General features: G+C 58.7%; 223 protein-coding genes and 1 riboswitch (2 of these 224 cut by a window edge). Of the genes, 107 read left to right on the top strand and 116 right to left on the bottom strand.

Going from position 1 to position 223667, the window contains the following annotated elements:
- The 4 genes in view from tssK to tssA are tightly spaced (at most 18 nt apart) and all read left to right on the top strand, a layout consistent with a single transcriptional unit that may run on beyond the window.
- Positions 1-596 carry the final stretch of a type VI secretion system baseplate subunit TssK gene (gene tssK / locus M5G26_RS09260; protein ID WP_273915104.1) on the top strand. It extends 736 nt beyond the left edge of the window, so 596 of the gene's 1332 nt are visible here — the last part of the coding sequence; its start codon lies beyond the left edge, outside the window; it ends in the stop codon at positions 594-596.
- An 18-nt stretch (positions 597-614) separates the two neighbouring features.
- Positions 615-1379, top strand: a complete 765-nt coding sequence (locus tag M5G26_RS09255; RefSeq protein WP_273915103.1) for a DotU/TssL family secretion system protein — start codon at positions 615-617, stop codon at positions 1377-1379.
- On the top strand, positions 1376-5197 hold the full coding sequence (locus M5G26_RS09250) for a type VI secretion protein IcmF/TssM N-terminal domain-containing protein (RefSeq protein ID WP_273915102.1): 3822 nt from the start codon (positions 1376-1378) through the stop codon (positions 5195-5197). The genes M5G26_RS09255 and M5G26_RS09250 overlap by 4 nt, the downstream gene beginning before the upstream one ends.
- Complete coding sequence (tssA, locus tag M5G26_RS09245) at positions 5194-6276, top strand: type VI secretion system protein TssA (RefSeq protein WP_273915101.1); 1083 nt, start codon at positions 5194-5196, stop codon at positions 6274-6276. Before M5G26_RS09250 ends, tssA begins: the two co-directional genes overlap by 4 nt.
- Here the strand turns inward: tssA and M5G26_RS09240 are convergent.
- From M5G26_RS09240 to M5G26_RS09220, 5 genes are all read right to left on the bottom strand, one after another.
- Positions 6273-7241 (bottom strand): 2-hydroxyacid dehydrogenase, encoded by a 969-nt coding sequence (locus M5G26_RS09240; protein WP_134173942.1) that lies wholly within the window; start codon positions 7239-7241, stop codon positions 6273-6275. The genes tssA and M5G26_RS09240 overlap by 4 nt on opposite strands.
- A 170-nt stretch (positions 7242-7411) precedes the next feature.
- Positions 7412-7840, bottom strand: a complete 429-nt coding sequence (locus tag M5G26_RS09235; RefSeq protein WP_038366244.1) for a hypothetical protein — start codon at positions 7838-7840, stop codon at positions 7412-7414.
- Between the two features lie 15 nt (positions 7841-7855).
- Positions 7856-8338, bottom strand: a complete 483-nt coding sequence (locus M5G26_RS09230) for a DUF4822 domain-containing protein (protein WP_273915100.1) — start codon at positions 8336-8338, stop codon at positions 7856-7858.
- 346 nt (positions 8339-8684) lie between these two features.
- The gene (locus M5G26_RS09225; RefSeq protein WP_273915099.1) at positions 8685-9209 is read right to left on the bottom strand and encodes a cysteine hydrolase family protein; all 525 of its coding nucleotides are present in this window, start codon (positions 9207-9209) and stop codon (positions 8685-8687) included.
- A 218-nt stretch (positions 9210-9427) separates the two neighbouring features.
- Complete coding sequence (locus M5G26_RS09220; protein ID WP_273915098.1) at positions 9428-9811, bottom strand: tautomerase family protein; 384 nt, start codon at positions 9809-9811, stop codon at positions 9428-9430.
- Between the two features lie 240 nt (positions 9812-10051).
- Between M5G26_RS09220 and M5G26_RS09215 the strand changes: the two genes are divergently transcribed.
- The 3 genes from M5G26_RS09215 to M5G26_RS09205 all read left to right on the top strand — a co-directional run bounded on the left by M5G26_RS09215 (position 10052) and on the right by M5G26_RS09205 (position 13786).
- Positions 10052-10246, top strand: coding sequence for a hypothetical protein (locus tag M5G26_RS09215; RefSeq protein ID WP_007911016.1), 195 nt, complete (start codon positions 10052-10054; stop codon positions 10244-10246).
- Positions 10247-10778: 532 nt separating this feature from the next.
- A complete protein-coding gene (locus M5G26_RS09210) occupies positions 10779-12059 on the top strand; it encodes an HAAAP family serine/threonine permease (protein ID WP_273915097.1) in 1281 nt (426 codons plus the stop codon).
- A gap of 80 nt (positions 12060-12139) precedes the next feature.
- Positions 12140-13786, top strand: a complete 1647-nt coding sequence (locus M5G26_RS09205; protein WP_273915096.1) for a SulP family inorganic anion transporter — start codon at positions 12140-12142, stop codon at positions 13784-13786.
- A gap of 205 nt (positions 13787-13991) precedes the next feature.
- On the opposite strand, the gene acnB is transcribed toward M5G26_RS09205, so the two are convergent.
- Positions 13992-16601 (bottom strand): bifunctional aconitate hydratase 2/2-methylisocitrate dehydratase, encoded by a 2610-nt coding sequence (gene acnB, locus M5G26_RS09200; RefSeq protein WP_095120281.1) that lies wholly within the window; start codon positions 16599-16601, stop codon positions 13992-13994.
- A 468-nt stretch (positions 16602-17069) separates the two neighbouring features.
- Here acnB and M5G26_RS09195 point away from each other — a divergent pair, with 468 nt between their 5' ends.
- Complete coding sequence (locus M5G26_RS09195; RefSeq protein ID WP_038366489.1) at positions 17070-17540, top strand: DUF1289 domain-containing protein; 471 nt, start codon at positions 17070-17072, stop codon at positions 17538-17540.
- 87 nt (positions 17541-17627) lie between these two features.
- Here M5G26_RS09195 and M5G26_RS09190 read toward each other — a convergent pair whose 3' ends face one another.
- Positions 17628-18491 carry a universal stress protein gene (locus M5G26_RS09190; RefSeq protein ID WP_095047458.1) on the bottom strand — a complete coding sequence of 288 codons (864 nt, stop codon included), beginning with the start codon at positions 18489-18491 and terminating at the stop codon, positions 17628-17630.
- A gap of 159 nt (positions 18492-18650) precedes the next feature.
- On the opposite strand from M5G26_RS09190, the gene M5G26_RS09185 reads away from it, so the two are divergent.
- From M5G26_RS09185 to M5G26_RS09175, 3 genes are all read left to right on the top strand, one after another.
- Positions 18651-19259, top strand: a complete 609-nt coding sequence (locus M5G26_RS09185) for a tRNA-(ms[2]io[6]A)-hydroxylase (RefSeq protein WP_122600041.1) — start codon at positions 18651-18653, stop codon at positions 19257-19259.
- A gap of 245 nt (positions 19260-19504) precedes the next feature.
- On the top strand, positions 19505-20212 hold the full coding sequence (locus M5G26_RS09180) for a response regulator (RefSeq protein WP_273915095.1): 708 nt from the start codon (positions 19505-19507) through the stop codon (positions 20210-20212).
- The gene (locus tag M5G26_RS09175; protein ID WP_273915094.1) at positions 20213-21499 is read left to right on the top strand and encodes an ATP-binding protein; all 1287 of its coding nucleotides are present in this window, start codon (positions 20213-20215) and stop codon (positions 21497-21499) included.
- 172 nt (positions 21500-21671) lie between these two features.
- On the opposite strand, the gene M5G26_RS09170 is transcribed toward M5G26_RS09175, so the two are convergent.
- Positions 21672-23864: a TonB-dependent siderophore receptor gene (locus M5G26_RS09170; RefSeq protein ID WP_273915093.1), complete on the bottom strand. Its 2193-nt coding sequence runs from the start codon at positions 23862-23864 to the stop codon at positions 21672-21674.
- A gap of 224 nt (positions 23865-24088) precedes the next feature.
- Positions 24089-24577 carry a GFA family protein gene (locus tag M5G26_RS09165; protein WP_134173927.1) on the bottom strand — a complete coding sequence of 163 codons (489 nt, stop codon included), beginning with the start codon at positions 24575-24577 and terminating at the stop codon, positions 24089-24091.
- Positions 24578-24715: 138 nt separating this feature from the next.
- On the opposite strand from M5G26_RS09165, the gene glsB reads away from it, so the two are divergent.
- Together glsB and M5G26_RS09155 are read left to right on the top strand one after the other, a co-directional pair.
- Complete coding sequence (glsB, locus tag M5G26_RS09160) at positions 24716-25624, top strand: glutaminase B (protein ID WP_273915092.1); 909 nt, start codon at positions 24716-24718, stop codon at positions 25622-25624.
- 199 nt (positions 25625-25823) lie between these two features.
- Entirely contained in the window at positions 25824-27326 is a 1503-nt protein-coding gene (locus M5G26_RS09155) for an aldehyde dehydrogenase family protein (protein WP_273915091.1), read from the top strand.
- Positions 27327-27448: 122 nt separating this feature from the next.
- On the opposite strand, the gene M5G26_RS09150 is transcribed toward M5G26_RS09155, so the two are convergent.
- The 3 genes from M5G26_RS09150 to cynS form a co-directional block, all read right to left on the bottom strand.
- Positions 27449-28108, bottom strand: coding sequence for a carbonic anhydrase (locus M5G26_RS09150; RefSeq protein WP_273915090.1), 660 nt, complete (start codon positions 28106-28108; stop codon positions 27449-27451).
- A 12-nt stretch (positions 28109-28120) separates the two neighbouring features.
- Positions 28121-28357: a DUF2790 domain-containing protein gene (locus tag M5G26_RS09145; protein WP_150693508.1), complete on the bottom strand. Its 237-nt coding sequence runs from the start codon at positions 28355-28357 to the stop codon at positions 28121-28123.
- An 81-nt stretch (positions 28358-28438) separates the two neighbouring features.
- Positions 28439-28906 (bottom strand): cyanase, encoded by a 468-nt coding sequence (gene cynS / locus M5G26_RS09140; protein WP_273915089.1) that lies wholly within the window; start codon positions 28904-28906, stop codon positions 28439-28441.
- 121 nt (positions 28907-29027) lie between these two features.
- On the opposite strand from cynS, the gene cynR reads away from it, so the two are divergent.
- Positions 29028-29915, top strand: coding sequence for a transcriptional regulator CynR (gene cynR / locus M5G26_RS09135; protein ID WP_273915088.1), 888 nt, complete (start codon positions 29028-29030; stop codon positions 29913-29915).
- A gap of 424 nt (positions 29916-30339) precedes the next feature.
- Here the strand turns inward: cynR and M5G26_RS09130 are convergent, their stop codons facing one another.
- From M5G26_RS09130 to M5G26_RS09120, 3 genes are all read right to left on the bottom strand, one after another.
- Complete coding sequence (locus M5G26_RS09130) at positions 30340-30669, bottom strand: hypothetical protein (RefSeq protein ID WP_093437124.1); 330 nt, start codon at positions 30667-30669, stop codon at positions 30340-30342.
- Positions 30670-31180: 511 nt separating this feature from the next.
- Positions 31181-31684 (bottom strand): GNAT family N-acetyltransferase, encoded by a 504-nt coding sequence (locus M5G26_RS09125; RefSeq protein ID WP_273915087.1) that lies wholly within the window; start codon positions 31682-31684, stop codon positions 31181-31183.
- 48 nt (positions 31685-31732) lie between these two features.
- A complete protein-coding gene (locus M5G26_RS09120) occupies positions 31733-33676 on the bottom strand; it encodes a DNA topoisomerase III (RefSeq protein WP_273915086.1) in 1944 nt (647 codons plus the stop codon).
- A 277-nt stretch (positions 33677-33953) separates the two neighbouring features.
- Here M5G26_RS09120 and M5G26_RS09115 point away from each other — a divergent pair, with 277 nt between their 5' ends.
- Together M5G26_RS09115 and M5G26_RS09110 are read left to right on the top strand one after the other, a co-directional pair.
- Positions 33954-35360, top strand: coding sequence for a serralysin family metalloprotease (locus tag M5G26_RS09115; protein ID WP_273915085.1), 1407 nt, complete (start codon positions 33954-33956; stop codon positions 35358-35360).
- Between the two features lie 305 nt (positions 35361-35665).
- The gene (locus M5G26_RS09110) at positions 35666-36034 is read left to right on the top strand and encodes a DUF427 domain-containing protein (RefSeq protein ID WP_273915084.1); all 369 of its coding nucleotides are present in this window, start codon (positions 35666-35668) and stop codon (positions 36032-36034) included.
- Here M5G26_RS09110 and M5G26_RS09105 read toward each other — a convergent pair.
- The 4 genes from M5G26_RS09105 to M5G26_RS09090 all read right to left on the bottom strand — a co-directional run bounded on the left by M5G26_RS09105 (position 36018) and on the right by M5G26_RS09090 (position 41158).
- Positions 36018-36686: a hypothetical protein gene (locus M5G26_RS09105; RefSeq protein ID WP_273915083.1), complete on the bottom strand. Its 669-nt coding sequence runs from the start codon at positions 36684-36686 to the stop codon at positions 36018-36020. The two genes, M5G26_RS09110 and M5G26_RS09105, sit on opposite strands and share 17 nt — an antisense overlap.
- Positions 36687-36723: 37 nt before the next feature.
- Entirely contained in the window at positions 36724-37569 is an 846-nt protein-coding gene (locus tag M5G26_RS09100; protein WP_273915082.1) for a hypothetical protein, read from the bottom strand.
- Between the two features lie 149 nt (positions 37570-37718).
- Positions 37719-39341 carry an MFS transporter gene (locus tag M5G26_RS09095; RefSeq protein ID WP_007910646.1) on the bottom strand — a complete coding sequence of 541 codons (1623 nt, stop codon included), beginning with the start codon at positions 39339-39341 and terminating at the stop codon, positions 37719-37721.
- 170 nt (positions 39342-39511) lie between these two features.
- Positions 39512-41158, bottom strand: a complete 1647-nt coding sequence (locus M5G26_RS09090) for a GMC family oxidoreductase (protein WP_273915081.1) — start codon at positions 41156-41158, stop codon at positions 39512-39514.
- Between the two features lie 133 nt (positions 41159-41291).
- On the opposite strand from M5G26_RS09090, the gene M5G26_RS09085 reads away from it, so the two are divergent.
- The 6 genes from M5G26_RS09085 to M5G26_RS09060 all read left to right on the top strand — a co-directional run bounded on the left by M5G26_RS09085 (position 41292) and on the right by M5G26_RS09060 (position 45562).
- Positions 41292-42197: a LysR family transcriptional regulator gene (locus M5G26_RS09085; RefSeq protein ID WP_273915080.1), complete on the top strand. Its 906-nt coding sequence runs from the start codon at positions 41292-41294 to the stop codon at positions 42195-42197.
- 75 nt (positions 42198-42272) lie between these two features.
- Positions 42273-42743 carry a GNAT family N-acetyltransferase gene (locus M5G26_RS09080; protein WP_150693515.1) on the top strand — a complete coding sequence of 157 codons (471 nt, stop codon included), beginning with the start codon at positions 42273-42275 and terminating at the stop codon, positions 42741-42743.
- Between the two features lie 53 nt (positions 42744-42796).
- Positions 42797-43144 carry a metalloregulator ArsR/SmtB family transcription factor gene (locus M5G26_RS09075; protein ID WP_122600300.1) on the top strand — a complete coding sequence of 116 codons (348 nt, stop codon included), beginning with the start codon at positions 42797-42799 and terminating at the stop codon, positions 43142-43144.
- 13 nt (positions 43145-43157) lie between these two features.
- On the top strand, positions 43158-43628 hold the full coding sequence (locus M5G26_RS09070; protein ID WP_273915079.1) for an arsenate reductase ArsC: 471 nt from the start codon (positions 43158-43160) through the stop codon (positions 43626-43628).
- Positions 43629-43640: 12 nt separating this feature from the next.
- Positions 43641-44333: an arsenical resistance protein ArsH gene (gene arsH, locus M5G26_RS09065; RefSeq protein WP_273915078.1), complete on the top strand. Its 693-nt coding sequence runs from the start codon at positions 43641-43643 to the stop codon at positions 44331-44333.
- Positions 44334-44488: 155 nt separating this feature from the next.
- A complete protein-coding gene (locus tag M5G26_RS09060; protein ID WP_273915077.1) occupies positions 44489-45562 on the top strand; it encodes an NAD(P)-dependent alcohol dehydrogenase in 1074 nt (357 codons plus the stop codon).
- A 49-nt stretch (positions 45563-45611) separates the two neighbouring features.
- Here the strand turns inward: M5G26_RS09060 and M5G26_RS09055 are convergent, their stop codons facing one another.
- From M5G26_RS09055 to M5G26_RS09020, 8 genes are all read right to left on the bottom strand, one after another.
- A complete protein-coding gene (locus M5G26_RS09055) occupies positions 45612-46175 on the bottom strand; it encodes a GNAT family N-acetyltransferase (protein ID WP_273915076.1) in 564 nt (187 codons plus the stop codon).
- A gap of 157 nt (positions 46176-46332) precedes the next feature.
- Positions 46333-47748, bottom strand: a complete 1416-nt coding sequence (locus M5G26_RS09050; RefSeq protein ID WP_150693519.1) for an ATP-binding protein — start codon at positions 47746-47748, stop codon at positions 46333-46335.
- On the bottom strand, positions 47745-48407 hold the full coding sequence (locus M5G26_RS09045) for a response regulator (protein WP_007910671.1): 663 nt from the start codon (positions 48405-48407) through the stop codon (positions 47745-47747). Before M5G26_RS09045 ends, M5G26_RS09050 begins: the two co-directional genes overlap by 4 nt.
- Positions 48408-48418: 11 nt before the next feature.
- The gene (locus M5G26_RS09040; RefSeq protein WP_273915075.1) at positions 48419-49063 is read right to left on the bottom strand and encodes a tetratricopeptide repeat protein; all 645 of its coding nucleotides are present in this window, start codon (positions 49061-49063) and stop codon (positions 48419-48421) included.
- Positions 49060-49869 (bottom strand): SDR family oxidoreductase, encoded by an 810-nt coding sequence (locus tag M5G26_RS09035; protein ID WP_007910689.1) that lies wholly within the window; start codon positions 49867-49869, stop codon positions 49060-49062. The genes M5G26_RS09040 and M5G26_RS09035 overlap by 4 nt, the downstream gene beginning before the upstream one ends.
- Positions 49856-50530 (bottom strand): TenA family transcriptional regulator, encoded by a 675-nt coding sequence (locus M5G26_RS09030; protein ID WP_273915074.1) that lies wholly within the window; start codon positions 50528-50530, stop codon positions 49856-49858. Before M5G26_RS09030 ends, M5G26_RS09035 begins: the two co-directional genes overlap by 14 nt.
- Positions 50527-52008: an AMP-binding protein gene (locus M5G26_RS09025; protein WP_273915073.1), complete on the bottom strand. Its 1482-nt coding sequence runs from the start codon at positions 52006-52008 to the stop codon at positions 50527-50529. The genes M5G26_RS09030 and M5G26_RS09025 overlap by 4 nt, the downstream gene beginning before the upstream one ends.
- The gene (locus tag M5G26_RS09020) at positions 51998-52675 is read right to left on the bottom strand and encodes a thermostable hemolysin (RefSeq protein ID WP_273915072.1); all 678 of its coding nucleotides are present in this window, start codon (positions 52673-52675) and stop codon (positions 51998-52000) included. Before M5G26_RS09020 ends, M5G26_RS09025 begins: the two co-directional genes overlap by 11 nt.
- Positions 52676-52884: 209 nt before the next feature.
- Here M5G26_RS09020 and M5G26_RS09015 point away from each other — a divergent pair, with 209 nt between their 5' ends.
- The 8 genes from M5G26_RS09015 (at position 52885) to M5G26_RS08980 (ending at position 58900) form a co-directional block, all read left to right on the top strand.
- A complete protein-coding gene (locus M5G26_RS09015) occupies positions 52885-53433 on the top strand; it encodes a cytochrome b (protein ID WP_273915071.1) in 549 nt (182 codons plus the stop codon).
- Positions 53434-53663: 230 nt separating this feature from the next.
- Positions 53664-53876, top strand: a complete 213-nt coding sequence (locus M5G26_RS09010; protein WP_034152439.1) for a DUF4287 domain-containing protein — start codon at positions 53664-53666, stop codon at positions 53874-53876.
- A gap of 13 nt (positions 53877-53889) precedes the next feature.
- On the top strand, positions 53890-54369 hold the full coding sequence (locus M5G26_RS09005) for a GNAT family N-acetyltransferase (RefSeq protein WP_273915070.1): 480 nt from the start codon (positions 53890-53892) through the stop codon (positions 54367-54369).
- Positions 54370-54869: 500 nt separating this feature from the next.
- Entirely contained in the window at positions 54870-55232 is a 363-nt protein-coding gene (locus tag M5G26_RS09000) for a DUF6124 family protein (protein WP_273915069.1), read from the top strand.
- A gap of 136 nt (positions 55233-55368) precedes the next feature.
- Positions 55369-56910 carry a phospholipase effector Tle1 domain-containing protein gene (locus tag M5G26_RS08995; RefSeq protein WP_273915068.1) on the top strand — a complete coding sequence of 514 codons (1542 nt, stop codon included), beginning with the start codon at positions 55369-55371 and terminating at the stop codon, positions 56908-56910.
- Positions 56910-57566, top strand: a complete 657-nt coding sequence (locus M5G26_RS08990) for a DUF2931 family protein (RefSeq protein ID WP_123593879.1) — start codon at positions 56910-56912, stop codon at positions 57564-57566. Before M5G26_RS08995 ends, M5G26_RS08990 begins: the two co-directional genes overlap by 1 nt.
- A gap of 10 nt (positions 57567-57576) precedes the next feature.
- The gene (locus M5G26_RS08985; protein ID WP_273915067.1) at positions 57577-58233 is read left to right on the top strand and encodes a DUF2931 family protein; all 657 of its coding nucleotides are present in this window, start codon (positions 57577-57579) and stop codon (positions 58231-58233) included.
- Between the two features lie 10 nt (positions 58234-58243).
- Positions 58244-58900 carry a DUF2931 family protein gene (locus M5G26_RS08980; protein WP_273915066.1) on the top strand — a complete coding sequence of 219 codons (657 nt, stop codon included), beginning with the start codon at positions 58244-58246 and terminating at the stop codon, positions 58898-58900.
- A 640-nt stretch (positions 58901-59540) separates the two neighbouring features.
- Here the strand turns inward: M5G26_RS08980 and M5G26_RS08975 are convergent.
- From M5G26_RS08975 to M5G26_RS08965, 3 genes are all read right to left on the bottom strand, one after another.
- Positions 59541-60335 (bottom strand): DUF2971 domain-containing protein, encoded by a 795-nt coding sequence (locus M5G26_RS08975; RefSeq protein ID WP_273915065.1) that lies wholly within the window; start codon positions 60333-60335, stop codon positions 59541-59543.
- Between the two features lie 264 nt (positions 60336-60599).
- Positions 60600-61706 carry a DNA alkylation repair protein gene (locus M5G26_RS08970; RefSeq protein WP_273915064.1) on the bottom strand — a complete coding sequence of 369 codons (1107 nt, stop codon included), beginning with the start codon at positions 61704-61706 and terminating at the stop codon, positions 60600-60602.
- A 2-nt stretch (positions 61707-61708) separates the two neighbouring features.
- Complete coding sequence (locus M5G26_RS08965; RefSeq protein ID WP_273915063.1) at positions 61709-62314, bottom strand: glutathione S-transferase; 606 nt, start codon at positions 62312-62314, stop codon at positions 61709-61711.
- Positions 62315-62677: 363 nt separating this feature from the next.
- Between M5G26_RS08965 and M5G26_RS08960 the strand changes: the two genes are divergently transcribed.
- On the top strand, positions 62678-63343 hold the full coding sequence (locus tag M5G26_RS08960) for a hypothetical protein (protein WP_273915062.1): 666 nt from the start codon (positions 62678-62680) through the stop codon (positions 63341-63343).
- 153 nt (positions 63344-63496) lie between these two features.
- Here M5G26_RS08960 and M5G26_RS08955 read toward each other — a convergent pair whose 3' ends face one another.
- Positions 63497-64405, bottom strand: a complete 909-nt coding sequence (locus M5G26_RS08955) for a MurR/RpiR family transcriptional regulator (RefSeq protein ID WP_273915061.1) — start codon at positions 64403-64405, stop codon at positions 63497-63499.
- A 401-nt stretch (positions 64406-64806) separates the two neighbouring features.
- Between M5G26_RS08955 and M5G26_RS08950 the strand changes: the two genes are divergently transcribed.
- From M5G26_RS08950 to M5G26_RS08940, 3 genes are all read left to right on the top strand, one after another.
- Positions 64807-65211 (top strand): TraR/DksA family transcriptional regulator, encoded by a 405-nt coding sequence (locus M5G26_RS08950; protein ID WP_008084239.1) that lies wholly within the window; start codon positions 64807-64809, stop codon positions 65209-65211.
- Positions 65212-65439: 228 nt separating this feature from the next.
- The gene (locus tag M5G26_RS08945) at positions 65440-67044 is read left to right on the top strand and encodes a methyl-accepting chemotaxis protein (RefSeq protein ID WP_273915060.1); all 1605 of its coding nucleotides are present in this window, start codon (positions 65440-65442) and stop codon (positions 67042-67044) included.
- Between the two features lie 113 nt (positions 67045-67157).
- Entirely contained in the window at positions 67158-67361 is a 204-nt protein-coding gene (locus M5G26_RS08940; protein ID WP_273915059.1) for a hypothetical protein, read from the top strand.
- Positions 67362-67368: 7 nt separating this feature from the next.
- Here the strand turns inward: M5G26_RS08940 and M5G26_RS08935 are convergent, their stop codons facing one another.
- On the bottom strand, positions 67369-67605 hold the full coding sequence (locus M5G26_RS08935) for a DUF2789 family protein (protein ID WP_141127663.1): 237 nt from the start codon (positions 67603-67605) through the stop codon (positions 67369-67371).
- A 48-nt stretch (positions 67606-67653) separates the two neighbouring features.
- On the bottom strand, positions 67654-67905 hold the full coding sequence (locus M5G26_RS08930; protein ID WP_273915058.1) for a hypothetical protein: 252 nt from the start codon (positions 67903-67905) through the stop codon (positions 67654-67656).
- A gap of 399 nt (positions 67906-68304) precedes the next feature.
- Between M5G26_RS08930 and M5G26_RS08925 the strand changes: the two genes are divergently transcribed.
- From M5G26_RS08925 to M5G26_RS08915, 3 genes are all read left to right on the top strand, one after another.
- Positions 68305-68775 (top strand): hypothetical protein, encoded by a 471-nt coding sequence (locus tag M5G26_RS08925; protein WP_122607149.1) that lies wholly within the window; start codon positions 68305-68307, stop codon positions 68773-68775.
- Positions 68772-68969: a hypothetical protein gene (locus M5G26_RS08920; protein ID WP_034152423.1), complete on the top strand. Its 198-nt coding sequence runs from the start codon at positions 68772-68774 to the stop codon at positions 68967-68969. Before M5G26_RS08925 ends, M5G26_RS08920 begins: the two co-directional genes overlap by 4 nt.
- 127 nt (positions 68970-69096) lie before the next feature.
- The gene (locus tag M5G26_RS08915) at positions 69097-70113 is read left to right on the top strand and encodes an ABC transporter substrate-binding protein (RefSeq protein ID WP_134173841.1); all 1017 of its coding nucleotides are present in this window, start codon (positions 69097-69099) and stop codon (positions 70111-70113) included.
- Between the two features lie 115 nt (positions 70114-70228).
- Here M5G26_RS08915 and M5G26_RS08910 read toward each other — a convergent pair whose 3' ends face one another.
- Both M5G26_RS08910 and M5G26_RS08905 read right to left on the bottom strand, forming a co-directional pair.
- Positions 70229-72361: a TonB-dependent receptor gene (locus tag M5G26_RS08910; protein WP_273915057.1), complete on the bottom strand. Its 2133-nt coding sequence runs from the start codon at positions 72359-72361 to the stop codon at positions 70229-70231.
- 92 nt (positions 72362-72453) lie between these two features.
- Positions 72454-72843 (bottom strand): DUF2946 domain-containing protein, encoded by a 390-nt coding sequence (locus M5G26_RS08905; RefSeq protein ID WP_038366437.1) that lies wholly within the window; start codon positions 72841-72843, stop codon positions 72454-72456.
- 94 nt (positions 72844-72937) lie between these two features.
- Here M5G26_RS08905 and M5G26_RS08900 point away from each other — a divergent pair, with 94 nt between their 5' ends.
- Positions 72938-73378, top strand: coding sequence for a DUF3995 domain-containing protein (locus tag M5G26_RS08900; protein ID WP_095120320.1), 441 nt, complete (start codon positions 72938-72940; stop codon positions 73376-73378).
- A gap of 97 nt (positions 73379-73475) precedes the next feature.
- On the opposite strand, the gene M5G26_RS08895 is transcribed toward M5G26_RS08900, so the two are convergent.
- From M5G26_RS08895 to M5G26_RS08865, 7 genes are all read right to left on the bottom strand, one after another.
- Positions 73476-73838, bottom strand: a complete 363-nt coding sequence (locus tag M5G26_RS08895) for a Na+/H+ antiporter subunit G (protein WP_038366442.1) — start codon at positions 73836-73838, stop codon at positions 73476-73478.
- Positions 73835-74113 carry a K+/H+ antiporter subunit F gene (locus M5G26_RS08890; RefSeq protein ID WP_007910754.1) on the bottom strand — a complete coding sequence of 93 codons (279 nt, stop codon included), beginning with the start codon at positions 74111-74113 and terminating at the stop codon, positions 73835-73837. The genes M5G26_RS08895 and M5G26_RS08890 overlap by 4 nt, the downstream gene beginning before the upstream one ends.
- A complete protein-coding gene (locus M5G26_RS08885; protein ID WP_038366445.1) occupies positions 74110-74598 on the bottom strand; it encodes a Na+/H+ antiporter subunit E in 489 nt (162 codons plus the stop codon). Before M5G26_RS08885 ends, M5G26_RS08890 begins: the two co-directional genes overlap by 4 nt.
- On the bottom strand, positions 74595-76274 hold the full coding sequence (locus M5G26_RS08880) for a monovalent cation/H+ antiporter subunit D (protein WP_273915056.1): 1680 nt from the start codon (positions 76272-76274) through the stop codon (positions 74595-74597). Before M5G26_RS08880 ends, M5G26_RS08885 begins: the two co-directional genes overlap by 4 nt.
- Positions 76271-76615: a Na+/H+ antiporter subunit C gene (locus M5G26_RS08875; protein WP_007910763.1), complete on the bottom strand. Its 345-nt coding sequence runs from the start codon at positions 76613-76615 to the stop codon at positions 76271-76273. The genes M5G26_RS08880 and M5G26_RS08875 overlap by 4 nt, the downstream gene beginning before the upstream one ends.
- Positions 76615-79533, bottom strand: coding sequence for a monovalent cation/H+ antiporter subunit A (locus M5G26_RS08870; RefSeq protein ID WP_134173835.1), 2919 nt, complete (start codon positions 79531-79533; stop codon positions 76615-76617). The genes M5G26_RS08875 and M5G26_RS08870 overlap by 1 nt, the downstream gene beginning before the upstream one ends.
- A 247-nt stretch (positions 79534-79780) precedes the next feature.
- On the bottom strand, positions 79781-80716 hold the full coding sequence (locus M5G26_RS08865; protein ID WP_273915055.1) for a DMT family transporter: 936 nt from the start codon (positions 80714-80716) through the stop codon (positions 79781-79783).
- Between the two features lie 85 nt (positions 80717-80801).
- Here M5G26_RS08865 and M5G26_RS08860 point away from each other — a divergent pair, with 85 nt between their 5' ends.
- A complete protein-coding gene (locus M5G26_RS08860; RefSeq protein WP_150693545.1) occupies positions 80802-81365 on the top strand; it encodes a helix-turn-helix domain-containing protein in 564 nt (187 codons plus the stop codon).
- Positions 81366-82760 (top strand): FAD/NAD(P)-binding protein, encoded by a 1395-nt coding sequence (locus M5G26_RS08855; protein ID WP_273915054.1) that lies wholly within the window; start codon positions 81366-81368, stop codon positions 82758-82760.
- Between the two features lie 209 nt (positions 82761-82969).
- On the opposite strand, the gene ppnN is transcribed toward M5G26_RS08855, so the two are convergent.
- Complete coding sequence (gene ppnN, locus M5G26_RS08850; RefSeq protein WP_273915053.1) at positions 82970-84343, bottom strand: nucleotide 5'-monophosphate nucleosidase PpnN; 1374 nt, start codon at positions 84341-84343, stop codon at positions 82970-82972.
- 224 nt (positions 84344-84567) lie between these two features.
- On the opposite strand from ppnN, the gene M5G26_RS08845 reads away from it, so the two are divergent.
- Positions 84568-85095: a DUF3087 domain-containing protein gene (locus M5G26_RS08845; RefSeq protein WP_273915052.1), complete on the top strand. Its 528-nt coding sequence runs from the start codon at positions 84568-84570 to the stop codon at positions 85093-85095.
- On the opposite strand, the gene M5G26_RS08840 is transcribed toward M5G26_RS08845, so the two are convergent.
- On the bottom strand, positions 85096-85470 hold the full coding sequence (locus M5G26_RS08840; protein ID WP_273915051.1) for a DUF2784 domain-containing protein: 375 nt from the start codon (positions 85468-85470) through the stop codon (positions 85096-85098). It lies immediately after the preceding gene.
- 185 nt (positions 85471-85655) lie between these two features.
- On the opposite strand from M5G26_RS08840, the gene M5G26_RS08835 reads away from it, so the two are divergent.
- From M5G26_RS08835 to M5G26_RS08825, 3 genes are read left to right on the top strand one after another with little or no spacing between them, the layout of a single operon-like run.
- Complete coding sequence (locus M5G26_RS08835) at positions 85656-86354, top strand: AzlC family ABC transporter permease (protein WP_273915050.1); 699 nt, start codon at positions 85656-85658, stop codon at positions 86352-86354.
- The gene (locus M5G26_RS08830) at positions 86354-86665 is read left to right on the top strand and encodes an AzlD domain-containing protein (protein ID WP_162835977.1); all 312 of its coding nucleotides are present in this window, start codon (positions 86354-86356) and stop codon (positions 86663-86665) included. The genes M5G26_RS08835 and M5G26_RS08830 overlap by 1 nt, the downstream gene beginning before the upstream one ends.
- A gap of 53 nt (positions 86666-86718) precedes the next feature.
- Positions 86719-86865, top strand: coding sequence for a hypothetical protein (locus tag M5G26_RS08825; protein ID WP_273915049.1), 147 nt, complete (start codon positions 86719-86721; stop codon positions 86863-86865).
- Positions 86866-86912: 47 nt separating this feature from the next.
- Here the strand turns inward: M5G26_RS08825 and M5G26_RS08820 are convergent, their stop codons facing one another.
- The 4 genes from M5G26_RS08820 to M5G26_RS08805 all read right to left on the bottom strand — a co-directional run bounded on the left by M5G26_RS08820 (position 86913) and on the right by M5G26_RS08805 (position 90112).
- Complete coding sequence (locus M5G26_RS08820; protein ID WP_038367892.1) at positions 86913-87185, bottom strand: hypothetical protein; 273 nt, start codon at positions 87183-87185, stop codon at positions 86913-86915.
- 333 nt (positions 87186-87518) lie between these two features.
- Positions 87519-88199: an SOS response-associated peptidase gene (locus M5G26_RS08815; RefSeq protein ID WP_150693551.1), complete on the bottom strand. Its 681-nt coding sequence runs from the start codon at positions 88197-88199 to the stop codon at positions 87519-87521.
- Between the two features lie 28 nt (positions 88200-88227).
- The gene (locus tag M5G26_RS08810) at positions 88228-89070 is read right to left on the bottom strand and encodes an ABC transporter permease (RefSeq protein ID WP_273915048.1); all 843 of its coding nucleotides are present in this window, start codon (positions 89068-89070) and stop codon (positions 88228-88230) included.
- Positions 89071-89131: 61 nt separating this feature from the next.
- On the bottom strand, positions 89132-90112 hold the full coding sequence (locus M5G26_RS08805) for an aliphatic sulfonate ABC transporter substrate-binding protein (RefSeq protein ID WP_273915047.1): 981 nt from the start codon (positions 90110-90112) through the stop codon (positions 89132-89134).
- Positions 90113-90405: 293 nt separating this feature from the next.
- Between M5G26_RS08805 and M5G26_RS08800 the strand changes: the two genes are divergently transcribed.
- The 3 genes from M5G26_RS08800 (at position 90406) to M5G26_RS08790 (ending at position 92737) form a co-directional block, all read left to right on the top strand.
- Complete coding sequence (locus M5G26_RS08800; RefSeq protein ID WP_273915046.1) at positions 90406-91353, top strand: ABC transporter substrate-binding protein; 948 nt, start codon at positions 90406-90408, stop codon at positions 91351-91353.
- Positions 91354-91484: 131 nt separating this feature from the next.
- A complete protein-coding gene (locus tag M5G26_RS08795; protein ID WP_273915045.1) occupies positions 91485-92384 on the top strand; it encodes a polysaccharide deacetylase family protein in 900 nt (299 codons plus the stop codon).
- Positions 92385-92494: 110 nt separating this feature from the next.
- Entirely contained in the window at positions 92495-92737 is a 243-nt protein-coding gene (locus M5G26_RS08790; protein WP_134173806.1) for a DUF1652 domain-containing protein, read from the top strand.
- Between the two features lie 4 nt (positions 92738-92741).
- On the opposite strand, the gene M5G26_RS08785 is transcribed toward M5G26_RS08790, so the two are convergent.
- On the bottom strand, positions 92742-93104 hold the full coding sequence (locus M5G26_RS08785; protein WP_134173804.1) for an NUDIX hydrolase: 363 nt from the start codon (positions 93102-93104) through the stop codon (positions 92742-92744).
- A gap of 224 nt (positions 93105-93328) precedes the next feature.
- Here M5G26_RS08785 and M5G26_RS08780 point away from each other — a divergent pair, with 224 nt between their 5' ends.
- Positions 93329-93526, top strand: coding sequence for a DUF2188 domain-containing protein (locus M5G26_RS08780; protein ID WP_095120340.1), 198 nt, complete (start codon positions 93329-93331; stop codon positions 93524-93526).
- Between the two features lie 64 nt (positions 93527-93590).
- Here the strand turns inward: M5G26_RS08780 and M5G26_RS08775 are convergent, their stop codons facing one another.
- Entirely contained in the window at positions 93591-93830 is a 240-nt protein-coding gene (locus tag M5G26_RS08775; protein WP_134173802.1) for a hypothetical protein, read from the bottom strand.
- Positions 93831-94014: 184 nt separating this feature from the next.
- Here M5G26_RS08775 and M5G26_RS08770 point away from each other — a divergent pair, with 184 nt between their 5' ends.
- Entirely contained in the window at positions 94015-94350 is a 336-nt protein-coding gene (locus M5G26_RS08770; RefSeq protein WP_273915044.1) for a hypothetical protein, read from the top strand.
- Positions 94351-94550: 200 nt separating this feature from the next.
- Positions 94551-95156 (top strand): DUF6338 family protein, encoded by a 606-nt coding sequence (locus tag M5G26_RS08765; RefSeq protein ID WP_273915043.1) that lies wholly within the window; start codon positions 94551-94553, stop codon positions 95154-95156.
- Between the two features lie 139 nt (positions 95157-95295).
- Here the strand turns inward: M5G26_RS08765 and M5G26_RS08760 are convergent, their stop codons facing one another.
- On the bottom strand, positions 95296-96195 hold the full coding sequence (locus M5G26_RS08760; protein WP_273915042.1) for a LysR substrate-binding domain-containing protein: 900 nt from the start codon (positions 96193-96195) through the stop codon (positions 95296-95298).
- A 118-nt stretch (positions 96196-96313) separates the two neighbouring features.
- Between M5G26_RS08760 and M5G26_RS08755 the strand changes: the two genes are divergently transcribed.
- Both M5G26_RS08755 and M5G26_RS08750 read left to right on the top strand, forming a co-directional pair.
- Complete coding sequence (locus M5G26_RS08755; protein ID WP_273915041.1) at positions 96314-97681, top strand: MFS transporter; 1368 nt, start codon at positions 96314-96316, stop codon at positions 97679-97681.
- A gap of 30 nt (positions 97682-97711) precedes the next feature.
- Entirely contained in the window at positions 97712-98986 is a 1275-nt protein-coding gene (locus M5G26_RS08750; RefSeq protein WP_273915040.1) for a glucarate dehydratase family protein, read from the top strand.
- 97 nt (positions 98987-99083) lie between these two features.
- On the opposite strand, the gene M5G26_RS08745 is transcribed toward M5G26_RS08750, so the two are convergent.
- Positions 99084-99968, bottom strand: coding sequence for a LysR substrate-binding domain-containing protein (locus tag M5G26_RS08745; RefSeq protein WP_273915039.1), 885 nt, complete (start codon positions 99966-99968; stop codon positions 99084-99086).
- 157 nt (positions 99969-100125) lie between these two features.
- On the opposite strand from M5G26_RS08745, the gene ydiJ reads away from it, so the two are divergent.
- The gene (gene ydiJ, locus M5G26_RS08740) at positions 100126-103152 is read left to right on the top strand and encodes a D-2-hydroxyglutarate dehydrogenase YdiJ (protein ID WP_273915038.1); all 3027 of its coding nucleotides are present in this window, start codon (positions 100126-100128) and stop codon (positions 103150-103152) included.
- Here the strand turns inward: ydiJ and M5G26_RS08735 are convergent.
- Entirely contained in the window at positions 103085-103771 is a 687-nt protein-coding gene (locus M5G26_RS08735; protein WP_273915037.1) for a paraquat-inducible protein A, read from the bottom strand. The two genes, ydiJ and M5G26_RS08735, sit on opposite strands and share 68 nt — an antisense overlap.
- Positions 103768-104364 carry a paraquat-inducible protein A gene (locus M5G26_RS08730; RefSeq protein WP_273915036.1) on the bottom strand — a complete coding sequence of 199 codons (597 nt, stop codon included), beginning with the start codon at positions 104362-104364 and terminating at the stop codon, positions 103768-103770. Before M5G26_RS08730 ends, M5G26_RS08735 begins: the two co-directional genes overlap by 4 nt.
- A gap of 208 nt (positions 104365-104572) precedes the next feature.
- On the opposite strand from M5G26_RS08730, the gene M5G26_RS08725 reads away from it, so the two are divergent.
- Positions 104573-105742 carry a DUF1624 domain-containing protein gene (locus M5G26_RS08725; protein WP_273915035.1) on the top strand — a complete coding sequence of 390 codons (1170 nt, stop codon included), beginning with the start codon at positions 104573-104575 and terminating at the stop codon, positions 105740-105742.
- Positions 105743-105746: 4 nt separating this feature from the next.
- Here the strand turns inward: M5G26_RS08725 and M5G26_RS08720 are convergent, their stop codons facing one another.
- Complete coding sequence (locus tag M5G26_RS08720) at positions 105747-106637, bottom strand: LysR family transcriptional regulator (protein WP_273915034.1); 891 nt, start codon at positions 106635-106637, stop codon at positions 105747-105749.
- A gap of 131 nt (positions 106638-106768) precedes the next feature.
- On the opposite strand from M5G26_RS08720, the gene M5G26_RS08715 reads away from it, so the two are divergent.
- Both M5G26_RS08715 and M5G26_RS08710 read left to right on the top strand, forming a co-directional pair.
- On the top strand, positions 106769-107599 hold the full coding sequence (locus M5G26_RS08715) for an oxidoreductase (RefSeq protein WP_273915033.1): 831 nt from the start codon (positions 106769-106771) through the stop codon (positions 107597-107599).
- Positions 107600-107731: 132 nt separating this feature from the next.
- A complete protein-coding gene (locus M5G26_RS08710) occupies positions 107732-109276 on the top strand; it encodes an MFS transporter (RefSeq protein ID WP_273915032.1) in 1545 nt (514 codons plus the stop codon).
- Between the two features lie 249 nt (positions 109277-109525).
- Here M5G26_RS08710 and M5G26_RS08705 read toward each other — a convergent pair whose 3' ends face one another.
- Positions 109526-110917: an aldehyde dehydrogenase family protein gene (locus M5G26_RS08705; RefSeq protein WP_273915031.1), complete on the bottom strand. Its 1392-nt coding sequence runs from the start codon at positions 110915-110917 to the stop codon at positions 109526-109528.
- Positions 110918-111020: 103 nt separating this feature from the next.
- Here M5G26_RS08705 and ptrR point away from each other — a divergent pair, with 103 nt between their 5' ends.
- Positions 111021-111899 (top strand): putrescine utilization regulator PtrR, encoded by an 879-nt coding sequence (gene ptrR, locus M5G26_RS08700; RefSeq protein WP_134174387.1) that lies wholly within the window; start codon positions 111021-111023, stop codon positions 111897-111899.
- Between the two features lie 137 nt (positions 111900-112036).
- Here ptrR and M5G26_RS08695 read toward each other — a convergent pair whose 3' ends face one another.
- On the bottom strand, positions 112037-112516 hold the full coding sequence (locus M5G26_RS08695; protein ID WP_134173772.1) for a hypothetical protein: 480 nt from the start codon (positions 112514-112516) through the stop codon (positions 112037-112039).
- Positions 112517-112671: 155 nt separating this feature from the next.
- On the opposite strand from M5G26_RS08695, the gene M5G26_RS29495 reads away from it, so the two are divergent.
- Entirely contained in the window at positions 112672-112794 is a 123-nt protein-coding gene (locus M5G26_RS29495; RefSeq protein ID WP_443218378.1) for a hypothetical protein, read from the top strand.
- Between the two features lie 146 nt (positions 112795-112940).
- On the opposite strand, the gene M5G26_RS08685 is transcribed toward M5G26_RS29495, so the two are convergent.
- On the bottom strand, positions 112941-114533 hold the full coding sequence (locus M5G26_RS08685; RefSeq protein ID WP_273915030.1) for an aldehyde dehydrogenase (NADP(+)): 1593 nt from the start codon (positions 114531-114533) through the stop codon (positions 112941-112943).
- The gene (locus M5G26_RS08680) at positions 114530-115168 is read right to left on the bottom strand and encodes an isochorismatase family cysteine hydrolase (protein WP_273915029.1); all 639 of its coding nucleotides are present in this window, start codon (positions 115166-115168) and stop codon (positions 114530-114532) included. The genes M5G26_RS08685 and M5G26_RS08680 overlap by 4 nt, the downstream gene beginning before the upstream one ends.
- 98 nt (positions 115169-115266) lie before the next feature.
- Here M5G26_RS08680 and M5G26_RS08675 point away from each other — a divergent pair, with 98 nt between their 5' ends.
- Positions 115267-115764, top strand: a complete 498-nt coding sequence (locus M5G26_RS08675) for a winged helix-turn-helix transcriptional regulator (RefSeq protein WP_273915028.1) — start codon at positions 115267-115269, stop codon at positions 115762-115764.
- Between the two features lie 6 nt (positions 115765-115770).
- Here M5G26_RS08675 and M5G26_RS08670 read toward each other — a convergent pair whose 3' ends face one another.
- Positions 115771-116394 carry a glutathione S-transferase family protein gene (locus M5G26_RS08670; RefSeq protein WP_273915027.1) on the bottom strand — a complete coding sequence of 208 codons (624 nt, stop codon included), beginning with the start codon at positions 116392-116394 and terminating at the stop codon, positions 115771-115773.
- Between the two features lie 99 nt (positions 116395-116493).
- Positions 116494-117909, bottom strand: a complete 1416-nt coding sequence (locus tag M5G26_RS08665) for a purine-cytosine permease family protein (protein WP_273915026.1) — start codon at positions 117907-117909, stop codon at positions 116494-116496.
- Between the two features lie 235 nt (positions 117910-118144).
- On the opposite strand from M5G26_RS08665, the gene M5G26_RS08660 reads away from it, so the two are divergent.
- The gene (locus M5G26_RS08660) at positions 118145-119056 is read left to right on the top strand and encodes a LysR family transcriptional regulator (RefSeq protein WP_273915025.1); all 912 of its coding nucleotides are present in this window, start codon (positions 118145-118147) and stop codon (positions 119054-119056) included.
- 18 nt (positions 119057-119074) lie between these two features.
- Here the strand turns inward: M5G26_RS08660 and argE are convergent, their stop codons facing one another.
- The 5 genes from argE to M5G26_RS08635 all read right to left on the bottom strand — a co-directional run bounded on the left by argE (position 119075) and on the right by M5G26_RS08635 (position 123921).
- On the bottom strand, positions 119075-120223 hold the full coding sequence (gene argE, locus M5G26_RS08655; protein WP_273915024.1) for an acetylornithine deacetylase: 1149 nt from the start codon (positions 120221-120223) through the stop codon (positions 119075-119077).
- On the bottom strand, positions 120220-120897 hold the full coding sequence (locus M5G26_RS08650) for a DUF1028 domain-containing protein (RefSeq protein ID WP_273915023.1): 678 nt from the start codon (positions 120895-120897) through the stop codon (positions 120220-120222). The genes argE and M5G26_RS08650 overlap by 4 nt, the downstream gene beginning before the upstream one ends.
- A gap of 154 nt (positions 120898-121051) precedes the next feature.
- On the bottom strand, positions 121052-121468 hold the full coding sequence (locus M5G26_RS08645) for a RidA family protein (protein WP_150693574.1): 417 nt from the start codon (positions 121466-121468) through the stop codon (positions 121052-121054).
- A gap of 58 nt (positions 121469-121526) precedes the next feature.
- Entirely contained in the window at positions 121527-122846 is a 1320-nt protein-coding gene (locus M5G26_RS08640) for a flavin-containing monooxygenase (RefSeq protein ID WP_273915022.1), read from the bottom strand.
- Positions 122847-123102: 256 nt separating this feature from the next.
- Positions 123103-123921, bottom strand: a complete 819-nt coding sequence (locus M5G26_RS08635) for an alpha/beta fold hydrolase (RefSeq protein WP_116255459.1) — start codon at positions 123919-123921, stop codon at positions 123103-123105.
- Between the two features lie 185 nt (positions 123922-124106).
- On the opposite strand from M5G26_RS08635, the gene M5G26_RS08630 reads away from it, so the two are divergent.
- The 3 genes from M5G26_RS08630 to M5G26_RS08620 all read left to right on the top strand — a co-directional run bounded on the left by M5G26_RS08630 (position 124107) and on the right by M5G26_RS08620 (position 125473).
- Positions 124107-124556, top strand: a complete 450-nt coding sequence (locus M5G26_RS08630) for a winged helix-turn-helix transcriptional regulator (protein ID WP_095120364.1) — start codon at positions 124107-124109, stop codon at positions 124554-124556.
- A gap of 144 nt (positions 124557-124700) precedes the next feature.
- Entirely contained in the window at positions 124701-125078 is a 378-nt protein-coding gene (locus M5G26_RS08625; RefSeq protein WP_443218377.1) for a hypothetical protein, read from the top strand.
- Between the two features lie 2 nt (positions 125079-125080).
- Complete coding sequence (locus M5G26_RS08620) at positions 125081-125473, top strand: hypothetical protein (RefSeq protein WP_273915020.1); 393 nt, start codon at positions 125081-125083, stop codon at positions 125471-125473.
- A gap of 344 nt (positions 125474-125817) precedes the next feature.
- On the opposite strand, the gene M5G26_RS08615 is transcribed toward M5G26_RS08620, so the two are convergent.
- Both M5G26_RS08615 and M5G26_RS08610 read right to left on the bottom strand, forming a co-directional pair.
- Positions 125818-126861 (bottom strand): LLM class flavin-dependent oxidoreductase, encoded by a 1044-nt coding sequence (locus tag M5G26_RS08615; RefSeq protein WP_273915019.1) that lies wholly within the window; start codon positions 126859-126861, stop codon positions 125818-125820.
- A 152-nt stretch (positions 126862-127013) separates the two neighbouring features.
- Positions 127014-127499 carry a flavin reductase family protein gene (locus tag M5G26_RS08610; RefSeq protein WP_016987069.1) on the bottom strand — a complete coding sequence of 162 codons (486 nt, stop codon included), beginning with the start codon at positions 127497-127499 and terminating at the stop codon, positions 127014-127016.
- A gap of 324 nt (positions 127500-127823) precedes the next feature.
- Between M5G26_RS08610 and M5G26_RS08605 the strand changes: the two genes are divergently transcribed.
- Both M5G26_RS08605 and M5G26_RS08600 read left to right on the top strand, forming a co-directional pair.
- A complete protein-coding gene (locus tag M5G26_RS08605; protein WP_273915018.1) occupies positions 127824-129230 on the top strand; it encodes a purine-cytosine permease family protein in 1407 nt (468 codons plus the stop codon).
- Between the two features lie 249 nt (positions 129231-129479).
- Positions 129480-130580, top strand: coding sequence for a polyamine ABC transporter substrate-binding protein (locus M5G26_RS08600; protein ID WP_273915017.1), 1101 nt, complete (start codon positions 129480-129482; stop codon positions 130578-130580).
- 115 nt (positions 130581-130695) lie between these two features.
- Here the strand turns inward: M5G26_RS08600 and M5G26_RS08595 are convergent, their stop codons facing one another.
- Positions 130696-131670: a TerC family protein gene (locus M5G26_RS08595; RefSeq protein WP_273915016.1), complete on the bottom strand. Its 975-nt coding sequence runs from the start codon at positions 131668-131670 to the stop codon at positions 130696-130698.
- Between the two features lie 164 nt (positions 131671-131834).
- Here M5G26_RS08595 and M5G26_RS08590 point away from each other — a divergent pair, with 164 nt between their 5' ends.
- On the top strand, positions 131835-132779 hold the full coding sequence (locus M5G26_RS08590; RefSeq protein WP_273915015.1) for a Dyp-type peroxidase: 945 nt from the start codon (positions 131835-131837) through the stop codon (positions 132777-132779).
- On the opposite strand, the gene M5G26_RS08585 is transcribed toward M5G26_RS08590, so the two are convergent.
- Positions 132780-133568: an AraC family transcriptional regulator gene (locus M5G26_RS08585; protein ID WP_095111479.1), complete on the bottom strand. Its 789-nt coding sequence runs from the start codon at positions 133566-133568 to the stop codon at positions 132780-132782.
- Positions 133569-133652: 84 nt separating this feature from the next.
- Between M5G26_RS08585 and M5G26_RS08580 the strand changes: the two genes are divergently transcribed.
- Positions 133653-134651, top strand: coding sequence for a bile acid:sodium symporter family protein (locus tag M5G26_RS08580; protein WP_220558646.1), 999 nt, complete (start codon positions 133653-133655; stop codon positions 134649-134651).
- 198 nt (positions 134652-134849) lie between these two features.
- On the opposite strand, the gene M5G26_RS08575 is transcribed toward M5G26_RS08580, so the two are convergent.
- The gene (locus M5G26_RS08575) at positions 134850-136172 is read right to left on the bottom strand and encodes a tetratricopeptide repeat protein (RefSeq protein WP_273915014.1); all 1323 of its coding nucleotides are present in this window, start codon (positions 136170-136172) and stop codon (positions 134850-134852) included.
- A 323-nt stretch (positions 136173-136495) separates the two neighbouring features.
- Positions 136496-137101, bottom strand: coding sequence for a LuxR C-terminal-related transcriptional regulator (locus M5G26_RS08570; RefSeq protein ID WP_273915013.1), 606 nt, complete (start codon positions 137099-137101; stop codon positions 136496-136498).
- Between the two features lie 115 nt (positions 137102-137216).
- Here M5G26_RS08570 and M5G26_RS08565 point away from each other — a divergent pair, with 115 nt between their 5' ends.
- Entirely contained in the window at positions 137217-138839 is a 1623-nt protein-coding gene (locus M5G26_RS08565; protein WP_273915012.1) for an ATP-binding response regulator, read from the top strand.
- A 108-nt stretch (positions 138840-138947) separates the two neighbouring features.
- Here the strand turns inward: M5G26_RS08565 and yecR are convergent, their stop codons facing one another.
- The 4 genes from yecR to M5G26_RS08545 form a co-directional block, all read right to left on the bottom strand.
- The gene (gene yecR, locus M5G26_RS08560) at positions 138948-139256 is read right to left on the bottom strand and encodes a YecR family lipoprotein (protein ID WP_008082757.1); all 309 of its coding nucleotides are present in this window, start codon (positions 139254-139256) and stop codon (positions 138948-138950) included.
- Positions 139257-139446: 190 nt separating this feature from the next.
- Entirely contained in the window at positions 139447-140067 is a 621-nt protein-coding gene (locus M5G26_RS08555; RefSeq protein WP_273915009.1) for a phage infection protein, read from the bottom strand.
- Positions 140068-140608: 541 nt separating this feature from the next.
- Complete coding sequence (locus M5G26_RS08550) at positions 140609-141781, bottom strand: cystathionine gamma-synthase (RefSeq protein ID WP_102902144.1); 1173 nt, start codon at positions 141779-141781, stop codon at positions 140609-140611.
- Positions 141778-143154 carry a pyridoxal-phosphate dependent enzyme gene (locus M5G26_RS08545; protein WP_273915008.1) on the bottom strand — a complete coding sequence of 459 codons (1377 nt, stop codon included), beginning with the start codon at positions 143152-143154 and terminating at the stop codon, positions 141778-141780. The genes M5G26_RS08550 and M5G26_RS08545 overlap by 4 nt, the downstream gene beginning before the upstream one ends.
- Positions 143155-143578: 424 nt before the next feature.
- Here M5G26_RS08545 and metE point away from each other — a divergent pair, with 424 nt between their 5' ends.
- Both metE and M5G26_RS08535 read left to right on the top strand, forming a co-directional pair.
- Positions 143579-145867 (top strand): 5-methyltetrahydropteroyltriglutamate--homocysteine S-methyltransferase, encoded by a 2289-nt coding sequence (gene metE, locus M5G26_RS08540; protein WP_273915172.1) that lies wholly within the window; start codon positions 143579-143581, stop codon positions 145865-145867.
- A gap of 217 nt (positions 145868-146084) precedes the next feature.
- Positions 146085-146636, top strand: a complete 552-nt coding sequence (locus tag M5G26_RS08535) for a GNAT family N-acetyltransferase (RefSeq protein ID WP_273915171.1) — start codon at positions 146085-146087, stop codon at positions 146634-146636.
- Here M5G26_RS08535 and M5G26_RS08530 read toward each other — a convergent pair.
- The 4 genes from M5G26_RS08530 to M5G26_RS08515 form a co-directional block, all read right to left on the bottom strand.
- On the bottom strand, positions 146575-147339 hold the full coding sequence (locus tag M5G26_RS08530) for an ABC transporter ATP-binding protein (RefSeq protein ID WP_273915007.1): 765 nt from the start codon (positions 147337-147339) through the stop codon (positions 146575-146577). The genes M5G26_RS08535 and M5G26_RS08530 overlap by 62 nt on opposite strands.
- The gene (locus M5G26_RS08525) at positions 147336-148340 is read right to left on the bottom strand and encodes a FecCD family ABC transporter permease (RefSeq protein WP_273915170.1); all 1005 of its coding nucleotides are present in this window, start codon (positions 148338-148340) and stop codon (positions 147336-147338) included. The genes M5G26_RS08530 and M5G26_RS08525 overlap by 4 nt, the downstream gene beginning before the upstream one ends.
- A gap of 8 nt (positions 148341-148348) precedes the next feature.
- Positions 148349-149362, bottom strand: a complete 1014-nt coding sequence (locus M5G26_RS08520) for an ABC transporter substrate-binding protein (protein WP_273915006.1) — start codon at positions 149360-149362, stop codon at positions 148349-148351.
- A gap of 144 nt (positions 149363-149506) precedes the next feature.
- Positions 149507-149700: riboswitch (cobalamin riboswitch) on the bottom strand.
- Between the two features lie 42 nt (positions 149701-149742).
- Positions 149743-150678: a Ppx/GppA family phosphatase gene (locus tag M5G26_RS08515; protein ID WP_273915005.1), complete on the bottom strand. Its 936-nt coding sequence runs from the start codon at positions 150676-150678 to the stop codon at positions 149743-149745.
- A gap of 8 nt (positions 150679-150686) precedes the next feature.
- Here M5G26_RS08515 and M5G26_RS08510 point away from each other — a divergent pair, with 8 nt between their 5' ends.
- Complete coding sequence (locus M5G26_RS08510) at positions 150687-150896, top strand: hypothetical protein (RefSeq protein WP_273915004.1); 210 nt, start codon at positions 150687-150689, stop codon at positions 150894-150896.
- 119 nt (positions 150897-151015) lie between these two features.
- On the opposite strand, the gene phnX is transcribed toward M5G26_RS08510, so the two are convergent.
- The 7 genes from phnX to phnD all read right to left on the bottom strand — a co-directional run bounded on the left by phnX (position 151016) and on the right by phnD (position 157900).
- Entirely contained in the window at positions 151016-151843 is an 828-nt protein-coding gene (phnX, locus tag M5G26_RS08505) for a phosphonoacetaldehyde hydrolase (RefSeq protein WP_273915003.1), read from the bottom strand.
- Between the two features lie 75 nt (positions 151844-151918).
- The gene (locus M5G26_RS08500) at positions 151919-152788 is read right to left on the bottom strand and encodes a LysR substrate-binding domain-containing protein (RefSeq protein ID WP_273915002.1); all 870 of its coding nucleotides are present in this window, start codon (positions 152786-152788) and stop codon (positions 151919-151921) included.
- Between the two features lie 10 nt (positions 152789-152798).
- Positions 152799-154094: an MFS transporter gene (locus M5G26_RS08495; RefSeq protein WP_273915001.1), complete on the bottom strand. Its 1296-nt coding sequence runs from the start codon at positions 154092-154094 to the stop codon at positions 152799-152801.
- Between the two features lie 129 nt (positions 154095-154223).
- Entirely contained in the window at positions 154224-155315 is a 1092-nt protein-coding gene (psrA, locus tag M5G26_RS08490; RefSeq protein WP_273915000.1) for an iron-containing alcohol dehydrogenase PsrA, read from the bottom strand.
- Positions 155316-155424: 109 nt separating this feature from the next.
- Positions 155425-156243, bottom strand: a complete 819-nt coding sequence (gene phnE, locus M5G26_RS08485) for a phosphonate ABC transporter, permease protein PhnE (protein ID WP_273914999.1) — start codon at positions 156241-156243, stop codon at positions 155425-155427.
- 2 nt (positions 156244-156245) lie between these two features.
- A complete protein-coding gene (gene phnC / locus M5G26_RS08480) occupies positions 156246-157037 on the bottom strand; it encodes a phosphonate ABC transporter ATP-binding protein (protein ID WP_273914998.1) in 792 nt (263 codons plus the stop codon).
- The gene (phnD, locus tag M5G26_RS08475; protein ID WP_273914997.1) at positions 157034-157900 is read right to left on the bottom strand and encodes a phosphonate ABC transporter substrate-binding protein; all 867 of its coding nucleotides are present in this window, start codon (positions 157898-157900) and stop codon (positions 157034-157036) included. Before phnD ends, phnC begins: the two co-directional genes overlap by 4 nt.
- A 109-nt stretch (positions 157901-158009) precedes the next feature.
- Between phnD and M5G26_RS08470 the strand changes: the two genes are divergently transcribed.
- The 3 genes from M5G26_RS08470 to map all read left to right on the top strand — a co-directional run bounded on the left by M5G26_RS08470 (position 158010) and on the right by map (position 159950).
- Complete coding sequence (locus tag M5G26_RS08470) at positions 158010-158867, top strand: LysR substrate-binding domain-containing protein (protein ID WP_273914996.1); 858 nt, start codon at positions 158010-158012, stop codon at positions 158865-158867.
- Between the two features lie 67 nt (positions 158868-158934).
- Positions 158935-159162 (top strand): ParD-like family protein, encoded by a 228-nt coding sequence (locus M5G26_RS08465; RefSeq protein WP_007918027.1) that lies wholly within the window; start codon positions 158935-158937, stop codon positions 159160-159162.
- On the top strand, positions 159159-159950 hold the full coding sequence (gene map, locus M5G26_RS08460; RefSeq protein WP_273914995.1) for a type I methionyl aminopeptidase: 792 nt from the start codon (positions 159159-159161) through the stop codon (positions 159948-159950). The genes M5G26_RS08465 and map overlap by 4 nt, the downstream gene beginning before the upstream one ends.
- Before the next feature lie 210 nt (positions 159951-160160).
- On the opposite strand, the gene M5G26_RS08455 is transcribed toward map, so the two are convergent.
- Positions 160161-161054 carry an alpha/beta hydrolase family protein gene (locus M5G26_RS08455; protein ID WP_273914994.1) on the bottom strand — a complete coding sequence of 298 codons (894 nt, stop codon included), beginning with the start codon at positions 161052-161054 and terminating at the stop codon, positions 160161-160163.
- A gap of 31 nt (positions 161055-161085) precedes the next feature.
- Complete coding sequence (locus M5G26_RS08450) at positions 161086-161883, bottom strand: crotonase/enoyl-CoA hydratase family protein (RefSeq protein WP_141128697.1); 798 nt, start codon at positions 161881-161883, stop codon at positions 161086-161088.
- A gap of 148 nt (positions 161884-162031) precedes the next feature.
- Between M5G26_RS08450 and M5G26_RS08445 the strand changes: the two genes are divergently transcribed.
- A complete protein-coding gene (locus M5G26_RS08445; RefSeq protein WP_150693612.1) occupies positions 162032-162607 on the top strand; it encodes a TetR/AcrR family transcriptional regulator in 576 nt (191 codons plus the stop codon).
- Between the two features lie 81 nt (positions 162608-162688).
- On the top strand, positions 162689-163414 hold the full coding sequence (locus M5G26_RS08440; protein WP_273914993.1) for a transporter substrate-binding domain-containing protein: 726 nt from the start codon (positions 162689-162691) through the stop codon (positions 163412-163414).
- Between the two features lie 186 nt (positions 163415-163600).
- On the opposite strand, the gene M5G26_RS08435 is transcribed toward M5G26_RS08440, so the two are convergent.
- The 5 genes from M5G26_RS08435 to ribBA all read right to left on the bottom strand — a co-directional run bounded on the left by M5G26_RS08435 (position 163601) and on the right by ribBA (position 169047).
- On the bottom strand, positions 163601-164755 hold the full coding sequence (locus M5G26_RS08435) for an ABC transporter ATP-binding protein (RefSeq protein ID WP_273914992.1): 1155 nt from the start codon (positions 164753-164755) through the stop codon (positions 163601-163603).
- A gap of 16 nt (positions 164756-164771) precedes the next feature.
- Positions 164772-165581 carry an ABC transporter permease gene (locus M5G26_RS08430; protein WP_007918021.1) on the bottom strand — a complete coding sequence of 270 codons (810 nt, stop codon included), beginning with the start codon at positions 165579-165581 and terminating at the stop codon, positions 164772-164774.
- 6 nt (positions 165582-165587) lie between these two features.
- On the bottom strand, positions 165588-166535 hold the full coding sequence (locus tag M5G26_RS08425) for an ABC transporter permease (protein WP_174244503.1): 948 nt from the start codon (positions 166533-166535) through the stop codon (positions 165588-165590).
- Positions 166532-167557 (bottom strand): ABC transporter substrate-binding protein, encoded by a 1026-nt coding sequence (locus M5G26_RS08420; protein ID WP_007918009.1) that lies wholly within the window; start codon positions 167555-167557, stop codon positions 166532-166534. Before M5G26_RS08420 ends, M5G26_RS08425 begins: the two co-directional genes overlap by 4 nt.
- 380 nt (positions 167558-167937) lie before the next feature.
- Positions 167938-169047 carry a bifunctional 3,4-dihydroxy-2-butanone-4-phosphate synthase/GTP cyclohydrolase II gene (ribBA, locus tag M5G26_RS08415; protein ID WP_095050094.1) on the bottom strand — a complete coding sequence of 370 codons (1110 nt, stop codon included), beginning with the start codon at positions 169045-169047 and terminating at the stop codon, positions 167938-167940.
- 68 nt (positions 169048-169115) lie between these two features.
- On the opposite strand from ribBA, the gene M5G26_RS08410 reads away from it, so the two are divergent.
- Positions 169116-169412: a DUF1330 domain-containing protein gene (locus M5G26_RS08410; protein WP_008088081.1), complete on the top strand. Its 297-nt coding sequence runs from the start codon at positions 169116-169118 to the stop codon at positions 169410-169412.
- Positions 169413-169567: 155 nt separating this feature from the next.
- Here the strand turns inward: M5G26_RS08410 and M5G26_RS08405 are convergent, their stop codons facing one another.
- The 7 genes from M5G26_RS08405 to M5G26_RS08375 all read right to left on the bottom strand — a co-directional run bounded on the left by M5G26_RS08405 (position 169568) and on the right by M5G26_RS08375 (position 174895).
- Positions 169568-170131 (bottom strand): NUDIX hydrolase, encoded by a 564-nt coding sequence (locus tag M5G26_RS08405; RefSeq protein ID WP_273914991.1) that lies wholly within the window; start codon positions 170129-170131, stop codon positions 169568-169570.
- 1 nt (position 170132) lies between these two features.
- On the bottom strand, positions 170133-170885 hold the full coding sequence (locus tag M5G26_RS08400; RefSeq protein WP_007918001.1) for a GntR family transcriptional regulator: 753 nt from the start codon (positions 170883-170885) through the stop codon (positions 170133-170135).
- A gap of 42 nt (positions 170886-170927) precedes the next feature.
- Positions 170928-171332, bottom strand: a complete 405-nt coding sequence (locus M5G26_RS08395) for a carboxymuconolactone decarboxylase family protein (RefSeq protein WP_034155594.1) — start codon at positions 171330-171332, stop codon at positions 170928-170930.
- A 131-nt stretch (positions 171333-171463) separates the two neighbouring features.
- On the bottom strand, positions 171464-171949 hold the full coding sequence (locus tag M5G26_RS08390) for a flavin reductase family protein (protein ID WP_077573256.1): 486 nt from the start codon (positions 171947-171949) through the stop codon (positions 171464-171466).
- Between the two features lie 12 nt (positions 171950-171961).
- Positions 171962-173443, bottom strand: a complete 1482-nt coding sequence (locus tag M5G26_RS08385) for an aldehyde dehydrogenase (protein ID WP_038368098.1) — start codon at positions 173441-173443, stop codon at positions 171962-171964.
- Positions 173440-174273, bottom strand: coding sequence for an alpha/beta fold hydrolase (locus M5G26_RS08380; RefSeq protein WP_134173693.1), 834 nt, complete (start codon positions 174271-174273; stop codon positions 173440-173442). The genes M5G26_RS08385 and M5G26_RS08380 overlap by 4 nt, the downstream gene beginning before the upstream one ends.
- Before the next feature lie 31 nt (positions 174274-174304).
- Positions 174305-174895: an amino acid synthesis family protein gene (locus M5G26_RS08375; RefSeq protein ID WP_007917992.1), complete on the bottom strand. Its 591-nt coding sequence runs from the start codon at positions 174893-174895 to the stop codon at positions 174305-174307.
- Between the two features lie 427 nt (positions 174896-175322).
- Between M5G26_RS08375 and M5G26_RS08370 the strand changes: the two genes are divergently transcribed.
- Both M5G26_RS08370 and M5G26_RS08365 read left to right on the top strand, forming a co-directional pair.
- Positions 175323-176366, top strand: coding sequence for a WD40/YVTN/BNR-like repeat-containing protein (locus M5G26_RS08370; RefSeq protein WP_273914990.1), 1044 nt, complete (start codon positions 175323-175325; stop codon positions 176364-176366).
- Positions 176363-178747, top strand: coding sequence for an efflux RND transporter permease subunit (locus M5G26_RS08365; RefSeq protein WP_102902171.1), 2385 nt, complete (start codon positions 176363-176365; stop codon positions 178745-178747). Before M5G26_RS08370 ends, M5G26_RS08365 begins: the two co-directional genes overlap by 4 nt.
- Before the next feature lie 350 nt (positions 178748-179097).
- Here M5G26_RS08365 and M5G26_RS08360 read toward each other — a convergent pair whose 3' ends face one another.
- A complete protein-coding gene (locus tag M5G26_RS08360; protein ID WP_273914989.1) occupies positions 179098-179817 on the bottom strand; it encodes a FadR/GntR family transcriptional regulator in 720 nt (239 codons plus the stop codon).
- 199 nt (positions 179818-180016) lie between these two features.
- Complete coding sequence (locus tag M5G26_RS08355) at positions 180017-181753, bottom strand: IlvD/Edd family dehydratase (protein WP_038368108.1); 1737 nt, start codon at positions 181751-181753, stop codon at positions 180017-180019.
- 193 nt (positions 181754-181946) lie between these two features.
- On the opposite strand from M5G26_RS08355, the gene M5G26_RS08350 reads away from it, so the two are divergent.
- From M5G26_RS08350 to M5G26_RS08330, 5 genes are all read left to right on the top strand, one after another.
- Positions 181947-183269 carry an MFS transporter gene (locus tag M5G26_RS08350; RefSeq protein WP_095111455.1) on the top strand — a complete coding sequence of 441 codons (1323 nt, stop codon included), beginning with the start codon at positions 181947-181949 and terminating at the stop codon, positions 183267-183269.
- A gap of 174 nt (positions 183270-183443) precedes the next feature.
- The gene (gene araD1, locus M5G26_RS08345; RefSeq protein WP_273914988.1) at positions 183444-184436 is read left to right on the top strand and encodes an AraD1 family protein; all 993 of its coding nucleotides are present in this window, start codon (positions 183444-183446) and stop codon (positions 184434-184436) included.
- A gap of 9 nt (positions 184437-184445) precedes the next feature.
- Positions 184446-186026 carry an aldehyde dehydrogenase (NADP(+)) gene (locus tag M5G26_RS08340; protein ID WP_273914987.1) on the top strand — a complete coding sequence of 527 codons (1581 nt, stop codon included), beginning with the start codon at positions 184446-184448 and terminating at the stop codon, positions 186024-186026.
- Between the two features lie 156 nt (positions 186027-186182).
- Positions 186183-186485 carry a DUF5629 family protein gene (locus M5G26_RS08335; RefSeq protein ID WP_095050106.1) on the top strand — a complete coding sequence of 101 codons (303 nt, stop codon included), beginning with the start codon at positions 186183-186185 and terminating at the stop codon, positions 186483-186485.
- Entirely contained in the window at positions 186482-187657 is a 1176-nt protein-coding gene (locus M5G26_RS08330) for a lactonase family protein (RefSeq protein WP_273914986.1), read from the top strand. Before M5G26_RS08335 ends, M5G26_RS08330 begins: the two co-directional genes overlap by 4 nt.
- Before the next feature lie 96 nt (positions 187658-187753).
- On the opposite strand, the gene M5G26_RS08325 is transcribed toward M5G26_RS08330, so the two are convergent.
- A complete protein-coding gene (locus M5G26_RS08325; protein WP_273914985.1) occupies positions 187754-188422 on the bottom strand; it encodes a glutathione S-transferase family protein in 669 nt (222 codons plus the stop codon).
- 478 nt (positions 188423-188900) lie between these two features.
- On the opposite strand from M5G26_RS08325, the gene M5G26_RS08320 reads away from it, so the two are divergent.
- The 6 genes from M5G26_RS08320 to M5G26_RS08295 all read left to right on the top strand — a co-directional run bounded on the left by M5G26_RS08320 (position 188901) and on the right by M5G26_RS08295 (position 192279).
- The gene (locus M5G26_RS08320; RefSeq protein ID WP_273914984.1) at positions 188901-189941 is read left to right on the top strand and encodes an iron-containing redox enzyme family protein; all 1041 of its coding nucleotides are present in this window, start codon (positions 188901-188903) and stop codon (positions 189939-189941) included.
- A gap of 11 nt (positions 189942-189952) precedes the next feature.
- A complete protein-coding gene (locus M5G26_RS08315) occupies positions 189953-190642 on the top strand; it encodes a 2OG-Fe dioxygenase family protein (protein ID WP_134173681.1) in 690 nt (229 codons plus the stop codon).
- Between the two features lie 16 nt (positions 190643-190658).
- Positions 190659-191273: a ThiF family adenylyltransferase gene (locus M5G26_RS08310; RefSeq protein ID WP_273914983.1), complete on the top strand. Its 615-nt coding sequence runs from the start codon at positions 190659-190661 to the stop codon at positions 191271-191273.
- Positions 191274-191329: 56 nt separating this feature from the next.
- Positions 191330-191509, top strand: a complete 180-nt coding sequence (locus M5G26_RS08305) for a hypothetical protein (RefSeq protein WP_122594286.1) — start codon at positions 191330-191332, stop codon at positions 191507-191509.
- Positions 191510-191812: 303 nt separating this feature from the next.
- A complete protein-coding gene (locus M5G26_RS08300) occupies positions 191813-192025 on the top strand; it encodes a hypothetical protein (protein ID WP_122607273.1) in 213 nt (70 codons plus the stop codon).
- Positions 192022-192279, top strand: coding sequence for a hypothetical protein (locus M5G26_RS08295; protein ID WP_134173672.1), 258 nt, complete (start codon positions 192022-192024; stop codon positions 192277-192279). Before M5G26_RS08300 ends, M5G26_RS08295 begins: the two co-directional genes overlap by 4 nt.
- An 87-nt stretch (positions 192280-192366) precedes the next feature.
- On the opposite strand, the gene M5G26_RS08290 is transcribed toward M5G26_RS08295, so the two are convergent.
- From M5G26_RS08290 to M5G26_RS08280, 3 genes are read right to left on the bottom strand one after another with little or no spacing between them, the layout of a single operon-like run.
- The gene (locus tag M5G26_RS08290) at positions 192367-192951 is read right to left on the bottom strand and encodes a glutathione S-transferase (protein ID WP_273914982.1); all 585 of its coding nucleotides are present in this window, start codon (positions 192949-192951) and stop codon (positions 192367-192369) included.
- Complete coding sequence (locus M5G26_RS08285) at positions 192948-196589, bottom strand: SbcC/MukB-like Walker B domain-containing protein (RefSeq protein ID WP_273914981.1); 3642 nt, start codon at positions 196587-196589, stop codon at positions 192948-192950. Before M5G26_RS08285 ends, M5G26_RS08290 begins: the two co-directional genes overlap by 4 nt.
- Positions 196586-197830: an exonuclease SbcCD subunit D C-terminal domain-containing protein gene (locus tag M5G26_RS08280; protein WP_134173666.1), complete on the bottom strand. Its 1245-nt coding sequence runs from the start codon at positions 197828-197830 to the stop codon at positions 196586-196588. The genes M5G26_RS08285 and M5G26_RS08280 overlap by 4 nt, the downstream gene beginning before the upstream one ends.
- A 270-nt stretch (positions 197831-198100) precedes the next feature.
- Here M5G26_RS08280 and M5G26_RS08275 point away from each other — a divergent pair, with 270 nt between their 5' ends.
- The 15 genes from M5G26_RS08275 (at position 198101) to M5G26_RS08205 (ending at position 205862) form a co-directional block, all read left to right on the top strand.
- Positions 198101-198598, top strand: coding sequence for a hypothetical protein (locus M5G26_RS08275; RefSeq protein ID WP_273914980.1), 498 nt, complete (start codon positions 198101-198103; stop codon positions 198596-198598).
- A gap of 152 nt (positions 198599-198750) precedes the next feature.
- Complete coding sequence (locus M5G26_RS08270) at positions 198751-199215, top strand: hypothetical protein (RefSeq protein ID WP_273914979.1); 465 nt, start codon at positions 198751-198753, stop codon at positions 199213-199215.
- 487 nt (positions 199216-199702) lie between these two features.
- Positions 199703-200125: a hypothetical protein gene (locus M5G26_RS08265; protein WP_273914978.1), complete on the top strand. Its 423-nt coding sequence runs from the start codon at positions 199703-199705 to the stop codon at positions 200123-200125.
- A gap of 134 nt (positions 200126-200259) precedes the next feature.
- Positions 200260-200499 (top strand): hypothetical protein, encoded by a 240-nt coding sequence (locus M5G26_RS08260; protein ID WP_273914977.1) that lies wholly within the window; start codon positions 200260-200262, stop codon positions 200497-200499.
- Positions 200500-200624: 125 nt separating this feature from the next.
- Entirely contained in the window at positions 200625-200966 is a 342-nt protein-coding gene (locus M5G26_RS08255; protein WP_273914976.1) for a hypothetical protein, read from the top strand.
- Between the two features lie 78 nt (positions 200967-201044).
- A complete protein-coding gene (locus M5G26_RS08250; RefSeq protein WP_273914975.1) occupies positions 201045-201458 on the top strand; it encodes a hypothetical protein in 414 nt (137 codons plus the stop codon).
- 178 nt (positions 201459-201636) lie between these two features.
- Positions 201637-202140 (top strand): hypothetical protein, encoded by a 504-nt coding sequence (locus M5G26_RS08245; protein WP_273914974.1) that lies wholly within the window; start codon positions 201637-201639, stop codon positions 202138-202140.
- 27 nt (positions 202141-202167) lie between these two features.
- A complete protein-coding gene (locus tag M5G26_RS08240) occupies positions 202168-202521 on the top strand; it encodes a hypothetical protein (protein WP_443218376.1) in 354 nt (117 codons plus the stop codon).
- Positions 202522-202582: 61 nt separating this feature from the next.
- Positions 202583-202951: a hypothetical protein gene (locus M5G26_RS08235; protein ID WP_273914973.1), complete on the top strand. Its 369-nt coding sequence runs from the start codon at positions 202583-202585 to the stop codon at positions 202949-202951.
- Between the two features lie 23 nt (positions 202952-202974).
- A complete protein-coding gene (locus M5G26_RS08230; protein ID WP_273914972.1) occupies positions 202975-203373 on the top strand; it encodes a hypothetical protein in 399 nt (132 codons plus the stop codon).
- A 100-nt stretch (positions 203374-203473) separates the two neighbouring features.
- Positions 203474-203884 carry a hypothetical protein gene (locus M5G26_RS08225; RefSeq protein WP_273914971.1) on the top strand — a complete coding sequence of 137 codons (411 nt, stop codon included), beginning with the start codon at positions 203474-203476 and terminating at the stop codon, positions 203882-203884.
- 257 nt (positions 203885-204141) lie between these two features.
- Positions 204142-204444, top strand: coding sequence for a hypothetical protein (locus M5G26_RS08220; protein WP_273914970.1), 303 nt, complete (start codon positions 204142-204144; stop codon positions 204442-204444).
- A gap of 166 nt (positions 204445-204610) precedes the next feature.
- Positions 204611-205051 (top strand): hypothetical protein, encoded by a 441-nt coding sequence (locus M5G26_RS08215; RefSeq protein WP_134173639.1) that lies wholly within the window; start codon positions 204611-204613, stop codon positions 205049-205051.
- Positions 205052-205252: 201 nt separating this feature from the next.
- On the top strand, positions 205253-205444 hold the full coding sequence (locus M5G26_RS08210; protein ID WP_095122876.1) for a hypothetical protein: 192 nt from the start codon (positions 205253-205255) through the stop codon (positions 205442-205444).
- Positions 205445-205559: 115 nt separating this feature from the next.
- Positions 205560-205862 carry a hypothetical protein gene (locus M5G26_RS08205; RefSeq protein ID WP_134174381.1) on the top strand — a complete coding sequence of 101 codons (303 nt, stop codon included), beginning with the start codon at positions 205560-205562 and terminating at the stop codon, positions 205860-205862.
- 112 nt (positions 205863-205974) lie between these two features.
- Here M5G26_RS08205 and M5G26_RS08200 read toward each other — a convergent pair whose 3' ends face one another.
- From M5G26_RS08200 to M5G26_RS08160, 9 genes are all read right to left on the bottom strand, one after another.
- Positions 205975-207612 carry a BatD family protein gene (locus M5G26_RS08200; protein WP_273914969.1) on the bottom strand — a complete coding sequence of 546 codons (1638 nt, stop codon included), beginning with the start codon at positions 207610-207612 and terminating at the stop codon, positions 205975-205977.
- Positions 207609-209348: a tetratricopeptide repeat protein gene (locus tag M5G26_RS08195; protein WP_150693628.1), complete on the bottom strand. Its 1740-nt coding sequence runs from the start codon at positions 209346-209348 to the stop codon at positions 207609-207611. The genes M5G26_RS08200 and M5G26_RS08195 overlap by 4 nt, the downstream gene beginning before the upstream one ends.
- Positions 209345-210424, bottom strand: a complete 1080-nt coding sequence (locus M5G26_RS08190) for a vWA domain-containing protein (protein ID WP_123449026.1) — start codon at positions 210422-210424, stop codon at positions 209345-209347. Before M5G26_RS08190 ends, M5G26_RS08195 begins: the two co-directional genes overlap by 4 nt.
- Positions 210417-210914 carry a DUF4381 domain-containing protein gene (locus M5G26_RS08185; protein ID WP_095050116.1) on the bottom strand — a complete coding sequence of 166 codons (498 nt, stop codon included), beginning with the start codon at positions 210912-210914 and terminating at the stop codon, positions 210417-210419. The genes M5G26_RS08190 and M5G26_RS08185 overlap by 8 nt, the downstream gene beginning before the upstream one ends.
- Positions 210911-211855, bottom strand: a complete 945-nt coding sequence (locus M5G26_RS08180; RefSeq protein ID WP_038369285.1) for a DUF58 domain-containing protein — start codon at positions 211853-211855, stop codon at positions 210911-210913. Before M5G26_RS08180 ends, M5G26_RS08185 begins: the two co-directional genes overlap by 4 nt.
- Before the next feature lie 5 nt (positions 211856-211860).
- Positions 211861-212820: an AAA family ATPase gene (locus M5G26_RS08175; protein WP_007913915.1), complete on the bottom strand. Its 960-nt coding sequence runs from the start codon at positions 212818-212820 to the stop codon at positions 211861-211863.
- 128 nt (positions 212821-212948) lie between these two features.
- Positions 212949-214658, bottom strand: coding sequence for an ATP-binding cassette domain-containing protein (locus M5G26_RS08170; protein WP_186624267.1), 1710 nt, complete (start codon positions 214656-214658; stop codon positions 212949-212951).
- A 27-nt stretch (positions 214659-214685) separates the two neighbouring features.
- Positions 214686-215873, bottom strand: coding sequence for a YcaO-like family protein (locus M5G26_RS08165; protein ID WP_273914967.1), 1188 nt, complete (start codon positions 215871-215873; stop codon positions 214686-214688).
- Between the two features lie 539 nt (positions 215874-216412).
- Positions 216413-216769 carry a hypothetical protein gene (locus M5G26_RS08160; protein ID WP_186624269.1) on the bottom strand — a complete coding sequence of 119 codons (357 nt, stop codon included), beginning with the start codon at positions 216767-216769 and terminating at the stop codon, positions 216413-216415.
- Between the two features lie 285 nt (positions 216770-217054).
- Between M5G26_RS08160 and M5G26_RS08155 the strand changes: the two genes are divergently transcribed.
- Together M5G26_RS08155 and M5G26_RS08150 are read left to right on the top strand one after the other, a co-directional pair.
- Entirely contained in the window at positions 217055-218449 is a 1395-nt protein-coding gene (locus M5G26_RS08155; protein ID WP_273914966.1) for a hypothetical protein, read from the top strand.
- A 480-nt stretch (positions 218450-218929) separates the two neighbouring features.
- On the top strand, positions 218930-223667 hold the 5' portion of the coding sequence (locus tag M5G26_RS08150) for an NAD-glutamate dehydrogenase (protein ID WP_134173633.1). The gene runs 158 nt beyond the window's last position; only the first 4738 of its 4896 coding nucleotides appear in the window; the start codon lies at positions 218930-218932; its stop codon lies off the right edge, out of view.

Here is a 223667-nt window from a genome sequence, read left to right as displayed (position 1 = left end):
TCGAAGGCGCGCTGAACAGCCGCATCGCCCACCCGCAAACGCTTTATGTGCACCTGCTCGGACTGGCGGGTGCGTGGTCGGCGCTCGATCCGCTGGCCGGTGTGCCGGCGTTTGCCCCGCTGGATTTTGTCGAATTGCAGCGCGGTTATGACGCGGTGCTGCAATGGCTGGAAACCACCCTCGAACTGATCCGCGCCGGCTACCGCAGTCTGCCGTTCGAACGCGGTGAGCAGAGTTTTTCGATTCAACTGCCGGACGAGCAGCCGAGTCAGCGTCTGGTCATCGGTCTGCGCATGCCCAACGGCGCCAGCGAGCAAGCCGCGGTCGACTGGTTGCGCGGTGCGATCATCGCTTCGGCGCCGCACATCGCGCTGCTCAGTCGTCAGCGCATGAGCGGTTTGTCCCATCAGGCCATGAGTCGCAGCGAACAGGTGGCCTACAGCGTCGGCGAGGACACGCGGCTGTTTGTGCTGACGGCCGAAGGCGCGTGGTTCGACGCGCAACTGCCGCTGATGATCGCCGCACCAGCGGCGAAGCTGACCAGCAGTCCGTGGCAAGTGGTGCTGTTTGTCGCCCAGAACAGTGAAAGTGCCTGATCACACAAGGAACGCCGTATGTCGCAAGGAAGTGCCGCAAGCCTTGGGTTGCAGGACGCACCGTTGAGCAGCGCGTTCCGCCAGACGTGGCAGCAATGGCAACAGGACTGGGTGCAATTGCCCAAGGACAGCGAGGACGAAGCTGCGCTGGTGGAGACCGTGGTCGAACTGTCCACGCAAGCGTCGCAGCGATTGTGGCGCACCGCTTATGCGCGGGTCGGCGATTCGGCGACCGAGCAGGTCAAGGCTCTGGTGTATGCATTCGTCGCGCTGGTCGATGAAACCCTGCTGTTCACGCCATGGCCCGGGCAAGCGGCGTGGCAGGACAAACCCTTGGAGTCGCGGCTGTACGCCAGCCGTCAGGCCGGCGAGCAAGTGCCGGCGGCGATTCAGACACTGCTCGACGAGCAGCAACCGACCACCCGCGATCTGGCCAATGTCTATCTGCAGTGCCTGATCCTCGGCTTCCATGGGCGCCTGCGTGGCGAACACAGCCAGACGCAACTGGAGAAGTGGCGGTTGGCGCTGTACACCTTTGCCTGGCAAGACGAAGCGAGTTATGGCGGAGTCAGTCAGCGCTTGGTGCAGCCGTCGCTGACCCCGCCATTGCAACTGCCGGTGCGCACGGCGCTGCCGGATGGCTTTCGCCTGGCGCTGGGGATTCTGGCGATGCTGCTGTTGCTGACCGGGCTTGGTCAGTTCCTCTGGCGTGACATTCAGTCGGAGCTGGAACCGGTGCTGCAGATCATCGACTCGGTGGTGCCGGCGGAGCAAGACTCATGAGTACCCTGACGATGCTCGCGTGGGTTGTCGCGCTGCTGCTGGTCGTGGTGATCATTGCCGTGGCGGTGTGGTGGTTGCGCACCCAGAGTGGCGCCGCAATCCGTAGTTTTTATGCCGCCGTGCGGCAAATGGAGCAGGAGCAGGGCAGTCACGACCGCTATCAGATGCCATGGCTGTTGATGCTCGGCGACGAAAACCAGGGCACCCAACTGGTCAACGAATGGCGCCTGCAACCGACCGACAAACCAGCGTGGTTCGGCCGCTGGTGGTCGGATCCCGAAGGCGCCGTGCTGGTAGTGCCGCAGGCGTTGTTTCTGCCCGACGACGGTATGCATTTGCAGCGTGGCGGCTGGTGGCGTTTGCTGGGTTTGATCTTGCGGATGCGCAGCAAGCGGCCGCTGGACGGGGTGGTCTGGCTGGTGCCGGTCAGTCGTCTGAGCAATCTTGAACAGGCCGCCGGCCTCGGTCTGGCGGCGCGCCGGCGCTTCATCGATCTGCTGCAACGTTTTGGCTTGAGTGTGCCGGTGTACGTGATCATCACCGGACTTGAAGAGTTGCCGGGTTTCCAGGAACTGATCAGCGCGCTGCCCGACGAGGCCCGCGAACGTACCCTGGGCTGGTCGTCACCTTATTCACGCGATGCGGTTTGGCAAGGGCAGTGGAGCGATCAGGCGCTCGATCGCCTCCATCGCGCCATAGCGGAAGCCATTATCGAAATCGGCACGTTGTCCGGCCAGTTGAGTGCCGATCTCTACGCCTTGCCGGAGCGTCTGGAAACGTTGCGGCGCGGTTTGCAGAGTGTTCTGGAACCGGTGTTTCAAGGCAACGCTCAGGGTGAAGCGCCGTGTTTTCGCGGTGTCTATTTCAGCGCCAGTCAGGCCTCGGAGGATGCCAAAGATGGATTTTCTGCTGACGACAGCGGCTTGCAGCAAAGCGTGTTCGTGCGCCAGTTGTGGCGCCAGCGCCTGGTCGGCGAACGAGGCTTGGCGCAGGGCGTGCCGCGTCTGTTGCGCTTGCGTCAGCGTTGGCAGCGATTGACGGCCGGTGTGGCGCTGGTGGTCGGGGTGATATGGGCCGTAGCGATGCTGTGGGTCTGGCAGGTATCGGTCAAGGACGCCCACGAACTGGCGCGGCAGATGCAAGGCGCGCAAAAAGGCTACGTGGCAATCAGCGACGAGGCGCAGCGGGTCGACTCGACCCGACGCAATGTGCAGACCTTCTGGCGCGTGCTGGAGCGTGCGCCGCACTGGAACTACGTTTCTCTGGTGTTTCCGACATCGTGGTTTTCCTCGCTCGACAATCAACTCGAACAGCAAGTGTTGCAGTCTACCCAGCGCCATATGATGGTGCCGCTGCATGATCTGTTAAGCGCGCAACTGGCACAGATCAAGGCGATCCGCAGCACCGACCGGCGCAGCAGTGTCGAAAGCGACGACCCGGCGCAGTGGCAGAACTATCTGAAGGCGAACGATCTGGTGGATCGGGCCTTGCGTCTGGAACAGCAGAACCAATTGTTCAATCAAGTGCAGAACAACCCGCGCGCGCCGCTGGACGACCTGGTGCAACTGAGCAACAACGCGCTGTCACTGAACCTCAACACGGGCACCTTGCCCTATGCGGCGTTCTACAATCGGTTGCTCGTGGCCGGGGAAGACGGCAGCTTGCAGGCGCTTGATCTGAGCGTCGACCGGCCGCAGATCGTCAGCAACTTTTCCGGGTTGATGCAGCGCTGGCTGGATCAATATTTCCTCGCCGACAACTTTGTCAGCAAGGCCGGTTACCTCAAGTTGCACCTCGATCAACTGGAGGCCGGCAGTGGCAACAGCCTGCGGGAGCTGGAAGACCTGACCGCGCTGGTCGACGATTTGCAAGCGGCGATCGCCCTGACCAATTCGACGTGGAGTCGCGGCAAGGGCCAGGAGCTGGTGCCGGGTTATGGTGACTTCCTCGCCAAAGTGGGCAAGAGCACATTGTTGGGCGCGCAAGTCCAACAAGACCTCGACACGCAAGCGTCACGCTTGCAGCAGAGTTTCCGCGATCAATGGATCGCCCAGATCGGTTCGCGGGACAACCTGCTGGTGCAGCAAGTCAGCGGGCAGTTGGCCTTGCAGGAACAAGTGATCAAGCTGGACAACGCGATACAGGCGCTGTTCAAGCGTGACTTCGTTTCCGTTGCCCTGCGTGCCAGCGAAGACAACGTCAATATGCAAGGCCAGACCGTGGACGGCGATGACCTCAATGAATCGCTGAAGTATTTCGCCGATTACAACAGCTACATCGCCGAAGAACTGCCACGCATTCCACCGGACTATCGCGTTGCGGTGCTCAAAGCCGCCGAGCGTGCCGCTGCCCAGGCGATGTGGTTGAGCCTCAAGGATCACAACGATCAGGCGCATCCTTACGCTGTGTTCAATGTGCAGGCCGAGCAAGCCATGGCCCTGCAAAAGGCTTTCGTCGAGGTGCATCGTCCGGATCTCTCCACCCGCCTGCAAGCGGCGCTCAACCGCCGCGCCATGGCGCAGATTATTGGCGGTCTGGATGAAATCACCGCGCAACCGCTGTTCGGCGGAAGGGCCGAAATCAGCCAGTGGGACGGTTCGAAAAACCTCGGTCTGGAATTGTTCGGCGCCAGTGACGTGCAGGATCTGAAACTGAGCCTCAAGCAGCAGTTCAACACCATGCTCGGCATCACTGAGCGGCGCACGTCTTCGTTGCAGTGGCTGACAACACAGCAAGCCAATCTGTCGGCACTGGATTACGAACGCGTGACGCAGTTCAGTGCGCTCAACGACGAACTGCGCAAATACAAAGAGGCCAACCCGGCCAGTTCGCCGGCACAGATCGAGCAACTGGTCAGTCGCGACTTCGTCGAGATGGACGTCAATTCCTGCCTGCAAATGTTGCAGACCGCCAACGTCGCCGGCGGACGCGGCACGTTGGCGATGCGCGCGGTGGAGTTGCAGCAGGAGGCCATGCAGCGTTGCCAGATGCTGCAAGTGCAACAGGCCGCTGCGGCGTGGAATGAGCTGGCCAACTACTTCAATCAATATCTGGCGGATCGCTTTCCGTTCGCCAACGGCGTGCAGATGCAGGACGCCGATCCGGCGCGGGTTGAATATTTTCTGCAACTGATCGACAAGAAACTGCCGGTCGCGCAGGCCGGCCTTGTCACCAACCAGACCCCGGAGCGCCTGGCCGCAGCGGACTTTCTCAACCGCTTGAAGCAGGCGAGCACTTGGCTGACGCCGCTGTTCGTGCGTGACAAGAGCGGCATCCTTGGCGTCGAACTGGACGTGCGCTGGCGCACCGATCGCGATGATGAGCTGGGCGCCGATCAGGTGATTGCCTGGGGCTTGCTCGCCGGCAATCAGCAAATCAACTATCCGGCAGCCGAGCAACCAAACCTGCGCTGGATGGTCGGCCAGCCTGTCCGCCTGACCCTGCGCTGGGCGCGTAACGGCAAGGAGCGGCCAGTCAATGATCCACAGCAACCGAATCTGGTGGTGCGTGATCTGGAGGCCGGTTGGGAGTACGGCGGGCCATGGTCATTGCTGCGCCTGATGCGCGCGCATTTCTCGGTGCAGCGTCAGCCAAACGTGGATTACACCGATTTCCCGCTGACGTTGCGTTTACCCGTGACCGGGGCGCCGGACAGCGTCACCAGCGACTTTACGCGCATGTTCGTGCGCCTGTCGCTGATGAGCCAAGGCTCGAAACTGCCGCTGTCGATCGCGCCGTTGCCAACCCGCGCGCCGCGTTCTCCGTTTCAGGTGACCGGCAGCACCGCCGCCCTTGAATCACAGAAGGAAGACATGTGAGCCTGCCATCGACGACGTTGCCGGACTTGATTGACCAACTGCTCACACCGCTCAGCGCGGATATGCCGTGCGGCGTCGATCTGCGCTATGAACGTGAGTTCGACCAGTTGCGCGACCTGCGTCGCGAAGACGACGCCAGCCTGCCGACCGGGGTCTGGCAATCGACACTCAAGCGCGCGAACTGGCCGGACGTCGAAAAACTTACGACAACGTTATTGCTGGAGCGCAGCAAGGACCTGATGCTCAGTGCCTGGCTCGGCGAGGCGTGGTTGCACTTGCAAGCGCTGGACGGCTTGCCCGGCAGTCTGGCGCTGATCGCCGGGTTGTGTGAGCGCTTTCCCGAGCAGTTGCACCCGCAGGCCGAGGACGGCGACCAGTCGTGGCGGGTGATTCCGCTGGAATGGCTGGTGCGCCGCTACAGTGAAATATTGCTCACGCGGGTTCCGTTGTTCGGTAGCCGCAACAGCGATTTCGAGGCTTACACCCTGGAAGTCTGGCGGCGCTTGCAGGTGCAGCAAGTGCAGACCAACGACAGCAAGAACGCCAAGACCTCAGCGGAAATCGCGCGCAATGAACAGAAGAAACTCAACGAACAAGTGCGCGCCACGCCGCTGGCGTTCTGGCTGCGCACTCAGGGCAATCTGCTCCTGAGCCTGCAACACTTGCAACGGCTCAACACCTGGAGTGATGCCTATCTGGGAGATCAGGCGCCGGGATTGCGCCCCTTGCAGGACACCATCCAGGCGCTGCTGAAACTGGTTCAGGAGTTTATCGCCATGCACCCACAACAACCGGCACCGCCACCGCCGCTGGTCGAAGCCCCCGTCGCCGTTGCGCAGCCAGAAGAACACGTACCGGTCGCCTTGGCCTTTCGTGAGCCGGCCAATCGCGAAGAGGCGTATCGCCAACTGCTGCTGATCGCCGAATACCTCGCCCGCACCGAACCCCACAGCCCGGTGCCGTATCTGATCCGGCGCGGGGTCGAGTGGGGCAACAAACCGCTGAGCGAGTTACTCGGTGAGTTGATCAGTGCCGACGCCGAATCGCGGCGTTTGTGGACGTTGCTCGGCGTGCTTTAGTGCACGCGCTGGTTGTTGAGTTTCGGTGGTAGCGCGATGGGCGTCAGCACTGGCTCGCCCGAGAAGAACGCCACGAGGTTTTTGCCTACCAGCTCCACCGTGCCTTGCGTCGCTTCCGGGGACAGGCCGGCGACGTGTGGTGTCAGCAACACATTGCTCAGGGTTTTCAACGCATCCGGCACTTGTGGCTCGTGGTCGAACACATCCAGTGCGGCGCCGGCAATTCTGCGTTGTTCAAGGGCGGTGATCAGATCCGCCGTGGCGATCACACTGGCGCGGGCAATATTGACGATAAACCCTTTCGGACCAAGCGCATCGAGCACTGCGCGGGTAACCAGATGCTGTGTGCCGATGCCGCCGGGCGTGGCGACGATCAGGAAGTCCGACGCTCGCGCCAGTTCGGTCGGCGTCGAGCAGAACGCGTACGGCACATCGTTGCGCACCTGACGGCTGTGATAGCTGATCTGCATGTCGAAGCCGAGGTTTGCGCGTTTGGCGATCGCCATGCCCACTGCGCCCAGTCCGAGAATCCCCAGGCGTTTGTCGGCCAGCGACGGGCGCATGATTTTCGGCCATTCCCCGCGGCGTACGGCAGCGTCGCAACGCGGGATGTCACGGACCAGCGCCAGCAGCATCGCCATCGCATGGTCGGCCACCGACGAGGCATTGACCCCGGCGCCGTTGGTGACGGTGATGCCGCGGTTGCTCGCGGCTTGCAAGTCGACGTGCTCGTACCCGGCGCCGATCACCGTGATGATTTTCAGCGCGGGCAGGGCGGCGATTTCATCGGCGCTGAGGCCCAATGGGCCGCGGGTCAGCACTGCGTCGATGCGGCTACCGTGGGTGGCGATGGCTTGCGCACGTTCGGCGGGTGTCGGAGCGAGAATCAGGTGGAAGCCCTGATGTTCGAGGATCGGCAAATAGTCATTGATGGTTTCAACCAGTACCAGAACGGTTGCGGGCATTGCGCGGCTCCTGTGAACGTCTGCGGGTTGGTCGCGAAAGTCGTTTCAGAGTGCTGAATCCGCAGCGACTTGGCAATCGTTGTCATTGGCGCAGTGGTGCTTTGATTCTGGACGGCTTCGGACAAGAAGCAAGGCTGGCAGCACACCGGTGATCCGGTGTGCTGTCGGTATCATTGGGCCGCTTGAGCTTTGGCTTGCTCAGCCATCGCGAGCGGCTTGATATCGTAGGTCGGATAGAACTCGGTGCGATAACTGCCCCAAGCAGTGTTTTCCAGCGCCAGGTTCACTTCCGCCAGACGCGAGACAGGAAAGCGCACGGTCACGACCTGGCCGATCCCCATCATGATGTTCCAGCTCACCACCTCGACTCCGGCCGGGGGAAACGTTTTATGGAAACCTTGTTGCGCAAGCTGAGCCTTGAGTTCACTTAACGGTCGGGTTTGATCATGTTTCAGAAACACGGTCAGCATCATCGCGTTGTCGGCGGTGGCGACGGCATTTTTTGCGGGCTGGGTGGCAGCTTGTGCGCTGACCCCGGCGCAATAGACAGAAGAAATCAGTAACGTCGACATCAGCAGGGTTTTAATTGACTTTTGCATAGCGAACTCCTGGTTTTATTGTTTGATGGCGGACTTGGTTTCTATTGTTCCGGTATAGGGCGCGTGAACGACATGAATGCGCACAAGAGGATTGTTGTCGACCATGTCGCGGGGGACTTCACGAGAATAAGTGAACTCACGTTTGTTCAGTGTTTCCAGACGTCTGACCCATGTTTTGGTCGGGCCGATATCCGGCACAAGAATGTGCTGTTGCTGATCACCGGTGACAAAGAAATACCCGCCACCACCATTGTTGTACTTTGATTCGCCTGTATCGGTGTAAAAGAACTCGTATCGATTACGCTCGGGATCCCACGTCGATATACCAACGACGCCGGGGTACTTCGCTTTGACGTCGGTTTCCGGGGCGCCCTCGATGTAGACCTTGGTGGTCAGCCATCGCGGCGAAGAAGCCAGCTCGCGGACATCGGCGTTGGCGCTGGCGAACGGGGCAAGCAGTGCGGCCAACAGCAGGCCGGTCATCATGTTCTTTTGCATGCTGTGTCCTCTTTATCACACTTCAATTATTGGTCTTCGAATTCGGTGCGATAAAAATATAGACCTGCCATGGAATATTGTTCAATGGCTGGGTAGTTGTTTGTAACAAATGGCTGGTATTCGGTTTTAAGTAATATTTTGTTGTGGGTTTTTTTGGCTGTTTAGGCTGTAGGAGTATTCTGAAAAGTTGGTGTCCGATTTGATTGTTTGTTGGCGTTGTCTGTAGTTAAAGTCGCTGGCACCCTTGATTAATTACACGATGCTGTAGGACAGGGGATGCCGTAACAAATGTCTGGTTGACGCAGCCGCAGCAAGGCAAGTTGCGTCAACTTCAGAGTGGATTTCCTTAGAACCTCACTTCAGCGCTGTCGATCAATCGTGCAAAGGCGGCACCGAGCGTAGCGTTGTGATGTTTGATGATTGCTTCGGCCGATAGCTCGGCAGTGTCCATGCAAGTGTGGGCGTCGCTGACCAGCAGCGGTCTGAAGCCAAGATCGGCAGCGCTGCGACAGGTGCTGTCGATGCAGAACTGGCTTTTCATGCCGACCACATAGAGGTCGTCTATCTGTGCGGCTTTGAGTTGCTGTGCGAGGTCAGTGCCATGGAAAGCATCGGGGCGGGATTTGTCGAAGAGGGTGTCGATGTCAGCGTCCAGTTCAAGCGCTGGCAACAATTGCCAGAATGGACTGCCAGCGGCAATCGGTGAGCCGTCCGGGCCGGTGTGGCGCACGGCGAAGATCGGCACTTGAGTCGCCCGGGCCTGAGCGACCAGGCGCCGGATGTTGGCCAGAACCCGTTCGCCCTGATAGGGCTTTTCCGGTCCGTGGAACAGACCGACCTGCATATCGATGATCAACAGTGCTGCGGGCATGGTGTTTCTCCTTGGGTGCTGCAGATGCCGCACGGACGGGAGAAACAACAAGGCCCCGTCCATTGCTGGCGGGGCCTTGGGTTTGCTGCGCTGGGGTTACCTCAGACAGAAACACCACGACCCGCCGGTGGCGGTCGTGGTGGTACGGGTGAGCTGCAGCGCGCGAATGTTCATGGGCCGATCATGCTGGCGCTGATAACGGGCTGTCAATGAGCGGGTCAAGTAACGTACTGCGCGACGCCATTGCCGAATGACCAGTTCTCTTTTTTTACCTCGACCAGATTGATGAACACGTCTTCCAGGCGCACCGCCAATTGTGTGTGCAGGCTTTCGGCGATGGTTTTGAACAGCAACTGCTTTTTCTCCACCGTGCGCCCTTCGCTGATGGTGATCTGAATGAACACCACGCCATCACTGCGCTGGATCCCCAGATACTGCGGGTCGTAGACGAAATGCTGGCTGTCGTGCTCGGTGAGGATCTGGAAGTTGTCGTGCTCGGGCACATCGATACAACTGCGCAGGGCAGCGTAGATGTGCTCGCCGATGCGTTTGGCGAAAGTGGGGTCGGGGTTTTGCTGGATATCGACGCGAACCAGTGGCATGGGAAGGCTCCGCAGGGCAGGGGACTCATCTCACGCTAGATCATGTGGGGCAAACTGAAAGGATTGGGGGCTTGAAATCGACGCAGTTCCTTAAAAGTCACTGTATGAGGCTGCCTACTTTACTCACGGATTTTGCCTACGAAACCGCCAGACTCGTCCGCTACCCGGCAGGTGAACAATGCGAAATCATGAGGGCACAAAGCAGCCAAGGTAACGGCTGCCAATAGCCAAGGAAGGCGCATGCTTCAGAATGATCGGGAAAATCTGGAACTCGAAAGACTACAAAACGAATCACGCAAGCTCATTGTCGAGAGGCGCAAGCTTATGGCTGAGGAAAACAAATTAAAGCGAGAAGGGTTCTGGTACCCGGTAGCGGTAGGCACGGGGCTGCTGACTGCGATTACAGCTGTATTCGGAATATTGACCAAGCTTTAATTTTGAAGCGCTTTACACATCATGGTTCGCGACCAGGCGTACCGGATGTTCAACAACGGTTTACATGACAGATTGGTTTCGTGACCTCGCAAAGGACAATAAACATGTACATAGAAGACCCTAAAGCCAGAGTTGAACGACTTCGACGAGAGGACGCCGAGTTTGCTGAAGAGGCCAGAGGTCTATCCCCGGCTGAGATTCGCTCAGAATTATTCAGGTTCAGTATGGGGGCAATATTTGCGCTGGTCGTCATCACAATCGGGACGATAGTTCTTCGTTCGATATGAAATAACTCTATGAGCTCGCAGAGGCATACCGAAAACGACATTTAACGTGCCTATGTACGACAGCTATTTTCCCGAAAACGACACCCCGCTGATCTGCTCCGCACAACCATTCCTCAGCTAAGTCTTTGCTTCTGCTCATTTATCACGGAGAATCGCGCCCCTGTTTCGGCCGGAGCATGTCTGTCGGTTTTTTCCGACGCATCCTGACCGAGTGGCAAGTGACCGGAATGCGGAGATCCGACCGGATGAATGATCAGGCCAATAGCGTCGAAGAGCGCTTTGATGCAGCAGCACCCGCTGAACTTTCGAGCTGGAATCGCCAGGACACCACCTGGATGTTGGGACTGTTTGGGACGGCCATCGGCGCCGGCACCCTGTTTTTGCCGATCAACGCAGGGCTGGGTGGCTTCTGGCCTCTGGTGATCCTCGCGCTGCTGGCGTTCCCGATGACGTTCTATGCCCACCGTGGCCTGACCCGCTTTGTGCTTTCCGGTCGCGAAGGCGCCGACATCACGGAAGTGGTCGAGCAGCATTTCGGCATCAAGGCCGGTGCGCTGATCACGCTGCTGTACTTCTTCGCCATTTTCCCGATCCTGCTGATTTACAGCGTCGGCCTGACCAACACGGTCGCCAGTTTCCTCGAGCATCAACTGCACATCACGCCGCCACCGCGCGCGCTGCTGTCGTTCGTGCTGATCCTCGGTTTGCTGGCAGTGGTGCGTTGCGGTGAGCAGGCGATCGTCAAGGCGATGAGCCTGATGGTGTACCCGTTCATCGTCGCGCTGCTTTTTCTCGCCGTTTATTTGATTCCGCACTGGAACGGCGGCATCCTCGCCACCGCTTCGCACGTGCCGGCACCGTCTGCGTTGCTGCACACGCTGTGGCTGGCAATTCCGGTGATGGTGTTCTCGTTCAACCATTCGCCGATCATCTCGGCATTTGCGGTCGATCAGAAGCGTCGTTATGGCGTCCACGCTGAAGAGCGCAGCTCGCAGATTCTGTCCCGCGCACACGCGTTGATGGTGCTGATGGTGCTGTTCTTCGTGTTCAGTTGCGTACTGACGTTGTCGCCGGAGCAATTGGCGGAAGCCAAAGAGCAGAATCTGTCGATCCTGTCTTATCTGGCCAACCATTTCAGCAACCCGACCATCGCCTTTGCGGCGCCGCTGATTGCGTTCGTGGCGATCTCCAAATCGTTCCTCGGTCACTACATCGGTGCCAGTGAGGGCCTGAAAGGCTTGATCGTGAAGAGCGGCAAGCGTCCGAGCGCCAAGGCACTGGATCGTATCGTGGCGGCGTTCATGCTGGTGATCTGCTGGATCATCGCGACGCTGAACCCGAGCATTCTGGGCATGATCGAAACTGTAGGCGGCCCGGTAATCGCTGCGATTCTGTTCCTGATGCCGATGTATGCGATTCGCAAGGTGCCAGCAATGGCGCGTTATCGTGGTCAGGCGTCCAATGTGTTTGTCACCGCAGTAGGTCTGGTGGCGATTTCGGCGCTGATTTATTCGCTGACTGCATAAGCCAAAACCCAGGTTACTCAGCTACAGTGGCCGCTGTGCGTGACGCGCACAGCGGCTTTTTTTCGTCTGGAGACAGTGGATTGTCGAGCGCCCCGCAACCTGTTGCCCCCCCCAATCGCTGGCGCGATGTGCTTGCCGGTCTATCGATAGCAGGCCTCTTGCTGCCCGAAGCGGTGGCGTATTCGACCATCGCCGCCCTGGCACCGCAGGCCGGGGTAATCGCCCTGTTTGCCGGGTTACTCTGTTACGGGTTGTTCGGCACCAGTCGCTTTGCAATTGTCTCGGCGACGTCCTCCTCGGCCGCAGTGCTGGCGGCGGCGACGGCGACGCTGGCCAATGGCGATCCGCAACTGCGCTCAACCCTGGCAGTCGGTTTAGTGCTGGTCACGGGCGTGTTGTTTTTGCTGGCCGGGGCCTTTCGTCTGGGCAGTGTCACGTCCTTCATCGCCAAACCGGTTTTGCGTGGATTCGCTTTCGGTCTGGCGCTGACCATCATTCTCAAGCAGGTCGCCAGTGTGGTCGGCGTGCATCTGACCGACGCCAATCTGGTGCGCTTCGCCCCACAACTGTTTGAACAGCTGCCGCAGTGGAACTGGCCGGCCGCAAGTGTCGCTGCAGTCGCGCTGCTGTTGCTCGGAGTCTTCTCGCGATTCCCGCGAGTGCCCGGCGGCTTGCTGGTGGTGGTGATCGGCATTGCTGCCGGGCAATGGCTGAACCTGCCAGCGTACGGCGTGAAGATGATCGGCATTATCGACCTCAGCCTGGAAGTCCCCAACCTGCCGGCGCTGCCGTTCTCTGATTGGTTACGGCTGGGCGAGGTGGGGTTTGCGTTGGTGATGATTCTGTATGCGGAGTCTTACGGGTCGATCAGCGCTTATGCGCTCAAGCATGGTGACCGCGTCACCTCAAACCGTGATCTGTTGGCGCTGGGAGCGTCGAACCTGCTCTCCGGATTGTTCCATGGCATGCCGGCAGGGGCGGGGTACTCGGCGACCTCGGCAAATGAAGCTGCAGGGGCGACGTCTCGCTGGGCCGGCGGGGTAGCCGCGTTGGTGGTGTTGATCATCGTGCTGACGGTGTTGCCGTGGATTGCTCTGACGCCGGAGCCGGTTCTCGCCGCGATTGTCATGCATGCGTTGGGTCGCGGTTTGAGTTTGCAGCCGCTGGGCCGCTACTTCATCTGGCGCCGGGATCGCGTGCTGGTGATCTGTGCGGTCTCGGCCGTTTTGATGTTGGGCGTGCTGGACGGTTTGCTGGTCTCGGTGGCGATCAGTGTGCTGTTGATGCTCAAGCAAATGTCGGCCGCGGACATTCAAGTGCTGGGGCGGATTGACGGCGGGCATGATTTTGTCGATGTGCAGCGCCATCCCATTGCGCAGATGGAACCCGGCGTGCTGATCATTCGACCGAGCGAGGCGTTGTTTTTTGCCAATGTTGAACGAATTCTGGGGGCGGCGTTACGGCTGATCCGCCATGCAGAGGTGCCGGTGCACACGGTGATTCTCAGTCTTGAAGAGACGCCGGATCTTGATGGCACCAGCATTGAGGCGATGCAGGAGTTTTTCCTGCGGGTGCATCAGGAAGGTCAGCGATTGATTCTGGCGCGGCTCAAGCATGAAGCGTTGACGGTGTTGGACGCTTTGCCTGAAGTGCTGGCCAACGGTGTGATCCTGAGCGGTTTGAGCGTCGATGGCGCCGTGCAGAAAGCCCTCAAGCTCAACCCATAACCCTATGGGGGAAATGCAGTTCTCTTGTCTGGTAAGAATCAAATCTGGGAGCGAGCTTGCTCGCGAAAGCGGTGTGTCAGTCGATGTAACTATTGGATGATGAATCGCTTTCGCGAGCAGGCTCGCTCCCACAGGGTCTATGTGTGATGCATAAAAAAACGCCGCTCATCTCACGATGGGCGGCGTTTTTCATTGCGTTGTTACGTTAGGCTTGAACGACCGGGATGTTGGCGTTCGCAGCAGCTTCACGGAACTCGGCGATCTGGTCGAAGGACAGGTAGCGGTAGATATCGGCCGCCATGCTGTCGATCTTGCCAGCGTATTCCATGTACTCCTCGACGGTCGGCAGGCGACCCAGGATCGAAGCCACGGACGCCAGCTCGGCCGAAGCCAGGTAGACGTTCGCGCCGTCGCCCAGACGGTTCGGGAAGTTACGGGTCGACGTCGACACCACGGTGCTGTTTGGCTCAACGCGTGCCTGGTTACCCATGCACAGCGAGCAGCCTGGCATTTCCATGCGTGCGCCAGCCTTGCCGTAGATGCCGTAGTAGCCTTCTTCGGTCAGTTGGTGAGCGTCCATTTTGGTCGGCGGCGACAGCCACAGACGGGTTGGCAGCTGACCCTTGACCTGATCCAGCAGTTTACCGGCAGCGCGGAAGTGACCGATGTTGGTCATGCACGAACCGATGAACACTTCGTCGATCTTCTCGCCAGCAACGCTGGACAGCAGACGGGCATCGTCCGGATCGTTCGGCGCGCACAGTACAGGCTCGCTGATGTCGGCCAGATCGATTTCGATGACTTCGGCGTATTCGGCGTCGGCATCGGCTTCCATCAGTTCCGGGTTGGCAACCCAGGCTTCCATCGCTTGAGCGCGACGTTCCAGAGTACGAGCATCGCCGTAACCTTCACCGATCATCCAGCGCAGCAGGGTGATGTTGGAGTTCAGGTACTCGGTGATCGACTCTTTCGACAGCTTGATGGTGCAACCGGCAGCCGAACGTTCGGCCGAGGCGTCGGACAGTTCGAACGCTTGCTCCAGGGTCAGACCTTCCAGACCTTCGATTTCCAGGATGCGGCCGGAGAAGGCGTTTTTCTTGCCTTTCTTCTCGACGGTCAGCAGACCGTTCTGGATAGCGAAGTACGGAATGGCATGAACCAGGTCACGCAGGGTGATGCCAGGTTTCATTTTGCCTTTGAAGCGCACCAGGATCGATTCCGGCATGTCCAGCGGCATAACGCCGGTGGCCGCAGCAAACGCAACCAGACCGGAACCGGCCGGGAACGAAATGCCCATCGGGAAACGGGTGTGCGAGTCACCACCGGTACCGACGGTGTCCGGCAGCAGCATGCGGTTCAGCCACGAGTGGATGATGCCGTCGCCCGGACGCAGGGAAACGCCGCCGCGGGTCATGATGAAGTCAGGCAGGGTGTGGTGGGTGGTGACGTCGATCGGCTTCGGATACGCCGCGGTGTGGCAGAAGGACTGCATCACCAGATCAGCGGAGAAGCCCAGGCACGCCAGGTCTTTCAGTTCGTCACGGGTCATTGGACCGGTGGTGTCCTGAGAACCTACGGTGGTCATCTTCGGTTCGCAGTAGGTGCCAGGACGAACGCCTTGGCCTTCTGCCAGACCGCAAGCCTTGCCGACCATTTTCTGCGCCAGGGTGAAACCCTTGGTGCTTTCAGCTGGGGCTTCCGGCTTCTTGAACAGGTCGAACGGTGGCAGACCCAGTTCGGCGCGAGCCTTCTCGGTCAGGCCACGGCCAATGATCAGCGGAATACGGCCGCCGGCACGGACTTCGTCCAACAGCACCGGGGTCTTCATTTCGAAGGTGGTCAGGACTTCGTCGGTGCCGTGTTTGCAGACTTTGCCAGCATGCGGATACAGGTCGATCACGTCGCCCATGTTCATGTTGGAAACGTCGAACTCGATTGGCAGTGCGCCGGCATCTTCCATGGTGTTGTAGAAGATCGGAGCGATTTTGCTGCCGAAGCAGAAACCGCCAGCGCGCTTGTTCGGCACGTAAGGAACGTCGTCGCCGAAGAACCACAGTACCGAGTTGGTCGCCGATTTACGCGAGGAACCGGTACCGACCACGTCACCGACGTAGGCGATAGGGAAGCCTTGACCGCGCATTTCTTCGATCTGCTTCATCGGGCCGATGGCGCCCTGCTGATCAGGAACGATGCCGTCACGGGCCATTTTCAGCATGGCCAGGGCGTGCAGCGGGATGTCTGGACGCGACCAGGCATCAGGAGCAGGGGACAGGTCGTCGGTGTTGGTTTCGCCGGTAACCTTGAAAACGCGCAGGCTGATCTTGTCGGCCAGAGTCGGGCGGTTCTTGAACCACTCGCCGTCAGCCCAGGATTGCAGTACGCCTTTGGCGTGAACGTTGCCGTTCTTGGCTTTTTCCGCGACGTCGTGGAACGCATCGAACATCAGCAGGGTGTGCTTGAGTTGCGCGGCAGCGACTGGCGCCAGCTCGGCGTCGTCCAGCAGGTCAACCAGAGTCACGATGTTGTAGCCGCCCTGCATGGTGCCGAGCAGTTCTACAGCGCGCTTTTTGTCCAGCAGAGGGGAGGAAACTTCGCCCTTGGCCAGTGCAGACAGGAAGCCGGCTTTGACATAAGCCGCTTCGTCCACACCTGGTGGAATGCGATTGGTGATCAGGTCAACGAGAAATTCTTCTTCGCCAGCCGGAGGGTTTTTCAGCAGCTCGACCAGGCCTGCTGTTTGTTCGGCGTTAAGCGGCTGGGGAACGATACCCAGGGCTGCACGCTCTTCGATATGTTTGCGGTAGGCTTCAAGCACAGTTATTACCCTCATCAGTGGTCCCAAATGGGTGTCCGGGACGCTCATCCCGAAATTGCCGTACTCATGCTCCTCACGACGTTGTGGGTCGTTCGGCCAGAATTACCGGCAATTCCTTACAGAAGCTGCTTTCAAAGTTTTACGCCTGCAGAACGGGGAGCTGATGAGGGTTGGCGCTGAATTTTTCCCCGCTGGAAAAACCCCTCGCCAACACCGCTCTGAAGGAACGACTGTGCTCGTGACGCTTTGAAAACAGCTTCTAACGGACATTGGCGCCTTAAAAGGCTGGCTGATTCTACGGCAAAAAAAATTTAAAGGTAAGTCGCGCTCTATTGGACTTTCGTGGCAATGCGTGTGGCCGGTGCAAATGCCGCGCGCCGCTGTGACCCTGATGTTTGAGGGGTGATCAATGCCCGACAAAGGGCTAACATGCCGACCTGTTCCGCGTTTCAGTGTTTTGCCTATCTTATGCCCAATCAGACCATCAAGACCCCCTGCGTCGGCCTCTGCTCCACTGTTTACGGTGATCTGGTGTGCCGTGGCTGCAAGCGTTTCCACCACGAAGTGATCCACTGGAATGGGTACAACGAGGAGGAAAAGCGTGCGGTGTGGCTGCGTCTGGAGCAATTGCTGTCACAAGTGATGGCGGGCAAGGTCGAGATTTTCGATTCGGCGCGCCTGCGCGAGCAGCTGGAACAGCGCAAGATCCGCTTCGTGCCGCATCAGTCGGAGTATTGCTGGGCGTATCAGCTGATTGCCCGTGGCGCGCGGGTGATCATTAATCTGGAAGCGTACGGGATGGTGTTGCTGCCGGAGTTTCGCGACTGGAACCTGCCGGAATTGCGCGATGCCATTGATCGGGAATTCTTCCTGCTGTCGGAAGCGCACTATCAGCGCTACATCGCCCCGGGCTTTCTGAAAGACGCCTTCGGCGCCTGAAGGTCAAAAGATCGCAGCGTGCCGCAGCGCCTACATGGGAATGCGTTCTACCTGTAGGAGCTGCCGAAGGCTGCGATCTTTTGATCTTTAATGTTTCACCGCCAACTCCACCAGATGATCCTCAACCTCCTGCGGTTTGAGCACCAGTACATCGCTCTCCAGCGCATCCAGTACCACTTCCGCAGTATTTCCGATCAACGCCCCTGACAACCCGGTCCGCGCCACCGTGCCGATCACGGTCACTGCCGCCTGCAGCTTGTGCGCCATGAACGGGATCAACACATCCGCCGGGCCTTCCTCGATGTGCAGATGTTCATCATCGACATCGAATTCAGCCTGAAACGCCCGGCATTGCTCGCGATAACGCGCCTCGATGGTTTCGCTCAGTTGCAGCGTCGGGTCCGCCGCCGACAACATCGGTGATGGATGCGCAGCGATCACGTGCAGATGCGCCTTGGCCAGACTGGCAATGTCATAGCCATGATCAATGATGGTCGTGTGCAAATGCCGGTGCTCACCATCGGCATTGCCCACATCAACCGCCGCCAGAATCACTTTGTCCTTCCACGAACCTGCGGTTTTCACCAGCAGCACCGGAGTAGGGCAGTGGCGCAGGAGTTTCCAGTCCGCCGGGGTCAGCAGGGCTTTTTTCAGGGAACTGTCCGGGAAGTGCTGCTTGATCACCAGCCCGCAACCCTCGGCCTGCTGCACCTCGATGATGGTTTCGTGCAGGCTCTCGTTCCACGCCTGCTCGGTGGTCACGCTGTAGCCGTCGGCCACCAGCGCAGCCTTGAGTACGCCAAGCATGCCGGCGTGATCGTGTTTCTTGTCGCACACCAGCAGGTGCAGATGGGCCTGGGTCACGCCGGCGATCAACTTGGCGCGCTTGAGCGCCAGGCTTTCCGAATGTTCGGGTTCAATGACCACCAGAATGCTGCGAATGGCTTGCATGAGCGGAGTCTCCAGCAAAGAAAAGGCACGGCGTTGCACAACTATAGTTGCTGCTCGATCGTGCGCGACTTGATGCATATCAACGGTGGTGGCTGGTGGTCTGCGGGCAGGCCGGTATAATCGGCGCCCTTCGCTCGAACACCTTTTACCGTGAGCCCCATGATCCTTCCCGAAATCCACGAATTCCTTGGCTGCCGCACCCCCGACGCCTGGGTTCAGGCCGCACTGGCCGATCAGGAAACCTTGCTGATCGACCACAAGAACTGCGAGTTCAAGGCTGCCAGCACCGCCCTGAGCCTGATTGCCAAGTACCATTCCCACGTCGACCTGATCAACATGATGTCGCGTCTGGCCCGGGAAGAACTGGTGCACCACGAGCAGGTCATGCGCATCATGAAACGGCGCAAGATCGAACTGCGCCAGCTGCATGCCGGTCGTTACGCCTCGGGCTTGCGCAAGGTCGTGCGCAGCCATGAGCCGGTGAAACTGGTGGATACGCTGGTGGTCGGCGCGTTTATCGAAGCGCGCAGTTGCGAGCGGTTCGAAGCCTTGGTGCCGCATCTGGACGAAGAACTCGGCAAGTTCTACTTTGGCCTGCTGAAAAGCGAGGCGCGGCATTTTCAGGGTTATCTGAAGCTGGCTTATCAGTACGGCGATGCGAAAGATATTGCTCAGGTCATCGACAAGGTCCGCGCCGCCGAGCAGGAACTGATCGAGTCGCCGGATGAAGAGTTTCGCTTCCACAGCGGCGTGCCTGCCACCGCATGACTCCGTGTAGGAGCTGCCGAAGGCTGCGATCTTTTGCTTTTGAAGAAGCCGGATCAAAAGATTGCAGCCTTCGGCAGCTCCTACAGATGTAGCGATCAGTGCATGAATGTTAAAAACTCTTAAGAGTATGAAACATCACCGAAAACCGGCCCCAGCGGCCGGTTTTTGCTGCCTGAAACAAACGCCACCGCCACGAAAGCCGCCATAATGCCGGCCACTTCACACATGGGCGGCAGACGGTCGTTATGGATAACCTGGGTTTTGGCAAAGTCCTGCTGGTGGAAGACGATGAGCGCCTCGCTGCGCTGATTGCACACTTTCTCGAACAACACGGCTACGAGGTGCGTACGGTGCATCGTGGCGACCTGGCCGTGGCTGCCTTTCTCGAGTTCAAACCGAAAGTCGTGGTGCTTGACCTGATGTTGCCGGGGCAGAGCGGTTTGCACGTGTGTCGGGAGATTCGCAGCGTGTCGGACACGCCGATCGTGATTCTGACCGCCAAGGAAGATGACCTCGACCATATCCTCGGTCTGGAGTCCGGCGCCGATGACTACGTGATCAAACCGATCAAGCCGCCGGTGCTGCTGGCCCGGCTGCGGGCCTTGCAACGGCGACAGGTGCCGGACAGCAACGTGGTGAGTTTTTTGGAGTTCGGCCAGTTGAGCGTCGACCGCAGCTGCCGTGAAGTGCGGCTGGCGGGTGAGGTCATTGAAATGACCACCATGGAATTCGAGCTGCTGTGGTTGCTGGCCAGCGCGGCGGGCAAGGTGCTGTCGCGCGACGATATCCTCAATCGCATGCGCGGGATCGCCTTCGATGGGCTCAATCGCAGCGTCGACGTCTACATCAGTAAATTGCGCAACAAGCTCAAAGACAATCCCCGCGAGCCGATCTGTATCAAGACCGTGTGGGGCAAGGGGTATCTGTTCAATCCGTTCGCGTGGGAGCTGTAGATGCTGCGGTTATTTTTCGGGCTGTTTCTGGTCATGACGATGGGTCTGGTGCTGGCGTTGCAGACGGTTGAACGCACCTTTGATGCCTTGCTCGATTATCAGATGCAGGATTACAACCGTGAGGCGGTGCGCGGGCAGGCCTGGACGTTGGCTCAGCAGTTGCGTGACCTCGACGGCCCGGCCCGGGAAAACCAGCTGGAAACGATTCGCCCGCATTATGGTTTGGGGCTGATGCTGGTCGACGCCTCTGAACTGACACTGAGCGAAACGGAAAAAGCCGAGTTGGCCAAAGGGCTGCTGGTGATCCGTGACAAATACACCCAGTACATTTCCGCGATTGACGATGGCCCGCAACTGCTCAGCATCCGCTTGCCGGCCGAACCGAGTCTGATGCCGTTCTACATCGCCGGCGCCTACCTGATGATTGCCGTGATGATCGGCATCGTCCTGTTTTTCTGGGTGCGTCCGCACTGGCGTGATCTGGAGAAACTGCGTCTGGCCGCCGAGCGTTTTGGCGACAACGATCTGTCGGTGCGCATTCAATTGTCGAAACGCTCGAACATCCGCGATCTGGCCGAGCACTTCAACCTGATGGCGGCGCGCATCGAAGGCCTGATCGCCAATCAGCGGGAACTGACCAACGCCGTGTCTCACGAGTTGCGCACGCCGATTGCGCGGCTGTCGTTTGAACTCGATCAACTCAAGCAGCAACCGGACGCCAGTCAGAACCGTGAGTTGATTGCTGACATGTACGCCGACCTCGGCGAGCTGGAGGAGATGGTTTCCGAACTGCTCACCTACGCCAGCCTTGAGCGCGGCGCGACGGTGATCAAACGCGAAAACATCCAGGCTGCCAATTGGCTCGACAGCGTAGTCGGCAGCGTGGCGCTGGAGGCCGAAGAGGCGGGCGTGCAGTTGCTGATTGGTGATTGCCGGCTCGACACCGTGCGCATCGAACCGCGATTCATGGCGCGGGCGGTGATCAATCTGCTGCGCAATGCGATTCGCTATGCCGATCAGCGAGTTGAAGTGACGCTGGTGCGCACCGGCGATTATTACGAAGTGCGGGTCAACGACGATGGGCCGGGCGTGCCGGTGCACGGGCGGGAGAAAATCTTTGAGCCGTTTTCGCGGCTGGATGCCAGTCGGGATCGCCGCACCGGCGGGTTTGGTTTGGGCCTGGCGTTGGTGCGCCGGGTGTCACAGTCCCATGGCGGGCAGGTTGAGGTGGGCGATTCGATTTGGGGTGGGGCGTCGTTCCGGATGACATGGGCGCATCTGGATTAATGGCAGCCCAATCAAGATTTTTGTAGCTGCCCCACCGCCATCGCTGGCCAGCCAGCTCCCACAGGTATTGGCGGTGTGACTGTTCTCACGGCAATACCTCGAATCCTTGTGGGAGCTGGCTTGCCAGCGATGGGGCCATCCATGGCGCCGCAAATTCAAGGTTTGTTAACGATCAGAAATCCCACTTGGTGGTCAGCATCAAATTGCGCGGCTCACCGTAGAACGTGGTGTCGAAGTTGCCCAGGCCGGTCAGGTAGCGCTTGTCGAACACGTTGTTGGCGTTGACCGTGAAGCTCAGGTGCTCGTTGTACTGATAGCGGCTCATCAGGTCGACGAGGGTGTAGCCGCCCTGTTTGATCCGCGTGTAGTCGCCGGCCGGGGCGCTGTAGATCTTGCCGTAGAACGCGCTCTGCCAGCTCACGCCGCCACCGACTGTCACCTTGTCCAGCACGCCGGGCAAACGGTAAGTGGTGAAGGTGCGCACCGTATGCTCGGGTTTGGTGGTCGACAACGGATAACCGTACATGCGCTGCTCATCGGCATCACGGGTGCGCGCGTAGGTGTAGCCGGCGGAGATATTCCAGCCTTCGGCCAGTTCGCCGGCCAGCTCCAGCTCCACGCCTTTGGTGGTGGCGCCGTCGATGGCTTTATAGATGCCTTCGTTGGTCACCGCGTTGGTGCCGATCGACTCGGCCACGCCGTCCTGCTCGATGCGGAAGAACGCCAGGCTGGCGTTGAGGCGACCGTCGAAATACGCCGCTTTCAAACCGGTTTCATAGCTGTCGCCCTCGACCGGGGCAAGGGTCGAGCCGTTGGTGTCTTTGTAGGTCTGCGGCTGATAAATGCTGGTGTAGCTGGCATACAGCGAGTAGGTGTCGTCGAGGTCATAAATCACCCCGGCGTAAGGCGTGACCACGCCGTGTTCCTTGTAACTGGTGTGGGTGCCGTCGAGGCCGGCGCCGGGGTTGTAGCGGTAGTCTTCGTTGTATTTGAAGGTGCTCAAGCGGCTGCCGAGAATCACTGAGAGATCGTCGGTAGGGCGCAGGCGCGTGGCCAGGTAAATGCCGTTCTGACTTTGCGTGCGCTCGTATTTGCCGTTCTTCGGGAAGTCCTGTTTCGGCAGATTGCCGTCCCAGTCGTAAATGCTCCCCGGGACTTCGGAAAACGCACTGGTGTCGTAGGTCGAACCGGTCTGGCGCGAGTGCGAGGTCATGACGCCGGCGATCAGTTCATGCTCGCGACCGCCCAGCGTGAACGGGCCGGAGACGTTGACGTCAGCGGTGTTCTGTACACGATGACCTTCCCAGCGCCCCCAATACATGAACATGCCTTCGCCCGTGGCGCGATTCGGATTGCCGCCGCTGGCCGAGGCCAGACGCGTGTCGTGATCGGTGGTTTTCTGGTCGAGGCTGACCTTGAATTTCCAGTCGTTGGCCAACGCCTGTTCCAAGGAGGCGAAGTAGGTGATGTTGTCGAAATCGCGGCGGCTCCAGTCAGCGGCAGAGTTGAAGTGCCGCCCGAAATCAGTGCGCCCGCCATCGGCGAAGTACACCGGGTTGCCCGTCCACGACGAACCCCGTGGTGTGGTGCTGGATTTGTCGACGCCGAAGGTCAGCAGGGTGTCGTCGCTCAGGTCGGCCTCGAGAATGCCGTAGAACAGGTCTTTGCGCTGGCTGTAGTGATCCAGGTAAGAGTTCTGATCTGAATAAGCGCCGACGAATCGTCCGCGCACGTTGCCCGATTCAGTCAGTGAACCGGAAATATCACCCACGGTGCGGTAGGCATCCCACGAACCAACGGTGCCGCTGATAGAGGCTTTGAATGCCTTGGTCGGCTTCTTGCGGATCAGGTTGACCGTAGCCGACGGATCGCCTGAGCCGGTCATCAGGCCGGTCGCGCCCTTGATGATTTCAATGCGGTCGATGCTCGCGGCGTCGTCGCCATTGTTCGGGTTCTCGCCGTACACGCCATCGTAAGGAATGTTGACGCCGTCGTACTGGAAGTTGGTGATCGCCAGGCCACGGGCGGAAAATTCGGTACGGTCGCTGTCGTACTTCTGCATGGAAATGCCGGGGGTATTGCGCAGCGCATCGCCAATGCTTTGCACACCGCGGTCGTCCATCTGTTGGCGGGTGACTACGGTCACCGATTGCGGGGTTTCGCGGATCGACAGCGGCAGGCCGGTGGCCGAGGACATGGCGCCGGTGGTGTAGGCGCGGGTGTCTTCGGTGGTGGCGCCGAGGCCTTGCGCGGAAATACTGGTGGCGCCCAGTTGCAAGGTCTGGTCGGTTTTTTCAGCGGCGTTGGCAGAAATGCTCAGCAGGGCCAGTGCCAGCGGGCACAGGGCGAAACGGACGTGCGACATGGAGATCCCTTTGCATCGAATCGATCGGTAGTTGAAGTGCTTCTGAGGGGTTAACCGAACGAGTGCGGGAAAAGGGAACTACAAAAATCAAAAGGTGAAAAAAGAACCTTGTGGGAGCTGGCTTGCCAGCGATAGCGGTGGGACAGCCAACATTGATTTTGAACAAGCTGTCCTCATCGCTGGCAAGCCAGCTCCCACAGGGATAGAGGAATGGCGGCGATTGTCTATCGGGTCAACCCGAGGCGTTCATGCCACTGGGCGATGGATTCTTCGGGGTAGACGTCGAACTGTTGGTCTTTCGATTTGGCCTCGACTTCGACCCAGGGTGCTTTCGAGCCGAGCATCAGATGCGTGTGCTCCGGCGGCACCGGCAACGGCGTATCGATCGCCGAGGCGAACGGGTGGATCAGCTCCGGCCATTCCGGGCTGAACAACCACAAGCCGCTGCCGCACAGTGAACAGAAATGCCGTTCGGCGCTGCTGCGATGGGCGCGTTTGGCGCCGTCGTCCTTCATCTTCGCGTGATAAACGCTGATGTGCTTGCGCCCGCGCACCTTGAGACTGGTCGCGTCGCCGCCGAGGTTGATCGCATATCCGCCGCCGCCCTGGGTCTTGCGGCAGATCGAGCAATAGCAGCGTTGATAAGGGTAGGGGTGGGCGCTGGTGAGGCTGAACGTGACCTCGCCGCAATGGCAGGAGCCTTCGAGCTGCATGGGTGCTCTCCCGTTTTTGAATGTGCGCTTGAGCCTAGAACACTCCGCGCGATTACGGCCGGTGTGATTCGACGGGCGGGCGCAGCGTCTAGCCCCAGTGTCCCCGCAATCCCATGGGGCGAGACTTCGGAACCCGGCATGCAAGCGCTGTTGAACGAGATTCTTGACGCTGTCCGCCCGCTGATCGGGCAGGGCAAGGTGGCTGACTACATTCCTGCCCTCGGCACCGTGCCGGCCAATCAGCTGGGCATCGCTGTGTACGGCAACGACGGCGAGATGTATTGCGCCGGTGACGCCGAGACGCCGTTCTCGGTGCAGAGTATTTCCAAGGTGTTCAGCCTGGTGCAGGCGATCGATCATTCCGGCGAAGCGATTTGGGAACGCCTCGGTCACGAGCCGTCCGGACAGCCGTTCAACTCGCTGGTGCAGCTGGAGTTCGAGCGCGGTCGGCCACGCAACCCATTCATCAATGCCGGCGCGCTGGTGATCTGCGACATCAACCAGTCACGTTTCGCTGCACCGACCCTGTCGATGCGCGATTTCGTCCGGCGCCTGTCCGGCAACCCGCAGATCATGATCGACGGCAAAGTCGCCGACTCCGAATACCAACACCGCGCGCGCAATGCGGCGATGGCGTATCTGATGCAGTCGTTCGGCAATTTTCACAACGATGTCGAAGCGGTGCTGCGCAGCTATTTCAGCCACTGCGCGTTGCGCATGAACTGTATTGATCTGGCCCGGGCGTTCTGTTTTCTGGCCAATGACGGGTTCTGCAAACACAGCGGCGAACAGATCCTCACACGTCGGCAAACCCAGCAGGTCAACTCGATCATGGCCACCAGCGGACTGTATGACGAAGCGGGCAACTTCGCTTATCGCGTCGGCTTGCCGGGCAAGAGCGGTGTCGGCGGCGGGATTGTTGCGGTGGTGCCGGGGCAGTTCACGGTGTGCGTATGGTCGCCGGAGTTGAATGCGGCGGGGAATTCTCTGGCGGGGATGGCGGCGCTGGAGATACTCAGTTCGCGGATTGGCTGGTCGGTGTTCTGACCCGATCACACAGACACCACAAAACCCTGTGGGAGCTGGCTTGCCAGCGATGAGGGCCTGTCAGCCACTATAAATTGACTGAACCACCGCTATCGCTGGCAAGCCAGCTCCCACAGGTTTCTTTAGTGTCTGAAGAGGTGTATTTCATCGAGTAATCCGCTACATTTTCCGGCCGCTCCCTGCATGGTGAATCCGCTTCATGTCTCTCGCGCTCGAACGTCTAGTCGCTGGCACGCCGATCCCTTTCGCTGGTAACCGCGTCACCGTGGTCAGCCCCGAACTGGCCGCGCGCTTTCAGCCCGGTGACCACCTGCTGGTGGAGCAGGTCAGTGGCGAGTTGCTGCTGATCCCCGTGGCGGATCAGCAAGCAGCGTCCGTGGCGATCGAACGCGCGGCAGCGGCATTCACTGCCTTGTCGGCAGTGTCCGATGAGGCCATCAGCAAGTTCTTCGACTTGTTCGCACAACGTCTGGAAACCCCGGACTGCTGGGCGCACATCGAAACCGCCAACCATGCCGATATCGAACGGGCCAAGGCGCGCGGCCGCTCCACCACCCGGCTGCTCGCCGACGAGCGCATGCGCCGCGACATGATCGCCGGCCTGCGTGCCTGGCGAGACGCAGCGGCGACACGCGGCAAAGTCATCAGCAGCGTCGAGCATGACGGCTGGAAAGTCGAGCAAGTGGTTTCGCCGCTGGGCATCGTCGCGTTTGTCTTCGAAGGTCGGCCGAATGTTTTTGCCGACGCGGCAGGTGTCTTGCGCACTGGCAACACCGCCGTGCTGCGCATCGGCAGCGATGCATTGGGTACCGCGCAAGCCATCGTCACTCACGCGTTGAACCCGGCGCTGGCCGATGCCGGTCTGCCCGCCGGTGCGGTGTCGCTCGTGGAAAGCGTCAATCACGCGGCCGGTTGGGCGATGTTCGCTGACCGACGTTTGTCGCTGGCCGTGGCGCGCGGTTCGGGTCGTGCGGTCAGTCAGTTGGGCAGCATTGCCCAGCAGGCCGGCACCGCCGTCAGCCTGCACGGCACGGGTGGTGCATGGTTGATCGCGGATCGTGCGGCCGATGCCAAACGCTTCGCCGCCGTGGTGCGCAACTCGCTGGATCGCAAAGTCTGCAACACGCTCAACGTGTGCCTGATCCAGCGTGATCGCGCGGCGGAATTGGTGCCGTTGTTTCTCGACGCGCTGCAACAGGCCGGTACTGCGCGTGGCCAGGGCTGCAAATTGCACATCGTCGAAGGCAGCGAAGGCTGCTTGCCGAGTGAGTGGCAGAACGCAACGGTCGAGGTCTACCGCGCCGAGGGCTATCAGACCGAGGCACTGGCAGAACCCTTGGCAGAGTCCGAGTTGGGCCGCGAGTGGGAATGGGAAGAAACCCCGGAAGTCAGCCTGATGATCGTTGACGATGTGGATCAGGCGATTGCGCTGTTCAACCGCTACAGCCCGCAATTCACCGTGTCGTTGATCAGTGAAGATGCGCAGGTTCAGGAGCGTTTTTACAACGCGGTGAATGCGCCGTTCGTGGGCAACGGCATTACCCGTTGGGTCGATGGGCAGTACGCGTTGAACAAGCCGGAGTTGGGGCTTTCGAACTGGGAGAGCGGGCGCTTGTTTGCGCGCAGTGCGATTCTTTCGGGGGATGGCGTGTTCACTGTGCGCAGCCGCATGAGCCAGATCGATCTCACAGTAAAACGCTGATCTGGCGGACAACGATCGTTCCCATGCTCCGGCGTGGGAATGCAGCCCGTGACGCTCCGCGTCACTGGACGCAGAGCGTCCCCGGAGGCATTCCCACGCAGAGCGTGGGAACGATCAGTTGCTCAGGCCGCGTGGGTGGTTTGTGCATGGATCGCGCAAGTCGCTGGCTGTTCAGCCAGCGGCACAAACGTGCGGCGGTCGGCGGACAGCGCATCGATCGAACCGGTCTCGATGTCATACACCCAGCCATGCAGATTCAGCAGGCCTTTCTCCTGAGCCAGACGCACGCTCGGATGGGTCTGAATATTCGCCAGTTGCGCGATCACGTTCTCGCGCACCATCGAGCTCAACTTCGCCGCGTCATTGGCATGTGGCCGCGCTTCGTTAACCACTTTCGCTGACTCGGCATGCTGCAGCCAGCCACTGACGGCGGGCAGGTGATCCATGCATTTGCACTGCGCAATCGCGGTCATCGCGCCGCAGTCCGAATGCCCGCAGATCACAATGTCGGTCACCCCAAGCACCGCCACCGCGTATTCCACCGTGGCCGAAACCCCGCCCGGATGCGGGCTGTAGGACGGCACGATATTACCGGCGTTACGGATCACGAACAGCTCGCCAGGTTCTTGCTGGGTCAGCAGTTCCGGCACGACACGGCTGTCGGAACAGGTGATGAACAAGGTGCCGGGCTCTTGCGTGGTTGCCAGGTGTTTGAACAGTTCGGTGCGTTGCGGAAACGCTTCGTTCTGGAATTTCAGGAAGCCATCAATCAGGTTTTTCATGGTGTTGTCCTCTCAGTTCGAGCAACCGCTGCCGAATTCGCTGTATTGAAGAATGTGTTTGCCGCCGTGGCTGTCCAGATACGTCATCTCCACCGGCACCACGCCACACACATCGGCAACCGGGGTAATGCTCAGCACTTGGGCGACATCCAGTTGCATGCCGTAGCGGTAGGCGACGGCCTCGTCAGCGGCAGATGCCTGGGCGCAAATGCCGCCGAGCAAAGCCAGAATCAACAGAATTTTTTGCATGGGGCAGCCTCCAGATGTGTTGGGTGACGGGTAGCCATTTGAGGTGGGGTGGCCCGCACGCAGGGTGCGGGCCCGTGCAGATCAGAACGGACGCAGGGGCAGGAACTTGCCATCGAGGGTGACCACAGCGCGGGAGCCGCCTTCCGGGTCTTCGACTTTCTTGATGTCGAGTTTGAAGTTGATCGCGCTGATGATGCCGTCGCCGAACTGTTCGTGAACCAAGGCTTTGAGGGTGGTGCTGTAGATCTGGATCATCTCGTGGAAGCGGTAGATGGTCGGGTCGGTCGGCACACCGCTGAGGCTGCCACGCAGCGGGATGATCTGCATCGCCGCGACGTCTTCAGCGCTCAGTTCAAGCTTGTCACCGACCACTTGCGCGGCGTTCTCCGGCAGCGGGTGCTGGCCGAGCAGGGCGGCGGTGACGTACGCCAGGCTCAGACCGGTGTCGTCAGCGAGATCCTGCCATGACAGATCTTTGCGTGCCTTGGCATCGAGAATGCGGGTAGTCAGGGCCAGGCTGGTGTCGTTGTAGGCGTGGGACTGTTGCATGGTGTCACTCCTTTCAGGGGTTGGCTTGCTGTGTGGGATTGATCTTCTGCTGATTGATCCATAGCGTCCAAGACCGATATACAATGCTTCGCATAAGTCCTGCCTATAGATGGTGTTTCCCATGCTGCTGCGACATTTGCGTTATCTGTTGGCCGTCGCCGATCACGGCGGCTTCACCCGTGCCGCCGAGGCATTGCATGTTTCACAGCCGACCCTGTCGCAGCAGATTCGCCAACTGGAGGAAACCCTTGGGGTGAGCTTGTTTGATCGCACTTCGCGTACGGTCAAACCGACGGATGCTGGCGAGGCTTACATCGAGTGCGCGCGGCGGGTGCTGGTGGAGTTGGAGGCGGGTAAACGCGCGTTGCATGACGTGAAGGATTTGTCTCGCGGGACGTTGCGTCTGGCGATGACGCCGACGTTCATGGCGTATCTGGTCGGGCCGTTGGTGCGCGATTTTGCCGCGCGGTATCCGGGGATAAATTTGCAGATTTTTGAGCTGTCGATGGATGACATCGAGGCGGGGCTGGCGGATGACTCGCTGGATATTGCGATTGCGTTTACGCCGGTGCGCAATGCCGATATCGAATGCATTCCGGCGTTTACCGAGACGTTGGGGATCATGGTCGGGCGTGAGCATCCGCTGTATGACAGTGTGGCGGTGCTGACACCGGAGGATATCGCTTCGCTGGATTTCGCCTTGTTGGCGCCGGACTTCATTACGCGGTTATCGGTGGATGAGTATTTTCGCCAACACGGGATTACGCCGCAGGTGCGGATCGAGGTGAACTCGGTGAGTACGTTGCTGGAAGTGGTGCGTTGTTCGCCGATGGCGACGATGTTGCCGCAGGCGATTGCGACGGAGGATCGGGCGTTGCGCCGGTTGCGGGTTGAAGGTGATGCGCCGGAGCGTGGAGCGGCGTTGTTGCGGCGGCGCAATAATTATCACAGTGCGGCGGCGGTGGCGTTTGTGGAATTGGTGTTGGACATGGGAAGCCCCTCACCCTAACCCTCTCCCAGTGGGAGAGGGGACTGACCGAGTTGCTTGTGCGATCTACGCCGACCTGAGAAACCTGAGTCGAACTCAGGTTCTGAAAGCACCATAAATCGGCTCCCTCTCCCTAGGGTGAGGGGACTGACCGAGGTGCTTGTGCGATTTACGCCGACCTGAAAGTTTTGAGTCGAACTAAAATTTTAAGCGCAGCACAAATCGGCTCCCTCTCCCTTGGGAGGGGACTGGCCGAGGTGTTCGTGCGATTTACGCCGACCTGAAAGTTTTGAGCCAAACTTAAACGCAGAGCAAATCGGCTCCCTCTCCCTCGGGAGAGGGCTGGGGTGAGGGGCAATTCCAGTCACGCCAAATCAATGCAAGCGAACAAAAAAAGGCCTGCTTCCTTTAAGGAAACAGGCCTTTCAATTATTTGATTACTAACTCAGCAGAACCGATCAATCACCCGAACTTCATTCTTGTTCTGCATCGAATCCCACGCCTGTTTCAGCGTTTGCAGAACATTACCGATGAAGTCCTTGTCGGCCGCTGCCTTCTTGCCAACATAACCGTGGCCACGGCGGTACATCTTCAAGCGGGCCAGCAGGTTCTGATGATTGCGGTCGAACTCGTCTTCGTCAGCATGAGTCGCCAGGCAGTCGATATGCACCTGCCCCGACTTGCTGATCCAGAGAATATGGCTGTCGTGGCTGTCTTTCTGCGCCGCGAACATACGAGCCAGTTCTTCGATAGTCGGTTGATTGTTCAGATTCATGATATTGCCCCTTGACCAGTCTGGTGATCTTTCAAAGTTGATTCGCTAATACAGGTAGCCCATCGGTTAGTTGATCCCTGGCACCGAAACCAGGACGTCAGCGCTCGCCCGTGTGAAGTACGGGGTCGTGCATCTGTTGCATGTAGTCGTGTTGAATAACTGCTACGCAATAGCGTCACAACGAGGAGAAGCAGCGAAAACCGGGAGGCTCCTTGACGACATTTACCGTGTCGACGCACAAGCGTCTTGAGAATTTTCGCCAGCGCTTCTCGTCCTTGTACTGGACGTTCAGGCCAGGTCAGCTTCTTCAATCTGCCTTGTGGGCAGCGTGTATCCGGAAAAAACAACTCGGCGGTCAGACGAGTTTGCTCAAGCGTGTTACGCGTGTTCCCGATCGGGGAACGTCTTCATCATGCAAAAGCAAAACGACGCCGTCAACGGTTTTGTAGTGATTATTTTTGTTCACTACATATTGTCGGACAAAGCTGTTTTGGAATGAGAAAGAATCCGTTCAGGCAACGGAAAAGGGTGCGCGCAAGACGTAGAAGGTGCACGGATAACCGTCCACTTCACGCTGCTGCACGGTGAACTCGCCGCCGCTCAATGCTGGGATCAGCCTGGCCCAAAAGCGCTGTGCCGGCAGGTTGGCGTCGATATGGAAAATCTGCCATTGACCGGGGATCTGGCTCAAGAGGGCAGAGATGACAAACTGCGCGACGCCTTGGCCACGAAAGCGTCGCGCTATGAAGAAGTAGCCGATGTTGTGTTCGGCGCCGGGGATATGGATTTCGTTATCGACGGTCACGAAACCGGCGAGTTCGCCGTCGACCTGAATCAGGAACGGTCGAGTGGCCGGGTGGCGCCAGTAGTCGATTTTCGGCTGGATGGAGAAGAAGCCGTGTTCGGCGAGCCTCAGCGGCAGCCACTCGCTGAAGTCGTACATGTAGAACTGCATGAGGTTTTCGATGATATCCAGCTCATCGCGCTGAGCGGGTTGCAGTTCGATATTGGCCATGCGCCGGGTTCCTGAAAGTGCTGAGCCTTGCAGAAACACTAGCGGGTTTTATTTGCCTGACGGTTTCGCTGTGCGTTTTGTCGTACCCGTGGTTTTGCTGCGGGTCGATTTGCGTTTCTTCTTCCACGGTGCCGCCGCTTTACCGGCCGGCGGCGGGCCGCTGATGGTCAGGCTGAGGCTCGAGCAGCGTGTAACCTGTTTGCTCATCCACGCCGCTTGTTTGGTGACAAATTCTTCCAGACTCATTTCGCCGCTTTGCACCATGTCCAGCGCCTGCTCCCAGATCGCCGTGGTGCCGGGGTCGGCAATCGCGCGAGGCACCGCATCGATCAGGCTGAACGCCGCCGGGGTGGCCGCGAGAGCCTTGCCGTTTTTCACCAGATAGCCCCGATCAATCAAGCCCTGAATGATCGAGGCGCGGGTGGCTTCTGTGCCGATGCCGGTGGTGTCCTTGAGTTTCTGTTTGAGCAGTGGATCCTCGACCAGTTTGGCGACGTTTTTCATCGCCTTGATCAGATCGCCCTCGGTGTAGGGTTTCGGTGGTTGCGTCCACAGATCCTTGAACTTCACTGCGGCGATGGCGCATTCGACGCCTTGGCTCAGGGCCGGCAAGGTTTGCGGCGCGGGTGCTTCGCGGCCCTTGGCCGCTGCCAGAGCTTCGGGTAATGCGCGTTTCCAGCCCGGTTCGATGATTTGTTTGCCGACTGCGCGCAACGCTTCACCGGCGCAATCGAAATCGGCTTGGGTGCGATCGTATTCGTGATTGGGCAGAAACTGCGCCAGATAGCGTGCGCGAATCAGGGTGTAGACCGCGCGGTGTTTGCCGGTCAGGCGTTCAAGATTCTTCGCAGCAGCGGTAGGGATAATGCCGTGGTGAGCGCTGACCTTGGCGTCGTTCCATGCCCGGGATTTGCGTTGCGGCTCCAGAAACCCGTTGAGCGCCTCAAGACCCGGATCGGCCTGCCGCAACGCGGCGAGAATCCCCGGTGCCTCGCTGTGTTGGCTCAAGGGCAGGAAACCGCAATCACTGCGCGGGTAAGTGATGACCTTGTAGGTTTCGTAGAGCGCCTGGGCAATGTCGAGGGTTTCCTGCGCGCCGAGGCCGAGTTTCTTCGAACAGACTTCCTGCAGGGTGCCGAGATCGAAGGGCAGGGGCGCCACCTCACGCATGCGCTCGGTTTTCAGCTTGACCACCCGGGCACTGGCAGCGCTGCTGATCGCAGCAGCCGCTTGCTGGGCCAGCGCCTGATTCAGGCAGCGATCCTGATCGTCACAGACATCCGACGGCGCCCGCCACTGCGCGGTAAACGGGATGCCGTTGTGCAACAGATCGACATCGATCGCCCAAAACGGCACTGGCACGAAATCGGCGATGCTGCGGTCGCGATCCACCACCAGGCGCAAGGTTGGCGTCTGCACGCGGCCTACCGGCAACACCCCTTGATAACCCGATTGTCGCCCGAGCAGCGTGAACAGCCGGCTCATGTTCATGCCGATCAACCAGTCCGCCCGCGAGCGGCCCAGCGCCGAGTGATACAGGCTGAAGGTCTCGGCCCCGGGTTTCAGTGCGGCAAGGGCCTTGCGGATCGAAGCTTCGTCCAGTGCCGAGAGCCATAAACGGCGGATCGGCCCGCGATAACGACAGTGCTCGACCAATTCCCGGGCGATCATCTCGCCCTCACGGTCGGCGTCGGTGGCGATGATCAGCTCGCTGGCTTCACCGAGCAGGCGTTTGACCGCTTTGTACTGGCTGGCGGTGCGCGGTTTGACGGTCATTTTCCACTTGTCCGGAATGATCGGCAGATCGGCCAGCACCCAGCGCTTGTAACGTGCGTCATAGGCATCCGGCGGGGCCGTTTCGAGCAAGTGGCCGATGCACCAGGTCACCGTGACGTCCGTTCCCAGCCAGCAACCGTCGCCCCGACGCTTGGCGCCGAGCACGGCCGCAATATCTTTGGCCTGGGAGGGTTTTTCACAGAGGTACAGCAGCATAACCACCATCGTCGATCAAGGTCCGAACAGGTGCACAGAATGGCCGGACTTGGCGTCAGGGGCAACTTTTATCTGTATGGATATACAGATAAAAAACATTGCAGTACGTGACGGGTAATACAGGGACGCAGGCCGGGCTATCGAGAAATTGATTAGCGCCCGGTTTGCGCCTGTGTCAGGTTTTTCGCCGATGCAAACACGCGAGTGACAGGACGATCTCGCCAGAAGATCGCCGTGGTCTGTCGACACTGACTACTCAGAAACAAGGAAGTCCATCATGGCTCAAGCCAAATCGAAAACCAGCAGCGCCTTCGACGAAATCGATACCTTCAGCCACCTGTATGACCGTGGCGTCGGGCTGGTTAATGGCAAACCCTCATTCACTGCCGATCAGGCTGCGGATGAAATTTTGCGTAAAGGCCTGTCGTGGGGCGACAAGAACGCTGACGGCAAGATCGACCTGAGCTACAGCTTTCTCACCGAAAAGCCTGCGAACTACAACCCGAAACTGGGCAACTTCAGCGAGTTCAGCGCCCAGCAAAAGGCCCAGGCCGTGCTGGCCATGCAATCCTGGGCTGACGTCGCCAACGTCACCTTCACTGAAGGCAAGGGCGGCGATGGCCACATGACCTTCGGTAACTACGATGTCAGCACCGGTGGCGCAGCGTTCGCTTACCTGCCGAGCGGCGGCAGCTATGACGGTCAGTCGTGGTACCTGATCAACGATCAGTATCAGGTCAACAAAACCCCGGATACCAACAACTACGGGCGCCAGACTCTGACCCACGAGATCGGTCATACCCTCGGCCTGTCGCACCCCGGGGCCTACAACGCCGGCAACGGCAATCCGACCTACAACGACGCCAAGTACGCCGAAGACACTCGCGGCTACAGCCTGATGAGCTACTGGAGCGAAGCCAACACCGAGCAAAACTTCAGCAAGGACGGCAGCGGCGCGTACGCCTCGGCGCCGTTGCTCGACGATATTGTCGCGGTGCAGAAACTGTATGGCGCCAACTACGCGACCCGCGCCGATGACACCACATACGGCTTCAACTCCAATGCCGAGCGCGATTTCTACAGCGCCACTTCGGCCTCCTCCAAAGTGGTTTTCTCGGTGTGGGATGGCGGCGGTAATGACACGCTGGACTTCTCCGGCTTCAGCCAGAACCAGAAGATCAACCTCAATGAAGGCTCGTTCTCCGATGTTGGCGGTCTGGTGGGCAACGTTTCCATTGCTTACGGTGTAACCGTGGAAAATGCCATCGGCGGTTCAGGCAATGACCTGCTGATCGGCAACGCCGTTGCCAACGAACTGGTCGGCGGTGCCGGTAATGACATCATTTACGGTGGTGGCGGTGGCGATACCTTGTGGGGTGGTGCAGGTGCAGACACTTTTGTGTTTGGTGCTGCCAGCGATTCGACCATGACTGCGCCGGACTGGATCATGGATTTCACCAGCGGCCTGGACAAGATCGACTTATCGGGGATCGCCGGTTTTACCACGGGCGCGGCGTCGTTGAACTTCGTCAGCGGCTTCACTGGGCATGCGGGCGATGCGATCCTGACCTACTTCGAGCAGACCAATCAGACCAGCCTGATGGTTGACCTGACGGGGCAGGGTTCGGTGGACTTTGCCGTGGGTGTGGTGGGGCAAGCGTTGGCGACTGATATCGTTGCGTGATGCCTGAAGAGCGGCCCTCACCCTAACCCTCTCCCAGTGGGAGAGGGAACCGAATGGGGGATATTGGCGAAATTCACCGACTTGAACGATTGGCTTTGAATCCATAATCGACAAGATTTTTCAGGTCGATGGATTTCGCCAGACAACTCGGTCAGTCCCCTCTCCCTCCGGGCGGTCCGACGTTTCGGGAGGGCTAGGGTGAGGGGCTTTTGCTGTTGAGGGGCCGTTCAGCTGTAAACCCAACCCAACCCGCACCAATGGGCTATACCTGAACCGGTCTCTTCGCCGTATCCAGGAGAACCCCCATGAAAACCTCCGGCCCCAGTCCCGTCATTGCCCTCGAACAACTTCCCGGCTGCCTGATAGTTAAATTCCACGGCATCCAGGTCGCAGCGTCTTCCCACGTCATGATTCTCAACGAAGCCAACTACCCGCCGGTCTATTACGTCCCCCGCGAAGACATCGACGAAAAGTATTTCGCCCGCACCGACCACACCAGTTATTGCCCGTACAAGGGCGATGCCAATTACTTCAGCCTGCAAGTGCCGGGACATGAAGGGGCGAACGCGGTGTGGACTTACGAAAATCCGAAAGTGTCAGTAGCGCCGATCCGCGACTACGTGGCGTTTTATCCGGATCAGGTGAAGTTCGAGGTGATCAAGGCTGAGGTATAAGAACTGGCTCAAGCGCCCTCTCAAGGAGGGGGACCGCTTGAGGTTTTGTTGTCTTCAGAAGCAATGCCACCATGGGATAGTACTTGTTGTCGTGGCTACAGGTTTGCTGGGCGTTGATGGGTGCCACCCATGCCAAGGCTTGTACGTCGAGTTCCAGCATTTTCTGCTGAAAAACTTGAATCTGTAGGAGGGTTGCCGGTTTATCCCGTGAGTACGGAGCAACAAACACTGCGCCGAGACGTGGTTCGTGATAATTCAGCCGTTCTGCATCCTGTGTGGCATTTGCAAGCCTGCGTTTAATGTATTTACTCGTGTTTTTGGTATCGCTGATATCCAAATAAGCCACTTTGGCTTCGATGCAAAAACCCTTTGTGTCGTTGGCAATGTATAAATCATTTCGGCCGATCAACGTAATCTGCTCGCTCGCCTCTGTCGCAACCTTACTGATCTGGTATTCCTCGATGGCCGTCCAGTCGGCTTTCCAAGCAGCACCGGCAAGAATGCTGACGTTAGCCTGCTCGTTGTACCAGTAAGGCAAATCACCTCCATTCCATACATTAATGTAACGCTGGGTGCAGGCGATCCAACTCCGCAGTACAGGTTCGAGCGACTGCAGGGTTGGGCAGGTAATGGATACATATTGATCGTTCAACGGAGTGATTTCCTTTTCATAAGTAATCTGGTTCCGCTCAAAAGAGATAGCTGAAAAAGCCTTTGGACTGACGTGAGCTGATTTCTCGTGCGAAAAGATTTCGGGTCGACGTGAAGAAGGCTTGTTCGGTACCAAAACGGTCAAGTTCGTTAGTCATGAGCAGACGATTCAGTTCGATCGCGGGATTGGCGTAGGCACCGATTTCCTTGAGTATTTGGGTTTGGTCCAAGAGCTTGTCGGATCGCGAAATAGCCAATTTTCGTAATAATTTCATCATCTCATCCGTGTTCGCAGCGGCGAGATAGGGAGCTCTTTTGGTTAGCAATTGCCTATCTACTTGTCCGAGTCGCTTGTCCCGGGTGCTTGCTAATCGCTTGAACTTGTCATAAGTGCCCGTTACCAATGCCAGCTCCTCATATTTTATATAGAGGTCGACATGGCATTGCCGCACAGCGACATTTGATTCATGAATAGTTTTGGACAGTTCCCTAGTAGTGTTCGCAATTGTTTTAGGAATGATCTCATAGCCCAACGAAGCAGAAGACTCAGGCTCGGTAAGCATGTGAGTGAGCTCTCCAAACTGTAACTGGTAGTTGGCAGCCAACTCGCCGTACTGATTTGCCAACTGCTGGTGTTGCATGGCACAGGAAGCTTGCAGCATCCTCATTGGCCGGTAATAGCTGTCGATGATGTCTTTCTTGTCACCTAGCGAGCTTTTGTAGCCTTCGAGAATGCCGCTGAAAAGAAAGGAGCCTAGCAACAATGGGACAATGGCTTGGCCAAACCATAAAAGGAACTTGCTCCCTCGGTTGGTTCTCTCTTGTTGGCTTACTGGCTGGGGGGTGTTTTCGGAGGATGTTTCATTCACCGGTGCTTCGGCCATTATCCTGTTCCTTAGGATTGCGAGGTTTTAGAAGGCAAGTATGTCGAACTGGCCGAATGGTATTTAAATGCCATCACTCTGTCGATGGCAGTCCATCGAGCAGTAAAAAACCGCTTCAGGAAAAACCCGAAGCGGCTTTGTTTAACGCATCAGTTCTTGTCGAGATCGATATTCTTCGTCTCACGCAAACAGATCATCCCCACCACCAGGCTCACCCCGGTAATCAACACCGGATACCACAGCCCGTAAAAGATGTCCCCGGTGTACACCACCAGCGCAAACGAAACCGTCGGCAAGAATCCGCCAAACCAGCCGTTGCCGATGTGGTACGGCAGCGACATCGAGGTGTAGCGAATGCGCGTCGGGAACAGTTCGACCATCAGCGCCGCGAGCGGGCCGTAGCACATGGCCGAGATGATGATCAGCGCCACGATCAGGGCGACGATCATCGGTTTGTTAATCTGCTGAAGATCGGCCTGTTGCGGGTAGCCGGCGAGGGTGATCGCGCCGCGCAGGGCGGCCTCGTCGAAGCCATCGAGTTTGACGTCGCCGACGCTCACTTGCACGGCGCTGCCCGCCGGGGCGGCGGCGCTGGAGTAGGGCAGGCCTTGCTTGACCAGGAAGGTCTTGACCTTGTCGCACGGGCTGTCGAATTTGGCTTTGCCCACCGGGTCGAACTGGAAGGTGCAGGTCGCCGGATCCGCCAGCACGGTGATCGGTGCCTGACGGCTGGCCTGATCGATCGCAGGGTTGGCGTAGTGGGCGAGGGATTTGAAGATCGGGAAGTACAGCGCCGTGGCCAGCAGCAAGCCGAGCATCAGCACCGGTTTACGCCCGACCTTGTCTGACAGCCAGCCGAAAAAGATGAAGAACGGTGCGCCGATGACCACGCTGATGATCAACAAAGTGTTGGCCACCGCCGGATCCATTTTCAGGAACTGGGTCAGGAAGAACAGCACGTAGAACTGCGCCGCATAGAAGGTCACCGCTTGCCCGGCGTTGATGCTGAACAGGGCGATCAGCACGACTTTGAGGTTCTCCCATTTGCCGAAGGATTCGCGGATCGGCGCTTTCGAGGTTTTGCCTTCCTCTTTCATTTTCAGGTACGCCGGCGACTCGTGCAGGCTCAGGCGAATCCAGGTGGAAATGCCCAGCAGCACGATCGACAACAGGAACGGAATGCGCCAGCCCCACACTTCAAACTGATCGCCAGTGAAATAGCGGCAACCGAGCACCACCAGCAGCGACAGCAACAGGCCGAGGGTCGCGGTGGATTGAATCCAGCTGGTATGGAAACCGCGCTTGCCGATCGGCGCGTGCTCGGCCACGTAGGTGGCTGCACCGCCGTATTCACCGCCGAGCGCCAGGCCCTGAAGCATGCGCAGCACCACCAGAATGATCGGCGCGGCGATGCCGATGCTGGCGTAGGTCGGCAGCAGGCCGACGCAGAAGGTCGCGACGCCCATCAGAATGATCGTCGCGAGAAAGGTGTATTTGCGCCCGATCATGTCCCCCAACCGACCGAACACCAGCGCCCCGAACGGCCGCACGATAAAGCCGGCGGCGAAGGCCATCAGCGCAAAAATGAACGCGGTGGTGTCGTTGACTCCGGCGAAAAACTGCTTGCTGATCACCGCCGCGAGGGCGCCGTAGAGGAAGAAGTCATACCACTCGAACACCGTTCCCAGTGAGGAAGCGAAGATGACTTTGCGTGTATCCGGGCTGGTCTCGACGCTGCGCACGGCGTCCAGCGGCTGAACGTGTTCTGACATATCGGTATCCCTCACAGTGATTGTTTTTGTTGTTCCACTGGTGTTGCGTGTCCGGGTGATGCCTTGAATTAAACGCGGTCCCTTGTAGGAGCTGCCGCAGGCTGCGATCTTTTGATCTTGCTTTTGATCTGGAAAATCCAAAGTCAAAAGATCGCAGCCTGCGGCAGCTCCTACAGGGTTTGGGCCAGCTCCAATTTCGCGGTGCTGCTCCTGGTGTTGGTGCTGAGGATCAGTTGTGCGGCTTTCTCGGCAATCATCAGCGTAGGCGAACAGGTGTTGCCCGAGGTAATGCGCGGCATGATCGACGCGTCAGCAATGCGCAAACCGGGCACGCCGTGGACGCGCAGTTGCGCATCGACCACCGCATCGCCGTCATTGCCCATGCGGCAGGTGCCGACCGGGTGGAAAATCGTCGTGCCGATCTTCGCTGCTGCTTGCTGCAATTGTTCTTCACTTTGCAGGCTGGCGCCGGGCAGGTATTCCACCGGTTTGAAGCCTTGCAGGGCAGGCGCGCTGACGATGCGTCGCGTCAGGCGAATCGCATCCGCCGCGACGCGCAGATCTTCTGGATGACTGAGATAGTTGGGTTGAATCAGCGGCGCTTCCTGTGGATCCGCCGAACGAATGTCGATACGCCCACGACTCTGCGGACGCAGATCGCAGACCGACGCGGTGAAGGCGGGAAAGCTATGCAGCGGCTCGCCAAAGCGCTCCAGCGACAGAGGCTGCACGTGATACTCAAGATTCGCCGAGGTCTGCTCCGGCCCCGAGCGCGCAAACGCGCCCAACTGACTCGGCGCCATCGACAGCGGCCCGCTACGGTCATACAGATAACGCAGGCCCATGCCCATCTTGCCCCACACGCTGCCAGCGATCTGGTTGAGCGTGCGAGCGTTTTCCAGTTGGTAGATCAGGCGTAATTGCAGGTGATCCTGCAGGTTGCCGCCGACGCCCGGCAGCTCATGAATCACGCCGATGCCCAAGCGTTCGAGCAATGGCCGCGGACCAATCCCGGAGCGCTGCAGAATGCTTGGTGATCCAACCGCGCCAGCGCACAGGACGATCTCCTTGCGCGCCTTGAACTGTTTGGTCTGACCTTCATGACGCGCACTGACTTTTGTTGCGCGACCGTCCTCTAGCAGCACACGATCCACCTCAACCCCGGTCAGCACTGTCAGGTTCGTCCGATCACGTACAGGCTTGAGAAAAGCCTTCGCCGCGTTCCAGCGCACGCCGGATTTCTGATTGACCTGAAAGTAGCCGCAACCCTCGTTGTCGCCCTGATTGAAGTCATCGATGCTGGCAATGCCGCTTTGCTCAGCCGCACTGCGAAAGGCATCCAGAATCGGCCACGACAGACGCTGCTGCTCGACCCGCCACTCACCCTTGGCGCCGTGAAATTCAGCCGCACCGGCAAAATGGTTTTCGCTTTGTTTGAACAGCGGTAGCACGTCGTTCCAGGCCCAACCCGGGTTGCCCTCGGCCGCCCAGCCATCGTAGTCGTTGGCCTGGCCGCGCATGTAGATCATGCCGTTGATGGACGAACAACCGCCCAGCACTTTACCGCGCGGATAGCTCAGCGCGCGGCCGTTGAGGCCCGGTTGTTCTTCGGTCTTGAAGCACCAGTCGGTGCGCGGGTTACCGATGCAGAACAGGTAACCGACAGGAATGTGAATCCACGCATAGTTGTCGCGCCCGCCGGCTTCGAGCAACAGCACGCGCTGCTGCGGATCTGCCGACAGCCGATTGGCCAGCAAGCACCCGGCAGGGCCGGCGCCGACCACGATGTAGTCGTATTCATCGAGGGAAGTCTGCATTCCCTGACCTCGCTTTTTGTTTTTATTGTCGGACACTCTAGTTGTTAGCTTTCGTTAAAAGAATGTTAGTTTTTGCGCAGCCGCTGTGCGTTTTCAAACAGCCTGCATAGACCATAGCCGACAAGGACACGCCATGTTCGACTGGAACGACCTGCGGTTTTTTCTCGAACTGCAACGCAGCGGCCGCCTGCTCACCGCCGCCCGCCGTCTCAACACCACCCACGCCACCGTCGCCCGCCACATCGAAGCCATCGAAAAAAGCCTCGGCACTGCGCTGTTCGTCCAGCACGCCCAAGGCTACGAAATGACCCCGGCGGGGGAGGCGCTGCTTAAACATGCCGAAGCGATGGAAAACGTTGCGCTGCTGGCGCAGGAAGAGATCACCCAATCCACTGCGCCACTGGGAAAGATTCGTGTGGGGGTGACGGAAGGGCTGGGCATCAAGTTTCTCGCCAGCCGCATGATCGGCTTGTTCGAGCGCTATCCGGGATTGGAAGTGGAGCTGGTCGCGGTGCCGCGCTTTGTCAGCATCCTCAACCGCGAGGCGGAAATCAGCATTCATCTGGAGCGCCCGGCGGCGGACATGCTGGTGACGCGCAAACTCACCGACTATCGACTCGCGTTGTACGCCAGCCAACGCTATCTCGATAAGGCGCCGCCATTGCAAAGCCGCGAAGACCTTGGGCGGCATGCGTGGATTGGTTATGTCGATGATTTGCTGTTCAGCCAGGAACTGATGTTTCTCAACAGCTTCTGCCGCAGTCCGCGCGTGGTGTTCCATAGCACCAGCGTCATCGCCCAGCAGGAAGCAGCGCGGTCGGGATTGGGTATTGCAGTGCTGCCTTGCTATATGGCCGAGTCGGATCCCGATCTGGTGCCGTTGCTTCCGGATGAGAGCATCGAGCGTAGTTACTGGATCAGTACGCGGCGCGAGTTGCACAAGTCGGTGCGGCTGCGGGTGGTCTGGGATTATGTGGTGGGGTTGTGTGAGGCGGAGCAGGGCTTGCTGCTGGGCAGATCGCAGGCCGGCAACCGTTAATCCTCTTTGGCTGTGCTGGTGTTGGCGCCGCTTTTGCTTGAATAGCTCCAAAGCCTTTGGCAATGGAGAGCAGCAATGAGGGAATGGCTTACCGTTCGCGACATCAATGCGGACATCTTGAAGGCCATCAGTGACGGCGTCTTACGGCATGGCCGAGCCTTGTCTGAGGCTCGCGGCGGACAAGCTGAAGCCATCGCCTGTGCGCTGATGGAGGAGGGAACACTGATCGGCGGCGCTACCGGCAGAACCGAATTCCGGCGTCTGTTTGTCAATTACCTGTGGATCGACGCGCAATGGCGCGGAACCGGGCTGGGTACTGAGGCGTTGCACAAGCTTGAGGCGTTAGCGGTTGAAAGGGCGTGCGTGGATGCCTTGATCGAAACGCTGGATGACAACGTCGCCCGGTGGTACATCCGCTGCGGATATAGATTGATCGCGCATGTGCCTGAGTACTGCGGCCCGTGGAGTCGTCATACGCTGTTGAAAACGCTGGTGACGACAGGTGCTCCCACAAGGTTCTTTGGTCGAGGGTATTTGCCGGGTTGATTTATATATGGATATCCGTATATTCGAATTTCCATACGTACAGAGCTTGTCCCATGATCACTCCCACCGAAGTCTTCAAGAGCCTCGCTGACGAAACCCGCGTCCGCGCCATGCTGCTCATCGCCGATCAAGGTGAACTCTGCGTCTGCGAGCTGATGTGCGCACTCGGCGACAGCCAACCGAAAATCAGCCGCCATCTCGCGCAACTGCGCAGCAATGGTTTGCTGCTTGATCGCCGTCAGGGGCAATGGGTCTATTACCGCCTCAACCCTGATCTTCCTGCGTGGGTACGCGAAATCCTGCAAGTGACGTCCAAAGCCAACGCCGATTGGCTGAAGGACAACGCCGCCCGCCTGCAGAACATGGACGGGCGTCCGGTTCGCGAAACCGCCTGCTGCTGAGAAAGAAAAAATCATGCGAATTCTGTTCATGTGCACGGCCAACAGCTGCCGCAGCATCCTCTCTGAAGCCATGTTCAATCATCTGGCGCGCCCCGGATTCGAGGCCGTGAGTTCCGGAAGTTTCCCCAAGGGCCAAGTGTTGCCACGCAGCCTGTCGACGCTGCAACAGGCAGGCATTGCCATCGATGGCTTGTACAGCAAAGGCAATGACGCGTTCGAAGACAATCCGCCAGACATTGTCATCACCGTCTGCGACAAGGCCGCCGGTGAGAGCTGCCCGGTGTACTTCGGCCCCGCACTCAAAGCCCATTGGGGTCTGGCAGATCCCTCGGATGTGATCGGCGACGATGCCGCCGTGGACGCGGCGTTTGCTGCCACGCTGGCGATCATCGAGCGGCGCTGCGCGACCTTCCTCGGCCTGCCATTTAAAGCACTCAACCGCGCTGAACTACAGCGTGAGCTGGATCGTATCGGCTCTCTCTGAGCTGGAGGACATATGTCAGAACAACTGCCCCATCTTGATCATTCGCTGTTCGAAGGAGCGTCCCCTTTGGGCGAACACAAACCACGCATCCTGCTGCTCTACGGCTCGACCCGCGAACGCTCCTTCAGCCGTTTGCTGGTAGAGGAGGCCGCGCGCCTGCTCGAACACTTCGGCGCCGAAACACGCATCTTCAACCCGTCCGGTCTGCCACTGCCCGACGACGTTCCGGTCGACCATCCCAAAGTGCAGGACCTGCGTGATCTGGTGCTGTGGTCGGAAGGCCAGGTCTGGTGCTCGCCGGAACGCCATGGCGCGATGTCCGCCGTGTTCAAGGCGCAGATCGACTGGATCCCGCTGGAGCTCGGCGCCGTGCGTCCGACCCAGGGTAAAACTCTGGCCGTGATGCAGGTCTGCGGCGGTTCGCAGTCGTTCAACGTGGTCAACCAGTTGCGCGTGTTGGGCCGCTGGATGCGCATGTTCACCATCCCCAACCAATCCTCGGTGCCCAAGGCCTACATGGAATTCGACGACGCCGGACGGATGAAACCGTCGCCGTTCTACGATCGTGTGGTCGATGTGATGGAAGAACTGGTGAAGTTCACCGTGCTGCTGCGCGATCAACAGGCGCATCTGGTCGACCGCTACTCCGAGCGCAAGGAAAGCGCCGAGCAACTGATGGCGCGGGTCAACCAGCGTTCGATTTGAGGCCGTCCCCCGACGAGGGACGGCTGCGTTCACGTGCGGCAACGACGGGTGCAATCCAGCTTTGATTGATGGTGATCAACCTTGTGTCGGTCAGTTCGGCGCAGCCTTGGAAAGGTGCTGAACTCACTGCAAACACCTGCACAGGAGTCTTGACCATGGCCATGATGAAAGCGGCGATATTCGTCGAAAAGAATCGCATCGTGCTGGATGACAAGCCGATCCCCGAGGTTGGTCCGCTGGACGCGCTGGTGCGCATCACCACCACGACGATCTGCGGCACCGACGTGCATATACTGCGCGGCGAGTATCCGGTGGCCAAAGGTTTGACCGTCGGTCACGAACCGGTGGGCGTGATCGAGAAACTTGGCTCACAGGTGCGCGGATTTTTCGAAGGCCAGCGGGTGATCGCCGGCGCGATTACCCCCAGCGGCCAAAGCTACGCCTGCCTGTGTGGCTGCGGCTCCCAGGACGGGCCGGACACTCGCCACGGTTTTCGCGCCACCGGCGGCTGGAAATTCGGCAACATCATCGATGGCTGCCAGGCGGAGTACGTCCTGGTGCCCGATGCCTTGGCCAACCTCTGCCCGATCCCCGGCGGGCTCAGCGACGAACAAGTGCTGATGTGCCCGGACATCATGTCCACCGGGTTCTCCGGCGCCGAACGTGGCGAAGTCAGTATCGGCGACAGCGTTGCGGTGTTCGCGCTGGGGCCGATCGGCCTGTGCGCGGTGGCCGGGGCGCGGCTCAAGGGCGCGAGCGTGATCATTGGCGTCGACGCGGTGGACGAGCGCATGAGCGTCGCGCGGCAGTTGGGCGCGACCCATGTGGTCAATTTCAAGGACGGCGACGTGGTCGAGCAAATCATGGCGTTGACCGACGGGCGCGGCGTAGATGTATCTATCGAAGCCTTGGGCACCCAAGGCACGTTCGAGTCTGCCTTGCGGGTGTTACGCCCGGGCGGGCGCTTGTCGAGTCTGGGGGTTTACGCGTCGGACCTGCGCATTCCCTACGATGCCTTCGCGGCAGGGCTGGGCGATTACAGCATCGTCAGCACCCTGTGCCCCGGCGGCAAGGAACGCATGCGCCGGTTGATGGCGGTGGTGCAAAGCGGTGGCGTCGATCTGTCGCCGCTGGTGACCCACCACTTCAAACTCGACGATATCGAAGCCGCGTATGAACTGTTCGCGCATCAGCGCGATGGGGTGGTGAAGGTGGCAATCACGCCGTGATCGGCAACGCGCCCCGCAACGTTTAAAGGTGCGGGGCGCAGGAATGTCGCTACAGACTCAGGCGATGAATGACCTGGTGGGCATCATCAGGATCGCTGTGGGTTTCAAAGCCCAGCGAACGGGCGAGGTCGCGCATGGCCGTGTTGCTGGCCGAATCCACCGAATACAGATGCTTGAAACCGTTGTGCCGGACAGCCTTGATCAAATGTTCCATCAGCAACGTGGCCAGGCCCAGGTGCATCCACTCATCGGCGACCGTCACGGCGCATTCACAGTCCTGTTCGCCCGTGGCGGCGTAGCGGCTGATGCCGATCTCGATCAATTCGCCATTTTCGTGAACCAGTGCGATGAAGGCCGCGCGTTGTTTGTAATCGACGTCCATCAACTGATCGAGCAACGCGGTGCCCGGCTCACTGATCTGCGCGAGAAAACGCAGGTGTCGGGACTCGGGCGACAAGCGCTTGATAAACGCGTATTCGCGTTGGCGATCCTCGGCGGCCAGGGCACGGATCAAAACGTGGCGGCCATCCCTGAGCGACTCGATCCAGTATTCACCTAGGTGCGCGGCATAGGCCGGCGCCGCGCGGTCATTGTGGTCTTTGACAGTGAGCATGAGATGAGCCTCCATCGGGGCTGAACGAGCAACGCGCAGGAGAGTGCGCTGAGTCTGTTCTACACCGATGTCAGCCCCGGAAGCTGATCTGGATCAGATTCCGACGCGCGGCCACTGTTTTTCAGCGGGCGATGATGCTTCTGTTTCCGCAACAGGCTCAACTCTGCGGCGGTTCGCGGGTGCTGCGTTGCGATGCGGGGCGCGGTTGCCCGTCGGGAATCGACAAAGTCGCACGCAGACCGCCCTCAGCGCGGTTGACCAAAGTGATCCGTCCGCCCAACTGCGTGGCGATGGTGTTGACGATGGTCAGTCCCAGCCCCGCACCGTGGGCATTGCCGCGGCTGTAGAAGCGTTCGAACAAGCGTGCCCGGTCCGTTTCATCAATGCCCGGCCCCTGATCTTCAACGCTCAAGTGATAGAAACCCTCGGCCTGACTGAGCAGTACGGTGATCACGCCGTGTTCGGGGGAGAAGTTCGCAGCATTGGTGATCAGATTGTTCAGGGCAATGTCGATCGTGCCGGGGCTGGCCATGATGTTGAACGGCTGGGCGCTGTCTTCGAAGGCCAATTCCAGGTGCTTGCTCAGCAACCATGGCGTCAGTTGCACCAGGCTGTTGCGCACGGTTTCGCTGAGGTCGATGGGTTGCAGCGGCGGCGGATTGGGTTTCGGCTCCAGGCGCGCCATGGTCAGCAACTGGTTGACCAGGCGACTGGTGCGGTCGACCCCAGCGATCAGAAACGCCAGCGATTCGCGCCGTTCCTGTTCGGTGCCGGCCTCCTGCAGGTTTTGCGCATGCACCCGCAGCACCGCCAGCGGCGTGCGCATTTCGTGGGCGGCATCGGCGATAAAGCGCCGTTCACGGCCGAGCACTTCCTGAATCTGCGCAAGCATGCGGTTCAGCGCTGCCTGCATCGGTTCCAGCTCACTGGGCAGCGGCGCCAGTTGCAACGGTTCCAGCGAACCACTGTGACGGGCGCGCAGAGTTTCGGCCATGTTCGCCAAGGGCTTGAGGCCCCAGCCGATGGCCAGCCAGACCATCGCCGCGAGCAGTAAGCTGCCGACCACATTCGGCCAAAGGGTGTGGCGGACGATGCGGTCGACCAGATCGGCGCGCACATCGTCGCGCTCACCGACCCAGATGCGCAGACCGTTCTGTTTGTCTTCAAGGAGAAAGGCGCGCCAGTGCCGATTGTTCAGATCCACCACATCGCTGAAGCCGGGCTGAGTCGGCGGCGCCCTGAAGGACGGTGCGCTGGCGGTGTGCACCAACACATCACCGGCAGGATTCCACACCTGAAAAGCGATTTTGCGTTCGTACGGATGACCCTCGCCGCGCGGCACCGCTTCGCCCAGCGCCGAGTTGAACGCCTGGTACAGTTCGGCGTGCTGTTTGCTGGCCAGTGGCATACGCATCACGCCTTGCAGCAGGCGCGCGTTCTGCGCCAATTGCGCGTCGTAGACTTCGGCGATTTCGTGGTTGCTGTCGTGCAGGTTGAAGGTGCTGAGCACCGCGAGGCCGGCCAGCAACAGGCCGATGATCAAGGTCAGCGTGCGGCGGCGGATCGAGGTCATCGACGCTCCTCCACCAGATAACCGACACCGCGAATGGTGCGGATCAGGTCGGTGGAAAACTTCTTGCGCAAGTGATGAATGTGCACTTCGAGGGTGTTGCTTTCGGCTTCTTCGTTCCAGCCGTAAAGCAGCTGCATCAGTTGATCGCGGGTCATCACCCGGCCCGGCGGCGATAGCAGTTCGTGCAGCAACTGATATTCCTTCGGCGTCAGGGCCACAGGCTGGCCCTGATAGCTGACTTGCTGGGTGCCGGGGTTGAGGCTGATGCCGGCATGCTCAATCAACGCCTGGGCGCGCCCTGCACTGCGCCGCAACAAGGCGCGCAAGCGTGCCTTGAGTTCGTCCAGATCGAACGGTTTGATCAGGTAGTCGTCGGCCCCGGCGTCGAGCCCGGCGATGCGATCTTCGGTGGCGTCGCGGGCGGTCAGAATCAGCACCGGCAGATTCGAACCGCTGTCGCGCAGGCGGCGCAGCACCTGCAGGCCGTCCATGCGCGGCAGACCGAGATCGAGCACGGCGACATCGAAGGTTTCACTGAGCAGCGCATGCAACGCACTGCTGCCGTCCTTGAGCCAGTCGACGGTGTAACCCTCGCGGCCCAGCGCCTGATGAATGCCTTCACCCAGCGCGACGTCATCCTCAACCAGTAATAAACGCACGCGGACTCCTGTCAGTCGAGTTTCTTGTTCACGTCCACCAGCAGGGCGGCGATCTCTTTGCGGCGACCGGCATCGGCACTTTCCCGGCCCGGGCGCGGCGCGGCTTGCTGGGCTTTGAGCAGCGCAGCTTTGGCTTCAGCGTAGCGCTTCTGACGGTAGAGGTGATCGCCCCAGAAGTACAGGCTGTCGATGCCGTTGGGGTTGAGTTGCAAGGCTTGCTTGAGCAGTTGCTCGGCTTTGTCGCTGTCGCCGAAGCCGATGGGCCAGCCAGGCACCCGGTCATACAATGCGGCGAGGCTGGTGTAGGCCGAGCCTTGCAGGGCTTTGGGGTCGAGGGTCAGGGATTTTTCCAGATCGGCCTTGGCGTCCTTGGCTTTGCCCAAGGCACCGAGACCGCCCTCGGCACCGGCCCAACTGCTGGTGACGATGCCTTTCCAGATCCACGCTTCGGCCACCGCCGGGCGCTTGGTGGTGAACGTGTTGGCCTCGTTGGCCAATTGTTCGAACGCGGCGGCGCGCTGTTTTTCCGCCACTTCATATTGGATGTGCGCCCAGCTCTGCTGGATGCCCTCGAGACGTTGCTGGTCGGCCGGTTCCAGCGCCCAGACGCTTTGACTCAGGGCGGCGAGCAACAGGCATGCGGATAGTTTTTTCATGGCTTTGGCGACTCGTGGTCAGGTTTTTCACTGAGGCGGCGGATCAGCGGCAACTGCTTGCGCAGGCCTCGATCGACCAGATGCGGGAGCAGATTGTTCAGGCGGACGAAGAAGCGTTCCGGCCAGCCCAGGTAGAGGTCGCGACGATCACCGGCAATCGCATGGATCACCGCCGAAGCCACGGTTTGCGGATCGTCGACGTTCGCCTTGAGTGCGTCGTTCAACGCTTGTGCGGCGGCGCTGTTCATCGAGGTGCGCGTGGCGCGCGGCGCGACGTACAGCACGCTGACGCGAGTGTCGGCGAGCTCCCGGCGCAGTGCCTCGGAAAATCCGCGCAAAGCAAACTTGGTCGCACAATAACTGGCGTAACCCGGATAGCCGATCGAGCCGTAGGTCGAGCCGACGTTGACCACCATCGCGCTGTCGGCCTGCTTGAGCAGCGGCAACAGCAGTTTGGTCAGGCACATCGGCGCACTGATATTCACCGCCAGCATCGCGTTGATGTCGCTGTCATCGAGCTGTTCGAGCATGGCGAAGTGATTGACCCCAGCGGCGTTGATCAGCAGGTTGATACCACCGATGGCTTCGGCGGCGACCAGCACTTTGCGTCGGTCGCTGAGGAAGGTCAGGTCGGCGCCGACCCAGCACAACGACTCGGGGTAGCGCTTGAGCAACGGCAGCAGTGCTTCCTGATGCCGCGCCACCGCGAGCACATGGGCACCGGCGGCGCACAAGGTTTCGGCGATGGCCAGGCCGATGCCGCCACTGGCACCGGTCAACACCACTCGCGCATCACGCAGCTGCATGTTGAGCCTCCGCGTCACGCGGCAAGCCACGGAACATGTCGGTGTACAGGCGATAGACGACTTTCGAGGCATGGATCACGGCGGCTTGATCGGCAGGATCTTCCAGCTGATTCATCAGCCGCCGATAGGTCTGCATGTGCTCGATATCGAGCGAACCGTGGGAGCTCAGGTAACTGAACGCCGTTTCCGGCAACGCCAGACGCTCGCGAATGCTGCCCGCCGCGTGGGTGGCCAGGGCGATGCTGGTGCCTTCAAGCACGTTGACCATGCCGAACAGACCGACCGGATTGCCCCGGGCGATCAGGTCGTAAAGGAAGCTGACCATCAACTCGATCGACAACGACGGCTGCCCGTCGCGCACCGCATCACGATCACCGCCACACGCGGCGATGTCGTTGAGCACCCAGTGCTCGTGGCCGTATTCGTCCTCGATGTACTCGGCCACCGCTTTGCGCAGCCATTCCAGACGCGACGGCAGGCGTGCACCGCAAGCCATCATCAGCGGCACGGTGTGGCGCACGTGGTAATACGCTTGCGCGAGAAACGCCCGATAGCTGTCGAGACTGACCTTGCCTTGCAGGGCATCCAGAATGATCGGCAGGTTGAACAGTTCGTGGCGTTCCTGTTGCGTGGCTTCTTGCAGGGTGTCAAAAAAACTCATGATGCGGACTCCTCGGAAACAGCGGATTCGGTCAATTGGTTGTGGTACTGCGCGACGATGGCGTCGCGGCGCGGGCGGCCGTTGGCGGTGAGCAAGCCATTGGCGGCGGTGAAGGGGTGCGGCAGGCGCGTCCACTGATGCACCTGGGCGTAATCGGGCAAAGTCTCGTTGGCTTCGGCGACGGCAGCGGCCAGTTCGGCGTCGGTGCAGTCCGGGCGATGCGGCCAGAGCAGGGCGTGATTGCGCGGCAAGGCTTCGCCGTAAACGAACGCCTGAGCGATGTGACGGCGCTGGGTCAGCTCGGACTCAACCCATTCCGGGTTGACGTTGCGCCCGAAACTGGTGACGAACTGGTGCTTTTTGCGGCCCTTGAGATAGAGAAAACCTTCCGGGTCGAACTCGCCCAGATCGCCGCTCGGCCACCATTCCTCGGCGTACGGCGCGTCGCCCAGATAACCGAGCAGCGTCGAGCCCTTGATCAGCACTTCGCCGTCCTCGGCCAGCCGCACTTCAACATGCGGCAGCGGTCGGCCGACGCTGCCGGGGCGGCGCGCACCGGGGCGATTGAGGCACACCACCGAGGCGCATTCGGACAAGCCGTAACCTTCATAAACCGGCAGCCCGACCCGTTGTGCACGGTGCAGCAGATCCTCCGAGACCCGCGCACCACCGACAGCGGCAAAGCGTAGGGTTTGCGGGTCGAAGGCTTTCTGCTCGGCGGCGCTGACCAGTAACAGCAGCAACTGCGGCACCAGGATCAGACTCTCCGGTGCACGGCTGGCCAGATAACCGAGCAGACGCGGAATCTCGACGCCGCTAGCGCCCTGAATGCCGAGGGTTTTCTGGCTCGGCAAACTCAACATGGCGCCGGCATACAGCGCGGCGTAACAGCCGAGGTTCTCCAGCAGAATCGCCAACGGCAACAGCGCCAGATGATGCTGCGGACCGGTCACTTCGCTGGCCTGATGCAGCTCCCGTGCCACCCGCAGCAGGCTCTCGGCGCTCAGGCACACACCTTTCGGCGTGCCGGTGGTGCCGGAAGTGAAGGTGAGTTTCGCGGTGCCGACCGGCATACGATTCGGGCCACTGAACGAACGGCACCAGAACTCGCCACGTTGTTCATAGCCGGCCGCGAGCAGTTCGGCGACCAGCTCCGGCTCGGCGATTACCCGTTCGGCCTGGCTCTGTTCCAGACAATGAGCACGTTGCGCCGCACTGAAAAACGGCGGCAGCGTCACGCAGGTCAGGCCTTCAAACAGCACGGCCAGATCCCAGAGCATCGCGTCGACGCCGTTGTCCAACGCCAGCGCAATCACCTGCGCTTGCTCATCGCGCAAACGCTCCTGGCGATACAACACTTCGGCGTACAGCGTGGCGTAATCGAGTTTCAGCGTGTCGCCCCACAGGGCCGTCGCGTTGTCATTGCGCCGGGCATGGTCGCGCAGGGTTTCCTGGAAGCGTTGCAGTTCAAGCGACATGACAGGCTCCTTCAATCGAGCCCGGCAAACCCAAGCGGGTAAACAGGCCGATATCGCGCAAATGGACGAACCCCGCACGGATGTTGCCGACGTGTACCCAAGGTTTACTTTCGTAATAACTGCCCCAGTGTTGACGCTCGTCACCCAATCGATCCGGATCAGCGGCGCACAATGTCACTGGCTTCAAACCCAGGCGATGGAAGCTGTTGACCAGCCCGATGTTGCCGGTGAACGTCACCCATTCCAGTCCACCCATGGCCAGCAGGTAGGTGATGGCGATGATGCTCAGGCGCGCGCTGCCGGTGTCGCTGGCGGCGAGGTTGCCGACTTCGACGATGGCGCTGCGCTCGACCGGACGATCTGCCGCCGCGCTGATCAACGGCTCGATCGGCTCATCCAGATAGCGCTCAAGGAACAGTGATTCCAGATGCGCGCGACGCACCCCGGCCACGGCGCACAATTCGCCGTCGCCGTTGTGCATGCCGAACAGCTCGGGCATGAAATGGCGAATGTCGGCGCCGTGGGCCTTGCGAAAGCGTTGCTGGATAAAGCTTTCAAACGTCGCTCGCAGAGTGTCGTCGGGCAGCGCGCCGGTCAGTGTCATCTGCGGTGTTTCGGCTTGACCGAAGCGCAGGGGCAGGGCGATGTTCCAGTCAAAATCGGGCATGGGCAGAACGCCTCCCTCAATAGGTTTGAGGCGAGTATCGGAGGCATTTCTTAACGAAGTCTGAAGGTGAAAAAAGGTTAACGTGAGGGTCTGTCTTCAGACTCTCTTAAGACTGGGCGGGCAGGGTAACGCCGTCGGTTCGCCCAACAACCGGAGCGAGGCGGTCGAACGAATCGACCGTCACTCACGACAATCACGAGGCGCAGCTTATGACCCGCGACACCGCCGTAACCCGTTACGGAAAACTCTCAATCACCCTGCACTGGCTGATGCTGGCGCTGTTTATCGGCGTCTACGCCTGCGTCGAAATCAAGGGCTACCTGCCCAAGGGCAGCGAAGCGCGCGGCTTGCTGATGGGCTTCCACGGCCTGTTCGGCGCGAGCATCTTCGCCCTGGTGTGGATCCGCCTGCTCGGCCGCCTCACGCCACGCCCACCGATCACGCCCAAACCCCCAGCGTGGCAGACCGGCATCGCGCACCTGACACACCTGGCGCTGTACGGCCTGATGATCGCCACACCAATCCTCGCCTGGCTGATGCTCGCCGCCGCCGACAAACCGTTCCCGTACTTCGGCTTCCACGTCCCGGCACCCGTGGCCATCGACCCGGACTTCGCCAAACAACTGAAGTACTGGCATGAACTGATTGGCAGCACCGGGTACTGGCTGATCGGGCTGCACGCGCTGGCGGGGTTGTTCCACCATTATTGGGTGCGGGATAACACCCTCGTGCGGATGCTGCCGGGCCGCACCGAATAACCCTGATCCACTACAACCCCTGTGGGAGCGAGCCTGCTCGCGAAAGCGGTGTGTCAGCCTCTGATGATGTTGGCTGACACGGCCTCTTCGCGAGCCGGCTCGCTCCCACAGTTTTTTGTGGTGTCTGGCAGAGCGGGGCAGTTGCCGGAATCGCACTTCGCGTCCACTCTATGACCTGCCGACAAGGAGCGTCCGCCGACCCTCCGTCGTGACCACAGGGAGCTTGCAGCATGAGCGAAGACAACAAGGTAAAAGGCCCGGCGTCGTACTTCCCCTCCATCGAGAAAAAATACGGCCAGCCCATCGATCACTGGCTAAACCTGCTCGCCGGCATCAGCGACAAGAAGCACATGGAACTGGTGGCATGGCTCAAGGAAGAACACGGCATGGGCCACGGTCATGCCAACGCCCTGGTCGCGCATCATCTGGCGGGTAAAAAGTGAGGGCAGGGCAGCGATGAATTTCTCCCACCGACCAGTGACGGCCGACGACGTCAACACCCTCTGCGGCTTTCCCCAAGGCGAACAAGAGCTGTTCTTCATGTTCCCGAAAGCCAACTTCCCGCTGACGGAAGAACAGATGCACAGCGCAATCAGCCAGCGCTTCGACTCCACGGCTTTTCTGGCCAACGGCGAGTTCGTCGGCTTCGCCAATTTCTACCGCGCTGAGCACGACGGCATCTGCTGCATCGGCAACGTCATCGTCGCGCCCTACGCCCGAGGCCAAGGTGTTGCGCGATACATCGTCGAAACCATGACCGCAGTGGGCTTCGAAAAGTACCAGGCCAAGGAAGTGCAACTGTCCTGCTTCAACGAAAACACCGCAGGCCTGCTGCTTTACCCAAAACTCGGCTTCGTGCCGTTCTCCATCGAAGAACGCCCGGCGCCGGGTGGCAAACGTTCAGCGCTGATCAACATGACGCGCCGCCGACCATAGTCATCCCCAATCCCTGTGGGAGCCGGGCTTGCCCGCGATGACGCCAGCCCGGCCGCCGCGAACCTCAAGCCCAACACAAAACTTGTGGGAGCGAGCCTGCTCGCGAAGTCGCCCACCCAGTCACCCCATCAACCACTGACCGAAATAAACAGTAAAAACCACCACTGTTTAAACGAAGCCTCAAGTAACCACCGAAACCCTACAACGCCTTGCGCCGTTACCTACGACTAAGCCAGAATCCGCCGGCTTGTGCGTCTAGCTCGCGGGTTCTATCGTCTGTCGGTCGCTGAAAACAGCGATCGGGTTTGGTAGCCCGGTGTTAGATGTACAGCTCCACCATCGCCGAAACTTTTTCGTTTCGAATTTATGGTGGTCATGTGCAGGGCGTCCTAGGGCGCGCCGGATCCTAACACCCGGTCTACCAACCTGCGCATGGCCGCCACCCTTCGTTTGGTAGCGAAAGGGTGAAGCCTCCTCTAAATGTGTTAGGAGCTTCATCTATGTTCAAACCAACACCCAACCCACCAGAAACCGACCCCACATCCCCCTACGAATCCCCCGATTCCAAGCGATTCCACGAAGCCGCCGAACGCGCCCTCGACCACTACCTCAAACCCGCCAGCCAAATCATGGCCAGCACCCAACAACCCGAACGCATGTACCTCGCCAACCCGAAGTACAACAGCGAATCCCTGCTCGCCAACGCCAGCGAAACCCTCGGCTCCGCCAGCGAAATGCTCCTCAACTTCGCCGCCATGCTCGACACCCCCCACCGCAAAACCGCACTGGGCATCGCCCAAGTCGTGATGCTCGGCGAAATCGCCGTCAACCAAGCGCTGGATAACGTCGAAATCGCCAGCTAACCCCCACCCCGACGAGGGGAAACCCTCGTCGCACCCCGCGGTCACACCCTGGCTGGCACACGGCCACGGCTTGCGCCCCCCAGCCCCGGCTGTCACCCTTCGGGCCGTTCTCAAGGATCAGAACCAGGAATCACGGATGAGTGGCTACGTACCCAACCCCCCGAAAAATTTTCGTTACGAAGAAGCCAAACCCGTCGATATTCACGCCCAGCGTTGGGCGGAATATGAGAAACACGGGAAAGAACCTGCGCGCGAACCTGAGAAAATCGGGATCGCGTTGAGGATTGGGGTTTTCTTTGATGGCACTGGGAATAATGCGAACAACACGGCGGCTGGATTGCTGTGTGGGGCTCAGCATCCGATTGCGCCGGAAGATATTCCGGCTAGTTGTCAGCCCTATATGGGGGATCCAGACAGCAGTTATGGCGCTGGCGCGACCAATGTAAAGAAGCTTGCCGACCTGTATTACGAAGCTCCGATTGCTGAAGGAGAGGGACCGATAAAGCAGGTATCCCGCCCTTTGTACATTGAAGGCATTGGTACTCAATCCAATGAAGAAGACAGTTTGGTCGGTCAAGGCATGGGGCGTGGAGAGACAGGAGTCGCAGGGCGTGTTCAGACTTCGTTTACCTTCATCAAACAAGTCCTTGAGGATGCCCTTCAAGAGAATCCGGACAGCGAAATTACATCGATCACCTTTGATACTTTCGGATTCAGTCGAGGCGCAGCGGCAGCTCGCCATTTCTCAAATGAAATCGTAAGAGGCAAGCAGGGGCCGCTTAGGGATCTATTGGCCACTTACGCCAATAATTTCTCCCGGACCTTTGTCGACCAGTACGGTGGCAGCATCCGAATGGGCTTCATTGGGCTGTTCGATACAGTGCCGTCAATTGCTGGCTTCACAAATTTTGGCAGGGTGAAAAGCCCCATAGCACCGGGCATAAAACTGTACCTTGATCCGCGCTTTTTCAAGGACGTCGTCCACTTGGTTGCTCGCGACGAATGTCGGGCCAACTTCGCCCTCAGTAAAGTTAAACCCGACTATCCAGAATACGCATTTCCAGGTGTCCACTCGGATATCGGGGGCAGCTACCTCGATGAAGTCGAAGAGTGTGTTTTGGTCAGTCCCATGCAAACGCTTGATGTTTGGAGCAACACTGACGTGAAAACAACCTCGATCTATCAGGATGCCGCTCGGGTAAAAAGTCAGTGGGTAGCCAAAGGCTGGCCTGCTCATCTTTTGGAAATCGTAACGCCCACTGCGCTTGCTTTGCCGGCCGATCCGCAAGATCGTTTCGGGCCTAAGCAAAAACGCGTATACGCTGGGCTACAACTCAAACGCCCGGTTAGTGGCAAACTCTCAACGGTTTACTTGAGAGTGATGTATCAGTTGGCCAAAGAAAAAGGTGTCCCGTTCACCGACATTCCTGGACGAACCGAGTATGCCGTTCCCCAGGAACTGCAATCGCTCTGTGACAGGTTCATCGCCGGCGACTACAGCACCACCGCAGAAGAAGAGCAATTGCTGAAACTGAAATACATCCACACCTCTGCCAACTGGAATCACCCGCAAGGGAGACGTGACGGCAGCGGTTTGAGAGCCGTTTACATCAATGCACCCACGGACGATGGCATTCGCGTGCAGCATCCTCACGTAGCTGATTGGAAGCTTTGGTAATGAGAATACTCGTAGCTCTATTGAGCGTTTTGGCCTTCACAGGCTGTCACGCAACAAGCTCCAACTCAGGTGAAAATGATCCCAAATACCCGTGGTGGGAGCTGGCGTTCATCAAACCCAATTTCATGAACGTGTGGGTTGAAGACAGCTCTGTGGAAGACATTGACGGTAAGACCTTTCTGCGAGCAGGGGGAGGGAACGCCAGCGGTGCAGAGCCGAATGACGACAAAGAATCGGCGCGCGGTTGGATAGGTGTTGGTGGTACAGGCAAACCGGTTATTGGGGCAGGGCTACCTAAGCGGATCTTTGTCCGCTGGCAATCGATTCCAGAGCAAAAAACTTACCGGGCGTGGGTAGATATCCCTGAAGAAGCCAGGCAAGTGATGGTGACGTCTACCCATCAGCGCTGCCCGGAAACTCCCGAGAAAACAGCACGCTTCATGGCCTCCGTCTATTTGGGACTCGCCCCGGGTGGTGTGGTGCAAGTGTGGGTAAGAGATTTATGCCGTCGCCCAGTCAAAGTCGCTCGTGCCCAGGCTGAGTTGGAGCCGCTGGGGCCCGAGTTGGGTAAAAATGGTGGTCAGTATGCTTATCCCATCAGTGAAAAGGCCAAGCGGTATATCGACAAGTACGGCATTCCCTATGGGAGTTGGTAATCGTCGCCCGATGAAACAACTGATAACGATGCTTGTTGCTTTGTTAATTATCGGTTGCCAGTCAACTGATCCGCTTTCCACAAAAAATGATCCTAGGTCTCCATGGTGGGAGCTCGCGTTCACCGAGCCTAATTACATGAAGGTTTGGGTAGAGGACACTGCAGTGCAAGACATCAAGGGCGAGACGTTCTTGCGCACTGGTGGAGGATCCGCCTCAGGTGGCCAACCGGAAGACGGCACAGACTCTGCCCGTGGTTGGCATGGCGTGGGAAGCACAGGAAAAGCTGTTGTTGGTGCTGATCTTCCCAAACGGATCTATGTCCGTTGGCAATCCATTACTGAACCGCAAACGTATAAGGTCTGGGTCGAAATTCCAGAGGAAGCCAGACAACTCATGCTTGAGTCCGTCAACCAGCGCTGTGCAAAAACACCTGAACAAAAGGGGCGTTATAACGCGTCTATCCACTTGGGCCTGGCGCCCGGTGGTGTCGTGCAAGTCTGGGTCAGAGACTCATGCCACCATCCTGTCAATGTCGCCAGAGCACAGGCGGAGATCGAACCGCTAGGGCCTAGTCAAGGCAAAAACCAAGGACGCTACGCGTATCCCGTCAGCGAAAAGTCCAAGCGGTATATCGAGAAATTTGGCATCCCTTACGGGAGTTGGTAACCGTCCGCCGATGAAGCAAATCATATTAATGTTGAGTGTTTTACTGGTAGCTGGATGCCAGGCTACCGACCCATTTTCAGCCGAGAACGATCCGAGATCCGATTGGTGGGGACTGGCCTTCACTGAACCGGCTTACATGAAGGTTTGGGTAGAAGACAGCACAGTTCTGGACATCAAAAACATGACGTTTTTCAAGGCGGGCGGGAGAACCGCTGCCGGAGGTGAACCAGAAGATGGCACAGAGTCTGCCCGAGGTTGGGGTACTGTCAGTGGTTCCGGTATGCCGGTAATCGGTGCCGATCTTCCCAAACTCATCTTCGTCCGTTGGCAGTCCATATCAGAGCAGAAGACCTACAAGGGATTCATCGGAATCCCAGAATCAGCCAGGCAATTGATGGTGGACTCAACGCACCGACGTTGCCCAGAAACTCCTGAAAGAGCTGCACGATATATGGCCTCTCTGTACGTGGGGCTAGCCCCGGGCGGTGTATTACAAGCTTGGGTCAGAGACTCATGCCACCGCCCGGTCCAAGTCGCTCATGCCCAAGGTGAAGTTGAGCCGCTAGGCCCGGAGCAGGGCAAGCACGGTGGGCGCTATGCATACCCAGTGAGTGAAAAGGCAAAGCAGTACATCGAGAAGTACGGTATCCCTTATGGTAGTTGGTGAGTAGCGTGCTTCTGACCTCCAGCCTCACCCTGAATGAAGCGCCTCACGAGGCTGTTCTCGTACGCCACCTGAGCGTCGCAACACGTTTAGTTGGCGTTAGTCGGATCATGGAAATTCATTTTGAGAATTGTAAACACTACACGCTTCGATGATGTCGACCACGACGCGGGGTATGAGTACCGTGGTTTCAACTACGTGATTCGGAATGAAATGGATGAGTTTCACGTCAGAATTTACGATAGTGATCCTGGCAAGGTAACGGTAGTACGTCCGACCTCTATGTATGAAAACTGCAATCTCAGAGTTCTTGTATGCTTTTTACAATCCAAACTTGGTGCGTCCTCGATCTCCGTCTATAAGATAGAAGTAGGGGCATATGAAGAGATAGATCTCAACGGGTTGATCTTCAAAAAATAAATCTGTCCCGATTTTTACTTTTCAGTCCGAGGCGAGCGACATTAAACGATCGACGCCTGTAGGTCAGTTCTGGCAGAATCGGGCCAGAAACGCACGCTTGCCAATAGTCGCTGACGCATCTGTTAGATTTAAGTTTTTCTGCACCCCGTGATGCGCCTTTGAAATTTTGAGCGATCCAATAAAACTAGTTTTAACAGTGAATGTAAGAGTCGTGCTAGAAAATTTAAATATTCGATTCTAATGCCGAGTAAATTGGTGTTAGGTCAGAAATCAACGTTGACTGTCTAACCTTGTTCTCAAACCCGAATAATGTAGCAACCGCGTTAGTAGCCTTGACGTACGCGTCGCCACAAAACGGGGAGACAATAATTTCATCGATCATTGAAGCGCAATCTATTGGGGCTAAGTACGATTTATATGTGCTTGGATCGTCAATTTTCGCATCTTTGATTTGCGTATAAGCTCTGACCTCTCTTTCGTGAGCATAGGAATGCCTCTTGTAAATAGGATCGAGAAGTACATTTTCAGCATGTGCGGTCATCACAACCTCATAATCCTCTCGCGTGGTTTTGGCGTAATTGACGTACACTACTCTTGCAATTTTTCCATGAAATTCGTTACCCAATGCTTTTGCAAGCTTCTCTACAGTTGTGCGGATTGCAATCGCCTTTCCGGTGTCACCGTATATCTTCCACATTGCTTCTGACTCTTCGTCGCCTTGATACCAGCAAGAAACTACTCGCGAGTGAAAGATTCTCTGAGCAAATACTTTTAAGTTATTTAGGTCTTGCGCCTTACTAGCGTCATGCGACAAATACATGGCGGGTGGACAGTGTTTCTTGACTTGTTTAAGTACGGCAGGCGGGGGATACCCCTCATATGGATCGCTCTCACTATATGAGCTCAAACCAGTCATAAATAAAGCTTTATCATCTAATATGTTAATAAGGCGATCTAGAGTCATGTAGCGCCAGATGGTTTCTTTGCCCGTTAAGTCATCTACTAGAGTCGCTGGCATTTTTCCTCCAAGAAGTAATAGTTATATTATTAAAAGATCAGCGCAAGCGTGTTGATGCACGCTCTCCACCAGCATTGTCTTTCATGTGTCCAACCAGAGTCTCGAAACCGATTGTGAGTATACAGCCTGTAATTTTTATCTAAATGACATCTTATAAGAGCTGAGTGAAAATAGTTTTTGACGGTCGGCTAAGTGCCGAAGCCGCCCGATGCGCAATTCTCTATGACTCCGAGTACTGCCAGATCAACGAATCCATACACAGCCTCATCCAGCAACAATGTCAAACGCAGCGCTACCCAAAACCTCCCCATTAACCATCACCCGAACCCCATGCCGCCCCTCAAAATGCTTCCGAGTCGTAAAATCCTTAATCACCTGCCGCCTCCCCACAACCACACTCTCAAACCCCGGCAACACCACCGTCTTCAACTTAAAAACCTTCCCCGAAACCCCGCCATTCGCCTTCACATAGTCAATCGCATAATCAATCACCAACCGCTGCTCATGCGCCACCGTCGACTTCACCACAAACGACAACGTAATCGCTTCCCCCAATCTCACCACCGCCGGCTCAACCCGCACATCCAACAACTCAACCTCAGCCTTCGCCCCGGCACCAATCACCGTCAACGCCCGAAAATCCCCCTGCTTGATCAAACTCCGCAACGCATGCTTGGCAATCCAGGCCGTGTGCTTGTTCTCCAGCGACCAACCTTCGATCGTGTCCAACACCCACTCCGGATGCACCTTCGTCACATCATTCAAATGATTCGCCACGGACTTGCGCACATACAAACTCTCATCCGCCTTCAGCCGATCGAGTATCCCGGCGGCCAACTGCGGATCGGCCTGAACCGCTTCCAACCGAAACGACCAAGGCAGGCGAGGGCGGCTGCCTTCGCTGGCGAGGCGTCGAACGTGGTGGTTTTCGTCGCGGGTCCAGTCGTGCATCCGTTCCAGCGAGCGTTCGAGGTCGCTGCGCAGAAAGTGGCGGATGGCGAATTCGGAGGAGCCGAAGGTGGTGAAATACTTCAGGGCGTCCATGGAGGTGTCGAACGCATGCCCGCCGTAGCTCGCGACGTAGTGCGGCAGGCACATGCTGACGAATCCGCTGTTCAGCCTTGGCGCGAGTTCACGCAATACATCGAGGGAATCTTGGTAATCCAGCGGCAACACGGCGTGCAGGCTTTCACTGACACGCGCCATGCGTTGCATCACTGATAATTCAGCGAGTCCGTCCTGGGCGTGTTTGAGAAACGCTTTGGCCTTGAACGCCGGGTACACGGCGCTCATTTCGCTGGCGATGTGCTGCAAGCGCTCGGCGTTGAAGATTTCCTTTAACGCCGGGGCGGCGGTGTCGGTGGTGCTCATGGTCAGGTCATCGGGGTGCTGACGAACGCTTCGAGGGTTTCGGCGTAGGCGGTGTATTGGGCGATGTGGGCGTAGCGGCGGGTGTCGATCTGGTCGGGAACAACGAGGTCGGTGAAGCTCCAGGCGACGGCGAGGCTGATGCCGGCCTGGGTGAGGGTGCCGTCGGTGGGCAGGCCGGTTTTTTCCAGTTCTTGCTCGAGGGCGGTGAACGCGGCGGCGAGTTGGCCTTCGACGCGTTCGACCCATGGCTGGTATTGAATGTCGGCCGGGCGCAGGTTGCGTTCGTAATAAAGCTGCACGGCTTTTTCGCAGGCAGCGAGGCTGAGGCCGATCAGGCGCAGGGCGTGGGCGCGTTGTTTCAGATCGGTCGGCAGCAGACTTTTGCCGGAACTGGCTTCGAGGTAGTCGAGGATGAGGGTCGAGTCCATCAGGACCACGCCGTCGTCGAGGATCAGCGTGGGCGCTTTGACCACCGGGTTGATCTGCTGGAATTGCTCGAAGTGGCGGAACACCGAGACCGACTCGTGTTCGAGGTCGATGCCAAGGCGTTTGGCGGAGATCGCCACGCGGCGCACGTAAGGGGAGTCCAGCATGCCGATCAGTTTCATGACGCGTTCCTTCAAGTCAAACCGGTGGGAAGGCATAACCTAGCTGACGTTGAGGCAATTGTCAGTCGTCGAAGCCGGGTTGTTTACGTATCTCATCGACTTTCTGCCAGTGGACAGTCCACCTGCGACAAAACATGGCCTGGTACAAACATGACGGTGGCGGGGCGCTGATCCGGTATCCCAAACGCAATAGTTTTCGAGGCGGTATATATATCTACCGCACGTGATGAAATCCGTTTGCCGACAATTACTCCATGAAAACACCTGATCTCGCGAAGGAGGCAACGCTGTTTGTTGTACTTGCAGATCAGGTGCGATGCCTCTTTTTCAAATGGCCCAATGGCAAATCATCGGAGCAATACAATGGCAACTCTACGCAGAAAAACACCTGGCGAGCTCAACCCCTATTTACTGGGCGACACACCCTGCTGCCTCGGATTCTCTCAGCAAGCACCCACCGCAAGATTTACAGGCGCGGGCTCTGTATATCTGGTTCATCTCGCGGCAGGTGCGTCGTTGGAAATCGCGACAACAGGCACTTGGCCTGAAACGGGAAAGAGTCGGATATCGACCTGGGAGTTTGACGCTACTTCACTGGGAAACATCGATGTGAGGTTGGAAGGAAACAAACTGAAAATTGGAACATGTACAGTTTGTCTGCTTGATTACGACCCCGAGAAAACCTTTACAGACCGAGTACGCGTCATTACCGCAACGGGCTTGATCAAGGTTGTTGATCTTGCTCTCCGGACAATCTGTTTCGATGGTTTCGATGGCAGGTTTTTCTCGGCGCCAGATGCCACTCTAGACACCTTGCCTCATGCATTTGTCCATTTTGCGGACAAAGTCGTGAATGTTCAGTACGTCGGCCATGGTGACAGTACGAAACCAGTCAAATACAGCTTCCCGGAGCGGCATTGGCTGGTGGGTGATGACGTTATCGATTTTGCACAGTTGACGGTCCAAAGCCGTTGCAGCCATCAAATACCGTATCCAATAGCGGAGCGCTTCTCCTTGCCGCCGATCTAACCATCAGTTCAATCCTCGCCTGCTGGTTTCCGTGGAGGTGTCCAGGCATTTGGCGGAAATCGCCACGCGGCGCACGGACTTGGAGTTCAGTGTGCCGATCTGTTCTAGTCAAACCGGTGGGAAGGCATAACCTGGCCGACGCTGAGGCAATTGTCAGTCGTCGAAGCCAGGTTGTTCGTGAATCTCATCGACATTCAGTTCCAGCCGATACGCCACCGCCACAAACAACGCCTGACACAAACACAACGTCGCACTGAGCGAACGAAAGGCGAGGGCGCTGCCTTCGTTGACCAGCAATACGCTGTTGGCGAGTTTTGCCAGTGGCGAGAGGTGGCTGTCGGTGAGGATCAGGGTTTTGGCCTGTTGCTGGCGGGCGAAGCGCAGGCAATGCTGGGTTTCCTTGGCGTAGGGCACGAAGCTGATGGCGATGACCAGGTCATTCGCGCGCACGCTGCGCATCTGCTCTCGATAACTGCCGCCGAGCCCGGACACCAGATGAATTTTTTTCTGAGTGTGTTGCAAGTTGTAAACGAGGTAGTCGGCGACGGCGAAGGAGCGGCGCACGCCGACGACGTAGATATTGTCGGCGTTGATGATCAGGTCGACGGCTTTTTCGAACGCGACGTCATCGAGTTCGCGGCCCAGGCGTTCGATGCCGGAGCGCGTGGCGTCGATGCATTCGCGCGCGAGGTCGCCGACGCTGGCTTGCTGCGACTGGTTGGCGATCATGCTGCGGATGCGTTGCTGGTAGTTTTGCACCGGCGAGGCTTTGTGCGTGTAGGCGCTGCGGAACAACGCCTGCATTTCGCTGAAGCCGCTGAAACCGAAGCGTTGCGAGAAGCGCACGATGGCGGACGGGTGGACTTCGCACTCGCGGGCGATGTCGCTGATGCGGTCGACCATGATCCGGTCGCTCTGCTGGCTGATGTAGCTGGCGATGCGTTTAAGCTGGCGCGGCAGGGCGTCGTATTCGTCGGTGATCAGTTGCAGCAGGCGCTCGGCATTGATCGGGGGGCTGGCGAGTGAAACCTCGTCGGTGGCCGGCAGATCGGGGCGGGGCATAGGTCATCCTTAAGGCTGTTTGATCACACGGTGGGCCTGATAGTAGTGGTGCTATTCCGGGTTTGCTTTGCTGAAACGATGCAGTGCGTGGTAAAAAATCGCGTCTGAACGCTGCGCGGTTAGCCGTTTGTCTTCTATATACAGCCGCTCGACTGAATTTCTTGCTATAAACGCACTCCGATGGCCGTGTGAACCCTGTGTCAGAGCAGTTTCCGGACGTTGTCGGACAAATTCCCTGTATTTACAGTTGCTGAGGCCTCATTCGGGCCTTAGACTGCCGCCCCTCGTAAATTGAGTGCCGGGTGGCATTTGCAATAAACGATGCCTTTTCGCCGACCGCACGCGGTTCGCCGAAACGCTCCCTAATTCGCCTTAATGCACGTTTTTTTATAGAGATATCAATGACAAAGGACAAGTTGCTGGCCATGCCGGCAGATGACTACATGAATTCCGAGCAGCACGCTTTCTTCACTGAGCTGTTGCAGAACATGAAAGTCGAAACCCACGAGCGCATTGAGCAAAATCGTATCGCCATCGAAAGCCTGGACACCCCGGCTGACCCGGCGGACGCGGCTTCGGTTGAAGAAGAGCGCACTTGGCTGGTAAACGCGATCGATCGCGACCAGCGCATGCTGCCACAACTGGAACAAGCCCTTGAGCGCATCAAGGAAGACAGCTTTGGCTGGTGCGATGACAGCGGCGAGGCCATTGGCCTGAAACGCCTGCTGATCAGCCCGACCACCAAGTACTGCATCGAAGCTCAAGAGCGTCACGAGCAGATCGATAAGCACCAGCGTCAGGCCTGATTCTGTGAGGTGACCCTTTCGATAGGGGCGCCTTGAAAAGATCGCAGCCTTCGGCAGCTCCCACATGGGCGTTGCTGGAGGCTGCGATCTTTGTTTTTGCTCGTCTGCAATAATCCCGAGCCGTTCCATTGACCTGCCACAGACCCCACGACTAACGGACCATGGATAATGGCGTTGTAGTGGCGTTTAATGCAGTCACAACAATGAGAACAAGCGTGGGGTGTTGATATGACGAGAGATGGATCTCTGGTTGGGGCTTTGCCTGCACCAGTGCTTTTGCCGAAAAACCGCTGGATCGCACCGACCCTGCAAAGCATCGCCCTGATGCTGTTGCTGGCCGGCATGACGCTGGGTGAATGGTCGCTGTACATTGGCATGCCGCTGGCGGTGCTGATTGTCTGGCTGCCGCGCCTGCGCTCCCGCGCTATCCCCGATGCCCAGCCTGCCGATACCGGCAGCGCAATGTCCGACCTGACCCGCGACCTTTCCTACACCACCAGTCATAACGCGTTGTCGGCAGCCGGCGTGGCGTTTTCGGTCAAGGAACTGGCGAGCAAACTCGAATCGCAACTCGATGCGGCGGCGCAGATCGTCAGCAATGCCGAGGTGATGATCGCGACCGAACACGCCACTTCACAACTCAGCCGTGCCGCGCTTGAAGCTGCGAGTCAGGCGCATCACAGCAGCGCAGCGGGGCGTACGGAGCTGGTGGATTCGATCTCGCGCATGCATCAGCTCAGTCAGCGCGCCAATGCCAGCCGTGAATTGATCGAAGCCTTGAGTGTGCGCAGCGATGATATTCAGCGCGTGACGCTGGTGATTCAGTCGATTGCCAGCCAGACCAATCTGCTCGCATTGAACGCGGCGATCGAAGCGGCGCGGGCCGGTGAGCATGGTCGCGGTTTTGCCGTGGTGGCGGACGAAGTTCGCGGATTGGCGGCGCGCACCGCTTCGGCGACCGGTGAAGTGGGTGAGATGGTCGCTGACATTCAACAACGCACGGCGCAGGTAGTGGAGCAGATTCGCGAGTTGTCGAGTGATCTGCAGACCGGTGTCGAGCAGGTCGAGCACACCGGCCAGCATCTGGAGAACATCGCGCGATTGGCCGCCGGGGTGGAAACTCAGGTCGGTGAAATCGCCCAAGGTGCGGAAACCAATCGCGAACAACTCGACAGCCTGTTCAAGGCGATCGAGCAGATGCGTAGCGATCTGGCGATCAGCGATCAACAGACTCGCCGCCTCGCTGAAGCCGCAGTGCAAATGGAAGGGCAGGCGGAAACCATCAGCGAACGCTTGGCTGAAGTCGGGCTGGATGACTATCACCAGCGTATCTACGATCTGGCCCGCGAAGGGGCCAGTCAGATTGCTGCGCGGTTCGAGGCGGATGTCGAGCAGGGCAGGATCAGCCTTGAGGACCTGTTTGATCGCCAGTATCAGCCGATACCGAATACGCAGCCGGCGAAATTTCAAACCCGTTTCGACCGTTACACCGATCAGGTGCTGCCGACGATTCAGGAGCCATTGTTGCCGCGTCACGAGGGGCTGGTGTTCGCCATCGCCTGTACACAGCAGGGTTATGTGCCGACGCACAATCAGCTGTTCAGTCAGCCGTTGACCGGCGATGCGCAGGTCGACGCGGTGAACAATCGCACCAAACGCAAGTTCGCGGATCGCACCGGTATTCGCTGCGGCAGCCATCAGCAACCGGTGTTATTGCAGACCTACACCCGCGACACCGGTGAACTGATGCATGACCTGTCGGTGCCGATCATGATCAAGGGCCGGCACTGGGGGGGATTGCGTCTGGGTTATAAGCCGGAAAAGCCGCGTTGAGGGATTGTTACTTCCGATGCAATGAATCTGTGCAGGGAGCTTGCTGTTTCCGACCGAAAGAAACCATTAATCTGACCGCTTAGTTAGGGTGCTAATGATTTCGGGAGGGCTGCATGCAGTGCAAAGTTGATGTCGCGGTGATGATCGGCAGTGGCGTGCCAGCCGGTTTGCGCGCAATGGGTCGAAGCGTCTGCTGGGTGGTGTTGCTCAATGGCGAACGTCGTGGCACTGCGTTTGCCAGCCGCGACGAGGCTGAGGAGTGCAAGGCTGCATGGCTCGCGCAATTGCACTCCGAGCCATGTGACAGCCTTCACTGATCCGGGATTACTTGCCGCGATGCAGGCGCACATTCAGTTCGTCGACCATGACCGCTTCTTCACCATCGGCCCTTAACCATTCCTTGAGCAATTGCGCCTGTTGCGGCGACCAGAAGTCGGCGTCGATCAGTTTGGTGTTGGCGTCCAGTGGATGCGCCTCGATGAAATCGTCGATTGCGTTATCTTCTGAAGGCAACCCCAGTTGATCGAACAGGGTTTTCAGATCGTATGCTGGCAGTTCCATCGTGTACTCCTTCGGTGGGCGCCGGTACGGCGCGGTCGATCACTCTCTTTATCTGAGGCAGCCGTTCGCCAGGAGTTCGATCTTCGATTCAAGTGAACGGGCGAGGGCGCAGGCTTCGTTGTGATCTTCGCGGAAACCTCTTACACGGCCGGTCGATGTTTCCTTTATATGGAAAAAAGCGTTGCCGGCGGGTACCACCTGGAAGCGTGGACATTGCTCGTCGATAGCGGCGGTACGCAGTATCAGCGGCGATTCGATGCGAGCGCCAATCGTCGTGGCAAAGTGGGTCCGAGTGCACATATGAAGTCCTTTTCATCAGTTGGCCGGTATTTACCGGCCGTTTCGGGTAGTCGGAATGAGCATCGCTGCTCTAGAATCGCCAGTACCTGTTGACGACAGGGCTTATCTAAAGCAATTTTTCGCCAGCGATATGTCGGAAAAGTGCTTTTTTTCGTGAGAATTTTCCCTAAAGTTCGTAGTCAGACTGCTCTCGCCGCTCCAGAGGATTTTTCCTTCAAGCTTTGGCGACATCGGGATGAGTTTCGCGAGTGACAATCCAGTAGTCTTAGCAACCTCGCGTTGAATGAGCACTCTGCTCGATTCGGGCTTTATTGATTTGTTTGCAGTACATCGGCCTGGCCGTTTTTTTTGCCGTGCGCGTTTTCCGTGTGCGGTTTTTTCAGATGTGGGGATGTTTCTTTGGCAGTCAGTAATCTCGATATGCATGCTTTGTTCGTGTTGGGTGATTTGCGTGCAAAGCTGGTCAAGCTGTTCCAGTCGCGTTTTGTTTACATCACCGAACAGAACGCTGAAGGCATTTACGTGGCCGAGATCGACACCGAAAGCGCCTTGGTGGTCGATGACAAACCGGGGCTGAAGCTTAAGGTCGGCGACCATTTCAGTGCATCGGTCTTGCCCAGCCGTGAAGGCGGCAAAATGGATATCCGCTTTCGCGAGATCAAACTTACGGTTTACGGACTGGGTGATTACGCTTTCGTCGAAACCGCTGACGGGCAGGCGATCCTGTTCAAGGAAGGCCACAGCGTGGTGACTGTATTCGCCGCCCATCAGCAATTGCAGGAAGGCCTGACCAAAACGCTGAAAGCCGTTACCGCCAAAGCCGCCAAGTGGCGCAAGGGTGAGCTGGTGACGTTCAAGGCCAGCGAGTGAGCCGCGCGGATTTCCATGCGCAGAACCTCGACACTGCACGCGAGGAGGCTCGGCGTTTATTCGCCGCCAAGGCCGAACTGCAAGGCGCCTGGCTGAATTGGCTGGCTGCGCAGATCTACGCACTGCGTCCTGCGGAATACGCCAGCATGGTCAGACGCGAGCTGCAAAGCCTGCAGGAAAAGTCTGATTCATAACCTCGTCCGGAGCGCGGCCCGGAAAAAGCAGGAACCTCGGCTACAGTCAGTTGACTGAGTATTCAGAGGCTTGCGGTCTTCTGTCAGGCCAACCTGCCATTGCTGTGAACAGCACGAGGTGCAATGCATGAACGGATTTCGACGGTTATTGGCCGCCAGCGTGGCCACGTTCGGTTTGCTGACATCAGCGCCATCGGTGACGGCCGCCCAGGCGCCGATCCACTTTGCCGACCTGAACTGGGAAAGCGGCAGCCTGATCACGGATGTCCTGCGGATCATCGTCGAGAAGGGTTACGGCTTACCGACCGACACCTTGCCTGGCACCACCATCACGCTGGAAACCGCACTGGCCAACAATGACATTCAGGTCATTGGCGAGGAGTGGGCCGGGCGCAGTCCGGTGTGGGTCAAGGCTGAGGCCGAAGGCAAGGTCGTCAGTCTCGGTGACACGGTCAAAGGCGCTACCGAGGGTTGGTGGGTGCCGGAGTACGTGATCAAGGGCGACCCGGCCAAAGGCATCAAGCCGCTGGCACCGGATCTGCGCAGCGTCAGTGATCTGAAAAAGTACAAGGACGTGTTCAAGGATCCGGAGAACCCGAGCAAGGGGCGCTTCCTCAATAGCCCGATTGGCTGGACTTCGGAAGTGGTCAACAAGCAGAAGTTGACGGCTTACGGCTTGCAGGATGATTACACCAACTTCCGCAGTGGCTCGGGGGCGGCACTGGATGCCGAGATCAGCTCTTCGATTCGTCGTGGCAAACCTGTGCTGTTTTACTACTGGTCGCCGACGCCGTTGCTGGGCAAATTCAAACTGGTGCAACTGGAAGAGCCGCCGTTTGATGCCGAGGCGTGGAAGACGCTGACTGACGCCGATAATCCCAATCCGAAACCGACCCGGTCGCTGGCTTCGAAGCTGTCGATTGGTGTGTCTACGCCGTTTCAAAAGCAGTATCCGCAGATTGCCGAGTTTTTCAGCAAAGTGGATTTTCCCATCGAACCGTTGAACAAGGCGTTGGCAGACATGAGCGAGAAACACGCAGCGCCGCGGGATGCGGCGGTGGCATTCATGAAGGCACACCCGGATGTGTGGCAGGCCTGGTTGCCGAAGGATGTGGCGGATAAGGTATCCGCTGATCTGAAATAGAGGCTGTAGCGCCCGGCCTCATCGCGGGCAAGCCCGCTCCCACAGGTATTGTCGTCGAATGCAAATTTTATGTACGACACCAAACACTGTGGGAGCGGGCTTGCCCGCGATGCTTTTAAAACTTCGTCTGCACGGCCAGTTCGAAGGTGCGCGGTGTCCCCAGGTAATACGCCGGCGACACATGCGCAAATTCGGCATACACCTCATTGGTAAGGTTACGCACGCGCCCGGTCACCGTGGTGTGCGAATCCACCTTGTAGCTGAGGAAGCTGCCGAACAAAGTGTACGACGGCACGGTCATGGTGTTGGCCGTGTCCGCATACACCGATGCGACATACCGCGCATCAACCCCACCTTGCCATTGCGGCGAAAAGTCATAAGTCAGCCACAGATTGCCGACCCGATCCGGCACGTTGGTCGGCGTGTTGCCCTTGCGCGACACGACCGCACCGGCGGCATTCTTTTCGGTGAAATCATCGTACTGCGCATCGACCCAGGCGAAATTGCCTTCGGCCAGCAACTTGTCGGTGATCCGCAGCGAACTGGCGATTTCCACCCCTTTCGACGTCTGCTGACCGACCGGAATACTGCCGGCCGGATCTAACGGGTCGGTTACGGCAAAGTCTTTTCGCTCAATGGTGTAGGCGGCAATCGTCGCCGAGCCACGCCCGTTCAGATAATCAAACTTGCTACCAATCTCCCATTGCTTGCCGGTGGAGACGTCGAAGTCCTGTGTGCCGTTTGGTTGCTCGGCGGCGGTGCTGTATTGCACGTAAACGTTGGCCGATGGAATGAATTGGTACGTCAGGCCGGCGCGACCGGTAACCGGCTCCCAACTGCGCTTGAGGTGCTTGGGGTTGGCAGCAGTCACGGTGCGATGGTTGGTCACGTCGAGGTCAATGTCGTCATAGCGCAGGCCGGTGAGCAGCGACAGTTTGTCGGTCAGCGCCAAACGGTTTTCCACGAACAATGCTTTGGTGGTGACCTCGTTGGTTTTGTCGCTGATCAGTTTTGGGTTGGTGCCGGGAATGTCGTAGAAGTGCCCCGGACGGTAGTTGTTCGGGTCCACCGTGCTCGCGCCTTTGACGTTCAGTGGCGAATTGGTGGTCTGGTTGACCTTGTATTCGAAGCCCCCCGACCACGTCGTGTCGAGCCCGAAAAGCGTGTTGTCGTGACGCAGTTCGAACTGGTTGCCGTTCTGCTCGCCCTGATGGCGCACCTGATACGCAGTGGAGCGATTCACCGCGGTGTTGTCGGCGTTGTACTGGTAGGTTTCGAGATTGCGGTAATCGCGTTGGCTGTCGAGGTGATACAGCGTGTTGCGCAGGGTGGTGTTGTCGTTGATCCGGTAGTCGATGATCGAACGGACCCAGATCGTCCGCTGCTCGTACCGGCCGTCCTCGACGTTGTAGTTGTTGAAGCGGTTGTGTTTGTCGATCTTCAACTCGCCGGCCTTGGGATTGAGCACGGGCGTGCCCCAGTACGGACTGTCTTCGTGTTCGTCCTGATATTCCAGTGCCAACGTGTGCGACAGGTCGGGCGTGAGATCGCTGAGCAGCGAGAACGCCACGCTCCAGGCATCGCGCTCCTGGCGGTCGATGTAGCCGTTGCTGGTGTTGTGGCTGACGTCGAGTCGCGCGTAGTGCTGCACGTCGGCGCTCGGCTCGGTCAGTGCATGATTGAGGCCGAAAGCGGTTTCGGTGGTGTCGTAGGTTCCGTAGCTGACCCGGCCTTCAACGGCCTGTTCATCGCGGGTCGCCAGTTTGGTCACGTAGTTCAGCGAACCGCCGACCGAGCCTGCGCCGTTGATCAGCGATGACGGGCCGCCGACCAGTTCCACGCGGTCGTAGATCCATGAATCAACTGGCCGCGCGAGGCCGCCGGAAACGTTGATGCCGTTGAACATCTGGGTAATCTGGCTGCTGGTGAAGCCGCGATAGGAAACGAACCCGCCGAACCCCGGCGGTGCGCTGGCGTTAACCCCGGGGAGGGTGTTGGCGGCGTCCTGAAAGTTCTGTGAACCATGACGCTCGATGTCGTTGCGATTGGCGATGGCCACCGAGGCGGGTGTGTCGCGCACGCTCAAGCCGAGGCGTGAGGCCATGCCGCTGGATTGCTCGAGGCTCAGGCCTGGCTCTGCGCCGGACTCGCCATCGATGGTGATCGGCGCCAGATCCACGGTGGATTGCGCCCAGACGTTAACGGACAGGCAGCCGCACAGGCTCGCCAGTAGAGTGAGTTGTTTCATCATTGAATCCTGAATGCTTGTCTAGGAGTCAGCGCACAGGCGAACGCCGCGCGTTGGCGCAGTGGGCTGACAAATCAAAAAGGCAAAGACACTCAGGCGAGCGGCGGGGCGCGAGGGTTGGCCGAAGGCCAGGTGAAGCGGGCAGGAAGGTCGGCGCTGACGATGGGCGCCAGCGGCGGGCTGTGTTGTTCCGGCAGGATCGCCAGCGTCAGGCTGGAATTGAACGCCGGGCCCATGCCGCCGCCGACCGAGCACAGCGGGCAGCCAAACGACTTGGACAGGGTGGGCAGTTTTTCTTCAGTGGGATTGCTGGCGAGCGGCGCTTGAGTGGCCGGGTCGACCGTACAGAACTGGCCGCCGATACCGTTCAACTGCATGCCGACCATTTGTCCGTGACCGATGCTGCAGGCGAACACGTTGAACAGGACGCAGCAATAGAGCATCCAGGCCAGCAGTGAACGATCGGAACGGGAGAATTTCATGGGGCGGCACTTTACCGTACCGCTGATCGGTCGTGCACTTGAAAAAAATCCGACTAGGATGATTTGTTCAAATCCCTTTCCAAGGATTTCAACCATGACCTTTGTGTTGGCTCAATGGCTGGTGACAACGTTTGCGGTGATCGCCTTGATGCACGTGTATTGGGCGCTGGGCGGGCAGTGGGCGGCAGCGGTGGTGGTGCCGCAGGTGCCGGTGCGCGGATTTGTCGCAACGGTGCGGCCGGCGTTCAAGCCTTCGGGCTGGCTCACGTTGATTGTGGCAGCGGCATTGCTGGTGATTGCTGCGTTGGTGTGCATGCGCGTTGGCTGGGGAATGCCGGCGGTGACGCACAAGGCGCTGCAATGGGTGATCAGCGCGATTGCGCTGTTGATGTTTGCCCGGGCGATTGGTGATTCGAATCTGGTCGGGTTTTTCAAGGAAGTGACGGATTCACGGTTTGCGCGGCTGGACACCTGGGTGTATTCACCGTTGTGTGCGGTGTTGGGGGCGGGGTTGTTGGCGGTGGCGTGGGTCTAGAAAAGCAAGATCAAAAGATCGCAGCCTTCGGCAACTCCTACAGGGGGGGAGCGCATTCCAATGTAGGAGCTGCCGAAGGCTGCGATCTTCTAACGGTTCAGCTACCGCTCTCGGTGCGGCGGCTGCTCACCTCTGCCGGCACATCATCCCCGGCCATGCGCTTGCGGAACAACGCCGCCCGCGCCAGCAGCAAGGTGGTCACCGGCACAGTGATTGCCAGCAAAACCGGAATCAGCCAGGCATGTATGACTGGCCCGGACTTCAACGCCGAAAAACAAATGATCGACGCCAGCGCCACACACCATGCGCCCAGCGTCGAAGCCAGTGCTGGCGGGTGCATGCGCTGGAAGTAATCCTTCATGCGCAATAACCCGATCGCGCCGATCAACGCAAACAGACCGCTGAGCACCAGCAGGATCGCCACCGGAATCTCGATCCATAGCGACAATTCAGCATTCATTCGATCACCTCGCCACGCAGCAGGAATTTCGCCAGGGCAAACGAGCCGACGAAGCCGAACAGCGCAATCAGCAGCGCCGCTTCGAAGTAAGTGTCACTGGAATAGCGAATGCCCAGGGTCAGCATCATCAGCATGGCCACGATGTACAGGTAGTCCAGCGCCAGCACTCGATCCTGCGCCGATGGGCCTTTGAACAAACGCACCAGGGTCAGCACCATGGCCAGCGAGAACAGGAACAGCGTCAGCAGGATCGCGTTCGACAGTAATGGGCTCATTCGAAAATCTCCATCAACGGCCGCTCGTAGGTGGTCTTGAAGTGCTCGATGAATTGCGCTTCATCATCCAGATCCCAGACGTGCAGCAACAGAATGCTGCGGTCCAGCGCCAGCTCCGACCACACCGTGCCGGGCACCACCGTGCAGATCATCGCCAGCGTTGCGAGGCCGTGAGCATCGCGGAGGTCCAGCGGGACTTTGACAAAACCCGAGCGTGGCGGGCGACGACCGGCGTTGAGCACGCCCCAGGCGACGATGAGGTTGGACACCACCACGTCACGACCGACGAGGAAGAACAGGCGCAGGATTGTCCCGGGACGGCGGATGCGTACCTGTTTCGGGCGCAGTTTGCGCATCATCAACGGTGCAGCAAAACCCAGAATCGCGCCGAGCAACAGATTGCCCGGGCTGATCGACAGGTTCAGGGTCAGCCACAAGGCGCACAGCGCCAGCGATAACAACGGTGCAGGAAATACACGCTTCATGGCTGCACCTCCAGCATCGCCGATTTGGCTTCCGGGCTCGGTACGGCACGGGTGCCGAGCACCGCCATTACGTACTGCTGCGGGTTGTTCAACGCTTCAGCGGTGGCCTGGGTGTAGCGCAGCAGCGGCTCAGCCTTGAAGGTCAGGGCAATGCTCAGCCCGAGCAACAGGAAAATCGGCGCGCATTCGAGTTTGCGCAGCAGCGGCGAAGGGCGCTCCTCCGGCGTCCAGAAACGCTGGATACCGAGGCGTGAGAACGCCATCAGCGACGCGAGTCCGGTGAGGATCAGCAGTGCCAGCAACGCCCAGGCCGCGTTGGATATCGGCGCGCCAGTGCCTAGGCCCAGCGGATTGAGCAAGGCGCCAATCAGGCTGAGTTTGCCGATAAAGCCGGACAGCGGCGGCATGCCGATAATCAGCAATGCGCAGGCGATGAAGCTCAGGCCGAGAAACGCCATGGTCCACGGGATGACCTGACCGACCACGGCTTTCTGCTCGTCATCGAGGTTGATGCCTTTGGGCGGTTGCAGGGATTCCTGCGGGCGTGGCAGCAATTCGCTTTCGTCTTCCAGCGGAATCTCGTTGGCCGAGCGCGAGCGCTCGATCAACTCGGCCAGCAGGAACAGCGCACTCAAGGCCAGAGTCGAGCTGACCAGATAGAACAGTGCCGCGCCGATCAGGTTCGGCTGGGCGAAACCGACGGCGGAAAGCAGAATCCCCGCCGACACCAGAATGCTCAGGCTGGCCATGCGTTCCAGGCGTTGCGCGGCGAGAATCGCCAGCGCCGCGCAGGCCATCGTCGCCATACCGCCGTAGATCAGCCAGTCGCCGCCGAAGAATGCCGAGGCTCCGGCCTGCCCTGAGAACAGAAGGGTCCACAGGCGCAGCAACGTGTACACGCCGACCTTGGTCATGATCGCGAACATCGCCGCCACCGGTGCACTGGCCGAGGAGTACGCTGGCACCAGCCAGAAGTTCAGCGGCCACATGCCAGCTTTGGCCAGAAACGCGACGGCGAGAATCCCCGCACCGGCGTGCAGCAAGCCCCGGTCGGCTTCCGGCACCAGCGGAATCTTCAGCGCCAGATCGGCCATGTTCAACGTGCCCGTGACGCCGTAGATCAGTGCCGCGCCAATCAGAAACAGCGACGAGGCCAGCAGGTTGATCGAGATGTAATGCAGCCCCGACGACACCCGCGCCCGACCCGATCCATGCAACAGCAAGCCATAAGACGCAGCGAGCAGCACTTCGAAGAACACGAACAGGTTGAACAGATCCGCCGTCAGGAATGCGCCATACAGGCCCATCAACTGAATCTGGAACAGCGCGTGGAAACTCGAACCGGCGCCGTCCCAACGGGCCATGGCAAACAGCAGGGCGCTGACGCCGATGATGCCGGTCAGCACCAGCATCAGCGCCGACAGGCGATCAACCACCAGCACAATGCCGAACGGCGCCTGCCAGTTGCCCGGCAGGTACACGCCAATGGAGCCGGGCACGCCAGTGGTCTGCGTCCATTGCAGCAGCATCACCGAAATGAACAGGCCGACGAGGCTGGAGAACAGATTGATTTTCGCCTTCAGCGGCCGGTGCCGCTCGCCGAGCATCAGCATGATGGCGGCGGTCAGCAGCGGCAGCAGAATCGGTGCGGCGATCAGGTGAGTCATCGCCATCATTCTTTAGGCTCCCGGCCGTCGACGTGGTCGGTGCCGGTCAGGCCGCGCGAGGCGAGCAGAACGACGAGGAACAACGCGGTCATGGCGAAACTGATAACGATCGCGGTGAGTACCAGTGCCTGTGGCAGCGGGTCGGTGTAATGCAGCAAATCCTGGGTGACGCCGTCCTTGATCACCGGCTCCTTGCCGATGAACAGGCTGCCCATGCTGAAGATGAACAGATTGACGCCATACGACAGCAGACACAGGCCCATGACCACCTGGAACGTCCGTGGCCGCAGGATCAACCAGACGCCGGACGCGGCGAGCACGCCGATGGCGATTGCGATGACTTCTTCCATCAGACGGCTCCTTTGCTGGCGACGGACTTGGGCAGCGATGCGGTCTTGTGACCCCGCACCGATTGGTGGGCGAGGGCGGTGAGGATCAACAGCGTCGAACCAACCACCACGCCGTATACGCCGATATCGAAGAACAATGCGCTGGCGATATGGATGTCACCCAGCACCGGCAAGCTGAAATGCCAGGTGTGCGTGGTCAGGAACGGATAACCGACGACCATCGCCCCGAGGCCGGTAGCGGTGGCGAACAGCAGTCCGGTGCCCATCCAGCGCAGTGGCCGCAGGCTCATTTGCGCCTCGACCCACTGCGTACCGGCGACCATGTATTGCAGGATGAACGCCACCGACATCACCAGGCCCGCGACGAAACCGCCACCCGGCTGGTTGTGCCCGCGCATGAACAGGTAGAACGACACCACCAGCGCAATCGGCAGCAGCAGACGCACCAGGACTGCCGGCACCATCATGAAACCGAGCGCGGTGTCGCTGGCCGAACGCGGGTTGACCAGATCGGTGACCACGTCTGGCGCCAACAAGCGTTGCTGAGCGGGCAGTTGCAGACTTTCTTTCGGGGGGCGGAAACGGCGCAGCAGCGCGAACACGGTCAGCGCCACGGCGACCAGTACGGTGATTTCACCGAGGGTATCGAAGCCACGGAAGTCCACCAGCATCACGTTGACCACGTTGCTGCCGCCGCCCTCAGGCATGGCGCGGCTGAGGTAGAACGAGGAGATATCGTTCGGCGTCTGGCGCGTGAGCATCGCGTAGGACAGCAGCGCCATGCCACCGCCGACGGCAATCGACAGCAGCAAGTCGCGCAGGCGGCGAATGCGCGCCTTGCGCAGGCTGCTTGGCAGTGGCGAGACTTCTTCGATACGGCGTGGCAGCCAGCGCAGGCCGAGCAGGATCAACACGGTGGTAACCACTTCGACCGCCAGTTGCGTCAGCGCCAGATCCGGCGCGGAGAACCAGACGAAGGTGACGCAGGTCATCAGCCCGCAAACGCTGACCATGGTCAGGGCGGCGAGACGGTGATACTTGGCCTGCCACGCGGCGCCGAGGGCACAGGCAATCGCCAGCAGCCACAAGGTCACGAAGACGATCGAGCCGGGAATCTTCGGCCGGTCGCCCCAACTCAGGCTGCTGTGCAACATTGGAATCAGGCCGGCGAGCACGGCTGCCAACACCATCAGGAACAATTGCATTTGCAGACGCTTGGTGCCGAGTCGCCGCTCTGCGCGCCGGGCCATGCGCATCATCACCACCAGGCTACGCTCGAACAAGCGCTTGCCGTTAAAGCGGCCAACCAGTGGCGGATACTTGAAGCGCCCGCGCTTGAGCTGATTGCGTAGCAACAGATAGACGATGATGCCGCCGGACATGGCGATCAGGCTCATGATCATCGGTGCGTTCAGACCGTGCCAGATCGCCAGGCTGTATTCCGGCAGTTCGCCGCCGACGACGGGCAATGCCGCTGCCGCGAGCAATGGACCGACGATCTGCGCCGGGAAAATCCCCACCAGCAAGCAAGTGAACACCAGCAACTCGACCGGCGCGCGCATCCAGCGCGGCGGCTCGTGCGGTGTGTGCGGAAGGTCAGTGGCCGGTGGACCGAAGAACACATCGACGGTGAAACGCAGGGAATAGGCAACGCTGAATGTACCGGCAATGGTCGCGACAATCGGCAGCGCCGCTTCGACCCACGCCGTGGCGTTGATGAACACGGTTTCGGCGAAGAACATTTCTTTCGACAGGAAGCCGTTAAGCAGCGGCACCCCGGCCATCGAGGCGCTGGCAACCATGGCCAGCGTTGCGGTGAACGGAATCAGTTTGATCAGGCCGCTGAGTTTGCGGATATCGCGGGTGCCGCTTTCGTGGTCGATGATGCCCGCAGCCATGAACAGCGAGGCTTTGAAGGTCGCGTGGTTGAGAATATGGAACACCGCCGCGACCGCCGCCAGAGGGCTGTTCAGACCCAGCAGCAAAGTGATCAGGCCAAGATGGCTGATGGTCGAGTAAGCAAGCAAACCTTTGAGATCGTTCTGGAACATCGCGCAATAGGCGCCGAGCAACAGCGTACACGCGCCGGCCCCACTGACGATGTAGAACCATTCTTCGCTGCCGGACAGCGACGGCCACAGGCGTGCGAGCAGAAAAACCCCGGCCTTGACCATGGTCGCCGAGTGCAGATAAGCCGAAACCGGTGTCGGCGCCGCCATCGCGTGCGGTAGCCAGAAATGGAAAGGAAACTGCGCGCTTTTGCTGAGCGCGCCAATAAGAATGAGGGGTAAGAGGATAGGGTAGAGGGCGTGTGCACGAATCATGTCGCCGGCGGCCAGGACCTTGTCGAGGTCATAGCTGCCGACGACATGGCCGAGAATCATGACCCCCGCCAGCAGGCATAATCCGCCGGCACCGGTGACCATCAGCGCCATGTACGCACCGCGACGGGCGTCCGCGCGGTGGTGCCAATAGCCGATCAACAGGAACGAGAAGAGACTGGTCAGCTCCCAGAAAAACACGATCTGTATCAGGTTGCCGGAGATCACCAGGCCCAGCATGGCGCCCATGAACGCCAGGAAAAACGCGAAGAAACGCGGCACCGGATCGTCCGGCGACATGTAATAACGCGCATAAAGAGAAACGAGCGTGCCGATGCCGAGTACCAGCATCGAGAACAGCCAGGCGAAGCCATCCATGCGCAGAACGAAGTTCAGCCCCAGGCTGGGCAGCCACATGAACTCTTCGCGGATCACGCCGCCGTGGGCAATTTGCGGGTACAACATCGCGACCTGGACGGTGCCGATCAAAGCGACCAGACCTGCCAACAGGGATTCGGTATTACGCGCGTTGTGAGGCAGCACCGCTGCCAGACAGCTGCCAATGAATGGCAGAAGCAGTAGAACTATCAGGGACATAGGCTTCTAATCTGCGGAAGTTTGTGAAGCATCATACGTGCCAGCTCCCCGATCACCAAACGCCAGGATGTCTCAGAATCCTACAAAGTAGTCTGGAATTTTCTGTTTGGCATTGTTTCAGGAAGGTCGATGTTGCTTGGAATGGCCTCATCGCGAGCAGGCGAAGGCCTACATTTGGAATGCGTTCACCTGTAGGAGTGAGCCTGCTCGCGATAGCAATAATTCAGCCTATGAAGGCTTCGGAGCTTTACCCCTGTGCTTCCCGCTCCAGCTCAGCTTCGGCTTCTGCAGCCTTACCCTTGGTCTTCAACTCACTGACAATCACCGCCGCCACAATCAACCCGGCGCCCACCAACGCAATCGCCGGCAACCGCTCTCCGGCAATCCGCCCGACAATCCCGGCCCAAACCGGCTCACCGGCATAGATCAACGTCGCCCGGGTTGGCGAAACACTCTTCTGCGCCCAGTTCATCGCCACCTGAATCGCTGCACTCGCTGCGCCCAACCCCAGCGCGGTCACCAGCAAGGTCCAGGAGAAATCCGGAATCATTTCCCCGGTCGGCACCACCAGCAGGAACGACAGCACGGAAGTGGTTGCCAGTTGCACAACAGTCACTCGGCGCACATCGACCTGACCGGCATAGGTGCTGATCAGAATGATTTCGGCGGCGATGGCGATAGCGCTGATCAGCGTGGCGATTTCACCCGGACTGAAATTCAGCGCAGCCCCGGATGGCCCCGATAACAACATCAAACCGGTAAACGCCAGCATGATGCCGATGCTCGGCATCAACCCCGGGCGTCGCCCCAGCACCAGCCATTGCAGCAAAGGCACGAATGGCACGTACAACGCGGTGATGAACGCCGATTGACTGCTCGGGATCGTTTGCAATCCGACCGTCTGCAAGCCGTAACCGAGCATGATCGCCACGCCGATGAAGGCGCCGGCCTTGAGTTCAAACAGCGTCAGTTCGCGCAAATGGCGCCATGAGAACAGCGCGACGATAGCCGCCGCAGCGGCGAAGCGCAGGCCGACAAAAAACATCGGGCCGCTGACGGTCATCGCATGCTGAACCAGCAGGAAAGTACCGCCCCAGATCATGGTGATCAGCACCAGCACGCACTCGGCTTTGCTGAAACGAGAGAAACGGAGAGGAGTGGAGGAGTTGTTCTGCGACGTCATGACCTTGCGCACTATAAAAAGGAGGCCGCACAATGCGCCCAACGTTGCGCAGTATACTGCCCAACCTCACCGAGTGAGCAATATAGTGCACAAAGATTCAACGCAACGGGCGTCCGTCCTGCAACACGTCAGCCTGAATGTGCGGCGCCTGCGCCATGCCGCTGACATGAGCCAGACTGCGCTGGCGGAAAAATCCGGGGTCAGCCGGCGCATGCTGGTGGCGATCGAGGCGGGTGAAAAAAATGTCAGCCTGACCACCCTCGATCGCGTGGCCGAAGCGCTCGACGTCGCCTTCAGCGACTTGATTCAGGCGCCGGACGCCCGTGATCCGAGCCGGATCAACGAGGTGGCTTGGGCCGGTGTGATTCCCGGCAGCAAAGCGGTATTGCTGTCCAAAGCCAGCGCGACCCGCGAAGTCGAGCAGTGGGAATGGTGCCTGCAACCGGGTGAGGTCTACCCCTCGCAACCGGATGCCGATGGCTGGAGTGAACAGATCTACGTGTTCGAAGGCTGCCTGACATTAATGCTTGGCGAACAGCCGCAGCACATCTGTGCAGGGGAGTTCTTCATGTTTGCCAGCAACCAGCCGCATTCCTATCGCAATGATGGGGATGTTGCGGCGCGGTTTGTTCGCAATGTGGTGATTTGAATGAGTCAGAGCGCAGACATCCTGATTATCGGCGGTGGCCTCAGCGGCACGATGCTGGCAGTGCAATTGTTGCGTCTGCCGGGTCGGCGCAAGCTTCTGATCGTTGAGCCACGTTCTGAGTTGGGGCGGGGCGAGGCGTACAGTGCCATCGAGTTGGGTCACACGCTCAACGGCAACGCCGCGCGCATGAGTGTTGATCCGGATAATCCCGATGATTTGACGCAATGGCTGACCGAGCACATTGCCGGCGGTGGCTGGCCTGAATCGGCCGAGCAGGATGTGCCGGTCAGCGAACTGTTTGCGCCGCGTGGATTGTTCGGCGTCTATGTGCAGCAGCGTCTGGCCGAGGCGCGTATTGCCGGAATGCAAAATGGCTCGAGCGCTGAGCACATCCGCGCGGAGGTCGTCGATCTGCAAGTCGAGGCCGATTCGGTGCAGCTCACACTGAGCGATGGGCAGTCATTGCACGGAGCCTGCGCGGTGCTGGCGACCGGTATGTTCCCCGCAGCACGAACCCCGCAGAAAACCTCCAGCGGCCTCAACGCCGCCGCGCTTGATCCGTGGGATGTCGCGGCGATGCGTCAACTCGACCCGCAATCGACCGTATTGATCATCGGCTCTGGCCTGACCATGGTCGATGCCGTGGTGTCGCTGGAGCAGGCCGGGCATCGCGGGCCAATTGAAGTGTTTTCCCGGCACGGCTTGTTGCCCCACGTGCGCCGACAACCGCCGGCCTGGATGGATTTTCTTGGCAGCGATCACAGCATTCGAACGCCACGACAGCTGTTGCGCGAATTGCGTCGGCAATGCCAGGCAGCCATTGCACAAGGCATCGATTGGCAGGCGCCACTGGACACGGTTCGGGTGCATATCGCTCGTTTGTGGAGTCAGGCGACTGACACGCAGCGTCGACAATTCGTACGGCATGTACGGCCGTGGTGGGAAAGTCATCACCACCGTTCGCCGCCGTTGAGTGCGGCGCTGGTTGAGCGTCTTTATAAAGAAGGGCGATTGCGTATTCAGGCAGCTTCGTTCAAAGGGCTTGAGCCGAACCCTGAAGATGGCGTCAGTATTCGCATTCGACGTCGTGGTGAGTCTGCAGCTTGCGTGGTGCAAGGCGCTGCACTGATTAACTCCAGTGGCATCGAGTATGACTGGCGCCGGGTGGCGCGACCGTTGCCGCAGCAGCTACTGGCGCGCGGTTTGGTGCAACCGGGACCGTTGGCGTTGGGAATCGCAGCGGCGGTGGATGGCGCAGTGCTGGATGCCGAGGGGCGTGCGGCTGGCCGACTGTTTGCGATGGGGCCGCCGTTGCGCGGGATGTGGTGGGAGAGTACGGCGGTGACGGATGTGGCGTTGCAGGCGAAGGCATTGGCGGTGCGGTTGGTGGGATAAGGTTGATGGTGGTCTTTCGGGCCTCTTCGCGAGCAAGCTCGCTCCTACAGGGGGACTGTGGTTGTAAATACCCTTTGCGCCACACAACGGAATCTGTGGGAGCGAGCTTGCTCGCGAAGGGGTCATCTAATTCAACATCTCTGTTGACTGGAAGACCGCTATCGCTGGCAAGCCAGCTCCCACACAGGAAATGTGTGACGGCTTAAAAGTTACGCCACCACTCGATAACACGGCACATACGCCGCGCCGCCCGGCAGTTTCATCCGGTGCTGGGCGACGAAAGCTTTGAGCAGTGCGTCGAGCGGTTGCATGATCGCCGCATCACCACGGATCTGGTACGGCCCGTGTTCTTCGATCAGGCGAATGCCCTTGTCCTTGACGTTGCCAGCGACGATGCCCGAGAACGCCCGGCGCAGGTTGGCCGCCAGTTCGTGCGGTGGCTGGTCGCGGTGCAGTTTGAGGTTGGCCATGTTTTCGTGGGTTGGATCGAACGGGCGCTGGAAGCCTTCGTCGATTTTCAGCAGCCAGTTGAAGTGGAACGCATCGTTGCGCTCGCGGCGGAACTGCTTCACCGCTTTCAGGCCTTGAGTCATTTGCCGCGCCACTTCGGCCGGGTCGTCGATGATGATTTCGTAGTGTTGGTTGGCCGCTTCGCCGAGAGTGGCGATGACGAAGGCGTCGAGCTGCTCCAGATATGGCGCGGCGTGTTTCGGCCCGGTGAGGATCACCGGGAATGGTAGCCCTTTATTGTCCGGGTGCATCAGGATGCCCAGCAGGTAGAGGAATTCTTCTGCCGTACCGGCACCGCCCGGGAAGATGATGATGCCGTGGCCAACCCGCACGAACGCTTCCAGACGCTTTTCGATGTCCGGCAGGATCACCAGCTCGTTGACGATCGGGTTCGGCGCTTCGGCGGCGATGATGCCCGGCTCGGTCAAGCCGAGGTAGCGACCGCCATGGATACGCTGTTTGGCGTGGGCGATGGTCGCGCCTTTCATCGGGCCTTTCATCACGCCCGGGCCGCAGCCGGTGCAAATGTCGAGGCTGCGCAGACCGAGTTCGTGGCCGACTTTCTTGGTGTATTTGTATTCTTCGGTGTTGATCGAGTGACCGCCCCAGCACACGACGATTTTCGGCTCGACGCCCGGACGCAGGGTGCGGGCGTTTCGCAGCAGATGAAAAACGTAGTCGCTGATGCCTTGCGAGGTGCTCAGGTCGATGCGCTGGCTGTCGAGTTCGTTTTCGGTGTAGACGATGTCGCGCAGGGCGCTGAAGAGCATTTCGCGGGTGCTGGCGATCATTTCGCCGTCGACGAACGCGTCGGCCGGCGCGTTCAGCAGCTCCAGGCGTACGCCGCGATCCTGTTGGTGAATACGGATTTCGAAGTCCTTGTAGGCTTCGAGGATGGTCTTGGCGTTATCGACATGGGCGCCGGTGTTGAGGATGGCCAGGGCGCACTGGCGGAAGAGGGTGTAGGTGCTGCCGGATCCGGCTTCGCTCAGTTGCTGAACTTCACGTTGAGAAAGGGTTTCCAGGCTGCCTTTCGGGCTGACCGAGGCATTGATTACGTGTCGTTGGGTCATGCAATGATCCTTAAAACGATGTCATCCCAAAACCAGGCGAATGGCATCCGAATAGTGTGTATCCATGAATGAAGATGGCACGATCTGCGCTGTACTGCCATGTCCCCGTTGGACGCTGAAAAGATGAAAAGGAGCCCCAGCATAGCTAAATCCGCGCTAGAGGCGATAATGCGCCGGCCGGTTTTTTCAGTTACCCCTTTTGTCGCTCAAGGAAGTCATTTGTGATGTTCGAGATTCAGCCGATGGACGCCGCCACCTTTCGCCAGCAGACGCGACGCAGCACGATCATCATCGCCGTGCTGTTCCTGGTGCTGGCGATGCTGTTTTCCAGTGTGGCAGTGGCGCTGTTCGGCGAGCCTGGCGGCGATAACCTGCGCTTCAATGTCGGTGGGGTGTTTGTGGCATTTCTGCTGACGGCTGCGTTATTGCGCGGGCGCTTCTGGAATCAGAGCTGGATGGCGCCAGCCGTGTACAGCTGGCGACTCAAGCGCAACCTGATGAGCATCACCAATGTGATGCATCAGGTGACGGCGGCGGTGGAGAGGAACGATGCGACGGCCATGAAAGTGCTGCGTTTCTATCATCTTGGGTTGACGCAGATGCATGAACTGGACGGCAACTCCAGCGATCACGGGCAACTGTGGCGGGAAGTCGAAGCGCACAAGGAGCGGATGCAGGCGCAGGGACTCGATACCGAGCAGACGCGCCTGGATCCGGCTTGGCTGGAAGCTTTGAAGCCGACGTCGCGCTGATTACACTGCTCGACGCAGTTTCCACGAGCGGATCAAACGCCCGTACACCAGCAGGTTGACCGCCAGCACCACGCTGCCGAGCGCCAGTTGAATCTGCGGGGTGAGCCCGGCCGGATAGATGATCGGCCAGATGTAATGCTCGATGAAGCCGCCGGCATATTCGGTCTGCCCGGCGGCGTGGAGCATGAGATTTTCCCAGTAAGTCAGCGGGCAGGTCAGATGCAGCACTTCGACCGCCACGCCCCAAGCAGCGGCCGGCAAATGCAGCCACATCACCCGTGGCCATTTGAGGACCAGCAGCCCGCCAAACAGCACGAACAGAATGAAGGACAAATGAAACAGCACCAGCCCGTCGGCTGCGATTCGGTACAGCATGTCGTCTCCCTGACGCGGTTGTGAATGGCGCTATGTTACGCCGCTCAGGGCATTAAAGGTCAGTGTGAAAGTCAGCGAATTGCGCGCGCATCCGGTCGATTTCCCACAAGTGCGCAAGATTGTTCAAGCCAGAAAGGCGAAATGGCTGGCACAGTCTTCGACCGTTTCCTGGTTGAAGAACGTTTATGTCTGATGCACTTATGCCGCGCAGTGCGTTCCTTCGCGGCGCTGCGGCGATCATGCCGTTGTCTCTGGCCACCGCGCCTTGGGGGCTGCTGGCCGGTTCCATGGCGATCGAAGCCAACCTCACGCCGCTGCAAGGGCAGGGCTTGTCGAGCATTGTGTTTGCCGGCGCGGCGCAATTGGTCGCGATCGGCATGCTCAAGGGCGGTGCGGGGGTTTTTTCGATTCTGCTGACCACGCTGCTGCTGACGTCGCAGCACTTGCTCTATGGCATGAGCATGCGTTCGGTGATTTCGCCGCTGCCGGGCCGCTGGCGCATCGGTCTGGGCTTTTTGCTCACCGATGAGTTGTTTGCACTGACCAGTCAACATGATCGCCAGCAGTTCAACCGCTGGTATGCGCTGGGCGTCGGCCTGACGTTCTACATCGCCTGGAACCTGTTCACCCTCGCCGGCATTGTCCTTGGTAGCAGCATTCCGGGGCTTGAGCACTTGGGGCTGGATTTCTCGATTGCCGCCACGTTTATCGCGTTGATCACGCCGGTGGTGCGTAATGTACCGACACTGGTGTGTGTGGCGGTGTCGCTGTTTTGTTCGGTGTTGTTCAGTTATTGGCAATGGGGTTCGGCGCTGGTGTTGTCAGGACTGGCCGGAATGACCGCAGGGTTTATCTGCAACAAGCTGTATCGGGAGCGCACATGATGGTTTGGGCGGTGATTTTTGGCATGGGGCTTCTGGTGTTTCTCAATCGCTACGTGTTTCTCGAGCCGCGCTTGCCGGTGCGTCTGAGCAGTAATGCGCGGCAATTCCTCGGTTTTGCAGTACCGGGGATGCTTACCGCGATCTGTGGGCCGATTGTCTTCATGCCCGACAAACAGCTGAATCTGCAGTGGGACAATCCGTATCTGCTCAGTTCGCTGGTGGCGATCGCTCTGGTGATCTACACGCGCAGTACTTTGCTCAGCATGTTGTTGAGCATGGCGTTCTTCTTTTTGCTGCGCTGGTGGCTGTAAGTTGTCTGTTCTACGCTTGAGGGATTAAGGGTTACTGATAACGGGAGGTGCGCATGGCGACTGAGCAAAAGCATCCAGACACGGATGACGAAGATACGGACGAACCCACGCAAGAAGAAATAGAGTGGGAGAAGCACAAGGAACAAACCTGGAAGCACGATGATGGCAGAGAGCTTTCAGATCCTGATCGCAAATTTTGAGTGATTTCTACGAAAAAGCCCCGCAAATGCGGGGCTTTTTTACGGTTTCAAAGATCGTCCAGCTGCGTGAAATCGGGGTGTGTGGCCCGATATCCCAAGGTTCGATCAATCCACGCATTCAGCTCGTTGACCATCACCGGCGCGTGGCCAGGATACCCCTCGAGGGTGGTACGCAGGATGCGTTCGATATCAGGTACGGCACGCAGGTTTCGGGTCTTGATGTAGTGGCCGATAAAACAGTCGAGTTCAAAGCGTTCTGTCATGGACAGATAAATACACTCCAGGCCGCTGACCTGTTTGATTGCAAAATCGTCGCGCAACTTATTTCTCTGCAAGGCTTGTAGAAGTTGTTGTGGATTCCTGGTTTGTTGACTCTATGGTCAACTGGTATACCAATCGGAAATGCGGCGCGCATGCTAGCTGTAGTGCATCTAAATGTATGTATGACGGTTGAAATGTCAGACAGGCGGTTAGTTCATTCGAACGTGTGTTTTATGTGCGCCGTCTCAAAAATGAAACAGGGTTTGTAACGGCAGTGATTCGCTTTATGAGTTGCTAAAGTTTGCAATAGTTTTATTTCTTATAACGCTGCGTCAAAAGATCGCAGCCTTCGGCAGCTCCTACATTGATAGACGTGCGAAGTCGGCAAATGTTTAAGCCTGCTCGATAATCAAACTGGCCCCCTGATTGCGCACGTTACCGACAGCTTTGCCGACTTTGTACCATTCGAACACTTCGCTGCCTTCACCTTCGAATAGCAGCATTTGCTCGGCCCGTTCAACTGGCGTCGCCGGATCCAGCCACTCGCGCACCAATTCCGCGCGGAACACCACCGGACGGCGATCATGGATATCGAGCATGCCGCCGACAGCATCGGCGGTGATGATCACGAAACCGTCGTCATCCCGAGCCGGCGTTGCGGCTGTCGGAAATTGTCCGATGGCAGCGCAGAAAACCGCTTCGTGATCCGCGCGACGAATCAGCCACGGTTGTCGTGTTTTATCTTCGCCGTCAACCCATTCAAACCAGTTGTCCACGGGCACAATCAAACGATGTCGCCAGATCGCCCGGAAAAACGGACCATGGGCGACTTTCTCTACCCGGGCATTGATCGGTGGTGGGCGATCCTTGGCCCAGTGCGGGCGCCAGCCCCAGCGCAGATTGTCGGCATGCAGGTGCTGCCCTTGTTGATGCAGCACGGCCAGCGCGGTGGTCGGCGCCGCGTTATAGCGATCAAGCGGCGCATCGCCAACGTGATTGATCAACGCGTCGGGAATGCTCAGCACCGCGACAAAGTCGTGAATGCCACGGTACTGCGAGAGTCTTCCGCACATGGGACGATCTCCGGTTGGAGATTTCAGCTTAGTCGCTGGCGCCCTGACCGGTGAATGTGTCGCGCCAGTTCAACCAGCGGCGTTCGAGCATGGCCAGCAAGCCGTCGCTGAATTTGCCGAGCAAGGCGAGCACGATGATCGCAGCCAGCACGATGTCCGGCCGCGAGGTTTCCCGGCCGTCACTGAGCAGATAGCCAAGCCCCTTGGTGGCCGCGATCAGTTCCGCCGCCACCAGAAACATCCACGCCAGACTCATGCCACTGCGCAATCCGGTGAACAGGCCGGGGAGGGCGGCCGGCAGCAATATCCGTCGCACCAATTGCAAGCGGCTGAAGCCATAGATGCGGCCGACCTCCACCAGTTTGCGATCAATGTTGCGAATGGCTGCGACGACATTGACGTACACCGGAAAGAACGCGCCGATGGCGATCAGGACGATTTTCGAGGTCTCGTCGATGCCCAGCCACAACAGCAGCAGCGGCACCCACGCCAGGCTCGGAATGGAACGCAAGGCGGCGAAGGTCGGTTCCAGATAAGCCTCGGCTTCGCGGCTCAAACCAACCCAGGCGGCAAACACCAGCGCCAGACTGGCGCCAATGACAAAGCCCAGCAGCACGCGGATCAGGCTGGCGCCAATGTGTTTCCACAACGCGCCTTCGGCGAGGTCGGTGAGGGTCAGAGCGATCTCGCTCGGCGCCGGCATCTGGTAGGACGGCAGCCAGCCGATGCGTACGATAATTTCCAGCGCGACGATGATCAGCAGCGGCAAGGTCAGGCCCTTGCAGCGGCGCTGCCATGTCGGACTGAAACCTGGAGTGCGCTGGCGTGGCGCCGCGAGCGGCGCGGGCAGGTCTTTGCTGTGAGTGGTCATGGTTTTGGCTCCGCTCACGATAAATCCGCGACGGGCGCGGATTTGTCGTAAGACTGGTCGGTTACTGGTGAGCGACGGCTTGCTGCACACCGCTGTCGAGCAATTGATCGATGACTTGATCGACATTCACCCCACGTCGCACCAGTTCCTCGGAGACCAGAATCGGCGCCGCTGCCTTGGAGGCACTGATGTCCTGTTGGGTCAGTTGCGGGCTGCTCAGATCGGTACGCGACAGTTGCAACTTGGCTACGTCCAGCGGCAAGCCGGATTCCTTGGCGAGCAGCGCGGCGAATTCATCAGGGTTTTTCACGGCCCAGTCGCGGGCCTGTTCGTAGGCTTTGATGACGGTATCGATAGTTTGCGGATGTTCTTTGGCGTATTGCTCGGTGACGCTGACCACGCCGTAACTGTTGAACGCCGGGTTGCGATACAGCAGGCGCGAACCGGCCTGGACCTGGCTGGCGGCCATGTGCGGATCGAGTCCGGCCCAAGCGTCGACATCACCTTTTTCCAGCGCCGTGCGGCCGTCCGGGTGTTGCAGGTGGACCAGTTCCACGTCGTCTTTTTTCAGCCCGGCCTGTTGCAGGCTGCGCAGGGTGAACAGGTACGGGTCGGTGCCTTTGGTGGCGGCGATCTTTTTGCCCTTGAGGTCGGCGACGGTCTGGTAAGGAGAATCCTTGCGCACCACCAGTGCAGTCCATTCGGCGCGGCTATAGACGTAGACGGATTTGATCGGGCTGCCGTTGGCTCGGCTTAGCACGGCGGCGAGGCTGGCGCTGGAGGCGAAATCCACGCCGCCGCTGTTGAGGTATTCCAGCGAGCGGTTGCTGCCCTGGCTCAGTACCCAGCTGACCTTGGTCTGCGGCAAGGCTTTTTCGAGGAAGCCGAAGTGCTTGAGCACCAGACTGACCGGCGAGTAATAGGCATAGTCGAGATGCACTACCGCCGGTGCGTTTTCAGCCGCGTGGGCCAGTGGTTGCAGGCTCAGTGCCACTGCGCTGGCAGCCAGCAAGGTTTTGAGTCGAGGAAAGAACGATGTCATGGGGCGCTCCGGCAAAGGCACAGGTTTCTTATGTCCAAAAAGATATTTTTATCGAATGCTTCCTGCATGAATGGAATATTGCAGGCTCTGTGCCATGTGCTTGAAAGCGCCGGTTTATAGGGGTTTTAACGCCAGGTGCAGGGTTTCAGCTGTTGCGTGGGCAACAGTGTGATCCGCCACTGTTGCCAAGCAAACAGCAAGTATCAACTGTGATGAGCTTATGCATTTATCGAATTTCAAAACCGTGAATCAACAGCGTTATGGTCTATGCAATTACCTTTGCAGGACTGGCCATGAAGCTTTCTCGTTTCCTCCGCCGTGCGTTGATCACTGCATTATTCACCTCGCCGCTTTCCTACGCAGCCGAGCCATTGGTCCTGCATGTCGGCGATCAGAACTACTACAACATCCGTGCCTCGGTGGAGGCCTCCGGTGTGTTGAAAGACGCGCCTTACACCGTCGACTGGAAACACTTCCAGGCGGCCGCTCCATTGGCTGAGGCCTTGCAAACCGGTTCGCTCGACCTGGGCTTTTTGGGCGATTCCGGTTTTCTGTTTCTGGCTGCCAAGCAGGCGCCGGTGAAGCTGATTGGCGTATCGCGGCAGAATCCGGACACCATCGCTTTGTTGGTGCCCAAGGACTCTCCGGTAAAAACCATCGCCGATCTAAAGGGCAAGAAGGTCGCTTATTGGCCCGGCGCCTGGAGTCAGCAGTTGACCTTGCGCGCCCTGGAGCAGGGCGGTCTGCCGGAAAACTACGTCGAGTTCGTCAAGTTGATGCCGATCGATGCCGCCGCAGCGCTTCCGCAGGGCAGCATCGATGCCTTCCCGGTGTGGGAACCGTACATTTCCCAGCAGATCGTATTCTCCGGCGCACGGCCGATCCTGACCGCAAAAAACCTGATGCCGGGCCTCAGTGCAATCGCGGCGTCGACACCGTCCATCGACAGCAAGCGCGCAGCCATCGCGGATTTTCTAGGTCGTTTGAAACTGGCGCGGGCGTGGGTCGACAGTCACACGGATGAGTACGCCGATCTGTGGGCGAAGAAAGCCAATCTCGATCAGCAGGTGTCGCGCCATTGGTTACGTCAGGCGCACATGACGGTCGGTCCTGTGGACAGGCAAGCGGCGACGGATCTGCAAAGCACTGCCGACTTCCTGTTCAAAGTCAAAGCGCTGCCAGCTCCGTTGGCCACCGCTGGAATTATCGACACGTCTTTTCAACAGGCATTGGCTCACTGAGCGAGCGCCGGAACCAAACCCTGTGTACCTTATCCAACCTCCGCTCGCGTATCGGAGCGCAGGGATGGATAGGGGCGAGGGAGTTTTGCCAATCGACCACATGACGGCAGTCGCCGTGCTCAAGGCAAAACATGACATCCGGATTCAAACTTCTTTGTGCCGCGCTGATTGCTCTCGGGCTGGCCGGTTGTATCGCCGCCCCGATAGAAATGACTGCGCAAACCGAAACGCGTCTGAAGACTCAGGCACCCGTGCGGTTTCTGTTGACGTTCGACGACGGCCCCAGCGCTTCGAGTTTGTGGAATCCGTCGGCCACGGTGCTCGACAGCCTCAAGAACAATCCGCTGATGCCGAATATCAAGGCGGTGTTCTTCGTGCAGACGCGCGCGCCACGAGCGGGCAACAGTGACATCGGTCGCGCCATCATGCGGCGTGAGCATGACGAGGGGCACATCCTGGCGTTTCACACGGCAACCCACTGGCACACCAATCATCGCTTGCTCGACCCGCCAGAACTCGAAGAATCACTGACCAACGGCACGGCTGATATCGCTGCCATTACCGGGGCGCCGCCGACGCTGCTGCGCCCGCCATTCTGGAATTACGACAAGCGCACCTTCGCCGCCTATCAGCAGCATGGCTTGCATGTGTTGCTCACCGATTTAAGCGCCAATGACGGCAAGATCTGGGGCTTCAATGCCAGCCCGCGACGTCGGGCCAACCTGCTGCGCCAGTTATCGGAAGTCCGTGAACGTATTGCCCTCGGCGAATTGCCGACCGTTGATGGAGTCATCCCGGTGGTGGTGACGTTTCACGATCTCAACCGATATACCGCGCGGCACACTCGCGAATACCTGCAGATTTTGCTGGACAGTGCCGCTGCCACCGGCGTGAAGATGGCGGACAAGCCTTTCTATGATGATCGCGCTGAGCTTGAGAAAGCCGCGCTGGCTCGAACCGTGGAGAAAAGCTCAGAGGCGGTGAATTTGCCGGGGATGTGGAACTGGATCTGGGATCATGACGCGCACTGAGGGCGAGTCGGAAGTTGTGACCTGGTTGGCATTTTTGTATCGAGCGAGCCACAAATTGCTCATCTATGCTCAACCAGTCGACCGACCCATCGCCTGCGAGGCGTTCAATCATGCTTGCCATTGACGATATCTGCCGGATTGTCGAATCCGGCTTTCCTGCGTTCAAGTGTGACTGCACTCCAGACGCGGAGGGGCTGCTGCAAATAAAGGTTTATGAGCCAGTCAGCGGGCGTGTCAAATTGCTGCTCAATGGCGTTTCCCCGAAAGACCTCGTCACGATCCGTGATATTTCCAACTTTATTGGTGAGTTACGCACAGAAATGAGCGCGGGCCGCCGAGCCTTCGCTGGCTAACACCTCATAAACGCCGTTGAAACGCTTGGACGATGCGCAACGTCGCTTCGCTGGTATTCAGATTGCACACCGCGTCCAGCGGATGCCAGATGCAATCGATGATCTCGTTCTGTGGACGCACTTGCTCGAAGTCCAGCACGGACGCCTCGTAGACATGATGCCGCGTGCTGCCGCTCTGCAATTCCATTAAATACAACACACCGTCGGCGTCCAGGCCGGTTTCTTCTTGTAGTTCGCGTACGGCAGCCTCCGCTCGGGTTTCCCCGGGCTCGACCTTGCCGCCGGGCAATGTCCAGCGGCAGCGAGGTTTGCGTACCAGGAGAATGTGGCGATCCTGTTCGCATATAACGGTTGCACGTACTTTCATCTGTTACCTGTTTACTGCCTGTCACAAAAAAGAAATAAAACTGCAATATTTGAGCCGAAGCTTGCGGCAAAGGTTTCATTGGAGTTTTGAGCGATCGCTGCGGCGAAAAGTGCCAAATCCTTGACTGGCGCGGCTGGCGACATCCGGTCGGCATTTCGAGCGGCTCAAGGTGTAAGGTAAAAGCGTGAAGCTGGATCTGACCGTTAGCGAAAATGGAGGTGTCCATGAGCATGCCGATGTTGAACAAGATGCACATGAACGGCTATGACGTGCTTAGCGTGAACAATGGCCCATGGCGGGTTTGCACTCAGGGCGATCGGTTGGCGTCGTTTGGTAGCCGGGAAGAGGCGCTGGCCTATGCCGCAGCGCTGCCTGGCTACAAAAAACGCACGACGCGCGCGCAAAGTCACAAAACCCACTGACAGGCTGGCTGTAATGAAAGAGCCCCGGCAATTGTCGGGGCTTCTGTTTTGGGGGAGGGTGGTCTCAGTGGACCTTGGTCCGGCTGATGGCGCGGGCTTTCACTTCCCGGGCATAGAGTTGCAGCCGTTCTTCATCGCTTTGCAGCACCTCACAGGATCTCAGCACGCTTTGCGCATCTGCCTCATTGCCGGATTTGCGCAGTTGTTCTGCGATACGTTTGAGGTCGACCGCCGACCATCTCAAGTCCGATGCAACGCTTTGCAGGTCGCGTTGAAGTTCGTGTTCGTATTGATTGAGCCGCATGATCACCTCCAGAACATTCTCGGTAGAAAAGAGTAGTCGCATTTTTCGTCGAGGGGCAAAGCCTGTTCATCAGCACGCTGAACGGTTGTGAAAAGTTGTGCAGATTGCGCCAAGGGCGCGTTGCCACGATGGATGTAGAGTCGCTTACACGCTACATTCACTTTTTTCAGATCAGGAAAACACCATGCGGATATGGATCGGGAGTCTGGCGTTGGCCTTGTTGGCGGGTTGCTCGTTGCCGGCCTCGTTGGTGCCGGGTGAGCCGAATATCAGCAAGACCAGCGCCAAGTCGCCCAAGGACTATGCGGCGTGTTTATTACCGTTGTGGCAGAAGGATGTGGCAAAGACTTCGCAGACCTCGATTTCCAACGGCTATCGCATTACTGCGCCGAGCATTATCACGGCGGACGAGATCCTCGATATCGTCAAGTACAAGGATGGCAGCCGGGTTTCGCTGTATCAGGGGCCACCGTGGGCCAAGTCCGGGTCGTTGCGCCAATCGGTGCGTGATTGCCTGTAACGACGCCTGCAGAGACAAAAAAAGCAGAAGCCGTATCGTCGGTTTCTGTTTTTTTTTGCCTGCATGGAGACTGATAAGGTGCTATCTGATTCGCGAAATGAACGGTGACAGTTGCGCACGAAGGGTTTCCTCCGTGTGCACTAGGCTTTTGCGGGGCGGTCGATAGTCAGGTCGGCCGGTCTTTCAAGGAGCCTCGGATCATGGATGATCTGGTCAAAGAAGTTATCCCGTTGTTGCAGTACTTGATTCCCGGTTTTTTGTCGGCGTGGATTTTTTACTCGCTGACGGCGTTCAAGCGACCGGATACGTTCGGGCAGATTGTGCAGGCGCTGATTTTTACGTTTGTGATTCAGGGCGCGGTATTGGGGATTGGGGCAATTTGTCTTTGGGTGGGTTCGAAAGGCTTTTCTGTAGGGAAATGGGATGCTCGGGCAGAGGCATTGTGGGCATTTATTGTTTCAGTATGTCTCGCCGGGCTTTTCTGTTATCTGACTTCAAACGGGGTGTTGCATGTGTGGCTACGCAAGCGAAACCTGACACGTAAAAGCTCCCATCCCAGTGAGTGGTACAGCGCTTTTGAGCGACAGGATCGCCTTGTCACTTTGCAACTGAATGACGAGAGGCGATTGTTTGGCTGGCCCTTGGAGTGGCCTTCTGGCCCCTCGGAAGGGCAATTTATCTTGCTGAATCCACAATGGCTTGGCGATGGTGGCGAGGTGCTCACTTTTGGCGCCGAATTAATGGTGATAGATTCCTCAAAAGTTCAGTGGGTCGAATTCAATTCTGTCGAGGAGGTTGTTTCATGAGCGCAAAAGCACCCAATCCCATGCCGCCTCACGTGGCGCGTCTCTTCGTGGGGCCAGACGGCAAGCCGTTGGCAAAACCGCTGGTTAAAGGGCCGAGTGCGCCTCCACCGCCAAAGCGCTGATCAGTGTCGCGAGCCACTTAGCCCCAACCCTCAGCCACCGCCCGGCGAATCGCTTCCAGCAGCATCGCAAACGCCGGGTTGTCGTTGTTCTCCCGCCAGATCAGATGCAGTTCGCTCTGCACCCCTTCGCCCAAATCGATATCGCGAAACACTACATTTTTGAACACCACACTGGTGGCACAGCGCGGCACCAGCGCCAGGCCCATGCCCGCATTGACCAGTGCCAGTATCGTCAGCGACGACCCCAGCCACTGCACGTAATCCGGCGCGACCCGGGCCGAACGCAGCATGCCGGTCAGCAGTTCGTTGAACGGCGGATACGCGGCGTGGGAGTACATCAGGAACGGTTGTTTATCCAGGTCACTGACCGCCACTTCAGCCGCCGTTGCCAATGGGTGTTCACTCGGCACTGCCAGCACAAACGGCTCGCGCACCAGGCACTCGGTGGCGTACCCCGGTTCCAATAGCGGCGCGCGGGCGATGCCCAGATCAATGCGGCGCGCGCGCAGGGCTTCGTGTTGCTGGTACGTGTTCATTTCCGTCAGATCGATTTTCACCTGCGGTTGTTTAAGTCGCGCCTCGGCGATCACCTTGGGCAGAAACTCATACACCGCGCTGCCGACAAAACTGATGTTCACCGAACCAATGTCGCCTTCGGCAAACCGCCGGGCGGTGACGGCCGCTTGGTGCGCGCGCTCCAGCAGGTTCTGTGCTTCGATGAAAAAAGCACGGCCGGCGGCGGTCAGCGCGACGCTGCGGGTGCTGCGGGTGAACAGCTCGACGCCGAGGTGATGTTCGAGCAATTGAATCTGCCGACTCAGTGGCGGCTGCGTCATGTTCAGCCGTTCGGCGGCGCGGCGAAAGTTGAGTTCGGTGGCGACGGTGGTGAAGCAGCGCAGTTGAGTCAGTTCGAACATTGATCTAATCCGGGTATCAATCGAATGCCAAGTTAGATTAGACGGGATCAATGATCGCCGTCCATGATCGGCCCATCGCTTTACGCCATCCCTAAAAAAACAAGATCGGGAGTCGCCCTTGAAAACCCTCCAGAGTCCGCTGGACGTCACGGTTCTCGCCCGTGCCGCCGCCAAGGTCAAGCGCCACGTGCTGCCGCTGTTCGTGGTGATGTTCATCGTCAATTACATCGATCGGGTCAACATCGGTTTTGTGCGCAGTCACCTGGAGACCGATCTGGGCATTGGCGCTGCGGCTTATGGCCTCGGCGCCGGTCTGTTCTTTATTGGTTATGCGCTTTTCGAAGTGCCGTCCAATATGCTCCTGCAGCGTTACGGCGCGCGGGTCTGGCTGACGCGGATCATGTTCACCTGGGGCGCAGCGGCCATGGCCATGGCCTTTGTCCGAGGTGAAACCAGTTTCTATGTGCTGCGCTTTATTCTCGGTGCGGCCGAGGCGGGATTCTTTCCGGGGATCATTTATTACTTCACCCAATGGCTGCCGGCCTCCGAGCGCGGCAAGACCATGGCGGTGTTTCTCAGTGGTTCGGCCATTGCTTCGGTGATCTCCGGCCCGGTGTCCGGTGCGTTGCTGCATATCAGTGGTCTGGGCCTGCATGGCTGGCAGTGGATGTTCCTGATCGAAGGCGCGGCGTCGGTGGTGCTATGCGCATTCGTATGGTTCTGGCTGCAATCGCATCCGCGTCAGGCCAAGTGGTTGAGCGAGGAGGAACGCGAAGCGCTGGTGGCGGCGATTGCTGAAGAGCAGCGCGCTCGTGAGGCGTCGCAGGTGGCCAAACCGTCGATGTTCAAGCTGTTGGCGGATCGGCAGATTGCGCTGTTCTGCTTCATCTACTTCTCCATTGCCCTGACCATTTACGGCGCGACGTTCTGGTTGCCGAGCATGATCAAGAAGATGGGCAATCTCGGCGACTTCCAGGTAGGTCTGCTCAATTCGATCCCGTGGATCATTTCGATTGTTGCCATGTACGGTTTCGCGGCAATGGCCGGCAAGTGGAAATTCCAGCAAGCCTGGGTCGCGCTGACGCTGGTAATCGCGGCCATTGGCATGTTCATGTCGACCACCGGCGGGCCGATCTTCGCCTTTGTCGCCATCTGTTTCGCCGCCATCGGTTTCAAGGCTGCATCGGCACTGTTCTGGCCGATCCCGCAAAGCTATCTGGATGCGCGTATCGCCGCTGCAGTGATCGCGTTGATCAACTCCATCGGCAACCTCGGCGGTTTCGTTGCGCCGACGGCGTTCGGCATCCTCGAAGAAACCACCGGCTCCATCGAGGGCGGACTTTATGGCTTGGCGGCGACGTCACTGGTCGCTGCGGTGGTGATCTTTTTTGCCCGCACAGCGCCTGGCGCGAAAGGCAAAAACCTCGCAAAGCCGTCTGAGGTCAGCGCCGTTGTTGCGACGGCCAGCCCGGCCGCGAGCCACTGAATTGATTGTTGATCTGTCAGGAGCGTTATCTTGAAAATCACCCGCGTAACTGTGACCCCGATTGCCTTTCGCGATCCGCCGCTGCTCAACGCCAGCGGCATCCACGAACCCTTCGCCCTGCGCTCGATCATCGAGATCGAAAGCGACAACGGCTACATCGGCCTCGGCGAAAGCTATGGCGATGCCCCGGCGCTGGCGATTCAGCAGCAGTTGCAGGCGCAACTGATCGGTCTCGACCCGTTCAACCTCAACCAGTTGCGCGCGATCGTGCAGGCCACCGTCGCCGCGAATAAACCTGCCAGTCTCGCCGGTGCTGAACTGGCGCCCGGTTCCCACGCCAGTAAAGCGGTGAGCAATGCCTACTCGGCGTTCGAAGTGGCGTTCCTCGATTTGCAGGCGCATTACCTGAATGTGCCGCTGGTGGATCTGCTCGGCGGCGCGATTCGCGATGAAGTGCCGTTCAGCGCGTACCTGTTTTTCAAGTACGCCCAGCATGTCGATTCGCCCTACAAGCCTGACAACTGGGGCGAAGCACTCAGCGAACAACAGATTGTTGCGCAAGCTTCGCGGATGATCGAGGCGTACGGTTTCAAGAGCATCAAGCTCAAGGCCGGTACGTTGCCGCCGGAGCATGAAGTGGCGTGCATCAAGGCGCTGAAAAAGGCCTTCCCCGGTTATCCGTTGCGCATCGATCCGAATGGCAACTGGTCACTGGAAACCTCGATTCGCATGGCCGAATTGCTTGGCGATGACCTGCAATATTACGAAGATCCGACCCCGGGTCTCGACGGCATGGCTGAACTGCATAAACGCACAGGCCTGCCACTGGCGACCAATATGGTGGTCACCGATTTCGACGAATTCCGCCGCAGCATCGCGCAAAACAGCGTGCAGATCGTCCTTGCCGACCATCATTACTGGGGCGGCCTGCGCGACACGCAAACGCTGGCAAAGATGTGCGATGTGTTCGGCGTTGGCGTGTCGATGCATTCCAATTCGCACCTGGGCATCAGCCTGATGGCGATGGCACATGTCGCGGCGGCGGTGCCGAATCTGGATTACGCCTGCGACACCCATTACCCGTGGCAGGAGCCGGATGAAGAAGTGATCAAGGGCGGCAAGCTGCCGATTGTCGATGGCTGCGTGAAGATCACCCGAGCGCCGGGGCTTGGGCTGGAGCTGGACCATGATCAGTTGGGCAAGCTGCATGATCAGTACCTGACGTGCGGGATTCGTCAGCGTGATGATGTGCGGCAGATGCAGCGGTACAAGCCGGACTGGAAAGCGGTTAAACCGAGGTTTTGAGGTGCCTGAATTGGCGCCATCGCGAGCAGGCTCACTCCTACAGGGAAACGCATTCCAACTGTAGGAGTGAGCCTGCTCGCGATTGGCGTCCTCACGGTTACAACGTTTCTACCAGCCAATCCCGAAACGCTTTCAGCGACGGCAAATTCTCATTACGCGGTGGATACACCAAGTAGTAGCTGCGTCGACTGGTGATCGGCTCGCCCAGTTGCAGCAACTCGCCATTCGACAACTCATCTTCGACCAGAATTCGCGGCACCAGCCCCACGCCAATATTGGCCCGCACCGCTTGAATCAAGTGCGAGGTCATTTCAAAGCTTGGCCCGATGCGCATGCTGCGATGCGGCAAACCGTGATGGCTAAACCATTCCGCCCACGCCTGCGCGTTGCTGCTGACGTTAAGCAGCAGCTGCCCGGCGATGTGCTGTTCGGCGTCATTGCGCTCGGCGCTGGATAGCTGCGCACTGGCGATCACCACCAGCTCTTCAGTATGCAAGGGCAGGGCGGTCAGCCCCGGCCACTCCCCGCCGCCGACGCAGATCGCCGCATCGATTTCGCTGGTGTCGAAGTCGATCGCTTCGATACGCGAATGCAAATGCACGGTCATGCCCGGATGCGCGGTGTAGAAATCCTTTAGCCGTGGCAGCAACCATTTCGAACCGAAGGTCGGCAGCGTCGCCAAGCGCAAACTGTGAATGCCCGAACCAAACGCCATCGCCTGCAACGTCGCGCTGCGAATCTGCCCAAGCGCTTCGGCGAGTTCGCGCTGATACATGCGCCCGACATCGGTCAGTACCACTTGCCGGCCTTCGCGCGTGAACAGGCGCATGCCGAGCATCTTCTCGAGAATCTGCACCTGACGGCTGACCGCACTCTGCGTCAGCGACAGTTCATGGGCGGCGCGGGTGTAGCTTTCATGGCGCGCGGCGGCCTCAAAGGCCAGCAGTAACGACATGGAAGGGGTGAGCGTGCGCGGATTCATTCGTAAAAGTCATCAATAGCGGGTCGAATTTACGGTTGTCCCGGCGTTCGCCAGCAATGAACATGGGCACCATGAGATGGCGGAGCCTGACGTAATCATTCGTTGCGTACAACTGTTTACCGCCACGCGGCCCGATTTGACCGAGATAACCTGACCGATGATTGCCCAGCTGTCCCCCGCCAAAGCCCTGACCAGCGATTACCAACAGTTCCTCGAAGCCCTGAAAGCCAGCGGTTTTCGCGGTGAGATCAGCGCCGATTACGCCAGTCGTGTGGTATTGGCGACTGACAATTCGATCTATCAGCGCCTGCCGCAAGCGGCGGTGTTTCCGCTGGACGCCGAGGACGTGGCGCGGGTGGCGCGGTTGATCGCCGAGCCGGCGTATCAGCAAGTGGTGATCACCCCGCGCGGTGGCGGCACCGGCACCAACGGCCAGTCGCTGACCGATGGCATCGTCGTCGATCTGTCGCGGCACATGAACCGCATCCTCGAAATCAATGTTGAGGAACGCTGGGTGCGGGTGCAGGCCGGGGTGGTCAAGGATCAGCTCAACGCCGCGCTGAAATCCGCCGGGCTGTTTTTCGCCCCGGAACTGTCGACTTCCAATCGCGCCACCGTCGGCGGCATGATCAACACCGACGCCAGTGGTCAGGGCAGTTGCACCTACGGCAAGACCCGCGACCATGTGCTCGAACTCGATATGATCTTGCGCGGCGGTGAGCGCCTGCACGGCCAGCCACTGGAAGAGAGTGAACTTGAAGCGCTGTGCGCCCGCGAAGATCGCGTCGGTGAAGTCTATCGCTGCGCGCGGCAGATCATTGATGAGCAGGGTGACCTGATCAAAGAGCGTTTCCCCGATCTCAACCGCTGCCTGACCGGTTATGACCTCGCGCACCTGCGTGAGGCGGATAACCGTTTCAACCTCAACAGCGTGCTGTGCGGTGCTGAAGGCTCGTTGGGTTTTGTCGTTGAGGCGCGGTTGAATGTGTTGCCGATCCCCAAACACACGATGTTGGTGAACATCCGCTACGCCGGGTTCATGGACGCCTTGCGTGATGCGCGGGCCTTGATGGCGCTCAAGCCGCTGTCGATCGAAACCGTCGACTCGAAAGTCTTGCTGCTGGCGATGCAGGACATCGTCTGGCACGGCGTCGCCGAGTATTTCCCGGAAAGCGCCGAGCGCCCGACCTTGGGCATCAATCTGGTGGAGTTCTGCGGCGACGATCCGGAGGATTTGCAGCGCCGGGTCGAAGCATTCGTCGACCACTTGAGCAGCGACCGCACGGTTGAGCGTTTGGGTCACACGCTGGCGGTCGGTCATGCGGCGGTGAACAAGGTCTATGGCATGCGCAAACGTGCAGTGGGCTTGCTCGGCAACGTCGCCGGTGAAGCGCGGCCGCAGCCGTTTGTCGAAGACACCGCGGTGCCACCGCAGCACCTGGCCGAGTACATCGCCGAGTTGCGCGAGCTGCTCGACAGCCACGGTTTGCAGTACGGCATGTTCGGCCACGTCGACGCGGGCGTGCTGCACGTGCGGCCGATTCTCGACATGAAAGACCCGCAGCAAGCGGCGCTGGTGCGTCCGGTATCCGACGGCGTTGCGGCACTGACCCAGCGTTATGGCGGCCTGTTGTGGGGCGAGCACGGCAAAGGCCTGCGCTCGGAATACGCACCGGCCTTCTTCGGTGAACTCTACCCGGCGCTGCAAGCCTTGAAGGCCGCGTTCGACCCGTTCAACCAGTTCAACCCAGGCAAGATCGCCACCCCAGCGAACACCGGCGCGGCGCTGCTGAAAATCGACGAAGTGACTTTGCGCGGTGAACTGGATCGGCAGATCGACGAAAAAGTCTGGCAAAGCTACGGCGCGGCCATGCATTGCAACGGCAACGGCGCCTGCTACAACTTCGACCCCGATGACGCGATGTGCCCGTCGTGGAAAGCCACTCGCGAACGGTCGCAATCGCCCAAGGGGCGCGCCTCGTTGATCCGCGAGTGGCTGCGTTTGCAGGGCGAGGCGGGCGTTGATGTGTTGTCCGACGCCATTCGCAAACCAGCGTTTTTCAGCTCATTGTGGCAGCGCTGGCGTAACAGCCGTGCACAGTCCGAAGACTTCTCCCATGAAGTCTACGACGCCATGGCCGGTTGCCTGGCGTGCAAATCCTGTGCGGGGCAGTGCCCGGTAAAGGTCAATGTGCCGGAGTTTCGCTCGCGGTTTCTGGAGCTGTATCACAGCCGTTATCTGCGCCCGGCGCGGGATTATCTGATTGCTTCGCTGGAATACAGCATCCCGTACATGGCGCGAATTCCGGCGTTGTACAACGGTTTGATGGGCGCTACATGGGTTCGTGGTCTGCTGGAACGCGTCGGCGGCATGATCGACGTGCCGCTGCTCAGTCGCTTCGATTTCCACGCGGCGATGCGTCGCTGGCAGGTCCAGCCGGCAACGGTGTCGACCTTGGCGGCGCTGACCCCGGCGCAACGTGAGCGCAGTGTGGTCATCGTGCAGGATGCCTTCACGCGTTACTTCGAAGCGCCGCTGTTGGCCGATCTGGTCGAGTTGATTTCGCGCCTCGGCTATCAGGTGTATCTGGCACCGTTCAGCGCCAACGGCAAACCGCTTCACGTGCAGGGCTTCCTTTCGGCGTTCAATCGCGCGGCGTTGCGCAACGCTCGGCAACTGCGTGAATTGGCCGATGTGGGCGTGCCGTTGCTGGGCCTCGATCCGGCCATGACGCTGGTGTATCGCCAGGAATACCTGAAAGTGCCGGGAATGGAGCAATGCCCGGAAGTGGCGCTGGTGCAGGAGTGGTTGCTCAAGGTGATGCCGGAGCAGGCGGCGCAGGATAAAACCGCAGCGTTCCGACTGCTCGCCCATTGCACCGAGAAAACCAACGCGCCGGCCGCCACCCGCCAGTGGGAACAGGTGTTCGAACGCGCAGGATTGAAGCTGGCCACGCAAGCCACCGGTTGCTGCGGCATGTCCGGCACGTATGGCCACGAGGCGCGCAATCGTGAAACTTCAGCGGTGATCTACGAGCAGTCGTGGGCACGTCAGGTCGACGCGCCGGCGGAGCAGGGCGAAGCCTTGGCGACCGGTTATTCCTGCCGCAGTCAGGTCAAGCGCCAGTCGGATCAGGCACTGCGCCATCCGTTGCAGGTGCTGCTTGAGGTTCAGCGTCGCTGAGGGATTCGTCCGTGTCCTTGTCCCAGATCAGGCGCGGATCGAAACTCATCGCCGCGAGCATGGTGAACACCACGACCAGGCCGAAAAACAGGATGCCCGGTCGTGGCTCGATATCGCCCAGTGCCTGAAACTTCACCAATGCTGCGACCAGCGCCACCACCAGCACGTCGAGCATTGACCAATAGCCGATCAGCTCTACGAAGCGGTACAGCTTTGAACGCTCTTTGCGTGCCCAGGCGCTGTCGCGTTGCACGGTCATCAGCAACAACGTCAGGGCGACGAACTTGACGCCCGGCACGGCGATGCTGGCGATGAAAATGATCAGGGCGATGTCCCAGGCGCCGTGCTCCCAGAACTCCAGCACGCCGCTCATGATCGTGCTGTCGGCGCCGCTGCCGAGCATGGTGGTGTTCATCACCGGCAGCAGATTGGCCGGCACGTAAAACGCCAGTGCCGCCAGCATGTAAGCCCAGGTGCGCGCCAGTGAATTGGTCTTGCGCCGGTGCAGTGGCGCATCGCAACGCGGGCACTCGTGTGGCTCGTCGGTCATGTCGCAGGCCAGCCCGCAGCTGTGGCACAGGCACAGATTGAGTTCACTGGCAGTCGGTGGCCGTTTCATAGAATGTCCCAGAGGTCGCGGATATCGCGGCCGGCAATCCTGATCATCATCAGGCTCAGCACGGCCAGCGCGAACAGGCCAATGCCGGGCAACACGTCGAGTAGCCCCGCCAGTTTGAACACCGCCACCATCGCTCCCAACAGACACACTTCAAGCATGCTCCACGGTCGCAGGGTTTCCAGCCAGCGCATGCACAGCTTGAAGCCCGGTGCCCGTCGCGATGACAACGCGAAGCTCAGCACCCAGACCAGCAGCACCAGTTGAAACGCCGGGGCGATGATGATCGAAATCGCCGCCACCATTGCGATGAAGGTGATCGGCCCCTGACTCAGCGCCAGCACCGAATCCCACAGCGTCGCGCTGTTTTTCAGGCCTTTGAGGCTGATGCTCATCACCGGATAGAAGTTGGCGAACAGCCATAACATCGCCGCCGTGAAGGTCAGGGCCAGACGTTGTTCGACGGTCAAACCGTTGAAGCGCTGGAGGACGCCGCCGCAGCGCAAGCACGAGGTTTTCTGGTGTTTGGCCAGCACGGCTTTTTCGTAAACGCAGTCGCAGTGCTCGCAGATGATCAGGTGTTCGGTGTTGACCATGGACAACGCTCGACAGCAGGCCGCAAGGGCAGGGGACTTGATCACTATAGAAGCCTGAGGCTATTGGGCAAATTGTGCGGCTGAGGTTTTCTGAGAATCACTATCGATTGAGCTTGGGTTTTTACTGTTTATTGTTATAAGGTAACGCGAATTTTTAGCGGTGTTCCTGCTGGGCACCTGCTGTTATCCCTTCGATTGCGAAACGCTCATGACGATTGTGCTTCCTCGTTCTGCCCCGTTGACCACTGGCCGGCTGCTGTCCATTGATGCCCTCAGAGGCTTGGTGATTCTGTTCATGCTGCTCGACCACGTGCGTGAAACCTTTTTGCTGCATCGCCAGGTCAGCGACCCGATGGACATTGCCAGCACTGAACCGGCGCTGTTTTTCAGTCGCACCCTGGCGCATCTGTGCGCGCCGGTGTTTGTGCTGCTGACGGGATTGTCGGCGTGGTTGTTCGGCGAAAAGTACGCAGGCAAGGCCGATGTCAGTGCGTTTCTGTTCAAGCGCGGTCTGTTTCTGGTGATGCTGGAGTTCACGCTGGTGAACTTCGCGTGGACCTTCCAGCTGCCGCCGAGTGTGATTTATCTGCAAGTGATCTGGGCGATCGGTTTGAGCATGATCGCCTTGTCGCTGCTGGTCTGGCTGCCGCGCTGGCTGCTGCTGACGTTGAGCCTGACGATCATCGCCGGACACAACCTGCTCGACGCGGTGCATTTTCCAGTGGAGTCGGCGCTGCATGTGCCGTGGGCGATTTTGCATGATCGCGGCTGGATCGACGTCAGCGACACTCTGCGTCTGCGCACCTCCTATCCGTTGTTGCCGTGGATCGGTGTGATCGGTCTGGGTTATGCGCTGGGGCCGTGGTTTGCCCGCGGCGTTGAAGCGGGTTTGCGTCAGTGGCAACTGCTGATCGCTGGGAGCGCAGGACTGCTTGGCTTTGTCGGACTGCGGCTGATCAACGGCTATGGCGAAAAACCATGGGCCGTGGGCGACACGTCGGTGCAAACCCTGATGAGCTTTTTCAACATCACCAAGTACCCACCGTCGTTGCTGTTTATCGCGCTGACCGTGAGCGTCGGGCTGTTGCTGCTACTGGCCTTCGAGCGTGTGCAGGGCCGTCGCTGGATTCGCTGGCTGACGGTGTTCGGTTCGGCGCCGATGTTTTTCTATCTGCTGCATCTGTACGCGTTGAAGGTGTTGTACCTGATCGGCGTGGCGCTGTTCGGGTTGAATCAGGGCAGCTATTTCGGCTTCTCTTCAGTGGCGGCGATCTGGCTGGCGGCAGCGCTTCTGTCAATTGCGCTGTTCCCGGCCGTGCGCTGGTTCTCGGCATTGAAGGCGCGTCGCCGCGACATCGCCTGGCTGAAGTACTTGTAAGCTCCTAACGCCGGTTGCGCACAAAGTCGATAAACGCTTTGAGCGGTGCTGGCACATGACGCCGGCTCGGGTAGTACAGGTGCAGGCCTGGATAGAACGGGCACCAGTTTCCCAGCACTTGCAGCAGACGCCCGTTGGCCAAGTGTTCGCTGACCATGTCTTCGAACACATAGGCCAGGCCCAGCCCTTGCAGCGCGGGCCCGACCATCAGGCTGACATCGCCGAGGGTCAACGGGCCGTTGACTTCGATTTCCTGGGCGATGCCGCCGCGTTCGAGTTCCCAACGGTACATCGAGCCGCTGGGAAAGCGGTGGCGGATGCACGGCAATCCGTGCAGGTCCTCAGGCTTTTGCGGTGCCGCGTGGCGTGCAAAAAAGGCTGGAGATCCGACCACCACCGAACGCATTGTCGGGCCGATCGGCAGCGACACCATGTCGGCTTCCAGACGATTGCCGAAGCGCACGCCGGCATCAAAACCGTTGGCGACGATATCCAGCAGTGCATCGCTTTCCACCACTTCCAGGCGGATGTCCGGATAGGCCAGCAAAAACTCGCTGGCAATCGGCAGCAACACCAGTTCGCAGGCTTGCCGCCCGCAGGTGATGCGCAGATTGCCCGAGGGTTTATCGCGGAAATGGTTGAGGTCTTCCAGCGCATCGTCGATGTCACGAAAGGCCGGTTTCAATCGCGCGTACAGGCGCTCGCCAGCCTCGGTCAACGCCACGCTCCGGGTGGTGCGATTGAACAGCCGCACGCCAAGACGATTCTCTAGTGCCTTTACTGAATGGCTTAACGCGGACGGCGTCAGGCCTAGTTCGATTGCCGCTTTGCTGAAATTCAACTGCTGAGCGGTGCAGAGGAATACCGAAAGATCTGCCGCTGAAGGGGTTTTCATCTGTGAATACCTTTCACAAAGTCATGCAAAATTGCTGGGATTATCACATCAGTAACACGGCCTTAAAGTCGCTTCAACTCATCAAGAAGACCCCGGCACCACCGCCAGGGTCGCAGACAGGAGGGGTTGATATGCGTACCTGGTTCATTACTGGCGCTTCCCGTGGTTTTGGTAGCCTCATCGCAGAACGCGCCCTGCGTGCCGGCGACGCGGTGATCGCCACCGCGCGTAACCCGCAAGACATCACTGACCGTCTCGGCGAGCAACCGAACCTGCTGGCGGTACGCCTCGACGTCACCCGCGAGGAAGAAGCACACCAAGCGGTTGCCGAAGGCATCAAGCGTTTTGGCCGTATCGATGTGCTGATCAACAACGCCGGTTTTGGTGTGCTCGGCGCCGTCGAAGAAACCAGCGCCAGCGAGACCGAGCGCTTGTTCGCGACCAATGTGTTCGGCCTGCTCAACGTCACCCGCGCGGTGTTGCCACATATGCGGGCGCAACGCAGTGGGCGAGTGATCAATATCTCGTCGATCGGCGGCTATCAGGCTTACATGGGCTGGGGCGTTTACGGCTCGACCAAATTTGCCGTCGAAGGCATCACCGAAGCGTTGCATCAGGAACTGGCGCCGCTGGGCATTCAAGCCACGGTGGTCGAGCCGGGTTTCTTTCGCACCGATTTCCTTGATGAGCAGTCGTTGATCAAAACCGCGTTGGTGCTGGCGGACTATGACGAAACCGTTGGCAAGATGCGTGCGTTCGCCGAGGCGGCCAACCATGCGCAACCGGGTGATCCGCAGAAGTTTGCCGAGGCGATGCTGGCGCTGGTCAATGCGCCGAATCCGCCGCAGCGCCTGGCGCTGGGCAGTGACACGGTGGCGCGCATCGAGGCGAAGAATCGGTTGGTGGCGCAAGAACTGGCCGAGTGGAATGAGCTGGCGCTGTCTACCGATTTCGCCAACTGAACGCCGGAGCTGTGAGAGCGAGGCTGCTCGCTCTCATCTTTTCCGTGCGCAAACGTCGGTGGATTTTTCTGTGTATTTCGCGCCTTATTCGCTGCGCAACGCAGCTTTGTGATTTCTCAAAGGATGGAACGAATGTTTTCTATGACTCAGCCGCACGGAGCGCGCGACAAGTTGCTCATACTCGCGGCCGTGTGCCTCTCGGCACTGGTCCTGCCGTTAAGTTTTACTGGCGGTGCGGTGGCGACACCGGCCATCGGTCGTGACTTGGGCGGCAGCCCGGTGGCGCTGACCTGGATCACCAATGCGTTCATGTTGTCGTTCGGCAGCCTGCTCATGGCCGCCGGCGCGTTGGCGGATGTTTACGGACGCAAACGCCTGTTCACCTTCGGCATGTTGCTGTTCACAGCTGCCTCGTTTGCGCAGAGTCTGGCGCCGTCGGTGTTTTGGCTGGATGTGTTGCGTGCCGTACAAGGTGTGGCGGGGGCGGCGGCGCTGGCCAGTGGTTCAGCGGCGTTGGCACAAGAGTTTGAAGGCCATGCCCGGACTCGGGCGTATAGCGTGCTCGGCACGACGTTCGGCATTGGTCTGGCCTTCGGGCCGTTGGTGGCGGGCGCGCTGATCGAGGCCTTCAACTGGCGGGCGATTTTTGTCTTTACCGCGTTGATCGGCATGATCGCGATGGTCTTCGCTGTGCCGCGCATGCGCGAAACCCGCGACCCGGATGCCAAAGGGCTGGACTGGCCGGGCACGCTGCTGTTCAGCGCAATGCTGGCGTTGTTCACGTTTGGCCTGATCCAGGCGCCGGACAGTGGTTGGGACAGTCCGCTGGTGATCGGTTTGCTGGGCGCTTCGGCGGTGTTGCTGGCGGCGTTCGTGATCGTCGAAATGCGTGCCGAGCGGCCCATGCTGGACCTGACTCTGTTCCGTTATCCGCGATTCATTGGCGTGCAGATGCTGCCGATCGGCACCTGTTTTTGCTACATCGTGCTGGTGGTGATGTTGCCGCTGCGCTTCATCGGCGTTGAGGGCTTGAGCGAGATTGATGCCGGTCTGCTGTTGCTGGCCTTGTCGGCGCCGATGCTGGTGGTGCCGATGCTGGCCGCGTCGCTGGCGCGCTTCGTTTCCGCCGGCATCTTGTCCGGTGCCGGTTTCCTGATTGCCGCTGTGGGCCTGCATTGGCTGAGTTTGTTCAACGTCGGTGAGGCGAAATTTGCGCTGGTGGTGCCGATGTTGCTGATCGGTATTGGCGCCGGTTTGCCGTGGGGGCTGATGGATGGTTTGTCGGTCAGTGTCGTGCCGAAAGAGCGCGCCGGCATGGCGGCGGGCATCTTCAGCACTGTGCGAGTGGCGGGTGAGGGGATTGCATTGGCGATTGTCGCGGCGGTGCTGGCGTCATTGCTGCACGCCGATCTGTCGAGTGCCGTGCATGTGGTGGTGGGTAGCGCCGAGGCCTCGTTGATTGCCGAGACCGCGCACCGGGTAACCACCGGCGATATGGCGCATGCGATCAATACCGTGCAAGGTCTGGCCAACGAACGTCTGGTGCAAGGATACGCGGCGGCGTTTCAGTATCTGCTGCACATCCTGACGGTGATCACGTTGGTGTCGGCGGCGGTGGTGCTGGGGTTGTTAAGCAAGGATCGCAGCGTCGCGGAGCCGCAACAGGCTGCCGCATAAAGCCAATGTGGGAGCGAGCCTGCTCGCGAAAGCGGAGTATGAGTCGGCATAAATATCGACTGATGCACCGCTATCGCTGGCAAGCCAGCTCCCACAGGGTTCCAGGGTGTCTGCAGCATCAGTGGTTACACCGCAGTCATTGTGGGAGCTGGCTTGCCAGCGATGGGGCCGGCGCATTCAGCATCTTCATCGCTTGATGTACCGCTATCGCGAGCAGGCTAACTCCCACAGGGTTTTCCGGTGTCTGGATTATTTGCGATCCAGCCACACGGTTTGCGCGTTGCAGAACTCGCGTACGCCGAAGTGCGACAGCTCACGACCGAAGCCACTCTTCTTCACGCCGCCAAAGGTCACCCGTGGATCGCTGGCGGAGTAGCCGTTGATGAATACGCCGCCGGTGTCCAGTTCGCTGGTCAGTTGCTGGGCCAGTGCCACGTTGGCGGTGTAAATGGTCGCGGTCAGGCCGAACTCGCTGTCGTTGGCCAAGGCCACGGCATGCGCGCAATCGCGGGCGGTGATTATCGAAGCGACCGGGCCGAACAGTTCCTGTTTGAACGAGGTCATGCGGTCGGTGACATCGGCCAGCACGGTCGGCTCGTAGTAGTTGCCCGGGCCTTCGGACTTGCCGCCGCCAAGCAACAGCGTTGCGCCTTCTTCCAGAGTGTCGCGTACCTGCTGGTCGAGTTCATCGCGCAGGTCGAAGCGCGCCATCGGGCCGATGTAGGTGTCGGCGGACAACGGGTCACCGACCTTCAACTTACGCGTGGCTTCGACGAACTTACGGGTGAATTCTTCGACTACGCCTTCTTCGATGATCAGGCGCTTGGCCGCCGCGCAGACCTGGCCAGAGTTCTGGTAGCGACCGATGACGGCGGCTTGTACCGCTTCGTCCAGATCGGCGTCGTTGAGTACGATGAATGGATCGGAACCACCCAGTTCCAGCACGCATTTCTTCAGCGCGGCACCCGCCTGAGCGCCGATCGCCATACCGGCACGCACGCTGCCAGTCAGCGTTACAGCGGCGATGCGCGGGTCGGCAATCGCTGTGGAAACGCCTTCCGGAGTGACGTTGATCACCTCAAAAACACCCTCGGCGAAACCGGCGCGGGTGAAGGCATCGCGCAACAGATAGGCGCTGCCCATCACGTTCGGCGCATGTTTGAGCACGTATGTGTTGCCGGCGATCAGCGCCGGTACGGCACCGCGCAGCACTTGCCAGATCGGGAAGTTCCACGGCATCACCGCGAGGATCGGGCCGAGCGGACGGTACTCGATGCGCGCCTTGCCACCTTCAACCTGAGTCGGTTCGGCATCGAGCATGGCCGGGCCGTGTTCGGCGTACCACTCGCAGAGCTTGGCGCATTTCTCGATTTCGCCACGGGCCTGAGCGATCGGCTTGCCCATTTCCTGGGTGATCATGGTTGCGATGGCTTCGCTGGTTTCACGCAGCGCAGCGGCGAGGGCGGTCAATAAGCGCGAGCGATCTTGCAGCGGCTTGCGCTTCCATTTGCCAAAGCCATACGCGGCGCGGGTCAGTGCGGCGTCGAGGGCGGCGGCGGATTCAAACGCGTAATGACCAATCTGCTCGCCGTTGGCGGGGTTGATCGAGATGGCGTGGGTCTGGCTGGAAATCTGGCTCATGGCGTCGTCCTGCATGTTCGTCGGATGAGCCTAGAGTAGGGTGGTGTTTGTTTTCTGGAAACTGAATAATAAAGATCGTTTCTTTCACGAATGGAGAATGATTGTGGATCTGGTGCAGCTGGAAATCTTCAAAGCCGTTGCCGAACACGGCAGCATCAGCGCCGCCGCCGCGCAGATCCATCGCGTGCCGTCGAACCTGACCACGCGGATCAAGCAGCTTGAGCAGGATCTGGGCGTTGATCTGTTTATCCGCGAGAAAAGCCGTTTGCGTTTGTCGCCGGCCGGGTGGAGTTTTCTTGAATACGCGCGACGGATTCTCGACCTGGTACAGGAGGCTCGGGCCACGGTGGCGGGGGAGGAACCGCAGGGCGCGTTTCCATTGGGTTCACTGGAAAGCACAGCGGCGGTGCGCATTCCCGAATTACTTGCGGCATACAACCAACTGCACCCGAAAGTCGACCTCGACCTGTCCACCGGGCCCTCCGGGACGATGATCGACGGCGTGCTCTCCGGGCGCCTGGCCGCAGCGTTTGTCGACGGCCCGGTGCTGCACCCGACGCTGGAAGGCGTGCCGGCATTCGAGGAGGAAATGGTCATCATTGCGCCGATCAATCACGCGCCCGTCAAGCGCGCAGCGGACGTAAACGGCGAGAACATTTATGCCTTCCGTTCCAACTGCTCCTACCGTCATCACTTCGAAAAATGGTTCAGCACCGACGCTGCCGTACCGGGCAAGATCTTCGAAATGGAGTCGTACCACGGCATGCTCGCCTGCGTCAGCGCCGGTGCCGGCCTGGCGCTGATGCCGCGCAAAATGCTGCAGAGCATGCCCGGCAGCGCCACGGTCAGCGTCTGGCCATTGGCGGCGGATTTTCGCTATCTGACCACTTGGCTGGTGTGGCGACGGGGCACGGTGTCGCGCAGCCTGAGCATGTTTGTGCGGTTGCTGGAAGAGCGCGGGGTGGTGCGGGCTGAGGAATGAGGCAGTTTTTTGAGTATGTCTGTAGTGAAAAAATCTATCGATCAGCAACGTGCGTACCAGTCAAGGAAAAGTCTTGAAACTTCAATTGGCAGCACGTTTATTTCAAACCACCTGGGCTACATAACTATCAACTAAAATTAAATTGGAGTGTCGTTTGTAACGAATACCTTCCCATTTGAAACTTTAATGGTTTCGTTGTTGTACTCGAACTCCATATCGATGGTTGCGTTAATAGAGTTATGGGCGATTCTCTGTAAATGAAATTTTCCTTTTTTTGCCCTGAGGATTTCGGTAGTGATAGACCATGATGACACGAAGGCGAGGTTTCCACTGACGGCGCTTCCCTTTGGTCCCACTTCATGTTCACCGTCTGGTAGGTCTTTCTGGAAGATAATTTGGATGCCTACATAAGCATCACCACCTCCTTCTTCGTAGCGACCCGTGATAAGGAGGTACCCGTCTTGAGCAGAGGGGATGCATTCAATCCAGTCGGCTTCAAAGTGTTCGCCTGTGTATTTTCGTGGAGGCGTTAAAGTTGCCGTGAATGAGTCGTTGGGGTGTTTTTTATTGGTCGGATCGCTAGCAGCAAACTCTAATTTCTGGTCGGAAGTTTTCATTTTTAAATACCTTGATTGATTAAATGAAAAATGTTCTGTAATGGGCAGTTACCCGGACCACAGATTAACAAAGGCTTTTCTATTCGTAACTGTCATAAGTGACAGTTGTTTTTTCGTAAAAAATATGAACGCGGTTGGCCAAGAAACGATGCGCCATGACCACCCTGGCATCACACGCCGTGTTGTTTTCCTACGGCACTTTGCAGGATCGCGCTGTGCAACTATCCAGTCGTGGCCGCGAGTTGCAAAGTCATTCCTCGACAATTGCCGGGCTATAAATAGGAGATGGTCGAGATCACCTATCCCACGGTGCTCGCTACCAGCTGTGAACCCATTACCCGATCGTTCACATCAGCGGCAACCCGGCGGACGAGATTCCCGGCACGTTTTTCCAGTAAAGTCTGGAGTTGGTGCATGGGTTTACTTATAGGCGTGGATGAGGGGCAGTAAAAAACGCCCCGTCAATACTGCGCGGCAGATTCAGCGAATTCCCTTCGCGCAACGTCTGTGGCAACAACTCATCCGGAAAACCCTGATAAGCCACGGGACGCAAGAAGCGTTCGATCGAGGTCATGCCGACCGAGGTGAAGCGGCTGTCCGAAGTCGCCGGAAACGGCCCGCCGTGCACCGTGGCGTACGTCACTTCCTGTGGATGCGCGAAGGCGTTGACGACGATGCGTCCGGTACGGCGTTCGAGGTTCGGCAGCAGGCGCCGCGCGAGTTCCAGGTCCGCATCTTCAAGGTGGATGGCGGCGCTGAGCTGTCCCCTGAACGAGCGGGCGACCGCCAGCAGTTCCTCGGCATCACTGACCGCCACCAGCAGCGCCGACGGGCCGAACACTTCATGGGCCAGTGCCGGTTCGCCGAGCAAATGCTGCCCCTCGATTTCCAGCAAGGCCGCACGTCCGGCGAACGTGGCATCGGCCGGCGCGCCTATCGCGATCACCTGCGCGCCGGCACCTTCCATCGCCATCAGACCCTCGACGTAGGCGCCATGAATGCCCGGCGTCAGCATTGTCCGCGCCGGTGCCTCGCTGACCCGTTTGCGCATGGCGCTGCGCAGCTCTTCAAACCCGGCACCACGAATGGCAATCAGGATCGACGGACACAAACAGGCCTGACCGACGTTGACCAGCATCCGTTCGATAAAGCCGTCACCGATCTCGGCGCCGCGAGCCGCCATGGCTTCGGGCAGGATGAAGGTCGGGTTGACGCTGGTCATTTCGGTGAACACCGGGATCGGCTCGGGGCGCAATTGTGCGCGACGATAGAGCGCCATGCCGCCCTGTTCAGATCCGGTAAACGTCACAGCCTTGATCAGCGGATGATCGACCAGCGCTTCGCCAATAACATTGCCGCCACCACGCACCATCGAGAAAACACCTTCGGGCAAGCCATGGGCCTGCACGGCTTTACGAATGGCCCGCGCCTGGATTTCCGAGGCGCCGGGATGCGCGTTGTGTGCCTTGAGAATCACCGTCGCCCCCGCCGCTAGTGCCGACGCGGTATCGCCACCCGCCACTGAGTAGGAAATCGGGAAGTTGCTCGCGCCGAAAATCGCCACCGGGCCGATGGCGATTTTTTGCAGGCGATGATCCATTCGTGGGCGCGGCTGACGCTGGGGTTGCGCCGGGTCGATGGCCAGTTGCAAAAAGCGCCCCCGGCGCACCACATCGGCGAATTGGCGGAACTGGGTCGCGGCTCTCAACGCTTCGCCCTCAAGCTGAGCTTCGGGCAGTCCGGTTTCCAGCGCAGCGCGTGCGGCCAAGTCGCTGCGTACTGCGTCGAGGTTGTCAGCGATGCTCTCGAGGAACGCCGCGCGTTCGGCCAGCGAGGTGTGACTGTAGTGGTCGAACGCGGCATCGGCGAGTGTCGCTGCCTGATCAACCTGCGCGGCACCGCCGAAGGCGAAGTCCGGTTCAATCAACTGATCGCTGGCCGGGTTCAGCGCTTTCATCGTTCCTGCGGTGGCGGCGACATCCGCTGCGCCGATCAGCAAATGGCCGGTCAGACTCATTGCGCTTCACCCTGGGATTGGAGGTTGGCAATCAGTTCGTCAGTGCTGGCAATGACGTGAGCGAATGTCGGGCCGTTGAGCTCGTGGGCGGCGTGCATCATTTCCGCTTTGAAGGCTGCTGTCGCATCGCGGACCAGAGTGACGTGGTAGCCCAGTTCCGCGGCATAGCGGGCGGTGGCTTCGATGCAGGTGTTGGCCAGCAGACCGACGATGATCACGTGGGTGACGCCTTGCTGTTTCAGGCGAAAATCCAGGTCAGTGTTGGCGAAACCACTGGAGCCCCAGTGTTCCTGAACCACGATATCGCCGTCCTTCGGGGCGAAATCCGGGTGCCATTCACCGCCCCATTCGCCGCGGGCGAAGTGGTGCATGTGCATGATTTTGCATTGCGTCGGGGTCGGGTGATCCCAGGTTTCGTAGTCGCCTTTTTCCCAGCGATGATGGGGTACGATGACCACCGGAATGTTCAGCTCGCGTACCGTGCGGTCGAGTTTGCGCAGGTTGTCGAGCAGGCCGTTCTGTTCAGCCATCGGTTTGATCAAAGGGAAAATCTTGCCGCCGTCCGAAAGAAAATCGTTATACGGATCAACCAACAGGTAGGCGGTTCTGTCCAGTGGATAGGAGGTATTCGACATGGCGGCTTGCTCCGGCAATGGGATTATCGGTGCACAGGGCTTGTCCCGGCATCGTGTAGATATGATAATCATAGTAACTGTGAAAGAGGCAAGCCCTGATGGCAGTAAACGATAGCCTTCCTGACACGCTGTGCCCGATCTCCCGGGCCGAGACGATCGTCGGCGACCGCTGGACCGTGCTGGTTTTGCGCGAATTATTCATGGCCAATCATCGCTATGACGAGATCCAGGCGCAGACCGGCGGTACGCCGCAAATGGTCGCCGCGCGTCTGAAATGTCTGGAAGCGGATGGGCTGGTCGAGCGGCGCTTGTACAACGAGCGACCGAAACGCTACGAGTACCACCTCACCGCGAAAGGCGAGGCGTTCTACCCGGTAATCATTGCGCTGCGGGCGTGGGGAGAGACCTGGTGCAAGGCACCGGAGGAGGGGCTGGCGGTGAACATGACCCACAAAAACTGCAACCACGACGCCGGCCTCGGGCCGCTGTGCGAGCACTGTGGCGAACCCTTGCGTCGGGAAGATCTGATCAGCCAGCCACAAGCAGCCTACGCCGCCGAACGGCAGGCGCGGCGTGAGGCGTTCAAAGGCAAATAACCTCGATCACGGCGTGCCGTTGCGACCGTGCAACACGTAGCCGGGGCGCAGGCTCAAGCGCTCGTAGTAGGCTTTCACCGCAGCAAAATCCGGGTGAGCCAGTGGCGTTTCGAACCAGCGGTTCACCGACAGTCCGATGGGAATGTCCGCCAGGGAAAACTGTTCGCCGCTGACGTAGGCGCCGGTCTTCTCCAACTGCCGGTCGAGGATGGCCATGTTCCGCGCCCAGTCGCGGCAACCGGCTGACAGTGCGGCGCTGTCCTGATGCTCAGGCGACTGTCGCACCCGCGACAGAAAGGCGTACGACCACGAGCGATTCAGCTCCGATGCCTGCCAGTCGATCCACTGATCCACCCGCGCCCGGGTTTGCGCGTCAGTCGGATAAAGGTGCGAACCGTCATAACGTGCCGCCAGATAACGAATGATCGAATTGGATTCCCACAAGGTGAAATCTCCGTCCTGAATCACCGGTACCATGGCACAAGGATTCAGCGCGAGAAATTCCGCATCGTTGGTCGATCTGAAGCCCGAACCCCAGTCTTCGCGCTCGAAAGGAATGTGCAATTCAGCGCAAGTCCACAGCACTTTGCGCACGTTGATCGATGAGGCTTTACCGAGTATTCGCAGCATTGGATGTCCTTTACCCAATTGTCGTCAGGCGTAAACAAATACCACACCGCAACGGAGAAGGCCCGCGCAGGGCGGGCCTTCTTTTTCAGCGCATCAATCTCACAGACTGCTCGCCAGTTTTCCGCCCATCATCCGCCGACGGTAAGACGTGTCGCGGTTGGCCAGCCAGAAATACAGCGGCGAGGTCACCAGCAGCCCCACCAGCCACGACAGATCCGCACCGTTGATATGCGCCGACACCGGGCCGACGTACAGCGGTGTGTTCATGAACGGAATTTGCACGGCGATGCCGATCGCGTAAGCCAGCAACGCCTGCGGGTTGTAGCGCCCGTAGATGCCGCCGTCGACCTGGAAGATCGACTGGATATCGTATTGGCCTTTGTGGATTGCGTAGAAGTCGATCAGGTTGATCGCCGTCCACGGCACCAACACCACCAGCAACACCAGCACCATGTCGACAAAATGACCGATGAAGTCTTTCGAGGCGCCGACGGCGGCAAAGCAGCAGGCCAGCAGCACGATAATCGAGATCACTGCGCGGCTCTTGGCGGTGGGGATCCAGCGGTAGGCAAAGGTCTGTACCAAGGTAATCAGTGACAGCACCGCGCCGTACAGGTTGAGGGCGTTGTGGCTGATCACGCTGAGCAGGAACAGCACCAGCATCAGCGGGCCGATGGCGCCAGTGGCGAGTTTGACCGCGTCCATGGTGTCCATCCCCACCGGTGTCGCCAGCACGGCGACAGCACCGAAGATGAACGCCAGACTCGAGCCCAGCGCTGAACCCAGATACGTCGTCCAGAAGGTCGACGAGACTTTCACGTCCGCCGGCAAATAACGCGAATAATCGGACACGTAAGGCGCGAACGCGATCTGCCACAGCGCCGCCAGCGACACGGTGGCCAGCCAACCGGAGAGGTTGAAGCTGCCCCGGGTGAGGAAGTCGTCAGTCTGGATGTGGGTGAAGATGTAGCCGAAGCCGACAACGATGCCGATCCCCAGCACCCAAGTGCCGATGCGATTGAGCACGTGGATAAAGCGGTAGCCGATGATGCCGATGATCCCCGAACCCACTGCGCCAATGACGATGCCGACCGGCACCGGAACGCTGTCGACCACGCCATGCAGCGACTTGCCGGCCAGCACGATGTTGGAGGCGAAAAAGCCGATGTACATGACGCCGGCGATAAGCACCACCAGCAACGCACCGAGAGAGCCGAACTGTGCGCGGCTCTGGATCATTTGCGGGATGCCCATCTGCGGGCCTTGCGCCGAGTGCAGCGCCATCAACACGCCGCCGACCAGATGGCCAACGAGAATCGCGACGATGCCCCAGAGCAGATTCAAGTGAAACAACTGCACGCCCAGCGCACCGGTGACGATGGGCAACGGCGCGATGTTGCCGCCGAACCAGAGCGTGAACAGATCCCTGACCTTTCCGTGGCGATCTTCGGGGGGCACGTATCCTATCGTGTGTTTTTCAATCAGCGGAGCGGAGGATGCTTCAGGGGTAGCCATGACGAACTCCAAGGCAAGGATGAGTACGTGGACGTACTTCGGCAAGCGCCGGCACGGGCGGCGCATTTCTTGTTGAAGTGATCATGTGCAAAGCGTCGGGATAGATAAATTAGTAAGTTTGTTGCTTCAGACCTTAAAAAAAATATGCTTCGGCTGGCGCCGGCGTCCGGTATGTTCAAGCTTGATCGTGCGCCAGGGAAACAGGGCGAACATCCGCGCTCTTTGGGAGACTCACATGGCCGCTTACAACCTGCGCCAGCTCAAATACTTCGTCACCACGGCCGACTGTGGCAGCGTCGCCGAGGCCTCGCGCAAGCTCTACATTGCGCAACCGTCGGTCTCCACGGCCATCAAGCACCTGGAAGAAAGCTTCGGTGTGCAGTTGTTCATCCGCCATCACGCCCAAGGGGTTTCGCTGACGCCCAGTGGCTCGCGGTTCTATCGCAAGGCACTGGAGCTGCTGCGGGTGGCGCACGAGTTCGAGCAGAACGCGCTGGCTGACAATGATGTGGTCGCGGGGCAGATCGATATCGGCTGTTTCGAAACCGTCGCGCCGCTGTACCTGCCGCGCCTGATCGCCGGGTTCAAGGCGCGCTGGCCAGGGGTGGAAATCCGCATTCGTGATGGCGAGCAGCAAGAGCTGGTGCAGGCCCTCACCGCTGGCAGTATCGATGTGGCAATGATGTTCGAACACGATCTGGACAGCACCATCGAAACCGCGCCGCTGATGCCGCCGCAACAGCCTTACGCGTTGCTGCCGGCCAGCCATCGCTTTGCGCAACAGGCGAAAGTCTCGCTGCATGATCTGGTGCTGGAACCGATGATCCTGCTCGACGTGGTGCCGAGCCGCACCTACTTCGTGAGCATCTTCGAAGAGCGCGGCCTGACGCCGAACATCGTCTTCAGCTCACCGTCGATCGAGATGGTGCGCGGCATGGTCGGCAACGGTTTCGGCTTTTCGATTCTGGTGACCAAACCGTTCAGCAACTACACCTACGACGGTCAGCAAGTCGTCTGTGTGCCGCTGGCGGAAACAGTGACCGGTTCGGGCTTGTCGGCGGCCTGGCTGCGGCGGGTGCAACTGACCAAACCGGTGCAGTTGTTCGTTGACCATTGCCGCGAAGAGTTGGCCCGACTGCACTCGTGAGTGCCGTCGAGCCGCTGGTCAGAGGCTGATAAACGCCAGCATCCGTTGCAGCATGTCATCGCACGCCTGCAACTGTTCGAGGCTGACAAACTCGTCGGGTTTGTGGCCCTGATCCATGCTGCCGGGACCGCAGACCACCGTGGGAATGCCCACCGCATCAAACAGTCCACCTTCGGTACCGAATGCCACGGTGGCGAAATCCTTTGAACCGCAGAAGATCGAAATCAGCTCGGCGGCCTGGCTTTGCGCATCGGTGGCCAGTCCCGGATACGCCGACAAGGCGCTGAAGCGAATATCACTCTGCGCACTGACCGCGCGCATACGTGGCAGCACTTCGTGTTCGGCATAGGCTTGCAGCGCTTCGGCGACGAGGGCCGGGTCCTGCGAGGGCAGGGCGCGGATTTCGAAATCGAAACGGCAATCGGCCGGCACGATGTTCAAGGCTTTGCCGCCGCTGATCACCCCGGTTTGCACCGTGCTGTAGGGCGGATCGAAGCGCGCATCGTGATGCTCCGGCGCTTTCAACTCCTGGCCGAGGCGGCCCAGCTCAGCGATCAGTTCGGCGGCGTATTCAATGGCATTGACGCCGAGCGGCGCATACGCGGAATGGCACGGATGGCCGTGGACGTCGCAGCGCATTGCCAGTTTGCCTTTGTGGCCGAGCACCGGTTTCAGTTCGGTCGGCTCGCCAATGATGCACAGCAACGGTTTGATCGGGCGTTGCTGCAAGACCTTGAGCAGCGAGCGCACGCCTAGGCAGCCGACCTCTTCGTCATACGACAGGGCAATGTGCACCGGCAGACGCAACGACGCCTGCACCAGCGCCGGCACCAACGCCAGCACGCAGGCGATGTAGCCCTTCATGTCCGCCGTACCGCGCCCGAAGACTTTGCCGTCGCGCTCCGTCAGTTCGAACGGCGGCATGGTCCACGGCTGGCCATCGACCGGCACCACATCGGTGTGCCCGGACAGCACAATGCCCGGTTGATCCACCGGGCCGATTGTGGCAAACAGATTGGCTTTGCTGCGCTCATCGTTATAGATCAGCGCGCAGGGCACGTCGAAACCTTCGAGGTAGTCGCGGACGAATTCGATCAGTTGCAGGTTGGATTCACGGCTGGTGGTATCGAACGCCACCAGCGTTTTAAGCAGCTCGACGCTGTTCATCGATCATCCCCGGCCACGCCATAGCCCGGCGCTTTGGCCGGATCGAGGGCGCGGTCGATGTAGTCCTGAAGCTGCGGCTCGTAGGCATTCCAGAGCTGTTGCAACTGGCCGATCGGGTCTGCATCGGCCCAGTCGACGCGCAGGTTGACGATCGGCCAGGTCTGCTCGCCAACCACCACGACAGCGGCCGAATGCACCGGGCCGGCTTCGCCACCGAGCGCTTGTGCAGCGTGCAGGGCCTTGAGCAGGCGATCAGCGAGTTGACCTTCACCGTCCTCGAAGGCGCTGACCATGGCTTCGATCACCGAACGCCCGGCGAGCATGTTGCCAGCGGCGACGCACTGTTCGCCGCTGACGGCGTTGTGCACGCCGAGGGTTTGCGCACCGCTGAAATGTGCGGTCTGGCCGAGGTGGTTGATCGCCGTGATCTGGCGGTACTGGCTGTAGCCGTTGCGCGTGAGGACTTTGTCCAGCGCGTCGTCAGGGGCGAGACCTTGCTCCATCAGCGCAAGGACTTCCGGGCCGAGGGACGGCAGGGTGATGTTCTGGCTCGACACCGCACCAACGCCGGGCAACAGCCATGGGCAGCGTGCGCCGACGGCGATGCTGGAGGAACTGATGGCGACACCGAACTGGCCGGTTTCGGCGCAGCGGGCTGCGATTGAAAAGGTCATCTGCTTACTCCTTTCTAGGAAGATGTTGTCCTTGAGGGCCTCATCGCTGGCAAGCCAGCTCCCACAGGGTTTTGAGTTAAGCCCAGATGTTGTGATCAACCCGATACCTGTGGGAGCTGGCTTGCCAGCGATGGCCATAACGCGGTGTGATGCCTTACTCAGGAATCACCGCAATCACATCAATCTCCATCAGCCATTGCGGCTGCCCCAGCGCCGACACCACCAGCCCGGTGGAGATCGGGAACACGCCTTTGAGCCACTTGCCGACTTCGCCATACACCGCCTCGCGATAACGCGGGTCGATCAGGTAAGTCGTGGTTTTGACGATATGACTCATGTCACTGCCGGCTTCTTCCAGCAGTTGCTTGACGTTGCGCATGGCCTGTTCTGCCTGCGCGCGCGGATCACCCAGACCCACCAGATTGCCTTCGAAATCGGTGCCGACCTGACCGCGCACATACACGGTGTTGCCGGCGCGCACGGCCTGGCACAAATCGTTGTCCAGTGTCTGGTTCGGGTAAGTATCTTTGGTGTTGAACATGCGAATGCGAGTGTGGGTTGGCTGACTCATGTGAAACTCCTGAAGATGTTGCGCGCCGGCGCAATCGGCGCCGGCGCGAAAAGGGCTATCAAGCGTCGACGGTGTCGGCGGCTTTGCTGTGGAGGGGCTGGTGCAGCTCGGCTTCACGCTGTTCGGCATCGCGATAGTCGAGGTACTTGCGCTGGGTGGCGATGTGATCGGCGACGTGTTTGGCGTCGTGCCAAACGCCCCAGATAAACGACGAACCCCGGCGCGACTGCCACGGCAGACCGAGGAAATACACACCCGGCTCGCTCGACACGCCGCGCTGATGCACAGGTTTGCCCTTGTCATCGAACGCCGCGACTTGCAGCCAGGAATAATCCACGGCGAACCCGGTGGCCCAGATGATCGAGGTGACGCCAGCCTTGGCCAGATCCAGATCGGCCAGCGGATTTTTCACGCACTCGGGGTCCGGATAGGTTTCGCGCGCTTCCGGTTCTTCCGGCAGATCGAGGCCGTTGCGTTCGATATAGGCGTCAGCAGCATCGAGCAGCGCCAGGTAGTTTTCATCACCGCGAGTGAGGTTGCCGACCAGGTCCTGCTTGAAAGTCACCACGCCGTTATTGAACGATTCGGTGACGCCAACCAGGGTCATGCCGCGATGGGCCAGACCACGGAAATCGATGGTGCGCCCGCCATGGGCGCCGCTGACCGCGATGGTCACGTGCTCACGACCCGGTTTCATCGCCGCTTGATCCCACTCGCCAAGCACGCCCAGCCACCAGCAGAAATCCCGGTTGCGGTAAGCGCGAGGCGGGCGGTCATGGGCGCCAACGGAGAGGTAAACCTGCTTGCCGGAACGTTGCAGCTCATCGGCGATCTGCACGCCGGAAGAACCGGCACCGACCACCAGCACTGCGCCTGCCGGCAGTTGCTGCGGATTGCGGTAATCAGCGGAGTGGATCTGCAACAGACGTTCGTCTTGCGGGGCAATCGCCGGAATCACCGGTTTCTGAAATGGTCCGGTCGCGGCGACTACGCGGCTGGCTTCGATCACGCCTTCGGAGGTCTCGACAGTGAAACCCGGGCGACCGACATTACGCACCACGCTTTTCACTTCCACACCGGTACGGATCGGTGCATTGAATTTCTTTGCGTACGCTTCGAAGTAGTCAGCTACGCGTTCTTTCGGGGCGAAACCGTCGGGATCGACGTCATCGAATTCCAGGCCAGGGAAGCGGTCGTGCCACGCCGGGCCGTTGGCAACCAGCGAGTCCCAGCGCCCGGTGCGCCAGCGTTCAGCAATGCGATTGCGCTCCAGCACGAGGTGCGGCACACCGAGTTTGCTCAGGTGCTCGCTCATGGCGACGCCTGCCTGGCCAGCACCCACGATCAGCGTATCGGTTTTTATTATTGCAGTGGTCATCTCTACATCCTTCCTAGCAAGGCAGTGGGATTCGGGCCGCTGTTGGCTTGTCCGTTTTGCTTGAGGTCAGACTAGGGAGGAGGGGGATATCGGTAAAATATTATTAAGCTGGGATGTGAAGATAAAATTCTGATGCAGGGCTGGGAAACCCTTGAAACACGGGGTTTGCAGAGAATCGGCTTGAGGTCGGCAGGAAAAAAATCTTGGCCTGACGTGCAGTGGTGAGCAGAATCTTCCCCTCACCACTGCGCCGGTTTCAGCGATTCAGAAACGCCAGCAGATCCTCATTCAAGGCCTGCGCATGGGTCACTGCAAAACCATGCGGCGCCCCGGCGTAAACCTTCAGTTCAGCGCCTTTGATCTGCGCCGCCGCCTGTTTGCCGGTGGTTTCGAATGGCACGATCTGATCGCCGTCGCCATGGATCACCAGCGTCGGCACATCGATCTTGGCCATGTCCGGGCGGAAGTCGGTTTCCGAGAACGCCGTGACGCAATCCACGGTGCCTTTGAGCGAAGCCAGCAGGGCGATGTTGAGGGTTTGTGTCAGCACGCCGTCCGAGACTTTCTGGCCTTGATTGGTGCCATAGAACGGTGCGGCGAAATCGGCGATGAACTGCGCACGATCCTGCAGCAAGCCGGCCTTGATGCCGTCGAATACAGATGTGTCGACGCCCTGCGGGAAATCGGCTTTTTTACCGAATAGCGGGGTTACCGCGCCCAGCAGCACCAGACCGGCAACCCGCTCGCTGCCATGGCGGGCGATATAGCGGCTGACGTCGCCGCCACCCATGGAAAAGCCCACCAGCGTCACGTCGCGCAGGTCCAGATGGTTGATCAGTTGCGCGATGTCATCGGCAAAAGTGTCGTAGTCATAACCGGTCCACGGTTGATCGGAACGGCCGAAACCACGGCGGTCGAAGGCAATCGTGCGATAGCCACGGCTGCTCAGGTATTCCATCTGGTATTCCCACATGTCGGCATCCAGCGGCCAGCCGTGGCTGAACAGCACGGGTTTACCGCTGCCCCAATCCTTGAAGTAAATCTCGGTGCCGTCTTGCGTGGTGAAGGTGCTCATGGAAACTCCTGCGTCAGGGATCGCACGTGATGCCGAAATGGCAACATTCACTATCAGCGTAAAGCGCGCCGGCTACTTGTATGCAGGTGCTGGTTTTATCTCGCTGCATTCGTCGATCGGCCGCAGAGTTGTATGATGCAACTCAAAGCCGCACGGCTACGGCTGAACCGAGGGAGTCTGTCGACGTGAAACGCAAAAGCTTGCAGGGCAATGCCTGCCCGGTGGCCCGGACCCTGGACCTGATTGGTGACTGGTGGTCGTTGCTGATCATCCGTGACGCGCTGGACGGGATTCGCCGCTTCAATGATTTTCAGAAAAGTCTGGATATCGCCAAGAACATGCTCAGCGCACGCCTCAAAGGTCTGGTGGAGCAGGGGATCCTGCAAGCGCTGCCAGCGGCCGATGGCGGCGCTTATAAGGAGTACGTGCTGACCGAGCGCGGCAAAGCCCTGCAGACCGTGATCGTCGCGCTGTCGCAATGGGGCGGCGAGTTTATGTACGCGCCGGGTGAGCCGGGTTCGGTGATGGTCGATGCGAAGGACCGTCAGCCGATTCGCAAGCTGGCATTGACGGCGGCTGATGGTCGCGTGCTGGCCCCGGAAGACGTCGCGACACGACTTGGCGTTGAACACTGAGGGGCGGCGCTGCTTGAGCTGTGAGCTATTGTTGATGGCGCAGGTGGTACCGCTTCAACTGCCGCCAAAACTATCCCGTATGAGCCAGTTGGAACGATGGTGATGCAGGGCAATGCACCCGTATGTGGGCCAGCGTGTGCAGCCATGATCATCAGTGATAACACGGGAAAATCTGTCAGCCTTGAAAGTGTAATTGGTAATTTTGCAAATGGAATCAGACCAACGGGTGTCAATACGGTAGAGCTATCGGATGTAATATCCAACTCGGGTATTAAAAATTCCATTGATCTGTCCATGATGCCTGAGCAATTGAATAAGGTACTGAAAGATGGCTTGAGTGTTATCGTGCAAGTTCCCGCGGGGCAACAAAGACACTTTCTTATAGTTGACGGTGTCAAGTCTGTTGGAGGCGTGAATTATTATATGACGCGGAATTCATTAGCCGGCCCTAGAGGTGTCATGCAAGGACTGCTAGAAGGTGCAATGTCAGGCGGTGTTAATGCAATTGTTATAGGAAAATAGTCATGGGTGCTGGCGACGTTATTGAGTTGGAAGGGCAGTTGGTCATTATTGATTTTAAGCTTTTCCTCGTGCCGGAAGAGTGTTCGGAAAATTACGAGCAAGGTGACAGGGTTGAAATATCCAAGCCGGAAATAATGTTTTCTATAATGGATAAAATCCTTCCCTTGGGGGGCGGAAGAAGTTCTATCTTTCATCGGGCGAGGATTTCCGGTGTTATAGAGAGTGTCTTGCCGATAAAGGTTAAGGCAACCTCTATGTTTGTTGAAGAGAGAGGGGGAGGCTTTGTTTGTATAGATATTGAGGATGATACTCTTGAGAAAAACAAGCCTCGGTATGATGAGTTTCTTAGGAAGAATCAAGGCGTCAAGTCCGATGACTGGCTCGATTACTTATAGGGGTAATGACAGACCCTGAGGGATCCCCACAAACCTACTCCAGGCTCTGCGCCTGATGATGCACCTCATCAGGCAGAGTTTTCTCCAATGTTTCCTAGCCTCCGGTGCCTCCGAACTCTGTGCATCTACGCCAGTACTCGAGGCCCAGTCGCTACAATGAGAGCACGCGTCTTTCTCTGAGGTCGCTGCTTTGATAGCGCCGTCCCAGATGACTTTAACTCGCCTTAAGGGAGGCCGGGATCTGGTCGATTCCAGGAGTCGTAGTGTATTGCCGATAGCCAAAAAATAAAACGCCCCGAACATTGTCGGGGCGTTTCATGGGTCAAGCTCAATCAGCAGAACACTTACCGAAACGCCGGCACCACATGCTTGATAAACAGCTCCAGCGACTTCTTCTTCTCCTCATGCGGCAAACTGTTGTCACACCAGAAACTGAACTCATCCACCCCCAGTTCCTGGTAGTACTTGATGCGCGGAATAATCTCTTCCGGCGTACCAATCATCGCCGTCTTGTGCAAACTCTCCAGCTCAAACTCAGGACGCCCGGCAAACTTCTCTTCCGGGCTTGGCGCGAGGAAGCCGTTGACCGGGGTTTGCTTGTTGCCAAACCACGCATCGAAGGTGCGATAGAAACGCGAGATCGCTTTCGCGCCGACTTTCCAGCCTTCCGGATTATCAGCCGTGTGCACGTGGGTATGACGCAGCACCATTAATTGTGGACGCGGAACATCGGGGTTGTTGTCGAGTGCGGTCTGGAACTTGTTCTTCAGGTCGAGAACTTCTTCGTCGCCCTTCATCAGCGGCGTAACCATCACGTTGCAGCCGTTGGCCACGGCGAAGTTGTGCGAATCCGGGTCACGGGCGGCGATCCACATCGGCGGGTTCGGCTTTTGGATCGGCTTCGGTACGCTGGTCGAGGTCGGGAATTTCCAGATGTCGCCGTCGTGGGCGTAGTCGCCTTGCCACAGGGCGCGGACCACCGGGACCATTTCGCGCAATGCCTGGCCACCGCTGGAGGCAGGCATGCCGCCGGCCATGCGATCGAATTCAACCTGATAGGCGCCACGGGCCAGGCCGACTTCCATGCGCCCGTTGCTGATGACGTCGAGCAACGCGCATTCACCGGCAACGCGCAACGGGTGCCAGAACGGCGCGATGATAGTGCCGGCGCCGAGGTGGATGGTGGTGGTCTTGGCGGCGAGGTAGGCGAGCAATGGCATCGGGCTTGGCGAGATGGTGTATTCCATGGCGTGGTGTTCGCCGATCCACACGGTGCTGAAACCGCCGGCCTCGGCCATCAGGGTCAGTTCGGTGAGGTCTTCGAACAGTTGGCGGTGGCTGACGCTTTCGTCCCAGCGTTCCATGTGGATGAACAGGGAAAATTTCATGACGCTTCCTCGGATCTTTTGTTGTTGAGGCTACAAAACTTGTAGGAGTGAGCCTGCTCGCGATGGCGGTGTGTCAGAAAAAACATCGACATCGGATAAATCGCTATCGCGAGCAGGCTCACTCCTACAGTTGAATTGTGCGGGGCTGACGATCAGGCCAGGACGGGCAGGGCGCCCATCTTGCCGTGGCAATACACCAGCGGCCCGGCGATTTGCTCGGGGACGATCAGGTTCTTCACCGCGCCGACCATGATGGCGTGGTCGCCGCCTTCGTATTCGCGCCACAGCTCACACTCGATGATAGCTGTCGCGTTGGCGAGGATCGGGTTACCCAGTTCACTCAAGGTCCATTCGATGCCTTGCGCCTTGTCTTTGCCTTTGCGGGCGAAGGCGTAGGCTTCGCTTTGCTGGCCGCCGGACAGAACGTGGATGGCAAAGCGCTTGTTCTTGATCAGCACCGGGTAGGAATCGGAGCTGTAGTTGGGGCAGAACAGCACCAGCGCCGGGTCCATCGACAGCGAGCTGAATGCGCTGGCAGTCAGGCCGACAATCTGACCGTCATCGTCCAGGGTGGTGATGACGGTTACGCCGGACGGGAACGAGCCCATGACTTGTTTGTAGATGGCGGCATCGATCATTGGTCGGTCCTCGGGTGATGTGTTGCTGTTTTTATGTGTTTGTTGGTCTGATGGTATACCAGTATTCGATCTTTGCAAGGCCTTTTAAGCTGAACCGATAAACGTGCCGCGTTCGTCGGAAACTCAGCATTTACGGGGCTTTCGGCTGGTCTGCAGGCCGCGGTTTCAGCGAGGATGGCGTATCAGATAGCGCCGTAAACTACGGATCAGTCTTGTGAATTGTTTGGAATACCATAATATGGTCTGCATCTGAGGGGCGGCCAGAGAGTCCCCCCGGTTTGGCTTCATACAACGATAAGAACAGACAAACTCGAGTTCATGCATATGTCCCAGATGTCCCGGCAAGATCCGTTGATCGAGAATCATACGGTCGACTACGTCCCACTCGCGGAACGCCACGGGAAGGCCCGCGACCTATTCACTCTTTGGTTCAGCACCAACATTGCGCCACTGCCCATCGTCACCGGCGCCATGGTGGTTCAGGTGTTCCATCTCGATTTGCTCTGGGGGCTGCTGGCGATTGCGCTGGGGCACATGATCGGCGGCGTGGTGATAGCCCTGGCGTCGGCGCAAGGTCCGCGCATGGGCATTCCGCAGATGGTCCAGAGTCGCGGCCAGTTCGGTCGTTACGGCGCGCTGCTGATCGTGTTCTTCGCCGCACTGATCTACATCGGTTTCTTTATTTCCAACATCGTCCTGGCGGGTAAATCCATCGTCGGCATTGCGCCGTCGGTGCCGGCGCCTCTGAGCATTCTGATCGGTGCACTGGCAGCTACGGCGATCGGCGTGATCGGCTACAACTTCATCCATACGCTGAACCGCATTGGCACCTGGGTGATGGGCAGCGCGTTGCTGGCCGGGTTCATCTATATCTTTGCCCATGACTTGCCGGCGGACTTCCTCACTCGCGGCAGTTTCAACCTGTCCGGTTGGCTGGCAACGGTGTCGTTGGGGATTATCTGGCAGATCAGTTTCTCGCCGTACGTGTCCGATTACTCGCGTTACCTGCCTGCGGATATCGGCATTGCCAAGCCGTTCTGGGCGACTTATCTGGGTGCAACGCTGGGCACGATTCTGTCGTTCAGCTTTGGTGCGGTGGCCGTGCTGGCGACCCCGGAAGGTACTGAAGCGATGGTCGCGGTCAAGCAGTCGACGGGTTGGCTCGGGCCAATTCTGATGGTGCTGTTTCTGCTCAACATCATCAGCCACAACGCGCTGAATCTGTATGGCGCGGTGCTGTCGATCATCACCTCGATCCAGACTTTCGCCAGCCAATGGACACCAAGCATCAAGGTGCGCGTGGTGTTGTCGAGCGTGGTGCTCGCCGGTTGCTGCGTGGTCGCGCTGGGTGCGTCGGCGGATTTCATTTCCGAGTTCATCGGTTTGATTCTGGCACTGCTGCTGGTGCTGGTGCCGTGGGCGTCGATCAACCTGATCGACTTCTACCTGATCAAGCGCGGCTGTTACGACATCACCTCGATCTTCCGCGCCGATGGCGGGGTTTACGGGCGCTTTAATCTGCACGCGATCATTGCTTACTTCATCGGCATCATCGTGCAACTGCCGTTTGCCAATACCTCGCTGTACGTCGGGCCTTACGCCAATCTGGTTGAGGGTGCGGACTTGTCCTGGCTGGTTGGCCTGGTGGTCACCGTTCCGTTGTATTACTGCCTGGCGACACGTGGCCAGACTGAGCAGAGCAGGGCGGCCAGGTTGGGTTACACCGACTGAGCTGATCCGCTCCACGACAATGCCCGGCCATTCGCCGGGCATTGTTGTTTCCGCATCCCGGCGGTCAATCAAATTGGCCAGATCGATCCCCTTTTGGCCCATCCCCCACTGTGATCCGTCTACGCTGTCAGCAAGAATCAAAACCATAACCAGACGCTGAACTTTTTTTACCCTTGGCTACCTTTACAGCCGCTGCCGTGTACAGAACATAAAAACCATCGAACTCACGCTGCCTTTTGGGGAACAACCATGGTCACGATGAAACGCATTCTGGGTGCCACTGTGTGTGGGCTGACGTTGTTGGCCGGCGCCGTCCAGGCTGAGCAACGCGAACTGCGCGTGTACAACTGGGCGGACTACATCCTGCCGTCCGTGCCCAAGGATTTCGCCGCAAAAAGCGACATCAAAGTGACCTGGGATACCTTCGACACCAACGAATCCCTGGAAGCCAAACTGCTGACCGGCAACTCCGGTTACGACCTGGTAGTGCCGTCGAACCAGTTCCTTGAAACGCAGATCAAGGCTGGCGTGTTTCAGAAGCTAGATAAATCGAAACTGCCGAACTGGAGCCACCAGGATCCAGAACTGTTGAAACTGCTGGGCAAGAACGATCCGGGCAACCAGTACGGCGTGCCTTATATGGTCGGCACCGTGCTGATCGGCTTCAACCCGGCCAAAGTCAAAGCGGCACTGGGCGACAACGCGCCGGTGGACAGCTGGGATCTGGTGTTCAAACCGGAGAACATGGAAAAGCTCAAATCCTGCGGCGTGGCGATGCTTGATTCGCCGACGGAAATCCTGCCGTTGGCCCTGCATTACCTGGGTCTCGACCCGAACAGCCAGAACCCCGCCGACTATGAAAAAGCCAAGGAGCTGATGCTCAAGGTTCGCCCGTACGTGACCTATTTCAACTCGGCCAAATACATGACCGACATCGCCAACGGTGACATCTGCGTGGCCATCGGTTATTCCGGCAGCTTCTACCAGTTCGGCAACCGCGCCAAAGAAGCGGGCAACGGCGTAGTGGTCGACTGGCGTTTGCCGAAGGAGGGCGCGCCGATCTGGTTCGACACCTTCGCCATTCCGAAGAGCGCGAAGAATGTCGCCGAGGCGCATGAGTTCCTCAACAACCTGCTCGATCCGAAAGTGATCGCACCGATCAGCGACTTCCTCGGTTACCCGAATGCGAACAAGGATTCGATGCCGCTGATCAACAAGGAAATCACCGACAACCCGAACCTGACGCCGACCCCGGAAGCGCTGAAAAACCTCTACGTCGTGCAGCCATTGCCGCAGAAACTAGAGCGCGTGCGCACCCGCGTGTGGACCAGTATCAAGTCCGATAAGTAACACCGCTCCCCTGTAGGAGTGAGCCTGCTCGCGATAGCGCCAGATCAGTCAACATCTCGTCGTTTGACAGACCGCTATCGCGAGCAGGCTCACTCCTACAGGGTTTTATGGTGTGTCATTCAGTGCTGCGTTCGCTTTCTCTCGTGACCACCAGGCTCAACAGAACCGAACTCAGAATCACCCCGCCCACCACCGCCAACGACCACTCCACCGGCATGTGCAACCACGGCATCAACACCATCTTGCCGCCGATAAACACCAGCACGATCGCCAGTCCATACTTGAGCAAGTGAAAGCGGTCCGCCATGTCCGCCAGCAGGAAATACAACGCGCGCAGGCCCATGATCGCGAAGATATTCGAAGTGAACACAATGAACGGGTCAGTCGTCACCGCGAAGATCGCCGGGATGCTGTCGACCGCGAACATCAGGTCACTGGCCTCGATGAGCACCAGCACCAGAAACATCGGTGTGGCCCAGCGCACGCCGTTTTGCAGGACGAAAAAGCGTTCGCCATGAAAACTACTGGTGATGCGCATATGCCCGCGCACCCAGCGCAGTAACGGATTCTTGTCCAGGTCCGGCTGGTGGTCGGCAAACACCAGCATCTTGATCCCGGTGAAGATCAGGAACACGCCGAACGCATACAGCAGCCATTCGAACTGCGACACCAGCCATACCCCGGCGAAGATCATCACCGCGCGCATCACGATGGCCCCGAGCACGCCGTACAGCAGCACCCGCCGCTGCAGCTCCGGCGGCACGGCGAAGTAGCTGAAAATCATCACGAAGACGAACATGTTATCGATCGACAGCGATTGCTCGATCAGATAACCGGTGAGGAATTCGAGGGTTTTCTGCCGGGCAATGTCGGCGCCGAACGCGCCGTGCAGATACCACCAGAGCAGGGCAGCAAAACTCAGTGCCAGCAAGCACCAGGCGATGACCCAGGACAAGGCTTCGCGCACTGAGACCCGATGCGCCTTGCGCCCACCGAAGACAAACAGGTCCAATGCCAGCATGGCAAGTACGAAGACGATGAAGGCGCCCCACATCCATGGTTCGCCGATATTGATGTTGGTGGCTGACATGTCACGCTCCCTGTCTATTCTTGGATTGGGGTCAGACGAGGCCATGCTAGCGACGGTTTTGCGGCAAAGAAAAATCGTTTATTTCTGCGCAACAGTTCGATAAAAACGAACTATCCGCCCTCGTTAACAGCTCAGGCACTTTTTACGGAGCAATGTTTTCAGCGATGAATACCGACATTCTCGAACCTCAAGCGGTGTGCAGTCCGATCACCAGCAGCGCGATTTTCATCGTCGCGACGTTGAATCCGGGGGCTGAAGCCGCGCAAACCGTCAAAGACTGGTGCGGTGACGTCGCCGGGCTGGTGCGTTCGGTTGGCAAGCGTGTACCGACCGGCAATCTGACGTGCATCTGCGGGTTTTCTTCGAATGCCTGGGATCGCCTGTTTGGCAGTCCGCGACCAGCGTCGCTGCATGGTTTTCGCGAGTTTGGCGAGGAGGGCCGACATGCCCCGGCAACGTCCGGCGATCTGCTGTTGCATATCCGTGCCGATCAAATGGACCTGTGCTTTGAGCTGGCCACACAAATCATGGCGGTTCTCGGCGATGCGGTGACGGTGGTCGACGAAGTGCAGGGTTTCCGCTATTTCGACATGCGCAGCATCATCGGTTTTGTCGACGGCACGGAAAACCCGGTCGGGCGCAAAGCGCTCAACTTCACCATCGTCGGTGATGAAGACCCGGACTTCAGCGGCGGCAGCTACGTGCTGGTGCAGAAATACCTGCACAACATGACCGCGTGGAACGGCTTGAGCGTTGAAGCGCAGGAGCGCGTCATCGGGCGCACGAAACTCTCCGATATCGAACTGGATGACGCGGTCAAACCGAGCAACTCGCACAGTGCGCTGACCACCATCACCAACGCAGCCGGCGAGGAAGTGAAAATCCTGCGTGACAACATGCCGTTCGGCCGGCCCGGAGCAGGGGAGTTCGGCACGTTCTTCATCGGCTACGCGCGCTCGCCTGAGCCGATTGAGCAGATGCTGGAAAACATGTTCGTCGGCAAGCCGCCGGGTAACTACGACAAGTTGCTGGACTTCAGCACGGCGGTTACCGGCAGCCTGTATTTCGTGCCGTCGGCGGATCTGCTGGAGGATCTGGCGGATCGCTGATCAACGAAAAAACTCCCCCGGCGTTTCCCCGAACTGTTGGCGAAACGCCGCGATAAACGCCGAGGTCGAGTCGTAACCACAGGCGAGCGCGACATCGGTGACGCGCTCACCTTTTTCCAGCGGTGTCAGCGCGCCGAGCAAACGCAAGCGCTGGCGCCAGGCGCGGAAGGTCAGGCCGGTGTCGCGCAGAAACAGACGAGTGAGGGTCTTTTCGGTGACGCCGAACTTCTCGCTCCAGTGGCTCAGCGTGGTCTGTTGTTCCGGGTGTTGTTCAAGACTCTGGTAGATCTGCTTCAAGCGTGCGTCTTGCGGCAACGGCAACATCAGGTCGATCTGCGGCGCTTCGGCCAGTTGATCAAGGATCACTTGGGCGAGGCGTCCATGCGGGCCGCTCTGGTCGTATTCCACCGGAACCTGACTGAACGCGCGGATCAGCTCCCTGAGCAGATCACTGACGCCGAGCACATGACAACGCTCGAGCGCCCATCCGGCGACGCTGCAATCGATGTAGAGGCTGCGCATTTCAGTGTGCGGCGAGCTGAACACCCGATGCGGTACGCCCGCTGGGATCCACACGGCGCGCTCCGGCGGGGCGACGAAGCGGCCGGCACTGGTCTGGATTTCCAGCACACCCTGAATCGCATAGGACAACTGCACCCACGGGTGACTGTGACGCCGGGTCAGGGCGCGATTGGGCAGCGATTCGGTGCGCCCGTACAGTGGGCGCGGCAGGCTGGGCAGCCCGGGAATGCTACGCCGGACGCTTTTGTCATGTCCTTTAGGCGGCATCTTGTGGCCCTTCGGCGTTAGTCGGTAATTGGCAGTCACGTTAGAGTCGTCGGCACGCACTGGCAACCCCCGGATGAACCGACCATGACTCGCCCCCGTTTTTTGCCCGACAACTTCACCCTGACGCTGATTGGCGTCGTGCTGCTGGCCAGTTTTCTACCGGCCAGCGGCCAGGTCGCCGTCGGCTTCGGCTGGCTGACCAACATCGCTATCGCGCTGCTGTTTTTCCTGCACGGCGCGAAACTGTCCCGTGAATCGATCATCGCCGGCGCCGGCCACTGGCGCCTGCATTTGCTGGTGTTCGGTTTGACCTTTGTCCTTTTCCCGATTCTCGGGCTGGCGCTGAAACCGCTGTTGTCTCCGCTGATCGGCGACAAGCTGTACATGGGCATGCTTTATCTGTGCGCATTGCCGGCCACGGTGCAGTCGGCGATCGCCTTCACCTCGCTGGCACGAGGGAATATTCCGGCGGCGATCTGCAGCGCGGCGGCATCGAGTTTGTTCGGGATTTTCCTCACGCCGTTGTTGGTGACGCTGCTGCTCGACGTTCACGGTGATGGCGGTTCGACGCTGGATGCGATCCTGAAAATCAGCGTGCAGTTGTTGCTACCGTTCATTGCCGGGCAGATCGCCCGTCGCTGGATTGGTGCGTGGGTGGGGCGCAACAAGAACTGGCTGAAGTTCGTCGATCAGGGCTCGATTCTGTTGGTGGTCTATGGCGCGTTCAGTGAGGCGGTCAACGAAGGTATCTGGCATCAGATTCCGCTGTTCGAATTACTCGGGCTGGTGGTGGTCTGCTGCATCTTGCTGGCGCTGGTGCTGTTGGCGTCGACGCTGTTGGGCAAGGCATTCGGCTTTAGTCAGGAAGACCGCATCACCATCCTGTTCTGCGGCTCGAAAAAGAGCCTCGCCACTGGCGTGCCGATGGCGCAGGTGTTGTTTGCCGGCAGCACGATTGGCGTGTTGATCCTGCCGTTGATGCTGTTCCATCAGATCCAGTTGATGGTCTGTGCGGTGCTGGCTCAGCGCTACGCCAAGCGCCCGGAATCGGTGCCCGAGCTGATGGCGCAAGTCGACCCGTGAGCTGACACCTCACTTCCAAGCGACCGAATCCTTGGAGCAGAGCTTGCTCGTGAAAGCGGTGTGTCTGCCACGATGGTTTGAACGTGCCGACGCCTTCGCGAGCAAGTTCGGCTTCCACAGGATTGTTGTGTTACTGGCCAGATGGCAGGATCTGCAGTAAGTCGTCACTGATCGCATGCGACAATTACAACCATGGCCTCAGCGACTTGACGCACGAAGCTTGCCACCTGTTTCCGATCCCGCTGGCTGCTGGGATTGAATGCCTTCAAGCGGGTGAGCGACCTTCCATTTTTCGGCAAAGGCTTTGCCTTGCTCGATTTGTTCGGGTGTCATTTTTTCAGAATAATTTTCTAATGTCTCCCGATTATCCTCTATTTCATACTTGTCATTATCCAGGCCCGCTAAAAAGAAGATAAGGCCGTAAGCCTTCACCAGATCAAATGGAAAGCCATAGTAATTTGGATTGCTTGCATACTCTCGAGCAAGTAAAGCGATACCGTTTTTGTCACCCACCTTCGCAGATTCCTCTAGCCAATACCGGGAAATTGATAGATCTCCGTTATCTTCATAAACAGAGGCTGCATATTCAACCATTGCTTTTGGATAGCCATTTTCAGCCGCTCGCTTATACCACTTGATGACTTCTTTGCGGCGCTGCCCAAACCACCAAAAAAAGCCCTCGCCAGCTGAGTAACTCCTGGCAAGCTGATATTGTGCGAATGGGTAGCCTCCCTCTGCTGACTTAATCAGCATATTAAGATCAGAATTGCCTACGTATAATAAATAGGCGGCTTCCATGTCGCCGGAGGCAATTTTTTCCTTTGCGGTTTTCTCAAATTCTAATTTCCATTCGCGCTGGGTTTTATCTCCTTTCGGGCAATTCTCGACGATGGTACATAATGTATCTCCATCACTTAGAGCCAGACGAAGCAGGGAATTAAAATTTCCTTGATTAGCAGAATTTACCAGCCACTCACGAGTATCTTCCACCCGGTGGTTTTTTGCATACCGAAGCTCATCCTGTAGATGAAACCACTCTCCTACAACATCCGACTTGGCCACCCAGTCATTTAGTTCGCCTAGTTGTTGTAAGTCATTTGAGGCGAACTTCTCCATTAACGTTTTTTTAAACTCTTGATGCCATTCATCCCAGCTTTTTACCCCTTTTGGACAAAATGAAGCGATAACACACAGCTTAACGTTGTGAGACAACTGATAGAGGGAGAATAAATTGCCTTGATTAGCAGAAGCCACGAACCACTTTAGCGACTCTTTCGAATCTAACTTTTTATTAAGCTCCAGGAGGCGAAGTTGTTCCGCCAAATAAAATTGTGCTTCTGCATCGCCAGCCTCAGCGGCAATGCGCAATTCAGACTCTGCATTTTGTTCTTGGTTGTATAGTGAAATGCCGCGTTCCTTGGCTGCCTGCTGCTTTGGCGTAAGCACTGCAAATGCAGTGACTGAATTAAATAAAAAAAGCAAACCTGCAATCGATTTGATTATATTTTTATAATGATTCATTTTCCTTCCCTGTGTGGTTAAGAGGCGAGCGCCGTATTCCATATGCTGTTTGACACTAAGGGGCGAAGTGCAGCAGGCGAATATTTCGACACTTGTGTTGTCGAGTCTACGCTGAGTCACTTCGCGCGCAGGGTGGGCTAAAAGTGCCCTGCACAACCATGATTATACGTCGCTCAAGCAGAGCAGAGACAGTTGGAAGCGCCTGAATCAGGTCGTCGGAAAACGCTATTTCAACCTAACAGATCCCGGTGGTCGATCTGCTCGCGCTGGTGGTGGTTTGTTGATGGCGCAGGTCGATCCATATCACCGCTCTGTGGCAGCTCTTACAGAGTCCCCGTGTATTTCACGGCGGCAGCCGCCCGCGAGGGCACGTTCAGCGTGCGCAACAATGAGGAAACATGAATGCGTACCGTGAACGGTGAAATATCCAGTTCGCGGGCGATTTCCTTGTTGGTCTTGCCTTGCGCGATCAAGCGCAGCACGTCCTGCTGACGAGGCGTGAGGGCGGCGCCGGTTTCCAGTGGCAGCAAGCCCGACGGCGCAAACTTCACCAGCACTTCACCTTCGCGAATCGCCAGAATCGCCTGACCGATTTCATCGGGGGCGATGTTTTTGCCGATAAAGCCGTCGATACCGGCGGCCATCACTTCATTGATCAATGCTTGATCATCGACCATCGACACCACGATCAACGTGGTACGCGGCAAGCGTCGACGCAGTTCGGCCAACTGGCTGACGCAGGTCAGCCCGGGAAACCTGAGATCGAGAATCAGCATGTCGGGCTCGTCACCCAAGGGCAGCAGGGCCAGTACGGCGTCGAGGTCACCGGCTTCGTCGATAACGGCTTCGGGCAGCAAACGCTGAACCGTGCGCAGCATTGCTTCGCGAAACAGCGGGTGATCGTCGGCTATGATAATTCGGCAGGTCATGGCGTGACCCTCCCTGGGTCAGGCATTACTCAAGGCATGCACCTTAGCACCGGGCGCGAAGGTTGCCTGTAGGCTGATTCGGAAACTGACGGTTGCCGCACAAGGACGTTTAACCATGAAGTTCGAGAAAAACACCGAACTCGACCAGGCCAATCTGCGCATTATCATCGCCAGTATTGCCGTGGTTTACATGCTCATCCTCGGTTTTTTGCCGGGCCAGCGCTTCGATACGTATCTGCCGGTGGTCACCTACATCTTTGTGTTTTTGCTGGCCTCGATCGGCTTGCGTCAGGCTATTGCGCGCTGGCCGGGGCATTACCCGGCGCGGCGGATTTTCGCCATGGTCCACGATTACACCGGCACTTGCTTTGGCCTTGTGGTCGTTGGCGAGGCGGCGTTGCCGCTGTATGCGGTGATCATCTGGGTCAACCTCGGCAATGGTATGCGCTATGGCTCGCGTTATCTGGCGATTGCCACGGCATTGGCGTTGCTGGCGCTGCTGTGTGTTTATCGCCTGACCCCGGTGTGGCAGGCGCAACCGTTCATGGTGTTGATGCTGATGCTCACCAGCACGGTGATCCCGTTTTATGCGCATTTGTTGCTGGAGCGTACGCGCAAGGCCTCCGAAGAAGCGGTGGCGGCGAATCTGGAAAAGTCGCGGTTTCTTGCCCAGGCCAGTCATGATTTGCGCCAGCCGATTCACTCTATCGGCCTGTTTACCGCGTGCCTGCGTGAGTCGCGATTGGGCGAGGAGGAGCGGCGTCTGGTCGACAACATCGACCGTTCGTTGCTCAACGTTTCACAGCTGTTCCGCTCGATTCTCGATCTGTACACCCTCGATAACGGTCGCGTCCTGCCGAAACTGCAAACCGTCAATTTAGGTGAATGGCTCGCGGATCTGATTCGCCAGAACGCTGAAGCAGCGCGTTGGGCTGGAGTGGAGTTGCGTTTGCGCCCCTGTGAATATTGGGTGCGCACAGATCCGGCGTTGCTCGCGACCATGGTGCAGAACGTGCTGTCCAACTGCTTTAAATACGGTGCGCAGCGACCGGTACTGATCGGCGTGCGCCGGCGTGGGGCAGGGCTGGCCATCGTGATTTATGACAAAGGCAACGGTATCGCCGAAGAGCATCTGGCCAAGGTGTTCGAGGAGTTTTATCGGGTGCGGCAAGTGCGCGACAAGGACGTCGAAGGCGTTGGGTTGGGGCTGTCGATCGTCAAGCGTCTGGGGGAGTTGGTCGGTGTTGGCGTCGCCCTGCGCTCGCGGCTCGGGCGGGGAACGACGGTGAGCTTGTACGGGTTGCCGATCGCTGCTGCGCCGCAGTTCGCAGTCAATCGGGATGAGGCGCGTCAGGTCGGTTTGCTGACCGGGTTGAAGGTGTGTCTGGTGGATGATGATCGCAACGTGCTGCTGGCGACTTCAGCATTGCTGGAACGCTGGGGCTGCTTGGTTCAGGCCGAGTTGACGGCTCAAAACCTGGTCACCGACTGCGACATCATCGTCGCCGACTATGACCTCGGCACCCATGCTACCGGCATCGAATGTATCGATGATGTGCGCAGCCAAAGGGGCTGGGCGGTTCCGGCAATGATCATCACCGGGCATGACGTCGAAAAAATCCAGGCAGCCCTGCACGACCGCGACATCGCCATCCTGTCCAAACCGGTACGCCCGGCCGAACTGCGCGCAACTTTGCGAGACCTGCGCGATCACCAACCGCAAACCCAACCCCTGTAGGAGCTGCGGCACGCTGCGATCTTTTGATCTTCATTTTCAGGATCAGGATCAAAATCAAAAGATCGCAGCCTCGTTGCACTCGACAGCTCCTACAGGGTTAGTGCGTGTTCAGCGCTTGCACAGGTAATCCTGAGTGATGGTGGTCTGCAGGCAGTTGTATTGCCCCATGGTGCGGCAGATGTTTTTTTCGGAGCCGGTGACCTCGGCGTTTTTGTAGCCCCAAGTCTTGCAGCGTTGGGCGGCGACAGTCAGGCCTTGTTCGGCGCTGGTCTGGCCGCTTTCGAATTGGCCCAGTTCATAGGAGACCTGGACGACGCCATCGTTTTTGCTGCCGCCGGTGGCTTCCCATTGTTTTGGCGTGGCGCAGCCGGTGAGGAACAGGGCGCTAAGCGTGAGTGTTGCGATCAGGGATTTCATAGTGTTTCTTCCTTGGTGTTGTTCTGATTTCCAGGCACAACGATCCCCACGCTGCGAACAGGCAACGTCGAGGAGCATCGGGGATGCGGGGAATATAACGCCAGGTGAGGAGGCGGTCGATTAGCACAAATGTGCTAGTGCGGTGCTCAACAGGCGGCTCGTGGGAACCGCCCGTTGGGCCAAGGGATGATTACTGAGGGCTGTTGAACTGGTCGGAATAACTGCCTGTCATCAATGCGGAGGCGACCCGATCAGAGCCGACTCCGACCCGCGAATAGGCAACTCGGTTGACACCGGTACGATCAGCGCCATCAGCCGCCAATGCGCCTGCACCGACATGGTCAGCCCCGTCGGAAGCGACCGCGCCCGCACCAACATGGTCAGCCCCATCAGAAGCTACCGCGCCTGCACCAACATGATCGGCGCCGTCAGAAGCCACCGCGCCTGCACCGACATGATCGGCGCCGTCAGAAGCCACCGCGCCCGCACCAACATGGTCAGCCCCGTCGGAAGCGACCGCGCCTGCACCAACATGATCGGTGCCGTCAGAAGCCACCGCGCCTGCACCAACATGATCGGCGCCGTCAGAAGCCACCGCGCCTGCACCAACATGATCGGCGCCGTCAGAAGCCACCGCGCCTGCACCGACATGATCGGCGCCGTCAGAAGCCACCGCGCCCGCACCGACATGATCGGCCCCATCGGACGCCAACGCCTGCGGCTGCGCCGCCCAGACATTGGGCACCACAACGGTCGCCACGACCGCCAGAAGCACGCCTGACAACAGCTTGTGTTTCATAGTTTTCTCCATGACCCGACAGCCACAACGCGATGAGGCATCGTTCGTCGCCTATTCGCTGGCGCTGCGACTCATTGGCTTGGGTCAGTCTGGTGGGCGAAAGGCACGGGCACACCGTCTGGCATGCGGGTGTCGACATAATCATGATCGAACTGGTTGAGTATAGATCGCGCTAGCGAGGCGGCGTGGCGGGGGGATCGACGGGCGTTAGGCGCTTCTCTTCCTGTACCGGTCAGGCACAGTTGAAATCAATCTAAAAACGACGAAGCGGTTCGGCGAGCCTTTGCTAGGCTCAAAGATGTAGGCGAAGACGCAGACTGATGCGCAATCGGATAGCAAGGGGGCGTGGGGCGCGCTCCGAAAGGTACACGGTTAGAAAGATCTCCGCGCTGAGATCCAGCCCTTATGCCGTGTGAAGCAGCCGAGGCCGTACTTTTTCAATTTGGCCCGGTACTGTGGGAAGCCCGATAAACCTTGTAAGCCAGAGACCAGCACTGGCCGCCTACTCGAACACCAAAGCCCGCTTCGTGCGGGCTTTGTCGTTCCTGCCAGGTCAGATCGATTGCAGCGCCTGCGCCAGGTCAGCGCGCAGGTCTTCGACGTCTTCAACGCCCACCGACAGACGCACCAGGCCATCACCGATCCCCAGTTTCGCCCGGGTGTCAGCCGGAATGGTCGCATGGGTCATGATTGCCGGATGCTCGATCAGGCTCTCCACGCCGCCGAGACTTTCCGCCAGGGCGAAGATCTTCACGTTCTCAAGGAAGCGCCGCGCGCCCGCCAGATCACTGTTCAGATCCACGGAAATCATCCCGCCGAAACCGCGCATCTGGCGCTTGGCCAACTCATGCTGTGGATGCGAGGCCAGCCCCGGATAGTAGACGCGTTTGACCTGCGGCTGCTGTTCCAGCCACTGCGCCAGATCCAGTGCGTTGCTGCAATGACGCTCCATGCGCAATGCCAGGGTTTTCACCCCGCGCAGGGTCAGAAACGCATCGAACGGCCCGGCAATCGCACCGACCGCGTTCTGCAAGAAGCCCAGCTTTTCGGCCAGTTCCTGGTTCTGGCCGACCACGGCGATCCCACCGATCACATCGGAGTGGCCGTTCAAATACTTGGTGGTCGAGTGCAGCACGATGTCGAAACCCAACTCCAGCGGCCGCTGGATATACGGGCTGGCAAAGGTGTTGTCGGCCACGCTGATGATCCCGCGTGCACGGCAGATACGGGCGATAGCGGCGAGGTCCGACAGGCTCAGCAGCGGGTTGGTCGGTGACTCGACAATCACCAGGCGTGTGTCGTCCTGCAGCGCCGCTTCGAACGCCGCCAGGTCAGTCAGATCGACGTAGCTGAAACGGTGTCCGGCACTGCGCTGACGGACCTTGTCGAACAGGCGGAACGTGCCGCCGTACAAGTCATTGCCGGAGATGACGTGCGAACCGGCATCGATCAGTTCGAGCACCGTGGAAATCGTTGCCAGCCCGGAAGCAAAGGCAAACGCCTGGGTGCCGCCTTCCAGGTCCGCCACGCAGCGTTCCAGGGCAAAACGCGTCGGGTTGTGCGAGCGGCCGTAATCGAAACCCTTGTGCACGCCGGGGCTGTCTTGCAGGTACGTGGAGTTGGCGTAGATCGGCGGCATCAGCGCGCCGGTGGTCGGGTCCGGCGTCTGCCCGGCGTGGATCACCCGGGTCGCGAAGCCTTGGGATTTATCGTCGTGCTGACTCATGCGAGGGATCTCCGTAATTGGTTGAGCATGTCGGTGCGGGTGATCAGGCCATGGAAGCCCGATGCATCGGCAATGATGGCGACAAGGCCACGGCTGAGCACCGCTTCCAGCTCGGAAAGGCTGGCGCCGGGGGCAAGGGTTTGCAGTTTGTCGGTCATCACGCTGGACACTGATTGGCTGAAGCGGGCGGCATCTTCGTGCACCGGCAGGAGGATGTCCGATTCGTCGATCACGCCGACCAGTTGCTTGCCTTCCACCAGCACCGGCAACTGCGAGACATCCGCGAGGCGCATGCGCTGGAACGCGGTCAGCAGGGTGTCGCCGGGGCCGACACTGATCACGCGGCCATCCTCGAAACGGCGGGCGATCAGGTCGCGCAAATCGCCGTAGCCCTTGCGCTGCAACAGGCCCTGATCGGTCATCCACTGGTCGTTGTAGACCTTCGACAGATAACGCGTGCCGGTGTCGCAGACAAAACTCACCACGCGTTTCGGCTCGGTCTGTTCACGGCAATAACGCAGCGCCGCAGCGAGCAGGGTGCCGGTCGACGAGCCGCCGAGAATACCCTCGGCCTTGAGCAACTGGCGGGCGTGATCGAAGCTTTCTTCATCGCTGATCGAATAGGCGTGGCGCACGCTGGTGAGGTCGGTAATCGACGGAATGAAATCTTCGCCGATGCCTTCCACCGCCCATGAACCGGGCGTTGGCAGGGAGCCGTCGCGGCTGTATTGCGCCATCACCGAACCGACCGGATCGGCGAGGACCATTTCCAGATCCGGCTGCACGCGTTTGAAGAAGCGGCTCAGGCCCGTCAGCGTACCGGCCGAACCGACACCGACGACGATCGCGTCCAGATCATGTTCGGTCTGCGCCCAGATTTCCGGCGCGGTGCTGCATTCGTGGGCCAGCGGGTTGGCCGGGTTGTTGAACTGGTCGGCGAAAAACGCGCCGGGAATGTCCTTGGCCAAACGGGCGGCGACATCCTGGTAATACTCGGGATGACCCTTGCCGACGTCGGAGCGGGTGATGTGCACCTCGGCGCCCATGGCTTTCAAGTGCAGGACTTTCTCGGTGGACATTTTGTCCGGTACCACCAGCACCACGCGATAGCCTTTGGCGCGGCCCACCAGTGCCAGACCCAGGCCGGTGTTGCCAGCGGTGGCTTCGACGATCGTGCCGCCGGGTTGCAGACGACCATCACGCTCGGCGGCGTCGATCATGGCCAGACCGATGCGGTCCTTGATCGAACCACCGGGGTTCTGTGATTCGAGTTTGAGAAACAGCGTGCAAGGCCCGGTGTCGAAGCGGGTGACTTGCACCAGTGGAGTATTGCCGATCAGCCCAAGTACGGCAGGGCGTGATTCCTTTGACATTTCTTCACCTCTTAATGGTGTTGATCGCGTTCCAATCGCGGGGAAAAGACTCGCGTGCAACATAGGCTCAGACCTCAGCTGTCGCAACCTTTAGTCGGTCGCCAATTCAGCCATTTCGATCTAACGATAGATCGAAATCAAAGACCTGCCGAGGCGGGTTCGAGAGCGTTTACACAGAGGCGTCATCGAGTTTTCAAAGGGCGTCTTCATGGCAACGAACAGCTTGAATTGCCGACAGGTTTTCCTGCCGCAAAAAACGTTCAGCCGTCCCAAGCACTCTCACCTCAGCAGTATTTTCAGGAGACAGACTGCGATCATTTGATCATGAGGGAAACTTGTGTTGATCAAGATTAAAATGAGTTTGTCTCACTAGCGACCGATGCCGACAATGGCCGCCATCAACAGGACATTGGAGTTGTTTGTTATGGCACTGGCCCATTCCCTTGGATTTCCGCGCATCGGTCGCGACCGCGAACTGAAGAAAGCGCAAGAGGCGTTCTGGAAAGGAGAACTGAACGAGGCTGGTCTGCGTGCAGTCGGTCGTGAGCTGCGCAAGGCGCACTGGGACTTGCAGAAAAACGCCGGCATCGAGCTGCTGCCGGTCGGCGATTTCGCCTGGTACGACCAGGTCCTGACGCACTCGCTGATGTTCGGTGTGATCCCGGAACGCTTCCGTCCACACGACGGCAAAGCCACTCTGCAGACCCTGTTCGGCATGGCCCGTGGCGTCAGCGACAGTTGCTGCGGCGGTGCCCACGCCCAAGAGATGACCAAGTGGTTCGACACCAACTACCACTACCTCGTCCCGGAATTCAGTGCGGATCAACAGTTCCAGCTGGGTTGGGATCAGTTGTTCGAAGAAGTCGAAGAAGCCCGTGCGCTGGGCCACAACGTCAAACCGGTGATTATCGGCCCACTGACGTATCTGTGGCTGGGCAAGGCCAAAGGTGCGGAATTCGACAAGCTGGAACTGCTCGATCGTTTGCTGCCGCTGTACGGCCAAATCTTCGCGCGTCTCGCCGCCCTAGGCGTGGAGTGGGTGCAGATCGACGAACCGATTCTGGTACTCGACCTGCCGCAGGAGTGGAAGAACGCTTTCGAGCGTGCCTACAACCAGATCCAGCGTGATCCACTGAAGAAACTGCTCGCTACTTACTTTGGTGGTCTGGAAGAAAATCTTGGTCTGGCGGCGAACCTGCCGGTCGACGGTCTGCACATCGATCTGGTGCGCGCCCCGGAGCAGTACCCGACCATTCTCGATCGTCTGCCGGCCTACAAAGTGTTGTCCCTGGGCGTGGTCAACGGCCGTAACGTCTGGCGTTGCGATCTGGAAAACGCCTTGGCGACGTTGCGCCATGCCCATGAGCGTTTGGGTGATCGCTTGTGGGTGGCGCCGTCCTGCTCGCTGCTGCACAGCCCGGTGGATCTGGGCCGTGAAGACAAGCTCGATGCCGAGTTGAAAAGCTGGTTGGCCTTCGCTGTGCAGAAGTGCGAAGAAGTGGCAATTCTGGCGCATGCCGTCAATGAGCCGGAAGCGCCGAAAGTGCTGCGTGCCCTGACCGACAGCCGTTCGGTGCAGGCCGCTCGCGCTGCTTCGCCACGCATTCACAAACCTGCGGTTCAAGCCCGGGTTGCGGCGATCACGGCCAAGGACAGCCAGCGTCAGTCGCTGTTTCCCCAGCGCATCGCCAAGCAGCGTGCCGGTCTGGATCTGCCGCTGTTCCCGACCACGACGATCGGTTCGTTTCCGCAAACCGCGTCGATCCGCCTCGCTCGCCAGTCGTTCAAACAAGGCAAGCTGACCGAAGCCGAATACACCGAAGCCATGCACAGCGAAATTCGCCACGCGGTGGAAATCCAGGAACGTCTGGGCCTCGATGTGCTGGTGCACGGTGAAGCCGAGCGCAACGACATGGTCGAGTACTTTGCCGAGCAGCTCGACGGCTACGTATTCACTCGCTTCGGCTGGGTGCAGAGCTACGGTTCGCGCTGTGTGAAACCGGCAGTGATCTTCGGCGACCTCAGCCGCCCGAAAGCCATGACCGTGGAGTGGATCCGCTACGCCCAAGGCCTGACCGACAAGGTTATGAAAGGCATGCTGACCGGCCCGGTGACCATGCTGATGTGGTCGTTCCCCCGTGAAGACGTGAACCGCGAAGTGCAGGCCCGGCAACTGGCGCTGGCGATCCGCGACGAAGTGGTCGATCTGGAAGCTGCCGGCATCAAGATCGTTCAGATCGACGAAGCGGCGTTTCGTGAAGGCCTGCCGTTGCGCCAGGCGCAGTGGCAGCATTATCTGGACTGGGCGACGGAAGTGTTCCGTCTGTGCGCCTCAGGCGTGCGTGATGAAACGCAGATCCACACGCACATGTGCTACAGCGAGTTCAACGATGTGATCGAGTCGATCGCGGCGATGGACGCCGACGTGATCACCATCGAAACCTCGCGTTCGGACATGGAGTTGCTGGATGCCTTCGAAGCCTTCGCTTACCCGAACGACATCGGGCCGGGCGTCTACGACATCCACTCACCACGCATCCCGGATGCTTCGGAAATGGCTAATCTGCTGCGCAAGGCTGCCAAGCGGATTCCGGCCGAGCGGCTGTGGGTCAACCCGGATTGCGGTTTGAAAACCCGTGGCTGGCCGGAGACGGAAGCGGCGCTGGTGCACATGGTTACCGCCGCCCGGCAATTGCGTAAAGAACTGGCCTGACACCTTAACCACCTGAGTAAACACAACACCTTGTAGGAGTGAGCCTGCTCGCGATAGCGGTGTGTCAGTCAACTCATCGGTGACTGACACACCGCTATCGCGAGCAGGCTCACTCCTACAGGGGTTGTGTATGTATTTTCAGAAACGGGAATTCTCATGGCATCGCCGAAAAGCTGTTGCTACTGTGCCCAGCCGCAATCCAGGTGTTTGCCGCTACATGAGTGATCAACCCGTTATCCAGGCAGTGTCTGACGCCGACATTCCTGAAGTTCTGAATTTTGTCTTAAAGGCCCGTGCCGAGCTTTTCCCCAAGCTCAGCGCGACCGGCATGCCTGACGATCTGGCGCGTTTTGCCGAGGTTTATCTGCGTGGGGAAGGGCGCTTTCTGATGGCTCGGCATGCAGGGCAGATTGTGGCCTCGATTGGCTATCTCCCTTACGACCGGCGCTTCGCGAACCTTGATTATCCCGACCGCAACGTGGTGGAAATCGTCCGCCTGTTCGTCGTGCCTTCACAACGGCGTTCCGGGCTGGCCGGCGCGTTGTACCGATCACTCAAAGACCTGGCACTCGCCGACGGAGTCGAGGTGATTTATCTGCACACCCATCCGTTCTTACCAGGCGCCATCGCGTTCTGGCAACGCCAAGGCTTCGACATTATCGATGTTGACGCCGACCCGGTCTGGCAGACGACGCACATGCATGCCGTCATGAGTGAAATCGAAGAATCTGCGCCCCATCAAACGGGTCCGTCAGGTAATGCGCCCTGACCCCGAAAGTGTCCTGTAACCGCTGCGGTGTCAGCACTTCCAGCGGCGCGCCCAACGCCACCAGCCGACCGCGCTCCAGCACCGCCAGACGATCACACTTCAACGCCTGATTAAGATCATGCAGCGCGATCAGCGTGGTCACCGGCAACGCCTGCACCACGTTGAGAATGGTCAGTTGGTGCTGAATGTCGAGGTGGTTGGCCGGTTCGTCCAGCAACAGGATTTGCGGTCGCTGGGCCAGTGCCCGAGCGATATGCACCCGCTGCCGCTCACCACCCGACAGGCTGCGCCAAAGACGCGTGCGCAGGTGCATGGCGTCTACATCGGTGAGCGCCTGCTGGACGATGGCGTCGTCTGCCTGCGACCACGGTTGCAGCGCCGACAGCCAAGGCGTGCGCCCCAGCGCCACCGCGTCGAACACGCGAATGCCGTCATCGGTGTCGGCCTGTTGTTCAACGACCGCGAGTTTTTGCGCAATGCTGCGCCGGGCCATTTTGCCCAAGCGCTGACCTTCAAGCAGCACCTCGCCAGCGCTGGGTTCGCGCAACCCGGCCAGCAGTTTCAGCAGGGTGGATTTCCCCGAACCGTTCGGCCCGACGATGCCCAGGGTTTCGCCGCGCCGAACTTCAAGGCTGACACCGTTGAGCAACTCGGCGCCGCGCACCTTGAACGTCAACCCGGAACAACTCAGAACACTGTTCATCGCGAAGACCTGCGGCCAACCAGAATCAAGGCAAACACCGGCGCCCCCACCAGCGCGGTAATCACCCCGACCGGAATCACCTGGCCCTTGATCAACGTGCGCGACAGCACATCAGCGGCAATCAGAAACACTGCGCCGCCCAACGCACTGGCCGGCAGCAGTCGTGCATGCCCGGTGCCAAGCAACAGACGCGCGGCGTGGGGAATCACCAGTCCGACAAAACCGATCGAACCGACAATCGACACCATCACCGCCGTCACCAGCGCCGCGCAGCCAATCAGCAGAATCTGCACGCGCCGCACCGGAATGCCGAGGGATGCCGCCGAATCCGCGCCAAAGGTAAACGCATCCAGCGCCCGCCGATGCCACAGGCACACGACCAGTCCCAGCACGGCAACCGGCACTGCCAGCCACACCGATGGCCAGCGCACGCCGCCAAGATTGCCCAGCAGCCAGAACATGATGCCGCGCGCCTGCTCGGAGCTGGCCGAGCGAGTGATCAGAAACGCTGTCAGCGCATTGAACAGCTGCGAGCCGGCGATCCCCGCAAGAATGATCTGCCCGGTACCGCTGGCCGAGCCGCTGACCCGCGCCAGCACAATCACCAGCACGAACGCCGTCACGGCGCCGGCAAAGGCACCGACCGACAGCGAGATCAACCCGGCACCGACGCCAAGCAGCGCGACCATCACGGCCCCGGTCGAGGCGCCGGCAGAAATCCCCAGCAGATACGGATCGGCCAACGGGTTGCGCAGCAGCGACTGCAAAATCACCCCGCACGTCGCCAGACCGGCACCGCACGCCGCCGCGACCAGTGCGCGGGTCAGGCGGTAGTTCCAGACGATGCCTTCGTCGATCGGGTCGAGCGCGTAACCGGCGTTCCACAACTTGTTCGCCAGCACTTGCACCACCACACCCGGTTCAATCGAGGTTTCACCAATGGCCACGCCAGCAACCACTGCAATCAACAGCGTCGCCAGGGCAAGCAGCGTACGGATCAGGCTGGCACTCATTGCGACAGATCATAGCCGCTGATGGCCGTGGCCAGTTGCTCGATGCCGTCGAACATGCGCAGGCTGGCCTGCATGGCCATGGCGTCGAGAATGATGATGCGGTTGTGTTTCACCGCGTCCATGTTGCGCGTCACCGGATCACTGCGCAGGAAGGCGAGTTTCTTTTCATAGTCGTCGGCAGGGAAGCGACGACGGTCCATGCGCGCGATCACAAGGAAAGTCGGGTTGGCCTTGGCGATGGTTTCCCAGCCGACCGTTGGCCACTCTTCATCGGACTGCACGACGTTGCGCACGCCGAGGGTGCTAAGCATGAAATCGGGAACGCCTTTGTGCCCGGCCACGAATGGCTCGATGTCCATTTGTGCGCTGGAGAACCAGACCAGCGCGCTGGCATCCTTCAGCTGTTTGCCTTGGGCTGTGGCAATCGATTTGGCGAGACTGGCCTTGAGTTCGTCGTTGAGCTGCTGGCCGCGCTCCTGCACATCGAAGATCTGCGCCAGTTGGCTCACGCTTTTGTAAATCGTGTCGATGCGGAACGGCGCCAGCCGCGTGCCATCGGCGCCGACGAGGTTGTCCTTGGCTTCGCAATCGGAAGGCAGCAGGTAGGTCGGAATCTTCAGCTCATGAAACTGTTCGCGAGTGCCCACCGCACCTTGCGGGCCGACCATCCATTCCAGCTCCACGGCGACCAGTTCCGGGCGCTTGCCGATCACCGATTCAAAGCTCGGCTCGTTGTCGGCCAGACGCTCGATCTTGTCATTCTGCGCCTTGTATATATCCAGCACGTTGTTGAACCACAGCGAAGTGCCGACGACTTTCTCGCCCAGGCCCATGGCGTAGAGCATTTCCGTGCCGGCCTGGCCGATGGTCACCGTGCGCGTTGGTGCGTGCTGGAAGGTCAGGGTGCTGCCGCAGTTGTCGATCGTCAGCGGATACGCAGTCGGGGCCGCCTGCGCCATGGCGCAAAGGCTCAGGCCGGTGATGAGGGTGGCAATGCGGGGCAGCAGCATGGGGCAGTCTCCAGGGGAACCGTACGGGAGCGGGAGAGTACGGATCGGAAACACACCATCGAACGCGGTCAGGGAAACTGCGCAAGGCCGGTCATCAAAAGAAGAAGTACACGGCACGATGTCCTTCCCGGACACCCCGCCGGTTAGTCAGTCACTGTGCCGGCAGGTCTCCTGACTGATGCGTCATCGCCTGGCTCCGGCCTTCCCGGGGTTCACCCAGTGGCAGTCTTGGAGCAGGCTCAGCACCTACAGTTGCGGGGGCAGTTCCGGTCAATGCTGTGCAAGCACCCCGAATTCCCTATTAGTCCCGTTCGGGAACCAGCGGCGGCATGGTAGTCGATCAAGCCGCTGAAGGGGAGACGAATCTGTCGTGGCGAGGATTAGTGCTGGCTCATCAAACCGTGCAAGACGCCTAAACGCAGGCCCGGTTCGGAGGGCAGCATTTGCGCAATGCCGAACACTTTGAACGCCGCCAGCATCAACACCAGCCCACCAGGCAGAATGCTCTGGCGATGGGGTTGCAGGCCGGCGAGCTTGAGCTGTTGCACGTTGTTCACTTTCAGCAGAAGTAACGACAGGCGCAGCAGGCCGCCGTAGGTGATGCCGTCCTGGCCGAAGTCATTCAGGCGATTGGCCTTGAGCACTTTGGCCAGCATGCGTGCGGTGCCGGAGGAGCCAATGGTTTGCTGCCAGCCCTGCGCACGATAGCGCCGGGCAACTTTTTCAAACTGCAGGATGGCGAAGCGTTCGGCCGCCTGTAGCGCGCCGGCAGACACATCGCCGCCGCGAAAGAACCGCGTGCTCAAGGTGCCGCTGCCGATGGCGATGCTTTCAGTGAGCAACGGTTGTGAACCCTGGCCGAGGATCAGTTCGGTCGAACCTCCGCCGATGTCGACCACCAGGCGCAGGTCGTCTACGCTGGGCAAGGCATGGGTCACGCCGGCGTAGACCAGTCGCGCCTCTTCATGGCCGCAGATGACATCAATGGGAAAGCCCAGATGCCGTTCAGCACTGGCCAGAAACAGCTGCGCATTATCAGCCTCGCGCACTGCGCTGGTTGCCACCGCGCGTACCCGGCCGGCCTCGAAACCGCGCAGCTTCTTGCCGAATCGCGCCAACGCCTGCCAGCCGCGATCCAGTGCCAACGCATCCAGTGCGCCGCCGTCAAAGCCTTCGGCCAGCCGCACCGGTTCGCGCAAGGTTTTCACTTCCTGAATCTGCAAGCCCTTTCGACTGCGCACCGACTGGCCGATCATCAGGCGAAAGGCATTCGAACCCAGGTCGATGGCGGCAAACAGCGAGGCGTCGTCTTTCATGGGAATCCTTGCAGAGCATCCGTCGCGAGGCTCAAGACGGTTTGCGAGGATTCTGCCGTGATCTTGATGACATCCTGATGACGGGGCAGGGTCGGTTGAATGAATTTGCGGCTGTCATGACAATGTCATTATCCGGCGTCTATGCTGAGGCCAATACATCGCGTGTTCTTAAAGTTTTTGCTGCCAGTTTTGGCAGCTTTTTTTTGCCTGCGATTTGAGCGAGGCCACTGATCGTTCCCACGCTCCTGCGTGGGAATGCAGCCCGTGACGCTCTGCGTCACTGGACGCGGAGCGTCCCTAGAGGCATTCCCACGCAGAGCGTGGGAACGATCAGGTTTCAGCAGGACTGCGGGGTTTCGCCCCGGGACAAGCGCGCATTGATGTCGTCGATCACTTCGGGCAGCTCGGCGATGGTGTCGATCAGGTAATGCGGACGTGAAGGCGCGAACATCTTGCCGATCCGCGAACGTTCTTCCGCCAGTCGATCCAACGGCAACGCCTTGTATTGCTCATAGCTCAGGCCCAGTGCGTTGCCGGAACAGGTCAACGCCACCGTCCACATGCCGGCGGCGCGCCCTTCGAGAATCCCCGGCCAGGTGTCGTCGACCTTGACGCAAGCTGCCACGTCATCGATGCCCAAGGCAATCACGTTAGCCAAGGCCTGCGCCGGATAGGGCCGGCCATTCGGCACCTCATCGGTGGCGACGACATGGTCAGCGACGTAGCCATTTTCCCGCGCCAGTTCGACGACCTTGGCCATCACCACCGCCGGATAACCGGAGCACGAACCGATTTTCAAACCCTTGTCGCGCAACGTTGCAATCGCCTCGAGCGCGCCGGGGATCAACGCCGAATGCAGGGCGATTTTCTCGATCTGCAACGGCATGAAACGTTCGTAGATTGCCGTCACATCGTCATCGCTCGGCACGCGGTCGAATGCTGCACGATAACGCTCGGCAATCTGCGGCAGGTTGCACAGGGTGCGGATGTGATCCCACTTGCCCATGCCCATCGGCCCGCGCGCTTCTTCAAGCGACACCGCGACGCCGAACTCGGCAAAGGCTTCGACGAAAATCTGCGTTGGCGCAAACGAGCCGAAATCGACAACGGTGCCGGCCCAGTCGAGGATCGCGGCTTGCAGGTGAGTCGGTTGTTGGTACTGCATGGTCAATCTCCGTTTTCAGGTAAGCGTGGGCCGTCCCATCGGCAATGAGGTAGGCGGTTCAAGGGTCAGGGCTGATCAGGTCAGCGGTGAATTCGCATCAAACAGTTCGGCAATCACTGGCCTGTTGCGGCGGATGCCGAGGCAGCACAGGTGGTATTCGATAAAGAACGGGTGATCGACAAAGGTGATCGGTGTGGTGCCGGGTGTTTCGGCGTACTCGACCGCCGAGACAAAACCGATACCGATGCCTTTGACGATGGCGTGCACGATGGCTTCGCGGCTGTTCAGTTGCATGACGCAGTTGAGCTCGATATCGAGGCGCTTGCAGCTTTCTTCCACCAGTTGCCGGGTACGCGCGCTGGATTCGCGCATCACCCATTTTTCGCCGCTGATCTCGCTGACGTGAACCTGCGCCTGGCGGGCCCACGGATGGTCATCGCGCACCACGGCAATAATCGGATAGCGGTGATACAGCCGCGTATGGAAGCGCTCATCGAATTGCGACAAGGCCAGAATCGCCACGTCGATATCGAAGTTGAACAGCCGCGCCAGGGTGTCCTTTTCCGAGGAAAACGAAGTTTCCAGTTCGATATCCGGATGGCGCTGCATCAGCTCATAGGTCAGGTTCATGGCAATCGGCGGCGACACCGCGCCAAGGCGCAACATGCCGGTTTTGCGTTGCTTGAAGCTCTGCAACAACTGCACGGCTTCATCCTCCTGACCGAACAGGCCTTGGGTGATGGCGTAGAGCTTGTGCCCGGCTGCGCTCATTTCGATGTAGCGTCCGCGGCGATGGAACAACTCGACCGAGAAGGTGTTCTCCAGTGCGTTGACCTGCTCGCTGACGGTCGGCTGACCGACACTGAGGTACTCTGCCGCAAGGGTAAAACTGCCGGTCTTGGCCACTGCATGAAACGAACGCAACCATTTGTGATACTGGTACATGCAAGCCCCGTCAGCGTCGAATGAACAATGCCACTGCTGCGCTGCATAGGCAGGCGCTGGTGACCACTATGAAGATGAGAGACGTGTTTGCCGTGGTGTCAAGCAAACGACCGATCATCGGCTCGGCCAGCCCGGCGAACAGGTAGGACGAGAAGTTCATGATTCCGGTCGCCGTACCCGCGCGTTTGGCACCGACCAGGTCGGGACACAGCGCCCAGAAACTCGAGGCCGGGCCATAGACGAAGAAGCCGCAAAGGAACAGGGCGACCAGGCCGATGATGCTGTGTGGCGGCAGGCTCCACATCCACAAACTGGTCGCAGCACCCAGCACCATATAGAGCATGATCGCCAGATAACGCTTGGAACCGAACAGCTTGTCCGACACCCAGCCGTTGCTCAACGCACCGACTGCCATGCCGACAGGGAGGGCGACGGTAATCCATTTCGGGTCGACCATGCTGTCGCCGCTTTTCCAGTTGGCGCCGAGAAAGTGCACCGGCACCCAGACGATCAAGCCGTAGCGCGCCGCGTTCTGAAAGCCCAGTGACAGCGCGGCGATCAGCAGGCGCGGATTCTTCAACACGGCTTTATAGCGTTGCGCCGAGGTCTCGACTTCGCCATGCGCGGCTTCCTGATGTTTGTCCTCAGCGTTGGCCACGCCAGTATCGCCTACCGGTTCGAAGCCCAGATCCTGCGGGCGTTCGCGCGCCACCAAATAGAAGATGATCCCGCCGGCGAGCATCAGCAGCACCGGCAAGCGGAAGATCCAGCGCCATTCCAGTTGCAGCACTTCGAGCACGACGATAGAGGTGACGTACGACAGAATCGACGCGCAACCGGCGGCGAAGGTGTAGAAGCCATAGACCTTGCCGCGCTCACCCGCTGCCCACCAATTGGCAATCAACCGCCCGCCCGGCGCCCAGCCCAAGGCCTGAAAGTAACCGTTGACGCCCCACGGCAGAATCAGGCTGGTGAAACCACTGGCAAAACTGGTCACCCAGTTCGCCGCGCAGGACAACACCGCACCCAGCGTCATGATCCGCCGGCCACCGAATTTATCGGCGAGGTTGCCGTTGATCGCCTGACCAATCGCATAAGCCCAAAGCATCGCAGCGGACGCCCAACCGAGGGTTTCCTTGCTCAAGCCAAATTCAGCCTGAATCCCCGGAATGGCAAAACCGAAGGTCTGCCGCCCGGTGTAGAAAAACAGGTAACAGAACATCGCCGCCAGCAGCATGCGCCACTGCGCGACCCGGAACGAGGCAGAACGGACGGCGAGACCAGGCATTGTTTCGGCACGATTCATGATCTTTTCCTTATTGTTGTCGGTTCCCGCCGGGTGTCGTCGGCGGGTGCACTCTTTTTCGGTGCGGCAGGAAATCACCGCGGCTGCATGCCGCTGGCGGTGCTTGGGTTACTCGGGTTTTATCAGGCGTCAGGCGGCTTGTGAGCCAATGAAATTCTTGCCGCGTGCGCCCTGCATCGCGAGATGGATGATGGCTTCGGCGTCCTTGGCCGAGACGCCGTAATCGGCGAATTCGGTCTTCACCCCGAGGCTGTGCAGGAACTCGCGCAACTGCTGCTGGGCCTTGCCCAGATCCGCGCCGAACACCCGTTGCAAGGTACGGTCGCGAGTGGCGTCGTGACCCCAGGCCAAACCCAATACCAACGGCAAGGTGAAGGAGCAGGCGATGCCGTGGGGCAAGCCGTGACGCAAGGTCATCTCATAGGAGATCGAATGCGCCAGCGCGGTTTTGGTGTTGGAAAACGCCAGCCCGGCCTTGAGCGCAGCGAGTGCCATGCGGCTGCGCAATTCGTGACTGGAGAGATCTTTGTGCAGGCGCGGCAGGCATTCGAGGATGTCCTCGATCGCGGAGATCGCGAAGGTGTCCGAGACCGGGTTGGCGTTCACGTTCCAGATCGCCTCCAACGCATGGGACAGCGCATCGAGACCGGTGGAAACGGTCACGCCGGCCGGCACGGTGAGCATCAGTTGCGGGTCGATGATCGCCACCGTTGGCCAGGTGCAGTCCAGGTGCAGCGAATATTTCTTCTGGCTGGCGCTGTCCCAGATCGTCGCCCACGGGGTGACTTCGCTGCCGGTGCCGGCGGTGGTTGGTGCCGCGATCAGTTGTTTGCAACGGGCCGGGGTGAACGGTTTGCCGCTCGACAGCAGGCTCAACAGTTCATTGAAACGTCCGGATTCGGTGCCGACGATCAACGCCTTGGCGGTATCGATGGCGCTGCCGCCACCCACGGCGATTACCACGTCACAGTCGCCGGCGTGCTGCCAGAAATGCTCGTAAGTGCTGCGCAAATGGGCGACGTCGGGGTTGGGCTGGACGTCTTCGACAATGTAGATCAGACGTTCGCCGAGCAAGCGTTGCAAACGGTCCACCAATCCCAGCCCTCGGGCCTCAGGGAAGGTCACGAGGGCGACAGTCTGCTGCTCGGTGATGGCGGCGAGGTCTTGCAGGCTGCCCCAGCCGAAGCGGGTATCGACGGGGTTCTGAAAACGGGCAGTCATGGTGGATCCTTCTTGTTGTTGTCGTGTGGTCACATACTCGATGGCGGTCGACAACGGTACAAATCGATAAATCGCAGGTTTGAATCGGCTGAACCGATAACAGCGGCGGTTAATGCGTCGAACCGCTCTGGATGGCGGCACGCAGTCGACTCGATACGGCGTCGGCGACGATCACCATGAAAGTGATGACGATGATGCAGGTCGCGGTTTCCTGATATTTGAACAGCTTGAGACTGCTCACCAGTTCGAAACCCAGGCCGCCGGCACCAACCATTCCCAGCACCGTGGCCGAGCGCAGATTGACCTCGAAGCGGTACAGAATCACGGCAATCCACGCGGTGATGACTTGCGGCAAAACGCCAAACACGATCACTTGCAACGGTCGAGCACCGGTCGCTTGCAGCGCTTCAATCGGGCCTTGGTCGATCTCTTCGATGCTCTCGGCGAAGAACTTGCCGAGCATGCCCAGGCCATGCAGCGCCAGCGCCAGGACACCGGGGAAGGGGCCGAGGCCGACGGCTGAAACGAAAATCAGCGCGAGGATCAGTTCGTTGATGCTGCGGGTGAAATTCAAGGCCTGACGCGTGGCGTGAAACACCCAACGATTGCGGCTCAAATTACGCGCCGCGAGAAACGACAGTGGAATCGCCAGCAACACGCCGAGCAGGGTGCCCCAAATGGCGATCTGCAAGGTTTCTACCGCTGGCGCGAGCAGACGCGGAAGAATGCTCAGGTCCGGTGGGAAGGTGCGTGAAAGGAAATCACCGATCTGCGGCAATCCCGCTGCCAGTTCTCCGAGACTGAGTTGAGCACCTTGCGCGCTCCAGTTCAGTGTCCACAGCACAATCAGGATGACGGCGCCCGTAGTCAGCCAACTGCGCGGGCCACGAGGGCGATCGCCGACCCACTGATAGTTTTGCGATTGCATGTTCAAGCCCTCGAGGCAGCGCGGTAGGACAGGGTAGGCGTCGGAATGTCGACGGAGGAGTCCGCCAATTGCCCCGGATAGATTCGCGCCAGATCGGCGTCGGTCATGCTCGACGCTTTGCCATCGAATACCAGACTGCCGTGAGCAAGGCCGACCACGCGGTCGCCGAACTCGCGGGCGTACTCGACCTGATGCAGATTGCACAGCACGGTGATGCCCAGTTCGCGGGTGGCATCGCGCAGGTACTGCAACACCAGCCGCGCGGTTTTCGGGTCGAGGCTGGCGATTGGTTCATCGGCCAGAATCACCTGCGGCCGCTGTGCCAAGGCGCGGGCAATGCCGACGCGCTGCTTCTGCCCGCCGGACAGTGAATCGGTGCGCTCACCGGCCTTGTGCGCCAGTTCGACGCGCTCCAGACATTGCATCGCCAGCGCCACATCGTCACGACGGAACAGTTGCAGAATCGACGCGAGGGTACCGACGGACCCGAGACGCCCGGTCAGCACATTCTTCAAAACGCTCAAACGTGGCACGACATTGTGGTGCTGGAAGATCATCGCCACTTCACGGCGCAAAACGCTGGTGTCGGGGCAGGCGAGGGCATCAATGCCCGCCACGGTCAGCGTGCCGCTGTCGGCCTGTGCCAGGCGATTGATGCAACGCAGCAAGGTCGATTTGCCAGCGCCGGACTGACCGAGCACCACGACGAATTCGCCCGCAGCGACTTCCAGGTCGATGCCGCGCAACACCGGGTTGCTGCCGTAATGCTTGGTCAATTGACGGATGCTGATCATTTCATGCTCCGCAAATCGAGATCGAGCACCTTGGCGGTGTCGCGCACCACGTCGTAAGAGGCGTCGGTGGTCGGCTGGAAACCATTGAGCACGCCCTGATCACCCCACGGCACGTCCTTGATCGAAGCCAGCGCGTCGGCGACCTTCTTCTTCAATTCCGGATCGAGCGCCTTGCGCCAGACCATCGGTGATTCGGGGATCGGCTTTGAACTCCAGACGATTTCGAAGTCATCCTGCTTCACCACCCCTTTGGCCACGGCGCTGGCGAAGATGCGGTCAGCCACGGCGGCGGCGTCGACTTTCTTGTTCTCGACCGCGAGGATGCTGGCGTCGTGGGAGCCGGAGAAAATCACTCGTTTGAACAACGTGTCCGGCACAAACCCGGCCTGCTCCAGTCCGGCTTTCGGGAACAGATGACCGGACGCCGAACTCGGGTCGACGAACGCGAACGTATGGCCCTTGAGGTCGGCCAGCGAATGAATGCCACTGTCCTTGCGCGCCAGAATCACGCTTTTGTACGCGCTCTGGCCGGTCTTCTTGGTCACCGCCACGGAGAATGCTTCGACATCGGCCACCGAGGTCGCCAGCACGTAGGAGAACGGCCCGAGATAGGCGACGTCGAGTTTGCCCGAGCGCAGCGCTTCGATGATGCCGTTGTAGTCGGTGGCCACGAACGGCACCACCGGCATGCCGATTTTGCTTTGCAGATCGTCGAGCACCTGCTTGCTCGATTCGATCATTGCCTGGGAGTCTTCGGAGGGAATCAGGCCTATGGTCAGTTTGTCCTTGGCCCAGACCTGGCTGGCGCCCAAGACAATAACGGTGAGGCTGGCGACACGCAGAAACTGTTTGATTGTTTTCATGGCATTCCACGGTGTGGTTGGGAGTTGCCACAGGCTAGGTCTGTCACGTGACAGTCATTCAATCAATTCAATATGCGAAACGACAGCTAACTATTGATGGAGTCTATGGATGTCGAGCGCCAAACTACGGGCCTTTCTCGCTGTCGCCCGCCACGGCAGTTTCAGTGCCGGGGCGCGGGCGTCGGGATTGAGCCAACCGACCCTGACCACGCAAGTACAGGCCCTGGAACGTCAGCACAATGTTGAGCTGTTCCATCGCCGTGGGCGGCGGATCGAGCTGTCGGATGTTGGGCGGCAATTGCTGCCTATCGCTCAGCGCATCGCCTTGCTGGAACTGGAGGCGCACAACCTGCTGCGCGATTCCGGGCGGCTCGACAGCGGCCAGCTCAAGGTTGGTGCGGTGGGGCCGTTTCATGTGATCGAGATGGTCGACAGTTACCTGCAACAGCATCCGAATATCGATGTGTCGATCCGCGTCGGTAACTCGGCGCAAGTGTTATCGGATCTGGAAAATTACGTCACCGACATCGCCGTGCTGGCCGGGCGTCAGGACGATCCGGCGTTGTGTTCGGTGCGTTATGCGCGGCACGCGATCATCTTGTTTGCCCACCATGAGCATCCGCTGGCCAATCGCGGCAGCGTGCGTCTGGAGGAACTGGAAGGGCAGCCCCTGCTGCAGCGCGAACCCGGCTCGACCACGCGGCTGGTGCTGGAGCAGGCGCTGAATGCGGCGCAAGTGAAACCGAGGATCGCCATGGAAATCGGCAGCCGTGAGGCGTTGCGTGAAGCGGTGGTGCGCGGGTTGGGGCTGGGGGTGGTGTCGGAAGCGGAGTTCATTGCTGACCCGAACATCCGCACCATCAGAATCGAGGGCGAAGAGCTGTTCACCGAGACGTATCTTTATTGCTTGGCGGAGCGGCGTTCCAGTCGGCTCATTTCGTCGTTTTTCGATGCAGCGCTCGGCTGAGGGTTTGCAATCTCCGACGAGGCTTGGCTAATATACGTTCCATATACACATCGTATCGGATTCATATATGGGCATCGTAAAGATTTCAGAGGACATGCACGAGAACCTGCGGATATCCAGCAACGCCCTCAGCCGCTCGATCAACGCGCAAGCCGAGCACTGGATGCGCATCGGCATGCTCGCCGAACTGCACCCCAACCTCGACCACAGCGCCATTTGCCGCTTGCTGATCCGCGCCGAACAGAACGGCGGGCTGGATCTGCAACAACTGACTCAGGAAGCCGTCAGCGCATGAGAAACCAGATCAAGATCAACACCCCGGCCGACATCGCCCAATCGCGTGCTGCCGGCAAACTCGCCGCTGAAGTGCTGGCGATGCTGGTGCCGCATGTGAAGGCTGGCGTCACCACTGATCAGCTCGATCAGCTGTGCAACGACTACATCGTCAATGTGCAAAAAGCAGTGCCGGCCAACGTTGGCTATCACGGTTTTCCGAAAACCGTCTGTGCCTCGGTCAACGATGTGGTCTGCCACGGCATTCCGTCGGGCACGCCGTTGAAGGATGGCGACATCGTCAACCTCGACATCGCGGTAATCAAGGATGGCTGGTTCGGTGATACCAGCCGCATGTACGTGGTCGGCGAGGCAACACCTGAAGCGCAGCACCTGATCAAGACCACCTATGACGCCATGTGCGCGGGGATTCGCGTGGTGAAACCGGGCGCGACGTTGGGCGACATCGGCCATGCGATCCAGAGCCTTGCGGAGAAAGAGGGTTTTAGTGTGGTGCGCGAGTACTGCGGGCACGGGATCGGCAAGGTCTATCACGATGAGCCGCAGATTCTGCATTACGGCTTTCCCGATCAGGGAATGAAGCTCAAGGCCGGGATGATTTTTACCGTGGAGCCGATGCTCAATGCCGGCAAACGTCACGTGAAGAACATGCCGGATGGCTGGACGGTGCTGACCAAGGATGGCTCGTTGTCGGCGCAGTGGGAGCATATGGTTGCGGTGACGGAGACCGGCTTCGAAATTCTCACCGCCTGGCCGGATGAAATCGAAGGCTATTCCCGGATCACCTAAACACCATAAACCCTCTGTGGGAGCGAGCTTGCTCGCGAAGAGGCCGTGTCAGTCAACATCAACATTGAATGACACACCGCATTCGCGAGCAGGCTCGCTCCCACAGTTGGAATGCACTCCTGTAGGAGCTGTCGAGTGAAACGAGGCTGCGATCTGTTGATCTTGTTTTTAACAGCAAGATCAACAGATCGCAGCCTGCAGCAGCTCAGGTTATGTGGTGTGTGCAGGGGCGCTTTGCAGCCAATCAAGCACCTCATCCCACAACGGCTGTGCGCTTTCGCGGAAGTAACCCATGTGCCCGTACGGTTTGCTGCCCAGTGGCGGCTGCAGATCCAGCAATGTCAGCGGTGCATTCACCATGGCTTTGACAAACGCATCGCGCGAACGCGGCGGCGCCCACGGATCATCGACCGACGTGGCGAAAACGCATGGCGTTGTGACCTCGGCGTAGAGTGCATGCAGATGGCTCATCTCGGGGTCGTCGAAGTAGTAGTGGGGGAATTTGCACCAGCGTTTCCAGTCGTTATAAACGCCCAGCGGCAAATCATCGCCCATGCCCAGCATGCTCCAGGCCATGTAGCCTTTGCGGGCGACAATCACCGGCAGCACAAACGTCCACATCAGACGGATTTTCCAGGCCTCGGCTCTGGACATCCAGCCGCTCCATCCCGCACCACTGCCCAAGGTGTAGCAAGCCGTCAGGGCGTGGTGATTGGGCAACAGACCAATCGCGTGACCACCAAACGAATGGCCGACCCAATACAACGGCAACGCTTCCTGGCTTAGCAGATCCACTGCCGCCGCCAGATCCTGATAAGCCCAATCCAGATAAGACATCTCAAAGCCTTTGAGGGAAGCCGGCTTCGATTCACCGATGCCCCGGTAATCGAGGGTCAGGACATTGAAGCCCTGGCGCGCTGCATGCTCGGCAAAACGCCGATAAAAGCGCTGTTGCACCCCGGTGGCGCCGGCCATGATCAGGTTGCCTTTGACCGCGCCCGCCGCGCTGTAGCGCTTGGCTGACAACGGATAACCATCGCGGGCAATGAGGGCGATGTCCTGTCTCTGGATCGATTCGGCAAAGGCTGCGGCCATGGTGTTCATGAAATTGTTCCGAGTGAGTTGAGCAAAGCCTTCAGCGACCTTTGAACTGCGGTTCGCGCTTCTGCATCATCGCCATGACGCCCTCGCGGACATCCTCGGTTTTGATCAGGGCCAGCAGTTGTTCATCAAGCTTCGACAATGCCGCATCGTCTCCCTGATCCTGCGCCAGAAACGCCGATTGCAATGTCGCCTGAATCGCCAGCGGTGCAGCTTTGGCGATGCGCTCGGCGTACTCGATGGCGCGAGGCAGTGTCTGACCGGGCTCGACTACTTCGGTCAGCAGGCGCATGTGCAGGGCGGCAGTGGCATCGAACTCTTCCCCCGTGAGCATGTAGCGCATGGCGGCGGTCCAGCCCGCTGCGCGGGTGAAGCGCACGGTGGAACCGCCGGCGGGTGAGATCCCGCGCAACACTTCCAGATGAGCGAAACGGGCATTGGTGGCGGCAATGCTGATGTCGGCGTTGAGCATCAATTCGATGCCCGCCGTCCAGCAAATGCCTTCAATGGCAACCACCACCGGTTTACGCCTGCGCGGTTTGGAAACGCCCCATGGGTCGATGCCTTCTTCAGGATACTTGAAGGCGCCTGATACCAGTTTTGGCGTCAGTTCCATCAAGTCCAGACCCGCAGTGAAGTGCTCACCATGCGCGAACAGCACGGCGCAGCGCAGTTCGTCATTGCGCTCGTATTCGCCGATGGCCAATGCCAGGTCCGTCAGCATTGCACTGTCGAATGCATTGCGTTTGCCGGCGCGATCCAGACCGATCAAAAACAGCTGGCCGTGTTGTTCGCGGGTGACTCTGCCGGGGCCACTGTTGGCTTCGTTCATCTCTGCTCTCCTTGAAATCTATTGGTCACCAGTTACTGACCATTTGTTTGGTAAACAGAAACTAAACGAACAGTTGGTAACCGTCAAATTGAGAAGGGCAGGCTTATGTCATAGAATCACCGCCAGTTATCCGGATCAGGAAATACCCGTGCGACCGTTGAAAATCCCCCGTGAAGAATTGCTTCTGCGGTGCGCCAATACCTTCAAGCGCCTTGGCTATCATGGCACCACCATGGACGTGCTTGCTGCCGCCTGTGGCTTCACCAAGGCGTCTTTCTATCACCACTACCCGAATAAGGAAGCCTTGCTGCGTGACGTGCTGGACTGGACGCATCAGGTAATTAACCAGACCCTGTTTGCCGTAGCTTTTGATGAAAAACTCAGCCCCGAAGAACGCCTGACAAAAATGGGGCGTAAGGCGGCGAGGCTGTTTCAGGATGACTCGATCGGTTGCCTGATGGGTGTGGTGGCGGTCGATGCGGCGTACGGCAAAAGTGAACTGCTGGAGCCGATTCGCAGCTTTTTCGATGCATGGGCCAAGGCGTTTGCGCATTTGCTGGAAGGCCAGGTCGATGAAGTCCAAGCCTTGCTGACCGCTCGACAATGGGTGGCGGATTACGAGGGGGCGATTCTGCTGGCGCGGGTCTATGGTGACGCGGCTTACATTGATGCGGTCACGCGTCGTGCGCTGGAACATTTGAGTGCCTGTCAGGCACCGACATAAGGCTTACCCGCTGGGTGTTGTGTCCTCGACAGTGTCAGCCACGAGGCACACTGACTTTTTATCCAATCAGGGAGCAACACCATGAGTGCAATCACCCCGGCCGTGATGGCCGATCTCGCGCCCGACGGCGTGCTGCATGCCGCCATCAATTTTGGCAACCCGGTGCTGGCACAGCGCGGGGCAGACGGTGCGCCGCAGGGTGTTTCGGTGGCATTGGCCAAAGCATTGGCTACCGAGCTGGGTGTCGAATTGGAGATGCGCACCTTTGATGCAGCGGGCAAGGTTTTCGCCGCGCTGGAAGAGGGCGTATGGAATCTGGCGTTTCTTGCGATCGAGCCGGTGCGTGAAGCGCAGATCACGTTCAGCGAGCCGTACGTGATTATTGAAGGGACTTATCTGGTCGAAGCGCAGGCACCCTATCGCAACGTCGAGGATCTCGATCAGCCAGGATTGCGACTGGCCGTTGGCAAAGGCGCAGCCTACGACCTGTTCCTCAGTCGCACGCTGCAGCACGCACAATTGGAGCGTGCCGAAACCTCGGCGGGTGCCGTTGACCTGTTTATCGAGCAACACCTGGATGCCGCCGCCGGTGTCCGTCAGCCATTGCAGAAAGTCGCGGATGCCGACGCGCGTTACCGCGTGCTGGACGGCGCGTTCACGGCGATTCGCCAGGCCATGGCGGTGCCCCGTGGGCGAGAGGCAGGCGCGGCGTATGTGCGGGCGTTTGTCGAGCGCAAGAAGGCTGAGGGGTTTGTCGCTGCCGCACTCGCCGAGAGTGGGCAGGGCGATGTGACGGTCGCGCCTTGAGATCAAAAAAAGTGCCACCGCGGCCCTGAGGCGTAAACACGGTTCAATTGTAGGAGTGAGCCTGCTCCCACATTTGCAATGCATTCCTGTAGGAGCTGTCGAGTGAAACGAGGCTGCGATCTTTTGATCTTGTTTTTAACGGCAAGATCAAAAGATCGCAGCCTGCGGCAGCTCCTACATGGGATTTCAGTGGGAGCCGGCGGCTTTGTTGAGGTCGCTGTCGGTCCATTCGGTATACACGCAAGCATCGGCGGTGGCCCAGCGCACTTGCACCGGATCGCCAGCCTTGAGCGGCATGCCGGCGGCGGACAACGCTTTGACCGTCATCGAAGTCCCGCCCGAAGTGACTACGCTGCACGTCTGGCTCTCACCCAGAAACAGCACTTCCACAACCTTCGCTGAAACCTCATTCCACCCCGAAGGCAACGGTTCGCTGATCGCCTGCGACACGCTCAACGCCTGCGCTTTTTCCGGCCGCACCATCAGCAACACATCCTGATCGGTGTGCAACCCCGCCGTCAGCCGAATCGACAATGACTGACCTTCAAACGAAGCCGCCGCATTACCCTGCGCCTTGAGCTTGAGGAAGTTCGAGTTGCCGAGGAACGAGGCGACAAACGCATTCGGCGGATTCTGATAAAGGTCATAACCGCTGCCCAATCCCACAATCTTGCCATGACTGAAAATCGCGATGCGCTGCGACAAACGCATGGCTTCTTCCTGATCGTGGGTCACGTAAACGATGGTGATGCCCAGACGACGATGCAGTTGGCGCAATTCATCCTGTAAATCCTCGCGCAGTTTTTTATCCAGCGCACCGAGCGGTTCGTCCATCAGCAAAATGCGTGGTTCGTAGACCAAGGCGCGGGCGATGGCGACACGTTGTTGCTGGCCACCCGACAACTGCGAAGGGCGACGATGGGCGAATTGCTCAAGCTGCACCAACTTCAACATCGCATCGACGCGCTTTTCACGTTCGGCGGCCGCTAGTTTGCGGATCGCCAACGGGAAGGCAATGTTGTCGCGCACCGACAAATGCGGGAACAGCGAATAGCGTTGAAACACCATGCCGATGTCACGCTTGTGCGGCGGTACATTCACCAGCGACTGACCGTTGACGAGGATCTCGCCACTGCTCGGTGTTTCAAACCCGGCGAGCATCGACAGCGTGGTGCTTTTGCCCGAGCCGCTGGAGCCGAGGAAGGTCAGGAACTCGCCGTCCTTGATGTCCAGCGAGATGTTGTCGACGGCGGCAAAATCGCCGTAGTGCTTGTTCAGGTTGCGCAGGCTGACCAGGGGTTTGTCGTTCTGCTGGGAAGCGTCTTTGATCACGGCACTCATGTCGTACTCCTGGCGCTCAGGCGCTGATTTCGTTGCGCCGGCGCAATGCGGCGGCGATCACCATGACTAGAACAGACAAGCCGATCAGCAGCGTCGAAGCGACGGCGATCACTGGCGTCAGGTCCTGGCGCAAAGTGGTCCACATTTTCACGGGAAGGGTTTGCAGGGTCGGGCTGGCCATCATCACGCTGAGCACCACTTCGTCCCACGAAACGAGAAAGGCGAAGAGGGCGCCGGCGACCATGCCCGGGCGAATCGCCGGGAACGTCACCTTGAACACCGCTTGCAGGCGTGAGGCACCGCAGATAACCGCGGCGTCCTCAATCGACTGATCGAACAGCTTCAGCGAGTTGATGATCGAGATGATGGTGAACGGCAGCGCGACGATCACATGGCTGACGACGAAGGCGAACATCGTCCCGGTGTAACCGAGCTTGAGGAACAGCGCGTACACCGCCACGGCGATGATCACCAGCGGCACGATCATCGGCAGGGTGAACAGGCCGTAGAGCATTTCCCGGCCGGGAAAACGTCCGCGCACCAGCGCAAACGCAGTCGGCAGACCGAGGGCCACGGCGCAGATCGTCGTCAGCACAGCAACCTTGAGGCTGGCGGCAGCGGCGTTCATCCAGTCGGGGTTGGAGAAGAACTGGCCGTACCATTTCAGCGTCCAGCCCGGCGGCGGGAATACCAGCCACTGCGAGGAGCCGAACGACAGCAGCACGATAAACACGATCGGCAACAGCAGGAACAGACCGATCAGCCCGGTGGTGGCATACAAGCCGAAACGCATCCGCCGGCTCATCGCATTGGGAGTCAGGAGCATGTCGGCTTACCTCGCGTTACTGGCGCCAACCGGGGATTCCGGCTGAAGCTTCAGGTAGAAGTAGAACAGCACCAAAGTGATCGCGATCAGCAACGCGGCGCCGGCACTGGCCAGGCCCCAGTTGAGGAACGATTGCACCTGCTGAATGATGAACTCCGGCAGCATCATGTTCTGCGCACCGCCGAGCAGCGCCGGGGTGACGTAGTAACCGAGCGACATGACGAACACCATCAAGCCACCGGAGGCCAGACCCGGCCGACACAGCGGCAGAAACACCCGGAAGAAGTTGGTCCACGGACTCGCGCCGCAAATTGAACCGGCCTGCAGAATCATCGGATCGATGGCCTGCATGGTCGCCTGCAACGGCAGCACGATGAATGGGATCATGATGTAGCTCATGCCGATCACCACGCCGGTGAGGTTATGCACCATTTCCAGCGGCTGATCGATGATGCCCATCGCCATCAGAGCCTTGTTGATCACGCCCGAGGCTTGCAGCAACACCAGCCACGAATAGGTGCGGGCGAGCAGGCTGGTCCACATCGACAGCAGCACGATGTTGAGAATCCAGCGCCCCCAGCCACGTGGTACCAGGGTGATCGCCCAGGCCAGCGGAAAGCCCAGCAGCAGGCTGAACAGTGTTACCAGCCCGGCCACCGAAAAGGTGTTGAGCAGCACTCGGGCGTACGCCGAGTTGGCGAACAGTTGTTCATAGTTGCCAAGGCCAGGCGTCGGTTCGAGCACGCCGCGCAACAGCAGGCCAATCAACGGCGCTAGAAAGAACAGGCCGATGAACAGCAGCGCCGGGGCGAGGTTGCCGGCGCCGCGCCAGCGTTGTCTGAGGGACGGGGCTTGCTGCATCGCAACCGCCTGTGTTCCGTGGGCCGAGCCGGCAGCGCTGGCGGCGCTCCCGGTGGCAGTGGAGGGACGGGACGCGGTGGCCGCCATTTTCATTTGACCAGCCATTCGTTCCACCGTGTCGCGATGGCCTGGCCGTTTTTGGCCCAGTACGCGAAATCAAGAGTGATCTGATCCTTAGCGTAGGCAGTCGGCAGGTTGGGGGCCAGCGTCGAATCCAGACGCTCCACACTGTCGAGGTTGACCGGGGCGTAGGCGGTCAGGTTGGAGAAGTCGGCCTGGCCCTTGGCGCTACTGGCGGCGGCCAGGAACTTCATCGCCGCGTCCTTGTTTTTCGAGCCTTTTGGAATCACCAGAATGTCGGCCATGACCAGGTTCTGTTTCCAGCTCACGCCGACCGGCGCGCCGTCTTCTTGCAGGGCGTGAATGCGACCGTTCCAGAACTGGCCCATGCTCGCTTCACCGGAGGCCAGCAGTTGCTGCGACTGCGCGCCGCCGCCCCACCAGACGATGTCTTTCTTGATGGTGTCGAGTTTTTTGAAGGCGCGATCCAGATCCAGCGGGTAGAGCTTGTCAGCCGCTACGCCGTCGGCCAGCAGCGCCAGTTCGAGCACGCCGGGGCTTGGCCATTTGTACAGGGCGCGTTTGCCGGGGTAAGTCTTGGTGTCGAACAGGGCGCTCCAGTCCTGCGGCTTGTTGGCGCCGAGTTTGCCCTCGTTGTAGCCGAGGACGAAGGAGAAGAAGAACGAGCCGACACCGTGATCGCTGACGAAACGCGGGTCGATCTTGTCGCGCTGAATGACTTTGAAATCGAGGGGTTCGAGCAGGCCTTCAGCGGCGGCGCGCAGGGCGAAGTCGGCTTCGACATCGACCACGTCCCACTGCACGTTGCCGCTCTCGACCATGGCTTTGAGTTTGCCGTAGTCGGTCGGGCCGTCCTGCACGACGGTGATGCCGCTGGCCTTGCTGAACGGATCGGCCCAGGCCTGTTTCTGCGCATCCTGGGTGCTTCCGCCCCAACTGACAAAATTCACGCTTTCGGCAGCCATTGCAGCCTGGCCGGTGACGCTGAGCAGTCCCGCAAAAAAGATCGCGGTTGCAGCTTTGTTCAACACCATGTTCACGCCCTCATTGTTGTGTTTTTGAGCGGGCTTGCGTTGTTGCCCGCCTATCGGGAGCAGTAGATGGACGTTCGTTGGAGTGTCCGGTCTATGGAATATCATATTATGGTATTCCAAACTTTGTGCAAGCACTTTGCCTTACCGGTTATCTGGAGGCTGATGGTTTTTCACTTGAGAGATGTGTAGAAATTTTAGATCCAGCCCCTCACCCCAGCCCTCTCCCAATGGGAGAGGGGGAAAGGGAGCAGATCTTCATGCTGTTCAAACCTGAGTTCGACTCGGAATCTCAGGTCGGCGTATAGCGACTAATCAACTCGGTCGGCTCCCTCTCCCTCCGGGCGGTCCGACGTTTCGGGAGGGCTGGGGTGAGGGCAGCTTCATTCAGTGAACGGAATACTCTCGACCACCTCCAGGTCATACCCGGTCAGGCCAGCGTATTTCAGAGGAGGGCCCAGGTGACGCAGCTTGCCCACCCCCAGATTCTGCAAAATCTGCGCCCCAGTCCCCACCTCCGAATAAATCCGCGATTGCGAACGACTGAACTGCCTTGGCGGCTGGGTCAACTGCGGCACCCGCTCCAGCAACGCCTGCGAAGATTCATGATTGGCCAGCACCACAACCACCCCATGACCTTCCGCCGCCACCCGTTGCAACGCTGCCCATAGCGTCCAATTGGTCGGCCCGCTGTACTCGGCGCCGACCAGGTCACGCAGCGGATCGATCACATGCACACGCACCAGCGTCGGCTCTTCACGGCGCAGATCGCCCATGACCATCGCCATGTGCACGCCACCCTCGATGCGATCCTCAAAGGTGATCAGGCGGAACGTGCCATGCACCGTCGGCAGTTCGCGTTCGCCAATGCGTTCGATGGTGTGCTCGGTGCTCAGGCGATAGTGGATCAGGTCGGCGATGGTGCCGATCTTGATCCCGTGCTTGCGCGCGAACACTTCCAGATCCGGGCGACGGGCCATGGTGCCGTCGTCGTTCATCACTTCGACGATCACCGAGGCCGGGGTGAAGCCGGCGAGGCGCGCCAGATCGCAGCCTGCTTCGGTGTGGCCAGCGCGGGTCAGCACGCCTCCTTCCTTGGCCCGCAGCGGGAAGATGTGGCCCGGCTGCACCAGGTCTTCAGCACGGGCATTCGGCGCGACGGCGGCGGCAACCGTGCAGGCGCGATCCGCCGCTGAAATACCGGTGGTCACGCCAACCGCCGCCTCAATCGACACGGTAAACGCGGTGCTGAACACGCTGCCATTGGCCGGGACCATTTGCTCCAGGCCTAAACGCTGGCAATGTTCGTCAGTCAGGGTCAGACAGATCAGCCCGCGCGCTTCACGGGCCATGAAGCTGATCGCCTCGGGTGTGCAACGGTCGGCGGCCAGCAGCAGGTCGCCCTCGTTCTCGCGATCTTCGTCATCGACCAGCAAGACCATTTTGCCGAGACGATAATCTTCGATGATTTCTTCAATGCTGTTGAAGGCCATGCTGGACTCTCAGGGTTCGTTGGAAATATATTGGTATACCATAATACAAAATCAACAAAGAGGTCACTATGAAGGCGTACTGGATTGCTCATGTGGATATAGCCGATGCCGATCACTACAGCCAATACACCCAGCGTGCGCCGGCGGCGTTCGCCGCGTTCGGCGCGAAGTTTCTGGCCAGAGGCGGGCGCAGCGAGGCGATGGAAGGACGCGAGACGCCGCAGCGCAGCGTGGTGATCGAGTTCGAGAGTTATGAGAAGGCTGTGGCTTGCTACCACTCGGCGGCGTACCAGGAGGCGAAAAGTTATCGCGAAGAATGGGCGAGGGCGGAGATCATCATCGTCGAAGGCATGCCGCCAGTTTAAGCCGCATCACAAAACCCCCGTATTGATCGTTCCCACGCTCCGCGTGGGAATGCAGCCCGGGACGCTCCGCGTCCCTTTCAAAGCCGAACGCGGAGCGTCCGAAGAGGCATTCCCACGCGGAGCGTGGGAACGATCAGACAGAAAGCGAAGCGTTGTCAGCGGATAAAGTGGATCTTGCCGCTGTCATCATTGCCCATGTAGATCCCATACACCCCAGCCTGACGCTCCTCGATATAACGCTCGAGAATCTGCCGGATCGCCGGGTAATAGATCTGTTCCCAAGGGATGTCTTCAGGGGCGAAGAACTTGTAGTCGAGGGTTTCCGGGCCGTACTGCCCGGTGATCTCCAGCGCGATCGCGCGAAAGATGATGTACACCTCGCTGATCTTCGGCACGCTGAAAATCGAATACGGCGAGACGATTTCCGCACGCACGCCGCTTTCTTCCCAGACTTCACGGATCGCCGCTTGCTCGGTGGTCTCGCCGCTTTCCATGAAACCTGCGGGCAGCGTCCAGGTGCCCGGGCGCGGTGGGATCGCCCGTTGGCACAACAGGTATTTGCCGTCCTGCTCGATGATGCAGCCGGCGATGATCTTCGGATTGACGTAGTGGATGTAGCCGCAGCCACGGCACATCAGGCGCACGTGCGTATCGTCCGCCGGTATCTGCTGACCGAGGTCAGGGCCACCGCATTTCGGGCAATAGCTCGGGCTGAACATATCAGTGACCTATACGGGGTTCTTTCAGCGCGATGGGCAGGGTCATGGCCGGGGTTGCGCCGGTCTCTTCCTGCTTGCGCTTGAGATAGTCGAGCGCTACCGCAGCGGCAGCGCGAACGTGATCAACACAGGCCTGGTGCGCCACCAGCGGATCGCCGCTTTTGATCGCTTCGACCATTTTCTCCATTTCCTGATTACTCGCACCGCGACGGTTTTCCTGCGACACCGAGGTCGCGCGCAGGTAGCTGATGCGCGCCTGCAACTGGCGTAGCTGAGTCGCCGCGACATGGTTGCCCGAGCCTTCGAGCAGCACGTCGTAGAAGCCCTGCACCGAGTCGATCACCTGTTGCAGTTCGCCGTCCTTGAGCGCCTTGCGATTCTCGTCGAGGGCCTTTTCCAGGGCTTTGATGTCCTTGGCCTTGGCACGCAGGGTGAACAGCTGGACGATCAGTCCCTCAAGCACGCAGCGCAATTCGTAGATATCGACGGCATCGGCCAACGTGATGATGGCGACACGCGGGCCTTTGGCATCGGCAAACTCGACCAGACCTTCGGATTCCAGGTGACGCAAGGCTTCGCGCACGGAAGTACGGCTGACGCCCAGACGATCACACAGATCGCGCTCGACCAGACGATCGCCGGGCATGAGCTGGAAATTCATGATCGCGCTACGCAGTTTATCCAGCACGATTTCGCGCAGGGTAACGGGGTTGCGATTGACCTTGAAGCTGTCGTCGAGTGGCTGGCGTTTCATGGGGTCCGCTCTTTAAGTTGGCTGTCCATGCCAGACGGGCATCTAAACAGCCGAGGGGTTAACTGAGGCTTCGGCGTCGGCTTCGGCAAAGGCTTCACGGGCCAGCCGGAAACTGTCCACGGCTGCCGGAACACCGCAATAAATGCCGACCTGAAGCAGAATTTCGCGTATTTGCTCACGACTCAGGCCGTTACGCAAGGCGCCACGCACATGCAGCTTGAGTTCGTGCGGACGGTTGAGCGCCGAGATCATCGCCAGGTTGATCATGCTGCGCTCCTTGAGCGACAAACCTTCGCGACCCCAGACATGGCCCCAGCAGTATTCGGTGACCATTTCCTGCAGCGGGCGGGTGAAATCGTCGGCGTTCTCGATAGAACGCTGGACGTAGGCTTCGCCCAATACCTGAGTGCGGATTTTCAGGCCTTTTTCGTACTTTTCGTTACTCATCATTCCTCCTCACGACACCGATCCCTTGTGTAGGAGCTGCCGAAGGCTGCGATCTTTTGATCTTGCTCTTGAAAATCAAAGTCAAAAGATCGCAGCCTTCGGCAACTCCTACAGTGATGTGTGTGAATCTGTCAGGCCAGGGTCGGCAACGGCCCGAGCTTGCCTTTGTGGTAAATCATCGGCGTCACCGGTTGCTCGGGCAGGATCAGGTTCTTCACCGCGCCAACGATGATCGCGTGATCACCACCGTCATATTCACGCCACAACTCACACTCGATGATCGCCGTGGCTTTGGCGAGGATCGGGTTACCGAGTTCGCTCAAATGCCACTCGATGTCCTTGGCCTTGTCTTTGCCTTTCCCGGCAAACGCATAGGCCTCAGCCGTCTGGTCAGCGGACAGCAAATGGATCGCGAATTTCTTGCTGTCACGCAGCACCGGATAAGTGTCGGAAGCATAGTTGGGGCAGAACAGCACCAGCGCCGGGTCAATCGACAGCGCGCTGAACGCACTGGCGGTGATGCCGACGATCCCGCCCTCCGGGTCAACAGTGGTAACCACCGTGACGCCGGACGGGAACGAGCTCATGACGTCTTTGTAAATGCCGGGTTCGATCATTTCGCAGGACTCCTAGCGCATCACAAACGGATCAGGCATTGGTGCCTGAGAAAGGTTGATCCACACCGTTTTCAGTTCGGTGTAGGCCAGCACCGAATCGATGCCGCTTTCGCGTCCATAGCCACTGTTCTTGAAGCCGCCGATCGGTGCCATCGCCGAGACCGCGCGGTAGGTGTTGACCCAGATGATCCCGGAGCGCACATCGCGAGCGAGGCGATGAGCCCGGCCGAGATCACGCGTCCAGATGCCGGCGGCGAGGCCAAACTGTGAGTCGTTGGCGATCGCCAGTGCCTCGGCTTCATCTTTGAAGCGAATCACCGAAGCCACCGGCCCGAAGACTTCTTCCTGCATGATCTTCATCGAATTGCGGTCGCATTCGAACAGCGTCGGCTCGTAGAACCAGCCGTCCCCGAGATCCGTCGGGCGCTTGCCGCCGGTACGCAAACGCGCACCCTCGGCGATGGCATCCGCGACCAGGCCTTCAACCACCGCCAGTTGCTGCGCGGTCGCCATCGGGCCCATCTCACTGTTGTCTTCCTGCGGGTTGCCGATGCGAATGCGCTGGGCGCGTTCAACCAGTCGATTGACGAATTCGTCGTAGATTTCGTCCTGCACCAGCAGGCGCGAACCGGACACGCAACTCTGCCCGGAGGCCGCGTAGATCCCGGCAATCGCGCCGTTGATCGCGCTGTCCAGATCGGCGTCGGCGAAGATGATATTCGGCGACTTGCCGCCCAGTTCCAGCGACAGCTTGGCGAAGTTCTCGGCGCTGCTGCGCACCACATGCCGCGCTGTCGCCGCGCCGCCGGTGAAGGCAATTTTGCGGATCAGCGGGTGGCGGGTGAGGGCGGCGCCGGTGCTCGGGCCGTAACCGGTGACGACGTTGACCACGCCCGGCGGAATCCCGGCTTCGAGGGCCAGACGCGCCAGTTCAAGAATGGTCGCGGATGCGTGCTCGGACGGTTTGATCACAATCGTGTTGCCAGCGGCGAGGGCCGGCGCGAGTTTGATTGCGGTCAGATAGAGCGGACTGTTCCACGGAATGATCGCCGCGACCACGCCCATGGCTTCGTGAACCGTGTAGGCAAACAGGTCGGGCTTATCCAGCGGCAGCGTGCCGCCTTCGAGCTTGTCGGCAAGGCCGGCGGTGTAGTGGAAGAACTCCGGCAGATAGCTGACCTGGCCACGGGTTTCGCGGATCAGTTTGCCGTTGTCGCGGCTTTCCAGCTGCGCCAGTTGTTCTTTATTTTCGGCGATAAGATCACCGAGACGGCGCAGCAGTTTGCCGCGTGCGGTGGCGGTCAGACCACGCCACGCCGGGCTGTCGAAAGCCGTCTGTGCCGATTGCACGGCGCGTTCGACATCCGCTTCATCAGCGTCAGGCAATTCGGCCCAGGCTTGTGCCGTGGCCGGGTTGAGGCTTTCGAAAGTCTTGCCGGAGAGGGCATCGACCCATTCTCCGCCGATGCACATCTGGAAGCGTGCGAGTGTCATGCAACGATCCCCTTTATATGGTTTTGTCGGGAGTGTGCGAATTCGAGAAATTCCAGCAGCGTCTGATTGACCAGACGCGGCGACTCTACGGGCATCATATGCCGTTGCTCAGACAGCACGGCAACCTTCGCACCGGGGATGCGCCGGGCCAGTTGCTCGGCCATTTCCGGGGTCGAACCCGGATCGAGTTCACCGGTGGCGATCAGCGTTGGCGCCTGAATACTGCTCAGGTCGTCGGCGCGGTACATGTCTTGGGTGGCGAACAATTCATAAGTCGTCAGATAGCCTTGCGGATCATTGCCGGCAAGGGTCTGGCGGATCGCGGCGATCTGCGCCGGGTTGGCCGCCTGATACTCGCGGCTGAACCAGCGTGACAGCGCCGCTTCGGCATTGGCGTCCGGGCCATGTTCCGCCGCTTGCGCGGTGCGCGCGATGACGCCGGCACGCTGTTCTTCGCTGCGGTTGAACACGCTGTTCAACACCACCAGGCTTTGCAGGCGCTCCGGGTAATGCAGGGCAAAGGCCCGCGCGACCAGACCGCCCATGGAGAAACCGATCACCGCTGCCTGTTGCAGATTCAGGTGATCGAGCAGCTCCAGCAACTGATCGGCGTAACCGAGCAGGGCGGTGCCGCTGGCCGGTCGCGGGCTGGCGCCATGACCGAGCATGTCGTAGGCGATCACCCGGTATTGGCTGGACAGGCCGACAATCTGCCCGCCCCACATTTCTTTGTTCAGGCCCACGCCGTGGATCAAAACCACGGGCTGGCCTTGGCCGGTCGCCAGGTAACTGGTGCCAGCCGGGGTGAGTTCAGCGGTGAGCCGAATCATGGAGCGCTCCTGCAGTGCCTTTTTATTGTGATTACTGGGCCTTTTCGGCGGCCAGTTCTTCCAGATCGATGTAGCGGTTACCGATGCGCGGGTGCAGGCGACCACCGTCGGCGCAACCCAGCACGACGACGATTTCGTCGGCGCGCGGCGCGTCTTCGATCTGCATTTCCAGGGTGATGTAGTGCGAACGCTGACCTTCGTCGTCCTTGTGCATCATCGGGATCTGAATCGAGGTGCCCGGGCCGCCGCGCTTGTTGGTGAAGCTCAGGTAGCTCTTGGCGTTGACGGCTTCGCGGTAGTGGTTGCCGAAGCGCAGGGTGTGGATTACGGCGGAGGCGTGTTCGATCTCGCCATCTGCACCGACCACAGCGGCTTTGCCGTAGGCCTCGATCTTCTCGGCACCGCCGATGATGCCGACCAGACGCTCGACCATCAGTGCACCGAGGTCAGAGCAATTGGCGCGGATCTGCGGCTTGAGGTCTTCAACGAAACCGTTGCCCACCCAAGGGTTTTTCATCACCACGGCGAGGCCGACCATGGTCACTGGCTTGTCGGTGGCTTTGCCGCCTTCGATGAAGGTTTCTTCGACATAGCTGACGATCTTGCGAATTTCGAAACTCATGAGCTGCTCCGTTGGGGGATTGAGAGTGTCTGTGCGTCTGATGGTATACCATAATACCGATCGTGCAAGTCCCTCTCGCAAGATTGCCCTCATCCATCCGACGAATCCTCCGTCATCACAACGCGAAATTCCTGTAGGAGCTGCGGCACGCTGCGATCTTTTGATCTTTAAAGGCCAGGATCAAAAGATCGCAGCCTCGTTTCACTCGTCAGCTCCTACAGGGGGATGCGTTCATTCCGTGCGGTTAACAAAAGATAACGTGGCGCCGATTGTCAGACGTTTCGAAAGCCCGATAGGATGAGCCAGCTTCCGAAGTGGCTCTGGATTGCGGGTTTCAGGACTATGCTTCTGACCAGCCATCAGCGGAGCACACTTGCGGCGCCCTTGAAGGCCAGATGGCCTAACAATAATAAAGAGGGGAAGGTCTATGAGTCGTTGCCGCCCGCCGGCGTTACGCAACACCGCGTTGCTGGCCACAGCACTCTCGCTGCTGGGCTTTGCCACGTTATCGGCACCGGTGATTGCCGCCGAGGCCCCGGCTGACGTGGTCTATGCCACCGAATCTACTAAAGCCGCGAAAAGCCTGATTCTCGATGTCGTCCACGCTGGTGCGCGCCTGGTCGCGGTCGGCGATCGCGGGCACATTCTCTATTCCGATGACCAGGGCAAAACCTGGACGCAAGCCAAAGTGCCGACCCGGCAACTGCTGACGGCGGTGTACTTTGTCGACGACAAGCACGGCTGGGCAGTAGGCCACGACGCGCAAATTCTCGCCAGCGCAGACGGCGGTCTGACCTGGACCAAGCAATTCGAAGACCTCAAACGTGAATCGCCGCTGCTCGACGTCTGGTTCAAGGACGTCAACAGCGGCCTTGCCGTGGGCGCGTACGGCGCGCTGCTGGAAACCACCGACGGCGGTAAAAACTGGGAAGACGTCAGCGACCGCCTCGACAACGAAGACCAGTTCCACCTCAACGCCATCGCCGCAGTGAAGGATGCCGGGCTGTTCATCGTTGGCGAGTCGGGCAGCATGTTCCGCTCCGCCGACGACGGCCAGACCTGGGAAAAACTCGAAGGCCCGTATGAAGGTTCGCTATTCGGCGTGATCGGCACGGCACAACCGCAAACCCTGCTGGCTTACGGCTTGCGCGGCAATCTCTACCGCTCAACGGATTTCGGCAGCACCTGGGAACAGGTCGAATTGAAAGCCGCGCGCGGTGCCCTGGAGTTCGGCCTGTCCGGTGCGACCCTGCTCGAGGACGGCTCGATCGTCATCGTCGGCAACGGCGGTTCGGTGATCAGCAGCAGTGACAACGGCGAGACCTTCAGCGTGTTCAACCGTCCGGACCGCATCTCGCTGTCATCGGTCACCGCTGCCGGCGACGGCAACCTGATTCTGAGCGGGCAGGGTGGGCTCCACACCACGCTGCCAAACGGTGCCGAGATCAATAATAAGAAGGCGGGGCTATGACTTCCTTGATCACTCCTCAGCAGGACAAGGCGACGTTTCTTGAACGCCTGATTTTCAACAACCGCCCGGCCGTGATCCTGATCTGTCTGGTGGTGAGCATTTTCCTGTTCTGGCAGGCCACGCTGATCCGGCCGTCGACCAGTTTCGAAAAAATGATCCCGCTCAAGCATCCGTTCATCGAGAAGATGATGGAGCACCGCAACGATCTGGCGAACCTGGGCAACACCGTGCGTATTTCGGTGGAAGCCAAGGACGGCGACATCTTCTCCAAGGAGTACATGGAGACCCTGCGCCAGATCAACGACGAGGTGTTCTACATCTCCGGCGTCGACCGCTCCGGGCTGAAGTCGCTGTGGAGTCCGAGCGTACGCTGGACCGAAGTGACCGAAGAGGGTTTTGCCGGCGGTGAAGTGATCCCGCAGAGCTACAACGGCTCGCAGGACAGCCTCGATCTGCTGCGTAACAACGTGCTCAAGTCCGGTCAGGTCGGGCGGCTGGTGGCCAACGACTTCAAGTCGAGCATCGTCGACATCCCGCTGCTGGAGTCCTATCCGGACCCGGAAGACCAGGGCAAGTTGCTCGCGCTGGACTACCGCAAGTTCTCCCATGAACTCGAAGACAAGATCCGCAACAAGTTCGAAGCGCAGAACCCCAACGTCAAGATCCACATCGTCGGTTTCGCCAAGAAGGTCGGCGACCTGATCGATGGTCTGGTGATGGTCGTGCTGTTCTTCGGCATCGCTTTCGTCATCACCCTGATCCTGCTGTTGTGGTTCACCAACTGCGTGCGCAGCACCATTGCGGTGTTGAGTACGACGCTGGTGGCGGTGGTCTGGCAGCTCGGCTTGATGCACTTCTTCGGCTTCGGACTTGATCCGTATTCGATGCTGGTGCCGTTCCTGATCTTCGCCATCGGTATTTCCCACGGCGTGCAGAAGATCAACGGTATCGCCCTGCAATCCAGCGAGGCCGACAACGCATTGACCGCTGCGCGGCGCACCTTCCGGCAACTGTTCCTGCCGGGGATGATCGCGATTCTGGCGGATGCGGTGGGCTTCATCACGCTGCTGATCATCGATATCGGCGTGATCCGTGAACTGGCCATCGGCGCGTCGATCGGCGTGGCGGTGATCGTGTTCACCAACCTGATTCTGCTGCCGGTGGCGATTTCCTATGTCGGCATCAGTAAACGGGCGATCGCCAAGAGCAAGAAGGACGCCAACCGCGAACACCCGTTCTGGCGCCTGCTGTCGAACTTCGCCAACCCGAAAGTCGCACGCATCTCGGTGCTGCTGGCGCTGATCGCCTTCGGTGGCGGCCTCTGGTACAGCCAGAACCTGAAAATCGGTGACCTCGACCAGGGCGCACCGGAACTGCGTCCGGACTCGCGCTACAACAAGGACAACAATTTCATCATCAGCAATTACTCCACCAGCTCTGACGTACTGGTGGTGATGGTCAAGACCAAGGCTGAAGGCTGTTCGCGTTATGAAGCCATGGCGCCGATCGATCAGTTGATGTGGAAGATGCAGAACACCGAGGGCGTACAGTCGGCGATCTCGCTGGTGACCGTGTCCAAGCAGATGATCAAGGGCATGAACGAGGGCAACCTGAAATGGGAAACCCTGTCGCGCAACCCGGACGTGCTGAACAACTCGATTGCCCGCGCCGACGGTCTGTACAACAACAGTTGCTCGCTGGCGCCGGTGCTGGTGTTCCTCAACGATCACAAGGCCGAAACCCTCGATCGGGCGGTGCATGCGGTGCAGGAATTTGCCCAGGAGAATAACAAGGACGGTCTGGAATTCATCCTCGCCGCCGGTAATGCCGGCATCGAAGCGGCCACCAACGAAGTCATCAAGCAGGCTGAGCTGACCATCCTGATTCTGGTGTACATCTGCGTGGCGGTGATGTGCATGATCACCTTCCGCTCGTGGGCGGCGACCCTGTGCATCGTCCTGCCGCTGGTACTGACCTCGGTACTCGGCAACGCGCTGATGGCGTTCATGGGCATCGGTGTGAAAGTTGCGACCTTGCCGGTGGTGGCGCTGGGTGTGGGGATTGGTGTCGACTACGGCATCTACATCTACAGCCGTCTGGAGAGTTTTCTGCGTGCGGGGTTACCGTTGCAGGAAGCCTATTACCAGACGCTGAAATCTACCGGTAAGGCCGTGTTGTTCACTGGTCTGTGCCTGGCGATCGGTGTGTGCACCTGGATCTTCTCGGCGATCAAGTTCCAGGCCGACATGGGCCTGATGCTGACCTTTATGCTGCTGTGGAACATGTTCGGTGCGCTGTGGCTGCTGCCGGCACTGGCGAAGTTCCTGATCAAGCCGGAGAAACTGGCGGGGCAGAAGGGTAATTCGCTGTTTGCGCACTGATCTGCAAGCCTGAAACGACAAAGCCGCAACCTTAGGGTTGCGGCTTTTTTTGTGGCTGAAGATCAAGAGCCCCTCACCCTAACCCTCTCCCAGAGGGAGAGGGGACTGACCGAGGTGTGCGGCTTGATACATCGACCTGAAACACCGAGTTGATGATGGATTCACAGCAGATCGCTCGACTTGAGATGCCGAGTTGATTATGGATTCACAGCAGATCGGTCGACTTGAGATGCCGAGTCGATTATGGATTCACAGCAAATCTTTCAAGTCGGCGTAAATCTCGAATATCCCCCAATCGGTCCCCTCTACCTCTGGGAGAGGGCTAGGGTGAGGGCAAGCAGTCTCAAGATTCAGGAAAGCTCAGTGCCGAGCACGACACTGAGCGCACTACGCGCATCATCCAACTGCACCAACGTCGCATGCCGAGCCCCCAGCGCATCCCGATTCTCGATCGCCGTCAAAATCGCCTTATGCCGCGGCAACGCCAATTCATGCAGATTCGGCCGCTGATTCGAATGCTTCAACGCCTCGGCAATCGCCACTGACAACATATTGCACAGGTTCGCCAGCAAATCATTGTGCGTCGCATCGGCAATCCGGCTATGAAAATCCAGATCCGGTTGCAACAACGCTTCCGGTGTCGGCGCAGCTTCCATGCGCTGGTAAGCCTCACCGATACCGGCGATTTCGGCATCGGTGGCATGCTGAGCGGCGAGGGCGGCGGCGGCCGGTTCGATGATGCTGCGCACACTGGTCAGCACATTGAAAAACTCATTCTGCGGGCTGCTTTGCATCAACCAGTGCAGCACGTCCGGGTCGAGCATGTGCCATTCGCGCCGGGCCTTGACTACCGTGCCAACGCGGGGCTTGGAATACACCAGCCCCTTGGCCACCAACACCCGCGTGGCTTCACGCAACACCGGCCGACTCACCGCGTATTCCTCGCAGAGCAGGGCTTCGGCGGGCAGTTTGTCGTCGGGCAAAAAGCGTCCGGAGACGATCTGCATGCCCAGTTCCTGGACGATGCGCGAGTGCATGCTTTTACGGTCGGAGGGTTTGCGGTAATCCATGGGGAGTGGCGCGATCCTGAGCGATGGAGATGCCGCGCATCATAGCAGGCACCAGACAATCTTGAGGCGGGTAATGATCGTTCCCACGCTCTGCGTGGGAATGCTGTCCGGGACGCTCTGCGTCCCATTTCAGAGCTGGAACGCGGAGCGTCCCTTGAGGCATTCCCACGCGGAGCATGGGAACGATCGGTGGAGAAGGTCAGTGAGAGTGACGCGGCACTTCGGCGCCGCGACAGCCGACCAGGAAGTCAAAGTCACAGCCCTGATCCGCCTGCAGCACATGATCGATGTACAGCTGACGATAGCCGCCCACCAACAACTGCTGCGGCGGCTGCAGATCCGCCATGCGCGCCGCCAGCTCAGCATCCGGAATATCCAGGTGCAGACGCCCGGTGGCGCAGTCCAGCTCGATCCAGTCGCCTTCCTTCACCGTCGCCAAAGGCCCGCCGGCCGCCGCTTCCGGTGCCACGTGCAAAACCACCGTGCCGTACGCGGTGCCGCTCATCCGCGCATCAGAAATGCGCACCATGTCGGTCACGCCCTGCGCCAACAGCTTGGCCGGTAAGCCCATGTTGCCGACTTCAGCCATGCCCGGATAACCCTTCGGCCCGCAGTTCTTCATCACCAGAATCGAGTCTTTATCGACATCCAGTTCCGGATCGTTGATCCGCGCCTTGTACATGTCGAAGTTCTCGAACACCACCGCACGGCCACGATGCTGCATCAGTTCCGGCGTTGCAGCGGACGGCTTGAGCACCGCACCGAGCGGCGCCAGATTGCCGCGCAGCACACAAATCCCGCCGTCGGCGCGAATCGGATTGTCGAGGGTGCGGATCACCTCGTCTTCGCCATAGATCGGCGCGTCCTTGGTGTTCTCGCCGATCGACTTGCCGTTGACGGTCAACGCATTCGGGTTAGGAATCAGATTGGCCTCGCCGAGACGACGCAGCACCGCTGGCAAACCACCGGCGTAATAGAACTCTTCCATCAGGAAACGCCCCGACGGTTGCAGGTCGACGATGGTCGGCATGCCGCGACCGATGCGGGTCCAGTCATCCAGATCCAGCTCGACGCCGATGCGCCCGGCGATGGCCTTCAAGTGGATCACCGCGTTGGTCGAACCACCGATGGCCGCGTTAACCCGAATAGCGTTTTCGAAGGCTTCCTTGGTGAGGATCTTCGATAGACGCAGGTCTTCGCGAACCATCTCAACCGCCCGCATGCCGGACATGTGCGCCAACACATAACGTCGCGCATCCACCGCCGGAATCGCCGCGTTGTGCGGCAGCGAAGTGCCGAGTGCTTCAGCCATGCAGGCCATGGTCGATGCGGTGCCCATGGTGTTGCAGGTGCCCGCCGAACGCGACATGCCGCCTTCGGCCGCAAGGAAATCGTCGATGGTAATAGTGCCAGCCTTGACCTGTTCGCTGAGCTGCCAAACGACGGTGCCCGAGCCGATGTCCTTGCCCTTGTGCTTGCCGTTGAGCATCGGCCCGCCGGTAACGACGATGGCCGGCACGTCGCAACTGGCCGCGCCCATCAGCAGCGCCGGGGTGGTTTTGTCGCAGCCGGTCAGCAGCACCACGCCGTCGATCGGGTTGCCGCGAATCGCTTCCTCAACGTCCATGCTCGCCAGGTTGCGGGTGAGCATGGCGGTCGGGCGCAGGTTCGATTCGCCGTTGGAGAACACCGGGAATTCCACTGGAAAACCGCCAGCCTCGATCACCCCGCGTTTGACGTGCTCCGCGATCTGGCGGAAGTGCGCGTTGCACGGGGTCAGTTCCGACCAGGTGTTGCAGATGCCGATGATCGGCTTGCCATGGAACTGGTGGTCGGCGATGCCCTGATTCTTCATCCAGCTGCGGTACATGAAGCCGTTCTTGTCGGCCGTGCCAAACCATTGGGCGGAGCGCAGGGTGGGTTTCTTATCAGACATGATCGATTCTCTTATTGTATGACTATAGTGTTCCAGCTACGGCCTAATCTAAGCGCAAAATCTGAGGTTTGGAAGTGTTGTTGGTGAATTAGTATTACTATATAGTCGTTTTCGATGGAGGGATGGCCCTGGCGGTTTTCCGTGAGAGGCGTCCCCCGAGGTTCTATAAAAACAACAATCGGAGACCGATCTCATGAGCCAGGAACTGCGGCTGATACGGCGCATTACGCTGAAACTGATTCCCTTCCTGATCCTGCTGTACCTGATCGCCTATGTGGATCGCTCGGCTGTCGGCTTCGCCAAGCTGCACATGGGCGCCGACATCGGCATCGGCGATGCGGCTTACGGCCTCGGCGCCGGGCTGTTCTTCATTGGATACTTTCTTTTCGAAATCCCCAGCAACCTGATGCTCGAACGCTTTGGCGCGCGGCGCTGGTTCGCGCGGATCATGATCACCTGGGGTGCGATCACCATCGGCATGGCCTTCGTCCAGGGCCCGCACAGTTTTTACGTGATGCGCTTTCTGCTCGGCGCGGCCGAAGCGGGGTTCTTCCCCGGCGTTCTCTACTACATCACTCAATGGTTCCCGGTGCGCCATCGCGGCAAGATCCTTGGGCTGTTCATCCTTTCCCAGCCTATCGCGATGATGATCACCGGCCCCGTGTCCGGCGGCTTGCTTGGCATGGATGGCGTCCTCGGTCTGCACGGCTGGCAGTGGCTGTTCATCGTCATCGGCACTCCGGCGATCCTGCTGACCTGGCCGGTGTTGCGCTGGTTGCCGGACGGTCCTCAGCAAGTGAAGTGGATGGATCAAGCCGAGAAAGACTGGCTGACCGGTGAGCTGAAAAAGGATCTCCAGGAATACGGCCAGACCCGCCACGGCAACCCGTTGCATGCGCTGAAAGACAAGCGTGTGTTGCTGCTGGCACTGTTCTATCTGCCGGTGACGTTGAGCATTTATGGCTTGGGTTTGTGGTTGCCGACATTGATCAAACAGTTCGGCGGCAGTGATCTGGTCACCGGTTTTGTGTCGTCGGTGCCATACATCTTCGGGATCATCGGCTTGCTGATCGTGCCGCGCAGTTCCGACCGGTTGAATGATCGTTACGGGCATCTGGCTGTTCTGTATGTGCTGGGCGCGATTGGCCTGTTCCTGAGCGCGTGGCTGTCGTTGCCGGTGGCCCAGTTGGCGGCGCTGTGTCTGGTGGCGTTTGCGCTGTTTTCCTGCACGGCGGTGTTCTGGACCTTGCCGGGGCGGTTCTTTGCCGGCGCGAGTGCGGCGGCGGGGATTGCCTTGATCAATTCAGTGGGGAATCTGGGTGGGTACATCGGGCCGTTCGTGATTGGCGCGTTGAAAGAGTACACCGGCAATCTCGCGTCCGGCCTGTATTTCCTGTCGGGCGTGATGGTGTTCGGTTTGATCCTGACGGGCGTGGTTTACCGCGTGCTGGAACGCAAACACGTGCTCCCGGTTGACCAATTTGCCGCCAGTGCCCGAGGCGCCACCCGAACCTGAACCCCATCGACCCATCACCACCGAACCTGTGGGAGCTGCGGTGCGACGACTCGACTTGCCAGCGATAGCAATCTGTCAGACACATTAATGCTGAATGTGCCGCCGTCATCGCTGGCAAGCCAGCTCCCACAGGGTTTTGCAGTGTTTCGAAGTTTTGTGTAAAGGAGAGGACATATGCATCTGGTTCAATTCGAATTAACCAACGGCGAGCGCCGCGTCGGCGTGGTCGACAACGATCTGGTGCGCGAGGTGCAGGACGCGCGCAGCGTGCGCGATCTGGCGCTGGCGGCGATCGAGGCCGGCAGCACCCTGGAACAGCAAGTGCAAACCCTCGGCCTCGGCATCAGCCACGACTACGCCGAACTGCTCGCACAACTGCGCATCCTGCCGCCCCTCGACCACCCGGACCCGGCACATATGCTGGTCAGCGGCACCGGTCTGACCCATTTGGGCAGCGCTTCGGCCCGCGACAAAATGCACCAGCAGGCCGGCGACGAAGCGGCGATGACCGACACCATGCGCATTTTCAAATGGGGCGTGGAGGGCGGCAAACCGGCGGCGGGGCAGGCCGGTGTGCAACCGGAATGGTTCTACAAGGGCGATGGCAGCATCGTCGTTCGCCCCGGCCAACCTTTCCCGGTGCCTCCCTTTGCTGAAGACGCCGGGGAGGAGCCAGAAATGGCCGGTCTCTACATCATCGGCCACGACGGTAAGCCTTATCGCCTCGGTTTCGCGGTCGGCAACGAGTTCTCCGACCACGTCATGGAGCGCAAGAATTACCTGTACCTCGCGCATTCGAAATTGCGCAGCTGCAGCTATGGTCCGGAACTTCGTACCGGTGAACTGCCTCAACACCTTGCCGGCACCAGTCGAATTCTGCGTGACGGCGAAGTGCTCTGGCAGAACGAGTTTCTCAGCGGTGAGGCGAACATGTGCCACAGCCTCGCCAACCTCGAATACCACCATTTCAAATACCGCCAGTTCCTGCGCCCGGGCGACGTGCACATTCACTTCTTCGGCACCGCGACCCTGTCGTTCGCCGATGGCATTCGCACGCAACCGGGCGACCTGTTCGAAATCAGCCAGGCCGAATTCGGCGCACCGCTGGTCAACGGCATCGTGCCGATCGCAGCCGCTTTTGAACCAGACAGCATCGGCACCCTTTAAGGAGATCCCATGACTCAGATTCTCGGTCACAACTACATTGGCGGTCAGCGCAGTGCTGCTGGCGACGTCAAACTGCAATCGGTCGATGCCACGACGGGCGAACAGTTGCCCCACGATTTCATTCAGGCCACCGTCGAAGAAGTCGACGCTGCTGCCAAAGCTGCTGCCGCCGCGTACCCGGCCTATCGCAGCCTCAGCGCCGAACGCCGCGCGCAGTTTCTCGATGCGATCGCCGATGAGTTGGATGCGCTCGGTGATGATTTTGTCGCCGTGGTCTGCCGCGAAACCGCGTTGCCGGCCGGACGCATACAAGGCGAGCGCGGACGCACCAGCGGGCAGATGCGTCTGTTCGCCAAGGTTCTGCGTCGAGGTGATTTTTATGGTGCGCGAATCGATTTACCGCTGCCGGATCGCCAACCGCTGCCACGTCCGGATCTGCGCCAGTACCGCATCGGCCTCGGCCCTGTCGCGGTGTTCGGCGCAAGCAACTTTCCACTGGCATTTTCCACGGCGGGCGGTGACACCGCTGCCGCACTGGCCGCCGGTTGCCCGGTGGTGTTCAAGGCCCACAGCGGCCATATGGCGACAGCAGAACTGGTCGCCGATGCGCTGATTCGCGCCGCCGAAAAAACCGCGATGCCGGCCGGCGTATTCAACATGATCTACGGCGGTGGCGTCGGTGAATGGCTGGTCAAGCATCCGGCGATTCAGGCGGTTGGCTTCACCGGCTCGCTCAAGGGTGGTCGCGCTCTGTGTGACATGGCCGCCGCGCGCCCGCAACCGATCCCGGTATTCGCCGAGATGTCGAGCATCAACCCGGTGATTGTCTTGCCGCAAGCCTTGGCGGCTCGTTCGGAAACGGTTGCTCGCGACCTGACGGCTTCGGTGGTGCAGGGCTGTGGCCAGTTCTGTACCAATCCGGGTCTGGTGATCGGCATTCGTTCGCCGCAGTTCAGCGCGTTCGTGCAGCAAGTCGCCGGACTGATCGGCGATCAACCGGCGCAAACCATGCTCAACGCCGGCACCCTCGGCAGCTACGGCAAAGGCTTGCAGAAACTGTTGGCGCATCCCGGCATTGAGCATCTGGCCGGCAATCCACAGCAGGGCAATCAAGCGCAGCCGCAGTTGTTCAAGGCCGATGCGAGCCTGTTGATCGATGGCGATGAAGTGCTGCAGGAAGAAGTGTTCGGCCCGACCACGGTGATTGTCGAAGTGGCGGACCAGGTGCAACTCAGTGCGGCGTTGCATGGCCTGCACGGGCAACTCACCGCGACGATCATTGGTGAGTTGGCGGACTTCGAACAGTTTGCTGAACTGACACCGCTGCTGGAACAGAAGGTCGGGCGGATTCTGCTTAATGGTTATCCGACTGGTGTTGAAGTGTGCGATTCGATGGTACACGGCGGGCCGTATCCGGCAACGTCCGATGCCCGTGGCACGTCGGTGGGCACGCTGGCCATCGACCGATTCCTGCGCCCGGTGTGCTTCCAGAACTACCCGGACAGCTTGCTGCCCGAACCGCTGAAAAACGCCAACCCGTTGCGCATCCAGCGCCTCGTCGATGGCAAGCCTAGCCGCGAAGCCCTCTGACACGGTACCCCTGTAGGAGCTGCCGAAGGCTGCGATCTTTTGATCTTGATCTTAAAAACAAAATCAAAAGATCGCAGCCTTCGGCAGCTCCTACAGGGGGGAGTGGGGCGCCATGAGCTATCATTGGCCCTTTCCCCCCTAGAAAGACTGTTTGCCATGACTGCCCAAACCCTTCTCGACGTCCTCGAACAATCCGATATGGTCGAAATCGACGGCTTGCACGCCTTCGAATTTTTCCTCGATGAAGACGACAATCTGCACATCGAATGCATCGACGGCCGAGCGGCCAAGCATTGGGAATTCACCCCGGTTCAGGTTGCCGCTGCAACTTTCGACGACTCTTTGCAGAGCTGGTTGATCGTCGGTTATTTCAATGAAACCAAAGCGATCGGCGAACACCGCTTGGTTTGTCATGGCGACGTAGTCAGCAGCAGCGATGACGAGGATGACAATCAATGAAAATGCGTAAATTCTGGCCGCTGCTGATGGCCGGCAGCGTCGGTGCCATGGGGCTTTCCAGCGCATCCGCCGAGAACTTCCAGTTGCTGGTCGGTTCCTACACCGCCAACACCAGCCAGGGCCTCTATCGAATGAACTTCGACAGTGCCACCGGCCAGATCGCCGCCAAACCGCTACAGGTGGTCAAGAGCGAAAACCCGTCATGGCTGACCCTGTCCAAAGACCAGCGTCGCCTGTTCGTGGTCAACGAAAACGGCCCGGGCCAGAAAGACCCGGTCGGCCGTGTCAGCAGCTATTCGATCGATCCGAAAACCCACACGCTGACCCTGATCAATCAAGTGCAGAGCCTGGGCAACGAGCCGACCCATTCGAGCCTCAGTGGTGATGCCAGCCACTTGTTCGTCAGCAACTATTCGGTGATGGAAGATCCGGGTGGAACGCTGGCGGTATTGCCGGTCGGTGCCGACGGCAAACTCAAACCCGTCGTGCAGATGAGCGCGCACCCGGCGAGCCGGGTCAATCTTGAGCGCCAGGCCTCCAACCACGTGCACTCGACGGTTTCTTCGCCGGACGGCCGCTACGTGTTCTCCAACGATCTGGGCGCGGACAAGGTCTTCGTCTACCTGTTCGATCCGAAGGCCAACCCGGACTTGCCGCTGACGCCAGCGATGACCGCCGCAGTGCCCTTGCCGGCCGGCAGCGGCCCGCGTCATCTGCTGTTCAGCGCTGACGGTAAACACGCCTGGCTGACCATGGAAATGAGCGCGCAGGTCGCGGTGTTCGATTACCACGATGGCGTGCTGACCCAGACGCAACTGGTCGATCTGGCCGCTGGTCAACCGACCTCGGACAAGGCCGGCGCCGCGTTGCATGCCTCGGCCGATGGCAAGTTCCTCTACGTCAGCAACCGTGGCACCGCCAATCAACTGGTGGTGTTCGCGATCGATCCGGCGAGCGGCCAGCTCAAAGAGCTGCAAAAGCGTTCGGTGGAAGGTGATCACCCGCGCGAGTTCAGCCTCGATCCGAGCGGTAAGTTTCTGCTGATCGCCAACCAGAAGAGCAACGAAATTGTCGTCGTCGAACGCGATGGCAAGACCGGTCTGCTCGGCAAAACCGTACAGAAACTGCCGATGGATGCGCCGAGCGATCTGAAATTTCTGCTCGGCAAGTAATCGATCGCGCCAAGGTTTTAGACACAGCAAAACGGGCATCAACTGATGGGTTGATGCCCGTTTTTATTGCACGTGAAATACCGCAGTAGCTGACTGTTAATCGAATAACTTCAAATCAATGCCCTCTGTCGCCAAGGCACGTTGCACCGCAGGTCGCTCGATCACCGATTGCACGAGGCGATGCCAGGCGGGAAACGACTTTTTCATATCCAGATCGATCCACTTACCCCAGATCCAGAAAACCAACAACACCGGGTGGACAACGTTATATCCACGTAATACCGATGGGCCCTGTGCCTCGACAATGTGCTGCTCGATAAACCTGTAGTTATCCATGACATTACGCCGGCCCTTTTCGACAATGGCGGGGAATAGATTTTCATCGTCAACAAACCGCTGTGGTCGCCAGACCTGACCATAAGAAAGACTGTGCACTGTTCCGGATAACCAGTTCAGCCATTCGAGGCAACGGCCCAACTCCCCAGGCGTGCCGGGAATAAAACGCCCGGTTTTTTCTTCAAGCGCAAGATAGGCAAGGATGGCGGGTAACTCCGTCAACACCCCGGCTTCTTCCCCAATCGGACTGTCCAGACAAAGCAGGGCAGGGACTCGTCCCTTCGGATTAATGCTCAGGTACTCGGGTGTTTGGGTACCAATGCCCTTCAGGGCCGAGCGCAATTCAAGTTTGAACGGCTGTGCCAATTCTTCAAGAAGGATATGGGCGGCCAGTGAACAGGCGCCCGGCGAGTAATAAAGAAGGTACATACAGACCTCGGGTAAACGTCGTTGTTTTTAATGGAAATCCCTATCGCGGCCGAGTCTATCACTGTTCCAGAGGTGCGGGTAAGGCGCCGCGATAGTTGCAGAAAACGTTGAAGGCACGAACAAGAATTTTATGCACCTGTAGTTTCCTACAGTGTACATAAAGTTGAAATAACGACTAAATGGTTGCGCTTTCCGGATATCTTGGTAATTGCCGGATTTTCCAGGTTGGCGTGATTCGAAGATGAACGACGAAGGAACGTCCAGATGCCATACGTAGTTGGGAAAGAGTGTCTCTCGTGCAAATCTACAGTCTGTGTAGATGTCTGTCCTGTCGACGCAATAATCAATCCCGAAGAGTACTCGGGTGAAAACCACGACGTGATAACCCTGAATTCAGAGTTGTCGAAAACGTCGCCGGTGATTTTTAAATCAGTCACTGTACAGTAACTACGGAAAACAACTTATAAGGATGTTCACAATGAAGGTGGAAGGGTTGAACCTGCTTGAATGGTTTGTTGCGATGGAACGCAACCCTGATGAATGGAACTTCGTTAACGAAGATTTCGATATTCGCAGGAACGTTAATCAGTTGGCTCGATTGCTGGTGCACGACGCCTATGTCAATAAGAACCAGGATGCGCTCGCCACGTTGCATGAGTGCCTGGCGATCATTTATCGAAACGAGTTCGAGTGCACCCGTATTGAACAAGTCAATGCGGACCGTCGACCGATTGTCAGCGACGTTCAGTCGGTGCTGGAGGGCGCCATGCTCCAGTATGAAATGCAAGGTCTGTCGGATGCCGACGTCAGCGGTTTTCCGGGCAATGGCAAGGAATATGTCAAATGGCTGAAAAAACTGGTGTCAAAGAGCCCATCGAGTGTGCATCCGTTTTACACGCACTTTCTCAGTGAGGAAGCAACAGCGACGGACGTTAAGTACTACTTGATTCAAGAGACCAATCTTGATCCGAAGTTCGACGATATTCTGGCGTTTATGCAGATCGGTTTGCCGGTTGGGCAAAAGCTCGAACTGGCGAAGAATTACTTCGATGAAATGGGTAATGGCGTCGAGGCCGACGTACATTCCAGAATGTTTGCACAGACACTGAGGGCTGCGGGTGTGGACGATTCCGATATGTCCAGCGCGATGCTGCTGCAATCGATCGTTTCCGGCAACGTCAGTTCCTGCCTCGCATTGTCTCGTCGGCATTACTTCAAAGCGGTTGGCTATTTCGGTGTGACTGAATATCTGGCACCACGCCGATTCAAGCATGTGATCAAGGCGTGGGAGCGAAACAACATGCCCGCGCACGGGATTGAATATCACAAGCTCCATGTCTACATCGACACGGAACATGCCAATGGCTGGTTTAACAATGTGGTTGTGCCGTTGGTGGATCAAGACCCGCGTATCGGTCGCGAAATCGCCATTGGCGCACTTATTCGCATCAACTCTTCCGCGCGCTATCTGGACGAACTGAGTGTTCGTCTGGGCAGCAACGCAACGACACCGGCTTAAGGAGTGAGTCGATGCCTTTCAATCAGGACGGCTTCAGTATTGTCGATCTTGGGGTAATACCCGCCGATGTAATCGACAGTTTTTCACGCTTGGCACTCGATCAATACATGGGGGGTGGCAACCGCTACCGGCGCTTTTCCCAGTACAAGATGATTGCCAGCGCCACGGGCTGGAACTTTGAATTGCTGGCCCATCGTCCGTACATGACGTTTTCCAAATACAACCCTGTAGCAGGCGGAATTCAGCGGTTTTATGAGCCTATCGAGGTCGACTTCACGCCATTCATCGAGCGTGGAGCGAAGGATATCGGCCTGGATGCAACGCAGGAATGGCAAATCAACGTTCATCAATATCGGGTGATCGTTAACTCGGAGTTGAAGGGCGTTACCGTTCCCGAAGGGCGCCATCGTGATGGACATTCGTTTGTCATGATCGGTGTAGTGACCCGCAAAGATATCAGCGGCGCTGAAATGAGCCTGTATCGCAATGCCAGGGACACCGACCCTTTCTATACCGGCACGCTGCTCGAGGGCCAGGCGGCCTTGCTTGATGACCAGAATATGTTCCATGACGTGACTGAAATTATTCCAGTCAATGAAGAGGGTTATCGCGACATTTTTGTCGTGGCGTTTTCCCCTTGGACGGATCGCTGGCATGGCGACGAGTTTGAAAAGAAAGTCATTGAATCCGTACAAGCCTGATTAGTTGGAGATAACGATGCAACAGCCACATGATTTTTCCCGGGATGTTTTGTTTAGTCGCATGGTGGGTCTGGTGTCCGAGGAGGAACTCAATGTTCTTGCCGGAAAACGAGTCGCAGTACCAGGCTGTGGAGGCACCGGTTATACCTATGCGGAGTGCCTTGTGCGCATGGGCGTTGGCGGCGTAAATATTGCCGACGCTGACACATTTGGCCCGGAAAACATGAACAGACAATTCGGCTGTTCGACGCACACCATCGGCAGAAAAAAATCTGAAGTGTTGTCGGAGCGACTGCTGTCGATTAACCCACAAGTTTCCGTGCAAGCCATCGATTATCTGGATGAGTTCAACGTCAGCGACTACCTCAGCGGTGTCGACGTTGTGTGCGACACGTTGGATTTCTTTGTGATCAAGCCACGCCAACTGCTTTATAAAGAGGCTCGTCGTCGAAATATTCCTGTCGTACTTTGCTGTCCGGTCGCGTATGGGGTAACAGTGCATGTTTTTCTGCCGAATGGCCCGGGTCTCAGCTCCCTTCTTGTGATCTCGGGCGTGCGCGGTGCGTTATCAATCCCGTTGATAACTGCTACTGCTACAAAGCATTTCAAGCGAGCAACCGCTGAGCGTTAAGTTTGCTTCACGGCCCAACCGGGCAAGCAAGCCAACCGAACACGAGGGTTACCGCCATGAACTTCAATCTCTTCTCCGTGATTGCCGCTTCCGCCATCTCCGCCACCGTGGTGCTGCCAGCCAGCGCCAACGTTGAAATCGCCAGCAAAAAATCCCACACCCAGAGCTATACCCAGAAATACCTGCAACAGAGCGCCAACTTCTACGCCGCCCTGGATCACAAAGCCCAACACTGAAATGCCTGCCTCGAACAACTCCCTTGTAGGAGCTGCCGAAGGCTGCGATCTTTTGATCTTGTTTGATCGTTCCCACGCTCTGCGTGGGAACGATCGGCAAAAGCAAAATCAAAAGATCGCAGCCTTCGGCAGCTCCTACACGTGTGCGTGTGTTTTTCGCAGCACGATAGGTTTCTTCAAGCACGCAAATAGACTGGCTAAATAATCAACGAAGCTGATGTTTACTATGGAAAACCCTGAGTGGTTGCCACGGCTTTTTTGATCGATTCTGTGGACATCGAAACATGCCCACGGGAGAACACCATGGCCAGCGCAATCATTCATTCAGCCAAACGCGGCGCCTATCTGGCCATCGGTCTGTACCTGGCCGTGGTGTTGGTCGTCAGCATCGCCTCGCAGATGGAGCACACCTTCGAAGCCCCGATTGAAGTCGCCCACCCTGGCATTCAGTTCGAAGTCCGCTCGCAAAGCGTGATGGTCGACCGGGCCGAACTCGCGGGAGTCGGCGGCGCATGAAAGGCTATAGACTTTGGGTAGTCGCCGGTTTGGCGTTTTTCACCAACGGCGCCTCGTTATTAGGTATCGGCCAGGGCTCGGTGGGCGCGTTGGCCCGGGCCATAGAGGCCAATCACAACATCGCGCACAACATCGAACGGGCGAATACCTTAGGGCTGATGGCCGGTAATCCGCCGGTAAGGGTTTCGGCGGATTTTCTCGGGCCATTCGAGATAGATTGCATGGCCCTCGGCATGTGCAACGCGTTGGCTTGACCCTGTAGGAGCTGCCGAAGGCTGCGATCTTTTGATCTTGCCTTTATAAGATCAAAAGATCGCAGCCTTCGGCAGCTCCTACATGAGTTACTTCTTCATGATCGAAGTGAAAAGGTCGGACTCGAGGAAACGCTGCAACCAGGCCTGTAAGCGAACATAGGGCGTCTGCGCAAACCACTTACGATCAACATGCGCAAACTGCCGAACAAACGGCAGCAATGCCACATCCGCCAGGCTCGCATGGTCGGTCAGTAAGTAATCGCGATCGGTCAGCAGTTCATCCAGACTCTGCAAGAACAACGCCCCCTCAGCCCGATAAACCTCCATCGGCTGCTCGGGGTAGCGCTCGGCGTATTTGTAGCGATTCAACTGCACCTTGAACCCCTGATCATTCGCTTCGATCAGTTCGGCAATCCGTGAATCACCCGCCAGCAACCAATCATCCGGATCATTCTGCGCCAGCGCCCAGCGCATGATCTCCAAGCTCTCATCAATCACCCGACCCTCCGCATCCAGCACTGGCACCGTGCCCTTGGGCGAGATCGCCAGCATCTCGGCCGGTTTGGCCTTGAGGCTGACTTCAATGATCTCCACCGGTACACCCGAATAGCGCAACGCCATCCGCGCCCGCATCGCGTACGGGCAGCGGCGGAAGGAATACAGCGTGTTCATTTCACCTCCAGCGTGCTCAAACCATTGCCCTGACGCTGTACCTGAATCTGCACCGGGATCCGCTCGTGCATTTCCTGTACGTGGGAAATCACCGCGACCTTGCGACCCTGCGCCTGCAAGCCATCGAGCGCATCCATCGCCAGTTGCAGCGATTCCGGATCGAGGCTGCCAAAGCCTTCATCGATAAACAGCGATTCGATTTTCAGCGTGCTCGACGCCATCGATGCCAGGCCCAACGCCAGCGCCAGCGACACCAGGAACGTCTCGCCGCCAGACAACGAATGCACCGAACGCAGCTCATCGCCCATTTCCGTGTCCATCACCAGCAGGCCGAGCATGCTGCCGCCGCGTTTCAAGCGATAGCGTTTGACCAGTTGGCGCAGTTGCACATTGGCGTGATGCACCAGCAAATCCAGGTTGTAGGCCTGGGCGATCTTGCGGAAGGTGTCGCCGGTGGCCGAGCCGATCAAGGCACTCAGTCGCGCCCAGCGCTGATACTCGGCATACGCTGCGGCGATCTGCTGCGCCAGCGCCTGATTGGCGTTCTGCCGGCGCTGATCTTCGACCTGTTCCGCTCGCAGTTCGGCGCACTGTTGCTCGCTGACAGTGAACTGGTTTTGCAGGTCGGTGAGGGCGCTGGCGAGCTGCTCGGCATCAAGGTTGCCGTTGTGCTGCGCCTGATGATCGAGCAACAAGCGGTCACGCTCCTGCAACAACACCTTGGCTTGTTCGATGGCTTTTTCATTGTGTTGCAGACGCTGACGCAGCTCGGCGACTTGCGCATCGTCGACCCGCAGCAGGTCTTCGAGGCCACCGTCATCCAGCTCCGGATGGCGGGCGCGCCAGTCGGCAATCTTGCTGGCCAGATCCTGGTCTTCGCTTTCCAGCGCCTGCAAACGTTCCTGCTGCGCCTTGAGTTCGGCGGCGATCTGCACGAGTTGCGTGCGCACGCTTTGCAGTTCCTGCGCGGTGCCGGTTTCGGCATTGCGCGCCTGCTCAACCGCTTGCTCAAGCTGCTGCTGCCAGTGCTCGGCGCTGCTGTGCTCGCCAAGCAATTGCGCGAGTTTCTGCTGGCAGGTGAGCTGCTGCTCGGTCAGCGACGTGAATTGCTGATCGGCGCTGAGCAACTGCTGTGCACGGGTCTGTTGGCGGTCCTGTTCTTTCTCCAGCGTCTGTTGCCGCTGTTGTTGCTCGGCCTGTTCTTCCTTGTGCTGTTCGACCTGCGCGAGACGTTCGGCGATCTGCCGGTCAAGCTGCAGGAACGTTGCCGCCGGCTCCTGGCGCAGGGCTTCAAGGGTGTCGGTCGGCAGCAGATTGCCGAACGCGGTCAGTTCTTCGTCGAGGCGCTGACGGTCGCTGCTCAGCTCGCGCTGCTGATTGCTCAGATGCTGCGCCGCTTGCTGATGCGCGGTTTCGGCCTGACGCAATTGCTGGGTCAGACGCGCGGCGTCCTGTTGCAGGGTGAGCAGGGCGCTTTGGCGTTGTTCGTCCTGAGTGATGCTCTGGTTCAGTTGCTCGTTTTGCCGGGCGAGCCAGGCATCGCGCTTGTCGGCGTCCTGATTGAACAACTGCGCGGACAGCGGATGCGCGTCGAGGCTCGGCGCCAACGCTTGCTGCTGGGCGGTCAGTTGTTCTTGCTGTTGCAGCAGTTCTTTCTGCTGAGCAATGACGCCACCGACTTCGGCGCGCAGCTCGACGAGTTTTTCCTTGAGCTGATCGACCACTTGCTGGGCGTTAGCCTGCTCGCTTTCGTCGTGGCGACCGAGGCTTTGCAGCAGCGCTTCAGGCTGATGATACGGGTGCTCGTTGCTGCCGCAGACCGGGCATGGTTGGTCGTCCTGCAACTGCGCGCGCAACTCTTCGACACTGGCACTGCGCGCCAGCCGCTGTCGCTCAAGCAGTTCGCGGGTGACGTTGAGGGTTTGCTCGGCAACGGTCAGGTCGGCTTTGGTTTTCACGCCGTCCTGAGTCAGGCGTTCGCGTTCCTGCTGGGCGCTGAGCTGGCGCTGTTGCAACTCGGCGCTGCGCTTGTCCAGATCCTGTTGTGTGGCCCACAGGCGCGACAGGTCTTCGAAGGCGCGCAGTTGTTTGCGATTGTCCTGCAGCAGCGTGCCGAGGATACCGATCTGCTCGGCGACGGCATCCGGTTCGGCGCCGGCTTCTTTGAACAGCACTTCCAATTGCTGCTTTTGCGTGGTCAGTTCTTCAGCGCTGCGGGTGGCGTTTCCTTCAAGGCTCGCCAGTTCGGCCTGGCCTTTGATCAAGCGGTTGCCGATCAGCATCAGCTGTTGCAGGCGATCGCGGTAGGCATTCCACGCGTCACTCAGCGGCGCCAGATGAGCACTTTGCTCAAGCTCGGCAGCGATGCGTTGCAAGCGTTCGGCGACCTGGGTCTGTTTTTCCAGCAAGGCTTGAATGGCATTCTGGCCCTCGGTGCAAGCCTGCTGCGCATTGAGCTTGGCTTCGGCACTTTGCGCGACATCCCTGGCCAGACGCGCGAGGGTGCTTTGTTCTTCAAAGGCCTGACGCAACAGCGGCGCGTTTTCCGACTGGCGCTGCTGCGCTTCGCTCAAAGCGAGTTTCGCCGCGTCGAGGTTTTGCTCCAGTTGCGTCTGACGCTCAGTCAGTTCGGAGTGTTGCTGCGTGTGCGCGGTGATTTGCGCGGCCAATGGCGTCAGCAGGACATCGAGTTCGGTTTTGCGCGCGAACTGATGCCGTTGTGGGCCGAGCTGCTCCAGGCGCGTCAGTTTCACCCGCTCGCCGGCCAGACTTTCCGATTGCTGTTGAGCGCTGTGCAGTTGCTCGGCGGCGGCTTGCTGCGCGTCTTGCAACACACGCAAATCCTTGAGCCAGCTGTGCTGTTGCTCAAGTTGTTTGAGCTGCGCCTGCTGCAACTTCATTTGCTGTTGTGCAGCATTGAAACGCTCATCCAGTTCGGCCCGGGCTTCGGGCGCCAACGGGGTCACGCCGGTAGCCTGATCCAGCAACAGCTTGTGCGCTTCGCGGGCCTCTTTGGTCTTGTCGAAAGCACGGCGGCCGAGGCGGGTGTACAGCGCGGTGTCGGTGAGTTTCTCCAGCAGTTCGCTGCGGTCGTTGTCGTCAGCCTTGAGGAACGCGCTGAACTCACTCTGGGCCAGCAGCACGGCGCGGGTGAACTGTTCGAAGTTCAGGCCGAGTGCGGCTTCCAGTTGAGTTTTATATTCGCCTTTCTGGCTGGCGAGCAGTTGATCCTGATCGATGTCGCGCAGGCTCTGCCGGCTGGCCTGCAACTTGCCGCCGGCCTTCTCGCGGGCGCGGTTGGCTTCCCAGCGCGCCCGGTAGCGGCGGCCATCGACACCGACGAAATCCACTTCGGCATAACCTTCGCCGGTACCGCGACGCAGCAGAGTACGCGGGTCGCCAGTGGCAATTTCGCCGTCGGCATCCGGGACTTTGGCGTCACGGCCAGTGTTGTTCAGACGCGGCACCGCGCCAAACAACGCCAGACACAAGGCGTCGAGCAGGGTGCTTTTACCGGCGCCGGTCGGACCGGTAATCGCAAACAAACCTGCACTGGCCAACGGCTCAGCGGTGAAATCAATCTCGAACGGCCCGGCCAGCGAGGCGAGGTTCTTCAAGCGAATGGCGAGAATCTTCATGGCTGCTCGCCCTCCAGTTGTACGTCTTGCAGCAGTTCGGCGAAGTCCTTCAGTGTTTGCTCGTCGACTTCACTGCCGTAGTTGTCGAGCCAGGCGCGGCTGAACAGTTCTTGCGGGGTGAGCTGGTCGAGTTCGATCAGCGCGGTACCGTCCTCGTTGCCGTCCGCGCCACGGTTGCCAGCGTATTCGGCGGCGATGCGCACCAGGCGCACGGCTTTGCCTTGCAGAGCGCTTTCGACTTGATGGCGCAGATCCGGCTGCGGCTCGTCGAGGGTTACCCGCACTTCGAGCCACGGCTGGCGTTGGGTTTCGGCGAGCAGATCGATGTTCGGCAGGTCGGCCAGTTGCAGCAGGATTTCGGCCAGCGGTGCCGGCCCGATGCGTTGCAGATTGACCGAGCGCGGGATCAGTTTCGGCTCGACGCTGACCAGGGTTTCGCCGTCGAGGGTGACGTCGAGAATCTGGTGCTGATAGCCGATCTCCGAGAACGACAACGGAATCGGCGAACCGCTGTAGCGAATGCGTTCTTCACCGTTGACCTTCTGCGGCTTGTGCAAATGGCCGAGGGCGACGTAACTGATGCTCGGGCCGAACAGGCTGGCAGGCAGGGCTTCGGCGTTACCGATGATCAGGCTGCGTTCGGAGTCTTCCGACACGGAGCCGCCGGCCATGTGCGCGTGGCTGATGGCGATCAGCGCCTGACCGGGTTTGCGCTTGGCGTTGGCTGCTTCGATCAGCCATTCGTGCACCTGACCGATACCGCGCAAATAGTTGTCGCCCAGATGCGCGCCGGTCACCTCCGCCGGACGCAGGAACGGCAGCGCCAGGCACCACGCGGCGACTTCGCCGGTTTTATCCGGCAACGGCAGCAGCAGGCGTTCGGCATCCAGTTGCCCGTCATCCAGCCACAACACCCGACCCAGCGCATGGGTGCGCAAGCGGCGCATCAGCGGCGCGGGCAACTCGATCCGTGAGCCGGAATCGTGGTTGCCGGCAATCATCACGATGGTCAGCAACGGCTGCTGCTCGTGGGCGCTGACGATGAAATCGTAGAGGCGTTCCTGGGCTTTGACCGGTGGGTTGACCGTGTCGAAGATGTCCCCGGCAATCAGCAGCACATCCGGCTGCGCCAGTTGCAGTTGGCGCAGCAGCCATTCGAGAAAACAGGCGTGCTCGAAATCGCGCTCCTGGCCGTGCAGGTTTTGCCCAAGGTGCCAGTCGGAGGTGTGGAACAGACGCAAGGTGGACTCCGCAACATTTAAAGAGGTGATGGCCGCGAGGAAATGAAGGGCGGCGAAAGAGGGGAGAGTTTACAGATTATTGCGGTGCGAGGGCTTGTCCGGACGGGACGTAGCCGGGCATTTCGACGAATCCCTTCATTGACGACCCAACGGCGGTTACCTACCATTGAGCCACTATATTGATATCATTTTGAGGTCGAACAATCCGTCGGGCTTCTACCTCCGCGCCACGATAGCTCACACAGCGATATAGAGTTTGGAGCAAGTGCAATGAAACGGGTCAATTCGATACCTTCTGTTACTGACACCCAAGCGTATTGTTCCTGGAAAAAACAATGGTCTGGCCAAGAAGATCTGGATGTTCATTCGTACATCTTTGATCAATGCAGGCCCGACCATGTTTTGATGTTCTCCACTATGCTCTTCCCTGACTTTGTGGTAGCCGAGGGTGGTGTATTTTTAGGACGAAATTTTTCAGACGAAGTGTTTGACAGGTGTTTTGCCCTTGCCTCCGGTGATCTTTCAAAGACTGAGCAGTTATTGAATGTTGTGAGGATCTATGACGTTTTTGGTCAGGGTGCCCGTGATGTTTCGGATGATGTTTTTCTTCAATTGTGCAATGTGATTGGTTTTTCGTGGCGCATGGTGCTGAAAGAGAAGTTTCCAGAGAAGATCTTCTGTGTAGAGGTGTCGAACTCAGAGCAGAACTATGGCCCGGATATTACTTTCTACCAGGTTGGGCCACTGAGTTTGGGATCCGGAAAATGAGACGTCAGGACTTGGAGCAAGAGGCGGATTTTTATGGGACTTCGAGAAAACTCTCGTCTTTGGATGAGTGGCATCTATCCGTGCGCTATACACCCGTGCAGCACCTGGTGCTTGGCGGAGTGGCGGAGTGGCGTGAGGCTTGAGGGAAGTGTGTGAAACTTAACAGTGAAATGGAGCAAATGCTCGCTCGTGCGGGACGTGCTTCTCTGAACGGCGAGTTGGCGGATATCGCAAGGTCCGGTTTCGTGGAACGGGATGGCTGTGTTTTTCTGGCGAGTCTGGAAAGCGTCCAGAAGCATGTAAGCCTAAAGAATTTCCTAGATAGAACGGGTTATGAATGTTTCGTAAATTCGATCCATGCCGATGATTATGTAAACGCTGATTTTTTGGCATGCGCGTGCTCCTACCTGTCTTTAGTGTTTGAGGCGTGGAACAAGTCATGTATGCCGGGAGTTCTGCAGGGAGTCATTTCGGGTGACGAATTCGATGCGACGGTGAAGTTTCATCTGCTGCGCCCAGGGGAAACCTGGCTGAGCGATGACCTTGAGGGGTATGAGGACGCAATGCTTACCGTTGAATCGAGTGACAAGGGGTTTCTTGAGGCATACGGAGTATGAATAGCTAACGACGGCATGGGAGCTCGAATAGTTGGAAGCCCAGCCAGAATTGGCAGCCAGCTTTCTGGGTTACGTGGAGACGATGGCCAAATTTGCGAGTGGCTGGATCCGGCGGGGGAATATGGATTGGCCTACGAATTTTTGGTATCCCTGCTCGAGAGTTTTGACTTAAAACTGTCCGGCAACGATGTAATAAAATTGTTAGAAGTGGGGCTTTATTTTGGTTTCAAGTTCGAAGGTGAGGAAAGCTTGTCCAAGGTGTGAGCAGGACTACATCGCGCATGTCCGAATCAAGGCTACTGGCACAGAGCTGTTTCTGTGCCCGGAATGTGATGCGACCTGGTTTGGAGTGGAGGCTATCGGGGTCGAGCCTTACTTTGACTATGAGACCTATGTGAAAAGTCTCGGTCTTTCAACTTTCTGGGGGGAGTTGGAGATTCTTTCGGAAACGGTGGTAATCGATCAATAACTCGAAAGGTTTTAATGAATGAGCATTGATTTTGACTTGCTCGGCCCTCGAGACCTTGGGCTGATTCGCGCAGGTATGACCCGTGACGAGTCGAGGTCGGCCCTTGAAAGCCCCTTTGACGAGTTTTTGAAAAGTCCGTATTCCGCAGTCCCGACCGACGCATACGATGATTTGGGACTTCATGTCTACTTCGATGATGCCTTGATGGTCGTCGGTGTAGAATTTTTGAAATGGTCCCAATTCACCTGGCGCGGTCAGCGATTGGAAGGTGAAGAGGTACTTGTCGTTCAGCAGTTCCTGACAGGACAAGGTGAATTTCTGGTTTTCAATAACTCAGGCTTCAACGTGGAGCGTTTGGGACTGCGGTTCTACGCACCTGATATCGGTGAGGAGGACGCCATCGTCGAGGCTGTTCATGTGGACTTTACCGGCGTCGACTGAGCAACTCCGGGGACGCGCTGACTGCAACCATGGGAGAGGAAGCGGTTATTGGATAAATGGGAAAGACCACGTTTAAATAAAAGTGATCTGTCGCCGGTTCTGTAAATAATTATTCGGGTCAGGTGGGAGTGCGCATGATGGGCTGCGAATGGTTTGTAATCGAGCAGTTCTATTCGCCGGGCGAATATGAGCGTTTTTGGGTTTGGATCAATCATCAAGTAGACGGTGGGGCTGCGGAACGCGTTCCGGTAACAGACAGCTTCGCCGGTCCGGGGTTTGATGAGTTTTGGTACAAATGCACCGACAGCGCAGTGGTCTGGCGTTTGGTTGCGCCCGATCCTCCTTTTCGTGGGTATTGGGCGCCGCTTGATTGAAACCCTTTTATAACGTTGGCCTTTACGTTCGGTTCATGTGGGTTAAACGGAGGCAGATAACGTTTGAACCGGGCGTTGTCCCGGTTCTATCTAAAAATACCCGTGTGCAAAAAGAGAACGTTGAGATGAATGATTTCGAGTCGGTTAAAAACCTTATCATCCAATTGGTGAAAGAAAAGACCGGTGATTTTGATGGCGATAGCTGGGAGGCTGATTACAAACTGAACTGGGAGTCCGAGTTGGCGGAAAGGCTTGAGATTGCTCTTTTCAGTATGTCTAAAATGGCCTCCGCCAGGGAGAGTGGCGATGATGTCATGTTGGCGGCGGCGCTGGTGCATTCTCGGATGAACTTCATGGATCTCGCGAATTTTTTCAGGGACATCTTTGACGATCTGGATGCGCTGCTCGTAAAACCAGTTTGGCCAGATATTCCTGAAGGGTTTGATTACGGAAAAAGCGCGAATTAACGGGCAGTGCGGTTTATTCTAAGGGGATTCGCGCACAACGGTTTTTCTGTCTATGAACCTTACGTATCGGATGCATTCATGGAACTGAGGTTTTTTCATCAATCGGCCGGTCCTCACCCTGTTTTGGGCGAGGTCTTTTATGACATGGCGCAAGTGAGTCCGGGGCAGGCGGGGGCTCAACGCTATGAGCTTTATGTTTGCAGCACGCTGGAGGCCGTTGCTCAAACCCCGGCAAGTTGTGATCGGCTGCTTCGGTATCTGGCGTCGGTATTAGATGGCACAGAGCAATCAATTTGTGCGGGTGGAAACGACGTTGTTTTGAATATTGATACAACTGGTGTGCAGGTTGACATATCAATCAACGACGACTGGATCGGTCAGCCAGAAAGCAAATTCACATTGCAGGAATGGCAAAAAATTCTTGAGAATTGGAAATACTTTTTGGAGTTACCAAAGGGTTCTGATGAGATTGTGCTGGTCAAACTGCTGTAGAGAATGTTGGACCCTACAAACTATGGGTAAGGGGGACAGTCCACGTTTAAATAAACGTGGACTGTCCGCGGGTCTGCTCCCAATTTTTGTCCAGCTTTCGTGTCAGTCAGCAAGAAATCAACTGATCAAAAAACGCTGAGTAAGGCCTGCCACACTCGCAAGAAAAAGGAAGATTGTGTTGACCAATAGATACGCAGTTGTTGTGGAATCAGGATCTGACTTGCCTGATAGAGAGATTCTGGTCAGTCGGGCATGGGGCGACGTTCCCGTCTCCTACATCCAGGATCAAGAGGCGTTTAACGACTGCAGTTTTCTCGATTTAAAAGTCAATAAATGGGAACTCAACAGGGAATGGAGCGCTAAGCAGAACAGCGAACTCTGCATAAGAATTGAAAAGCTTAAAGGGGCTGCGCTCGATGACTTTCTACATAGAGACGGCTCTCTTTGGCCTGTCGATTTGGCAGAAAAAACGCTCATGATTATTGAGTTGGACGAGGGCGGGAGTGCGCTGGACCGTTGTCTGTTGCTGCGTTTGGTGTCGGTTTTTATGGGGCAGTTCAAGGTCTACAGATGGTCTGACGGTATCGAAGAGGTGAGTGAAGAAATTGCCGCTTCGTTACCGGCTCAACAGGCTGTTCTAGAGCGATTGATCAGATGCGAACAGGCTGTCAGCGGCGAGTAACGTGAAGAATTTGGTTAAAGAGGGAATATGAGTGGCTCTGATGAAACTCCGCCTTTGCTCTGTCCCGAGGGTTTAAGAGTGATCACTGAAGATATAAAGATCGTCCAGGAAATTTTCCAATTGGTCGAAGCAGGCATCGTCCATGGCTATGACGCGTTCCGATATGGTGTGGAGCTCGGAGAGGGCTACATAGAAACGGAATTGGCCGTCGAGAAAGACGGGGCTGATGACTGGAATGCCGAAACTGACATAAACGGAGCGAAAATTCTCCGTCTGGTCGACCAGTTGCAGGCAAGCGCCATCAAGCGTGGCGAACCCTGGAAGTCTTTCGTTCTCTCCTACCGCGAAGGTGAACAAGTGAAAACGAAATTCAACTACTGATTTGATCATGTACGTGTTCTGTCCCGGTCTTATTGCGAGCGGAAACTGCTGGAGAATGGAAATGCGGGTTGAAAGCTTGTTCAATCAGGCCCGAGGAATGGTTAAAGGGCTTTTTTTTCACGCGATGGATGAGCTCGGGTTTCGTCCGGAGCAAGCTTTTGCCTATGCTCAGGATGAGCTGGAGCGCTTGATGCGCAAAGACGCACCTGGTCCGAATGCAATCCTGCAGACGGCCATTTATATGGAAGGTAACCGACGAGGCCTGAAGTTGTCGAAAGACAGCCCTTACGCGGTTGATATGTTGGATATTTTGATCGACACGTACAATCAGTGCAGTGTTGAGAGGCTTGTTGAGGCTGGGGTCGATGACGAGGAACTGAGAGCCATTCAGTTGGACATGGACACAGTGCGCAAGGTGTTTCTTTCTTAAGAGAAACGGCGAGTACAACAACGATGTTTATCAAGTTTGATAAGTTTATAGAGATGTTCGCTGATGAGGAGTATCCAAAGGACTATTGGTCTGACGTCGCCATAATCAGCGCCTCCGAAATGCTGGATGGCTTTTCTGAGGGTGATTGGCTGGATCTCTTCGCAGTTGTAGACAGTAAATGCGATTTTTGGGCGTTGCGGCTGTGTGAGACGCTGGGAGATTCCCCGGATGAAAGAGCACTGCTCGTATTGTTGAAGATGAGCTCACGCAATGGCAGCGTGATTTACGCTGCACTGGAATCCATCAGATCGTTGATCAGTCTTGGCCTCGATGTGTCGACGTATGCGGATCAGATCAATGCTGCGACTGAACGTGCGCAGCATGTGACGGGTAAAGTGGGTTTGATTTCGGCTTTCCTATAGGTCTGAAAGGCGCAGATGAGGCTGTGTTAGTCCAACTGACATAGAAAATGTTGACCCTCAGCGTACGAACTGAGGAGTAGTCGTAAATTCCAAGGCATTTATGGAACTGAAATTTTATCAAACCGCCGGCGGTACCTACCCCGAACGACAGTTGTTTCACGCGATCGTTGAAGTGAATTCTGATCAACAAGACGCTGAACGCTATCAGCTTTATGTGTGCAGCGTTCTTGATGCCATCGCACAAGTTCCGGAGGATTGTGATCGTCTGCTGGCAGCTATTTCATCGGTAGAGGCGGGCGTGCAAGCTTCAATCACTGACGGGGGAAACGATGTTCTGTTGAATATGAGTGCCGAGGGAGTACAGGTCGATATTCTGGTCAACGATGATTGGACTGGACAGCCGCAAAGCTGGTTTACGTTGCAGGAGTGGAGGAAAGTTCTGGAGCAATGGAAGTGGCTTCTCGAATTGCCGGATGGTACTGACGAGGTCGTGATACTGAGATTGTCATAGGTCATCACTGAAACGGAAGAAAGGGGCTGAGATTAGAATCGGTAAGCATTTGATGAGCAGTCGGTACGCTGTTGTGTTAGGTCGAGGAAGTTATAAATAGGAAAGACCACGTTTGGAAAGTACTCCGAAAACGTAGTCTGTCCCCGTTTTACAGGGTCAGTCCGTCCTGACGCGATGAGAGTTACTTACATAATTGATGGGAAGGCTAAAACCGTACTCTTTAAAAACGAGCCCCATCAAATTTCGCAGGTTATATAGTGATTACTGAAGATATAAAAATCGTCCAGGAAATCTTCCAGGAAGTCGAAGCCGGTATCGTCCATGGCTACGATGCATTCAGCTACGGTGTGGAGTTGGGTGAGGGATACATTGAGACGGAGCTGGGTGTTGAGAAGGACGGAGTGGAGGACTGGAACGTCGAGACCGATATGAATGACGCGAAAATTCTGCGTCTTGTAGGCGAATTACAGGCCAACGCACACAAGCGTGGAGAACCATGGAAGTCATTTGTCATGTCTTATCGCGAAGGCGAGCAAGTGAAAACGAAATTCCAGTATTGATTCGAGATGCCACATTGTGGCGTCCCGGGATTGCAGCAGGCGGCACTTGCCGCCTGCTGTCGTTTACCTGACAGGTACAGATAGACTGCCCTCGGACGGAGGATAATGGGACAGACCACGTTTAAATAAACGTGGTCTGTCTTGAGGGGTCAAAGGTCTTTGATTTATGACAGTTGAAAATGAAGAAGGCCATCTCCTGACTGTTATTGCTGAAATTGGCGTCTTGGAGTGGCAAAAGTATCAACAGCGTTTTCCAAGAGTAAGGGTTGGGAATGAAATGCAGCGGGAGGATCATTCTGCGCTGCCACCCTTCATCGCTTTCAGATTTGAGTGTATTAGAAAGTTTGATATCGACAAGTTGAAGGCCGCCGTGGAAGGCTACAAGGGGGCTTTATCATGGTCGATTGTTGGCCGGTCACGCGAAGGGCTACCCGGGATTAACTGGATGATTGCACCTTCAAGGATGTGGGCGGTGGGTGAATGTGCTCTGCAAGCAAACATGACGGCTGCGGTCTATTTGTCCATTCATGAACCTTTACTTGGTCCAGTGGCATACGAGGATTTAATTGGACTGACGGAACATGTTCGTGCTGTGTTCGATCACTGAGGATAACGGGACAAGGATGACGGGACAGACCTCTTTTAAAAAAACGTGGACTGTCCCTGAGGGGGGCTTTTGTGGGTGTGACTCCAAAATCGCCATAAGGCAAAACTTGAACAGAAAAAGGACACTTCAGTAGCCATGCCAAAATTTGCTTGTGTATGCGGTCACGTCATTAACCTGTCTCAAGGGACGTCCGAGTGTGAAATGTCTCTGGTCGCTGAACAGAAGATAGATGAAATTGGCTATGCGCTGTCAAATCGCTGGCTGTCTGAAGACGAATTCTACGAAGCGATAGACCAAGGGGCTGTTACGGTTTATCGATGCCAGCAGTGCGGGCGGCTGCACGTGGACCAAGGTGGTGGACAGTTTTCTTCCTATATAAAGGAAGTGAATTAGTTGCACGGGATTGGGCGATTGAAGTTGACGGGATGTCGAGGCCAACTGTGTCGAGCTTTCCGCGCACACTTAGAAGAGGGGATGAATGGAACAATAAATTTCCGGAGGTGAGAGAGTGATTGCTGAAGATTTTGAACTTGTGGCAACCATTTTTCAGCTGGTTGAGGCCGGAATTGTTCAGGGTTATGACGCCTTTCGATACCGCGTTGAATGGGGGGGTAACTATATGGAAGCAGACCTCGCTGTTGAAAAAAATGGTTCAGAAATCTGGGATGCTGAAACTGATTTCAATCATTCGAAAATCTATGCGCTTGTAGAAAAATTACACGAGCATGCAGTCGCTCGCGGTGAGCCCTGGAAGGCATTTGTTCTCTCCTATCGCGAAGGCGAACAAGTGAAAACGAAATTCGACTATTGATTCCGATTGTCTTCAGCCTTTTATCCCTAAAGCAAAATCGAAAGATCGCAGCCTTCGGCAGCGCCTACACATACCCTCTGTAGGAGTTGCCGAAGGCTGCGATCTTTTGCTTTTACTTCGGATAAAGCGGCGGCAACCCGCTATCACCCACCGGATCCTGCACCCGTTCCGCCGCCGGAATCGTGCGGATCGCCCGCCACAAATCCTCACCCTGCCAATGCTGCCCCGTCTCGCTGTACAGCGCACCATTCAACCCATCCAGCGCATCCGACAACGGCACAAACCGCGCTGCCATGTCCGCCAGTGTCTCCGGCTGCTGACGCGCCCACGCATCCAGTGCCTGCCGTGTCGCCTGCGGATCATTCGCCTGGCTCGCGCGTTTGATGTCATCCATCAACGTGCGTGGGCTCGGGCCGGTTTGGGCTGCGCGATGCACCGCCGGTTGCCAGCGTGCGCGCCACCACAGGCCGAAGCCGAGCAGGGTGGTGCAGGCGAGGATCAGGGTGCTGAGTTTCCACCACCACAACACTTCGTTATCGACGGCGCTCACTTGCAGGTTGCCGGCCGGGGTGTCGACTTGCAGGCTCGGGTTGTTGGCCACTTGCAGGGTGCGTGCGGGCAGGCTGCTGTGTTCAAGGTGATCTTCGAAGGTGTTCCACCAGACCACGTCCACCGTCGGCAAGTCGATGGCGCCGCTGCGACTCGGCACCAAGGCTTCGCGTTCTTCGCGGCTGCCGACGATGCCCCGGTCGGTGCTTTGGTTGCTCAGCACCGGTTGATCGGGGTAGCGGCGCAGGCCGTTGACGTCGGTGGCGGGCAGCGCCGGCAGTTGCGAGGCGGCCAGGCCTTCGACTTTCAATGTCAGGCTGCGGGTCAGGGAATCGCCAACCTGAGTGTGTTCCGGTTCCGGGTTCCAGCTTTCGCTGAGGCTCAGACTGCGCGCGGGCAGCCACGGCGCATCGACCGGATAGGTCAGGGGTTTGGGTTTGACCGTCAGGGGGATTTCAGCAGAACTGACGCGCATCAGTTTGCCCGGCTTTGGCCCCTGCGCATTGGCGTCCTGAGACGGCTGCGTGTCGACCAGTGTGGCGCTGAAGGTCTGCGGCGCGATGGTCAGCAAACCGCTGTGCTGCGGGTAGATCGCATAGCGCATTTCGATCACGCCATGGCGCACACCGTTGAGGTCTTTTTCGTAGGTACGCGTGTCGCCAAGCTGTTCGATGCGCGCATCGGCGATTTGCAGCGGCGTCAGGCTGCTGTCGTCGTACAGCGACACCGAGTGGTAGATGCGCAACGTCAGGATCGCCTGCGCCTGCACATACACGCTGGACTGATCGAGGCTGGCCTCGATGAACACCGGATCAAGGCTGTTCTGGTTCTCGCGGGTGTCGCTTTCGACCACTTGCACGGTAATCGGCTGGCTCTGCGCGTCGCCCAGTTGCAGCGGCGGGATCACTACGCTGCCGTTCTCCTTCGGTAGTAGGGTGATGATCCAGCGCGTGGTTGCGCGGTTGTCGCCATTTAGGGTGTTGAGCTGGTTGACCTGCCGCGTGCCGCGCACTTCGAACAACGCTTCCAGTGCGGTCAAATCGGGTTTGCCGAACTGGGTGACGTCGCTGGTTTCGAGGGTGAGTTCGACCGTCTCGCCGGAGTTCAGGCGACTGCGATCCACGCTGGCCGTCAGCTCGGCCGCCTGGGCGGTGGCCGTGCAGAGCAGCAGGGGCAGCAAGAGAGCGGTGAAGCGGGTCATCGAGTGTTTTCCTGATCCTGATGTTGTTGCTGTTCGTACCAGAATTTGCGTCGCAGCAGTTCGCCCGGGTCGTCGGGGATCTTGCCCAGCCATTGTTCCAGGGCCTGGCGTTGCTCGCCTTCGAGGTTGTCTTCACTCGGGCGCAACGTCGGCACGGTGTCCGTTTGTTCTTCCTCGTCGCTGCCGGGAATTTCGTTGGGGCCTGGCTGCGGCGGCGTGGTCGGTGGCGGTTCGCTGGCCGATTCGCTCGGTTGCGCTTCGCTCAGGGTTTCACTTTTTACCGCCGGTGGCGGCGTGGTCGCGGGCGCTGGTTCGTCGCCCGGCAGACTTTGCTGCTCACTCGGTTTGGTGTCCGGCTCGGCGGGCGGCGGTGTGTTTTTCTGCTTGAGCAGGTTTTCCACCAGCGCTTTGTTGGTCTGCGCCGGGCGCAAATCCGGTTGCAGTTCCAGTGCCTGTTCATAGGCGTCGATTGCCGCTTCCAGCTCACCGCTTTTCGCCAGCGCGTTGCCACGATTGTAGTGGGCGCGGGCATCGCTGCCTTCGGCAAAGCGCTGGGCGGCGCCACTGTAGTCGCCGGCTTCGTACAACGCCACCCCTTGCCATTGGTGATCGTCAAAATGCTGCGCGGCTTCGGCCGGGCGCTTCTGTTTGAGCAGGTGCAGGCCCTGTTGATCCGGGCGCAGCCATAAATCCTCGAAGTCGAAAGCGTAGCTCGGCTGTGGCAAGCAAAACAGCAACGGCAGGCAGAACAACCAGCCGCGGCGCCCGGCGCAGGCGGCGAGCAGCAACAGCGGCAACAGCAGCCAGTAACCTTGGTCGGCCCAGGTATCGAGGCGCACGGTCTGGCCGTCGTCGCGCAGGCTGCGCGGGCCGTTGAGCAGGCCCAGCGCGCCAAGATCTGCTTCGTCGAGGCGGGCAGGGTGGTATTCGCCGCCGACGCTATTGAGGAATGCGCTCAGGCCCGGACTGTCGAGTTGCGGCACGCGAATCGCGCCCTGTTCGTCCTTGAGGAAACTGCCGTCCTCTTGAGCGATTGGCGCACCTTCGGCGGTGCCGACGCCGAGCATCAACAACTGCGCAGATTGTCCGCTGAGGGCGCGGCGAATGCCTTGGCGTTCTTCTTCGTTCAATGACGAGCCGATCAACAAAATCCGTCCCTGACCGAGCGCGCCCTGTTTCAACAGGGCCAGCGCTTTGTTCACCGCCAGATCGGCACGATGGCCGCTTTCCGGCATCAACGACGGTTTCAGGGCATCGAGCAAATTACGACTGGTCGCCAGGTCATCCGACAGCGGTACCAGCGTGTGCGCGCTGCCGGCATAGACGACGATCGCGGTCTGCGCATCGCTGCGTGCCTGCAGCAGATCGAAGAGCTTGCGCCGCGCCTGTTCCAGCCGCGTCGGTGGCGAGTCAGTGGCGAGCATTTCCGGGGTCAGTTCCAGTACCACCACCAACGGATCGGCGGGTTTCTGGCTGGTCTGTTCGACGCGCTCCCAACTCGGCCCGAGCAGCGCCAGAACCGTCAGCAGCCATGCCACGCCGAGGGCGATCCACGGCAGTTTGCTGTCGCGACCATTGCCGCCGCTGAGCAGGGTGGCATGAAACGCCGGCGGCAAAATCATCTGCCAGCGCCCGGCGCGTTTCTGTCGGTGCCAGAGTTGCCAGATCAGCCAGCCCAGCAGCGGCAGCAACAGCAACCACCACGGACGGAACCAGTGCGGCCAGAGCGCAATCATCGGCGCCTCCGCAAACGCAGGCGCTTGAGGCGCTCGCGCCAGTCAGGCAACGGACTTTGCAGATACAGCTCCTTGCTGAACAGGCGTTGCAGCGGGTTATCCGGCCACAATTCACGGGCGACCAATAATAGGCTCAGCCACAACGCCAGCGCCAAAGGCCAGTGATACAACGCTTGCGCCGGGCGGGCCTGAGTCGGTTGCTGGGTCACCGGTTCGAGTTGATCGAGGGTGTCTTTGATCGCTTGCAGTTCTTTGCCGTCGTGGGCACGGAAATACTGACCACCGGTGACTTCGGCGATGGCTTTGAGCGCCGGCTCGTCGAGATCCAGACTCGGATTGACGCCGAGCAGGCCGGTCGAACCGCTGTCCTCAGGGTTGGCGCCAATGCCGATCGGGTAGATTTTTACGCCTTCGCTCGCAGCGAGTTTTGCCGCCGTCAGCGGATCGATTTCACCACCGTTGTTGGCACCGTCAGTGACCAGAATCAGCACGCGACTTTGCGCCGGGCGCATACGCAGGCGTTTCAGTGCCAGACCGATGGCATCACCGATGGCGGTGTTCTTGCCTGCAATGCCGATGCGCGCTTCGTCGAGCCAGACGCGCACGGTGTGGCGATCAAAGGTCAGCGGCGCTTGCAGATACGCTTGGCTGCCGAAGAGGATCAGGCCGACACGGTCGCCATCGCGACTTTCGAGGAAATCACCGAGCAGATGCTGCACCAGCGTCAGCCGACTGACTTCTTCGTCCTGCCACTGCATATCGGGGAAATCCATCGAGCCGGACACGTCCACCGCCACCAGCAGATCACGCCCACTGGCAGCAATCGGTAGTGGTTCGCCGAGCCATTGCGGGCGCGCGGCGGCGGTCAGCAGTAACAGCCACAAGAGCATGAACGGCGCCTGTTGACGCCACGCGGGCAGGTTGGCGCGAGCGCGACGGCGGGCGAGGCCTTCCAGATCGGCGAGGAAACTCACTTTCAGGGCTGGCTCGCCACTGTCGGCGACCGGCAGCACCAGACGCATCAGCCACGGCAGCGGCACCAGCACAAAGATCCACGGCCAGGCGAACTCAAACATGTTTGCGAATCCACGTGTCGACAGCCTGGGTCAGGCCGGCGATGGCTTTGTCGTCGAGTTTGCATTCCGGTTTGTAAGCGCCTTCGACCAGCACCATCCAGCGCGTCAGGCCCGCCGCTGGGCAGCGGTTATCGAGGAATGCTAGCCATTTACGCCCGTTGAGGGTGTGGCTCTGGCTGTAGGGGTAGTGGTTGCGGCACAGGCGTTTGAGCAGGCCGTTGAGTTGTTGCAGCCAGGCTCCGGCCGGGGCGCCGTCGTAGGGTTTGGGCATTTGTGCGAGTTCGGCGAGGGCGGCGATGCGCACCGGGTCGAGCGGCTGTTCAGCCCGCACGATCGGGCGTTTTTTCATCGGAATGAAACGACGCAGGCGCCACACGGCGAAACCCAGCAGCGGCAGCAACAGAAGCAGCAGCCACCAGCCCGGTGCCGGCGGCCAGAAGGCAATCGGTGGCGGCGAGATCAGCGGTTGCAGTTGTTCGAGGCCGTTCATCGACCTTTCCCCGGACGCTGCGGATTGAGGAATTCGCGCATTTGCTCGACCATTTCACTTTGCGTGCTCAGCGGCATCAGCAACACCCGCAGCTTCTGCGCGAGCAGTTCCCAGCGAGCGATGCGTGCTTCGGCTTGAGCGCGGTAAGTCTGGCGCAGCTCGAAATTCAGAGTGTCGAGTTCGAGTTGTGCGCCGCGTTCGGCGAATCTGAGCAGGCCGGCAGCGGGGAGGGCGTGATCGAGTGGATCGGAAATCGGCAGCATCAACAGATCGCAATGGCGCGACAACAGACTCAGTTGCTGCTCGGCGCTGTCGGACAGGGCGCGCTCGTCGCAGATGACAATCACCAGACTGCCCGGGCGCAGCACTTCGCGGGCACGGCGCAGGGCCACGCCAAACGCATCACGATCCGGCTCTCGCTCGCTGTGCAGCGACTGATTGACCTTGACCAGACGGTTGAGCAGTTGCAGCAGGCTCTGTTTGCTGCGCCGTGGTTTGATTTCGTAGTGTTCGTTGTCGCCGAACACCAGCCCGCCAACCCGGTCATTGTGACCAAGCGCGGCCCAGCCAATCAGCGCCGCCACTTGCGCTGCCAGCACCGATTTGAACATCAGCCCGGAACCGAAAAACAGCCGCGTACTTTGCTCGACCATAATGAAAATCGGCCGCTCGCGTTCTTCATGGAACAGCTTGGTGTGCGGCTCTTGCGTGCGTGCGGTGACGCGCCAGTCGATGGTGCGCACATCGTCGCCGGCCTGATAGACCCGCACCTGATCGAAGTCGACGCCACGGCCACGGAATTTCGAGTGATGCAGGCCGATCAGCGGGCTGCGCTGGCTCGGCGTGGAAAACAGCTGCACCTCGCGCACACGGTGACGCATCTCGATCAGCTCGGCGAGGCTGACGCGGATGCCCGGTTCGGACGGCAGGGGGGCGTTCATGGGGGTCAAGCGACGGCTACGACGTCGAGAATCCGCTGCACCACCCGATCCTGATCGATGCCGGCGGCTTCGGCTTCAAACGACAAAATGATGCGGTGACGCAACACATCGAACAGCACCGCCTGAATGTCTTCCGGGCTGACGAAGTCGCGACCGGCCAGCCAGGCGTGGGCGCGGGCGCAGCGGTCGAGGGCGATCGAACCGCGCGGGCTGGCGCCGTAAGCGATCCACTCGGCCATTTCCGGATCGAACTTGGCCGGGTTGCGCGTGGCCATGACCAGTTGCACCAGGTATTCCTCAACGGCGTCGGCCATGTACAGACCGAGGATTTCCTTGCGTGCGGCAAAGATCGCCTGCTGGCTGACGCGGCGTTCGGGTTTGGTTTCACCGTTCAACGCTTCGCCACGGGCCTGCTGGAGGATGCGGCGTTCGACGGCGGCGTCCGGGAAACCGATTTTCACGTGCATCAGGAAACGATCGAGCTGGGCTTCCGGCAGCGGATACGTGCCTTCCTGCTCGATCGGGTTTTGCGTGGCCATTACCAGAAACAGCGGCGACAGCTCGTAAGTGCTGCGACCGACACTGACCTGACGCTCGGCCATGGCTTCGAGCAGCGCCGATTGCACCTTGGCCGGGGCGCGGTTGATTTCGTCCGCCAGCACCAGGTTGTGGAAGATCGGCCCTTGCTGGAACACGAAACTGCCGGTTTCCGGACGATAGATTTCGGTGCCGGTGATGTCGGCCGGCAGCAGGTCAGGGGTGAACTGGATGCGATGGAACTGAGCTTCGATGCCCTCGGCGAGTTCTTTGATCGCCTTGGTCTTGGCCAGACCCGGAGCGCCCTCGACCAGCATGTGGCCGTCGGCGAGCAGGGCGATGAGCAAACGCTCGATGAGTTTTTCCTGGCCGAGAATCTGCGTTGAAAGAAAGGTTCGCAGCGCCAGCAGCGCTTCACGATGTTCCATCGGTGACTGTTCCTGGAAAGGGGTGGCCACGCGCGTTCGGATAACGCCGGGGCTGGGGGCGTTACTTTAATCCATCGCGGGGGGTGGCGACTAACGGCATTTTGCAGAAAGGACCTTTTAACGCCCTTTTATTGGTTAACGGTTTGAAGGTCACTTAGCAGCCGTTTGATCGATGCTCTGTCCACCAGATCATGCCAGGGGCCATCTTCAATGATTTCGCCATTATGCATAACAATGACCCGGTCGAAGCGGTGTAGATGGCTGACATCGTGCGTTACGCAAATCAGACCTTGGCCGGCAAACGTCTCGAACAGCAACTCCCAAACCGGTGCGGCGAGCTTCGGCTCTATTGATGCGCTCGGTTCGTCAAAAAGGTTGAATTTACCCGGCCGGTTAATCAGTCGCAGCAGCGTCAGGCGTTTGGCTTCACCGCCGGAAATGTTGGCGGCATTTTCGTTGATGTCGCGCCCGCTGACGATCTCTTCAAGCTGTAAACGCTGGATGGCGCTGCGCAAATGCAGCGAAGGATTAACACCAAACAAAACTGACCTGTCGAAGGTGCCCTCCAGGAATTGCGGGGATTGAGGGCAGTAACGCAGTACTTGCAGATGGCTCTGAGCGTTCAAGCGATCAACGGGTATATCGTCAATGTTCAGTTGGCTCCTTACCGAAGCGTTCAGTCCGGCTAGCGCTTCGAGCAAGGTGGATTTGCCTGCGCCGCTAGGGCCGGTGATCGCGACCGATTGCCTTTGTTTGAAGTCAATCAGGTTTGCGATGGATAGCCGGACGGCGCCATTGTCGGTGATGACGCAGGGTTTGAGCCGTAACGTTGATTCGTCCTGTTGGGTCACTTCGCCTCTACGACCTTCATTATCAAAATCGGCTGTTTTGAGCAGTTGCTGGAGACGGCGTTGATCCGCTAAAAACTGATCCAGCACTCGATAGCCTTCGGTCAAGGCTGTGATGTTCAGCAGGAACGTACTGGCGATGGAAAAGATCGCGACCAATTGCCCGACGCTAATGCTCGCGGCCCCCGACAATTGATCGACAACCCCCCAACTTAACAATCCTCCTGTGGAAAGACTGATAAACAAGATCTTTGCCCCGCTTAACAATCCACCGGATCCCGCGACGGTTACCGCCGCTTCGGCATATTGGTTGAAGGCTCTGTTCAAGGGTTGCAGTGCGGTCTGCTCGGCGCGCTCCAGTTTTATCGATTTGCCTGCCTTCAAGGTGTTGAACAGGATCGCGCTCAGTTCATCTTCCTGCTCATTCACGGCATCAATATGTTTTCTGCGCCACCTGATGATTCGATGGGTGGCAAAAAGGTAAAGCACTCCAAGGCTCGCCATCGCGCAAAAGACCCAGGTGCCGCCCATGTACCAAAATGCGGCGGCAATGATCAGGAACTCCAGACACAGTGGAAAGCCCACCGTGACAAAGAACGTCAGCAGTTGCTCGTGGGCGGTGATTCCGCGCTCTACCGATTTGATGAAGTGACCGATGCGCCAAGTGCTGAATCGAGAGAATTCTTTTCCTATCAATTGCGCCATCCATGTAATGGACGCGTTCATTACAATCCGCTGGACGAGTTTCGAAAGAAGTAGTGTCTGCAGAGGTGCAATTATCGCCTGAGCGCATCCGGCCAAGACAAAGGCCGCTGTAAAGAAAAGTAGCGTGTTGAGCGTGGTGTGATCTGCGTTACTGAGCGAATCGACAATGGCACCCAGTAACAATGGCGGCGCAAGGGCTAGAAGCTTTAGCGAAATAATGGCGGTGATTGTTGTGATCAATAGCAGTCGATGCTTTTTGCAAGCTGTTCTGATGAGTGTCCGCATGGAGAAACTGCCTGTTGGTCGTTTTAATTAATTGCCAGGGCGCTTGGTGTTATTTAGCAGTATGTGCTGTGGAGCTACCAACTGGCCTTTTCTGATTATGTTGAACCTGTCGAGGCCGGGTATGTATATCTGGGTGACGATGTTTGTGTTGGCGTACTGTGCGACAGTTCTATGGAAAATTGCTTTGCCGACGCTTTTCAAGTTTCGTTGCAGTAATGCTATTTGCTGTGCAACGGTGCTTGTTTGGCTTTCTGAGGTGGGTTCAAAGGTTCTAAGCTTCAGGTTTTTCAACGGAGAAAAGTCTATTAAGTTTTTTAAGGCGTCAGAGGTTGAAAGCATGTCAAAAGCCTTGCGGTCAGAAGTTTCTTCACTGATACCATATAGCGTGCTTGACTGGAACTGTTCCGTGACTGCTCTTTGTACAGCGATGCAGATATCCAATGAGCAGCCCGAACCGATGGGGGAAATATGCAAGTCGCCTGGCCCCATCTTAGGGAAAGCAACCGAAAAATAGACACCGGATTCATCTTTGATAACGATGATTTGCAACTTGCTTGCAGCCTCTAAAGCATATGGGCGATGCAGCAATGCTTCAGCAAGTAATGCTTTTGAAGGTGTATAAAGGTCCATTGCCGGTCGTATTGCGCAAACGGCAAGAAAAAACTGCGATAACAAGTGTCGTTCTATTACCTCAAGAGTGCCGTGCAGCAGCGCTTCGGCTTTGGTACAGCCGAAAGCAATTCCTGAGTTAGAGGCGTAGCGGCTTAAAAATCGGGTTTCCCGAGAACCTGTGTTGTTATTTTCGGCAGTTGGATGGAGGAGGGCGCATGGCACAAATAGTTCGCGCTTGTCATCAAGGGCTGTAAGCCTAAAACATTCAACAAGTTCGTTAGTGCTTGGCAAACTTGCAAGTATGCCGTCGCATTGAGCATCGCGCTGAACTGCAATCGAATCGCAGCTAATTCGTGATCGCTGCGACTGTCGGCAGTGGAAGGTGCCGTAGTGTTCAAGGCTCTCGGCCATCGCTCCGATAAGGGCATCAGGTCCCTTGCCTGCTCCAGACTCAATCAGTTTTTCGTCTTTGTCGTAAAGTTCAGCGATTGCAACCAGATCACCTTCGCCGACATAGCGGACAATTGCTCTAAGCTCTAGCGCCTGGATGGAACAGGTTATTTCATTCAGAGCTCTGCTGGGTGTTATTTCACGCTCGAACATAGCTTGCCTCATTAAATTTAAATGCCGAAAGACAAGCTTTCGGCATGTGCGCTGGTTGGTGCATCCAATCAGCGGGTTAATGAAGCGAAGAAGTTCAGTTCGGTCGCAAGGAAACCTTCTGAATGACCTGTAGCCTGCGGCAAATCATCGAAGGTGTTTATTTCAGAGCGTTTTTTACCCATGGTATTAACTCCATTTGATCTTGGATTTTCGATGCTGTTCTATCAGTACCGAACCTGCGAGATAGTTCGCAGGTGGGATAATTAATAGCAATGAGCGCGCGACCAGGCAATCAGATATCGGTGTAGGACTTCCGATGATTGTGTAGGGCGGTTCTTGTCGGGAAGTAGGATGAAACTTTACTCGGGTAAACGTGCAAGGCAGTGTGCTTGCATATTTATTGATATGTATGGTCTTTAAGTGTTTAAGGTTTTCAGCGAAAGTTGAAGCGAAACGCCCGTTACAGGACTGACAGTGGCGTGGCGCATTTTACTTGGGCACCATCGCCACTCAATTTACGTTTGGGATAGCAGGCCTGATCAGCCTAGCTCACTGACATAGGTGCCAGTCCCATCAAGGATATTCTTCAGGGTCTCCTCAACCTCATCCAGATCCACCATATCCGGGTTAAAGGTGATCTCCAGCACATCATCCCCATTCAACGCATCGGCATCCGCCGCTGCAATCTCGATCTTCAGCAGCGTCGAGGTCAAAGTAACTTTCACCCCATCAAGCGTCGAAGGCTCGCCATCCAGCGTAATCTCCAGCTCGTCCTCGTCCGGATAGCGGCTCATCAGGAACATGTCGCCCTTGTCGCTGTGGCAGCAGAGCATGGCCATGTTGTCTTCTTCGTCATCGCACGGGTTGACGATGAGTAGGGCGGTGGTCATTTGCATGAGGGGATTCCTGGTTGAGCGGGCGCGGCAGGCGGGACGCAAAAAAGGCGATTTTGCCAGCCTCAAGAAAATTCTGCTGCACATCATTGAGCCAAGGCGTGCTCTTAAGGACATTTCCTCACGGCGGGTACGAATTGTCCGACGGCCTCGTAGGGTTTCAGAAAAGGCGATGGATGGCGCAAGTTAGAGGTGTTTTCGCTTGTTTTTGCGGCTTTTTCCCGGCAGATTTTATTGCTCAAACGCAAGGGAGTGCGATGGACGACATGATAAAAAGGATCTCTTTTGATGAAGCAGTATTTCGAATGGGCGCAAGAAATCCGCCATCTGTCCGAAGAGCAGGTTGAAGCGCTTTACCAGCGCTACCTCAATGGCGAAAAAACTGCTGACTTGATCGATGAGTACAAGCTCGCGGACACAGTGCGCAGTGTGCTGAAAGTGTTGCCACCGATTGTCAGCGCCGACCTGAGATGCCCATATTGCGATTTGCCGATGTGGATGCGCCGGCCTGCCCGCGGCACCCCGGTTTCCCTGCGCAGCGCTTACAAATGTGTGAATTGCGAGCATCAATACTTCACCGCCGGTTTTGGCTCGCGACGCAACGTGTGTGGTTGTGATGCCTGTGTCCGGCTGCGCAAACAGCAAATCGCCGATCAGGCCGAACGTGACCGCAGCGATCTAGCCATGCGCTACGGCACACCACGCCCACCCGTGCCCTTTACCAGTCTTGGATTCCAGCAAAAACTTGCTCTGCTGGCGTTACTGGATGACGGCGGCCAAGGCGCAGGCGAACGCATTGCCGCGCTTGATGCTGAACTCAGAGGAGAAAAGCTCACGTCCACTGACACTTTCAGTGAGGAGTTGGTGAAAGGCCTGCACGAGGCGGGCGCCTTGCAGGTCGATACGGCATCGGACATTCGGGCGTTCAATCGGGCCGACGATTTCAGCATCAGCACTTATTCGACCATTTACTGGCGAGCCAACGTCGCACTGGAAGAAGGCGTGCGCTGCACGCGCGATACGCTCTACCTCGCGCTGTACGAAGAGTTGTCCGGGCCTGTGCTGCCAGGATGGAAACGTGAGTTGTATGCATTGATCTTCAGGCTCGCGCGGGAGGAATCGATTCAATACGTTCACTTGCTGGCCAATCAGGTAGGTATGGCGTTCACCGCCGAAGCCCGCGCCGACTCGGTGATCGGCACTTTGCTGCAGAACTTCTCGGTCAGCCAGATCTACTACTTCGCCAGAGTGGCGGTGAAAAGTGCAGCACACTTCTATGCCACCGGAAATTCCAAGGGCCGCACTCACGCCTCGAACACCATTCCGCGCAACATGCAGAGCACCGCGCAACTCGCCTTGGCGGAGAACTGGCGCAAGGACAGCTACCGCGATTCGCGCGTGCCGCAGCCGGCCATGACCCGCCTGCTTTACGATGTCGTGTTCAAGGATAGCGGCGCCGGTTTTTCCAAGTCGCCGGGGCTGTTCTGGCGAGACGAATTTGTGCCTCGGTTTCTCACAGGCTCGCCGATCGCCGCGCCGCAATTCGACCATCCGCAGCTGTTCTGCCGCGAGTGCGACTCCAACAACATCGACGCCAGCATGGATAAATTGACCCTGCAGATGCAGTGCTACGACTGCGCCACCGTGAGCAAATTTCGCGCTTACGAAGAGTTGCCCGACTGATCCGCGTCAACCGCTGACGCTGAACCCGATGCCACGCTCAAGGTCGATAGAACGGCCTTGGGCGTTTTCGTTTCTGGATATGTAAGGGCAAAAGGTCTGCATCTGGGACGGATGTCCCGTAAATCCGGGCATGCAACCCGGCGTTTTCCGCCACGACTGCTAGTGTTTACCGGTGCGAAACCCTCGGTTTACGTGCCAATGACCGAATATGTCGCAGCACCGCAAGCAGACACATTGTCGCACCCTTTAAGCTGCGCAACGGATGAGCACCCGTAAAGGCATTGTCGGCACCGCTGGCAGTCGCTTTTGCAGATGCCCATTCAATGGAAGGTGAATGTGACCTGAGTGTCCCGTCCAGCTTCACCCACCTGTCCCCCTGTTTCCTCTGCCCGAGAATCAGGAACAGGGTGACACAAGCCCCGAAAGGGGTGTTGCACGCGACGCTTTCCATCAATAACAAGCTTAAGCGGAGTACCACAGATGGCGTTCTTCACCGCAGCCAGCAAAGCCGACTTCCAGCACCAACTGCAAGCGGCACTGGCGCAGCACATCAGTGAACAGGCACTGCCACAAGTGGCGCTGTTCGCTGAACAATTCTTCGGCATCATTTCCCTGGACGAGCTGACTCAGCGTCGCCTCTCCGACCTCGCTGGCTGTACTCTTTCTGCGTGGCGCCTGCTTGAGCGCTTCGATCACGCCCAACCGCAAGTGCGCGTCTACAACCCTGATTACGAGCGTCATGGCTGGCAGTCGACCCACACCGCGGTCGAAGTGCTGCACCATGACCTGCCATTCCTCGTCGACTCGGTCCGCACCGAACTGAACCGCCGCGGCTACAGCATCCATACCCTGCAAACCACCGTGCTCAGCGTACGTCGTGGCAGCAAGGGCGAGTTGCTGGAAATCCTGCCAAAAGGCAGCACCGGCGAAGGCGTGCTGCACGAGTCGCTGATGTACCTGGAAATCGACCGCTGCGCCAACGCGGCCGAACTGAATGTGCTGAGCAAAGAGCTGGAACAGGTTCTCGGTGAAGTCCGCGTTGCGGTCGCCGATTTCGAGCCGATGAAAGCCAAGGTGCAGGAAATCCTCACCAAGCTCGACAACAGCGCGTTCGCCGTCGATGCCGACGAAAAGAACGAAATCAAAAGCTTCCTGGAATGGCTGGTGGGCAACCACTTCACCTTCCTCGGCTACGAAGAGTTCGTGGTCACCGATCAGGCCGATGGCGGCCACATCGAGTACGACCAGAACTCTTTCCTCGGCCTGACCAAACTGCTGCGCACCGGCCTGACCTACGAAGACCTGCGCATCGAAGACTACGCCGTTGCCTACCTGCGCGAACCGACCCTGCTGTCGTTCGCCAAGGCTGCGCATCCAAGCCGCGTTCACCGTCCGGCGTACCCGGATTATGTGTCGATCCGTGAAATCGACGCTGACGGCAAAGTCATCAAGGAACACCGTTTCATGGGCCTGTACACCTCGTCGGTGTATGGCGAGAGCGTGCGGGTCATCCCGTTCATCCGCCGCAAGGTCGAAGAAATCGAAACGCGCTCCGGCTTCCAGTCCAAGGCTCACTTGGGCAAGGAACTGGCGCAGGTGCTTGAAGTACTGCCGCGTGATGACCTGTTCCAGACCCCGGTCGACGAACTGTTCACCACCGTCATGTCGATCGTGCAGATCCAGGAACGCAACAAGATCCGCGTGTTCCTGCGCAAAGACCCGTACGGTCGTTTCTGCTACTGCCTGGCCTACGTGCCACGCGACATCTACTCCACCGAAGTTCGCCAGAAGATCCAGCAAGTATTGATGGAGCGCCTGAAGGCTTCCGATTGCGAATTCTGGACGTTCTTCTCCGAGTCGGTACTGGCGCGCGTGCAGTTGATCCTGCGTGTCGACCCGAAAAACCGTCTCGACATCGACCCGGTGTTGCTGGAAAAAGAAGTCGTGCAAGCCTGCCGCAGCTGGCAGGACGATTACGCCGCACTGACCGTCGAAAGCTTCGGCGAAGCCCACGGCACCAACGTGCTGGCCGACTTCCCGAAAGGCTTCCCGGCTGGTTACCGCGAGCGTTTCGCTGCGCATTCGGCCGTGGTCGACATGCAGCACCTGCTGAGCCTCAACGAAAAAAATCCGCTGGTGATGAGCTTCTATCAGCCGCTCGGTCAGGTCTCCGGCCAGCGCGAGCTGCATTGCAAGCTGTACCACGCCGACACCCCGCTGGCGCTGTCCGACGTCTTGCCGATTCTGGAAAACCTCGGCCTGCGCGTGCTGGGTGAATTCCCGTACCGTCTGCGTCACACCAATGGCCGCGAGTTCTGGATTCACGACTTCGCGTTCACTGCCGCTGAAGGTCTGGATCTCGACATCCAGCAACTCAACGACACCCTGCAGGACGCCTTCGTCCACATCGTTCGCGGCGACGCCGAAAACGATGCGTTCAACCGTCTGGTACTGACCGCCGGCCTGCCATGGCGCGACGTGGCGCTGCTGCGTGCTTACGCGCGTTACCTGAAGCAGATTCGTCTGGGCTTCGACCTGGGTTACATCGCCAGCACCCTGAACAACCACACCGACATCGCTCGCGAGCTGACCCGGTTGTTCAAGACCCGCTTCTATCTGGCGCGCAAACTCAGCGACGACGATCTGGAAGACAAGCAACTGCGCCTGGAGCAAGCGATTCTGACCGCGCTGGACGACGTCCAGGTGCTCAACGAAGACCGCATCCTGCGTCGTTACCTCGACCTGATCAAAGCCACGCTGCGCACCAACTTCTATCAGACTGACGCCAACGGCCAGAACAAGTCGTACTTCAGCTTCAAGTTCAACCCGCACGCGATCCCTGAACTGCCGAAGCCAGTGCCGAAGTTCGAAATCTTCGTTTACTCGCCACGCGTCGAAGGCGTGCACCTGCGCTTCGGTAACGTAGCCCGTGGTGGTCTGCGCTGGTCCGACCGTGAAGAAGACTTCCGTACCGAAGTCCTCGGCTTGGTTAAAGCTCAACAAGTGAAGAACTCGGTCATCGTGCCAGTGGGCGCGAAGGGCGGCTTCCTGCCGCGTCGCCTGCCACTGGGCGGCAGCCGTGACGAGATCGCGGCCGAGGGCATCGCCTGCTATCGCATCTTCATCTCGGGCCTGTTGGACATCACCGACAACCTGAAAGACGGCGCGCTGGTACCGCCATTGAACGTGGTTCGCCACGACGATGACGACCCGTACCTGGTAGTGGCTGCGGACAAGGGCACTGCAACCTTCTCCGACATCGCCAACGGCATCGCCATCGACTACGGCTTCTGGCTGGGTGACGCGTTTGCGTCCGGTGGTTCGGCCGGTTATGACCACAAGAAAATGGGCATTACCGCCAAAGGCGCGTGGGTTGGCGTACAACGTCACTTCCGCGAGCGCGGCATCAATGTTCAGGAAGACAGCATCACTGTTGTCGGCGTCGGCGATATGGCCGGTGACGTGTTCGGTAACGGTCTGTTGATGTCCGACAAGCTGCAACTGGTCGCTGCCTTCAACCACATGCACATTTTCATCGACCCGAACCCGAACCCGGCGACCAGCTTCGTCGAGCGTCAGCGCATGTTCGATCTGCCGCGTTCGGCCTGGACCGACTACGACACCAGCATCATGTCCGAAGGTGGCGGTATCTTCTCGCGCAGCGCGAAGAGCATCGCGATCTCCCCGCAGATGCAGGAACGCTTCGACATCAAGGCCGACAAGCTGACCCCGACCGAACTGCTGAACGCCTTGCTCAAGGCGCCGGTGGATCTGCTGTGGAACGGCGGTATCGGTACTTATGTGAAAGCGAGCACCGAGAGCCACGCCGATGTCGGCGACAAGGCCAACGATGCACTGCGCGTGAACGGCAACGAGCTGCGCTGCAAAGTCGTGGGCGAGGGCGGTAACCTCGGCATGACCCAACTGGGTCGTGTGGAGTTCGGTCTGAATGGCGGCGGCTCCAACACCGACTTCATCGACAACGCCGGTGGCGTGGACTGCTCCGACCACGAAGTGAACATCAAGATCCTGCTGAACGAAGTGGTTCAGGCCGGTGACATGACCGACAAGCAACGCAACCAGTTGCTGGCGAGCATGACCGACGAAGTCGGCAATCTGGTGCTGGGCAACAACTACAAGCAGACTCAGGCCCTGTCCCTGGCGGCGCGCCGTGCTTACGAGCGCATCGCTGAGTACAAGCGTCTGATGGGTGATCTGGAAGGCCGTGGCAAGCTGGACCGTGCCATCGAGTTCCTGCCGACTGAAGAGCAGATCAACGAGCGCATTGCCGAAGGCCATGGTCTGACCCGTCCTGAGCTGTCGGTACTGATCTCGTACAGCAAAATCGACCTCAAAGAGCAGCTGCTGGGCTCGTTGGTGCCGGACGACGATTACCTGACCCGCGACATGGAAACGGCGTTCCCGCCGTCTCTGGTCAGCAAGTTCTCCGAAGCCATGCGTCGTCACCGTCTGAAGCGCGAGATCGTCAGCACCCAGATCGCCAACGACCTGGTCAACCACATGGGCATCACCTTCGTTCAACGACTCAAAGAGTCGACCGGCATGAGCCCGGCGAACGTCGCTGGCGCTTATGTGATCGTGCGCGACATCTTCCACCTCCCGCACTGGTTCCGTCAGATCGAAGCGCTGGACTACCAAGTCAGCGCTGACGTGCAGCTGGAGCTGATGGACGAACTGATGCGTCTGGGCCGTCGCGCTACGCGCTGGTTCCTGCGTGCCCGTCGCAACGAGCAGAACGCTGCCCGTGACGTCGCGCATTTCGGTCCGCACCTGAAAGAGCTGGGCCTGAAACTCGACGAACTGCTGAGCGGCGAAATCCGTGAAAACTGGCAGGCGCGTTATCAGGCTTACGTCGAAGCCGGTGTCCCGGAATTGCTGGCGCGTATGGTTGCGGGCACCTCGCACCTGTACACGCTGCTGCCGATCATCGAAGCCTCCGACGTGACTGGCCAGAACCCGGCCGAAGTGGCCAAGGCCTACTTCGCCGTGGGCAGTGCGCTGGACATCACCTGGTACCTGCAACAGATCAGCGCACTGCCGGTTGAAAACAACTGGCAAGCCCTGGCCCGTGAAGCGTTCCGCGATGACGTCGACTGGCAGCAACGTGCGATCACCATCTCCGTCCTGCAACAGGGCGACGGCACACTGGACGTTGAAGCACGTCTGGCGCTGTGGATGGAACAGCACGAAAGCATGA

It is taken from the genome of Pseudomonas sp. TNT2022 ID642, from assembly GCF_028656995.1.
Classification (GTDB): Bacteria; Pseudomonadota; Gammaproteobacteria; order Pseudomonadales; family Pseudomonadaceae; genus Aquipseudomonas.
Note: the sequence above shows the minus strand (reverse complement) of the source record. Positions and strands in the feature narration are given on the sequence as shown.

What these genes read in the sequence shown, in the direction of transcription:
- M5G26_RS08615 (WP_273915019.1), bottom strand. Translation starts at nt 126,861, where the DNA reads ATGAAATTTTCCCTGTTCATCCACATGGAACGCTGGGACGAAAGCGTC.
- M5G26_RS08585 (WP_095111479.1), bottom strand. Translation starts at nt 133,568, where the DNA reads ATGCCGCCTAAAGGACATGACAAAAGCGTCCGGCGTAGCATTCCCGGG.
- M5G26_RS08450 (WP_141128697.1), bottom strand. Translation starts at nt 161,883, where the DNA reads ATGAACGAAGCCAACAGTGGCCCCGGCAGAGTCACCCGCGAACAACAC.
- M5G26_RS08830 (WP_162835977.1), top strand. Translation starts at nt 86,354, where the DNA reads ATGGTTTGGGCGGTGATTTTTGGCATGGGGCTTCTGGTGTTTCTCAAT.
- M5G26_RS09050 (WP_150693519.1), bottom strand. Translation starts at nt 47,748, where the DNA reads ATGACCTCGATCCGCCGCCGCACGCTGACCTTGATCATCGGCCTGTTG.
- M5G26_RS08215 (WP_134173639.1), top strand. Translation starts at nt 204,611, where the DNA reads ATGACAGTTGAAAATGAAGAAGGCCATCTCCTGACTGTTATTGCTGAA.
- M5G26_RS08770 (WP_273915044.1), top strand. Translation starts at nt 94,015, where the DNA reads ATGCGGATATGGATCGGGAGTCTGGCGTTGGCCTTGTTGGCGGGTTGC.
- M5G26_RS08825 (WP_273915049.1), top strand. Translation starts at nt 86,719, where the DNA reads ATGGCGACTGAGCAAAAGCATCCAGACACGGATGACGAAGATACGGAC.
- M5G26_RS08985 (WP_273915067.1), top strand. Translation starts at nt 57,577, where the DNA reads ATGAAACAACTGATAACGATGCTTGTTGCTTTGTTAATTATCGGTTGC.
- M5G26_RS09255 (WP_273915103.1), top strand. Translation starts at nt 615, where the DNA reads ATGTCGCAAGGAAGTGCCGCAAGCCTTGGGTTGCAGGACGCACCGTTG.
- M5G26_RS09165 (WP_134173927.1), bottom strand. Translation starts at nt 24,577, where the DNA reads ATGCAGCTCGAAGGCTCCTGCCATTGCGGCGAGGTCACGTTCAGCCTC.
- M5G26_RS08365 (WP_102902171.1), top strand. Translation starts at nt 176,363, where the DNA reads ATGACTTCCTTGATCACTCCTCAGCAGGACAAGGCGACGTTTCTTGAA.
- M5G26_RS09085 (WP_273915080.1), top strand. Translation starts at nt 41,292, where the DNA reads ATGTTCGACTGGAACGACCTGCGGTTTTTTCTCGAACTGCAACGCAGC.
- phnE (WP_273914999.1), bottom strand. Translation starts at nt 156,243, where the DNA reads ATGCAATCGCAAAACTATCAGTGGGTCGGCGATCGCCCTCGTGGCCCG.
- M5G26_RS08410 (WP_008088081.1), top strand. Translation starts at nt 169,116, where the DNA reads ATGAAGGCGTACTGGATTGCTCATGTGGATATAGCCGATGCCGATCAC.
- M5G26_RS08235 (WP_273914973.1), top strand. Translation starts at nt 202,583, where the DNA reads ATGCGGGTTGAAAGCTTGTTCAATCAGGCCCGAGGAATGGTTAAAGGG.
- M5G26_RS08255 (WP_273914976.1), top strand. Translation starts at nt 200,625, where the DNA reads ATGAATGATTTCGAGTCGGTTAAAAACCTTATCATCCAATTGGTGAAA.
- M5G26_RS08340 (WP_273914987.1), top strand. Translation starts at nt 184,446, where the DNA reads ATGACTCAGATTCTCGGTCACAACTACATTGGCGGTCAGCGCAGTGCT.
- M5G26_RS09170 (WP_273915093.1), bottom strand. Translation starts at nt 23,864, where the DNA reads ATGTCGCACGTCCGTTTCGCCCTGTGCCCGCTGGCACTGGCCCTGCTG.
- M5G26_RS08735 (WP_273915037.1), bottom strand. Translation starts at nt 103,771, where the DNA reads ATGAAACGGCCACCGACTGCCAGTGAACTCAATCTGTGCCTGTGCCAC.
- M5G26_RS08190 (WP_123449026.1), bottom strand. Translation starts at nt 210,424, where the DNA reads ATGTTTGAGTTCGCCTGGCCGTGGATCTTTGTGCTGGTGCCGCTGCCG.
- M5G26_RS08155 (WP_273914966.1), top strand. Translation starts at nt 217,055, where the DNA reads ATGAAGCAGTATTTCGAATGGGCGCAAGAAATCCGCCATCTGTCCGAA.
- M5G26_RS08455 (WP_273914994.1), bottom strand. Translation starts at nt 161,054, where the DNA reads ATGAACACCATGGCCGCAGCCTTTGCCGAATCGATCCAGAGACAGGAC.
- M5G26_RS08395 (WP_034155594.1), bottom strand. Translation starts at nt 171,332, where the DNA reads ATGAGTAACGAAAAGTACGAAAAAGGCCTGAAAATCCGCACTCAGGTA.
- metE (WP_273915172.1), top strand. Translation starts at nt 143,579, where the DNA reads ATGGCACTGGCCCATTCCCTTGGATTTCCGCGCATCGGTCGCGACCGC.
- M5G26_RS09010 (WP_034152439.1), top strand. Translation starts at nt 53,664, where the DNA reads ATGAGCGAAGACAACAAGGTAAAAGGCCCGGCGTCGTACTTCCCCTCC.
- araD1 (WP_273914988.1), top strand. Translation starts at nt 183,444, where the DNA reads ATGCATCTGGTTCAATTCGAATTAACCAACGGCGAGCGCCGCGTCGGC.
- M5G26_RS08720 (WP_273915034.1), bottom strand. Translation starts at nt 106,637, where the DNA reads ATGAAAACCCCTTCAGCGGCAGATCTTTCGGTATTCCTCTGCACCGCT.
- M5G26_RS09030 (WP_273915074.1), bottom strand. Translation starts at nt 50,530, where the DNA reads ATGAGTTTTTTTGACACCCTGCAAGAAGCCACGCAACAGGAACGCCAC.
- ydiJ (WP_273915038.1), top strand. Translation starts at nt 100,126, where the DNA reads ATGATTGCCCAGCTGTCCCCCGCCAAAGCCCTGACCAGCGATTACCAA.
- M5G26_RS08375 (WP_007917992.1), bottom strand. Translation starts at nt 174,895, where the DNA reads ATGAGTTTCGAAATTCGCAAGATCGTCAGCTATGTCGAAGAAACCTTC.
- M5G26_RS09190 (WP_095047458.1), bottom strand. Translation starts at nt 18,491, where the DNA reads ATGCAAGCCATTCGCAGCATTCTGGTGGTCATTGAACCCGAACATTCG.
- M5G26_RS08765 (WP_273915043.1), top strand. Translation starts at nt 94,551, where the DNA reads ATGGATGATCTGGTCAAAGAAGTTATCCCGTTGTTGCAGTACTTGATT.
- M5G26_RS08705 (WP_273915031.1), bottom strand. Translation starts at nt 110,917, where the DNA reads ATGAGCCAGATTTCCAGCCAGACCCACGCCATCTCGATCAACCCCGCC.
- M5G26_RS09195 (WP_038366489.1), top strand. Translation starts at nt 17,070, where the DNA reads ATGCCCAATCAGACCATCAAGACCCCCTGCGTCGGCCTCTGCTCCACT.
- M5G26_RS08845 (WP_273915052.1), top strand. Translation starts at nt 84,568, where the DNA reads ATGTTCGAGATTCAGCCGATGGACGCCGCCACCTTTCGCCAGCAGACG.
- M5G26_RS09185 (WP_122600041.1), top strand. Translation starts at nt 18,651, where the DNA reads ATGATCCTTCCCGAAATCCACGAATTCCTTGGCTGCCGCACCCCCGAC.
- M5G26_RS09125 (WP_273915087.1), bottom strand. Translation starts at nt 31,684, where the DNA reads ATGGCCAATATCGAACTGCAACCCGCTCAGCGCGATGAGCTGGATATC.
- M5G26_RS08435 (WP_273914992.1), bottom strand. Translation starts at nt 164,755, where the DNA reads ATGAGTGCCGTGATCAAAGACGCTTCCCAGCAGAACGACAAACCCCTG.
- map (WP_273914995.1), top strand. Translation starts at nt 159,159, where the DNA reads ATGAGAAACCAGATCAAGATCAACACCCCGGCCGACATCGCCCAATCG.
- M5G26_RS08910 (WP_273915057.1), bottom strand. Translation starts at nt 72,361, where the DNA reads ATGAAACAACTCACTCTACTGGCGAGCCTGTGCGGCTGCCTGTCCGTT.
- yecR (WP_008082757.1), bottom strand. Translation starts at nt 139,256, where the DNA reads ATGAAATCCCTGATCGCAACACTCACGCTTAGCGCCCTGTTCCTCACC.
- M5G26_RS09250 (WP_273915102.1), top strand. Translation starts at nt 1,376, where the DNA reads ATGAGTACCCTGACGATGCTCGCGTGGGTTGTCGCGCTGCTGCTGGTC.
- M5G26_RS08335 (WP_095050106.1), top strand. Translation starts at nt 186,183, where the DNA reads ATGACTGCCCAAACCCTTCTCGACGTCCTCGAACAATCCGATATGGTC.
- M5G26_RS08465 (WP_007918027.1), top strand. Translation starts at nt 158,935, where the DNA reads ATGGGCATCGTAAAGATTTCAGAGGACATGCACGAGAACCTGCGGATA.
- M5G26_RS08350 (WP_095111455.1), top strand. Translation starts at nt 181,947, where the DNA reads ATGAGCCAGGAACTGCGGCTGATACGGCGCATTACGCTGAAACTGATT.
- M5G26_RS08575 (WP_273915014.1), bottom strand. Translation starts at nt 136,172, where the DNA reads ATGAATCATTATAAAAATATAATCAAATCGATTGCAGGTTTGCTTTTT.
- M5G26_RS08760 (WP_273915042.1), bottom strand. Translation starts at nt 96,195, where the DNA reads ATGTTCGAACTGACTCAACTGCGCTGCTTCACCACCGTCGCCACCGAA.
- M5G26_RS08260 (WP_273914977.1), top strand. Translation starts at nt 200,260, where the DNA reads ATGATGGGCTGCGAATGGTTTGTAATCGAGCAGTTCTATTCGCCGGGC.
- cynR (WP_273915088.1), top strand. Translation starts at nt 29,028, where the DNA reads ATGCTGCTGCGACATTTGCGTTATCTGTTGGCCGTCGCCGATCACGGC.
- M5G26_RS09020 (WP_273915072.1), bottom strand. Translation starts at nt 52,675, where the DNA reads ATGCCCGATTTTGACTGGAACATCGCCCTGCCCCTGCGCTTCGGTCAA.
- M5G26_RS08885 (WP_038366445.1), bottom strand. Translation starts at nt 74,598, where the DNA reads ATGAAGCGTGTATTTCCTGCACCGTTGTTATCGCTGGCGCTGTGCGCC.
- phnC (WP_273914998.1), bottom strand. Translation starts at nt 157,037, where the DNA reads ATGATCAGCATCCGTCAATTGACCAAGCATTACGGCAGCAACCCGGTG.
- M5G26_RS08745 (WP_273915039.1), bottom strand. Translation starts at nt 99,968, where the DNA reads ATGAATCCGCGCACGCTCACCCCTTCCATGTCGTTACTGCTGGCCTTT.
- M5G26_RS09225 (WP_273915099.1), bottom strand. Translation starts at nt 9,209, where the DNA reads ATGCCCGCAGCACTGTTGATCATCGATATGCAGGTCGGTCTGTTCCAC.
- M5G26_RS09130 (WP_093437124.1), bottom strand. Translation starts at nt 30,669, where the DNA reads ATGAATCTGAACAATCAACCGACTATCGAAGAACTGGCTCGTATGTTC.
- M5G26_RS08170 (WP_186624267.1), bottom strand. Translation starts at nt 214,658, where the DNA reads ATGCGGACACTCATCAGAACAGCTTGCAAAAAGCATCGACTGCTATTG.
- M5G26_RS08930 (WP_273915058.1), bottom strand. Translation starts at nt 67,905, where the DNA reads ATGTGCACTCGGACCCACTTTGCCACGACGATTGGCGCTCGCATCGAA.
- M5G26_RS08970 (WP_273915064.1), bottom strand. Translation starts at nt 61,706, where the DNA reads ATGAGCACCACCGACACCGCCGCCCCGGCGTTAAAGGAAATCTTCAAC.
- M5G26_RS08195 (WP_150693628.1), bottom strand. Translation starts at nt 209,348, where the DNA reads ATGATTGCGCTCTGGCCGCACTGGTTCCGTCCGTGGTGGTTGCTGTTG.
- M5G26_RS08550 (WP_102902144.1), bottom strand. Translation starts at nt 141,781, where the DNA reads ATGAGTCAGCACGACGATAAATCCCAAGGCTTCGCGACCCGGGTGATC.
- M5G26_RS08715 (WP_273915033.1), top strand. Translation starts at nt 106,769, where the DNA reads ATGCGTACCTGGTTCATTACTGGCGCTTCCCGTGGTTTTGGTAGCCTC.
- M5G26_RS09145 (WP_150693508.1), bottom strand. Translation starts at nt 28,357, where the DNA reads ATGCAAAAAATTCTGTTGATTCTGGCTTTGCTCGGCGGCATTTGCGCC.
- argE (WP_273915024.1), bottom strand. Translation starts at nt 120,223, where the DNA reads ATGAACAGCGTCGAGCTGCTTAAAACGCTGGTGGCGTTCGATACCACC.
- M5G26_RS08890 (WP_007910754.1), bottom strand. Translation starts at nt 74,113, where the DNA reads ATGAGCCCATTACTGTCGAACGCGATCCTGCTGACGCTGTTCCTGTTC.
- M5G26_RS08295 (WP_134173672.1), top strand. Translation starts at nt 192,022, where the DNA reads ATGAAAGGCTATAGACTTTGGGTAGTCGCCGGTTTGGCGTTTTTCACC.
- M5G26_RS09040 (WP_273915075.1), bottom strand. Translation starts at nt 49,063, where the DNA reads ATGAAAAAACTATCCGCATGCCTGTTGCTCGCCGCCCTGAGTCAAAGC.
- M5G26_RS09210 (WP_273915097.1), top strand. Translation starts at nt 10,779, where the DNA reads ATGAATGATCAGGCCAATAGCGTCGAAGAGCGCTTTGATGCAGCAGCA.
- M5G26_RS08990 (WP_123593879.1), top strand. Translation starts at nt 56,910, where the DNA reads ATGAGAATACTCGTAGCTCTATTGAGCGTTTTGGCCTTCACAGGCTGT.
- M5G26_RS08400 (WP_007918001.1), bottom strand. Translation starts at nt 170,885, where the DNA reads ATGAAACGCCAGCCACTCGACGACAGCTTCAAGGTCAATCGCAACCCC.
- phnD (WP_273914997.1), bottom strand. Translation starts at nt 157,900, where the DNA reads ATGAAAACAATCAAACAGTTTCTGCGTGTCGCCAGCCTCACCGTTATT.
- M5G26_RS08290 (WP_273914982.1), bottom strand. Translation starts at nt 192,951, where the DNA reads ATGAACACGCTGTATTCCTTCCGCCGCTGCCCGTACGCGATGCGGGCG.
- M5G26_RS08225 (WP_273914971.1), top strand. Translation starts at nt 203,474, where the DNA reads ATGGAACTGAAATTTTATCAAACCGCCGGCGGTACCTACCCCGAACGA.
- M5G26_RS08315 (WP_134173681.1), top strand. Translation starts at nt 189,953, where the DNA reads ATGCCTTTCAATCAGGACGGCTTCAGTATTGTCGATCTTGGGGTAATA.
- ppnN (WP_273915053.1), bottom strand. Translation starts at nt 84,343, where the DNA reads ATGACCCAACGACACGTAATCAATGCCTCGGTCAGCCCGAAAGGCAGC.
- M5G26_RS09000 (WP_273915069.1), top strand. Translation starts at nt 54,870, where the DNA reads ATGTTCAAACCAACACCCAACCCACCAGAAACCGACCCCACATCCCCC.
- M5G26_RS08370 (WP_273914990.1), top strand. Translation starts at nt 175,323, where the DNA reads ATGAGTCGTTGCCGCCCGCCGGCGTTACGCAACACCGCGTTGCTGGCC.
- M5G26_RS08805 (WP_273915047.1), bottom strand. Translation starts at nt 90,112, where the DNA reads ATGACATCGTTCTTTCCTCGACTCAAAACCTTGCTGGCTGCCAGCGCA.
- M5G26_RS08185 (WP_095050116.1), bottom strand. Translation starts at nt 210,914, where the DNA reads ATGAACGGCCTCGAACAACTGCAACCGCTGATCTCGCCGCCACCGATT.
- M5G26_RS08940 (WP_273915059.1), top strand. Translation starts at nt 67,158, where the DNA reads ATGCAGTGCAAAGTTGATGTCGCGGTGATGATCGGCAGTGGCGTGCCA.
- M5G26_RS09080 (WP_150693515.1), top strand. Translation starts at nt 42,273, where the DNA reads ATGAGGGAATGGCTTACCGTTCGCGACATCAATGCGGACATCTTGAAG.
- M5G26_RS08695 (WP_134173772.1), bottom strand. Translation starts at nt 112,516, where the DNA reads ATGAAAACTTCCGACCAGAAATTAGAGTTTGCTGCTAGCGATCCGACC.
- M5G26_RS09055 (WP_273915076.1), bottom strand. Translation starts at nt 46,175, where the DNA reads ATGCTCACTGTCAAAGACCACAATGACCGCGCGGCGCCGGCCTATGCC.
- M5G26_RS08390 (WP_077573256.1), bottom strand. Translation starts at nt 171,949, where the DNA reads ATGATCGAACCCGGCATTTACAAAGACGTCATGAGCTCGTTCCCGTCC.
- arsH (WP_273915078.1), top strand. Translation starts at nt 43,641, where the DNA reads ATGTCAGAACAACTGCCCCATCTTGATCATTCGCTGTTCGAAGGAGCG.
- phnX (WP_273915003.1), bottom strand. Translation starts at nt 151,843, where the DNA reads ATGCAGTACCAACAACCGACTCACCTGCAAGCCGCGATCCTCGACTGG.
- M5G26_RS08810 (WP_273915048.1), bottom strand. Translation starts at nt 89,070, where the DNA reads ATGACCACTCACAGCAAAGACCTGCCCGCGCCGCTCGCGGCGCCACGC.
- M5G26_RS08775 (WP_134173802.1), bottom strand. Translation starts at nt 93,830, where the DNA reads ATGCGGCTCAATCAATACGAACACGAACTTCAACGCGACCTGCAAAGC.
- M5G26_RS08535 (WP_273915171.1), top strand. Translation starts at nt 146,085, where the DNA reads ATGAGTGATCAACCCGTTATCCAGGCAGTGTCTGACGCCGACATTCCT.
- M5G26_RS08210 (WP_095122876.1), top strand. Translation starts at nt 205,253, where the DNA reads ATGTCTCTGGTCGCTGAACAGAAGATAGATGAAATTGGCTATGCGCTG.
- M5G26_RS08670 (WP_273915027.1), bottom strand. Translation starts at nt 116,394, where the DNA reads ATGCTGCGAATACTCGGTAAAGCCTCATCGATCAACGTGCGCAAAGTG.
- M5G26_RS08325 (WP_273914985.1), bottom strand. Translation starts at nt 188,422, where the DNA reads ATGTACCTTCTTTATTACTCGCCGGGCGCCTGTTCACTGGCCGCCCAT.
- M5G26_RS08665 (WP_273915026.1), bottom strand. Translation starts at nt 117,909, where the DNA reads ATGGCTACCCCTGAAGCATCCTCCGCTCCGCTGATTGAAAAACACACG.
- M5G26_RS08285 (WP_273914981.1), bottom strand. Translation starts at nt 196,589, where the DNA reads ATGAAGATTCTCGCCATTCGCTTGAAGAACCTCGCCTCGCTGGCCGGG.
- M5G26_RS08605 (WP_273915018.1), top strand. Translation starts at nt 127,824, where the DNA reads ATGTCCCAGATGTCCCGGCAAGATCCGTTGATCGAGAATCATACGGTC.
- M5G26_RS08520 (WP_273915006.1), bottom strand. Translation starts at nt 149,362, where the DNA reads ATGCTGCTGCCCCGCATTGCCACCCTCATCACCGGCCTGAGCCTTTGC.
- M5G26_RS08995 (WP_273915068.1), top strand. Translation starts at nt 55,369, where the DNA reads ATGAGTGGCTACGTACCCAACCCCCCGAAAAATTTTCGTTACGAAGAA.
- M5G26_RS08795 (WP_273915045.1), top strand. Translation starts at nt 91,485, where the DNA reads ATGACATCCGGATTCAAACTTCTTTGTGCCGCGCTGATTGCTCTCGGG.
- M5G26_RS08495 (WP_273915001.1), bottom strand. Translation starts at nt 154,094, where the DNA reads ATGAATCGTGCCGAAACAATGCCTGGTCTCGCCGTCCGTTCTGCCTCG.
- M5G26_RS09090 (WP_273915081.1), bottom strand. Translation starts at nt 41,158, where the DNA reads ATGCAGACTTCCCTCGATGAATACGACTACATCGTGGTCGGCGCCGGC.
- M5G26_RS08975 (WP_273915065.1), bottom strand. Translation starts at nt 60,335, where the DNA reads ATGCCAGCGACTCTAGTAGATGACTTAACGGGCAAAGAAACCATCTGG.
- M5G26_RS08165 (WP_273914967.1), bottom strand. Translation starts at nt 215,873, where the DNA reads ATGTTCGAGCGTGAAATAACACCCAGCAGAGCTCTGAATGAAATAACC.
- M5G26_RS09230 (WP_273915100.1), bottom strand. Translation starts at nt 8,338, where the DNA reads ATGCAAAAGAACATGATGACCGGCCTGCTGTTGGCCGCACTGCTTGCC.
- M5G26_RS08965 (WP_273915063.1), bottom strand. Translation starts at nt 62,314, where the DNA reads ATGAAACTGATCGGCATGCTGGACTCCCCTTACGTGCGCCGCGTGGCG.
- M5G26_RS08945 (WP_273915060.1), top strand. Translation starts at nt 65,440, where the DNA reads ATGACGAGAGATGGATCTCTGGTTGGGGCTTTGCCTGCACCAGTGCTT.
- M5G26_RS08800 (WP_273915046.1), top strand. Translation starts at nt 90,406, where the DNA reads ATGAAGCTTTCTCGTTTCCTCCGCCGTGCGTTGATCACTGCATTATTC.
- M5G26_RS08640 (WP_273915022.1), bottom strand. Translation starts at nt 122,846, where the DNA reads ATGACCACTGCAATAATAAAAACCGATACGCTGATCGTGGGTGCTGGC.
- M5G26_RS08265 (WP_273914978.1), top strand. Translation starts at nt 199,703, where the DNA reads ATGAGCATTGATTTTGACTTGCTCGGCCCTCGAGACCTTGGGCTGATT.
- M5G26_RS09095 (WP_007910646.1), bottom strand. Translation starts at nt 39,341, where the DNA reads ATGTCAGAACACGTTCAGCCGCTGGACGCCGTGCGCAGCGTCGAGACC.
- M5G26_RS09180 (WP_273915095.1), top strand. Translation starts at nt 19,505, where the DNA reads ATGGATAACCTGGGTTTTGGCAAAGTCCTGCTGGTGGAAGACGATGAG.
- M5G26_RS08310 (WP_273914983.1), top strand. Translation starts at nt 190,659, where the DNA reads ATGCAACAGCCACATGATTTTTCCCGGGATGTTTTGTTTAGTCGCATG.
- M5G26_RS08870 (WP_134173835.1), bottom strand. Translation starts at nt 79,533, where the DNA reads ATGTCCCTGATAGTTCTACTGCTTCTGCCATTCATTGGCAGCTGTCTG.
- M5G26_RS08545 (WP_273915008.1), bottom strand. Translation starts at nt 143,154, where the DNA reads ATGTCAAAGGAATCACGCCCTGCCGTACTTGGGCTGATCGGCAATACT.
- ribBA (WP_095050094.1), bottom strand. Translation starts at nt 169,047, where the DNA reads ATGGCCTTCAACAGCATTGAAGAAATCATCGAAGATTATCGTCTCGGC.
- M5G26_RS09215 (WP_007911016.1), top strand. Translation starts at nt 10,052, where the DNA reads ATGCTTCAGAATGATCGGGAAAATCTGGAACTCGAAAGACTACAAAAC.
- M5G26_RS08625 (WP_443218377.1), top strand. Translation starts at nt 124,701, where the DNA reads ATGATCATCAGTGATAACACGGGAAAATCTGTCAGCCTTGAAAGTGTA.
- M5G26_RS08840 (WP_273915051.1), bottom strand. Translation starts at nt 85,470, where the DNA reads ATGCTGTACCGAATCGCAGCCGACGGGCTGGTGCTGTTTCATTTGTCC.
- M5G26_RS08725 (WP_273915035.1), top strand. Translation starts at nt 104,573, where the DNA reads ATGACGATTGTGCTTCCTCGTTCTGCCCCGTTGACCACTGGCCGGCTG.
- M5G26_RS09100 (WP_273915082.1), bottom strand. Translation starts at nt 37,569, where the DNA reads ATGGCCGAAGCACCGGTGAATGAAACATCCTCCGAAAACACCCCCCAG.
- M5G26_RS08590 (WP_273915015.1), top strand. Translation starts at nt 131,835, where the DNA reads ATGAATACCGACATTCTCGAACCTCAAGCGGTGTGCAGTCCGATCACC.
- M5G26_RS08620 (WP_273915020.1), top strand. Translation starts at nt 125,081, where the DNA reads ATGGGTGCTGGCGACGTTATTGAGTTGGAAGGGCAGTTGGTCATTATT.
- M5G26_RS08785 (WP_134173804.1), bottom strand. Translation starts at nt 93,104, where the DNA reads ATGAAAGTACGTGCAACCGTTATATGCGAACAGGATCGCCACATTCTC.
- M5G26_RS08895 (WP_038366442.1), bottom strand. Translation starts at nt 73,838, where the DNA reads ATGAATGCTGAATTGTCGCTATGGATCGAGATTCCGGTGGCGATCCTG.
- M5G26_RS09150 (WP_273915090.1), bottom strand. Translation starts at nt 28,108, where the DNA reads ATGAAAAACCTGATTGATGGCTTCCTGAAATTCCAGAACGAAGCGTTT.
- M5G26_RS08200 (WP_273914969.1), bottom strand. Translation starts at nt 207,612, where the DNA reads ATGACCCGCTTCACCGCTCTCTTGCTGCCCCTGCTGCTCTGCACGGCC.
- M5G26_RS08685 (WP_273915030.1), bottom strand. Translation starts at nt 114,533, where the DNA reads ATGAGTCTGACCGGCCATTTGCTGATCGGCGCAGCGGATGTCGCCGCC.
- M5G26_RS08305 (WP_122594286.1), top strand. Translation starts at nt 191,330, where the DNA reads ATGAACTTCAATCTCTTCTCCGTGATTGCCGCTTCCGCCATCTCCGCC.
- M5G26_RS08385 (WP_038368098.1), bottom strand. Translation starts at nt 173,443, where the DNA reads ATGACACTCGCACGCTTCCAGATGTGCATCGGCGGAGAATGGGTCGAT.
- M5G26_RS08960 (WP_273915062.1), top strand. Translation starts at nt 62,678, where the DNA reads ATGGCAACTCTACGCAGAAAAACACCTGGCGAGCTCAACCCCTATTTA.
- M5G26_RS08790 (WP_134173806.1), top strand. Translation starts at nt 92,495, where the DNA reads ATGCTTGCCATTGACGATATCTGCCGGATTGTCGAATCCGGCTTTCCT.
- M5G26_RS08905 (WP_038366437.1), bottom strand. Translation starts at nt 72,843, where the DNA reads ATGAAATTCTCCCGTTCCGATCGTTCACTGCTGGCCTGGATGCTCTAT.
- M5G26_RS09115 (WP_273915085.1), top strand. Translation starts at nt 33,954, where the DNA reads ATGGCTCAAGCCAAATCGAAAACCAGCAGCGCCTTCGACGAAATCGAT.
- M5G26_RS09060 (WP_273915077.1), top strand. Translation starts at nt 44,489, where the DNA reads ATGGCCATGATGAAAGCGGCGATATTCGTCGAAAAGAATCGCATCGTG.
- M5G26_RS08650 (WP_273915023.1), bottom strand. Translation starts at nt 120,897, where the DNA reads ATGACCTTTTCAATCGCAGCCCGCTGCGCCGAAACCGGCCAGTTCGGT.
- M5G26_RS08980 (WP_273915066.1), top strand. Translation starts at nt 58,244, where the DNA reads ATGAAGCAAATCATATTAATGTTGAGTGTTTTACTGGTAGCTGGATGC.
- M5G26_RS08880 (WP_273915056.1), bottom strand. Translation starts at nt 76,274, where the DNA reads ATGATGGCGATGACTCACCTGATCGCCGCACCGATTCTGCTGCCGCTG.
- M5G26_RS29495 (WP_443218378.1), top strand. Translation starts at nt 112,672, where the DNA reads ATGACCACCCTGGCATCACACGCCGTGTTGTTTTCCTACGGCACTTTG.
- M5G26_RS08815 (WP_150693551.1), bottom strand. Translation starts at nt 88,199, where the DNA reads ATGTGCGGAAGACTCTCGCAGTACCGTGGCATTCACGACTTTGTCGCG.
- M5G26_RS08660 (WP_273915025.1), top strand. Translation starts at nt 118,145, where the DNA reads ATGGCCGCTTACAACCTGCGCCAGCTCAAATACTTCGTCACCACGGCC.
- M5G26_RS08855 (WP_273915054.1), top strand. Translation starts at nt 81,366, where the DNA reads ATGAGTCAGAGCGCAGACATCCTGATTATCGGCGGTGGCCTCAGCGGC.
- M5G26_RS08565 (WP_273915012.1), top strand. Translation starts at nt 137,217, where the DNA reads ATGAAGTTCGAGAAAAACACCGAACTCGACCAGGCCAATCTGCGCATT.
- M5G26_RS08875 (WP_007910763.1), bottom strand. Translation starts at nt 76,615, where the DNA reads ATGGAAGAAGTCATCGCAATCGCCATCGGCGTGCTCGCCGCGTCCGGC.
- M5G26_RS08955 (WP_273915061.1), bottom strand. Translation starts at nt 64,405, where the DNA reads ATGCCCCGCCCCGATCTGCCGGCCACCGACGAGGTTTCACTCGCCAGC.
- M5G26_RS09235 (WP_038366244.1), bottom strand. Translation starts at nt 7,840, where the DNA reads ATGCAAAAGTCAATTAAAACCCTGCTGATGTCGACGTTACTGATTTCT.
- M5G26_RS08835 (WP_273915050.1), top strand. Translation starts at nt 85,656, where the DNA reads ATGTCTGATGCACTTATGCCGCGCAGTGCGTTCCTTCGCGGCGCTGCG.
- M5G26_RS08180 (WP_038369285.1), bottom strand. Translation starts at nt 211,855, where the DNA reads ATGAACGCCCCCCTGCCGTCCGAACCGGGCATCCGCGTCAGCCTCGCC.
- M5G26_RS09075 (WP_122600300.1), top strand. Translation starts at nt 42,797, where the DNA reads ATGATCACTCCCACCGAAGTCTTCAAGAGCCTCGCTGACGAAACCCGC.
- M5G26_RS08360 (WP_273914989.1), bottom strand. Translation starts at nt 179,817, where the DNA reads ATGGATTACCGCAAACCCTCCGACCGTAAAAGCATGCACTCGCGCATC.
- M5G26_RS09175 (WP_273915094.1), top strand. Translation starts at nt 20,213, where the DNA reads ATGCTGCGGTTATTTTTCGGGCTGTTTCTGGTCATGACGATGGGTCTG.
- M5G26_RS09155 (WP_273915091.1), top strand. Translation starts at nt 25,824, where the DNA reads ATGTCTCTCGCGCTCGAACGTCTAGTCGCTGGCACGCCGATCCCTTTC.
- M5G26_RS09015 (WP_273915071.1), top strand. Translation starts at nt 52,885, where the DNA reads ATGACCCGCGACACCGCCGTAACCCGTTACGGAAAACTCTCAATCACC.
- M5G26_RS08230 (WP_273914972.1), top strand. Translation starts at nt 202,975, where the DNA reads ATGTTTATCAAGTTTGATAAGTTTATAGAGATGTTCGCTGATGAGGAG.
- M5G26_RS08240 (WP_443218376.1), top strand. Translation starts at nt 202,168, where the DNA reads ATGAGTGGCTCTGATGAAACTCCGCCTTTGCTCTGTCCCGAGGGTTTA.
- M5G26_RS08865 (WP_273915055.1), bottom strand. Translation starts at nt 80,716, where the DNA reads ATGACGTCGCAGAACAACTCCTCCACTCCTCTCCGTTTCTCTCGTTTC.
- M5G26_RS09025 (WP_273915073.1), bottom strand. Translation starts at nt 52,008, where the DNA reads ATGTCGCTTGAACTGCAACGCTTCCAGGAAACCCTGCGCGACCATGCC.
- M5G26_RS08430 (WP_007918021.1), bottom strand. Translation starts at nt 165,581, where the DNA reads ATGCTCCTGACTCCCAATGCGATGAGCCGGCGGATGCGTTTCGGCTTG.
- M5G26_RS08710 (WP_273915032.1), top strand. Translation starts at nt 107,732, where the DNA reads ATGTTTTCTATGACTCAGCCGCACGGAGCGCGCGACAAGTTGCTCATA.
- cynS (WP_273915089.1), bottom strand. Translation starts at nt 28,906, where the DNA reads ATGCAACAGTCCCACGCCTACAACGACACCAGCCTGGCCCTGACTACC.
- M5G26_RS08580 (WP_220558646.1), top strand. Translation starts at nt 133,653, where the DNA reads ATGACTCGCCCCCGTTTTTTGCCCGACAACTTCACCCTGACGCTGATT.
- M5G26_RS08320 (WP_273914984.1), top strand. Translation starts at nt 188,901, where the DNA reads ATGAAGGTGGAAGGGTTGAACCTGCTTGAATGGTTTGTTGCGATGGAA.
- M5G26_RS08680 (WP_273915029.1), bottom strand. Translation starts at nt 115,168, where the DNA reads ATGTCGAATACCTCCTATCCACTGGACAGAACCGCCTACCTGTTGGTT.
- M5G26_RS09240 (WP_134173942.1), bottom strand. Translation starts at nt 7,241, where the DNA reads ATGCCCGCAACCGTTCTGGTACTGGTTGAAACCATCAATGACTATTTG.
- M5G26_RS08405 (WP_273914991.1), bottom strand. Translation starts at nt 170,131, where the DNA reads ATGTTCAGCCCGAGCTATTGCCCGAAATGCGGTGGCCCTGACCTCGGT.
- M5G26_RS09120 (WP_273915086.1), bottom strand. Translation starts at nt 33,676, where the DNA reads ATGCTGCTGTACCTCTGTGAAAAACCCTCCCAGGCCAAAGATATTGCG.
- M5G26_RS08600 (WP_273915017.1), top strand. Translation starts at nt 129,480, where the DNA reads ATGGTCACGATGAAACGCATTCTGGGTGCCACTGTGTGTGGGCTGACG.
- M5G26_RS08555 (WP_273915009.1), bottom strand. Translation starts at nt 140,067, where the DNA reads ATGGAGAAAACTATGAAACACAAGCTGTTGTCAGGCGTGCTTCTGGCG.
- M5G26_RS08500 (WP_273915002.1), bottom strand. Translation starts at nt 152,788, where the DNA reads ATGTACCAGTATCACAAATGGTTGCGTTCGTTTCATGCAGTGGCCAAG.
- M5G26_RS08380 (WP_134173693.1), bottom strand. Translation starts at nt 174,273, where the DNA reads ATGATTCGGCTCACCGCTGAACTCACCCCGGCTGGCACCAGTTACCTG.
- M5G26_RS08420 (WP_007918009.1), bottom strand. Translation starts at nt 167,557, where the DNA reads ATGGTGTTGAACAAAGCTGCAACCGCGATCTTTTTTGCGGGACTGCTC.
- M5G26_RS08610 (WP_016987069.1), bottom strand. Translation starts at nt 127,499, where the DNA reads ATGATCGATGCCGCCATCTACAAACAAGTCATGGGCTCGTTCCCGTCC.
- M5G26_RS08160 (WP_186624269.1), bottom strand. Translation starts at nt 216,769, where the DNA reads ATGCAAATGACCACCGCCCTACTCATCGTCAACCCGTGCGATGACGAA.
- M5G26_RS08175 (WP_007913915.1), bottom strand. Translation starts at nt 212,820, where the DNA reads ATGGAACATCGTGAAGCGCTGCTGGCGCTGCGAACCTTTCTTTCAACG.
- M5G26_RS08645 (WP_150693574.1), bottom strand. Translation starts at nt 121,468, where the DNA reads ATGAGTCAGCCAACCCACACTCGCATTCGCATGTTCAACACCAAAGAT.
- M5G26_RS09220 (WP_273915098.1), bottom strand. Translation starts at nt 9,811, where the DNA reads ATGCCACTGGTTCGCGTCGATATCCAGCAAAACCCCGACCCCACTTTC.
- M5G26_RS08570 (WP_273915013.1), bottom strand. Translation starts at nt 137,101, where the DNA reads ATGACCTGCCGAATTATCATAGCCGACGATCACCCGCTGTTTCGCGAA.
- M5G26_RS08900 (WP_095120320.1), top strand. Translation starts at nt 72,938, where the DNA reads ATGACCTTTGTGTTGGCTCAATGGCTGGTGACAACGTTTGCGGTGATC.
- M5G26_RS08470 (WP_273914996.1), top strand. Translation starts at nt 158,010, where the DNA reads ATGTCGAGCGCCAAACTACGGGCCTTTCTCGCTGTCGCCCGCCACGGC.
- M5G26_RS08440 (WP_273914993.1), top strand. Translation starts at nt 162,689, where the DNA reads ATGAGTGCAATCACCCCGGCCGTGATGGCCGATCTCGCGCCCGACGGC.
- M5G26_RS08595 (WP_273915016.1), bottom strand. Translation starts at nt 131,670, where the DNA reads ATGTCAGCCACCAACATCAATATCGGCGAACCATGGATGTGGGGCGCC.
- M5G26_RS08515 (WP_273915005.1), bottom strand. Translation starts at nt 150,678, where the DNA reads ATGAAAGACGACGCCTCGCTGTTTGCCGCCATCGACCTGGGTTCGAAT.
- M5G26_RS08915 (WP_134173841.1), top strand. Translation starts at nt 69,097, where the DNA reads ATGAACGGATTTCGACGGTTATTGGCCGCCAGCGTGGCCACGTTCGGT.
- M5G26_RS09110 (WP_273915084.1), top strand. Translation starts at nt 35,666, where the DNA reads ATGAAAACCTCCGGCCCCAGTCCCGTCATTGCCCTCGAACAACTTCCC.
- M5G26_RS08300 (WP_122607273.1), top strand. Translation starts at nt 191,813, where the DNA reads ATGGCCAGCGCAATCATTCATTCAGCCAAACGCGGCGCCTATCTGGCC.
- M5G26_RS08780 (WP_095120340.1), top strand. Translation starts at nt 93,329, where the DNA reads ATGAGCATGCCGATGTTGAACAAGATGCACATGAACGGCTATGACGTG.
- M5G26_RS09005 (WP_273915070.1), top strand. Translation starts at nt 53,890, where the DNA reads ATGAATTTCTCCCACCGACCAGTGACGGCCGACGACGTCAACACCCTC.
- M5G26_RS08275 (WP_273914980.1), top strand. Translation starts at nt 198,101, where the DNA reads ATGAAACGGGTCAATTCGATACCTTCTGTTACTGACACCCAAGCGTAT.
- M5G26_RS09070 (WP_273915079.1), top strand. Translation starts at nt 43,158, where the DNA reads ATGCGAATTCTGTTCATGTGCACGGCCAACAGCTGCCGCAGCATCCTC.
- M5G26_RS08635 (WP_116255459.1), bottom strand. Translation starts at nt 123,921, where the DNA reads ATGAGCACCTTCACCACGCAAGACGGCACCGAGATTTACTTCAAGGAT.
- glsB (WP_273915092.1), top strand. Translation starts at nt 24,716, where the DNA reads ATGCAAGCGCTGTTGAACGAGATTCTTGACGCTGTCCGCCCGCTGATC.
- M5G26_RS08530 (WP_273915007.1), bottom strand. Translation starts at nt 147,339, where the DNA reads ATGAACAGTGTTCTGAGTTGTTCCGGGTTGACGTTCAAGGTGCGCGGC.
- M5G26_RS08330 (WP_273914986.1), top strand. Translation starts at nt 186,482, where the DNA reads ATGAAAATGCGTAAATTCTGGCCGCTGCTGATGGCCGGCAGCGTCGGT.
- M5G26_RS09035 (WP_007910689.1), bottom strand. Translation starts at nt 49,869, where the DNA reads ATGCAGCTGCGTGATGCGCGAGTGGTGTTGACCGGTGCCAGTGGCGGC.
- M5G26_RS08675 (WP_273915028.1), top strand. Translation starts at nt 115,267, where the DNA reads ATGGCAGTAAACGATAGCCTTCCTGACACGCTGTGCCCGATCTCCCGG.
- psrA (WP_273915000.1), bottom strand. Translation starts at nt 155,315, where the DNA reads ATGACTGCCCGTTTTCAGAACCCCGTCGATACCCGCTTCGGCTGGGGC.
- M5G26_RS08250 (WP_273914975.1), top strand. Translation starts at nt 201,045, where the DNA reads ATGGAACTGAGGTTTTTTCATCAATCGGCCGGTCCTCACCCTGTTTTG.
- M5G26_RS08935 (WP_141127663.1), bottom strand. Translation starts at nt 67,605, where the DNA reads ATGGAACTGCCAGCATACGATCTGAAAACCCTGTTCGATCAACTGGGG.
- M5G26_RS08950 (WP_008084239.1), top strand. Translation starts at nt 64,807, where the DNA reads ATGACAAAGGACAAGTTGCTGGCCATGCCGGCAGATGACTACATGAAT.
- M5G26_RS08355 (WP_038368108.1), bottom strand. Translation starts at nt 181,753, where the DNA reads ATGTCTGATAAGAAACCCACCCTGCGCTCCGCCCAATGGTTTGGCACG.
- M5G26_RS08730 (WP_273915036.1), bottom strand. Translation starts at nt 104,364, where the DNA reads ATGGTCAACACCGAACACCTGATCATCTGCGAGCACTGCGACTGCGTT.
- M5G26_RS08425 (WP_174244503.1), bottom strand. Translation starts at nt 166,535, where the DNA reads ATGAAAATGGCGGCCACCGCGTCCCGTCCCTCCACTGCCACCGGGAGC.